This window comes from Alistipes sp., assembly GCF_048465635.1.
Taxonomy (GTDB): domain Bacteria; phylum Bacteroidota; class Bacteroidia; order Bacteroidales; family Rikenellaceae; genus Alistipes.
Genome location: NZ_DBFWLF010000017.1, coordinates 1 through 222,242 on the forward strand (window position 1 = coordinate 1; position 222,242 = coordinate 222,242).

Sequence of the window (222,242 nt, forward strand, 5' to 3'; positions counted from 1 at the left end):
ATATCAATCACAAGAATAATGAAGAGATTTAGTTACGAAACTCCCACGTTGGAGTGTATCGACCTGCTCGTCGAGCGGGGATTCGCCGATTCGACGCTCGGAAGCGATTTCGAAGAGGCAGGCGAAGATTCGGGAACCTGGGAATAAACAGCGAAAATGAAGATGAAACGATTTTTGATCTGGAGCCTGGCGGGCGTGTGCCTCGCGGGTTCCGCCTGCACGCAGAACGACGCGGAGGAGCTGCCCGCTCCGCAGGAACCGACGAGGACCGAAGGGTTTTACCTGAGCGACGAGACGTCGGAACGGGCCGCCGATCCCTCTTCGCGTGCCTATTTTTCCGACGGTTACAAAATCGCCTGGGAGACGGGCGACAGCGTTTCCGATGTCCAAGAAGTCCATTATCCGGTCCGACAGGACACTGACGGCAGGTGGTTCGTCGAACTTCCCGAGTCCGATTCCTATTTGGTCTGGTATCCGGCCTCGGCGTATGACGGCTATAGAAAAGTCAGCACTTCCGTACAGGTACACGCCCTGCTTGTGAAGGTTGACCAGAATTATCGCGCGGGTTCTTTCGATCCGGCGGCGATCTGTGCCAGTGCGATTGCGAAACCGGGGGAGAAACTGGTTTTCAAGTATTGCTGTTCCCTGGTGAAACTCACGCTCAAGGGAAGCGCTGCCGAAAAGGTGACGAAAATCGACCTTTCGACCGCAAACCTCGGGAAAGAGATTGTTGGCAGCGTCGGTGCTGCTTCCGATAACGGGGACGGAACGTTCGATATAGTCCGCTTGCCGGGTGCGTATGCGAGCCTCTCTACGAACTATGTTTCGCTGACCTCGGCCGAAGGGGTGCCTCTGACCGATGCAGGTGTCGATTTTTACCTCGCGGTTATCCCCATTACCTACAGTCAGGGATTCCAGATCACAGTGACGCTGGCCGACGGTCGGACGATGACGCGCAAGGGCGGCGTAGGCCAGACCGCGGCACGGGGCCGGATTCTGGCCATGCCGGCGCTGACCCTGCCGACGGGTTCGGTCTACTATTCGACGGACAATACCAATTGGAGTTTATGGGAAAACAACACCGACGGCTCGCCGGTGACCCTGGCCTATCCCGAAACGGCCGACCACAGGCTCTATTTCAAAAACAACGACAGCGCGGCCAAACCGGGACTGACCGCGGCGCATCTGTCCGTTCTCAAAACGGCCTTTGTGGCCGGCAAGACAGCTCCGATCGGATTCGATTTCAGTCAGGCGACCTACGAATCGACGACCTTCCCTGCGGATGTGCTTTCGGGTGGCTCCGCGGCTAATTCCAGTATCACCTATGTCTCGCTTCCCGGAAATATCACCGTGACGGAAGATGCGGTGAAAAATGGCGGCAAAGGCGTCTTTTTCAACAATCAAATGATGGAGGAGGTGGTTTTCCCGGCAAGCGTCCAACTGATCGGCCGTTATACCTGCTATATGTGTCCGGCCCTGAAAAGGGTCACGATCGAAGGCAGTTCTACGGCATTGGAGATCGGCGAAGCCGCCTTTGCACGTATTTCGGGAGGCATCGATTCGTTTACGTGTCACCGCACCGCACCTCCGACGACCTATACCTCATCCATACCCAGTTTCGATCAGAGTGTCGTTACTAAACTTTACGTGCCCGCATCCTCGCTGAGCGCCTATCAGGCTGCATCGCCCTGGAGTGGATTCAATCCCGCGGCGATCCAATAAATACCCCTTTTCATTTGCGGCGCATCCCCTAAAGATGCGCCGTTTTTTTCTGCCAAAATAACACGCCTCACCACCTCCTGTGGGGCCGTTTCTGCCAGATTGCTGACAATTTGGCAGGGATTGCCGATTGGTACGACCTTTGTTCGAAAGGGGGCGTAACCGGCCTGCAAGGTCGGAGGAAATAAGAGACAAACAATTAAACATACATTCGATTATGGCAAAGATTATCGGTATTGACTTAGGTACGACCAACTCGTGCGTGGCCGTGATGGAGGGCAATGAGCCCGTGGTTATCCCCAACAGCGAGGGACACCGCACGACCCCCTCGGTGGTGGCCTTCACCGGCGACGGCGAGCGCAAGGTGGGCGACCCGGCCAAGCGCCAGGCGATCACCAACCCCAAGCGCACGGTCTTTTCGATCAAGCGCTTCATGGGCGAAACTTACGATCAGGTGAAGTCGGACATCGAGCGTGCTCCCTATCAGATCGTCCGAGGCGACAACAACACCCCGCGCGTGGACATCGACGGCCGCCAGTACACCCCGCAGGAGATTTCGGCCATCATCCTTCAGAAGATGAAGAAGACGGCCGAAGACTACCTCGGACAGGAGGTCACCGAAGCGGTCATCACCGTTCCGGCCTACTTCTCGGACTCGCAGCGTCAGGCTACCAAGGAGGCGGGCGAGATCGCGGGCCTCAAGGTGCGCCGCATCATCAACGAGCCGACGGCCGCCGCGCTGGCCTACGGCATGGATAAGAAGAACAAGGACATGAAGATCGCCGTGTATGACCTGGGCGGCGGTACGTTCGATATTTCGATCCTCGAGCTGGGCGACGGTGTTTTCGAGGTGAAGTCGACCAACGGCGACACGCACCTGGGCGGCGACGACTTCGACCACGTGCTGATCGACTACATGGCCGAGGCGTTCAAGGCCGAGCACGGAATCGACCTGCGTCAGGACCCGATGGCCCTCCAGCGTCTGAAGGAGGCCGCCGAAAAGGCTAAGATCGAGCTGTCGAGTTCGACCACCACGGAGATCAACCTCCCGTACATCATGCCCGTCAACGGCATTCCGCAGCACCTGGTCATGTCGCTCACCCGCGCCAAGTTCGAGCAGCTGTGCGACCACCTGATCCGCAAGACCATCGAGCCGTGCAAGCTGGCTCTGCGCGACGCGGGTCTGCAGGCTTCGCAGATCGACGAAGTGATTCTGGTGGGCGGTTCGACGCGTATTCCCGCGATCCAGAAGATCGTCGAGGAGTTCTTCGGCCGCACGCCCAACAAGTCGGTCAACCCCGACGAGGTGGTGGCCATCGGCGCTGCCATCCAGGGCGGCGTGCTGACGGGCGAGGTCAAGGACGTGCTGCTGCTCGACGTAACCCCGCTGTCGCTGGGCATCGAGACGCTGGGCGGCGTGATGACCAAGCTCATCGACGCCAATACGACCATCCCGACCCGCAAATCGGAGGTCTTCTCCACGGCTGCCGACAACCAGCCTTCGGTCGAGATCAACGTCTGCCAGGGCGAGCGTCCGCTGGCCCGCGACAACAAGTCGATCGGCCGCTTCCACCTCGACGGCATCCCCGCCGCACCGCGCGGTGTGCCGCAGATCGAGGTCACGTTCGACATCGACGCCAACGGCATCCTGAACGTTTCGGCCAAGGACAAGGGCACGGGCAAGGAGCAGAAGATCCGCATCGAGGCTTCGTCGGGTCTGACCGAGCAGGAGATTCAGCGCATGCGCGACGAGGCGAAGGCCAACGAGGAGAAGGACCGCGCCGAGAAGGAGCGCATCGACAAGATTAACGCCGCCGACTCGAACATCTTCGCTACCGAGAAGCAGCTCAAGGAGTACGGCGACAAGCTCCCGGCCGACAAGAAATCGGCGATCGAAACTGCGCTCGGCAAGCTGAAGGAGGCGCACAAGAATGCCGACGTAGCGGCTATCGACTCTGCCATTGCCGAGCTGAACGCCGCCTGGCAGGCCGCTTCGCAGGACATCTACGCGCAGCAGCAGGCGCAGGGCGCACAGCCCGGAGCCGATGCCGGCCAGCAGACGAATCCTAACGCGGGCGGCGCCTCGAACAACGGCGGCGGCAACGGCCAGCCCGAGGACGTCGAGTTCGAAGAGGTGAAATAAATCGCCCGATTATAGCGAGGGCCTGTTCCGGTTTTACGGAACAGGCCCTTTTTTGTGTCTTGTTGCGGGCGGGGGATTCCGTTGGAGAGGACGTGTTGTAGGCGGGATGTGCGGTTGCGGGGGATCGAGGGCAGAGGTCGGTGGTTTGTCGGGGTGAGGTGATGGGTGGTTCGGCAGGGTAGATTGGTGGGTAGTTAGGTCGGGTGGGGTAGTTGTTGGGGCATTTGGGTAGGAGCGGGTGGTTGTGTCGGGGCAGGGTGGTGAGAGGTTTGGGCCGAGGGGATGTGAGAGGTTTCGTGGGGAGAGTTATTGTTGTTGTGTGAAGTTATATTAATCGAACTGTTTTGCGGCTCTTGGAGCCGTGCGGCCCGCAGCCTCCGGCGGAGGAGGCCCGCATTCGCGTCCTCCGCAGGCTGCGTCCCGATTGTTAAACCTTGCTGCCCTTCCCCTCCACACTTTCCGGAAAGAATAGAATATTTAAAAGTTAGTTGCGACGGCATTGGGTAGGATTGAGTAGTTTTGTCAGGTAGGGTGGTTTGGACCGGGGTGGTTTGGGGCTATTTTAATAGAACTGTCTTGCGGCTCTCGGAGCCGTGCGGGCCGCTGCCTCCGGCGGCGGAGGCTCGCTTGACCGCGTCCCTCCGCAGGCTGCATCCCGATTCGCATACCTTGCCGGCCCACTCCTTTTCAGAATAAAATTTCAATAGGGTGGTTGCGACGCGTCCCGTTGTGAACGGTTCCGGGGTGTGAAGGGCAGGCGTTATCCGCAATACCGTTTCCCGCCCCCCCCCTCGCTCGCGCACGTCCTCTTCTCCTCTACTCCTCGCCTCCTCCTCAGTGCCCCCCCCCTCCTCCCGGATTGCACGGTTCAGTAAAAAATGCTACTTTTGCCGCATCGAAAATTGGCTATGATGGCTTGGTTGTATTTGATTTTTGCGGGATTGTTCGAGATCGGCTGGCCGCTGGGCTTCAAGTTGGCGAGCGTCTATCCGCGTTATCACCTGCTTTTTCTGACCCTCGCGGTGGTTTCGATGGGGCTGAGCGGCCTGTTGCTGTTTCTGGCGCAGAAGAGTATCCCGATGGGTACGGCCTACATGATCTGGACGGGGATCGGCGGCATGGGAACCGTCGTACTCGGCATCCTCTTCTTCCACGACGCCGTGACGTTCTGGCGGCTGTTCTTCCTGACGCTGATCTTCGTCGGCATCGTGGGGCTGAAGATGGTCCACTGAAGGGGCTGCAGCAATTCCGCGTAGCCAATCCCGCCTGCCCGGATTCGCCCGCCTTGTCCTCTGCACCCGTACCGCCTCTCTGCGCCCGTCCTCCCTACATCCCCTTACTCCGCTGCGTCCGCTGCCACCCTCGCCGCCGCCAGCCCTCCCCGTCTGCCCTGCCTTTCGCGCACCGCTTCTCCGCCGACCCAACCGCACCGCGTTCTTTTCCCGGCAAAGCCTCTTCGGAGCGGCCGGCTCCGTCGCACCGCTCCATTACCTCCGCCGCCCGTCCCGATCGCGCCTTTTTTCGGCGGCGTCTGCAATTCTTGATTGTTAATACTTTATTTTTAATTCTTTTTTCCTATCTTTGCGTGCTAAAGCGCCCAATGACGATAAATATTACGAACAATATCAAATTTTCTTAACTCAAATGCAAAGTAAAGGTTTTATCAAACTCATCGCGGCTCTGCTGGCGCTCGCGTGCGTTTACCAGCTCTCGTTCACGTTCAAGACGCGGAGCGTGGAGAAGAAGGCGGCCGCGTATGCCGCGCAGTTCCCTTTCGAGCAGCAGGCCGAGGCCGAGCAGCACTACCTCGATTCGGTGCAGAACCTGCCGGTCTACAACCTGGGCTTCAAGAAGTTCACCTACAAGGAGAGCAAGGAGAAGGAGCTGAACCTGGGTCTGGACCTCAAGGGCGGCATGAACGTCATGCTGGAGGTGCAGGTCGAGGACGTCATCAAGGCGTTGGCCGGTGACAGCCAGAACGATCCGGCCTTCGTCGAGGCTATCGCCGAGGCGAACGACGCCATGCGCAAGGGTACGTCGAAGGACTATATCGACGACTTCGTGAAGGCCTACCAGCGCCTGTCGAACGGCCGTCCGCTGGCTGCGATCTTCGTAAGCCCCGACCGCCGCGACATCACGCTCGAAAGCACGGATGCCGAGGTGGCCAAGGTGCTCAAGGACGACACCGAGAAGGCGATCGCCGCCTCGTTCAACGTGCTGCGCAGCCGTATCGACAACTTCGGCGTCACGCAGCCCAACATCATGCGTCTTCCCAACTCGCACCGCATTCTGGTGGAGCTGCCGGGCGTGAAGGAGCCGCAGCGCGTGCGCGACCTGCTGCAGGGAACCGCCTCGCTCGAGTTCTGGACCACCTACGACGCCCGCGAGGTGCTGCCTGCGCTGGCTGCTGCCGACAAGTTCATCCGCAGCGAACTGACCGCCCGCCCCGCACAAACGGAGACCGAAACGGTCGTTGAGGAGCAGGCCGCCGGGGACAGCCAGGGCGAGGAGGCTGCCGGACTGATCGCCGAGATCGGAACCGACTCGGCCGCCCTGACGCAAAGCGCTCAGACGGGCCGTTACGACCGTACGCAGAACCCGCTCTTCGCGGTGCTCGATCCGAACTACGCCGGAGGCGCTGCCATCGGAGCCGCCTACAAGGCCGACATGGCTGCCGTGAACGAATACCTCTCCGAGCCGGGTGTGCGCGAACTCTTCCCCGCCGACATCCTTTTCAAGTGGGGCGTCAAGGGCGACGACAAGATCGACGGCCGCTACTACCTCTATGCCATCAAGGTCACCACGCCCGACGGCAAGGCTCCGCTCGACGGTTCGGTCGTTACCGACGCCACGGAGCAGTACCAGCAGCACGGCGCTACGGCCGAGGTTTCGATGACCATGAATGCCGAGGGAACCCAGCAGTGGGCGCGCCTGACGGGCGAGAACATCGGCAAGTGCATCGCCATCGTGCTCGACGGCTACGTCTACTCGGCCCCCGTCGTGCGCACGAAGATCGACAAGGGTACGTCGCAGATTACGGGCGATTTCACCATCCAGGAGGCGAAGGACCTGGCCAACGTGCTCGAATCGGGTAAGGTTCCCGCTCCGGCCAAGATCATCCAGGATACGGTAGTCGGCCCGTCGCTGGGTCAGGAGTCGATCAATGCGGGTATGCTCTCGTTCGTGATCGCCTTCATCCTCGTGCTGCTCTACATGGGTCTCTTCTACAAGACGGCCGGCTGGATGTCCGACGTGGCGCTCTTGACCAACGTCTTCCTGCTGATGGGCGTTTTGGTCTCGTTCGGCGCCGTGCTGACGCTGCCCGGTATCGCCGGTATCGTGCTGACGATGGGTATGGCCGTCGACGCCAACGTCATTATCTACGAACGTATCAAGGAGGAGCTGCGCGGCGGCAAGGGGCTGTCGCTGGCCATCAAGGACGGCTTCTCGAAAGCCTATTCGGCCATCATCGACGGTAACCTCACCACGATCATCACGGGTATCGTGCTCTTCGTCTTCGGCAACGGTCCCGTGCAGGGCTTCGCCACGACGCTCATCATCGGTATTCTGACCTCGTTCTTCAGCGCCGTCTTCATCACGCGCATCCTGATCGAGTGGATCGTCAGCCGCTGGGGCACGATCTCCTTCTCGCGCAAGTGGTCGGAGAACTTCCTCAACAACACCAATTTCGACTTCATCCGCGTGCGCAAGATCGCCTATATCGTGGCCGGGGCACTGATCGTCCTGTCGTGCATTTCGTTCGCCACGCGCAAGCTGAACATGGGCGCCGAATTCACCGGAGGCCGCGCCTACGTGGTCCGCTTCGATAAGGCCGTTTCGGCCGAGCAGGTGCGCGCCAACCTCGGCCAGGCTTTCGCCCAGGAGGCCGATGCCGACGCTTCGACGGTCAGCTTCGAGGTGAAACAGTACGGCAACGAGAACCAGATGCGCATCGTCACGCAGTACAAGTACGACGATACGTCGGACGAGGCTACGGCCGAGGTCGAGCAGATCATCTACGACGCGCTGAAGCCGCTCTACTCCTATGAGATTTCGTTCGACAACTTCCGCAACACGCAGGAGGACCTCAACGGTATCATCACCGCCGACAAGATCGGCCCCTCGATCGCCCGCGACATGACGTGGAACGCCATCTACTCGGTGCTCTTCTCGCTGATCGCCATCGGACTGTACATCACTTTCCGCTTCAAGCGCTGGCAGTGGGCTTCGGGCGCGACGGCCGCGCTGGCGTTCAACGCTCTGTTCGTCATCGGTCTCTTCTCGATGCTCTACGGACTGGTTCCGTTCAACCTCGAGGTCAACCAGGCGTTCATCGCCGCCATCCTGACGATCATCGGTTACGCGATCAACGATACGGTGGTGGTTTTCGACCGAATCCGCGAGTACCTGGGTCTCTATCCCAAGCGCAACCTCAAGGAGAACGTGAACAACGCCATCAACTCGACCCTCTCGCGTACGATCAACACCTCGGGCACGACGCTGGTCACCCTGCTGGCGATCTTCTTCTTCGGCGGCGAGACCATCCGCGGCTTCATCTTCGCGCTGACGATCGGTGTCGTCGTGGGTACGGCCGCTACGATCTTCATCGCCACGCCGATCGCCTACGATCTGATGACCAAGCGTGCGAAGCTCGACAAGGAGTAGCCCGACGCATCGTCGATCGTAATAAAATGGACCGCACTTGGTGTGCGGTCCATTTTATTTGCTATTTTTGCAGGTGCGATTGCATCATTAATGTACCGTGCGCCGTGACTGCCGTGGCGGCACGGCAGAATGGTTTTGCGCTAAGCCCGCTGCCCGCAGTTGTAAACGCGGCCGCGGGACGCAAATGAAGGCGGTCGGCTTTTTGAGAAAGGGACCGAAATTCGGATACATTCAGGTATGCAATAGCCTTTGCAAGTATAACATCGTCCTATGGAGAATCTGTGGAAGTGGATGCACCGCTACGTATCGCCGGTATTTCTGGCGCTGCTGATCGCGTCGTTCATCCTGTGGTATATCGCCAAGCTGAGTTACACCTACACGACCGAACAGACCGTGCGGGTCAACGTCGACGGCGAGCCGTTCGAGGTGACGTGCGTCGTCGAGGGCGTGGGTACGAACCTGTTCGGCTACCGGGTCTACATGAACAAGACGCTGCGCATCCCGCTCGCGGAGCTGAAGTACAAGCGTTCACACGAGGAGGGCCACGAGGGCAAGCTCATCATCGACCCGCAGTCGCTCCAAAGCGCTATATCGGTGCGCTTCAGCGACATCAAGGTGATTTCGATCGGCACGGTTCCCGAGATCGACAAACCCGAACAGCCATGATGAAGGTCGGCGTCACGGGCGGCATCGGGAGCGGAAAGAGCACGGTATGCCGCCTTTTCGCGCGCCGGGGAATCGCGGTTTACGACTCCGACGCCGAGGCCAGGCGGCTGATGACCGGGGACCCCGCGCTGCGCGAAGCCATCGCGGCCCGCTTCGGGGCGCGGGTTTATGCCGGAGGCCTGCTCGACCGTGCCGCACTGGCCGCACAGGTCTTTTCCGACCCGGCGGCGCTCTCCGACCTGAATGCGCTGGTCCATCCCGCCGTGATGCGCGATTTCCGGGGGTGGGCCGAAGCGCAGACGGGCGATTACGTCCTGCTTGAAAGCGCGATCCTCTTCGAGGCGGGGTTGGAAGGGGAGGTCGACCAGACCGTTGCCGTCCTTGCCCCGACCCAGCTGCGCGTGGAGCGCGCCTGCCGCCGCGACGGCTGCACGTCGGAACAGGTGCTCCGCCGGATCGCCGTTCAGATGGACGACGACACGCTGGCACGACGGGCCGATCATGTAATTGTCAACGTCTTCGAAGCGGACCTCGAACCCGCCGTCGAAGAGCTGGACCGAATATTCCGCCATGAAGCGAACGGCGCTGGAGATTGAGTGGCGACGGCGGCAGGTGATGGCGATTCTCAACGTCACCCCCGACTCGTTCTACGCCGGCAGCCGCACGCCCGACGAGGCTGCCGTCGCCCGTCGGGTCGAAGTGTGCGTGGCCGAGGGGGCGTCGGTCATCGACGTGGGCGGCTACTCCTCGCGCCCGGGGGCCGACGACGTACCGACGGAGGAGGAGTGGCGGCGCGTGGCGCTGGGCGTGGAGACGGTGCGGCGCATTGCGCCCGCGATGCCCGTGTCGGTCGATACGTTCCGCAGCGAAGTGGCCGCGCGCGCGGTCGAGCGGTTCGGCCCGCTGATTGTCAACGATATATCGGCAGGTGAGTTGGATCCGGCCATGCCTGCCGTCGCGGCACGATACGGGGTTCCCTACATCGCCATGCATATGAAGGGTGATCCCCGCACGATGCAGTCCCGCACCGACTATCGGCGCGACGTGGTTTCGGAGGTGGTCGACTACTTCCGTGAACGCGTCGGGGCGCTGCTCGCCGCGGGCATCCGGCGGGAAAACATCGTGCTCGATCCCGGTTTCGGCTTCGCCAAGACCGCCGGGCAGAATTTCGAGCTGCTCGCGGGGCTGCACCGCCTTTGCGGGCTGGGCTACCCGGTGCTGGCGGGCCTCTCGCGCAAGTCGATGATCTGGCGCACGCTCGGCTGTACGCCCGACGAGTCGCTGGCAGGAAGCGTAGCGCTGGGGTGGGAGTGCCTGCGGCAGGGTGCGACCGTGCTGCGCGTGCACGACGTCAGGGAGGCCGCCGACACGGTGCGGCTCTTCGAAAAATTCGAACAGAACGATAGGCAGTAACGTTATGGAAAACGAACGATCGGGGGCGGAGGCCGCCCCCAAAAGCGGCGACAAGCCCGCTGCGCGCCGTTCCCGGCATCGGTCGGGCCGTTCGGGCCGCTCCGGCGGTCCGTCTGCGGCTGCTTCGGCAGGCAAGACGGCTTCGGCAGGCAAGACGGCTTCGGCAGCCAAGGCCGTCCCGACAGTCAAAACCGCGTCGGCTGGCAAGGCCGCCCCGGCCAATGGCGCAACCCGCTGGACCTGGCGCGAATACATGCTCCAGCTGTCGGTGGTGATTATCGGCATCATGGTGACGTTCATCGGTTCGGGGCTGGTCTCCGACTGGTCCCGTCAGCGGCAGGTGAAAAGGGCCATGCAACTCATCGTCGCGGAGCTTAAGGCCAATCGTGAACACCTCGACAGCTGTTGCGACGAGCTGATCCGCGACCGGCAGGGGATGCTGATGTTCGAGCGCTACGGGAAGAATGTCGAGCTGATTCCAGCGGATTCGTTGGCGTGTTACATGCCTTTGCTGGGTTCGTCGCAGGAATTCAAGCTCCAGAGCGATGCCCTCGAATTCCTCAAGCTATCGGGCGCGATCCAGTCGGTGAATGATGACGCGCTGCTGATGCAGATTCTCGGCTGCTATCGTGCGCTGGAGGTGTTCAGCCGGGCCGTGGACAGTTACAGCCGACGCAAGGAGGCGGCGATGGATCATTTCCTGGTCAATGCCTCGCCGGAGTTTTTGGCCCGTTTCAACGTGTTGGAATGCCGGGATGCCTGGCGGGCAATGCTCGCCGACCCCCTATGCGTCAGCTTCGTCGGCATGACCAAAAACTATTTCGCCTACGGAGACGACAACTTTTTGACGAGCGACATCGGCGACTGCCGCAAAACCATCGCCGCCATCGACGAAAAATACGGCTTCCGGTGATCGGCGTTTGCGAACGCCGGCGTTCGGTGGGGTGTATGAAAACAGGTTCTAAACATTAAACATATTACGACGTATGGCAAACGAACGATCGGCGGCGGAAGCCGCTCCAAAAAACGGCGACAAGCCCGCTGCGCACCGTTCCCGGCATCGGTCGGGCCGTTCCGGCCGTTCCGGCCGCTCCGGCGGTTTGTCGGCGGCCGCCCCGGCAGCCAGGGCCGCATCGGCCAAAGACAGACCCCGCTGGACCTGGCGCGAATACGCCTTGCAGTTCTCGGTCGTGATTCTGGGCGTGATGGTCACTTTCGTCGGCTCGGGGCTGATCGAACGCGGACGGGCGAAGCGCGAGGTGCGCACGGTGATGCAGCTGGTCTACGAGGAACTGAAATCCGACCGCGAACTCTTGGAGTTCATCTGCGGGGAGCTCGCCTATGACCGGCAGGGAATGTTGCACCTCCGGGAGCACGACATGGATTACCGGCGCGTTCCCATCGACACGCTGCGTAAGTACCAGACCCTTCTGGGCCGCCTGCGCGATTTCAGCCCCCGGACCGATGCGCTGGAGGTGCTGCGTTCGTCGGGCACGATCTCCTCGGTCGGGGACAAGGCGCTGCTGTTGGACATTCTGGAGTGCTACTCCTGGATGAACGATCTGGCGAGCGACGTACACAGCTATAACAGCCAGAAAATCGCCTCCCTGAATCATCTTTTTGCGGCTGGCACGCTGCCCTCCTCCATGGAGAATATGGAGCCGCTGACTTGGTGGCGTACCATGATGAGCGACCCGATGTGCGCCGCATTCTTCGGCTCGATGACCGGATATTTCGGAAATAGCATCTACGACGGTTCGGCGGTCGGCCGGGTCGACGGCGTGATGGAACAGCTCAGGGACAAATACCGGTTGGAATGATCTGTGTAACCGACTTGCACAAGCGTTTCGGCACGCTGGAGGTGCTGCGCGGCGTCTCGCTGGAGGTCGCCGCGGGCGAGGTGGTCTCCGTGGTCGGCGCCAGCGGCGCGGGCAAGACCACGCTGCTCCAGATCATGGGCACGCTCTCGCGCCCCGACGGCGGACGGGTCGAGATCGACGGCACGGATGTTTTCACGCTGGGCGACAAGGCTTTGTCCCGCTTCCGCAACGAGCGGATCGGCTTCGTCTTCCAGTTCCACCACCTGCTGCCCGAGTTTACGGCGTTCGAGAATGTCTGTATTCCGGGCCTGATCGGCCGCCGTCCGCGCGCCGAGGTCGAACGGCGGGCCGCCGAACTGCTCGCGCTGCTGGACCTCACGGCCCGCCGCGACCACAAGCCCGCCCAGCTCTCGGGCGGCGAGCAGCAGCGGGTGGCCATCGCCCGGGCGCTGGTCAATGCGCCCGCCGTCCTGCTGGCTGACGAACCCTCAGGCAACCTCGATTCGCGCAACCGCGACGAGATTCACCGCCTCTTCTTCACCCTGCGCGACGAGCTGGGGCAGACCGTGGTGATCGTCACCCACGACGACTCGCTGGCTGCGATGGCCGACCGGAAGATTACGATGAGCGATGGCACGATCCGCTGATCCCGAGCTTCGGGAGCTGCTGGAGCGCCTCTACGACCGCTACAACCGTCCGGAGTTCATTCCCGACGACCCGATCTCCGTGCCGCACCGCTACTCGGCGACCGCCGACCGCGAGATCGCGGGCTTCTTCGCCGCGACCATCGCCTGGGGCAACCGCAAGGCGATCGTGCGCAGCGGCCACCGCATGATGCGCTGCATGGACGACGCCCCGGCCGATTTCGTGCGCAACGCCTCCGAACGGGAACTCGCGGCGCTCGACGGCTTCGTCCACCGCACTTTCAACGGGCAGGACCTGCGCGACTTCGTGCTGGCCCTGCGCCGCCTTTGCACGGTGTACGGCGGTATCGGGGCTTTCTTCGAGCGGCGTTACGAAGCCACGGGCAGCCTGCGGCAGGTGCTCGCGGAGTTCCGGCGCGAATTCTTCGCCGCCGACCACGCTCCGCGCTGCGAGAAGCACCTCTCTTCGGTGGAGCGGGGCGCGGCCTGCAAGCGGCTCTGCATGTATCTTCGGTGGATGGTTCGCCGCGACGACCGGGGCGTGGATTTCGGGGCGTGGACGGCCATTCCCATGTCGGCCCTTTACCTGCCGCTCGACGTGCATGTGGGCGACATGGGCCGTGCGCTGGGGCTGCTCGCGCGCCGTCAGAACGACTGGCGGGCCGTGGAGGAGATCACCGCCGCACTGCGGGAATACGATCCGGACGATCCGGTGCGGTACGACTTTTCGCTGTTCGGGGCAGGGATCCATTCAATTAAGAATTAAAAATTACCTTTGCGGACGTTAGGTTGGCGGGTTGCGTTTGCGGGTGTGGAGGACCGCCTGTCGCATACATCGCAGGCTTCTGAAAACGCGGCGGACCTCCTCTCCATTAATTTCTCTAAAATCTTATAACTTGTTTCGGTTCAAACAATTCGCTGTCCGGCAGGACCGCTGCGCGATGAAGGTCGGAACCGACGGTGTGCTGGTCGGGGCGTGGGCCGGCGTGCGACCGACCGACCGCTACATGCTCGACATCGGCACGGGTACGGGGCTGATCGCCCTGATGCTGGCCCAGCGCAGCGCCTCGGCATGGATCGTCGGGGTTGACGTCGACAGCGTGGAGCAGGCGCGCGAAAACGCCACCGCCTCGCCGTGGGCCGATCGCGTGACGTTCGTGCAAGGCCCCGTGCAGGAGTTCCGCCCGGCGCAGCAGTTCGATTTGATCGTCTCCAATCCGCCGTTCTTCGTCGATTCGCTCCTCCCGCCCGACGCCGGACGCACGGCGGCGCGCCACGCCGTGCTGCTGCCGTTCGGGGAGCTGCGCGATGCGGTCGTGCGGCTGCTGGCTCCCGGCGGGCGTTTCGCCGTGGTGCTCCCGGTCGCGGAGGCCGAACGCTTCGCGGAACTCAGCCGCGGGATGCTCGCCCCCGTCCGCCGCACGGAGGTGCGCACGACGCCCCGCCGCGCCGCCAAGCGGGCGCTCGTGGAGTTCGTGCACGCCGCCGAAGCCCCCGCCGCACCCGCGCGCTCGGAGCTGGTCATCGGCACGGGCGAGCACGAAGAGTACACCCCCGAATACCGTGCGCTGACGCGGGATTTTTACCTGAAATTTTGACGGAACGGCAAAATAAGCTACATTTGCGAGTAGGATACACAAAAATTTCGAGACCATGAAACGACTTCTTTTCGCCCTTGCGCTCGTCGTATGTGCCGGCGCGGCGGCTCAGAATCCCTATATCGCCCTGCAAGGCGCTGTCGAAAGCCCCGCGGGCATCGTCCTCTCGCAGCCGCGGACCATTCTGGCGGTCGACGTGACGGTCGCCTGCGACCGCATCCTGGCCGGACCCTATGCGCGCTATGCGCAGAAGTTCCTGGGCGTGCGCGCCCCGCTGACCGACAAGACCGTATGGAGCGTCGAGGGCGGTTCGGTGGCGCTGCTCGACGCCGACGCGGCACTCGATGCGACTGCGCCCGAAGCTCCCGCTTCCCGCACCGTCTCGCATGCCGAGGCCGATGCGGAGTTCCCGCGCCTGCAGGCCGACAAGAACAGCATGAACGTCTCCTCGCTGGAGGACGCCGCGCGCGATGCCGCCAACACGATCTTCTCGCTGCGCCGCCACCGGATCGAACTCATCACCGGCGAAGCGGGCGAGAATGTCTTCGGCGAGGGACTGAAGGCGGCCCTGGCCGAGATCGCACGCCTCGAACAGAGCTATCTGGAACTCTTCCTCGGTAAACGGATCGTTTCGACCCTCACGCGCCGCTACATCGTCTATCCCGAGGCGGGCCGCAAGCAGTACGTCGTCTGCCGCTTCACCCCCTCGGAGGGGCTGCTGCCCGAGAGCGACCTTTCGGGCGACATGGTGCTGTTGCAGATCGAACCGACGGGCAACGTCCCGACCGACCTGGCCGCCGGACCCAAGGAGTCCAACGTCGTGGCGTGCCGCGTGGCCGATCCGTCGGTCTGCACGCTCATCGTCGGCGGCCGCGAATATGCCCGTGCGGTGCTTCCCGTCTTCGAGTTCGGCCGCACGATCGACGTGGCGCTTCCCCGCCGCAAATAACCGTCCGACACCGATGGACCCGACCTCCCGGATGACCGCGCTGCTGGGCCGCATGCGGCGTGAACGCAACGGCGCGGTGGCCGACACCATGCGCTGCTGGGGCCGTCCGTGCGGGTTGAATTACGGAGTCAGCCTGCCCACCGTGCGGCAGATCGCCCGCGCCGAGGGGACGGACCATGCGCTGGCCCGCCTGCTGTGGCAGCAGGACGTGCGCGAACTGCGCCTGGCAGCACTCTACCTGGCCGACCCGGCGCGTCTGCCGGAAGAGCGTGTGTTCTGGGGTGCGGGCATCGCCAATTCGGAACTGGCCGAAGAGGCCGCTTTCGCCCTCTTGAGCCGCACGGACGCCTTTGCGGAGCTGTTCCGTGACTGGATCGCAGCGCCGGAGCCGCTGCTGCGCTATGCGGCGCTGCTGGCGGCGGCGCGGAGCGAGCGGCTTACGATCGAGTGGCTGGACCCGGTCCTCGAAGCCGTGCGCATGGAGACGGACCCTGCGGCCGCGCCGTGGATCGCCCGCGGAGCGGTGGCGATGCTTGCGGCGCTGGGCGCACAAAACGAAGAGAACCGGCAGGCGGTACTCCGCGCAACCGGTTCTCCGGGCAAGCTCCCTGCCGAAGACTGCGTCCACGAGGAGCTCGCCTGGCGTTTGGCCGAGGCTCAGTGTTGAAGCACGTGTTCGCGCTTTTCCAGCTCGTTGAGCACCCGGATCAGGTGGTCGTAACCCACGCGGCCGCTTTCGCGCCAGAGCACTTCGCCGCGGCGGAAGAACATCAGCGTCGGCACGGACATGATGTTGTAGCGGCGCACCACTTCGAGCATGTCCCGATCGTCGATATCCACTTTATAGACATCCACGCGCCCCTTCATCTGCTCCTGAAACTTGTCGATCACGGGGTGCATCATCTGGCAGGGGCCGCACCAGCTGGCGAAAAAGTCGACGAAAGTCAGCGCGTCGCGCCAGATCAGTTTGTCAAAATCCTTCATAATTTTATTTTTTAACTCAATTCATTTCCGCCCAGGTGAGCGATGCGCACGCCTTGTCCGAAAGCTCCTTTTCGACGTAGCTGATCGTCCGTCGCAGCCCTTCGAGCAGCGGTGTGCGGGGCGCCCAGCCCAGCTCGCGGCGGGCGGTGGTGATGTCGGGCGTCAGGCGCCGGCGGTCGTCGGGACGATCCTTGACGTGCAGGATGCGCGAACGGCTTCCGGTCAGGGCGACGATCTTCTCGGCCAGCGCCCGGATCGAGGTCTCGCGGTTGCTGCCCAGATCGACGGTCCGCGTCTGCTCGGCGGCGGGGCTTTCCATCAGGCGGATCAGCCCGTCGACAATGTCCTCCACCCAGCAGAAGGTGCGCAGCTGCTCCCCGCTGCCGTTGATCAGAATGTCGCGGTTCTGCAGCGCCGCCACGATCGTCTTGATCACCATGCGCTGATCCATCAGGTCGGCGCCGCTGCCGTAGGTGTTGAAGATGCGGGCGATGCGCGTGTCGACGCCGAACTCCGCCTGATAGGCGCGGTGGAGCGCTTCGGCGGCACGCTTGCCCTCGGCCAGAATCGAGTGGGTCGAACAGCCGGTCGCCCCGTCGCACATCATGCGCAGGTCCGAGCCGTAGACGTCGCCCGACGAAGCGAACAGCACCCGGGCGCGTTCCGTACGCGCCGTATCGAGGGCGTTGATCGAACCCAGCACGTTGACCTTGAGCGTCTCGACGGGCAGCGCCTTGTTGTAGCGCACCATCGAGGGTGAGGCGAGGTTGTAGATCTCGTCGCAGCGGATGCCGAACGAGTTGATGATATTGTGGTGGACGTAGCGGAACGTGGGGTGCTGCTCCGCATTGCGCAGCAGGGGTGAATTGGCCGCATCGCGCACGTCGACGCAGAAAACCTCGTGCCCTTCGTCCAGAAGGCGCAGACAGAGGTGCGTGCCGATGAAACCGACCCCGCCCAGAACGACGATTCTTTTTTGCATCTTCTTATTCCTTTTGTCGGAATAAGAGCAAAATCTATTCCATATAGGAAGCGGCTTCCGCCCTTTCGCGCAGTTCCGGGCGCGATTTCGGGCGTCTTTTCGCACCGCCTCGCCCGATGGCTGTTCCGGACGGTTCGCTCCGTACTATTTTCGCTCTTTTTTGTACCTGTTTTTTCAGCCGGCCGCCCTCCGGCCGCTACTTTTGCTGTGGTCGGGAGGGGAGGACGGACGCAGCCTGCGGAGTGCACGCGAGTAGCGGGCCTCCGCGCCCGGAGGCTGCGGCGCCGACCTGAAGGTCGAGAACCTGACAAAAACCGCTGTCTCGCCCCCCCCTGATACGGTAAAATGGATATGACCTAAAAACGCATGCAATGAATAGACTTGTCCTCGAAATCCATCGTCTGATTCCCGCTTTCCTCCTTGCGGCCGCCGTCGCGTGCGGCCAAACGGTTTCCGGTTCCGAAACGGCCCCCGGTTCCGAAACGGCTTCCGGTCCCGAATCCGCAGCCCGGGCGGTGATCGAACGCACGCTCGGCCGTCCGGCTCCCGACATTGAGCTGCGCCTGACGGAGAAGGACCCCGACGGACACGACCGCTTCGCAACCCGCGTGGAAAACGGCCGTCTGGTGATCGAGGGGAGCAGCGGCGTGGCGCTGACGCGCGGGTTTTACGACTACGTGACTGCCAACGGCTACGGGCAGGTCAGCTGGACGGGAACCCGCATGGAACTGCCCGCACGGCTTCCCGACGCGCCGCTGCGGGAGGTCCGCTCCCCGTTCCGACACCACTACTATATGAACGTGTGCATGTTCGGCTACACCTATCCCTACTGGGGCTGGGAGGAGTGGGAACGGGAGTTGGACTGGATGGCGCTGCACGGCTTCGACATGGCTCTGGCCCCGATCGGCAGCGAGGCTGTCCTTGCTCGCGTATGGCGCGACATGGGCCTTACACCGGGGGAGATCGACCGCCTTTTCACCGCGCCCGGCCATCTGCCGTGGATGCGGATGGGGAACATGAGCGGGCTGGACGCGCCGCTTTCCAGGCGGTGGCAGGACGATCAGATCGCCTTGCAGCACCGGATTCTCGACCGCATGCGTGCGCTGGGCATCACGCCCGTATTCAGCGGTTTCGCGGGCTTCGTGCCTCGGGCCGTCACCCGCGTGCGTCCCGAAGTTACGCTGACCGAGACGCGTTGGAACGGACATATGAAGAGCTGGATGCTGCCGGTCGAATCGCCCGTGTTCCGTGAGATCGCCGTCCGCTACCTCCGGGCGTGGGAGCGCGAGTTCGGCCGGGGCGGATACTACCTCGTCGATTCGTTCAACGAGATGGAACTGCCCTTCGGCGAACTTTCGCCCGAAGAGGTCCGCGAGCGGCTGACCCGTTACGGCGACGCGATCTACGGAAGCATCGCCGCGGCCAACCCCGATGCCGTGTGGGTGTTGCAGGGGTGGATGTTCGGCTACCAGCGCGACATCTGGACGCCCGATCGCATCCGCGCCCTGCTGGCCGGTGTGCCCGACGACCGGGTGCTGGTGGTCGATCTGGCCGAGGATTTCAATGCGATGGTGTGGCGCAACATCCCCGGTTGGGAGTATGCCGAAGGGTTCGGCGGCAAGCAGTGGATATACAGCACCGTACCCAATTTCGGCGGTCGTTCGGCGCTCAGCGGCTCGCTGGAGTTCTACGCCAACGGCCACCGTGCGGCGCTGCGGTCTGCGCGGAAGGGCCGGCTGGTCGGCTACGGCACGGCGCCCGAGGGGGTGGAGAACAACGATCCGGTGTTCGAGATGATCGCCGATGCGGGCTGGTCCGCCGAACCGATTGCGGTCGCGGAGTGGGTGCGCCGCTACGCCCGCAACCGTTACGGAGCCTGTCCCGAGCCGATGGCCCGCTGCTGGGAGGGCCTGCTCCGCTCCTCCTACGCGCGCTCCATCCCCAACCAGGCGCGCTACCGCTGGCAGATGACCCCTTACGATCAGCGGCGCAGTCCGGTCGACCTCTCGCCCGACTTTTTCCGGGCCGTGGAGCACTTCATAGATGCGGGGGAGGAGCTGTCGGGCAGCGCCTTGTACCGCGCCGACCTGGCGCTCTATGCAGCCCTTTATGCCGCGGGCAAGGCCGACATCGCTATCGAACGGGCCAATGCGGCCTATCTGGCGGACGACCGGAGGCGTGCGGCGGCGGAACGCGACAGGTTCTTCGATCTACTCCTGACTGCCGACCGCCTGCTGGAATCGACCCCCGCCTACCGCCTCGAACGGTGGCTCGGATTCGCCGAAGCGCGGGCCTCGGATCGGGCGGAACGGGAACGCTTCCTGCGCGACGCGCGCCGGCTGGTCACCTGCTGGAGCGACGGGCCGTCGCTGCACGACTACGCCTGCCGGGTGTGGTCGGGGCTGATCCGCGACTACAGCGTGCCGCGGTGGAAGCACTATTTCGACTGCAAGGAGCGCGGTGCTGCGCCCGACTTCGGGCGGCTCGACTCGCTCTGGCTCGCCGCGGCCGCCGAACCCCTTTCGTCGCAGGAACGTTTCCCCGATGTACTGGCGGCAGCCCGGGAACTGATCGCCCGCTACGGCGGCTATGGACGCGACTTCGTGCGGCCCGAATCCACCGGGAGAGTCGGTTCGTGGTCGCCGTTCGAGTTCGGCGGAGCATCCCGCCGCATCCGGCTGACGCTCGATCCGGCCACCGTGCCCGGCATCCGGGGCGTGCGGTTCCGCCGCCTGCGGGGCGGCGACCGGGTGCGGGTCGGCGATCCCGTCTTGCAGGTGAACCGTGCGAATGTGGCCGTGACGAGGCGGGAGGTCGGGATAGGTCCCGACTGTCCGGAGGCGGTTATCCCGATCCGCCCCGTCCAGCGCACCGTCCCGGACGAAGCGACGCTCTTCGTGACCCTCGACGGTCCCGCGGCTGCCGATGCGTTCGGGGTGATCGAACTGGTTAGGTGACCCTGCGGAGTGACCGCACGATTTTGTTGCTTTTTTGTACGCGATTTTCCATCGGTTTCGGCCCGATTGCCCAACTTTAGGATATGAAAATCCACCCCTCTATATACGCTCTCTGGGGGCTTCTGCTGCTGGCGGCCTGCTCCGCCGCGGACGCAGACGACCCCGCCGCTGTGCCGCAGCCCGGCATCGCTCCCAAGGACGGCGTGTTTGCCCGCCGCGGTGAGGGATCGTTCGTCTTCACGGGTTACGCCCCTTTAAAGGAGAAGCCCGTTTCGCTCTTTTATTACATCCCTACCCGCGGAGAGGTCGAGCGGATGCCCGTGCTCTTCTCCATGCACGGGGCCGAGCGCGATGCCACGATTCAGCGCGATGCGTGGAAATACCTGGCCGAAGCGTACGGATTCGTCGTGCTGGCTCCCCAGTACGACAAGGCCCTCTATTCCGAGAACGACTACCAGTTCGGGGGCGTCTTTAGCGCGGCCGGCTCCGGGGAGCTGAACGACCCGTCGCGCTGGACCTACCGGACCGTCGAGGCGCTCTTTGACTACTTCAAAAACGAGACGGGAAACACCTCGGCGACCTATTCCATGTTCGGCCATTCGGCGGGCGGGCAGTTCGTCCACCGCTTCCTGCTGGCGATGCCCGGCGCACGGGTGGGACGCGCCGTGGCGGCCAACCCAGGAGCGTGGACCTTCCCCTATGCCGACGGCATCGCGGGCGCGGACGGGAAGCGTTACGGCTGGCCCTGCTCGGTGGCCGCGACGCCCTTTGCCGATGCGGAGCACCTCTCCGCCTTCTTCACCCGCGAACTCTACGTGCAGCTCGGGACGGCCGATACCGATGAGAACGATGCGTCGCTGCCCCGGGACATTCCCTCGCAGGCGCAGGGACCTCACCGCTATGCCCGCGGGCGGAACTTCTTCGCGGCCTGTCGGTCGGCGGCGAAGGAGGCGGGCCTCCCGCTGCACTTCCGCCTGGCCGAGGTCGAAGGCGTCGGCCACTCCACGCTCCGCATGGTCTACGGCAAACCGGTCGTTTCGAACCCCTCCGATACCGAGAACCGCGGGGCGAACAGCGCATACCACTTACTCTTCGAATAACGGCCTATGACAAAACGCTCCTTTCTCTCGATTTTTCTGCTGCTCTTCGCCGTAGCGGTCGCTTCGGCGCAGGACGACGTCCGCTTCCGTCGCGGCGGCGGGATGATGGTCTTCACGGGCTACCCTCCGATGAAAGACCATCCGGTGAACCTCTATTACTACATCCCCACGCAGGGGAATATCCGAAAAATGCGCGTGCTGATCTCCATGCACGGTGCGGAGCGCAGCGGCCGTATCCAGCGCGGCGTCTGGCGCAACCTGGCCGAGGAGTACGGCTTTATCGTGCTGGCTCCCGAGTTCAAGCACGACAACGGCTATTTGGAGAACGGATACCAGTTCGGCTGGGTTTCGGAGGACCCGAAAGAGTTCCGGTTGCGGCCCCGCGAAAAGTGGACCTACCGGATCATCGAGGCGATCTTCGACTTTTTCAAGGCACAGACGGGCAACGTGAGCGAGACCTACGACCTGTTCGGCCACTCCGCGGGCGGGCAGTTCGTCCACCGCTACCTGCTGGCCATGCCCGAGGCGCGGGTGGGGCGCGCCGTGGCGGCCAACCCCGGCAACTACACCTGGCCCGACGATCGGGGGCTGTTCACCCCTGCGGGCGAACCGGCCGACCCTCCCGGCTGGCCCTATTCGGTCCGCGATACCCCCTTCGCCTCGGACGACTACCTGGCCCCGTTCTTTGCGCGCGACCTGATTATCCTGATCGGAACCGAGGACACCGAACCGCTCCGCGACGACATCCCCGCGAACAACCCCAACCGCATTCAAGGCCGTCACCGCTACGAACGGGCCTGGAATTTCTACAACGCCTCGCGCGAGATCGCCCGCCGCAAGGGGCTGGCGTTCAACTGGACCATTCTCGAGGTCCCCGGCGCGGGACACGGCAGCGCCCAGATGGTCTACGGTCAGGGCAGCGTGCGCAACTGGCGCATCGAGGACAACGAACGGGTCTACAACCTCAAGGACGTGACCGGGCGCGGGGCCTACAGCCTGCTTTTCGAGCGATAACCAATCAGAACTTAAAACCCGAACTTATGAACCTTTGTCCTACCATCGCGGGCTGCCTGCAGCGTCGGGGCGCGGCGGCGTGCATTGCGCTGCTTCTCCTGCTCGCTCCGGCCCTCGCCGCGGCACACGACGCGGAAGATGCCGCCGCAGCACCCTCCGCCCAGCAGCCGGCCGCTGCGAAGACGACCGTCGGGGGCTATGTCTTCGACGAGAACGACCAGCCGCTCTTCGGGGCCACCGTCACCGAAGAGGGGACCTCGAACGCCGTGGCCGTCGGCAAGGACGGCTCCTACCGGATCGACCTGACGCCCCGCGACGGGCTGAAACTGACCTATCGGTTCCTCGGCATGGAGCCGCAGACGGTCGAGGTGGGCAGCCGCAACACCATCGACGTGCGGTTGAAAAGCGATGCCGTGAAGATCGGCGATGTGGTGGTGACCGGCTACGGCAATATTCTCCGGGAAGCCTACACCGGATCGGCGTCGGTCCTTACGGCGAAAGAGCTGTCCCGCCGTCCCGCGGGTTCGTTCGAAAGCCTGCTCGGCGGAGTGGTTCCCGGCCTTTTGTCGGCGGGTTCCGGACAGCCGGGCGATGCCGCCGAGCTGCGTCTGCGCGGTTTCGGCTCGATCGGCTCGGGCGGGCAGCCCCTCTACGTGGTGGACGGGGTGGTCTTCGACCAGGAGAACACTTCGGGCCACAGCGGGGTGGTAGCCAGCCCGATGGCGACGCTGAATCCGGCCGACATCGCCAGCATCACCATCCTCAAGGACGCCGCCTCGGCCTCGCTCTACGGTTCGCAGGGCGCCAACGGCGTGATCGTCATCACCACCAAGCAGGGCGTCCCCTCCGACCGCGTGCGCTACTCGCTCTCCGTGCAGGCGGGGTTCTCGCGCATCGCGCCCGGCGTCCGGCCCGATCTGGTCGATGCGGAGCAGTACCGCGAGCTGTGGACCGAGGGTCAGTTCCACCGGCTGGTGCAGCAGGCCGGAGGCGAGTTCGTCGAGAACCTCAACGGTCTTTACAACAACAAGCTCGGCTTCCGGGTCGACGGCAGGAACTACTACCAGTGGTACAAGCAGGCGCAGCAGGATTTCAATGCCTACTACGCCATCCCGCGGCCCGACGGCACGTACCACCGCTACGATTTTTGGGGTGCGGACGCCGACAAACTGCCCTCGTTCGACTGGTACGACGCCATCCTGCGCAACGCCTCGTTCCAGCAGTACGACCTCTCGCTCTCGGGCGGCAGCTCCAACCTGAAATACTATCTGTCGGCGGGCTATCTCGACCAGCAGGGGATCATCATCAACAGCGACCTTAGGCGCTATTCGGCCCGGCTGAGCGTGAGCGCCGACAACCGCAAGAAACGGATCAACTGGGGCGCTTCGGCCAACGTGAGCCGCACGGAGCAGTCGGGACCGCTGACCAGCGGCTCGAATTACAACATGCCCCACTATGCGGCGCTGCTGCTGCCGCCGGTCGTGCCGGCCTATCTGGAGGACGGCTCCTACAACCTGCGCTTCCCCAACAACCTGCTCAACGGCAACCACAACCCGATCGCCAGTGCCCGCGAGAACATCCGCAGCCGTCCGCAGTTCAACCTCTTCGCCTCGGCGTGGGTGCGGATCAACCTGACCGACTGGCTCGACCTGCGGCAGGACCTGTCGCAGTACTACATCACCGGCCGCCGGTCCGACTACTTCGACCGCGACTTCGGCACGGGCTATCCGGTGGGCGGCGAGCTGACGGATTACGATTCGAAGCGGCTGAAGACCACCAGCAAAACCATGCTCAACTTCAACTACACGCTCCGCAGCCGCCACCGTTTCAGCGCGACGGCGGGGTTGGAGCTGGTCGATTTCCGCCAGGAGTGGAACTCCGTGACGGCGGTCAACTTCCTCAACGACGAGAAACCCGTGCTCTCCGCAGGCGCCGAGATCACGGACTGGAACGGCAGCGGCTACGACTATGCGCAGGTCTCGATCGTCACCCGGGCCGACTACTCCTACCGCTACCGCTACTTCATCGGAGGCTCGTTCCGGCAGGACCGCTCCTCCCGCTTCTCGCCCGAGCACCGGACCGGGAACTTCTGGTCGGTGTCGGCGGCCTGGCGCATCACCAACGAGAACTGGAGCTGGCTGGAGGGCGTCAAGAAGATTTTCAACAACATCAAGTTCAAGGCGAGCTACGGCTACAACGGCAGCCTGCCCTCGAAATACTACAACTGGCGGACGCTTTACAGCGGTTCGGGGCGCTACGGCTCCGAGCACGCGCTCTCGCAGGCGTTCCGCGCGACCTACGACCTGAGCTGGGAGAAGAACCGGGTGCTGAACGTCGGGGTCGATATGGGGCTGTTCCGGGACCGCATCCGCCTGACGGCGGAGTGGTATTCGCGCAAGTCCACCGACCTGTTGCAGGACGTGCCCGTGTCGGAGGTGTCGGGCTACCAGACGATGCTGATGAACACCTCGGCAGGCATCCGCAACCGGGGCTTCGAACTGGACATGGATGCCCGCATCGTCGACAAACTCTTCAAGTGGGACTTCCGGCTCAACCTGGCGACGCTGAGCGCCAAGTATTTCGGGCTGGAGCAGGACATCATCGGCTCCAACGCCCAGATCATGCGCAACGGCGAGAGCGTGGGGGCGTGGTATCTCAACAAGTTCGCCGGCATCGATGCCAATACCGGGCAGGTGCTCCATTATGGGGTGGACGAATACGGCGGCGACATCATCTCCAGCAGCGACAACCCCTCGTTCCGCCGCATCGTCGGCAAGGGCATCCCCACCGTGTCGGGCGGCTTCAACACGCTTTTCAGCTACCGCGGCTGGGACCTCTCGGCGCTGTTCAGCTATGCGTGGGGGCACGACGTCTACGACTCGCGCGCTGCGGGCCGCACGGGCATCGACGGTCAGTCGCTGGACTATAACATCGACCGCCGGCAGCTCGACCGCTGGACCCCCGACAACCGCTACGCCGCCAACCGCATCCGCATCAACGGGCAGACCTCGGCCGGCAGCTCAACGCGCTACCTCTATAAGGGCGACTACCTCAAGCTCAAGAACATCCGCCTGCAATACACCTTCCCGGCCAGCACCTTCCGCAAGCTGCGCATCACGGGTTTCACCCTCTTTGTGCAGGCCGAGAACCTTTGGGTGTGGACCGCGGCGGAGGGGTACGACCCCGACCTGCAGATCGACGGCTACATCGCGGCGGCCAAATACCCCTCGGCCATGACCTTCACGGCCGGACTTAATTTCAACTTCTAAGCGAAAGGCATCATGAAAAGGCTTTTGAAATACCTGGTTGCGCTCCTGCTCCTGTCGGGGCTGGCGGCATGCGAGGATTTTCTCGACAAGGAGTCCTACACCGATCACGACCGGGAGATCCTGCGCACCCCCGAAGGGATCGAGGCGCTGCTGGACGGCGTGTACGACATTTTCCAGCATACGAACTACTACGGGCGCAACCTGATGGCCTACGAGGCCGCCAAGGGCAACGACTTCTTCGTGCGCGTGTCGAGCGGCAACAACTTCGAGCGGGAGAACCGCTACGCCGAATCGACCGCCTCGGCGGGCGCGGCCGAGGGCATGTGGCTCAAGATTTACAGCGGTATCCGGACCGCCACCGACCTTATCGAGGCCGTGCCCGGCGTGGAGGGCATGCCGGAGAAGGAGCTGCGCCGGGTCGAGGGCGAGGCGCACGCGCTGCGCGGGCTGGCCTACTTCGACCTGATGCGCCTGTTCGCCTATCCGCCGCGCTTCTCCTTCCCCGACGGCGAGGAGTACGACATCGGGCCGACGCCGGGTGCGTATGCGTGGGGCGTGCCGATCCTGTGGAGCAAGCAGATGGCCGACAACATCCTCGACTACGAGGTGCGCCGCGAAACGGCAGTCACGGTCTACGACTATATCGAGCACGAACTGCTCGAAGCCAAACGGCTGCTCGCCGACGCGGAGCCGCGGCAGGGGCATGTCAACTACGTGGCCGTCTGCGGCCTGCTGGCGCGCATGTATCTCTACATGGAGCGCTGGGACGAGGTGATCGAACAGGGCGGGGAGGCGCTGCGGTCCGCCGCCGGGACGTACCGGATGATTCCCTACGACACCTATAAGACCACCTATTACAAGCCGTTCAATTCGGAGAACCTCTGGGAGCTGGTCTACACGCTCTCCGACAATAACGGCGGCAACAGCCTCAACTATCTGGTCCGCAAGCCCACCTACGACAATCCGGGGGCGGAGAACGACGGACAGGTGTCGCAGGCCGTCGGGTATGCCGCCTACGGGCTGTTCCCCGCCACGGTCGCTCTGCTGACGGCCGACCCGGACGATGTGCGGGGCTATTGGGTGTGCGATCTGGGGATCGCCAACAAGCCCTACAAAGGGCTGCGCAAATACGTGGGCGAGAGCTACCACTACGTTTACAACCAGCCCGTCATCCGGCTGCCGGAGGTCTGCCTCTCGCTGGCCGAGGCTTACCTGAGAAAGGACGGCGGCTCGGTCGCGTTGGCCGAACCCTGGTACAATGTCGTGCGGGAGGCGCGCGTGAAGCGCACGGGCTTCGTCTCCGCCGATGTCGAAGGGGCGCTGGCGGAGGTGTTCGCCGAGCGGCGGCGGGAACTGATGCTGGAGGGTCACAACTACTGGGACTACTTCCGCCGGGGCGAGACGATGAAGCGGCCCGAACTGCTGGAGAATGCCAACAAGATCACCGTCGCCTTCGGCTACGGTTCGGCTAAGAGCCAGGCGCGCAAGCAGGTGGTCTATCCGATCCCCCTCTCGGAGCTGGAAGCCAACAAGGCGATCCGCGACCAGCAGAATCCGGGCTACGAGACCTACGACGAGGTGTACCAGACGGAGTAGCGGCTCGGGGAGGCGAAAAGGGGCGGGCGGTGCGGCTGTACGCTTTTTCGCTGAGACGTCTGCTGCGGACGATGGTTTTCGGGCGCAGCCTGCGGAGAGCACGCGGTGAGCGGGCCTCCGCGCCGGGAGGCTGCGGCCCGCCGACCTGAAGGTCGCAAAGAGAACCAACAAAACGCGGCGGAACGCTGGCGGGCCTCCCTCGACTTTAGGGTCGAACGGAACCAAGCGAACTTAGGCCCACCCGGCTTAACGAAACGAAACATACGAGCTTCGGCCGGTGGCCGAACGAATAGATTGCCAAAAAACGAAAAACTAACTGAAAACTGACTTTTATGAAAAACTATCTTTATCGCGCACTGATGCTCCTTTGCTGCGTGCTGATCGGCTTTTCGTGCCGGCAGGAGGAACCGGACGAAGAGATGATGCTGGACGACGTGACGCTGAACTTCGCTTCGGCGAAGAGATCGGTGCAGGTCGACCTGCCGCTCGACGAGGTGAGCAACTACTGGCATGTCTATGCCCCGGCCCAGGATTCGTGGCTGCAATACGAGGTGATTCCCGGCCGCAGGTCGCTCTACGTGGCCGTGGACGGCAACCCGACCGACGAGGTGCGAAGCTCCTACGTCATGGTGCGCAGCGGTCGCTGTACGCAGCGTATTCGGGTGACGCAGGATACCGAGGGCGGGATTACTCTCTCGTCGGACTACCTTCCGGTCCGCTATCTGGGCGCTTCGTCGACGCTTACCATCCTCAATGCCGAATTTCTGACCGATCTGTCGGTCGCGGTGGAAGAGTCCGGGGCGGATTGGTGCTCGGCGCTGGTGGAGGGGGACCGCCTCTTCGTCAACACCCGTTTCAACGATCGGACCGAGGCGCGCAGCGCGCTGGTCACCGTCACGGGCCGGCGAACCGTTACGGGCGAACAGCGCACGGCCTTCCTGACCGTCTATCAGGGCCGGGGCGGCATGACGCCCTATGTCTTCGAACTGCCCGATTTCAGCCGCTCGCAGGTCTATAAGGTGATGGACGGCGGGAAGCAGGTGGCGCAGATCGCCTGCGAGTTCCTGCGGGCGAAAGGCAGGGTCAACGCCCGGGCCGTGGTGGTCTATCCGGTCGAGAACGACGAAGTGGACCTCACGATGGGTTACGTGGCCGAGATCGTGCTGGAAAACCCCGATCTGGACGATGCGACCTGGACCTATGCGGCCCCGACGGGAGCCGTGCATGGCGGCAGCGTCTCGTTCCGTGTGTCCGACAACACGCTCTCGGGCTATATTCCCGGTACGCTAGCCGAACCCGTCCGGCGGGTTTACATGCCCGGCGACGTGGGGATGGGGCCCGAGGAGGTCGTGGGTAGCAAGGAGGCCGCCGTGGTTCCGCACTTGATCGAGGATGTCCGTAACGAGGAGACCAACGTCTATCCCATCGTCAAGATCGGTACGCAGTACTGGATGGGCAGGCATCTCAATACGGCCTATTACAATGCGAACAAGAATTTCGCGGCCATTCCCACCAACATAACCGCCAGCGAAACCGAGCGCCGCAAACCCAATTACTGCATCTACGGTTTCCACGACGGTACGACGACGGACCCCGCTGCGGCGACCAACCGCGGGCGCTTCGGGCTGCTCTATCCCTACCTGACCATCGGCGGCTTCGAAACCGTCGCGGAGGCCGGACTGAGCGAGGCCGAGGACCTTATCGCCGACAATCTGTCGCCCGAGGGGTGGATCGTCCCGACCAAGGACGAGGCCAATTCGCTGAAAGCCTACCTGGGCGGGCTGGGCTGCATGGGGCGTCTGCGCCGCTTCGTCGACTACGATGCCGAAGGGGAGCCGCAGCTGTTCCCGACGGCCGGGCGGACGGACGATAATATATCGGGCTTCGATGCACCCCGGAGCGGTTACCGGAGCCACACGGGATCGTGGACCGCCGGGGAGGAGAACGGCTGCTGGATGTGGACGCGCACCTACCAGACCGCGACCAGCTCCTCGATGTTCCATGTAAGCGACGTGCAGACCTCGCAGAACAACGCCCGCTCCATGTCCATCCGCAGTCTCAATAACGGGGCGATCCGGATCAAAGCGCAATAAGGAAGCGGGGGGGGGATTCGAGGGCATTAATTGCTTAATAATTCCACAAAAAAGACTAAATTTGCTATTGCGGTGCGGCCTGTCTGAGGTCCGCCTCTGCTCCAGATCCGAATTCCCATGAGACGCAGCCTTTTGCTCCTGCTCCTGCTGTCCGCCGCGTTCCCCGCGACGACGGCTCCCCTCCGCGAACGTGTTCTCTCGCGCCGGTACGTGATGGAGAACGGGCTTTCGTCGAACCGAGTTTACAGCATCGTGCAGGATTCGCTGGGCTTCATCTGGTTCGGGACCAACGACGGATTGAACCGCTTCGACGGGCTTGATTTCCGGAAATACTACTACGCCCCCGAGGGTGGAGTGTCGAGCAACAGCGTCCGCTGGCTGCTGATCGGCCGCGACAATAGGATGTGGATCGCGCTGGACAACGGCGTGGATATTTATGACCCCCATACGGGCGCGTTCAGCCGCTTCAACGTCCGGACCGACGCGGGCGAAGCCGTCGACGGCCGCGTGCTGCGCATCGCGGAGGATGCCGACGGCGAAGTGTGGATCGGAACGATGGCCGACGGTCTCTACCGCTACACGCCCTCCACCGGGCGGCTGCGGGTTTATCGCCACGATCCCGCCGACGCGTCGTCCATCGCGCAAAATTCGGTCGCTTCGCTCTTCGTCGACAGCGAGGGGATCGTCTGGGTGGGGACCTACGACCGGGGGCTGTGCGCCTTCTCGAAGCAGTCGGAACGCTTCACCGCCTACCGCAGGCAGCCGGGCGGCCTGTCGGACGACCAGGTGTCGTGCATCTGGGAGGATGCGATCGGTTATCTCTGGTTCGGAACCTATTCGTCGGGCATCGACCGTTTCGACCGCCGGACCGGACGCTTCGTCAACTTCCGCGACGAACGCCCCGGCAGCCTGCTCCACCACATCCACGACATCGTTGCCTTCGGCCCGGGCAAACTGCTCGTCACTTCGGACAACGGCGTGGGCATCTTCGGGATCGAGGAGGGGATGATCCGGCCCCGCGACCGGAAGCATCCGCGGATGCTTCCAGCCCGGAATAAATTGATCTATAAGGCGTTCAAGGACCGCGAAGGCGGCTTCTGGCTGGGGTCGTACTTCGACGGCGCGGAGTATTTCCCGCCCGTGCAGCACAATTTCCGCTTTTACGGCTGCCAGGACGGCTGCGATGACGGTTCGGAGCGGGGCCGGATCATCAAGGCGCTCAGCGAGGGCGACCGTGGAACGGTGTGGATCGGTACGGACGACGACGGCATCTATATGCTCGACGTATCGACGGGGGAGGTGAGGCCCTATCGGACGGCGGCGGACATCAGCTTGTCGCAGTACATCGTCTCGGACCTGCTCTGCGACGGCGACCGCCTTTTCGTGGCCACCTACGACCGGGGGCTGGAGGTGATCGACCTGGGGACCGGACGTGTGAGGAGCTATTACCACGACCCGGACGACGAACGGTCGCTTCCCTCTTCGCGCGTGTTCACCCTCTTCAAGAGCGTCACCGGGCGCATCTACCTGGGAAGTGCCGAGGGACTGTGCCGCTACGACCGCGAGCGGGACTGCTTCGTCCGGCTGGGGATTCCGGTGCGGATCGCGGCCCTCGCCGAAGACCGCGACCACAACCTTTGGGTCGCTACGCGCGAGGACGGGCTGTATCACTACGATACCCGCACGGGCGAGAGCCGCCACTACCGCTCCGATCCCGAAGATCCGCGCTCGCTGGTGCGCAACGTGCTGACGACGCTGGCCGTCGATCGGGACGGCCGCCTCTGGATCGGCTCCGACGGATACGGCGTCTGCCGTTACGACGCCGCGGCGGACGCCTTCGTCCGTTACGACAGCCTGCCGCTCCCCAACCGGATCATTTCGGCCATCGTCCCCGACGGCGGGACGCTCTGGATCGCCACCAACAAGGGGCTTGTGCGCTGGGACACCTCGACGGACCGGACGCGGCTCTTTTCGCGCTCGGACGGGCTTCGCAACGAGCAGTTCACCGAGCACGCCGCGTTGGTCGACGAACGCGGGCTGTTCTTCCTCGGCACGACCGACGGGGTGTGCTCCTTTTCACCCCACCAGCTGACCGAGCAGATGCGCTGCGCGCCGCCGGTGGTCCTGACTTCGCTTTCGATCTACAACCGCCCTGTCACGCCCCGCAGCGACCGTTCGCCGCTGGAGCGCTCGATCGAGACCACGCGCGAAGTGGTCCTTACCCACCGGCAGCGGATGCTCAGCATCGGGTTCGCGGCCCTGAGCTACGTCGATCCCGCAGGGCTGCGCTACCGCTACAAACTGGAGGGCTTCGACGACAAGTGGTACGTTACCGACAGCCGCAACCGCATCGTCAACTACAACAATCTGCCCGCAAAGCGTTATACGCTGCGCATCGAGAGCACCGGCAGCAACGGCGTCTGGGGCGGCGGACAGACCGTGCTCGACATCGTTGTTCGTCCCCATCCGCTCCAATCGAGGGGAGCCTTTGCGCTCTATGCGCTGGCGCTGGTGCTGGCGCTCCTTGCGCTGATCCGGGGGCTGCTTCTCCGCTCGGAGCGCAAACACCGTGCGCGGCTGCGGCAGCTGGAGGTCGAGACGCGGCAGGAGCTGTACGACGCCAAGATCAACTTCTTCACCCACATCACGCACGAGATCCGCACGCCGCTGAGCCTGATTGCCGGACCGCTGGAGTATATCCGCAAGTCGCGTCCGATGAACGACCGCTACGGCGAGTATCTGGACATCATCGAGATGAGCTGCAAACGCCTCTACGCACTGGTCACGCAGCTGCTCGACTTCCGCAAGGTCGACTCGGGCAACTACCGGCTTCACTGTGCGTGCTGCGACGTGGCGGAGCTGGTGGAGGGGATCGTGCCCCTGTTCGGGCCGACCGCCCGGCAGCGGGGCATCCGGCTCTCGATCGCGGTCGAACCGCCTGGGCTCGTACTCTTCACCGACCGCGAGGCGCTGACCACCATCCTGAGCAACCTGCTTTCCAACGCCGTCAAACACGCCTCCGCGCACATTTCGCTCGGCGTGCGGTCGGATACGGAGCAGGTAACCCTCCTCGTGCAGGACGACGGACCGGGCATTGCGCCCGACGAGCGGGAGAAGATTTTCCGCTTGTTCTATCAGGTCGCTTCCGACGGGGCCGGGGCGGCGGGCAGCGGCATCGGGCTGCACATGACCCGGCAGCTGGTCGAACTGCTCGGCGGCACGATCGCCGTTGCGGACCGCTCCGACGGGGCCCCGGGAGTCGCATTCCGGGTGGTGCTGCCCGTGCGGAAGGAGCCGGAAGGATGCGCCGCGGAGGAGCGCCGGCTGCGGGAGTTCGTGACGGACGACCCGGCGGAGAGCGCCGAAACGGCTCCTGCCGGGTGCGGGGAGGCTCCGGTGAGATGCCATACGGTCATGCTGGTGGACGATAACGCCGAAATACTCGATTTCCTCAGCCGCGTACTGGGCGAACGCTACTTTACGATCGCTGTGGCGAGCGGCGGGGAGGCACTCCGGATGCTGGCCAAGAACCGGGTCGACCTGGTTGTCAGCGACGTGATGATGGAGGGGATGGACGGACTGGAATTGTGCCGCCGCATCAAGACCGATCTGGAGACCTCGCATATTCCGGTGGTGCTGCTGACCGCCAAAACCAACCTCGAAACCAAGATCCGCGGCCTGGAGTACGGTGCGGATGCCTACCTCGAAAAGCCCTTCTCGCTGGCGCACCTCCATGCGCAGCTGACCAACCTGATTGCCGGGCGCAACCGGCTGCGCGAACTCTTCGCCTCCACGCCCCAGCCCACGACCCGCATCGAGGCCTACAACCGGCTCGACCAGCACTTCGTCGACCGGTGTACGGCCATCATTACCGAGAACATCACCGTGCCGGACTTTTCCATCGAACTGCTGGCCCGGGAGATGGGGATGAGCCGCACCGCGGTGTTCGTCAAGCTGAAAGCCATCACGGGCACGACGCCCAACGACTTCATCAAGCTCATCCGCCTGAAGGTGGCCTGCAAGCTGATGGCCGAGGGGCATTACCGCGCTACGGAGGTGGGCTTCCTCGTCGGGTTCAGCTCCTCGTCCTACTTCGCCAAGTGCTTCTTCCGGCAGTTCGGGATGCGGCCCAACGACTACATCCGAAGCCTTGAAAACCGGAAACCGAACGAATAAATGATTGCAGCTATGAAAACGATGATTGCCGCGCTCTTCCTGTCGCTGGTTGCGACGGCCGGAGCGCAGGAACAGAAGACGGTGAGCAATGCCGCACTCGCCGCGCGGATCGCCGATCAGGGACACGATTTCGACGTGGTGGTCAAAAAGCTCGAAGACGTGCTTTGGTACGAGCGTGTCGGCGACGTGGCCTACGTGGACAAGGTCCGCCTGACCGGGCCGCCGCGCTTCCGGCAGACCCCGACGGGCAACGCCTTCCACGATGCGCTGCTGGACAACGACCTGGTTTTTCACGCCTACGTTTTTATCCCCCGCAAGGCGAAGCAGCACCGCAAGTACCCGCTGGTGGTCTTCTCCCACGGCGGCATCCACGGCACGTTCACCACGGTCTACGCGCATGTTATCCGCGAACTGGTGGCGCAGGGCTACGTGGTCGTCGCACCCGACTACCGCGGCAGTACGGGCTACGGCAAGGGTTTCTACCAGAGTATCGACTACGGAGGACTGGAGACGGAGGACGTGCTGGCGGCGGCCCGCTACATGGTGGAGAACTACCGGATCGTCGACCCGAAAAGGGTGGGGCTGCTGGGGTGGAGCCACGGGGGCATGCTCACGCTGATGAACGCCTGCAAATACCCCGATGTCTATGCCTGCGGCTATGCGGGGGTCCCCGTCTCCGATGTCGCCTACCGCCTCTCTTACCAGAAGCCGGGCTACACGGACAATTTCACGGCTCCCTACCACATCGCCAAAACCCCGCAGGAGGCCCCCGAAGAGTATGCCCGCCGCTCTCCGGTGAACTACGCCCGGAACCTGCGCATCCCGCTAATGATTACCACGGCGGAGAACGACGACGACGTGAGCGTCGGGGAGGTCCGGCGCATGATCGATTCGCTGAAAAGCTACGGAAAGGAGTTCGAATACGAGGTCTATCCGCCCATGCCCGGGGCGCATCTGTTCGAGCGGATCGACACGCGCGAGGCGACCGACATCCGTTTCAAAGCCTACCGTTTCCTCGCCCGTTACCTGCTGCCGCCCCGCCCGTTCCGCTCGCCGGACGAACTGCGCAAAGCGGGGTATCGTTTCAATTAGAGGGGCTTATTCGAGAAAGAGCGCCCGGGGAAGCTGGTCGATGCTGTTGATGCCCACGACCTCGATCCCCTTCGGACGCTTCGCGCCCGCGGCGAGGTAGCCCGAGACGACGATGCGGCGGAATCCCAGCCGCGCGGCCTCGCTGATGCGCTGTTCGGTGCGCGGCGCGGGCCGCACCTCGCCCGAAAGACCGATTTCGCCCGCACAGCAGACCCCTTCGGCGACCGGACGGTCGTAGTAGGAGGAGATCACCGCCGCGACCACCGCCAGGTCCAGCCCCGGGTCGGCGACCTTGAAGCCCCCGGCGAAGTTGAGGAAAACGTCCTTCTGGTACATCTTCATCCCGACGCGCTTCTCGAGCACGGCCAGCAGCATGTTCATGCGCCGCGTGTCGAAGCCGGTCGCTGTGCGCTGGGGCGTGCCGTAGGCCGCGCCGCTCACCAGCGCCTGCACCTCGATCAGGTAGGGGCGCACCCCGTCGGCCGAAGCGCCCACGGCGATGCCGCTCAGCGGCTCCTCGTAGTGGGTGAGCAGGATTTCCGAGGGGTTGTCCACCCCGCGCAGGCCGTTGTCGAGCATCTCGAAGACTCCGATCTCGAACGTCGCGCCGAAGCGGTTCTTGATGCCGCGCAGGATGCGGTAGATGTTGTTGCTGTCCCCTTCGAACTGCAACACCACATCGACGATATGCTCCAGAATCTTGGGCCCGGCGATGGTCCCGTCCTTGGTGATATGGCCGATGATGAGGATCGATACGCCGGTCGACTTGGCATATTTGAGCAGCGTGGCGGCGCACTCGCGGATTTGCGATACGCTGCCTGCCGACGACTCCATCAGGTCGGTGTAGATGGTCTGGATCGAGTCGATCACCACCAGGTCGGGACGCTGCTCAGTGATCTGGGCCACGATATTCTCCAGCAGCGTTTCGGGGTAGATCATGCACTCCTCGTTGCCGATGCCGATGCGCTCGGCGCGCATGCGGATCTGCTCGGCCGACTCCTCGCCCGAAACGTAGAGGGTTTTCAGCCCGTTGGCCGAGAGGGCGATTTGCAGCGAGAGGGTCGATTTGCCGATTCCCGGCTCCCCGCCCACCAGAATGAGCGATCCGGGAACCATGCCGCCGCCCAGCACGCGGTCGACCTCGGCGTTCCCCAGTCCGATGCGGCGGTGTTCGCTCGCGCGGATGTCGCGCACGCGCTGCGGCACGGCGCGGGGCAGCGCACCCGCCACCGCGGCCGGGATCGAACCGCTCTCGCGGGCGATGATCTCCTCCGCGAAGCTGTTCCACTCGCCGCACGAGGGACAGCGCCCCAGCCACTTGGGGGCTTCGAATCCGCAGTTTTTGCAGAAATAGGCTTTTTTGACCTTTGCCATCGGAGAGGGGGTTAGCGCGACGACTGCGACGTGTACTCGCGCCGCACGACGCGGGTGAGCTTGGCCTCGGGGTAAAGCGCCTTGTAATAAGCGGACAGATCGGCCGAGAGCAGCACTTTCACCGAGTTGTCCGCCTCGTCGGTGTAGGTGCTCGTAATGTAGGTGTACTCCGAGCCGCCGTAGGCGAAGAGCAATTCACGGCTGCCGGGTTGTTTGACAAATTCACCCGTGACAGGTTCGGCGCCGGGAGCCGCCGTCACCTCCAGCGGACCGCCGTTGTAGAGGGTGAAGTCGAGCCGGTAGACACCGCCCGCGGCGACCGGGGCGTTTTTCAGCACGTCTTCGCGGATGAGCTGGATGATCGGGTCCTCCGACGGCTCCTCCTCTGCCCGCAGCGAGGCGGGATCGGGTGTCGGGTCGGGATCGGGATCAGGATCAGGATCGGGATCAGGATCGGGATCAGGATCAGGATTAGGATCAGGCTCCGGTTCTGGTTCCGGTTCCGGTTCCGGTTCCGGTTCCTGCACCGTTATATAGGCTTCGACGCGCACGACGGGGTAGGAGACCGAGTAGAAGACCTCCGAATCATCGCCGCAGGCGGCGAGCAGGCAGGCTGCAAAGAGCAGTGTAAGCGTTCGTTTCATGGCGTCGAATCGTTTAAAGACCCAGTTCCCCGTCGATCAGGATGACCGTCACACGCCCGGCGGGGTGGCAGCGCAGCATCTCCATGCGGGTGTTGCAGATGCGGTCGGGCGAGTTGCAGTCGGAGCAGATGCCCGTCACGGCGCACGGGGTGCGGAACCCTCTGTGGCGGGCGACGTTCTGCGGTGCGGCGATGCGGCGGATGCGCTCCTCCGCCTCGGCGCGGTCCGCGACGATCTTGTTGCGCCCCGCGACGAGAATCACCTTGCGCGGTCCGAAAACCACCGGGGCGATGCGGTTGCCCACCATGTCGAGCCAGTGGAGCGTCCCCTCGCACGTCACTGCGTTGATACCCGTCAGAAAAAGGTCCGACAGCAGCGCCTGCCGGCGAATCTCCAGCCGCTCGGGCCGCGGCATCGCAGCGTCGAAGCCATCCAGAAAGCGGAAGCGGCCGTCTGTGCGCAGCCACTCCAGCGCACTCGTGGCGCGTAGGGTCAGCGAGTCGCCGAACGAAACCAGCTCCGGCCGTTCGGTCTCGACGACGGCGCGGATCACGTCGGCCGCCTCGGCCGGGCCGGCCACCGTTTCGACGGCGAATCCGTGGCGACGGAGCGCCTCGGCGCAGGTCGTTATCCGGGAGTCCATGGCGGGGTTATTTGATGAAGAAGCGGTAGACATCGTTGCCGTTGGCGTAGAGCAGCAGGAAGAGAATGATAATCAGCCCGACGTACTGCGCCCCTTCGAGCACGCGGTCGCTCACCTTGCGGCGCGTGACCATCTCCCAGAAGGTGAACAGGGCGTGGCCGCCGTCGAGACCGGGGATAGGCAGCAGGTTCATCACCGCGAGGATGATCGACAGGAAGGCGGTTTTCATCCAGAAGTCCTGCCAGTCCCACTCCGAGGGGAAGATGCTGCCGATGGCGATGAAGCCGCCCACCTCCTCGTAGAGCTTGGTTTTGGGCTGCACGATCATCTTGAGCTGCTCCCAGTAGGAAGAGATCACGCTGCCCGTCTTGCGGATGCCGGCGGGGATCGCCTCCCAGAAGGTGTAGTCGCGCGTGTGGAGCGTGTAGGGTGCGGCGACGGCGATGACCCCCAGATGCCCCTGTTCCGAGACGGGAACCTCCAGCCGGAGCCGTTCGTCCGCACGCAGAACGGTCACGAGCGCCGTATCCCCCGCCCGCGATTTGAGGTACTCCTGGTACTCTGGCAGCTGCGCGTCGCGCAGGTTGTCGATGCCCACCACCTCGTCGCCCGCGCGAAGGGCCGCGGCGGACGGAGCGGTCACGCTGTCGATCAGGAACGGAAAGCGCAGCGTGAGCAATCCTTCGTACCCCTTGTCGCGGCGCACGGCGATCAGCTCCTCCATCGGGAGCGTCAGTTCTACCTCCCGGCCGCCGCGGTCGACCGTCACGCGGCGGTCGCCCTCGGTGATGATAAGCGCATTGACGAACTTGTTGAGGTCGTCCACTCCTTGCCCGTCGATGCTTACGATCCGGTCGCCGTCCTGAAAACCGAGCCGGTGGCCCGCTTCGTTGAAATTGTAGCCCCAGCGGGCCTCCTCGTTCGAGAAATAGGTGTCGCCCCACGTGTAGCAGATGCCGCAGTAGATCACCACGGCCAGCACGACGTTCATCACCACCCCGGCGATCATCACCAAAAAGCGCTGCCAGGCCGGTTTCGACCGAAATTCGTCGGGCTTGGCGGGCTGGCGCATCTGCTCCTTGTCCATCGATTCGTCGATCATGCCGGCGATCTTGACGTAGCCGCCCAACGGCAGCCAGCCGATCCCGTACTCGGTGTTCCCGCGCCGGAACTTGAAGAGCGAGAACCACGGATCGAAGAAGATGTAGAACTTTTCGACGCGGATTTTGAAGACGCGCGCCATGAAGAAGTGCCCCAGCTCGTGAATGCCGATGAGGATGGTGAAGCAGAGGAAGAACTGAACGATTTTGATGACTATATCCATGTAGTTGCCTGATTACAGATTGAGAAATTCGGCGGCCAGACGCCGCGCTTCGTCGTTCGCGGCGGCGTAGTCCGCCAGCGTGGGCGCTGCGGTGAACGAGGCATGCCCGAGCGCATGGGCGATGGTGCGCACGATGTCCAGCCAGGCACAGCGGCCCGCGAGGAAGGCCGCCACGGCCACCTCGTTGGCGCCGTTCATCGTGCAGGCTGCCGTGCCGCCGCGGCGGAGGCAGTCGTAGGCGATGTCCAGCGCCGGGTACTTTTCCCGGTCGACCTCCGCGAAGCTGAGCGTGGGGTGCGCCGTAAAGTCGAACCGCTCGCCGGGGCGGTGCGCCCGCTCCGGGAAGAAGAGCGCATAGCTGATCGGCATGCGCATGTCGGGCGTGCCCAGTTGTGCTTTGATCGCCCCGTCCTCGAATTCGACCATCGAGTGGACGATCGACTGCGGGTGGAGGATGACCGCGATCCGCTCGGCGGGAACGCCGAAGAGCCAGTGCGCCTCGATCACCTCGAACCCTTTGTTGACCAACGTCGAGGAGTCGATCGTAATCTTCGCGCCCATCGCCCACTGGGGGTGGCGGAGGGCCTGTTCGACGCTCACGTGCGCCAGCTGTTCGCGGTCCAGGTCGCGCAGCGCGCCGCCGCTGCACGTAACGATCAGCCGCCTTACGGGCGACCGCTCGCCCACGAGGCATTGGAAGATGGCCGAATGTTCCGAGTCGATCGGCAGGATGGGAGCACGCTTTTCGGCGGCGAGCCGCATGACGTACTCTCCGCCCACGACCAGCGACTCCTTGTTGGCCAGCGCGAGCTTCTTGCCCGCGGATAACGCGGCGACGGTGGGCGCAAGCCCGGCGTAGCCGACCAGCGCGTTGACGGCCACCTGCGTGTCGCCCGCCGCGGCGACCTGCGCCACGGCCTCTTCGCCCGCATAGACCTTCACGTCGGTGTCGGCCAGCGCGTCGCGCAGCCGGGGGTAGAGGCTTTTGTCGGCGATGACCGCCGCATCGGCATCGAACTCGCGCGCCTGCGCCGCCAGCAGCTCCCAGTTGCGGTGGGCCGTGAGGGCGCGGACTTCGAAACGGTCGGGATTTTCGCGGACCACGTCGAGCGTCTGCACGCCGATCGACCCGGTGGAACCCAGTAGGACGAGTGACTGTTTCATGCCGCTGCTCAGAAGACGATATACCCCTCGGGGTCCACGGGTTTGCCGTTGTTCCAAAGTTCGAATTCGAAGAGGCGCGCCTCGTCGGGTCCGGTCTGGGCGTTGTAGCCGATCTGCTCGCCGCTGCGGACGGCCTGTCCGGCCGCCACGAGCGATTGCGAGAGGTTCTTGTAGACCGAGACGAGGTTGCCGGGGTGCTGCACGACGATGATGCAGCCGTTATCGGGCGTCCATAGGCTCTGGATCACCGTGCCGTTGTCGATGGCCGTGATGCGGTCGCCCGCGGCCGCGGCGATGCGGACCCCGAAGCGCCCCTCGCCGATGTCGAAGCCCTCGGTGATGATCCCCTCGGCGGGCGTCACCAGCTCCATCGCTTCGCGCACCTGCCGCCGCGAACCCGCGCGGCCCCGCAGGGCGTACTCCCCGTCGCCCTCCATCTGGGCGCGCAGCAGCGAATCCTCGCGCGAGGGCATTACCAGCATCTTGCTCGTGCGTGCGCTGTCCGATCCGGCGAGCGTCCGCGCGACGGGCGTGCGGCCCTCCATGATCAGGGCGATATTCTCGTTGTAGGTCATCATGTCGTTCATCATGCGCTCCATCGAATCCAGCCGCAGGATGTTCTGCACGAGGCTTTCGCGCGAACGGTCCGCCTCGGTGCGGTAGCCGGGCAGGAACTCCAGCACGGGCGTGTAGGCCATCAGCGTGAGCGTCAGGATGAAAAGCATGAGCACGAAAGCCACCAGCGCCGCCAGGATGCTCGCCGGGGAGAGGTGCATGTGCCACTCTTCGCTGTTATCCGTCGCGTTGAGCATGTTGAAACGGCGCTTGCGGAAGAGGTTGCGCCACCAGGCGCGTATTTTTTTCGGATAGTCCATCTTTCGGGGTCGGTATCGAAGCGTTTCAAGGAACAAAGATAGCCAAATTCGCAGAAATCCTTTGCGGATAAGACCGAATTTTTTACCTTTGTGAACATTTACGATGCAACGTTAAAAACGGATAAAAAGTATGGTAAAACCCACATTACTCGTCCTGGCCGCGGGCATGGGCTCGCGCTACGGCTCCCTGAAGCAGATGGACGGTGTCGGCCCCAACAACGAGGCCATCATCGACTATTCGGTCTACGACGCCATCCGCGCCGGTTTCGGCAAGGTGGTATTCGTCATCCGCGAGTTCTTCGGCGAGGAGTTCCGCGAGCTGTTCAACGCCGAACGCTTCGGCGGCCGCATCGCGGTGGAATACGTCTATCAGGAGCTCGACAGCCTGCCCGAGGGGTGTGCGGTTCCCGAAGGGCGTGTCAAGCCGTGGGGCACGAACCATGCCGTGATGATGGCCGCGCGCGCGATCCGCGAACCGTTCGCGGTCATCAACGCCGACGACTTCTACGGCGCGGAGGCTTATCGGACCATCGGCGAACACCTCTCCGCGCTCGGCGGCTCGCGCGACCGCTACTGCATGGTGGCCTACGAGTTGGGCAAGACTCTTTCGGAAAACGGCACGGTCTCGCGCGGCGTCTGCACGGTCGGCGCCGACGGCAACCTGGCCGGGATGGTCGAGCGCACGCAGATCGAGCGGCTCGCCGACGGGCGGATCGTCTTCCACGACAACGGCGACGACGAGGAGCTTGCGCCCGATACGCCCGTTTCGATGAACCTTTTCGGCTTCACGCCCGACTACTTCGACTATTCGGAGGCGTTCTTCCGGGAGTGGTTCGCCGTCAACCGCGACAACCTTAAGGCCGAGTGCTACATGCCGACGATGGTCAACAAGCTCATCAACGACGGCACGGTCTCCCTGCGCGTGCTGCACTCTCCGGCCCAGTGGTTCGGCGTGACCTACAAGGAGGACAAACCCACGCTGACAGCCGCCATCTCACGGATGATCGCCGAGGGCAAATATCCGCGCGACCTCTGGAAATAAGGCGTGCATGCCGCTACGACAACGGGCTGTTTCTCACCGAGAAACAGCCCGTTGTCGTAAGGGGGAGGCGGAAAGGCTAATGCTCTGTGCACTGCTCCACGCTTCCGCTGCCTGTGGCCGTGATGGGGGACTCGACCCCGTTGCGGTAGAGGGTCACGTTGGTGAACGTCGAGCAGGAGTACGGATTTCCGAGTCCCGACAGCGCACCGATCGTTGCGTCGCCGGCATAGGTCGCGCGGATCGTGCAGTCGGAAACCGTGCAGAGGTGGAGCGTGCCGTTGGACGTCGCGTTGATTCCTCCGATATAAGTCACGTTGTCCGTTTCGATATCGCCCGTGTGGCTGCAATTCTCGAGGACCCCGTCGACCCGACCGACTAACCCGCCACAGCCCGACATATTCGTAGCGGTCCGGACGATTCGGATCGTGCCGATGTGGTGGCAGTTCGTAATGCGGCTGGTTTCGCTAAACTGTCCGCCGACGACCGCACCGAATACGGAGACCGCGGTATTGGTGTCGACGATATCGGCCCGGAACGTGAGGTCGGAAACATTTCCCGAGATTTGGCCGAACAGTCCGGCGAAAGAGACCAAAGAGGGGGAGAGGTAGAACGTTCCGCCGTCGATGGTCTTTCCGTTGCCGTCGACGTTGCCCTTGAACACGGGTGAATTCTTTACCGCATCGTATCCGACCGGAATCCACGGATCGCTTTCCGGGGCGCTGATCGAAAAGTCGTTTTCCAGCCTGAACGTCTTGCCCTCGTAGGTATTTCCGGCGTTGGTGGCCGCTGCCAGCGCGCGCAGGTTGGTCTCGTTCGAGATCAGGTAGGGCGCCGCTTCGGTCCCCACGCCACCCGTATAGACGGCGTCGGACCACTTTTCGGCGGTTTTGCGGATCGGGGCGACCTTGCCGGCGGCGAGCGTTCCGCAGGTCTGCGTGGTGTAGTATTTCTTGTTGACGACGATATCGAGCTTCTTGCCTGACAGCTCGGCCGTGGCGGCTATCGGCAGGTAGAGCACGGCGCGGCCGTCGGTCAGCGGAACGTCGAGCGCGTCGCTGTAAAACAGGGCCGTCTGCGTGCCGGCGGTCAGTACGGGCGTCCCGCCCGTAAGGTTGTACGACACGGTGGAATAGAGTGCGGGCGTGCCGTCCTGCACCATCAGGTGCAGGGAACGGATAGCCGTCTCTCCGGCGGGCAGCGTCAGGTCGAAACGCATGAGGGGCAGCAGGGGCCGGAAGACGAAGTTGGTTTCCGCGTCGCGGTATGGGGCGTAGAGCCAGAATTTCTGCATGAGCTGGTCCGCGGTGCAAATCTCCAGCCGCGGATTGATGCCGTCGGAGTTGTATGCGCTGCCGCTCCAGTCGCCCAGCCACATGGCCAGGGCGGGGGTTCCGGTGTAGCCGGCGGGCGATTCGAAGACGGCGGTCTTGCCACCGTCCCCGATGCGGATCGCGGTGAATTTCCAGGCGGTCGCCGAGGCGCCGAGCGAGTTGACTACGCACAGTACGTCGCCCTCCTGCCAGGTGAGTTTGATGTTCGACACTCCGTCGTCGTCCGCGCCGATGCGCGTGGCGGGGGTCGTCGCAGCCGGATCGTCCGACTGGATGGAGGCGGTGATGTAAATGGGTTCGGTGGCCGGAACGGAGGACGTTTGTGCGGGTTCATCGGCCGGGCCTTCGCTGCAAGCGGTGAGGGCCAGTGCTGCGAGGGCAGCGAAAAGGAGAAGACGGTTTTTCATGGCTTCGTGGTTTTCGGGTTAATCTTCGGGCCAGGTGTTGTCGTAGCCCAAGTCGGGGAGATTCCCCTCGCCGGTAGCCGTGAAGCCTCGTTCGGAAACGACCTCTACGATTTCGAGGTCAGGGGCGAGGTAGCGAAGTTCCCCCCCCCTTGCGTCTTTTGCAGTATGCGCATATGGATGAGATTGTTTTTCGGCTGCAAAGGTAACTAAAAAGCCGGAATTGCACCGGCTTTTTTCGAAGTTTTTATGAATTGCCCTCCCGAGGCCCTTGCAGGGGCATTTTGCAGTCCCTTCGCAGTGCGGTTCGGCGCGCAGCGGGATCGAGACCCGGCTGGCCGCGCGAAGTGCTGCCGGATGTGCAGCCCGGTCGGAGGCCCGGATGGCGGTTCAAGGTCATGGCCCGGAACGTGATCCGGCTGGCTGCGGAATGTTGCCGGATGTGCAGCCCGGTCGGAGGCCCGGATGGCTGCGGAATGTTGCCGGGTGTGCATCCCGAACCGAAGCTCGGATTGTAGTTCGGGACGTGACCGGGACCGGAGGACCGGATATGCGGCGCCCCCCCCCTCGCTCAGTCGAGAAACCCTTCGCGGACGAGTTGTTCCCGGATGCGGACCCAGTCGGCGACCGGGCGTTTCACCCCGTCGATGAACCGCAGGGGACAGCCCAGCGCGCTGTCGTCGATATAGAGGTCTGCATGCACTTTGGGCGAGGAGGTCCACGCCTGCTGCTGCGGATTGGCATTGACCGCATAGAGCGGAATCCCGTTGAGGCGGAACCACTCGACGGCCTTTTCCAGCAGCCGTCCGCTGCGCATGGTCAGCAGGATCAGCCGGCAGCCGTTGTCGGCCAGCTCGCGCAGCACGGGCACGGCTCCCGCATCCTCCCCGATCTCGGGGTAGGCGTGCGTGACGACCGTTCCGTCGAAGTCGACGGCTATCGTTGCGTCGTGAATGGCCATCGCTACTGCTTTTTACCGCTCAGCCGGCGGAAATAACGGATTAGCCGCTGCCGGTAGCCCAGCTCTTTGCCGTCGTCCTCGTACCCGTATCCGTAGCCATATCCGTACCCGTATCCGTAGCCATACCCGTATCCGCGGCGGCGATTGCGCGTGCCGTTCAGAACGATACACATGTTATGCAGCTTCTTTTCGCGGTAGAGCCGTTCGATGTCGGGCAGCTGGCGGCGGTCCAGGACCCCTTCGCGCACGATGTAGATGCAGAGATCCGACAGCCGGTCGGTGATGATCGCGTCGGCCACCGACATGGCGGGGGTGCTGTCGAGGAAAACGTAGTCGTAGCGGGCGTTCAGCTCGGCGACGAGCCGGTCGAGCCGCTCCGAGAGGAGCATTTCCGTCGGATTGGGCGGCTGTACGCCGGCATAGATGGCGTCGAGATTCTTATGCAGGTCCGTAGGCTGGATCAGCTTGTCCACGTCGGTGACCATGCCCGAAAGGTAGGTTGTGATGCCCGTCGTGGTCTTGCCGTGTCCCTGCTGCGTCGAGAACGCGTGGCGGCGCAGGTCCAGATCGACGATCACCACCCGTTTGCCCGCCATGGCGAGCGTGATGCCGAGGTTGGTGGCCACGAAGGTCTTGCCCGCATGGGGGTCCGACGAGGTGAAGAGGATGGTGCGGATGCCCTTGCCGGCCGAGACGTTCATGAACGTCATGTTGGAACGCAGCATGCGGAACGCCTCCGAAAGGGGATCGCGGCCCGTTTCGCGGACCAGCGTGTCGTTGTCCTCCACGTCGGGGATGTCGCCCAGGAACGGGGCGCTGATGCGATCCTCGATGTCCTTGCGGTTGCGGATGGTCGTGTCGAGCATGCCGATCAGGAAGAGCGGCAGGAAGGGGATGGCCAGTCCGGCGAGCAGCGCGATGCCCAGGATCATGACCGGTTTGGACGATACGGGGGCGTTGCTGCCGTAGGCCGTATCGATGATGCGCGAATTGCTCTCGGCCACGGCGTAGTTGAGCTGCGTCTCCTCCTGCTTGTTCAACAGGTAGAGGAACAACTCCTCCTTGATCTTCTGCTGACGCGTGATGCCGAGGATCGCCTTCTCCTGCGCCGGCATGTCGGAGATGCGGCGGTTGGCCTCCTGCTCCTCGCGGCGCAGTGCGTCGCGCTGGATTTCGAGCGTGGAGATATGCGACGAGAGCGACGAGAGGATCGAGCGGCGCACGGCGGCCAGCATATTGTCCATCTCGCGGATGACGGGGCTGCGCTCGGAGCTGTTCTCCAGCAGTTTCTCACGCTGGAGGATCGTCTGATTGTATTCGTCGATCTGCGTGGTGATCGCCGGGTTGGCGACCGAGGCCACCATCGGAATCAGCCCCCCTGCGTTCGCCGGATCGTTCAGGTAGGTGCGGATGAACTCCGCCACGCTCAGCTGGTTCTCCACCGAAAGGCTTTCGGTCTTGTAATGCGAACTCTCAGAAGTGCTGCGGCCGGCCTCCGTCACGAAGTCGATCAGCTGGTTGTCTTTCTTGATCTGTTCGATGCCCTGGTCCACCTCGCCCAGTTCGCGGCCGATGATTTCCAGACGCGCCTTGATGAAATCGGCGGTATTGACCGAGATGCGGCGTTTGTCGTCGATGGCGTCCTCGTTGTAGACCTTGACCAACGTGTTGATGACGTCCTCGGCCAGCCTGGGTACGGGGTGGTTCATCGTGATGTTCACGATCGACGACTGCTGGTTGGCCACGGCGCTCTGGACCATGCTGCGGTAGACGCTGGTCATGGCCGCAAGGGTCGATTTGGAGATGCTGATCGGGTTGCCGATGTAGGAGGGGTGCATGAAGTAGGTCTTGCGCACGACCAGCTGCCCGACGGGGGTGCGCACCGTGTCGCCGTACGAAACCGTGATGCGGGCGCTGCGATCCTGTTTGGCGATAAACCCGTCGTTGAAGTCGGTCAGCAGGACCCGATCGCCCTGCTGCGGCGTAAGCTCCAGCGAGAGCCACTGGTCTTCCGCATCGTCGATGAAATCCACCTCCACGGGCGACTGTCCGTAGAGGTTGCGGTCGCGCAGCCGGCCCAGAAGCGTATAGTTCGTGGTCAGCCCCAGCCGTTTGACCACCTCGGTCATCAGCCGGCGCGACTGGAGGATATAGACTTCGTTGTCGACGTTGCGGCGGCTCTGGAAGCCGGCCAGATCGTTGAACGCCTGCAGTTCCGTGTCGCCGCCCTTGCGGCTGTCCTTGACCAGGATGGTGGCCGTGCGGCGGTAGATCTTCGGGGTGCGGGCCAGGTAGAAGTAGGCCATACCGAGGCAGAGGGCAAGCGAGAGCGCGAACCAGTGCCAGTTGGCGAGCACCATGCGGAGTATGTCGTGGAGCGTGATGACGCTTTCGTTCCGCCCGTCGTCCGCGATCAGCGGCTGGTTGTTGAACTGTTCGGTCATGGTTCCGGCTTATTTGGTGAGGGTGACGATGAGCGTGGCCACCGAGATGGCGGTGGCGGCCAGCGAGAGGTAGAAGTTGCGGTTTTGGCTGATCTCGCCCGTCTGCGCCTTGTACTTGTTGGGCTTGACGTATACCACGTCGTTCTGCTGGAGGTAGAAGGCCGGGGAGTCGAACGCCTCCCGGGAGGTGAGGTCGATCACTTCGACCGTTCGCACGCCGTCCACTTCGCGCGTGACGGTCACCTCGTTGCGCAGGCCGAAGACCGTGATGTCGCCGGCCAGGGCCAGGGCGTCGAAGATCGAAATCTTGTCGCGCGTGAGGTCGTAGTACCCCGGGCGGGTGACCTCGCCGATGATCGAAATCTTCATATCGGCGAACTCCACGTTGACCGCCGGGTCGTTGAAGTATCCCTCCGCGATGATTTTGTCGGCGATGGCGCGGGCCAGTTCGCCGCGGGTCTTTCCGGCTGCTTCGACCTGGCCGATCAGCGGCATGCCGAGCATCCCGTTCTCGTCCACCGTCAGGATCTGGAGGGACTGCGGTCCCGATGCCTGGGACGGCGTGCCCGAAACAGAATTGTACGACGACCAGGCGTTGAACGGCACGGCCAGTTCGGGGGTTTTGCTGCTGACCACCACCGTGATGCGGTCGAGGGGCTTGATGCGTATCTGTCCGTTCTGGACGATCTGTTCGGGGGTGAAGGGCTGCGCGTCCTGAATGTACCAGGCCCGTTTTTGCGCCGAGCACGATGCGAGCAGCAGGATGGTCACAAGGGCAGCGGTGAAGGGGTGTAAACGTCTCATGGGTATGTACAAGCGTTTTTGTCGGGAAAAGTCATGCCTGGACTGTTGCGCATCCAAGCGGATTATTTGCGCAAAGGTAAGTATAATTTCGGGGAATTACAAGGCGCTTCGGCCGCTATTTACCCTCGAGCCAGTTCATAAAATCGGTCGTTCGGGAACGACTGACGAACACGTCGAAGTCGGGACGGGGTTCGAGGGTCACTTTGAGCCGGTTGCTCAGGTGCTTCGAAATGCCGGCGATGGCGTCGACGGCCACCGTGCAGTTGCGCGAAATGCGGAAGAAACGCGCGGGGTCCACCTCGTCGGATATGGTGTCGAGCGATGCGTCGAGGATGTAGCGGCGGTTCCCGGAGGTGACCAGATAGGTGCTCTTGTCTTCGGCGTAGAAGTAGGCCACCTGCGCGGTGTCGATCACCGCCAGCCGGTCACCCAGTTTGACCACGAAACGCTTCTTGTAGTCGCGCTCCCCGCCCGTGAGTGCGCTGCGCAGCCGTTCGATGTCGAACGCGGGCAGCGCCGGGGTGCTCTCCAGCGCGGCGCGGCAGCGCTCGACGGCCGCCCGCAGCTCCTCGGGATCGACGGGTTTGAGCAGGTAGTCGATGCTGTTCACGCGGAAGGCCCTGACCGCATAGTTGTCGTAGGCGGTGGTGATGACCACTTTGCCGCGCACTTCGACCTGCGAGAAGATGTCGAAACACATGCCGTCGGACAGCTCCACGTCCATGAAAACGATGTCGGCCCGGTTGTCCGGATCGCGCAGCCAGGCCGCGGTCCCCGCCACCGAGCTTTGGATGCCGGCGATGTGAAGGTCCGGGAACGAGCGCTCGATGGCTCGTTGGAGGTTGGCCTGTGCGGGTATTTCGTCCTCGACGATCAGTACGTGGTAGGTTTTCATAGGAGGGGGAGTTTGACGATGAACTGGTTTTTGGTCCGGATGACCTCGATCGGACGGCCCGAAATGTCGAGGTACTGCTGGCGGATGTTGCGCAGCCCCATGCCGGTCGACGCCTGGGCGCTGAGGCGGGGCTGGAGGTTGTTGGTTACGGTCAGCGTCTCTTCGCGGGCGCGGATCTCCACCTCCAGCGGCCGCTCGGGGCTGACGACATTGTGCTTGGTGGCGTTCTCGATCAGCAGCTGCAGGCAGCAGGGGACCACGTGGCGCGCGAGCGCCTCGGGCGGGATGTCCAACCGCACGGAGAAGCCGCTGGCGAAGCGCTCCTGCAACAGTTCGATGTACTTGCGGGCGAACTCGATCTCCTCCTGCAGGGGAACCAGCGGCTCGTCCTCGTTCTTGAGCATGTAGCGGTAGGTTCCGGCCAGCTTGCGGATGAAGGCGCTGGCCCGTTCGGTCTGCTGCTCCTGGACCAGATAGTCGAGGATGTTGAGCGAGTTGAACAGGAAGTGGGGGTTGATCTGCAGTTTGAGTTTGTTGTATTGGAACTGCGCCCGGTGCTTCTTGCCGCGCTCGGTGCGCAGTTCGGCGCTGGAGGCGATGACGTAGTTGACCAGCTTGAGCAGCGTGTAGACCACGATTTCGAAGAGCAGAATCACCACCAGCAGCCGCAGGAAGAGCAGCGCGTCGAACCGCAGGCCGTTGCCCCACGGGAAATCGTAGTAGACCAGCAGGGTGATCACGACCGAGAACGCCCCCATGAAGAGGATCGACACGGCGCTGCGCAGCTCGCGCCGCTCCAGCAGCCGGGGCCGGAGGCTGACGAAGATGATGTTGCCGCACAAGAGCGCCATCAGGGCGAATGTGTTGCTCAGCAGGCGCTGGAACTCGGGGAAAACGCCGGCCCGCGCAAAGTAGGAGGAGTTGAAGATGAGCGTGTAGGTCAGCCGCAGCACGAGGATCGCCGTGGCCAGCGCCACGATCTGGAGCGTCGAGGGCGACCAGCGGATCCGGTCGTCGGGCTTCTTGCCGATCAGGCGGGCGAAGGCGTAGACGCTCCAGCCGAGCAGCTCGGTGACCAGCGCCGTGGTGATGGCCGCCGCCGCGGTGGCGTCGGGAACCGCCAGCGCGACCAGCCGCGCCCCGTAGCTGCCGATCAGATAGCCGGTGAAACAGCCCGCCAGCGTCAGGGCAGCAACCATCTCGGCCTGCAGGCCGCGGCGGATGGAGATGATGACGATCAGCGAGATGGTCAGCACCGTCAGCGGCACGTCGTCCACGTAGTTGATCAGACGGCTCACGACCGCCACCGCGGCGTGTGCGGCGGCGAAGAGGTGGATCACGGCGGGGGTCGCAAGCGAAAGGCGCTTCATGGCTGTTTTTACACTTTTTAACTATGAAAGATAGGGTTTTTCTGCTGTATTTCCAAATTTTTCTGCACCTGCGCTCCCTGCACGTCCGGCGAGGGCGGCGTTTCGTCATTTTCGTTTTACCGTTCGTCCGGACGATCGCACCGTTCGTCGGAAGAAAATTGCGTATTCCGGATGGTTTTTTAAAATTTGTGTAACCAAACCGACCAACTGCTCCGTATGAAAAAACCTAAACTGTCTTTCTGGCAGATATGGAACCTCAGCTTCGGATTTCTGGGCGTCCAGATCGGATATTCGCTCCAAAATTCGAATACGTCGACCATCTTCGAATCGTTGGGAGCCGATCTCTCGCAGCTGAGCTACTTCTGGCTCGCCGCTCCCATCGCCGGACTGATCATCCAGCCCATCGTGGGGCTTTTCTCCGACGGCACGTGGACACGTTGGGGGCGCCGCATCCCCTTCATTCTGGGCGGATCGCTGATCTCGGCCCTCGCCCTGGCACTGATGCCCAACGCCCATCTGCTGCTGGCCTTCGCGCCGCTGGCGATGGGGGCGTTCATCCTGCTGTTCATGGACCTGTCGTTCAACGTCACGATGCAGCCGTTCCGCGCGCTGGTGGCCGACATGCTCGACAACTCGCAGAAGACCAAAGGGTATGTGGTCCAGACCTTTCTGATCAATCTGGGCGCGGTCGTGGGTGCGGTGCTGCCGCTGATCCTGACCTATTTCGGCGTCTCGGACGAGGCGCGCCCGGGCGAGGTGTCGCAGCATATCGCGTGGTCTTATTATATAGGTGGTGCGATCCTGCTGGTGACGGTGTTCGTCACGGCGTTCCGCACCAGGGAGTACCCGCCCGAGGAGTTCGCCCGCTACAACGACGAAACGCTCGAGGAGGTGTGCGAAAAGCCGACCTTCATGGAGCTGGTGCGCAACGTGCCGAAGGTGATGCTGCAGCTTGGCGTGGTGCAGTTCTTCTCGTGGGCCGCGCTGTTTTTGATGTGGACCTACCTCAAACCCGCCATCACGGGGGTGGTCGTCAGCCACGAGACGGGCGAACTGCTCTCGGCGGGCCAGACCCAGACGTGGGTGGGGGTGCTCAACGGCACGTATCCCATCCCGGCCTGCATCGCCTCGCTCTTCATCACCGGAATCGCCGCCCGCTGGGGCAACAAGCTGGTTTACGCCGTCTGCCTGCTGTTCGGTGCGCTGGGCTTCGCCGGACTGTGCTTCACGACCAACCAGTATGCGCTGATGGTCCCGATGGTCGGGATCGGCATCGCCTGGGCCGGGATTCTGGCCATGCCCTATGCGATCCTCTCGCGGGCGGTCGAGGCGCGGCGGATGGGCGTCTACATGGGCATCTTCAACTTCACGATCACCATCCCGCAGATCGTTGTCGGCCTGACGGGCGGCGTGATCGTCAAATACCTTTTCGGCTCCTCACCGATGGCGATGATAGCACTTGCAGGTGCATTCATGCTCTTGGCGGCCGTCTCGGTTGCGTTTGTCCGCGAAAAAGAGTAAATTCAATCCTATGATCAGCTGTTGTATATTCGACCTAGACGGCGTTATCGTCGATACCGCCAAATACCACTACCAGGCGTGGGCCGAGATGGCCCGCGCGCTGGGCTTCGAGTTCACGCCCGAGCAGGGCGAGGCGACCAAGGGGGTGAGCCGCATGGCCTCGCTGGAGATCGTTCTGCGTGCCGGGGGGATGGAAAATCGTTTTAGCGCCGGGCAGAAGGAGCGCATGGCCGCCGAGAAGAACGAGCGCTACCTCTCGTTTGTGCGGCAGATGACCGCCGACGAGGTGCTGCCGGGCGTGAGGACGTTCCTCGAGGAGCTGCGCGCCCGCGGCGTGAAGGTCGTGCTCGGCTCCGCGTCGAAGAACGCGGGCGTGATCCTCGACCGCTGCGGCATCCGGCCGCTGTTCGACGTGGTGGTCGACGGGACGCTCGTGACCAAGGCCAAACCCGACCCGGAGGTCTTTGCCAAAGGGGCCGAACTGGCCGGGGAGCGGCCGGCCGACTGCGTGGTCTTCGAGGACGCCGCCGCCGGCATCGAAGCTGCGACGCGCGCCGGCATGCGCTCGGTGGGCGTGGGCGGCAGCCCGACGCTTTCGGCCGCCACCATGCAGCTGCGCACGTTCGAGGGGTTCACCCTTGAAAAACTCGCTGCCGGCGTCGACGGGAAATAGGATGCGGGGGCGCAGCCATGCAAAGGACGCGGTTGAGGACCGCTGTTACATGACTGGGCGGCGGTAATCGAGGGCGCAGCCTGCGGAGGACGCGGTTGAGGACCTCCCCTGCACGACCCCATAGACCGGCCGCATTATTCGAGAGGGTAGCTGCCTGCGGAGGGACGCGATAAGCGGGCCTCCGCGCCCGGAGGCTGCGGCCCGCCGGCTTGACAGCCGAAAAAAAGACAATGAACTGCGGCCCGCCGGCTCATACGGAGCCGCATGACTGAAAAAGGTGGAAATTCATACCTGATGTTCTTCGCCCCTCCCGAGGGAGGGGGCGGGGGTGGGGTCAGATTTGTAAACGCGGCGTGCCGCCGCGAGTAAAAGCCGATAAGAAGCATTATAACCGAACCACATAGACAAGAAACCGGTATAGCGATCCAACCATCCGCGGAAGTCCCCTCCGAGGAGGGGATTTAGGGGAGGGTCAGATTTGTAAACGCGGCCACCGGCCGCGCGCGTAACCGGCCGAAAACGAATAAACATACAGAAAACCAATAAACCGTCAAAAGAACCACAACCCATGCACAACCAATTCCTTAAAACCGATCCGTGGCGCCTGATCGAGGAGCGTTACGACGCGCAGCGCATGAAATCCTCCGAGTCGCTTTTCGCGCTGGGCAACGGCGTGATGGGCGGCCGCGCCAACTTCGAGGAGCAATATTCCGGGCCGTCGCTGCAAGGCAACTACATCGGCGCCATCTACTACCCCGACAAGACGCGCGTGGGGTGGTGGAAGAACGGTTATCCGGAATACTTCGCCAAGGTGCTCAATTCGGCTTTCTGGATCGGCATCGACGTGGCGGTCGACGGCGAGCCGCTCGACGCGGCGCGCGCCGAGGTGAAGGAGTTTTACCGCGAGATGGATATGCGCCGTTCGGTGCTCACGCGCCGCATGCGCGTGGTGATGCCAGGCGGGGCGGAGGTGACCGTCGAGGCCGTGCGTTTCCTCTCGCTGGAGCGCCGCGAGCTGGGGGTGATCCGTTACAGCGTCACGCCGCTCAACCGGGCCGCCGAGATCACCTTCTCGCCCTACATCGACGCCGACGTGCGCAACACCGACGCCAACTACGACGAGAAGTTCTGGGAGGAGGTCTCGACCGACTGCGACGCCGTGCAGAGCCGCACCAAGAAGAGCGGCTTCGAGGTGGCCTGGGCGCAGGCCGTGGCGCTCGAGGGCGCTGCGTTTAGCTGCGAGACCGAACCCGAACGGGTGCGCCAGACGGCCACGGTCCGCTGCGAAAAGGGACAAAAGGCCACCCTTTATAAATATGCGGGCATCTGCTCGTCGCTCAACCACGCTCCGGCCGACCTGATGGCCGCCGCCCGCGGGGTGGCCGCCGATGGCCTGCGCACGGGCTTCGACGCGCTGCTCAAAGAGCAGGAGGCCGCCTGGGAGCGCCGCTGGCACGGCTGCGACATCGTGGTCGAGGGCGACGACGAGGCGCAGCAGGGCATCCGTTTCTGTATTTTCATGCTGCTGCAAACCTATACGGGCGTGGATACGCGCCTGAACATCGGCCCCAAGGGCTTCACGGGCGAGAAATACGGCGGGGTGACCTACTGGGACACCGAGGCTTACTGCCTGCCGTTCTACCTGGCCACCACGGGCGAGCGCGTGGCCCGCGAGCTGCTGGTCTACCGCTACAACCAGCTGGACAAGGCGATCGAAAACGCCGCCAAGCTGGGCTTCCGCGACGGTGCGGCGCTCTATCCGATGGTCACTATCAACGGCGAGGAGTGCCACAACGAGTGGGAGATCACCTTCGAGGAGATCCACCGCAACGGCGCCATCGCCTACGCCATTTTCAACTATATCCGCTACACGGGCGACCATGCCTATCTGGCCGAATACGGGCTGGAGGTGCTCCTCTCGATCGCCCGCTTCTGGGCGCAGCGCATCACCTGGTCCGAGGCGCGCAAGAAGTACGTCATGCTGGGCGTCACGGGTCCCAACGAGTACGAAAACAACGTCAACAACAACTGGTACACCTCCTACATCGCCTGCTGGTGCATGCGCTATGCCGCCGAGGCCGCCGCGTGGGTGCGCACGAACCGTCCCGACGACTACGCCCGCATCTGCTCGAAGCGCAGCTTCGACGAGGCGGCCGAAACGACCCTCTGGCACGAGATCGACGCCAACATGTACCTGGGCGAGGACCCCGAGCTGGGTATCTTCCTCCAACAGGACAACTACCTCGACAAGGAGCAGATTCTCGTGAAGGACCTCGACCCCGCCGAGCGGCCCATCAATCAGAAGTGGTCGTGGGACCGCATCCTGCGTTCGTGCTTCATCAAGCAGGCCGACGTCCTGCAGGGGCTTTACTTCTTCCAGGAGGATTTCGACTTGGAGACCGTCCGCCGCAATTTCCACTTCTACGAGGAGCGCACGGTCCACGAATCGAGCCTCTCGCCCTGTGTGCACGCCATTCTGGCCGCCAAGATCGGCGACATGGAGAAGGCTTACGAGATGTACCTGCGCACCGCGCGCCTCGATCTGGACGACTACAACCGCGAGGTCGAGGAGGGCTGCCACGTCACCTCGATGGCCGGATCGTGGTTGTCGGTGGTCGAGGGCTTCGGCGGCATGCGCATGGCCGACGGCCGGCTGACCTTCGCCCCGCGCCTGCCCGAGGCGTGGCGCTCGCTGACCTTCAAGGTCAACTACCGGGGCCGCGTGCTCACCGTGCGGGCCGCGCACGAGGGCGTCGAGGTCTCGAACGAGGGAGAACCCGTCGACATCGCGCTTTACGACACGCCGCTGCGCCTGGAGGCGCACGCTGCGCAGACTGAAAAATAAGAAAACTGAACCAAACAACCTAATTATTAACTAATCGCAAAAGCTCTATGAGAAAATTTCTCGCTATGTGCTTGGGTACGATGCTGCTATGCATGACTACCCCCCCCCCTCGCGCTGGCACAGAACGCTAAGCTCGAGGTAAAAGGCGTCGTGGTGGACGCCACCGGAACTCCCGTGTTAGGCGCCACCGTCGTCGAACAGGGGACGACCAACGGCACGACGACCGACCTGAACGGTCAGTGGGTGCTCTCGGTCAAGGACGGCAATTCGGTCGTCCACATCAGTTTCATCGGTTACAAGGACGTGGAACTGGTCGCCTCCTCCAAAACGCTCGCCCGCGTGCAGATGGAAGAGGACCTCATGTCGCTCGACGAGGTGGTCGTCATCGGCTACGGCTCGGTCAAGAAGAACGACATGACCGGTTCGGTCGTTGCGGTGAAGGCCGAAGAGGTCAACCGCGGCGCGCTGACCACCCCGCAGGAGATGCTCCGCGGTAAGGTTCCGGGCGTGAACATCACCTCGGGCAGCGGCGCTCCGGGCGAAGGCGGCGAAATCCGCATCCGCGGCGGCGCTTCGCTTTCGGCCAACAACAACCCGCTGCTGGTCATCGACGGGGTTCCCGTGGCCAACGACGCCGCGCCGGGCATGCCCAACGGCCTGGCGATGGTCAACCCCAACGACATCGCTTCGTTCACGGTGCTCAAGGACGCTTCGGCCACGGCCATCTACGGTTCGCGCGCTTCGAACGGCGTCATCCTGATCACCACCAAGAAAGGACAGGGCGGCAAACCCCGCGTATCGTACAACGGCAGCGTCAGCATCAAGCAGAACCACAAGACGCTCGACGTGATGGGCGCCGACGAGTTCAAGGAGTACATGCTCGAGGTGGGCGGTTCGAAGGCCGGCGATCTGTTCGGCACGTCGGACACCGACTGGCAGAAGCAGCTCTTCCGCGTGGCGGTGGCTACCGACCACAACGTTTCGGTCTACGGCGCAGCCTTCAAGGATAAACTCCCGTACCGCGTATCGCTGGGCTACACCTACGATCAGGGTACGCTAGAATCGACCGACAACCAGCGCACGACGCTCGACGTGAGCCTCTCGCCCAAATTCTTCCAGGATCACCTCTCGGTGACCCTCAATGCCAAGGGTATCTACAACAAGTCGAACTACGCCGACAAGGGCGCGGTCAACGCCGCCGTGCAGTTCGACCCTACGCAGGACCCCTACCGCCGTTTGGCCGACGGTTCGATCGACTACGATACCGAGAACGGTTTCGCCAACTGGTCGACCGATCTGGCGCCGGTCAACCCGCTGTCGACCCTCTACGACAAGTGGGATACCAACAGCTCCTACCGCGCACTGGGCAACCTGCAGTTAGACTATAAGGTCCACGGCTTCGAGGCGCTGAGCTTCAACCTGAACCTGGGTCTGGACATCACCACCACCTCCGGCGACAAGGGCGACCGTCCCCACTCGGTCTTCGCCAACCGCGATTCCGAAGCCAAGTACAAGACTTTCGGCCGCATGGAAAAGTATGAGAACCTCCACCGCAACCAGCTGCTGGAGTTCTACGCCAACTTCGCCAAGGAGTGGGGCATCCACAACCTCAATGTCATGGCCGGTTATTCGTGGTCGATGAACTACAAGAAGACCAACACCTGGAACTACGGCCGCCTGAACGACGAGGGCGAGACGGAGCTGATCAAGGACACCTATCCGGCCTACCGCAACGCGCTGGTTTCGTTCTACGGCCGTCTGAACTACTCGCTGGCTTCGAAATACCTCTTCACCTTCACCATGCGTGCCGACGGTTCGTCGCGCTTCGTGGGCGACAACCGCTGGGGCTACTTCCCCTCGGCCGCCTTTGCCTGGAACCTCGCCCAGGAGAAGTTCCTGCGCGACTCGAAGGTCGTCTCGGCCCTCAAACTGCGTCTGGGCTGGGGTGTCACCGGTCAGCAGGAGTTCGGTGAGGACGCCGACCTCTACGCCGCCATCCAATACTCGCAGATCGCCCAAGACCCCACCAACCAGTACCCGCTGGGTCCCAACCAGTGGTATTTCCCCGTCAAGCCGCAGGTCTTCAATGACCAGCTGAAGTGGGAGGAGACCACCACCTATAACGTCGGTCTCGACTTCGGCTTCCTCGACGGCCGCATCAGCGGTTCGGTCGACGCCTACCTGCGCAAGACCGACGACCTGATCTCGCGCGTCGCAGTTCCGCTGGGCGGCAACTTCGGCAACTACGTCTACCAGAACATCGGTTCGATGGAGAACAAGGGCGTCGAGGTGGCGCTGAACTTCATCCCCGTGCAGACGCGCGACTGGAACCTTTCGATCGGTCTGAGCGGCACGTTCCAGAGCACCGACGTGAAGACCCTTCCCTCGGCTGCGATCGACCTGGGCAACGGCGGCGGCGGTACGGGCAACAACCTCCAGCGTCACATGGTGGGCTACACCCCCTACACCTTCTACCTCTGGCAGCAGGTTTACGACGAGAACGGCAAACCGGTGCAGAACGCGCTGGTCGACCGCGACGGCGACGGCGAGATCACCAATGCCGACCGCTACATGACCAACAAGAGCCCCAACCCCGACTTCTACTACGGCATCAACCTCAAACTGTCGTACAAGAACTGGGACTTCGGCTTCAACGGCCACGGAGCCGTGGGTAACTACATGTTCAACGACGTCCTGTGCCGGGCCGTCTCGACGAGCTTCCCCGACGTGGTGAACAAGGGCTACCTGATCAACGCCCTCTCCGATGCGCGCGGCTACGGCTTCCGGGGAACCAGTTCGGTGGCTCAGAGCTGCTCGGACCTCTTCCTGGAGGACGCCTCGTACTTCCGCATGGACGACATCAACCTGGGCTATACGTTCCGCAACGTCTCGAAGTGCGGGATGACGATCCGCGTGGCTGCCGGCGTGCAGAACGCCTTCGTCATCACCGACTACACGGGTCTCGATCCCGAGGTCAAGATCGCCGACGGCATCGACAAAAACAGCTATCCGCGTCCGCGCATTTACAGCGTGCGTCTGGGTATTAACTTTTAATCTGAGGAGGACAAGTATATGAAAAAGAACTTAGTTTTTGCAGTTATCGCAGCCCTCTCGCTCACGGCCTGCGTCGGCGATCTGGATCAGACGCCGATGGCAGACAACGTCGTCAACAACGTCTACGGCGATCCCGAATACCGCATGAGTGCGCTGGCCAAGGTTTACGGCGCATTCTCGCTGGTCGGGCAGGGCGGCTCGGGCAATGCCGACATCGACGTCAACGACGCCGGCGCTTCGGAGTTCCTGCGCGCCTGGTGGTCGATCCAGACCGTTTCGACCGACGAGTGCAAGTGCGTATGGGGCGATGCCTGGGTGGCCGAGATCGGCGGCAACGCCTGGACCGCCACCAAGAACGACGCCGTCTACGCCACCTACACGCGCGGCATGATGATGATCGCCTTCGCCAACGACTTCCTGCGCAACACCTCCGACGACGATCCCGAGGTGGCCGTCGAACGCGCCGAAGTGCGCTTCCTGCGCGCCTACGCCTACTGGGTGCTGCTCGACTGCTTCGGCAACCCGCCCTTCGTGACGGAGAACGATCCGGTCGGGGCGTTCAAACCCGCGCAGACCGACGCGCCCACGCTCTTCAACTGGCTGCGCACCGAACTGACGGAGCTGACCTCCGCCGCATCGAACCTCAAGGCCCCCCACACGCAGATCTATCCCCGCGTGGACAAGGGAGCCGCCTACGGCCTGCTGGCCCGCCTCTGCCTGAACCATAAGACCTATCTGGGTACGGAAGATACGTCGATCTACAAGACCGCCCGCGACGCCGCCGAGGAGGTGTGCAAGGCTTACACGCTTTGCTCCGATTTCTCGGCCCTGTTCCGCGGCGACAACGGCGAGAATCCCGACGCATTGAAGGAGATCATCTACGCTTCGTGCTACGACGCCAACAAGACCCAGTCCTACGGCGGTACGAGCTTCTTCATCCTGGCCGGCAAGGGCGAGCAGTATACGCTGGGCATCGACGGCAACTGGAACGGTCTGGTGGCCGGTACGGAGTCGGTGGTCCGCTTCGTGGGTCAGGGCGTGGTCGACAAGGCCAACGTGCGCGACGACAAGACTCCGGGCGACGACAAGAGCGTCTTCATGGCCGTCGACAAGCGCGCGCTCTTCTCGCTGAGCGATTGCGACAGCAAGACGGTGGACGCCTCCAACTTCTCCAACGGCTGGCACGTGGTGAAGTACGACAACCGCATCCACGGCGACGAGTCGGACGCACAGCCCACGGCGAAATACTCGTCGATCGACTTCCCGATGATCCGTCTGGCCGAAATGTATCTGATCTACGCCGAGGCGCAGGCCCGCATCGACGGCGGACAGACCGCCGACGCGAAGGCCGTGGGATACATCAAGGATTTGCAAATCCGAGCCGGGCTTACCCCGACCTTCTCGACCGTCACGCTGGAGGACGTCTTCAACGAGATCAGCCGCGAAATGTTCTGGGAGGGTCAGCGCCGCACGACGCTCATCCGCTTCAACCGCTTCTCCTCGGCCGACTTCCTGTGGCCGTTCAAGGGCGGCGTGAAGAACGGTCAGGGCTTCGCCCGCTACATGGAGCTTTTCCCGCTTCCGTCGGACGATCTGCTGGCCAACGACAACCTGAAGCAGAATCCGGGTTACACCAATTAATCACCTAAAAATCCAACAACGATGAAATATCTCAAATATTTGCCGATGTTCGCCGCCGCCCTGCTCGCTTCGTGCCACGAGGACGATCAGACCGTCGCGCGGCCGGCCGAGGAGGTCGTGGCTCCCGTTCTGAACCAGCATTCGAACGTGGTGGTCGACAGCGACAACCTCAAGAGCGAGGTGACCTTCACGTGGAGCGCGGTCGATTACGGCTATTCCGCTTCGGTGACCTATGCGTTGTACGCCGTGTACAACGATTCGGAACCCTACCAGCTGGGCGAATCCTTCTCGACGAACTACACCATGACCAAGGAGACGTTCAACAACGCGCTGGTCAACTCGAAGGGGCTGGCCGTGCCTGAGGACAAGACCTCGACCGTCTACTTCTACGTCGTAGCGGGCATCTCGCCGCAGAACAAGAGCTTCGAAGTGAAGTCGAACGTGGTCGGCTTCGACGTGACGACCATCAAGTCGACCTCCGCGCCGTGGATTCGCCGTCCGCTCTACATCGCGGGCAACTTCCAGGGCTGGGCGCCCGACGCGAAGGGTCCGGTACTCTGGGAGACGGGCGAAAACACCGACGTTTACGAGGGCCTGGTCTACCTGGGAGCGGCCGAGAATACTGCGTCTACGCTTCCCCCAAATACCTACGATGGTCTCTGCCACTTCAAGTTCTGCCCCAACCCCTCGTGGCAGGGTAACCTGGGCGGCGATCCCAGCCAGATGACCACCGAGGGCGACCCGTCGCATATTACCGCCGAGGAAGGCATGTACTGGATCTCCGTGACGCTCGACGCGGCCCACACGACCGGTTCCGTCATCCTGAAGAAGATCGACCAGATCGGCGTGATCGGCGAGGCCGTCGGCGGCTGGGGCGATACCGACGACGTGGTGCTTTCGTTCGCCAACATGCCTACCGATCCGACCGACCCGAACTATTCCGACCTTTATTACGCTGCCATGCGCGCCCAGACGTGGACCGGTGTCTGCGAAAACACCCTTGCCGGCGAATTCAAGTTCCGTCTGAACGGCAAGTGGGAGCAGAGCTGGGGCGGCGCCAACCTCGAGCACCTCGACTTCAACGGCGGCAACAGCCAGAACACTCTCACGGGCCGCGTGCGGTTCTCGATCTGCTTCCGCGGCGACGTGGACAACCTCCTGCAGGATACGACCAACCCCGCACCAGTATTCGCAACCGTCGAACAGGCCGAATAAGCGTATGACCGGGCCGGCGGGGGCGGACCCCGCGTCCGCCGGCCCTTCAAAACCTCAAAACACGAAAAACCATGAAAATGATGAAATACGTGCTGTCGGCTTTTGCGATGTTGACGCTGGCCGCAGCCTGCAACCACGATCCCGACGAGATCAGCATCTCGTCGAACGATCCGAAGATCGCGGCGCACAACGACGTAGTGGTCAACGAGAACACGGTCGACGAAACTTTCACGCTGGTGTGGACGCCCGCCCGCTTCGGCGAGGCGACCGACGTGACCTACACCGTATCGGCGAAAAACGGCAGCGGCAGCTACGTCGAACTGGGTTCGACCGCGGCCTGCAACTTCTCGTGCACCAATCAGGATATTTTCTCCGCGCTGGGCATCCGGCTGACCGGCTCCTACGGGGTGACTTTCAAGGTCGACGCCCGCTCGGCGCTCGGCGAAAGGGCATCCGCACCCCTCACCCTGAACTTCCTCTACACGAAGATCACCTACCTCTGGATATTCGGTACGTATCAGGACTGGGATACCTCGGGCGGACCCGTATCGCGTCTGTTGCAGGACGACAAGGGCATCTTCAAGGGCTTCCTTCAGCTGCCCGCCGACGGGGAGTTCAAGCTCTCGTCGCAGCCCAACTGGGACGGCCACAGCTACGGACCCGGTGAGGCGGAAGGAACGCTCGCCGCGGACATTCCCGACAATTTCTCGGCCGAGGCCGGTCTCTACTACGTGGAGGTGAACCTCGATGCGATGACCTATGTCCTGCTTCCGCTGACCTCCGTATCGCTCATCGGCGAAGCGGTCGGCGGCTGGAACGACGGCGACGACGTGCCGATGGTCTACAACGCCGCAGCCAAGAGCTGGACGGTGATCGCCAACGTGGTTTCGGGCAAGGAGTACAAGATCCGCTTCAACAACATGTGGGATATTCCCTTCGAGGGCGGCACGTACAACTGCTCGCTGGGCGGCGATCCCGCCGGGCTGAAGATCGCCAGCAACGACAACCTCAAATCGGATACGGACGGCATCACGGGCTTCACGCTCTCGCTGTTCGACTATCCCTATACGCTCACCGTCGGGGAGGTTCCCGAGGACGATACCAAGCTCTACGTCGCCAGCTCGGCCGACGACTGGAACTACCTCTCCGCACCCCTGTTGCAGGCCATCTACGCCGAAACTACGCCGACCGGCGCTTTCTGGGGCCTGCTGCCGCTTCCGGACGCTGCGCAGCATCCGCAGATTCTTCTCTCGCGCATCCAGTCGCCGCTAGGAACCCGCTTCGGCGGTTCGGCTTCGGCGCTGGTGAAATACGCTGCCGGCGAAGAGGCTGCCCCGATCGATTTCATGGGGGGCCTGAACTTCCTTTACGCCGACCTGAACGAGAGCGCCATGAAGCTCACCTCGCTGCCCGTAATCACCGTATCGGCCGTGGGCAGCTTCAACAACTGGAATGCGGCCGACGGACTGGCCTTCACGCAGGTTACGCCCGGCAACAACGACAAGTGGACCGCAACGCACACCTTCCCCGCTGACGGCGAGTTCAAGATCGTCTTCAACGGCGCGTTCAACGTCGTGCTCGACGGCATCGAGCTGCAGACCTCGCTGGGCGGCAGCTGCAAGGACCTGCGCGTCAACGGCGGCAACCTGATCATGCTCGCCGGCGAACATACGCTCGAGCTGGACCTGCGTTCGGTTCCCATGACGCTGGCCATCGACGGCAAGATCGCCGACATGGAGCTTTCGCCCGAGTACCTCGAGGTGACCGGATCGTTCGCCCACTACAACTGGAATCTGGGCGATCCCTCGCCCAAGCTGACCGTCTTCCATGCAGGCGGTGACGATGTGAACAAGAACCGTTTCACGGGCTTCGTCGACATGTACAAACCCGCCGCCGCCACGGGCGATGCGACCGAGTTCAAGATCACCTATCCGAACTGGTCGACCTGGCTGGGCGGTACGCTGCAGGACGGTACGACCTACGTATTCGACATCAGCGGCGCTGCCGGCGACAACATGACCATCCCGTATGGGGTCTACTTCTGGGACGTTACGCTGAGCGATCCGGCGCAGAAGCTGGGCGTGGCTACCGCCGTACCGATCACCTCGGTGGGTCTGATCGGCGATGCGTGCCAGTTCGGCTGGAACGACCAGGTTCCTCTGACCTACGATCCGGCGGATCATCTCTACAAGGGGACCATCCAACTGTTCGACGGCACGCTGAAAGTGCGCTGCAACGACAATTGGGATTACAACCTGGGCGGCGCGCTGGACGCGCTGACGCCTGATGGCCAGAATATCGTTGTCGATAGGGGAACCTACGACGTCGCACTCGATCTGGCACACTCGCCCAACACCCTGACGCTGACCGCCAAGTAACCGGCGTTGTCCACTCTTTTTGACCGGCGCGCCCTGACCGGCGCGCCGGTTGCCAAACCCCAAAACACGAAAATCATGCTTCTGTTCAAAAACAAAATCTTCCTGCTGCTGGCCGCGATGGCCCTGCTGATGGGTTCCTGTGCCAGCGACGACGACACGCCTGGTCCCGATCCCGGTCCCGGGACCGGCGGGGATATCTCCGACCAGGTATCCCAGTACGAGGCCCGCGCGTTCGACGGCGTGAAACGCGCCGGGGTCTTTTACGAGATCTACGTCCGCTCGTTCGCCGACTCCGACGGCAACGGCATCGGCGACCTGAAGGGCGTCACGGCCAAGCTGGACTACCTCGACGACCTGGGCGTGGGCGGCATCTGGCTCATGCCGGTCTACAAGTGCAACTCCGAACACGGCTACGACGTGATCGACTACATGACGGTCAACCCCGACTACGGAACCAACGCCGATCTGGAGGAGCTGATTACTCAGGCGCACCGCCGCAACATCCGCGTCATCCTGGACTTCGTGCCCAACCACATGTCCGACCGTTCGACGTGGTTCACCGAGGCGTGCAAGAGCGTCGACAATTCGCACCGCGGCTTCTTCCACTTCGAAACGGCCGAAAAAGCGTCGTCGTGGCTCGGTTGGTATCCTGTTAAGAGCGGCACGACCTCCTATTATTATCAGGGCGCTTTCGACAGGTCGATGCCCGACCTGAATTACGGTCCCGCCGCGACCTGCCAAGCGAGCGCCACGTTCCGCGCCGTGACCGACGCGGCGAAGTTCTGGATCGACAAGGGCGTCGACGGCTTCCGCCTCGATGCCGTGAAGCACGTCTACGACAGCGAAACCTCGGACGAGAACCCCACCTTCCTTAAGAAGTTCTACGACAACGTAAACAGCTACTTCCAGGGCAAGTCGGTGCTGGGCGATCCGAACGTCTACATGGTGGGCGAGTGCTGGATGGGAACCGAGCAGATGGCTCCCTACTACCGGGGAATCCCCGCCCTGTTCGACTTCACGGCGTGGGCCGACCGCCTGCTCTACGCCATTCAGCACTCCCACGCAAAGTGGTTCCCCAAGGACATGATCGAGGAGCGGGAGATCTTCGCCCGCTACCGCGCCGACTTCATCCAGGCCACCAAGCTCTCCAACCACGACGAGGTGCGCGCCCGCACGTCGCTCGGCGGCACGCTCGCCGAGTCGCTCGAACGGGCCAAGATGGCCGCCGCCGTGCTCTTGACCTCCGTCGGCTCGCCCTACATCTACTACGGCGAGGAGATCGGCATGATCGGCGACAAAACCCAGTCGGGCGGCGACCGCAACGTGCGCGAACCGATGCTTTGGGCGCCCAAGGCCGAAGACAGCTTCCGCACGTCGTGGATCCCCTCGGCCAACAGCTACGACATCAACGTGGGCAACGTGGCCACGCAGGCGAAGGACGTGCGCTCGCTCTACAACGTCTACCGCAAGTTCCTGCGCCTGCGCAACACCTATCCTGCGCTGGCCACCGGAACGATCTCGCTGCCGGAGAATTTCGACGACACGAAGTCCGACAACAAGCAGGTGATGGCTTTCTACCGCACCGAGGGCAGCGAGAAGCTGCTGGTGCTGCACAACGTCTCGCCCGCGCAGTCGACCTATACGATCAACCACGCCATCGACCGCCCCGTCGCCGACATGAACAAGGTGACGGTAACCACCAAGTCGCCCACCGAGCACGTGGTGACCATGCCCGCCTACTCCTCGATCATCATCCAGTTGTAACCCCCGTGCAGCCATGAAAAAACTGCTGACCTGCGCTCTGGCAACCGTACTCGCGTGCGGCTGCCAGAGCCGTCTTTATACCGACCTGCCCGCCGGCAACGACCGGCCGATTCTGCCCGCGCTGCTCGCGGCGGGGGAGAACCGGCTGCTGCTGACCGACTACCTGCCCGCGTGGGAGGCCGCCGACTCGGTGACCTCGCGCGAGCTGACCGTCCGTCCGCTCGCCGACGACTGGAGCGTCTTTGCGGTGACCGCGCCCGAGGGGGCGTTCGCCGCGACGCTCGATTGCTGGCAGGGGGGCCGCAGCCTCTCGGTGGCCGCCGTCGGCGGGGAGCGCCGCGACGGCGTGTGGGCCTTCAGCGCGGGCCGCATGCTGCGCATGGTGACCGTCGAACCGTCGCAGCGTCCGTCGCAGATCGTCGCCCTGTGGCAGAACTGCCGCCTGCCGGAGGAGTACGTCGTCCGCAGCGGCGATGCCTTCGGGGTCATCATCCCCAAAGACGCCTCCGACTGCGACCGCTCTTACCTGCGCATCTACGCCGCGGCGGACAGCGCCCGCTTCAACGACCTGCTGATCCCGCTCGAACGGGGCCGCGTGGTGCGCAGCGCCGATAAGCTCGGCCGCCGCGACCGGCAGGCGCAGGTGCTCTACTCGCTGATGATCGACCGCTTCGCCGACGGCAATCCCGCCAACAACCGCCCGCTCAACTCGCCCGAGGTGCTTCCCCAGGCCGACTATCAGGGCGGCGACCTGCGCGGCATCACCGACCGCATCGAGGCGGGCTTCTTCGATTCGCTGGGCGTCTCGACGATCTGGATTTCGCCCGTGACGCAGAACCCGCGGGATGCGTGGGGGCTGAACGAGAACCCCCGCACCCGCTTCTCGGGGTATCACGGCTACTGGCCGATCTACACCACGCGCGTGGACGACCGCTTCGGCACGCCCGACGAGCTGCGCGCGCTGCTCGCCGCGGCCCATGCGCACGGGATGAACGTCATTCTGGACTATGTGGCCAACCACCTGCACATCAATTCGCCCGTCTTGCAGGCGCATCCCGACTGGGTGACGCCGCTCCGCCTGCCCGACGGCCGCAAGAACCTCGGCCTGTGGGACGAGCAGCGGCTGACGACGTGGTTCGACGAGCACATCCCCTCGCTCGACCTCGAACGCGTGGAGGTGTGCGAACCTATGACCGACTCGGCGCTCTACTGGGTCACGGAGTTCGATTTCGACGGCTTCCGCCACGACGCCTGCAAGCACATCCCCGAAAACTACTGGCGCATGCTCACCCGCAAGATGCGCACGCGCCTGCCCGACCGCGACCTGTGGCAGATCGGCGAGACATACGGCTCGCCCGCGCTGATCGGCTCCTACGTACGCAGCGGCATGATCGACGCGCAGTTCGACTTCAACGTCTACCACACGGCCCTCGACGTGCTGACCCGCGGGCAGTCGCTCCGCAGGCTGGCCGCCGTGGTCGGCGAGTCGCTCGCCGCCTACGGCGCGCATCACACGATGGGCAACATCACGGGCAACCACGACAAGGCGCGGCTGGTGTCGATCGCCGGCGGGGCGCTCTCGCCCGACGAGGACCACAAGGCCGCCGGCTGGCTGCGCGAGGTGGGTGTGGGCGATCCGGTGGGCTACCGCAAGCTGGCGCTGATAAACGCGCTGAACATGACCCTGCCGGGCGTGCCCTGCATCTATCAGGGCGACGAGTACGGCGAGCCGGGCGGCAACGACCCCGACAACCGCCGCATGATGCGCTTCGGCGGCTACACGCCCCAGGAGCAGGCCCAGCTGGACATCACCCGGCAGCTTACCCGCCTGCGCCGCACCACGATGCCGCTTCTGTACGGCGACATGACGACCCTGGCGCTGACGGACGATCTGTGGGTTTACGTGCGCGTCTACATGGGCGAATGGACCCTCGCGGCGCTCAACACGGGCGGCAGCGAACAAACCCTGGCGTGCACGCTTCCGGCTCGGCTGGATGCGAATCAGCAGTCGAAAGCGAACTTCGGAAGCGCCTTCAAGCTCGAACCCGACGGTCGGCTGACGCTGACGCTTCCGGCATACGGATTCGAAATAGTGACCAAAAACAACTGAATATGAAACGACTGAACACCATTTTGCCGCTTCTTTGCGCCCTGGCCGCTGTGCTTGCGACGGCCTGCGCCGAGAAGCCGAAGCCCCGGGCAGCGCATGCCGAGTGGGGCTACGACGCCGTGGTTTACGAGATGAACGTGCGTCAGCAGACCCCCGAGGGAACCTTCGCCGCGGCCGAGGAGCGGCTGCCGTTCCTGCGCGATCTGGGCGTGGACATCATCTGGCTGATGCCCATCCATCCCATCGGCGAAAAGGGCCGCAAGGGGTCGCTCGGCTCCTATTACGCCATCCGCGACTACCGGGCCGTCAACCCCGAGTTCGGCACGATGGAGGATTTCGAACGCTTCCTCAGGAAGGCGCACGAGTGGGGTTTCCGCGTGATTCTCGACTACGTGGCCAACCACACCTCGCCCGATGCGGCGTGGGTGACCGAGAAGGCTTCGGAGTGGTACGTCCGCGACTCGACGGGTGCGCCCGCCGTGCAGTACGACTGGACCGACATCGCCAAACTCAACTACGACTGTCCCGAGGTCCGCGAGGCGATGGTCGACGTGATGAAGTTCTGGATCGGCAAGGGCGTCGACGGCTTCCGCTGCGACGTGGCGGGCGAGATGCCCGACGATTTCTGGACCGCCGCGTTCACCGAGCTTAAAACCATCGACCCCGACATCTACCTGCTGGCCGAGGGCGAGGGGCCCAACCTCCATGCCGACGGCTTCGACGCCACTTACGCATGGAAATTGCTGCACCTGATGGAGGACGTGGCGCAGGGCAGGAAGAGCGCCACCGACATCAAGGGCTGGATCGAGGAGTTCCAAAGCGAATACCCGCGCACGGCCATGCGTCTGATGTTCACCTCGAACCACGACGAAAATTCGTGGGCGGGGACCGAGTTCGAACGCATGGGCGACGCCGCCGAAACGATGGCCGCGCTGACCTACGTGCTGCCGCAGGGCCAGCCGCTAATCTACACGGGTCAGGAGGTGGGCCACGACCGCCGTTTCGCCTTCTTCGAGAAAGATTCCGTCGCGTCGTGGCAGCCCAACCGCTGGACCGACCTCTACCGCAAGCTCAATGCGCTGCGCCACGACAATCCGGCGCTGGCCGCGGGCGAGCGGGGCGGCGATGCGGTCTACATGGCCGGAGCCGTGGCCGACGTGCTGGCCTTCACGCGCGAAAAGGAGGGCAACGAGGTCTTCTGCCTCTTCAACCTCTCCGCCGCGCCGCAGCCCGTGATCCCGACCGTGGCCGTGGGCGGCGAGTGGATTGATGCGATGACCGGCCGGACGGTTACGGTGAACCCGGGCGAGGAGCGGCAGCTTGCGCCATGGGAATACCGGATACTAATTAAGAATTAAAAATTAAGAATTAAGAATTAAAAATTGACTTTGCTGCGAATATGGATATTGCGGCATTTTGTTAAACTGGTTGTCGGAAATCGAAAAATTTGTCTACTTTTATGACTCCTAACCGAACCCCGCTAATTTTTAATTTTTAATTTTTAATTCTTAATTGAAGTATGCTGCACCCCGAATGGAGCTATCAGGCCGTAATCTATGAAATGAACGTGCGCCAGCTGACGGCGGAGGGAACCCTCCGCGCCGCCGCCGCGCGCCTCGCCTTTCTGCGCGAGATGGGCATCGACGCCGTGTGGCTCATGCCGATCTACCCGATCGGCGAGGTCAACCGCAAGGGAACGCTCGGCTCCTATTACTCCGTTCGTGACTACTGCGCCGTAAACCCCGAGATGGGGAATATGGCCGATTTCGATCATTTCGTCCAGACAGCCCATGCGTTGGGGCTGAAGGTGGTGCTGGACTGGGTGGCCAACCACACCTCGCGCGATGCGCGGTGGCTCGCAGAGCGTCCCGCCTCGTGGTACGAGCGCGATGCCGAAGGGCAGCCCGCCGTGCCGTGGGACTGGGCCGACACGGCCAAGCTCAACTACGCCAACCGCAGCGTCTGGGACGCCGAGGCCGAGGCGATGGAGTTCTGGGTCCGCGAACACGCCGTCGACGGCTTCCGCTGCGACATGGCGATGCTCGTTCCGGTCGAGTTCTGGGGCGTGACGGCCGACCGCCTGCGCCGGGTGAAGCCCGACCTGTTTCTGCTGGCCGAGGCCGAGGAGCGCAACCTGTTCGATCAGGGGGGCTTCGACGCCTGCTATGCCTGGGAGATGCACCACCTGATGAACGACGTGGCCCGGCAGCGGGTGCGCGTCACGGCGCTGCGCGACTACATCTATGCCGACCGCGAGCGCTTTCCCGAGTGGGGCATGCGGCTGGTCTTCACCTCGAACCACGACGAGAACACGTGGAGCGGTTCGGAGTTCACCCGCATGGGCGACGCCCGCGAGGCGATGGCCGTCTTCACGTTCGTCGTGCCGCGCGGCCTGCCGCTGGTTTACACCGGGCAGGAGGTGGGCTACGACCACTCGTTCGCCTTCTTCGACCGCGATCCGATGCCCACGTGCGGCGCCAACGCCTTTACGGCGTTCTACCGCCGGCTGGCCGACCTGCGCCACGCCAATCCGGCGCTCGCCGCGGGCGGCCGGGGCGGCGAAATGATTGAAATCAGAAACAACGCCGAGGACTGCCTGATGACCTTCGTCCGCGAAGCGGGCGGCAACCGCGTCGTTGCGATCATGAACCTTTCGCCCTACGCCATCCATGCCGACTACTACACCGGCATCTACGCCGGACTGTATACGGATGCGATGATGGGGACGAACTATGAACTCCGCGGCCATGTCGAGGAGGACATGGCTCCGTGGAGCTACCGAATACTGACCCGTTGAAAAAAATGAAAATCCGACATTCACTGATTCTGTTTGTGGCTATGGCCGCTCTTTCGTGCAATACTTCCGCGTTCGATCCCGCCTCGGTCCCCGATGCCGACGGACAAGTTGCCCGCGTCGAACCCCTCTCGTGGTGGACGGGGATGCAGACGCCCCTGCAGCTGATGCTTTACGGCGAAAACATCTCTGCCTGCGAGGTGACCATCGAGGGCGGGGGAGCGCGCATCACGGCCCTGCATCGGGCCGACAGCCCCAACTACCTCTTCGCCGACGTGGAGATCGACCCGGCGGCCGAACCCGGAACCCGCTACCTGGTCTTTACGCGGGAGGGCGAGCAGTTCAAGGTTCCCTATGAGATCGCTGCGCGCCGCGAAGGTTCGCGCGAGCGGGAGAGCTTCACCACGGCCGACGCCATCTACCTGTTAATGCCCGACCGCTTCGCCGACGGCGACCCCTCGATCGACTCGACCCCCGATACGCACGAAAAGGCTGCGCGCGACGAGTTCTTCGGCCGTCACGGCGGCGACCTGCAGGGCATGATCGACCATCTGGACTACATCGCCTCACTGGGCATGACCGCCGTCTGGTCGACGCCGCTGCTGCTCGACGACGAGCCGCAGGGCTCCTACCACGGCTACGCCTGCGCCGATTATTACCACATCGACCCGCGCTTCGGCACGAACGAACTCTACCGCGAGTTCGTGGCCGAAGGCCATCGCCGCGGGCTGAAGACCGTCATGGACATCGTGACCAACCACTGCGGCATCGCCCACTGGTGGATGCGCGACCTGCCGTTCGAGAACTGGGTGCACCGCTTCGAGGAGGACCGCTACGTGCAGACCAACAACCTCTTCTCCACCAACATGGACCCTAATGCCTCGCAGTACGACCTGCGGATTCAGGAGAGCGGCTGGTTCGACCGTTCGATGCCCGATATGAACCTCGACAACGAGTTCCTGCTGCGCTACTTCCAGCAGTGGGCCGTGTGGTGGATCGAGTACGCCGATCTGGACGGACTGCGCGTGGACACCTACCCTTACAACGAGAAGGAGCCGATGAGCCGCTGGTGTGCCGCCGTGCGGGCCGAATACCCCAATATGAACATCGTGGGCGAGTGCTGGACGGCCGACGTGCCGCAGCTGGCCTACTGGCAGGGCGGCAACCCCAACCGCGACGGCTTCGATTCGCACCTGCCCTCGATCATGGACTTCCCGCTGCGCGACGCCATCTGCGCGGCGCTGCCCACCGACTCGCTGCGGTGGGGCGAGGGGATGATCCGCGTCTACAACGCCCTGTCGGACGACTTCGTTTACCACGACCTCTCCAAGATGCTGATCTTTACTGCCAACCACGATACGGAGCGGATCGGCGACGTGGTGCGCGGCAACGTGGGCCGGGCCAAGATCGCCATGACGCTGATCGCTACGCTGCGGGGTATTCCGCAAATGTTCGCGGGCGACGAGCTGCTGTTCCGCTCGAAGGACCTTTCGCAGGGACACGGCGGACTGAGGGTCGACTTCCCGGGCGGCTGGCCGGGCGACGAGGTCGATCTGTTCGATCCGGCGCAGCACACGGGCGACGCGGCCGAGGTCTACGACCATACGCGGCGGCTGTTCACGTGGCGCAAGGAGAAGCCCGTGATTCATCATGGCCGCACGCTCCACTTCGCCGGGCGCGACAACACCTACGCCTATTTCCGCTACGACGATACGGATGCGGTCTTCGTCTTCATCAACAATTCGCGCGGCCGCAAGAACGTGCCGTGGTCGCACTACGCCGAGATCACCCCGACGCTCGCTGCGGGCCGCAACGTGCTGACGGGCGAGGCCATCGCCGTGAGCGACACGACTACGGTCGGTCCGCGCGAGTCGCTGGTGGTGGAGTTCTCGCGCAGCGTGCGCTAGCGCACCCGGCGTACGATTTGCAAAAAGAGCCTTTCGGGGCTCTTTTTTTGCATGATTTTTCGTATGTTTGCATCCGACCTATGAAAAGATTTACGACACTCTGCCTGCTGCTCTTTTGCAGCCTGCCCCTCCTGGCGGGAACCTATCGTCCGGAGCAGGTTCCCAACGTGCAGCGCATGGATCGCGGGCGCTACGTCTCCAATCCCGACGGCATCCTCACGCCCGCGGCCGTGGCGCGCATCGACTCGTTGTGCGGCGCTCTGCGCGCACAGGGGCTGGCCGAGGTGGCGGTGGTGGCCGTGGACGACATCGCGGGCGGCGATCCGTTTTCGTTCGCCATCGAACTGTTCCGCAGCTGGGGTGTGGGCCGGGCGGAGACCGACAACGGACTGGGCGTGCTTTTGGTCAAGGATTTGCGCGAAATACGCTTCGTGACGGGCGGTGGACTGGAGGGCGTGCTGCCCGATGCGATCGTCAAACGGATTCAGACGCGTTACATGCTTCCCGCATTCCGGGAAGGCGATTACAGCGCCGGTATGGTCGCCGGCATGGAGGCCGTGGCGCAGGTGCTGGAAGGGAACGGCGCAGAGCTGGCCGGGGCGGACGAGGCGGACGACGACATGCCCGCGTGGCTGATCTTTGCGATCATCGGCGGCTTCATCGTCCTGCCGATGGGCGCTGCGATGCTGGTCTTCGCCCTGCGCAAACGCTGTCCGCGCTGCCATAAGCTTACCCTGCAACGGCAGTCGGAGCAGGTCGTGCGCGTGACGCCCTCCTACCGCGAGGTGGAGTACACCTATGTCTGCTCCAACTGCGGCAAGGTGGTCAAGCGCCGGGCGCGGAACCTGCGCGACGACAATATCGGCGGAGGCATCGGGGGCGGAATCGGGGGCGGAACGATCATCGGCGGCGGCCGCGGCTTCGGCGGCGGTTCGATCGGCGGCGGGTTCGGCGGCGGCTCCTTCGGAGGAGGAGGGGCCGGATCGCGGTGGTGATATGCCGGACATGAACCCTGATTTTGCCGTGGAGTGGAAGGAATGGCTGGCTGCGGAAAGTCGCCAGATTAAGAGTTGCGGATGCAGCCTGCGGAGGGACGCGTTGAGCGGGCCTCCGCTGCCGGGAGGCTGCGGCCCGCCGACTCTTCGAGCCGAACAACCTGCCCTTTCTTTAGAAGAAAGGGCGAAAGAACCGCGCACGCAGAAAACGGCGGGCGTCTGTCCTCCGCCTCGCTGAACGGGCACGAAAGCTAACGCATATCGTACACCCGTTCCGAGCACTCGGCGTCGGACAACCGCAATTCCCGCCGTTTTCAGAAGTGCGCGAATGGGGTGCAAAGCTATCGCTTTGCTTAGATATATTAGATATAATTGAGGCGCGTTGCCGGGAACCTCGGTTTAGGGGCGCAGCTTGCGGGGCACGCGATCAAGCGGGCCTCCGCGCCCGGAGGCTGCGGCCCGCCGACCTGAAGGTCGAAAATAGAATTAGGGCGGGAGGGTCAGACTTGTAAACGCGGCCACCGGCCGCGAACGGCGGCCGGAGTGCCGTAACCGTGAAACGAACTACAAACGTTAAAAACGATACTATGAAAAAATGGATTTGGATCGGCGTAGCGGTCATTGTGGCGATATTCTTCTACGCGACTTACAACGGATTCGTCAACAAGGAGGAACGCGTTAAAACCGCCTGGTCGAATGTCGAGACGCAGTACCAGCGCCGCGCCGACCTGATTCCCAACCTGGTCAACACGGTTAAGGGCTATGCGTCGCACGAGACGCAGACGCTCAATGAGGTGACCGAGGCCCGCGCCCGCGCCACGTCAATCAACCTCTCGGCCGACGACCTGACGCCCGAACGGCTTGCGGAGTTCCAGCAGGCGCAGGCGCAGGTCCGCTCGGCGCTGGGGCGGCTGATCGCCGTGTCGGAGAGCTACCCCGATCTGAAGGCCAACCAGAATTTCCTGGAGCTGCAGGCGCAGCTGGAGGGCACGGAGAACCGCATCGCCGTAGCGCGCAAGGACTTCAACGAGACGGTGCAGCAGTACAACATCGCCGTGCGCCGCTTCCCGGCCAACCTGGTCGCCCGGCTGTTCGGCTTCGACCAAAAGCCCAACTTCTCCGCTTCGGAAGGGGCCGAGACGGCTCCGCAGGTGGCTTTCTGACATGCTCTCGGAACGGTCCCGCGGCTATGCGCTGGGCGCATTGGCCGCAGCCAGTTACGGACTCAATCCGCTCTTCGCCCTGCCCATGTACGCGGCGGGGTTGGGGGCGGATTCCGTTTTGTTCTACCGTTATGTGCTGGCGGTGGCGATGCTCGGAGCGCTGATGCTCGTCCGCCATCGTTCGTTCGCCCTGCGACGGGGCGACATCGTGCCGCTGGCGGTGATGGGCGTGATCTTTTCGTTCTCTTCGCTGCTGCTTTTCGAGAGTTATAACCGCATGGACGCGGGTATCGCCTCGACCATCCTCTTCGTCTATCCGGTGCTGGTGGCCGTCATCATGGCCGTCGGCTTCCGCGAGCGGCTGACACGGGTGACTGTGCTCTCGATCGCGCTGGCATGTACGGGAATTTCGCTGTTGTACAAGGGCGGCGACGGCGCGACGCTCGATGGGGTAGGAGTGCTGCTGGTCTTTCTCTCGGCGCTGAGCTATGCGGTCTATATCGTGGGGATCAACCGCTCATCGCTCCGGGACCTCTCTACCGAAAAACTCACGTTCTATGCGCTCGTGTTCGGCTCGCTGGTCTTTATCGTCCGGCTGCGCTTCTGCACCGATCTGCAACCGATCCCCACGCCGCTGCTGTGGGTCAATGCCTTTTCGCTGGCGCTGTTTCCGACCATCGTCTCGCTGGTAGCCATGGCTGCGGCCATCCACCGCATCGGCTCCACCCCGACGGCAATCCTCGGGGCGCTGGAACCCGTCACGGCGCTCTTCTTCGGGGTTACGGTCTTCGGTGAGCCGCTCACGCTGCGCATCGTCGCGGGCGTGGTGCTGATCCTGATCGCCGTCACACTCATCATCGCGGGCAAGTCGCTGCGCATCCCCAACTCGGTGACCCACCTGGCCCGCTGGATGATGCGTCCGCGCCTGCCGCGCTGGGCTGTCCGCTGGGCGCGCAGACTGCCGCTGCCGCGTATCCGCCGCCGCTGATCTACATGCCGTGTTTGATGCCGCGGCGGATCAGCATAACGTTGACGGGGAGGGCCAAGAGAAAGCCGCATGCCATGGCGATCTGCATCATGAACCAGAAGGAGAAGCCGGTGCGGGGAAGCATCATGCCGCCGTTCAGCGCGAAGATCACGATGGCCATCCAACCGTACATGCCCGCCTGCCACGCCGTAAGCGACCAGAAATCGGCCTTGAGAGCGCGCCGGATCGCCACGCCGCGCGGCAGCGTGCGCTCCATGCCGTGGATGGCGGCATATTGGAATCCGACGCCGAAGATCAGGGCCAGCACATAATCCAATACCCAAGACCCGGCCAGCAGACTGCCGCCGATGGCGATCGGGACAAAATAGAGAAACCACTCGCCGATAAGATCGGCCAGCGTGCACCCCGCGCCGCAGTGGAGCGTTGAGAGCACGACCGACTGCCACCGGGGCTGTCCGGACGTCTCCATCCGCATTCCGGGCATACCGGACATATCGTCCATACCCTCCATCTGCATTCCCTCCGCAGGCGTATCTTCCATACGTATGGAGTCTTTCTGAAGCTGGTCCGAGGGGGTTTCGTCCATCTTCATTGCTGTTTCGGACATGCCGTCCATCCGCATCGCCTCCATCTGCCTGTCCGGGGACATTCCCGCCATCCGGTCGTCCGCCTTGCTGTTGTCCGTTTCGCTGTCCGTCGTGGAGGCGCGTTCACGGACAAGACAGCTGCGCGTGCGCCCGAAGGCGAAGTAGGCCCACAAGCCGAAGAAGCTGGCCCACAATCCGGTAAGGACCCATACGCTGTTCATGATGCGCATCGGCTGACGGCAGGAGCGCAGGTCGACGGCGATCACGGCCGCCGAGGCGATGCCCCCGATAACGAAAATTTCGGCGATATATGGAAATTGCTGCATGCGTGTCTCTTTATGCACTTATGCAGCAATTCATATGCCGGAGCCGGTCACGCCTTGTCTTGATGCAGCCTTGTTTTGGCTGACAAGCCGGCGGGCTGCAGCCTCTCGGCGCGGAGGCGCAAGAAGATAGTCGCATCGGATGGTCGTCGGTCTGACCGACATAAGCAGCTTTCGATCGCCGAACCTCGCGGCGTGCCGCCGCGCATACAAGTCTGACCCACCCCTAAATCCCCTCCTCGGAGGGGACTTGTGTCCACCTGCGGCGGAAAGGTGCTGGGGAAGGTGGTAAACATTCCTTTCCATGCGGCTTGATGCAGTACGAGCTATATTTGGTTCGTCTGCTTTCGACCTTCAGGTCGGCGGGCCGCAGCCTCTCGGCGCGGAGGCCCGCTTAACGCGCCCCTCCTCAGGCTGCGTCCGAAAACAAAGCAACTCTTCCAAATCATTTTACTGCGGCGCATCGCGCCGCACCTGCATGCGCACTTCTGGAAACGGCGGGAATTGCGGTTGTCCGACGCCGAGCGCCCGGAACGGGTGTTCGATATGCTTTAGCTTTCGTGCCCGTTCAGCGAGAAGGAGGACGACCGGCCGCCGTTTTCTGCGTGCGCGGTTCTTTCGCCCTTTCTTGTGAAGAAAGGGCAGGAGATTCGGTTCGAAGAACCGCGGACCGCATTCGATTTATCTTGTTTGGGCTGTCAAGCAGTCGGGCCGCTACCTTGCCCCGCGAAGGCCCGCTTAACGCGTCCTTCCGCAGACTGCCGCCCGAGATAGCATAAACCAAACTGCCAGTAAAATCCCCTCCCTTTACCACGTCTTTCCGCAGGCTGCGTCCGAAAAAAGGGATGGAGCGCTTTATTAAATGTAAATCACCTAATTTGTCGATTCGAAGAATCGACGGGCCGCAGCCTCGGCTGGCGGAGGCCCGCTTAGCGCGTGTCCTCCGCAGGCTGCTGCCCGAGAGAACAAGCCCTTCCCCAGTAAAATACTCGTTCATCGGCCCCTGCGCAGGTTGCGTCAGCAACCGGAATTTTCCGGCGATTGCGCCTGAAATCAATTGCAAAGCGATAGTTTCCTCCGATCACCACTTCGCCCTCCCCTCCGGGGTCGCAGGCTGCTGCCTTTCCGCCTCATAACGCAAGCCGGCTCATTACGCAACCCGCCTCCCGAAGGTCCCGGACCCGGAACCCGGCCCCCCCCCGGAAGCCGCGCCCGAGTCCGGTCGCCCTCCGGTCAGAGACGGCTTTTCTCCTCGGCCGAACCCGCCTCGACCAACTTGCGGTTGAACGCCTTGCCCGCCTTGAAGTTCCAGGTTGCACGGACGCTGTACTGACGGTTGTTCCAAGGCTGGCGGACCTTCACGTTGCGGTGGAATCCGTCGCCCTCGGCATTGATGATCTGCCGTTCGTTGAGCAGGTTGTTCGCCTGGAAGGAGAGGGTGAAGCGGTCGCCGAAACGCTTCTTGATGCCCGCATTGAGCCGCTGCATCGCTTCGACGCGGACGTTGCCAAGTGTGATGCCGCTCTGGTAACTGTACGAGAGGTCGATGTAGAACTTGGCGGGCAGCGAGAAGGTCGTCGAGAAGCGGCCGCGGTAGAAGTTCTGGAACATTTCGTCGGTGTGCTGATCGAGGCGCTGGCCGGTGCGCGTGTAGAAGAGGTTGGCGTTGAGCGTCCACCATTTAGTCAGCTGGAATGGCAGGTCGGCGGTCACGTAGTAGTCGTGCGAGGAGTCGTAGTTGACCCACTGGATGTAAAGGATGTTGGGGTCCTGCTCATCGGCGAGCATCGTCTGCTCGATCTTGTCCTTGTTGATGCTGACGCCGGCCGTAAGCGTGTATTTGTATTTGAGCACCAGCGATACGCTGAAATTCTGCGTAAAGGAGGGTTTGAGAAGTGGGTTGCCGGTCTGGTAGGTGTAGTCCGAAATCTGCATGCGCTGCGGGTTGAGGCTCCAGAAGCGCGGGCGGGCGATCGTGCGTGCGTATTGCGCGATCAGCGAGTAGGACCCGTCCTTGGTGAGTGCATAGGAGACGTTGGCGTTGGGAAAGAGGCTGAAATAGTCCTGCCCGACGTCGCCGCTTTTGCCGTAGGTGTGGGTGTATTCGCCGCGCAGGCCCGCCACGAAACTCCACCGGTCGAGCTTGGCGCTGGCAATGGCGTAGGCCGCTGCGATGTTCTCCGTGTAGTTGATGTTGAAGCTCTGATTCTGGTTGACGACCCACCGGTCCCCTTTCAGATATTGGTAGAGGGCGTCGTTGGCCATGTCGTTGTAGGTGTATTTCGCCCCGGCGCGCAGCGTCCACCGCGGCGAGAAGTGCTTATCGTAAGCCAGCGTGGCGGTGGTCACCTGATAGCGGCTCCGCGCGTCGTCGTTGTAGAGCGAGTCGACCGTCATCAGGCCCGCCGTGGTGATGCGGCTGGAGTTGTCGTTGCACGCCTGGTTACGCTGGTAGGTGTAGTCGGCCAGCAGTTTGAGCGTCGAACCCAGCGTGTCGATCTTCCAAATATAGTTGAACGTGGCCGAATAGTTCTTGTCGTCCGTGCTGTTTTCGTAGCGGCTGTCGGTGCGGGTCAGCGCCTCTTCGGTCGTGAAATCGGTGTAACTGTCATTGGGTTCCTCGCTCTTATTGCTCCAGAAGCTGAACTCGCCGCCGATGCTGTGTCGGGAGGAGAGTTCGTAGATGGCTCCCGCACTGCCGCCCCAGTTGCGGTAGTTCCCTTTGATGACCGAGTGGGCGACCAGCCCGGCATTCTGCGTGAGGTAGCGGGTCTGCTCGTCGGAGGAAGTCGTCTGGTCGATGATGTTGCTCCAGGCCGACGCGTAGAAATCGAGCCGCCCGGAGTGGATGTTGATGTTGCCGCTGGGGGTGTAGTTGCTGTGGATGTCGCTCTGGTCGGTGCGCATCGACAGCGAGCCGTCCAGCCCGTTCTCGCGGCGCTTGCGCAGCGTGATCTTGATGATGCCGCCCGACGAATCGGCGTCGTAGTCCGCGCCGGTCATCGGCACGACCTCGATCTTCTGAATCTCCTCGGCCCGCAGCGAACGCAGGTAGGTGAGCATCCGCTCGGCGTCCATGCGCAGCTCGCGGTCGTTGATGAAGACCTTCGAACCGCTCTTGCCGTTGATGGTGATCTTGTCGTTTTCGATCCAGATGCCCGGCGCGTGCTCCAACAATTCTACGCCGTCCTTGCCGATGGCCGCGGGGGCGTTGGCCACGTCGACCACGAAGCGGTCGGCCTCGCGCCGGATCAGCTGTCCCTTGACCACCACGCTCTCGATCTGGGTGGCGGCGTTGCGCAGTACGAAATCGCCCAGGTCGTTCGCTTCGGCCACGTGCACCTGTTGCCGGAGCGGTTCGTAACCCAGATATTGGACCATCAGCGTGTAGTCGCCCGCGGGAACCTTCAGCGAAAATCTGCCTTCGGTGTCGGTGGCCATGCCCGTCACCTGTTTCCCGTCGCGCAGCAGCACTACCGTGGCGTACTCCACCACCTGTCCGTCCGAATCGACGACCCGGCCCTCGGCCGGAGCGAGTCGTGCCGCGAAGGCATCGGTCATAGCGAGCATGGTGGCAGCGATGAAGAAGATCAATTTTTTCATGACTATTCTGTTTATTCTTGTAATCTGCATTACTTTTTATCTGACGACGCAAAGATATGTAAAAATAATTATACTTTGCAAGACATAGTACTAAAATTTTGCCAAATTTTTTGTTTTTGAAGAGAGGCAGGGTATTTAAGGTTGAAATATCGGGAAATAATTCTATCTTAGGTTGGTTAAAATTTGAATATATGAAAAAGTATTGGATTCAAATCGTATTCGTATGCGGTCTGTTGACGGGATGTGCCGTATCGGAGGATGCGGGCGATTGTGAAATGGTCGGAGTTAATAACTCGGATCCTGTTGAAAAAGAACTGATCGACCTTGAGCTGAATGGACAAAAGGTCGTTGTGGAGAAAGTCGATGGTCAATTGATATTTCAGGGGGATATTGTTTTCGATGAAGATCATTCGATGGATTCATGTACCCGAGGAGCCGGCCTGGTTCCGTGGTCTTTTCAAAAATGGACCAATAACAGCGTTTTCTATGTGATTGACTCTTCCATACCCGATTCTCGTGTTATTTTGGCGGCGATCAAGGATTGGCAGAAAAATTCGAATCTTACTTTTTTCCCGCGCATCGCTCAGTCGAATTACATCAGGTTCGTTCGATCTGCCACAGTTAACAACTCCTATGTAGGAATGCGGCGAGGGGAGCAGATCATTAACCTATACAATTATAATAATTTCGGGACGGTCGCCCATGAAATAGGCCATGCGTTGGGATTGTGGCATGAACATACGCGGGCGGATCGCGACAATCATATCTTGATTGATTGGTCCAATATAAAGGAGGGAAGCAAGCATAATTTTTATATCTACGATTCCGGAATGGATTATGGTCCGTTCGATTTCAATTCGATCATGATATATGGATCCTACATTACGGACCTTAATATGGTATATGATCCGGCAAAACCGGTTATGACTAAACTCGACAGGACTACGTTCGAGGATGGAAACGTCATCTCCGAAGGGGATCGTTATGCTATTCAAACAATTTATCCAACGGTTAAAATCTATGGAGATGCGACTTGGAAGCCGGTCCCTGCCGATTATGATGGAGATGGCCGGGCAGATCTGAGTGTAAAGACCGATGATGGTTATTGGTTGATCGATTATGCCCGAAACGGATATGGCAAATGGGATGAAGTTCTGGCAGAATATGGTTTCGAGGATGCCGTTCCTGCCGTTGCGGATTATGACGGAGACGGCAAAGCGGATTTGAGTGTGAAGGACGCCGCCGGCGGTTGGTATATAGATTATGCGAAAGACGGCTTCGGCGGATGGAATGCAGCGTTTTCGAGTTATGGGGGAAGTTTCGCAATTCCGGTCCCGGCGGATTACGACGGGGATGGCAAAGCGGATTTAAGCATAAAAACCAACGATGGCAAATGGTTTATCGACTATTCGAACAACGGGTTCAGGGGATGGGATGTATACTTGTCAAGTTATGGTTTCGAGGATGCCGTTCCTGCCGTTGCGGATTATGACGGAGACGGCAAAGCGGATTTAAGTGTGAAGGACGCCGCCGGCGGTTGGTATATAGATTATGCGAAAGACGGCTTCGGCGGATGGAATGCAGCGTTTTCGAGTTATGGGGGAAGTTTCGCAGTTCCGGTCCCGGCGGATTACGACGGGGATGGCAAAGCGGATTTAAGCATTAAAACCGACGATGGAAAATGGTGTATCGACTACTCGAACAACGGTTTCAGGGGATGGGATGTATACTTGTCCGGATATGGAGAATCTTCGGCCATACCGGTTCCCACAGATTATGACGGAGACGGTAAAGATGATTTGGCTGGGAAGAACGATACGGGACAATGGTATTTGGATTATGCCGCCGATGGTTTCGGAGGATGGAACTGGTCGAGTTCCAATTGATTCTGAAAGTTCGAGTAACATAAACCGACGGTGGAGTATTTTCAACAGGAGTTCCGGGTGATAAAACGTTCGGTGGAGAGAGCGGCGGCGAAGAGCATCAGGCAAAGGCAGACATCTAATGAGATGCAAAGCACCGCATATCAGTGCATTTGAATATCGCTGAAGCGTTACCAACAACTTTTTCCCTGCTGTGGTCTGTCATTCAGGTAGTGGTACAAAGTTTTTTATCCTCTGCATAGAGGTGTTCTTTTTAAAGAAAATTCGCTATATTTGTCCGTAAACCCAAACTCATTTGCCTATGAATTAAACCCCGATCAGCTTTGAAAACACCGGTCCGCCGGACCTCCGAAGGCCCGTGACCACCCCATAAAAAGCGTTAGCTTTACGACGTGCATTCTGAAACTTAGGAAATTTCAAACATGGCACACGAAGTGAAGTTGATGCTCACGCGTAATGCGTGGGCTTAACTTTGCACCCTTGTGCCATAGGTTTCCTAAGACCTCAGAATGCAGGAAGCGAAGTTCTGTCCCACGTTTTTTATGGCCTATCCCAAACTTACCGCCGCGGGGACACGGCTTTGTAAATGAAAACATTATGCGTAAATTTCTTTGGCTGACCCTGCTCTGTGCAGGACTTGCGGCCGCTTCCTGTTCCGACAAGGACGACAACGACGGCGACGGGCCTGCGGGCAGCGTCGAAATGCTCTACGGCACGTGGGGCATCTCCCACATGTATGTTGAGGCCATGGGGCAGAACAGCGAGATGGATGTCGACGCTTCGATCTCTACGATCACGTTCCGCAGCGACGGTACGGCAACCGAGAAACAGGAGGGCGTCAATGCCTACGCCACCTGGAGTTACAATCCCTCTTCCCGAATCCTCCATATCAAGGATTCGAACTTCGACATCGAGTACGACTGGTACGTGAAGAGCCTGACCGACGAGCAGCTGATTGTCGATTTCACCATGACCGAGGAGGGCGTCTCGATGCGGATGGTCATGACCTACAACCGCATTTCGCGTGCCTCGTCCGTCGCACCCGCTTCCGTTTCCGCCGCTTCCGATGCGCCCGTCCGGCTGCTCCGCCGGGCACAAACCCTTGTCGAACCCCGTAAATAGCTGACCCATGAAAAAGTATATCGTACTGTGCGTGGCGCTGTGCGCCGCCGCAACGTCGCTCCGGGCGCAGGACATGATCGTACTGCGCAACGCCAAGGCCGAGGAGATTCCGGCCAAGGTGCTCGAAGTGGGCGAAACCCAGATCCGTTACCGCAAGTTCTCCAACCCCGACGGACCCGTCTATACCATCGGAAAGTCGGAGGTATTTTTCATTCGCTACGAGAACGGCGAAAAGGAGGTGATCTCCTCCTACGAAGCCTCGCCTGCCAACGCTTCTTCGGCTTCGGCCCGCAGTGCCTCGCCGGCGGTGGTTTACGGCTCCTCCGCCGCGCAGGCGTCGCGCTACGCCGCCGCCAAGCGGCAGCCCCTGCGCGACCGGTCGTGGGAGATCGGCGTCTCGCCGACTATCGGCGTGGGCATCGTGCTTTTCGAAGAGGACGCGTGGACCGGACCGAGCATCGGGGCCGATGTGGGGGTCAACTACTACTTCAGCCGCTACTCGTCCGATTGCGTCGGCGCCAGCCTCGGGTTCAGCTACAATTCGCTCGGCTCCGCGGACAGCGATGACTTCGACCTGATGCTGATGAATCTGGACCTCTATTACGGTTCGGCAGGGTCGGCGCGCGGGTCGGCGTTCGGTTACAAGGGCGGCCTCGCGTTCAACTTCCCGCTTTCGTGCAAATCGCCCGGTTACGACCTGAGCGAAGCGCTCAACGGCGCCTGCTTCGGCCTGTTCGCGCAGGTGGGGTGGACGTGGCGGCACAGCGACCTGGCGCTGCGTGTGCAGTACAACGTCACCAACACGTTCAAGGAGATCGACTCGTCGTTCTTCCGGTTAGGGCTGGTTTACGGTTACCGTTTCTGATCCATGAAGCGATTGCTGATTCTGCTTTGCGGGGCGCTCTGTGCGCTGCCGGCCGCCGCGCAGGACATTATCCTGCTGCGCGATGCCAGCGAGATTCGGGCCGACGTAAAGGAGGTCGACGAGCGCAGCATCGCCTACCGCAATTTCGGCGACGAGACGGGTCCGCTGCGCCGCATCGGACGCGATCGGGTGGTCTCGATCACCTATGCCAACGGTGAAAAGGAGGTCTATACGGACAGCGCGGACCCCTCCGCGTCGGCTTCCGGGGAGGCGTATGGCGACGACTACCCCTGGCCGCCCGTGAGCCGCAGCTACCGTATTGGCGATCTCTTCTCGGAGGGCGGTGTCGAGGGCATCGTCGTGCGGGTGGACGCTCTGGGGCGGCACGGCCTCGTGATGTCCGTCTGCGGCGACTGGCTCGCCTATGATACGGGGATTGGAATGGTTTACAACCAGTTGTTGTGCACCGACCGGAACGACGGTTGGGCGAATCAATGCCGGTTGGAACGGTTTCTCACCTCCGCAGGGTTGTCATGGGACGGTTTTCCCGCATTCGCCTGGTGTCGCAGTCTGGGTCCGGGGTGGTATCTTCCCGCCATTGGCGAACTGGAGTGTCTATGGCATTTCAGCGCTGACGGTTCCGCGCCCCGCAACATGGGGCAGATGATCCGCATATGCAAGCGGATCAACGAATTGAGCCGCACGTACGGCGGCGAGGACAGCATCGACTGGTTCTTCCGGCTCATGTTCTTCTGGAGTTCGACCGAGGCTTCGGGCGAAAAGGCCCTGCCGCTCGTATGGGTACACAACCGGACCCGCAGCCTGCGCGAACAAGGTATGCAAAAGACCAAGCCGCTCAACGTGCGGGCCTTCCACCGCTTCTGACGGCGGTAAACCCTCCTGTGCGGCGAGGGGCGGGATCGATTCCCGCCCCTCGCTCTTTGGAACGCGTGGAAAATTTGTTGAAAACTCGCCCGGCGGCAGGGTAGGAAAGCCCGGAATAATTTTCTAAATTTGCAGATTGAATTAATGTGGCTAATTATCCCCTGACCGATGCTGAGTGCGATTTATTACCTTTTTCTGGTGCTGTTGTGCACGTTTTTCATGATCCTCTCGGCCGTGGCGCTGGTCGTCTGCATGCCGTTCGACAAGAGCCGCCGCGCGGTGCACGAACTCTCGCGCGTGCTGGTGCGCACGTTCTTCCTGATACCGCCCCTGTGGCGGCAGCGGGTCGAGGGGCTGGAGCACGTCGACCGCAATAAAAGTTATGTCATTGTGCTGAACCACAATACGGTGATCGACATTCCGGCGCTCTACTACGTGCCGCTCAACTTCCGCTGGGTCTCCAAGCGCGAGGTCTTCCGTGTCCCGTTCTTCGGGCAGTACCTCGTCCTGCACGGCGACATCTGCATCGACCGCGGACGCGCTTCGGAGGCGCTCGAACAGCTGCTGCGCGAGGGGAAGAAGTGGATCGCCCGCGGTGCTTCGGTGGCGATTTTCCCGGAGGGTACGCGCTCGAAGGACGGCGAGATTCACCGCTTCAAGGCGGGAGCCTTCACGCTGGCCCGCGAGGCGGGCGTGGAGATTCTGCCCGTGGTGCTGGACGGCACGAAGACGCTGATCCGCAAAAACGGGCTTTTCAACTGGCGCAACCGCATCACCCTGCGCGTCCTGCCGCCCGTCCCGGCGGAGCGCATCGCCTCGGAGGACCCGCACGCTCTGATGCAGTCGGTGCACGACGATATGAGCGCCGCGCTGGCGGAAATGAGGAACAACCGATAGATTATGGCAGATTTACTCGATAATAAAACCAACGACACCTATGGCGATGATGCCATCGTCACCCTCTCGCCGAGGGAGCATATCCGCCTCAGGCCGGGCATGTATATCGGCAAGCTGGGTGACGGCACGCAGGCCGACGACGGCATTTACGTCCTGATCAAGGAGGTCGTCGACAACTCGGTCGACGAGTTCATCATGGGCGCGGGCCGGCAGATCGACATCTCGATCGACGGGGACGAGGTGTCGGTGCGCGACTACGGCCGCGGCATCCCCCTCAAGTCGCTTTCGGTGGCAGTCTCGGAGATGAACACGGGCGGAAAGTACGGCGGGACGGCGTTCAAAAAGACCGTCGGCCTGAACGGCGTGGGCGTCAAGGCGGTGAACATGCTCTCGAGCGAGTTCACGGCCCGCTCGGTCCGCGACGGCGAGGCGCGCACGGTGACCTTCGCCAAGGGGCTGGAGGTAAGCGACAAGTGGGAGAGCGGCGTAAAGGAGAAGAACGGCACGCTGATCCGCTTCCGCGTCGACGAGGAGGTGTTCGGCCCCTACTCCTACAACCTGGAGTACGTCGAGCAGATGGTGCGCAACTACACCTACCTCAATCTGGGGCTGACATTCAACTTCAACGACCGCAGTTTCGTCTCGAAGAACGGCCTGCTCGACCTGCTGAACGAGAACATGACCGAGGAGCCGCTCTACGCGCCGATCCACCTCTCGGGCGACGACATCGAGGTGGCCATCGCCCACGGCACGGGTTACGGCGAAAGCTACTATTCGTTCGTCAACGGCCAGTACACCTCGCAGGGCGGTACGCACCAGGCGGCTTTCCGCGAGGCGATCGCCAAGACGGTCAAGGAGTTCTACCACAAGGACTACGACCCCTCGGACATCCGCACCTCGATCATCGCGGCCATCTCCGTCAAGGTCACCGACCCGGTCTTCGAGTCGCAGACCAAGATCAAGCTGGGGTCGAAGGAGATCGAGCCGGGCGTCTCGATGCGCAACTTCGTCGTCGACTTCCTGACCAAGCACCTCGACGACTACCTGCACAAGCACCCCGAGACGGCGCAGATTCTCCAGAAGAAGATCGTCGAGAACGAGAAGGAGCGCAAGGCGATCTCGGGCATCCAGAAGAAGGCGCGCGAGACGGCCAAGAAGGTGTCGCTCAACAACAAGAAACTGCGCGACTGCAAGATACACCGCACCGACCGGCACGAACTGTGCGAGCAGTCGATGATCTTCATCACGGAGGGCAACTCGGCCTCGGGTTCGATCACCAAGAGCCGCGACGTGCGCACGCAGGCGGTCTTCTCGCTGCGCGGAAAGCCGCTCAACTGCTTCGGGCTGACCAAAAAGGTCGTCTACGAGAACGAGGAGTTCAACCTGCTGCAGGCGGCGCTCAATATCGAGGAGGACATGGACAACCTTCGCTACGAGAAGGTCATCATCGCCACCGATGCCGACGTCGACGGCATGCACATCCGGCTGCTGATCACCACCTTCTTCCTCCAGTTCTTCCCCGAGATGATCCGCCGGGGCCACCTCTTCATCCTGCAAACCCCGCTCTTCCGCGTGCGCAACAAGAAGGAGACCTTCTACTGCTACTCGGAGGAGGAGCGGCAGAAAGCCGTGGCGCGCTGCGGCGCCAACGCCGAGATCACGCGCTTCAAGGGTCTGGGCGAGATTTCGCCCGACGAGTTCAAGGAGTTCATCGGCGGAAACATGCGGCTGGACAAGGTGCGCATCACCAAGGACGATCCGATCCACGACCTGCTGGAGTTCTACATGGGTAAGAACACCTACGAGCGGCAGGGATTCATCATCGACAACCTGCGCATCGAGGAGGACATTATCGAGGACATCGACAATTGAGAATTGAGAATTAAGAATTAAGAATCGGGGAATACCTGATGCCCTATGGCGGAGAAAAAAGATAAGATCGGGCGGTCGAAACCGCTCAAAAAGAAGACTTCCGCTGCCGGGAACGCAGCCGGGGGAGCGGAGGAAGTTCGCTCTGCTCCGGCCGACGAGACCGATGCGGCCGAAGAGGAGCGGAACGAGGCCGAAGAGGAGCTGAATGAAGCCGGAGAGGCCGGCGGAGCCGATGCGTATGGGGAACCGGACGCGGCGGAGGCTGCCGACGACGACGCTCCCGTGGATGCGGCCCCGGCCAAGGCGGGCCGCTACGACCGGCTGACGCAGGAGGAGGGGGTGCGCAAACTCACCGGCATGTACAAGAACTGGTTCCTGGATTACGCGTCCTACGTGATCCTCGAACGCGCCGTGCCGCACGTCGAGGACGGGCTGAAGCCCGTGCAGCGGCGCATCCTCCACGCCATGAAGTCGGTGGACGACGGCCGCTACAACAAGGTGGCCAACATCGTGGGGCAGACCATGCAGTACCACCCCCACGGCGACGCGTCGATCAAGGACGCGCTGGTCCAGCTGGGGCAGAAGGAGCTGCTGATCGACTGTCAGGGCAACTGGGGCAACCTGCTGACGGGCGACGAGGCCGCGGCGGGCCGTTACATCGAGGCGCGCCTGTCGAAGTTCGCCCTGGATGTAGTTTTCAACAAGAAGACCACCGAGTGGATGCGCTCCTACGACGGCCGCAACGAGGAGCCGGTGACGCTTCCGATCAAATTCCCGCTGCTGCTGGCGCAAGGTTCCGACGGCATCGCCGTGGGTCTGGCTTCGAAGATTCTGCCGCACAACTTCATCGAACTGATCAACGCCTGCATCGCCCACCTCGAGGGGCGCGATTTTCAGCTTTACCCTGATTTCCCGACGGGCGGCATGGCCGACGTGAGCCGCTACAACGACGGTTTGCGGGGCGGGGCGGTCAAGGTCCGCGCCCGCATCTCGAAGATCGACAAGCGCACGCTGGCCATCACCGAAATCCCCTATACTACCACCACCGAGTCGATCAAGGAGTCGATCATCAAGGCCAACGACAAGGGGAAGATCAAGATCAAAAAGGTCGACGACAATACGGCCGACCGGGTCGAGATCGTCATCCAGGTCGCGCCCGACGAGTCGTCGGACAAGACCATCGACGCGCTCTACGCCTTCACCGACTGCGAGGTGTCGATCGCGCCGAACTCGTGCGTGATCTGGGACGAAAAACCCCACTTCCTCGGCGTGAGCGAGATACTCCGCCGCTCGGCCGAGCATACCAAGTGGCTGCTGGGCCGCGAGCTGGAGATCCGGCTCGGGGAGCTGAACGAGGCGTGGCACGCCGCCTCGCTGGAGCGCATCTTCATCGAGAACCGTCTCTACCAGCTCATCGAGGGGTGCAAGACGCGCGAGGAGGCTTACGCCGCCGTGGACAAGGGGCTGGAGCCTTTCAAGAAGCGGCTGCGCCGCGAAGTGACCCTCGCCGACGTGCAGAAGCTCACCGAGCTGAAGTTCATCCGCATCTCGCGCTACGACTCCGACAAGGCCGACAACGAAATCCGGCAGATCGAAGCCGACATCGAGCAGACGCAGTACGACCTGGACCACCTGACGGAGTACGCCGTGGCTTATTACGAGCGTATCCGCGAGAAGTACGGCAAGGGCAAAGAGCGGAAGACCGAGCTGCGCGAGTTCGACTGCATCGAGGCCACGAAGGTCGCCGTGACCAACGCCAAACTCTACGTCGACCGTGCCGAGGGTTTCTTCGGCATCGGCAAGTCGATGAAGGAGGCCGAGTTCGTGTGCGACTGTTCGGACATCGACGACGTGATCGTCTTCACCAAGGAGGGGCGCTACGTCATCACGAAGGTTTCGGACAAGGCGTTCTTCGCCAAGAACATCTACTACATCGGCGTCTTCAAGCGCAACGACGAGCGCACGATCTACAACGTGCTCTACCGCGACGGCAAGAACGGCGCGATCATGATGAAGCGCTGCGCCATCAAGAGCGTCACGCGCGACAAGGAGTACGACATCACCAAGGGCACGCCCCGCAGCGAGATCCTCTACATGTCGGTCAACCCCAACGGGGAGGCGGAGGTGCTGAAGGTCTACTTCAAGCCCCGGCCGCGGCTGAAGAAGGTGATCGTCGACCTCGACTTCTCGGAGCTGGCCATCAAGGGGCGTCAGAGCCAGGGCAACCTCTTCTCGCGCTACGGCATCCATAAAATCGTGCTGAAGGAGCGCGGCACATCGACGCTCGGCGGCCAGAACATCTGGTACGACGAGGATGTGCGCCGCCTGAACGCCGACGGACGCGGCCAGCTGCTGGGCGAGTTCAAGGGCGATGACCGGCTGATCGTCTGGACCTCGAAAAACCAGTACTACACCACCAATTACGACCTTGCGCAGCACTTCCCCGACGATACGATCCGCGTGGGACGCTACGAGCCGGGGCGGGTGTACAGTCTCTGCTACTTCGACCGCGAGCAGGGGTACTACTACATGAAACGCTTCACGGCCGAACTGTCCGACAAGATGCAGTTCTTCCTCGACGAGGAGGGACAGGCCGATTTCGTTGCGCTGACCGACCGTGCGGGGGCCAGGCTGGAGATCACCTACCGGGGGGCGCACGCCTCGCGCCCGACCGATACGGTCGATGTGGACGAGTTCGTCGGCGTGAAGAGCCATCGCGCCAAGGGTAAGCGCCTGACCACCTACGACGTGGCCGCGCTGCGCTTTATCGAGCCGGAGCTGCCCGAGGAGCCGGAATCGGGGCCCGACCCGGACGACGGAACGGACGACGACGGACCGGTCGGGGTGGATATGTCGCGGATCGAGTCGCCCTCGGGCGAGCTGCCTGCCTCGGGCGGTGTGGAGCTGGAGATCGAGCGCGCCCGGGGCGATGCCGATCAGATGATCGATCCCGAGCAGCTGAACCTGTTCTGATCCGCTGTTTGTTTCGATTCCGATTCGATCGATTTTACGCGCGATGAAACCGCTCTTTCTGATCGGCTATATGGGATGCGGCAAGAGCACCCTCGCCCGCAAGCTGGCCCGTCGGCTGGGGGTTCCCTTTGCCGATACGGATACGCTCGTCGAGGAGCGCGAGGGGGCTTCGGTGGCCGATGTGTTCCGCTACGAGGGCGAGGAGCACTTCCGCCAGGCCGAACGGGCCGTGCTGGAAGAGCTGATCGCCGGGGGCTGCGCCATCGTCTCCACGGGCGGCGGTCTGCCCACGTGGCGCGACAACATGGAGCGGATGAATGCCGTCGGAACGACCGTCTACCTGCGCCGCACGGCCGGGCAGATCACCCGCCGCCTGACGCCCTACGGGCGGCAGAAGCGCCCCCGGCTGCAGGGGCTTTCCGACGCCGAGATCGTGGCGTTCATGGAGCGGGATATGGCCGCCCGCGAGGCGTACTACACCCGGGCGCATGTTGTGATCGACTGCGGCGACTGTCCGGATCACGAGCTGGTGGACCGGATTCTGCGGGCGGTGAAAGAGAAGGAGTGAGGAGCGGGTGCGGAGCGCTGCCGCAGAGGTTGATTGAGAAGAGGTTTCGGGCAGCAGCCTGCGGAGGGACGCGATGAGCGGGCCTTCGCGCCGGAGGCTGCGGCCCGCGGTTCTTCAAACCGATAGAGAATAACCGGACATTCTCCGGGTAAGGCTGATTTTAAGGGCGCAGCCTGCGAAGGAACGCGAATGCGGGCCTTCGCGGGGCGAGGCTGCGGCCCGCCGACCTGGCGGTCGAAAACATAAATCGAAAACGTATCGACGGCGACCGGGCCCGAAGACCGGGAAAACATTTGCAACAAAACCGATGAACAACGCACCCATAGGCATTTACGATTCGGGGCTGGGCGGTCTGACCGTCTGGCGCGAGGTGCGGCGTGCGCTTCCGGGCGAGTCGCTCGTCTATTTGGGCGACGGCAAGAACTGCCCCTACGGTTCGCGCCCGCGCGAGGAGATTTGCCGCCTGGCCGATGACGCCGTCGGGACGCTGGTCGACCGCGGCTGCAAACTGATCGTCGTGGCCTGCAATACGGCCACCGCGGCGGCCATCGGCTTTCTGCGCCGGAAATACGCGACGATCCCCATCGTGGGGATGGAGCCGGCCGTGAAACCCGCCTGCCTGGCCACTCGCAGCGGGGTGGTGGGGGTGCTGGCCACCGAACGCAGTCTCGACGGCGAACTGTTCCGCCGCACGGCCGCCCGCTACGGCCGCGGCGTGCAGGTCATCACGGCTCCCGGCCGCGGTTTCGTGGAGCTGGTCGAGAACGACCGCGAGCAGACCGCCGAGGCTGAAGCGTGCGTGCGCCGCGCGGTGGAGGGGATGCTCTCGGCCGGGGCCGATCAGATCGTGCTGGGTTGTACGCACTATCCGTTTCTGCTTCCGACCTTAAAACGTGTCGTTGCCGGGCGCGGGGTGACGATCGTCGATCCGTCGCCCGCGGTGGCGAACCGTGTCGGACAGCTGCTCGACGAGTTCGGTCTGCACGCCACGCCGGACCGTCTTCCCGCATACGAGTTCCTGACCTTCGCCGACGAGGCCTACCGGCAGCACCTCGCAGCGAAAGCCCTGCACTCGCTGCGCTGAGCGGCCCGAGACGGTACGAAAAACCCACATTCCAAAAATACCCCTCCTGGGCACTCTCCGGAAAAAGAATGTAGGGTCGGACAGCCCCTCCGACCCCGATTGAAAGGATTTCCGGCCGCGGATTTCTCCGTTCGCAAAATTTTCCGTAACTTCGCTTGATAAATCAAGCGACAGACAATGGCATCCAAAAATACAACCGCATCGGGGAACGGACGGCAGCGCGTCAGGCGATCGAACGGCGACAGCGCCCGCTGGATCGCAGGGCTTGTGCTGCTCTTCGTCGGCCTGTTCGCCACCTCGGCGGTCCTCTTTTCCTTCTTCTGCTGGGCGCCCGACCAGAGCGGACTCCAGCTCTCGACCGAGGAGCGCGCGACGCTCGGCGTCGAACCCGAAAACCTTTGCGGCTGGGCCGGAGCACGGCTGGGCATGCTCTTGGTGGACAGTTCGTTCGGCGTCTTCGGCATCCTGATTCCCGTGATGATTCTTTTGGTCGGCATCCGCATTATCCGCCAGCGGCCCCTGCTGTTCAACCACTCGCTGCTGTCGCTGACGCTTATCATGCTGCTGGGTTCGCTCACGCTGGGCTTCGTCTTCGCCGACCGTTGGAGCCTCTGCGCCTCGACGGGGTGGGGCGGAACGTTCGGCATCGAGAGCGCCGCCCTGCTGCGCATGCACATCGGAGCCATCGGAACGATCATCCTGCTGCTCGCAGGGTGGATTCTGACCGGGGTTTTCATCAACCGCAACTTCATCAATACGGTCAATACGGCGGGCAATGCAATGGTCGACAAGAGCGGAAAGATCGTCGAGATCGTCAAACAGAAGGTCGTACACCCGCGCGGGGCCGATCCCGCCGCGCAGGCCGCGTCCGACGAGGCTGTGAAGGATGAATCGGACGGGCCGCAAACACCTGCTCCCCAGCCGGTACACACCGCCGTGCACCGTTCGCAGCCCGCGCAGGCCGACGACGGACAGAACCCGTTCCTGGAGGTCGTGCCCGACACGCCCGTCGAGGTGGAGATCGACCGCAAGGCCGAACCCGAAGCCGCCGCGGCCGATACAACCGACAATACCGATATAACCGCTGCTGCGGGCGACGACATCTTTACCGAGGTGGACCTCTCGCCCCGCGCCGACCGCGTGGTCATGGGTCCCGGCGGATTGATCGAGCTGAAACCTCTCGCCGAAAAACAGCCGCCTGCTCCCGCCGACGAGGGACCTTTCACCGAGATCACCGTAGGCGGCGAAGCGCCCGAAGCTCCCGCCCCGGAAACCGCCGCAGAGGATAAGGACGCGGGCGTCGTGGTCACCGTCGAGGCGCGCGAGGCGCAGCTGGTCGACGAACGGGCGATCCCCACGGAGAGCTACGACCCGCTCAAGGACCTGGTGAACTACCGCAAGCCCCCCGTGACCCTGCTGGAGGACTATATGTCCGATTCGGAGGTGAGCGACGAGGAGATTTTCGAGAACAAGTCCAAAATCGAGGACACGCTCAAGAATTTCGGCATCCCTATCCAGCGCATCAAAGCCACGGTGGGTCCGACGGTCACGCTCTACGAGATCGTGCAGGCGCAGGGGGTCAAGATTTCGAAGATCCAGGGGCTTGAAAACGACATTGCCCAGAGCCTTAAGGCGTTGGGAATCCGAATTATCGCCCCCATTCCCGGCAAGGGAACCATCGGCATCGAGGTCCCCAACCGCGACAAACAGGTAGTGTCGATGTATTCGGCCATCCGCTCGCTGCGCTTTCAGGAGTCGAAAGCCGAGCTGCCGGTGGTCATCGGCCGCACGATCCAGAACGAAAACTACGTCTTCGATCTGGCCAAGATGCCACACCTCTTGGTGGCCGGAGCCACCGGACAGGGTAAGTCCGTGGGACTGAATGCCATCATCACCTCGCTGCTCTACCGCAAGCACCCCGCGCAGCTCAAATTCGTGATGATCGACCCCAAGATGGTCGAATTCTCGCTCTACGCCAAGATCGAACGGCACTTCCTGGCCAAGATGGAGTCGGAGGACGAGGCGATCATCACCGATCCGCGCAAGGCGGTCTACACGCTCAACGCCCTCTGCACGGAGATGGACACCCGCCTGGAACTCTGTAAGAAAGCCGGGGCGCGCAACATCGCCGAATACAACGAGAAGTTCACTGCGCGGCGGCTCAACCCGCTGCACGGACACCGCTACCTGCCCTATATCGTGGTGGTGGTCGACGAGTTCGCCGACCTGATCATGACCGCCCGCGAGGTCGAGGGTCCCGTGATGCGGCTTGCGCAGAAAGCCCGCGCCATCGGCATCCACCTGATCATCGCCACGCAGCGACCCGACGTGAAGGTCATTACGGGCGGCATCAAGGCCAACTTCCCGGCCCGCATCGCTTTCCGCGTGATGCAGATGATCGACTCGCGCACGATCATCGACCAGCCCGGAGCCAACCAGCTGATCGGCCGCGGCGACATGCTCCTCTCGAAAGACGGCGAGCTGACCCGCATCCAGTGTGCGCTGGTCGAGACGAAGGAGGTCGAGCGCGTCTGCGACTACATTTCCAAACAGCAGGGGTATACCTCGGCCTATGCGCTGCCCGACTATACGCCCGATGCGGCGGAGGGCGGCAGCGCGTTGGGCAGCGAGGAGGCCGCGCCCGTGCGTTACGACGCGCTGTTCGCCGAGATTGCGCGCGACGCGGTGTCGAGCGGGCAGATTTCGACCTCGATGATCCAGCGCAACTACGAGGTGGGCTTCAACCGCGCGGGCCGCATCATGATGCAGCTCGAGCGGGCCGGCATCGTGGGCCGCCAGCAGGGGGCCAAACCGCGCGACATCCTCTTCCACGACATGCCTTCGCTGGAGGCCAAACTGCAGGATTTGGGCGTGTTTTAAACGGACGACATTCTTATGAGTAGAAAACAGCTTTGTATGTTGCCCCTCCTTGCCGGCCTGCTCGGCGGAGCAGGGACGCTCCGGGCCGCCGACCAGACCGCCGACCGGGCCGCCGAAATCGTGGCGGGCCTTTCCGACGGATTCCGCACACGGAAAGGGTACGTCGTCCGGTTCGCCGTCGAGGCGGGCGGGCAGACCTCGCGGGGCCGTTACGCCGTCGAGGGGGAGGATTACTGCCTGACGCTGGGCGACGCGGAGGTCTTCGGCGACGGAAAACTCCGTTACGAGGTCGACAACCGCCGCCGGGAGATTACCGTCGACCGGATGGACGCCGCCAGCCGCAACATCCTCGACAACCCGGTGCACGCGTTCGACTTTCTCGACAGCGAATACGGCGCGGAACTGTTGTGGGAGCGCGGCGGCCGGGCCGCCGTGCGGCTTACGCCCCGGGCGAAAGGCTCCTCCATCGGACACGTCACCGTGACGGTCTCGACCGCCTCCATGCAGCCCCTTTCGCTGGCCTACGACTACGACGGCGAACGCATCGACATTGCGTTCGAGCATATCGGGCCGCCCGACGGGCCGCTTCGCCGCTTCGCCCGCAAGGACTATGCGGATTACGAATTTATCGACTTCCGGTAATCCGTTTCGAATATGACGATGCTTCCGCCCCGGTTTCTAACCGGGGCGTTTTTGCTGCCGTCGATGGTGACGGGCGACGGTCTTATATATCGGAAAATTAGGCCTTTATTTGCTTCTTTCGAAAATAATCCGTATATTACGACGGAACCCCCAATCGCCTGCCTATGAAAAAAATCGGCTGTTTATTCCTTTTTCTGCTTCTCTTCCTCTTCGCCTGCGTCAGGGAGGATGACGTGCCCGGAGCGAATCCGGAAACGGGAAGCAATCGTGTGAGCCATATCGTTCCGATAGAGGATGCCCTCTCCGGCCTGCGTGAAATCCTCGCCCCGCTTCAAAAGGACACGCGCGCCGGGCGAAGCTATGCGGTCAAGGGGGTCGATGTCGTTGCAACCGGTGGCGCGACCCGCGCTGCCGGCGCTTCGGAGGGGACGGATACGCTGCTTTATATCGTCAACTTCGAGGACGACGGCTATGCGCTGCTGACGGCGGACGACCGTCTCGAAGGGGTGATCGCCCTGGTCGACGAAGGAAATATCTCGGCGGAAGAGTTCGTTGCCTCGGCTGCCGCTACGACTCCTGTGCCGGAGATGGGCGGTCTTCCCGATTTTTCGATACCGCTTCGCATGCTGATTATGCGATACGTCGAAAATATCGAGGACGAAAAAGAGGTCGGGACGCCGGTGTTTTACACGCCGTGGTACCCCGAAGTACTGTGCCAGCCGCTGATGAAAACCAAATGGAATCAAGTTTGGCCGTTTAATATATATTGTCCTGTTGAAAACGGAAAAAACTGTGTGGCGGGATGTGTGGCTATCGCCCTGGCCCAAATTGCGACCTATAACCAGTCGGTTCATAATGTAGGACCCGACGTGCTTCATGAAATCGCTTTGGATTGGAACGGGATTCGTGCTTATCTATCCGATCCCGACCATACCGATCCGTCGCCGGCGGCGCTTCTGGTCTATGCCATGGGGCGCGAGGTGGATATGAAATATGGATCGGATGAAAGCAGTTCAAATATCGATAAAGCGGCAAGAGCTATGCCGTGGCTCGGGTATAAAATGGTGTTCAACACACGGTATCATGTGGAGATCATCGAGGAGATGCTTTTGGAACGCCGTTTGCCCGTCTATATCCGTGGCCTGGCTGAATTTACAACCGGGAAAACGGGTGGACATGCCTGGGTGATCGACGGTTATTACCGTTACCGGCGGGATAAAACGAGTGATGATCCTTCGAAATGCGTTTCTTATACTGTTTTCGATACGTATTATACGGAATTGGTTCACTGTAATTTCGGTTGGGGCGGGTTATGTAACGGTTATTATATCTCAAATATTTTCAATCTGACGAACGGCGCGACTATCCCCGATCCCGGGTTAGGTGAAAGAAATATCGAAAATTTTGTAGATAAGCGAATGTTGTCCTACCAATTATGAAGCCTATGAAAAAGATGCTTGCCGTGCTTCTATGCGGAATTCTTGTTTTCAGCGGTTGCTCCGAAGTGCCGGATGATCCTGGGAAAGTTCCGGATACAATGTATAAGGAATATCTGATCGATGTATATGTAGTACCCGAGCAGTTGACGCTGGTTGGTGTTAGCAATGAAGTTTATTTTTCGATAAGCGGTTCCCAGTACGCCTATTGGCACAAAGGGGCAAAGCTAGCTGAATTTCTTCGGTTGGCGGCTTTGCACGGCGGCCGGATTGACCGGGAAGTAACATTATTCCCGGAGTATTACTGGTTTGCTAATGGGGATTATGCCTGCTATTCCGAAGATTTCGCATCGATCGACGTGACCTGCGATCAGCCGTGGGACGAAACGCATCCGGTCGGCAGTTCGCTCAATGAGTTTTTTACGGTTGCATTCAGCACCTTCGCTCCGTATGTTCGCAACGGTAATTCCGGCCCGGAAGTCGTCCGGGTGGAGAAACGTATGGACACCCTGGAAGAGGGCGATTTAGATATGATTGTCTTCGGCACTCTGCGTGTGGAAATGGTATCGGTGAAACAATTTTCCGAGCCGTTCCAATTTACTATGACGCTTACTACCAAGTCGGGAAGGCCACTTTCGGTAAGTTGGCCCTATTGAATTTTCAATGGAAAACAAATGATGAAATCGAAACAAGGGCTGTTCTTATTCCTGTTGGGAATTTTGGTATTGGGCGGTTGTTCCGACGATAAGGAATACCCCTGAAAATCAATAGATTACAAGGATTATTTGATCGATGCCTATATTCAACCCTTAAAATTAACGGCATTAAGAGAATACGATTCGTTGTGGCTTGCGATGGATGGTCCTGTTTATGCCACCTGGTCCACCGGTGCTGATTATTCCGAATTTCTGCGGCTGGCGGCCTTGCACGGCGGCCGGATCGATCGGGAGCTATCGATTCAATTGGAAGTGTACTACATTTATCCGATAGGTTTCGGGGGAATTACGTCACTTATGCCGAGGATTTCGCATCGATCGACGTGACTTGTGATCAGCCGTTTGACGAAACGCATCCGGTCGGCAGTTCGCTCAAGGAGTATTGTACGGTTATATTCTCTACGTTCGCTCCGTTTGTTCGAGCCGGAAATTCTGGACAAGGTGTCGTAGAAGAGTTAAAGAAACTGGATGCGCTCGCCGAAGGGGACCTTGATATGATCGCATACGGTACACTGCGTGTTCGTCTGCCTGAAAAGCGCTTCTCCGTGCCGTGTACCTATACCGTCACGTTAACGACCAAATCGGGCCGTCCGCTGTCGGTCGACTGGAAGCGGGGGGCGCTTCAATAGAGGAAGGACCTGACGGTTTGCGAACCGATCGCTTTTCGTGAAATCTCCCGTCACCCCGACGGGAGATTTTTTTCAGGCCGTCAGATCGCCGGAAAAGGGGCAAGAACGGCGGGTTTCGGAGAAATAAAACGAAAATCGAAGCGATTTTTACCCGTAAAATTGCCCGTATCGCAAGAAATTGCTATTTTTGTTCGTTTGAAAACCGTGCGTTTTCCGCGAAAGAGCGCCTTTGGAAAAGGGGCGGCAGGGAATCGGAGGCGTTCGGTCTGAAGCATGGCCCCGACCCCGGCTCGAACCAGAGCCGGACCCCGCCCGGATTCCGGCTTGAACCAGCTCCGGACCCCGGCTTGGACCTCAGCCCGGACCCGGTAAAGAATCCGAACGTGGACCGGACCGGTCTGAACCCGAAACGAATAACGCAACACTTAGATAGAAACAGATGCTAACGGAAGAAGAAAAGAATGCCGGTTTGACGGGGCGGATCATCCCCATCAATATCGAAGAGCAGATGAAGTCGGCCTACATCGACTACTCGATGTCGGTCATCGTTTCGCGTGCGCTGCCCGACGTGCGCGACGGAATGAAACCCGTACACCGTCGTATCCTCTACGACATGAGCGCGGAGCTGAACCTCTACTCCGACAAGCCCACCCGTAAGTCGGCGCGTATCGTCGGTGACGTGCTGGGTAAGTTCCACCCCCACGGCGACTCGTCGGTCTACGACGCGATGGTCCGCCTGGCGCAGGATTGGTCGATGCGCTACCCGCTGGTCGACGGCCAGGGTAACTTCGGCTCGATGGACGGCGACTCGCCGGCCGCGATGCGTTACACGGAGGCCCGCATGAAGAAGATCACCGACGAGGTGATGGCCGACATCGACAAGGAGACGGTCGACTGGACGCTCAACTTCGACGACACGATCCCCGAACCGACCGTGCTCCCGACGAAAATTCCGCTGCTGATCGTCAACGGCGCGAGCGGCATCGCCGTCGGTATGGCCACCAACATGGCTCCGCACAACCTCTCGGAGGTGGTCGACGCCTGCTGCGCCTATATCGACAATCCCGAAATCACGGGCGAGGAGTTGCTGCATTATGTCAAGGGTCCCGATTTCCCCACGGGCGGCATCATCTACGGCTACGAGGGTGTCCGCGAAGCGCTGCTCACGGGCCGCGGCCGCGTGATGATGCGCGCCAAGACCGAGATCGAACATACGCCCAGCGGCCGCGAGTGCATTGTCATCACGGAGATTCCCTACATGATCAACAAGGCCGAAATGATCAAGAAGATCGCCGACATGATCAACGAGAAGAAGATCGACGGCATCTCCTACATCAACGACGAATCGGACCGCAACGGCCTGCGGATCATCATCATCCTCAAACACGACGCCGTGGCGAGCGTGGTGCTCAACACGCTGTTCAAGAATACGCCGCTGCAAACGTCGTTCGCCGTGAACAACATCGCGCTGGTCAACGGCCGGCCGCAGATGCTGCCGATGCGCGATTTGATCCGCCACTTCGTCGACCACCGTCACGACGTGGTGGTCCGCCGTGCGCGCTTCGACAAGCGCAAGGCGGAGGAGCGGCTGCACATCGTGCTGGGTCTCTTGATCGCGCAGGACAACATCGACGAGATCGTGCGCATCATCCGTGCGTCGCAGACGCCCGATGCGGCCAAGCAGACCATGATCGAGCGCTTCTCGCTGAGCGAGATACAGGCTACGGCTATCATCGAGATGCGCCTGCGCGCCCTGACGGGGCTGGAGCACGGTAAACTGGTGGCCGAGCGCGACGAACTGATGAAGACGATCGCCCACCTGACGGAGGTGCTCGAAAACGTGTCGATGCAGATGCAGATCATCAAGGACGAGCTGCAGGAGATGAAGGAGAAGTATGGCGACGAGCGCCGTTCGGAGATCGTCTACGCCTCCGAGGAGTTCAACCCCGAGGATTTCTACGCCGACGACGACATGGTAATCACCATCTCGCACATGGGCTACATCAAGCGCACGCCGCTGGCCGAATACCGCACGCAGAACCGCGGCGGGGTGGGGGCCAAGGGGAGCGCAACGCGCGACGAGGACTTCATCGAACACATCTACGTGGCCTCGATGCACAACACGATGCTCTTCTTTACGGAGAAGGGCCGCTGCTACTGGCTCAAGGTCTACGAAATACCCGAAGGGGCGCGCTCGTCGAAGGGACGCGCCATCCAGAACGTCATCCAGATCGAACCGGACGACAAGGTGCGCGCCTACATCAACGTCAAGCGCCTCGACGATGCCGACTACGTGAACGAGAACTACATCATCATGTGCACGAAGGACGGCACGATCAAGAAGACGCGCCTGGAGGCCTACTCGCGGCCGCGCCAGAACGGCGTGAACGCCATCGTCATCCGCGAGGGCGACCAGCTGATCGAGGCGAAGCTCACCAGCGGCCGCGCCGAGGTGATGATCGCCGCCAAGGAGGGCAAGTGCATCCGCTTCAACGAGTCGACGGTGCGTCCGATCGGCCGCGTGGGCGCAGGCGTGCGCGGCATCTCGATCGAGGAGTCGGACGAGGTGATCGGCATGATCTGCGTCGAGCCGGATTCGAAACAGGACGTGCTGGTGCTGAGCGAGAACGGCTACGGCAAACGCACCGATCTGGACGAGTACCGCATCACCAACCGCGGCGGCAAGGGCGTCAAGACGATCAACGTGACGGAGAAGACCGGCAAGCTGATCTCGATCCAAGCCGTCACGGACGAGAACGACCTGATGATTATCAACCGCTCGGGCCTGACCATCCGCACGGCCGTATCGCAGATCCGCCTGGCGGGCCGCGCGACGCAGGGCGTGAAGATCATCAACCTGCGCGAGGGCGACGCCATCGCCTCGGTGATGGCCGTACCGCATGTCGAAGAGGTCGAACCCGATCCCGAAGCAGGCGTAACGGAGGGCAATGCCGCTGAGGGTACTGTTGCCGAGGGGGCTGCTGCCGACGCCGCGGCTGCCGCAGGCGCACCCGATGGTGCTGCCGACGCAGCTCGGCCCGAAGCGCCGCAAGCCGGAGAGCCCGCCGACGAGTAGCGCGGGCCGCCCCGGCGGACCGACCGTTGCGTTCCGGCCGATTTGTCGCAGAACTATGCGAAGTAGTTGCATGGGAAGATTTTTTGATTACCTTTGTAAAAGGTAAACGACTGCACGCAAGACCGTACCCGGATCGGACCGACGGCTCCCCAGCAGGGAGCGGGCACGGAACAGAAAGAAAAAGAAAACCTTAATTTTCAATGACTATGAAAAAAACGATTTTGACGGTCCTCGCGGCGATGCTTCTGGCAGTTCCCGCCGTGCAGGCCCAGAAAGTGAACAAGACCGCTATTCTTGCCAAGATCGAGAAGAGCGACGCGGATGTCGCCGATGCCAAGAAAGGGGCCAAGTCCGCTACGTGGATCAACCGCGGCAAAGCCTTCTACGAGGCGGCGCTGGAGCCTACGAAGAGCCTGTTCGTCAATATGGACGCGGCGATGCTCAAGCTGGCCGTCGGCGAACCCGCTTCGAAGGGGAGCGAGACGGTAAACGATACGGAGTACACCACGTGGGTCTATCCCTACTTTACCGCCTATATCAAGGACAACAAGCTGGTTACCTGGAAGCAGACCAAGCACATCATGAAGGGCGCCGCCGAGAAGGCCATCGAGGCTTACAACAAGGCGTTCGAACTGGATCCCAAGGCGGAGGCCAAAGCCAAAGAGGGGCTGAAGCAGGTGGCCGACCTCTGCTCGCAGATGGGTAACGTGGGGATCGACGCCGCCGACTACGTGGGAGCGGCCAAGGCTTACGCGCTGGCTTACGAGGCGCAGACCAGCCCCGCTTACAACGAACCGAACGATGCGCTGCTCTACTATGCGGGTTATCTCTACGCCGTGGACGGCGCGACCAATCCCAAATCGTTCGTCAAGGGGGCCAAATACCTCAACCAGGCGCTCGATAAGGGCTATAACGACGAGGACGGCAGCATCTATTACTACCTCTTCCACTGCTACTACGGCCAGAAGGCCGAGAAGCCCGAGATGGTAATGAAGTCGAAGGACGTGCTGCTGACCGGCATCGAGAAATTTCCCAAGAACGAGCGTATCCTCGAGGGGCTGATGCAGCTCTATACCGCCGAGCAGGGCGTGGGCGATCCCGCCGACCTGATCGCGCTGATAGACAAGGCCATCGCCGAGAATCCGACCAATATCGACCTCTGGTTCGGCCGCGGCCGCATCTTCTATGCGCTGAAGAACGACGACGAGAGCATCGCTTCGTTCGCCAAGGTGGTGGAGCTGCAGCCCGATCTTTTCGACGGCAACTACTACCTGGGTCTGTTCTACACGATCAAGGCCGACCGGATGAACGAGGAGCTGAACAAAAAGCAGTACAGCAGCCAGGATGCCTACGACGCTGACCTGAAGGCGGTTAACGACGTTTATATGGCCGCCCTGCCGTGGCTCGAGAAGGCTTACGAGTTGAAACCGGGCGATCCCGACACGCTCGAGATTCTCAAGCAGCTCTGCTTCCGTCTGCGCGACGAGGAGGGGATGATGGAGAAGTACAACAAGTACAACGGTCTCTGGAAACAGGCCAAGGGGCTTGAATAGATTTCCGTTACGCGGATACGAAATATCCCGGCTCTTCATCGGAGCCGGGATATTTTTTTGTGATGGAGGCGCGGGCGGGAGGTGTCGGTCTTGTCCGCTCGGTTCTTGCGGAATCCGATAGAGGGTTGCGTATGACCGGAACCGGATAAGGGGTTGCGTTTGACCGCCTTGCACCTTTTTATGCCGCGTGGATGCTTGCCGGGCCACTGGTTGCCGGGCTGCGGTCGTGGGCCATGCTTGCCTGCTTTATCGCCTTACCGCTTCGTCCGTAAACCGGTTGTAGTCGCGCAATCTCCGCTTGCCGCCTACCGCGCGATCCGGCCCGAGACCGGGCCGTCCGCCAGCCGCTACCGCTTGGTCGGGAACCGGTTGTCAATGCCCGAACACCACCTGCCGCCTACCGCGCGATCCGGCCCAAAACCGAGCCGCCCGCCAGCGCCGCGACCTTTTGGTCGGGAACCGGTTGTCAATGCCCGAACACCACCTGCCGCCTATCGTGCGATCCGGCCCGAGGTCGAGCCACCCGCCAGCGCGGCGACCTCCTCGGCCGTGAACTGGTTGTAGTCGCCCGGAACGGTGTTCTTCAGCGCACAGGCTGCAGCCCCGAAATCGAGCGCATACTGCGCGTCGCCCGGCCGGGCCGCCAGCCCGCAGACGATGCCGCCCACGAACGCGTCGCCCACGCCCACGCAGTCGACCACACAGTCGATGTCGTAGACGCGCGTGGTCAGCAGCCGCCCCTCGGTATAGAGGGTTCCCGAGATGAGGTGGTGGTTGGCGCTCAGTACGTTGCGCAGCGCGAAGACCACGGCCCGGCAGCCCGGGAACCGCGCCGCCACTTGGCGGGCGGCCGCCTCGTATCCCGTCTGGTCGGGCCGGTACGCCGCGTCGCACGCCGCGAACCGGGGCAGCTCCAGCCCCAACACCTTTTCGTATTCGTCGTCCGTGCCGAAGAGCACGTCGCACTGCTCCATCAGCGGCGGCAGCACCTCGTCGGGCCGCTTGCCGTACTGCCAGAGGTTCTTGCGGTAGTTCAAATCGCACGAGACCACCAGCCCCGAGACCCGGGCCGCTGCGATGGCTTCGGCGCATACGGCGGCCGTTTCGGCCGTCACGGCAGCCGAGATGCCCGACCAGTGGAACCACCCCGCGTCGCGGAACACCTCCGACCAGTCGATCTGCCCGGGCCGCAGCCCGTCGAACGACGATCCGGCCCGGTCGTAAACCACCTGCGAAGCGCGCATGGCGGCGGCCTCCTCCATGTAGTATAGTCCGATGCGGCGGCCTGCCCGCACGATGTGGCGCGTGTCGACCCCGTAACTGCGCAGGTCGTCGATGCAGGCGTCCGCGATGCGGTTCGGGGGCAGGCAGGTCACCAGCTCGCTGTGCAGTCCGTAGTTGGCCAGCGACACGGCCACGTTGGCTTCGCTGCCGCCGAAGCCGGCCTCGAAAAGGGCGCTCTGCGAGAACCGCCGGCGCGCGGGCGGGGTCAGGCGGAGCATGATCTCGCCGAAGGAGACGATCTTTTTCCCACTATCCATTTCATTCGCTCATTGAAAGTTCTTCTCCCGAAAAGGCGGAAAGCCCGGCGCAATCCGGGCTTCCGCAACTTTTTCGATCCGTTTTTTCAGCGGGGTTGTCCCGGCGGAAACTACCTGATGATGACTTGGAGCGGACTTTCGATGGCGGCTTTCACCTCCTCGACCTGCTCCATCCACTCCTCCATGTCGTCGATGCCGCCCTGGCTCCAGCCCGTTCCGGCGTAGTAGGTCATCGGAATGCCGGGCTTGACGCTCTTCACGGCGACGGCGTGGCCGAGCGTGTCGGGCAGAATCTGCGCCCCGGGCAGTACGACCGCCGCATAGATGTCGCCGTCACGCACGGGGTCCTTCGTGTCGGAGGTCGCCTCGCGGAAGGCCAGCCAGCCGTCGCCCGAGAGGGTCTGCTTCACGTCGTGGCGCACGAATCCGGCCGCAACGGGCAGCTCGGCGAAAGCACCTTCGTAGATGCTCTCCATGCGGTTGAAACGCTGGTTGGCGTCGAGCGAAATGATCTTGGTCAGCGACACCTCCGTGCCGTCCACCTCCCACGGTGCGTAGGTCAGTTTGACCGTCGTGCGGATCGGACCGTTGTCGAGCGTTTGCTGCGTGAGGTAGTTGTGGGGCATCATCCAGAACTTGCCCCCGGCGAAGGGAACCGACGAGCCGCCGCCCAGCGTCACGCCGACCTTGTAGCAGTCCATGCCGTCGCCGTAGTTGTGGTGGTAGTCGCCCTTGGCGTACCACTCGTCGATCACCAGCTTGTCGGTGCACTTCACCCAGACGTCGATGCCGGGCGTCACCAGCTTCTCGGGCGAGGTCTCGAGCGAGGGACCGTAGAGACGGTAGGCTACCTTGTTATTCTCCCAGGCGTAATCGTCGTAACGCTCGGGCACGTGGCGGCCGAACGCCTGGGCGGGGTAGGCTTCGCGGACACCGGTCTTGATGGCGAAACGCTCGGTCTCCAGCGCGTCGGCATCGACCTGGAAGATGAGTGCCTGCGGCTCCTCGGAGCCGCGGAAGAGCACCTGCGAGGGGACCTGCCGGCCGTCGTGGTCGAGTACGATAACGTTGTCGGGGGTCACCCCTTCGAGCGCTGCGATGCGGTTCCAGGCGATCTCGACGGTCTCGTCGTCGCGCTCGGTCTGCGTCGGGTTCGTCACTTCGACCTTCAGGCTTTGGGAGCAGGAGACCGCAAGGAGCGCGGCAGCGGTCAATACGGTGATTAAATTGGTGTTTTTCATACTGTTTGAATTGATGTTTTTTCGTTCGTCGTGCGGCAAAATTACGTTTTTTTTCGTACATTGGTCAACCAAAGCGGCAAATATTCTATTGAATTTGGTAATTTTTCATAGGGTATGTCGTGAAAACTTGCTATTTTTACATGGTGAAAAAGCAGGGTCCGCGCGGCCCGCTCTCCGGTCTGAAAACTTAAACGGTAATATAACCTCGAAATGAAACAGTTCAACGACGACAACTTCCTGTTGCAAACCCCCACCGCGGAACGGCTCTACCACGAGCATGCGGCCAAAATGCCGATTATCGACTACCATTGCCACCTCATCCCCGAATACGTGGCCTCGAACCACCGCTTCGACAACCTGTCGAAGATCTGGCTGGAGGGCGACCACTACAAGTGGCGCGCGATGCGTACCAACGGCGTGGACGAGCGCTACTGCACGGGCAGGGATACCACCGACTGGGAGAAGTTCGAGAAGTGGGCCGAGACGGTTCCCTACACGATGCGCAACCCGCTCTACCATTGGACGCATCTGGAGCTGAAGACCGCGTTCGGCGTCACGAAGCTGCTGAACGCCTCCTCCGCCCGCGAGATTTACGACCACTGTACGGCCCTGTTGCAGAAGCCCGAGTACTACGCCCGCGGCCTGATGCAGCACTACAACGTCGAGGTGGTCTGCACGACGGACGATCCGGTGGATTCGCTCGAGCACCACATCAAGGTGCGCGACGACGGTTTCGCGGTGAAGATGCTGCCCACGTGGCGGCCCGACAAGGCGATGGCCGTGGAGGTTCCCGCCGAGTTCCGCGCCTACATGGAGAAGCTCTCCGAGGTGTCGGGCGTCACGATCCGCAAGTTCGCCGACGTGATCGAGGCGCTGCGTGTGCGTCACAAGTTCTTCGAGGAGGTCGGCTGCCGCCTCTCGGACCACGGCATCGAGGAGTTCTACGCCGAAGAATATACCCAGGCCGAGATCGACGCCATTTTTAATAAGGTGTACGGCGGACAGTCGCTCACGCAGGAAGAGATTCTCAAGTTCAAGACCGCCATGATGGTCGAATTTGCCGTCATGGACTGGGAGACGGGGTGGACGCAGCAGTTCCACTACGGCGCCATCCGCAACAACAACAGCCGCATGTTCCGCCAGCTGGGACCCGACACGGGCTTCGACTCGATCGGCGACTTCACGGTGGGCAAGAAGATGTCGCGCTTCTTCGACATGCTCGACGGCGGCGACAAGCTGACCAAGACGATCATCTACAACCTCAACCCGCGCGACAACGAGCTGGTGGCCACCATGCTGGGCAACTTCCAGGACGGCCGCTACGGTCCGGGCAAGATTCAGTTCGGTTCGGGCTGGTGGTTCCTCGATCAGAAGGACGGCATGGAGAAGCAGATGAACGCCCTCTCGACGCTGGGCCTCTTGAGCCGCTTCGTGGGCATGCTGACCGACTCGCGCTCGTTCCTCTCGTACCCGCGCCACGAGTATTTCCGCCGCACGTTGTGCAACCTCTTGGGCAACGACATCGAAAACGGCCTGCTGCCCGCCTCGGAGATCGACTTCATCGGACGCGAGATCGTCGAGGGCATCTCGTACCGCAATGCGAAAAACTATTTCAAATTCTAATACAAAAACCCAATCAGCAAGATGAAAATCGTAACCTTAGGTGAGATCATGCTGCGTCTGTCCACGCCGGGCAACACGCGTTTCGTTCAGTCCGATTCGTTCGACGTCGTATACGGCGGCGGCGAGGCCAACGTGGCCGTCAGCTGCGCCAACTACGGCCACGAAGCGTACTTCGTGTCGAAACTTCCCAAACACGAGATCGGCCAGTCGGCGGTCAATGCCCTGCGCAAGTACGGCGTTCGGACCGACTTCATCGCCCGCGGCGGCGACCGCGTGGGTATCTACTACCTCGAAACGGGTGCGTCGATGCGTCCCTCGAAGGTGATCTACGACCGGGCGCACTCCTCGATCGCCGAGGCCGATCCGCAGGATTTCGACTTCGACGCCATCATGGAGGGCGCGCAGTGGTTCCACTGGTCGGGCATCACCCCCGCCATTTCGGACAAGGCCGCCGAGCTGACCCGCCTGGCCTGCGAGGCCGCCAAGCGCCACGGGGTGACCGTTTCGGTCGATCTGAACTTCCGCAAGAAGCTCTGGACCAAGGAGAAAGCCCAGTCGATCATGAAGCCGCTGATGCAGTACGTCGACGTCTGCATCGGCAACGAGGAGGACGCAGAACTGTGCCTGGGCTTCAAGCCCGACGCCGATGTCGAGGGCGGAGAGACCAACGCCGAGGGCTACAAGGGAATCTTCCGCCAGATGGCCGCCGAGTTCGGCTTCAAGTACGTCATCTCGACGCTGCGCGAGTCGTTCTCCGCGACGCACAACGGCTGGAAAGCCATGATTTACAACGGCAAGGAGTTCTACGAGTCGAAGCGTTACGACATCAATCCGATCATCGACCGCGTCGGCGGCGGCGACTCGTTCTCGGGCGGTGTGATCCACGGCCTGCTGACCAAGCCCACGCAGGGCGAGGCGCTCGAATTCGCCGTGGCCGCATCGGCGCTCAAGCACACCATCAACGGCGACTTCAACCTCGTATCGGTCGAGGAGGTCGAGTCGTTGGCCGGCGGCAACGCCAGCGGACGCGTACAGCGATAGTTGCGTTTTGCCGTAAGGGTGGGCGTATTTCGGCCTTTCCTTGCAGTGGGCTGAATGTCCCCTTTTGCAGGCAACCGTAATCCGCCTCACGGTGACTACAAAACAGTTTATAAAGTATAATTGAAATTACAGATATGGCAAGATTTTCAAAAATTCAGGTATTGGAGGCCATCGGTAAGACCGGTATGGTCCCTGTCTTCTACCACGCTGACGCCGAGATTGCCAAGCAGGTCGTCAAGGCTTGCTACGAGGGCGGCGTGCGTGCTTTCGAATTCACCAACCGCGGCGATTTCGCCTCGGAGGTCTTCGTCGAGGTGATCAAGTTCGCCGCGAAGGAGTGCCCCGAAATGATGATGGGCGTGGGAACGGTCGTCGACGCTCCGACGGCCGCCCTCTACATCCAGTACGGGGCCAACTTCATCGTGGGTCCCTATCTGAACCCCGAGGTGGCGAAGGTCTGCAACCGCCACCTGGTTCCCTACACCCCGGGCTGCGGTTCGGTGACCGAGATCGGCATCGCCCAGGAGCTGGGCTGCGACCTGACGAAGGTGTTCCCCGCCGGCAACGTGGGCGGTCCGTCGTTCGTCAAGAACGTCAAGGCTCCGCTGCCGTGGTCTAACATCATGGCTACGGGCGCCGTGGAACCCACCGAGGAGAACCTCACGGCGTGGTTCAAGGCCGGCGTCTACTGCGTGGGCATGGGCTCGCAGCTCTTCCCCAAGGAGGTGATCGCCGCGAAGGACTGGAAGGCCATCGCCGACAAGTGCCGCTTCGCGCTGGACGTGATCGCCAAGCTGCGTTAAACGATCTTTCGCAGGCTCCGTCCGGCGGCGGCCCCCGATCCGCCGCCGGGCGAGGTTTGCGTCTCACCATCCCCGAACTTACTTAAAACCCGAAATTAATGACAAACAACCAATCGACTCTCGCCGCAAAGATGACGCAGTACCGCTGGGTCATCTGCGCGATGCTCTTCTTTGCGACGACCGTTAATTACCTCGACCGTCAGGTGCTTTCGCTGACGTGGGACGAGTTCATCAAACCCGAATTTCACTGGAACGAATACCACTACGGGCTGATTACCTCGATCTTCTCGATCGTCTATGCCGTCTGCATGCTCTTCGCCGGACGCTTCATCGACTGGATGGGCACGAAGAAGGGTTACCTCTGGGCCATCGGCGTCTGGTCGGTGGGCGCCTGCCTCCATGCCCTGTGCGGCGTGGCCACCGAAGCGTGGGTGGGCCTGCCCAGCAAGGAGGCGCTGATCGCCGTCGAGGCCGGATCGGCCATGGCCGCCACGATCGCCATGGTCAGCATGTACTTCTTCATCGCCGCGCGCTGCATCCTGGCGCTGGGCGAGGCGGGCAACTTCCCCGCAGCGATCAAGGTGACCGCCGAGTACTTCCCCAAGAAGGACCGCGCCTACGCCACCTCGATCTTCAACGCCGGCGCTTCGATCGGCGCGCTGTTCGCTCCGCTGACCATCCCGCTGCTGGCCAAGGCGTGGGGCTGGGAGACGGCCTTCATCGTCATTGGCGGCCTGGGCTTCATCTGGATGGGCTTCTGGGTGTTCATGTACAAGAAACCCTCGGAGCACCCCAGCGTCAACCCCGCCGAGCTGGAGTACATCGAGCAGGACAAGCACGAAATGGTCGATGGCGAAGCGGTCGACCAGGAGCAGGCGAACGAGAAAATCTCCTTCTGGAAGACCTTCTCCTTCAAGCAAACGTGGGCGTTCGCTTTCGGCAAGTTCATGACCGACGGCGTGTGGTGGTTCTTCCTCTTCTGGACCCCTTCGTACCTCAATACGCAGTTCAACATCAAGATGTCCGAAGGGCTGGGTGTGGCGCTGATCTTCACGCTCTACGCCATCACGATGCTCTCGATCTACGGCGGCAAAATTCCGACCATCATCATCAACAAGACGGGGCTGAACCCCTATGCGGCCCGCATGCGCGCCATGCTGATCTTCGCGTTCATTCCGCTGCTGGTGCTGCTGGCGCAGCCGATGGGTACGATCTCGCCCTGGTTCCCGATCATTCTGATCGGTCTGGGCGGCGCGGCGCATCAGTCGTGGTCGGCCAACATCTTCTCCACGGTGGGCGACATGTTCCCCAAGTCGGCGATTGCGACCGTGACGGGTATCGGCGGCATGGCCGGCGGCGTGGGGTCGATGATCCTGCAATGGTTCGCCGGCTGGCTGTTCGTGCATGCCGATCAGACCTCGATGCAGTTCATGGGCTTCGTCGGCAAACCTGCGGGTTACTTCGTGGTGTTCTGCATCTGCGCCGTGGCCTATCTGGTGGGCTGGATCGTCATGAAGTCGCTGGTTCCCAAGTATAAGCCGATCGTCGTCGAATAGTTGCTTAAGGTTCGATCAGGCATTTTTCCGCATGACCGTCCGGGGGCGCCTCTCTTTGGTGGACGAGGCGTCCTCCCGCACGGGATTCGCCACCATGTTTAACACCTAAACAGCTTACCATGCTTAAACAACTCAATAAATCGACCGTCGAAAAGGTCGAGCGCCCAGTCCGGATTCTGCAGTTCGGCGAGGGCAACTTCCTGCGTGCGTTCGTCGACTGGCAGATCGACATCGCCAACGAAAAAGGCGTGATGAACGCGGGCGTGGCCATCTGCCAGCCCATCCTCGATCCCGAGCGCAAGGTGCTGGGGATGATCGACCTGCTGCACAAGCAGGACAATATGTATCACGTCTATCTGGAGGGTATCGAGAACAAGCAGCCCAAGAAGGACGTGCGGCTCGTCAGGAGCGTCATGGATTCGTTCAACCCCTACGTGGAGTACGAGAAGTACGAGCAGTATTTCCTCTCGCCCGAGCTGAAGATCACCATCTCGAACACCACCGAGGCGGGTATCCGCTACGAGGAGGGCGACGACCTGGAGGCGCGTCCGCCCAAGTCGTATCCGGCTAAGATGACCGCGCTGCTCTATAAGCGCTTCAAGCACTTCAACGGCGATCCGACCAAAGGGCTGTGCATCATCTGCTGCGAGCTGATCGAGAACAACGGCTCCACGCTGCACGAATACGTTATCCGGCACGCTAAGTATCACAAGCTGGGGCAGGAGTTCATCGACTGGGTCGAGCAGAACTGCCACTTCTGCGATACGCTCGTCGACCGCATCGTGCCGGGCTTCCCGCGCGACACGATCAACGAGATCAAGGAGGAGATCGGTTTCGACGACAACCTCGTGGTCAAGGCCGAGCTGTACCACCTGTGGGCCATCGGCGGTCCGGGTTATAAGGAGGTGATGAAAGAGCTGCCGCTCGACAAGGCGGGGCTGCACGTCATCTTCATGCCCTCGATCAAGCAGTTCCGCGACAAGAAGGTCCGCATCCTCAACGGCTCGCATACGGGCATGGTTCCCATCGCCCTGCAGATGGGCTGCCAGACGGTGATGGACGCTTTCGACACGCCCGCCATCGAGCGCTTCGTCAACGATATGGTCTCGGAGGAGGTCATCCCGATGATCGACGAGGACCAGGCCGAGCTGAAAGAGTTCGCCGCCGGGATTCTGGAGCGCTTCTACAACCCGTTCATCAAGCACATGCTGCGGTCGATTTCGCTCAACTCGCTCTCCAAGTGGGAGGCGCGCAACTATCCGACCGTCAAGGACAACTGGTTCAAGGCGCATAAGCTGGCCGAGCACGAGTGCTTCACGTTCGCCGCCTTGATGAGCCTCTATTCGCCCGAGAGCGGTTTCGAGCCGGACGACACGAAGGAGTTCGTGGAGTACATCCGCGCCAACTGGGATTCGGCCGATATGGACGCCACGATCAGCAGGATCGTCCGCGAAAGCGGCATCTTCACGGTCGACTTCTCGGAGGTTCCGGGCTTCGTACCCGCCGTGGCGGGGTATGTCCGCGACATCGAGCAGCTGGGTATGGCCGAGGCGCTGAACAAATTTTTGAACAAGTAATTTCGGCAGAAAGCGCTGCGTGGACGCAGCGTTTGCGGGATTCGGATTGGGTTTTATTCGCGGCCCCGTGCCGTGTTGCAGGTCTGACCCACCCTCAAACCCCCGCCTCGGCGGGGGCTTTCTTTATTAAACAAGGATCGACATGAAACGAATACTGAAAATCAACGCTGCGGACAACGTGGCCGTGGCGCTGGCCGACGATCTCCGGAAAGGGGAGACGATCGACGTCGACGGTGTGCGCGTCACCCTCCTCGAGGATATTGCGCGCGGCCACAAGGTCGCCCTGTGCGACATCGCCGCCGGCGAGAACGTCGTCAAGTACGGCTATCCGATCGGACATGCCCTCGCCGACATCCCGCAGGGGGCCTGGATTCACTCCCACAACCTCAAAACCAACCTCCGCGACGATCTGGAGTACACCTACTCCCCGAAAGTCTACAATCTCCCTATCCCGCGAAGCGACCGCCGGGTGATGGGCTACCTGCGCCGGAACGATACGATGGGCATCCGCAACGAGCTGTGGATCGTCCCCTCGGTCGGGTGCGTCAACGGACAGGCGCAGGCCATCGCCGCGCGTGTCAGGGCCGAGTGCGACTGCTCGCACCTGGACGACGTGCGCGTCTACACGCACAACTACGGCTGTTCGCAGTTAGGCGACGACCACGCCAACACGCAGCGGGCCTTGGCCGCGCTGGTCAAACACCCCAATGCGGGCGCGGTGCTGGTGCTGGGCCTCGGATGCGAGAACAACCAGGTTTCGGCCCTCAAGGAGGCGATCGGGGAGTGGGATGAGGAGCGCGTGAAGTTCCTCATCGCGCAGGAGGTCGAGGACGAGATCGAGGCGGGCTTTACGATCTGCCGCGAGCTGGTCGAAAAGACGCGTGCCGACAGGCGCCAACCCCTGCCGCTGAGCTACCTGCGCGTGGGGCTTAAGTGCGGCGGTTCGGACGGCTTTTCGGGCATCACGGCCAATCCGCTGGCGGGGTTGTTCTCCGACTGGCTGATCGCGCAGGGCGGCACGACCGTGCTGACGGAGGTTCCCGAGATGTTCGGGGCGGAGACGATCCTGATGAACCGCGCCGCCGACAGCAGGGTTTTCGACGAGACGGTGTCGCTGATCAACGATTTCAAGGGTTACTTCCGCAAGTACGACCAGCCGATCTACGAAAATCCCTCGCCCGGCAACAAGAAGGGCGGCATCACCACGCTGGAGGAGAAGTCGCTGGGCTGTGTGCAGAAGGGCGGCGCGCAGCAGGTGGTCGACGTGCTCAACTACGCCCAGCCGATCGTCCGGCAGGGTCTCAACCTGCTGCAGGCCCCGGGCAACGACCTGGTGGCCGCTTCGGCGCTTGCGCTGTCGGGCTGTCAGCTGGTGCTCTTCACCACGGGCCGCGGCACGCCGTTCGGGTCGTTCGTGCCGACGATGAAGATTTCGACCAATACGCAGCTCTCGAAGTTCAAGGCGAACTGGATCGACTTCAACGCCGGTACGCTCGTCGAGGACGAGGAGCCGCAGGCCGTGCTCGACCGCTTCATCGACAAAGTGCTCGCCACGGCCGACGGCGAACACCTCAGGCACGAGCAGACGGGATTCAAGGAGATCGCCATCTTCAAGACGGGGGTCACCTTATGACAAATTAAGAATTGAGAGTTAAAAATTAGTTATTTCGCAGCCGCGGCTACGGTTCCGGCCGTATGCGGCTCCGTGCGGAACCTCGCCTGCCCCTGCCTCCCTTCTGGGGCAGGCGACGGGGTTTCCGGCTCCGAATAGCAGAAAATTATGATGAACCGATTCGGAATACAGCTTATCGTTACAGGCGCAATGCTTCTGTTTGCCGGCAGGATTTCGGCGGCGGAGAAAACCTATACCGTCGACTGCAACGGCGGCGGGGATTTCACCACCCTGCAAGCCTGCTTCGACGCGCTGCCCGCCAAATCGGCGGAGTGGCGCACCGTGCGCATCCTCCCGGGCACGTACCGCGAGAAGGCGACGCTCGACGTTTACAAGGACAAGGTGGCCATCGTCGGCGACTGCGGCCGTCCCGAGGCGGTCCGTATCGTCTGGAACGACTACTCGGGCAAGGTCGTCGACGGTTACGAGATGACCACCTACGACAGCTACACGCTCTCCCTGCAGGCCGACGACGTTTTCCTGCAAGGGGTCACCGTCGAGAACGATGCCGGACGGGTGGGGCAGGCCGTGGCGCTCGAAACGCGCGGCGACCGCATCTGGATCGACCGCTGCTGCCTCGTGGGCGATCAGGACACCTTTTTCACGAAAGGGTATGTCTCGCGCGTGTACGTGACGTACAGCTACATCGAGGGCACGACCGACTTTATCTTCGGGCCCTCGATCGTCGGGTTCGACAACTGCGAAATCCATTGCAAATCGGATAGTTTCATCACCGCCGCCTCGACCACCGAGCGCAACCGCTACGGCTATGTGTTTTACAAGTGCCGCGTGACGGCGGCCGAAGGCGTCACGAAGGTCTACCTGGGGCGTCCGTGGAAATCCACGGCCCGCACGGTGTGGTGGGCATGCTTCTTTCCCGCCGCAATCCGTCCCGAGGGGTGGCGCGACTGGCACGACGCGGCCCGCAAGGGCGACGTGTTCTATGCCGAGAGCGAGTGCACGGGGCCGGGAGCCGACCGCTCGGGCCGCGTGGCATGGTCGCGCGAGCTGACCAGCGACGAGCGGGCCGACTACCTGCCGTGGGAACGGGTCTTCGCCAAGAAGACCGGTTCCGAACAGTTTCGCGACGACTGGGTCCCGCTCTCAACGGAGTATCTGCGTCCGCTGCTCGGCGATTATTTTTGGATGTATATCCGTTACGGGACGCTGCGTTCGACCGATTTCATCAACTGACCCGACATGAGAAAACTATTGCTTCTCTGCAGCCTTGCTGCCGCGTTCTGCGTCCGGGCCCAGGGGGTCTGGACGGCGGACCGGGGCGACGGAACCTATAAAAATCCGGTGCTCTTCGCCGACTACTCCGACCCCGACGCGATCCGCACGGGCGACGACTACTGGATGACCTCTTCGTCGTTCAACTGCGTACCGGGGTTGCAGATTCTCCATTCGAGGGATCTCGTGAACTGGGAGATCGTCGGAGCGGCCCTGCCGCGCCTGTACGACGGGGCGTTCGACGCCCCGAGCCACGGCAACGGAGTGTGGGCTCCCGCGATCCGCTTCCACGACGGCTGGTATTACATCTATTGGGGCGACCCCGACCGGGGTATCTACATGGTCCGCACCCAGGACCCGCGCGGGAAGTGGTCCGAACCGCTGCTGGTCAAGGCGGCCCGGGGGATCATCGACACCTGCCCGCTGTGGGACGACGACGGCCGCGCCTACCTCGTGCACGGCTGGGCCGGGTCGCGCGCCGGGTTCAAGAGCGTGCTGAGCGTCTCGGAGATGACCCCCGACGGGACGCGGCTCGTGGGCGACGAGGTGCTGATCTTCGACGGCCACGATGCGCATCCCACCGTCGAGGGGCCGAAGTTCTACAAACGCAACGGGTATTACTACGTGTTTGCCCCCGCGGGCGGCGTGAAAACCGGTTGGCAGATCGTCCTGCGTTCGCGTTCGCCGTGGGGTCCCTACGAATGCCGCACGGTGCTGCATCAGGGCGGTACGGCGACGCCCGGTCCCCATCAGGGTGCATGGGTCGAGGACACGGCGGGCGACTCGTGGTTCCTGCACTTCGTCGACCGCTACGCCTATGGCCGCGTGGTTCACTTGCAGCCGATGGCCTGGACCGACGACGACTGGTGCGTGATCGGCATCGACCGCAACGGCGACGGGGTAGGGGAGCCGGTCGACACCTTCCGCAAGCCCGCCTCGAACGGACCGTGCCGGAGCACGACGCCCGCCGAAAGCGACGAGTTCGACAGCCGCACGTTGGGCCTGCACTGGCAGTGGCATGCCAACCCGCAGACAGGGTGGTATTTCATGAACCCGACCGACGGGCGGCTGCGGCTGATGTGTGTGCGCAATCCCGCGGGGTGGCGCAATCTGTGGGACACTCCTAACCTCCTGTTGCAGAAGGTTCCCGCGCCCGACTGCACGTTTACTACCCGCATCACGTTCCGCGGCGCTTACGAGGGCGACCGGGCCGGGCTGGTGATGATGGGCATGGACTACGGGGCGCTCTTCGCAGAGCTGCGGGGCGGCAAACTCGCGCTGGTGCAGGCGGCCTGCCGCAACGCCGACAAGGGAACTGCGGAGGTGCGCGGCGCCGAAGTGCCGCTCGCCGACGGAACGGTCTGCCTGCGCTGCCGGATCGCCTGGGAGCAGGATCGAAAGGGCACGCCGCGCATGGTGTGTCGCTTCTCGTACAGCCTCGACGGCGAACGCTTCATGGAGATCGGCCAGCCGTTCACGGCCCGCGAAGGGCGGTGGATCGGGGCGAAGATCGGCTATTTCGCCACGGCCGAGCAGCAGCGCAACGACGGTGGCTGGCTCGATGCCGATTTTTTCCGGGTAGCGCCCTGAATGGGATAGAGGATAGTTGTGCCGATTGGTCAGCGGGGCGTGTTTCGACTGTCAGGTCCGTGCGGGCTGATTTGTCTCGCTGGTTCTCAACCTTTAGGTCGGCGGGCCAAAATTCGGGTTGTCCTGTTTTCGACCACCAGGTCGGCGGGCCGCAGCTTTCGGCAGCGGAGGCCCGCTACTCGCGTGCTCTCCGCAGGCTGCCGCCCGAGAACTTTCCGTAAGCGCGTTCCTACAAAATTACCTATTAATCAATCTCTGCGCCGCATCGCGCCGCACCTGCCCGCGCACTTCTGAAAACGGGGGGACTTGCGGCCGGACGACGACGAGCGCCCGGAACGGGTGTTCGATATGCTTTAGCTTTCGTGCCCGTTCAGCGAGGAGGAGGACGGCCGACCGCCGTTTTCTGCGTGCGCGGTTCTTTCGCCCTTTCTTTGAAGAAAGGGCAAGATATTCGGTTCGAAGAGCCGGCGGCCCGCAGCCTCCGGGCGCGGCGGCCCGGAAGTTTCGAAAATACGAACGGTCTTGCGTCCCGACAACGCAGGTCCGCTCCTGACCGTCGATTCCTTGCGGCGTGCCGCCGCATTTATAATTCTGACCCTCCCCTAAATCCCCTCCTCGGAGGGGACATCTATCCGCCTGCGGCGGAAAGGGTGCTGTCGAGTCTCTTCGGTTGTCGGCCTGCTGGCTTGTCCGGATTGCGGCTTCCCGAACTATGTGGGCCGATTTGTCTTGCTGGTTCTCGACCTATAGGTCGGCGGGCCGCAGCCTCCGGCAGCGGAGGCCCGCTTGGCGCGTGCACTCCGCAGGCTGCCGCCCTTAGTCATTAGGGCTAAAGGAAGAAATGGAAGCGTTATATTTTCGGATAGTCGGACGTTCCGAAAAATTCGTGCAAGGAAATATTGTAGAACTTACAAAAAAGAGTGAGCGTTTCCAGAGAGGGAAATTTCTGACGGTTTTCATAATGAGAAATATGCAGGTGCGTATTCTCGATTAAATACTCCTGCGTATGGTTGTGCATTTCGCGGATTTCACGCATCCGACTTGCAACCAATTCTCTCAGTATTTGGTCCTTTCGTTGCAGTTGATCGAATTTTAAACAAAAAAATGAAACAATAGGCATAATTAATCTGCACGATCGTGCTTGATTCAATTTTTTTGTTTATATTTGCCCTGTGAAATAGGAGGAAGCATAAATTATGCTAACTTTGCAGCAGACAATTCGGCTTAGCCGATGAACATACATTATAAAGGGTAAACAACTCTTTATACCTTACAGCAAACTTGGAAACCTCTTCGGAGGATGTTTAGATTGGTATAACGGTTGTCAGTCCTTGTTATGTCCCGCGTTTTTTTGCGGGACACAACAGGGGCGCAGGACAGTCACAATCTAAAGGTTTTTCCAAGACCTGCTGCAAGGGGCTGACACCGCGTCCTTTTTTTATGCCCATAAGGGACGCAATTAAAACGAACCCGAACCATGAAACCGCGTAGCGTCCCGTCCTCTCTTCATCCTGCTTTCGCCCCTGCGGCCGATTGCGCACCGCACCGCATGCGCAGCCGCTTCAACCGACCCCGAAGATCGACGCCCGACCCGGCCACCGGAACCGGGTCCGCCCCCTGATGAGAAATCAACACCTAATTATAGTTAAATCTTTCGAAAAAGCCACTTTTTGTTTCTGCCGCGGAGCCGTCGCAAGGCGACTCCGTATCCTGAGCGCAACGGGGCGGCATTGCTTGCCGCCCCGTTACCGGAATCTGCCGTCCGAGGTATTGAGTGCGTCACTATTTTTCAAAGCGAGGCGGCAGCGGGTCGGTCGTCGGCTCCCCGATACGTTTCGACGTGTCGCGGTCCGAGGCCGACCCGATTTTTATTCCAACGCTTCGCGGTAGATGGTGTCGAGGCGGTGGGTCATGAAGAATTGCAGCACGCCGCGCAGGAACATGTAGAGCGTGAAAGCGAGCCAGAGAGCGTTGTTGCCGATGAGCGGATAGCCCGCGTAGTAGATGGCGAAGTAGGCTGCCGTGGCCCAGAACATCGAGTTGCGCATGACGCGCGTACGGGTGGCTCCGACCATGATGCCGTCCATGATGAAGGGCATGGCCGAGGCGATCGGAATGATGATGATCCAGACGATGTAGCGTCCGGCCAGCGTGACGATGGCGGCGGAGTCGGGTTCGTTTCTGCTCACGAATATGCCCAGCAGGTCGCGCCACCAGCCTACGTAGATGCCCACGAAGACCACCGATACGGCCGTGCCCCAGAGGATGCACCCTTTCAGGCAGCGGCGCAGCGAGGCAACGTCGCGCGCGCCGATAAACCGCCCCGTAAGCGCCTCGGCGGCGTAGGCGAAGCCGTCGTTCATATAGGAGAAGAGCGTGAAGAGTTGCAGCAGCAGGGTGTTGACCGCCAGCAGCGCCGGGTCGTCCATGCGGGCCGACGCTCCGGTGAAAAAGGTGTAGACGGCCACGATGCAGAACGTGCGCAGGATAATGTCGCGGTTGATGCGGATAAAGGTCTTGAGCGGCTGGAGATTCATCACCTCCGACCAGTCGATCGCCGTCAGCACGCGGCGGTAGAAGAGTACGAGCAGGACGAACGAGAGCACAACGCCCGTCCATTGGGCGATGACCGAGGCGTAAGCGATGCCCACGATGCCCGTGTCCAGTCCGAATGCGAACCAAAGGCTGCACAGGACGTGCACCACGTTGACCGTGATGGCCGTGAACATGGGGATCACGGCGTTCTGCATGCCCGTGAACCAGCCGTTGAATCCGAAGAGCAGGATGCCCGCCGGAACGGCCCAGATGCGGGCGTAGAAGTAGTCGCGCGTCATCTGCCCGCCGTTCATGGCCCACAGGGCCGCTTCGCCCACCGGGTATTGCAGCACGAGGACCACGAGACCCATCACCACCGACACGCCCAGCGCGCGTACGAGCATGTTGGTGCACTCGGTGAAGTTGCCCGCCCCGAAAGCCTGCGCCGTCAGGCCGCTCGTACCCATGCGGACGAACGAGCAGTTCCAGTAGATGAAGTTGAAGATCGACACCCCGATGGCCAGCGCGCCGATCGTGGCGGTCGAATCCTCGCCCCAATGCCCGGCGATGGCCGTCGAGACGATACCCATCAGCGGGACGGTGATGTTCGAGACGATGTTCGGCAGCGCGATGCGCAGTATTTCGCGGTTCATGTTCATGCGGGGACAAAGATAGCGATTTTGCGGTTTGCTTGTTACAGTCCGTCCCCAAATCGAACCGCGCAGCCGGCGCGACAGACGGTCTGCGGCCGCGCCCGGGCTTTTCCGCGACGGCCGCAGCGAGGCGACGAAAAGGCTTAAAATACGTATTTCCCGTCCTTTGCGGCTTTTCCCGGCAAATCCGGCATATAAAGTGATTTTATCCGGAAAAATGAATTACCTTTGCGCAACGATTTCGCCGGAACGGACTGCACCCCAATCTTAGACGGGCCGGACCGGGTCCTGCGAAGTAAACATTTGGATTCCACACTATGAAAGATCAGAAAAACGACTCGACCCAGGTGCTTGCGCGTTTCGGACGCGACAAGCGTGCCCGTACCGTGACGGCTACGGCGGAACGTGTCGAGCGTCGCCCGCGTTTGCAGCGTGACGCTGCCGATTCGGAGCATCAGGCGCAGGGGGACGAACCCCGCCGCGCCTCCTACAATCCGCACTTTACGGAGGACAACCGACCCGCATTCGGCGACAAACCCCGCCGTCCGTATGGCGAGAAGCCCGCTTACGGCGACCGGCCTGCCTACGGCGATCGCAAGCCGGGCGGTTACAAGAAATACGGCGACAAGCCCGCCTACGGCGAGAAACCCTACGGGGAGCGCCGGTACGGCGACAAACCCCGCGGTTCCTATGGCGACAGACCCGCCTACGCCGACCGTGACCGCAAGTTCGGGGACAAACCCGCCTACGGCGACCGCGACCGGAAGTTCGGCGACAAGCCCGCCTACGGCGATCACAAGCCGGGCGGTTACAAGAAGTACGGCGACAAACCCGCTTACGGGGAGAAATCCTACGGCGAGCGCAAGTACGGCGACAAACCCGCCTACGCCGACCGCGACCGGAAGTTCGGCGACAAGCCCGCCTACGGCGATCACAAGCCGGGCGGTTACAAAAAATACGGAGACAAACCCGCTTACGGAGAGAAACCCTACGGCGAGCGCAAATACGGCGACAAACCGCGCGGTTCCTACGGCGACCGGCCCGCTTACGGCGACCGCGACCGCAAATACGGCGATAAGCCCTACAAGTCCTCCTTCCGCAAGCGCGACGAGAAACCGGTTTCCTATCCCAAGTACAACCCCGAGAAGCAGACGGGCGAGATCCGCCTGAATCGGTTCATCGCCCAGTCGGGCATCTGCTCGCGCCGCGAGGCCGACGACTTCATCACGGCAGGCGTGGTGACGGTCAACGGCAAGGTGGTCACCGAGCTGGGTACGAAGGTGATGCCCACGGACGAGGTGAAGTTCAACGACACCCGCGTGCAGGGCGAGAAGAAGGTCTACCTGGTGCTCAACAAGCCCAAAGGGTACGTCACCTCGCTCGACGATCCGCATGCGACCAAGACCGTGATGGACCTGGTGAAAGGGGCCTGCACGGAGCGCATCTACCCCGTGGGGCGGCTCGACAAGAACAGTCTGGGGCTGCTGCTGTTCACCAACGACGGCGATCTCACGAAGCAGCTGACCCATCCCTCCTACCAGAAGAAGAAGATTTATCAGGTGACGCTCGACAAGCCGCTCACGCGCGCCGACATGGACCGGATCGCCGAGGGGCTGACGCTCGAGGACGGCGAAATCCACGCCGACGAGGTGTCGTACGTCAAGGAGAACAAGCAGGAGATCGGCATCGAGATTCACTCGGGCCGCAACCGCATCGTGCGCCGTATCTTCGAATTTCTCGGCTACGAGGTCAAGAAACTGGACCGCGTCTACTATGCGGGCCTGACCAAGAAGAATCTCAAGCGCGGGGCTTGGCGCTTCCTCACCGATGAGGAGGTGCAGCGCCTCAAATCGGGGCAGTACGAGTAGTTCCGATCCAAGGCTCTATCGAAACGAGTTGCGACCCTGCGGTCGCAACTCGTTTTGCATGGATAGGGTTCGGCATGCGTCTGGCGTTCCGGGGAGCGGTTTGCCCGGAACGGATGGTGATAATTGGTAATCTTCGAATTTTTATGTAAATTTGTTACGGTTGCAGTTCCATCACGTGAAGAACAGCCCATCATAACCCTTGCCGCCCTATGAAACGGAAAAGATTTTGGAACAAAGCAATCCTGTGTCTGAGTTTATTATGTACTATTGTATCATGTAAAACGTCTAATAAACCCAAAACCGCTACCTGTTCGGAATCGGAGGTAGATAAAATCGAAATATATTATTGGAGTCCGGAGATAGAGATTTTCAGTGACTTGTCTCCGGAGGAATTCATCCCTTTTTCAAAAGATTCGCTATCAATCAATTCGATTTTGTTAACGAATCGAGACACGTTAAATCTTGTCATGGACCAAATTGAAAAAATACGGTTCATGGATGAAGCTCCATCTTTTTTTGACACTCGGTATATGCTTGTATTGCACAAACCTGATGAATCCGATACACTTTTTTTGACGGCGAATTATCCTTATGTATTATTCAAGGGAAAATTTGGTGAAATGAAAGATCGTGCTTTTTTTGAGAAAATTATTGAAGAACGGGATAGTATTTATCCTTCAGCAAAAATTCAACTAGTTGATGGAAAATTTTATTTTAAATAACTTTAACGGACAGAATCTTTCAAGGTGATAATTGTTTCACCTATACGACAGCTTTATGAAACGAAAAAGATTTTGGAACAGTGCAATCAGATTTTCAATACTAAGTAGCTTGCTGGTTTTTTATGCTTCCTGCGGCCGTCGGGTCGTAATCAGTGAAAAGTCAGTAGCGGATAGTATTAAAATTTATTATTGCACGGGAATTTGGATGACATTTTCCGCAGTGACAGCAAGAGAATTTGTTGATGGATGGATGGAAAAAAGCACGGTAATAACGGATTCAGCCGTATGCCGCGATTGGACAGTCCGCAAAGATCGGTTGCAGTATGTGGAAGATTCATTGAGACAATTGCTCGAAGTGCGTCGTTTGGCGATTTTCTATCAGCAGGGAAGAGCGAATGATTCCTTGTTTATGACCGATAACCCTACTTATTTTATGCAGTTGAATCAGCGTGTTGTAAAACCTGATAGTATACTCGGGATGAAGATATTCAATACTCTTATGGAACGCGATTCTGTTTTCCGGGATAATTTTGAGGACCTTATCCAATATTTTTGATCCGGTTTGTTTGCGTAAACTTACTTGGTTCGATTGAGCATAAACCAGACCGGAGCCGGATTCACCTTGGCGTCCTATGGCAGCAGAATTATCCGGCAAGCCCCACTTCAAATCGAATCGGGGTTTGCCGGATAGCTTTTTCAGCGCGAATCTTCTACGGGCGGCGGAGGACCTACTCCGCCGCTTTTGCCGCGGGTTGCGTCAGTTCGCTGATCTTCTGTTCGCGGTAGACCTTGGGCGTGCAGCCGTACCGGGCCGTAAAGTTGCGGAAGAAGGTGCTGCGGTTGACGAATCCCGACTTGTAGATGATCTCGTCGATCGAAAGTTTGGTCTGCACCAGCAGCCGCTCGGCATACCCGAGCCGCAGCTCCTTGATGACCGTGGCGGGCGAGCGGCTGGTCAGCGAGCCGATCCGGTTGTAGAAGGTCGTCTTGCTCATGCCCATCTGCCGGGCGATGTATTGGGTCGAAAGTTCCGGTTTGAAGATGTTCTGCTGGATGATCTCCAGCATGCCGTTGAGGAACGCCCGGTCCTCTTCGTGCAGAATCCGCCCCTGTACGCGGTCGAACGAACCGTATACGTCTATGTCGCGGAACGAAGCGTAACGCCGCATCTGCCGGTTCACGGCGTCCCGCAGGTGGGCGATATTGAACGGCAGCGGCAGACAGAGATCCACGTCCAGCCCCGATTCCATGAGTTTGAGTTCGGGATGCGGCGTCGCCGTGAGCAGGATCACCGGAACCATTTTGAACCGTTTGGTCTGCCGGATGGTGCGGATGATTTCGAGCATCCCGTCGTTGAGCAGCGTCGGATTGCACAGCACGATCCGCCACGTGGCTTCGTCGAGCGACGCGGGGTCGCGGTAGAGGTGCACGTCGTATTCGTCCCGGAACAGGGAGGCGATGAACCGCTCCATGTCGCGGTCCTCGCTGATAAGCAGCATCGGCGGGAGCAGCAGGTCGAGCTGCAGCAGCGGCGCATCCTCCGCCGCATCGGCGGGCCGTGCGGCCGGTTCCTCCGGGGCGGGAGCGGGGGCCGGCATCACCTGCGAAAGCGTGAGGCGCGGCAGCGTCACCACGAGCGATGCGCCGCCGTCCTCCAGATCGAACTCCCCGTGCAGTTTGGCGACCAGATTGTGGCAGATCGCCAGTTCCATGTCGTTCTTGATGGGCCGCAGGTGGCGGTCGCTGCCGAGATAATCCAGAAAACGGTGGAGGTCGGAGATCAGAAAGAGCTGTTCGCGGTCGAGCTTCCGCCCCTCAGCCCGGACCGCCAACCGCAGACGGTCGTCGCGGCTGGAGACCGAGAGCGACACGCTGCCGCGACGGTTCGATTCGCTGCGGTAGAAAGCGTTGGTCATCATCAGGTTGATAATCGTCGTCAGCAGGTTGGGAATGCTCGGAAACAGCAGATTCGGCGCGATGGCGGTGCGGTATTCGACCTCGGCGGTTTTGGCCCGGTCGAAGAAGGTCTGGGAGATGTTCTCCGCCAAGAGGGAGACGTCGACCCACTCGATCCTGTCGGTGCAGGCGTCGCCGAGGTCCTCGGCCAGCGTGTGGATCAGGTAGACCAGGTCGTTGATCTTGCTCGCATTGGCCCGGATGAGTTCGACCCATTGCCGCACGACCCCGTCCGTGTTGCGGTGGGCGAGAATCTGCTGGCACGGACCGTTGATGAGCGTCAGCGGAAGCGCCAGATCGGTGGTCAGATTGGTGAAGGTGTTGATGCGCGACTCGTAGAGAATTTCGTGGTACTGCTGCTCATAGATGGTGCGTTTGCGCTGCTCGCGCGCCTTGTGGCGGACGCGCAGCTGGCGCACCGCGAGCAGCGTGCAGCCCGCGGCCGCGAGCAGGTAGAATGCGACGGCCCACGCCGAGGCGTAGAGCGGCGGCCGGATGCGGATCCGGAGCGTGCTCACGGGGCTTAGCTCGCTGGTGGTGTCGTTGCGGTAGCGCACGCGCAGCGTATGGGTCCCCGGCCGCAGGTTGACGAAGATCAGCTGCGTATTGCGGCCGTTGTCCACCCACTTCTGCTCGTCGTCCCCCAAATTGTAGAGGTAGGAGTAGTTGCCGCCGTCGATGTAGTCGAGCGCGATGAGCGACAGGGCGAACGAAGCCTGACTGTGGGGGAGCGTCAGGCGGCCGTCGCGGATCCGCCCGTTGAGGTTCTGCTCCCTGCCGCCGATCAGGATGCTGCGGAAGAGGATGGGCGGCCGGTAGAAGGCCGAGTCGGCTGCCGCACGGGCGCCCGTCAGGAATCGCCTTGCGCCTGCGCCGGATGCGCCCGCGGGCGATAGCCCGCCCGCTCCGGGCTGCTGATCGCTGCGGTGCACCCCGTCCACCGAATCCCGTGCGCCGATGTATTGTCCGCCCGTTCCGGACTGTTGCGCACCTGACACCACGACGAATCCGTTGTTGCCGCCGAACAGCAGGCGGCCCGCCCTGCGGTCGTAGAAGCTGGCCCCGTCGCTGAACTCCACCACCTTGAGCCCGTAGGAGCTGTCGTAGGAGACCGAACGGTTCGTCTGGGGCGTATAGCGGACGATTCCGGCGTTGGTCGCCACCCAGAGGTTGTCCAGCGTGTCGGCCACTATCCCGTGAATCACCCCCGTCCGGAGCTGTTCGTTGCCGTAGCGGGGCGTCGGCTTCTCGACCCCGTTCGCATTGTCGTAGGCGACCACTCCGTACCCCGTCCCGAACCAGTACGTACTGTCCGAGCAGACGGCCATCGCCGTCACGTCGTTGACCGGAAGCCCGCGCCGCGCATCGAAGACGACCTCTTCGAAGCGGTCGGTTTTCCGGTCGTAGCGGTACGCGCCCACGCCGTGGTTGCAGAACCAGAGCAGCCCGTCGGCCGTCTCTTCGATGGAGAAGAAAAAATTGCGGCTGCGTGCGTTCTCGCCCAGCTCCAGCGCCCGCAGCTCTCCGATGCGCGGCGCGGCCCCGTCGCCCGTCAGGCGGATGCGGTAGACGCCGTTGCCGACCGTCGCCGCCCACAGCGTCCCTTCGGCATCCTCGTACAGCGCATGGACGTTGCGAAGCTGCCTGCGCGCGGTCAGCGGCACGATGCGCCGGGCGGGGTAGGACCAGTAGCAGATGCCGTCGTCGGTGGCGATCCACAAGAGGGGGCGGCGGCTCCGGGCGAACGCGTAAACGGCGTCGTGCCTGAGCGCCGAGTTGGCGGTCGTGTAGCTGACCGTATTTTGGCGGGTGTAGGCCGTGCAGCGGTAGAAGTCGCGGATGCGCAGGATGCCGTCGTTCTTGGTCCCGATCCAAAGGTCGTTCCGCTCGTCGACGTACAACGCCTTGATCGGTTTGGAGAGCGGGTAGGGGAGCTGGTCGTAGACCACCGAATTGATCCTCACGCCCGCGTTGTACTGGCGCAGCAGTCCGTTGCCGTCGGTTCCGATCCAGACGATGTCCTGATTGCGGTCCTTGAGCAGCGAGAAGATGCTCCCCTCGACGGGAATCCGCTGCGCGGTGTAGCCGCAGCCGTTTGCTGCGTCCGACGGCCTCTTTTCCTCCGGCTGTCCCTTTCTCACCAGTCCTTTTCCTTCCGGCAGTCCCTTTCCGTTCCGATGCTCCTTTTCCTCCGGCTGTCCCTTTCTCGCCTGTCCTTTTCCCTTCGGCGACCGCTCAACGCCTGCCAGCCCTTCTCTGTCCGGCAGCCTCTTTCCGCCCGCTGCGCCCTTTCCCAGCTCTTCGGCCCCGGCTGCCGGGGCCGTCGGGCTTAGCCGCCACAGGCCGTTCTTGTGCATCGCAATGAGGTAATCGTTCCGGTCGCGTGCGATGGCGACCGGCGAATCGTTGCTGAAGGGTGCGAAATCCTTCAGGTCGAACACCAAGGCCGGGGCGCCCGTTTCGGGTTCGAACCGATAGAAGCGGTGCTCCTGGTCGAAGAAGAGGAGTATGCCGTCCAGGGAGCGCGAAAAGGCGATGCCGTCGACGGGAACGAACGCCTCCTCGTGCACGGTGCACCCCGCTGCCGTGCGGGCCACCCCGAAGCCGTACAAACCCTCCGGCCGCACGATCCAGAGCATGCCGCGGCGGTCGAGGCAGAGGCTCGTCCCGCGGTCGAGCGAAACGCTGCTCCCCCGGATTTCGACCCGCTCGAACTCCGACGTGGCGGGGTTGTAGCCGTACAGCCCCCGGTCGTGGATCAGAAATGCCTCATCCCGGCTGCGGGCCGTCACTGCGTAGGGCCGGTTGAAGCGGGCGTGCAGCTCGCAGCTCTTCTCGCGCGGATCGAAGCGGTCGAAACCGTAGTTGGTGTGCACCCACAGCATGCCGTCCCGGGTGGGGATGATCGCGTGGATCAGATTGCCCGAGAGTTTGTAGTTGCGTATCTGCTTCCCGTCCCAGAGGTTCAGCCCCTCGCAGCTCCCGGCCCAGATGTAGCCGTCCGCATCCTGTGCTACCGAGAGTATCGAACTGTTCGAAAGCCCCTCCCGGGTGGAGATGCGGACCATATTCTGACCTTTTACGCCCGGAGCAGCTGCCAGCATAAAACCGATTGTGATGAGGATTTTGAGTTGCATGGCATAGGTTTTTTTCAAAGGTATGAAAAAATTCGAATCGTTGAACCCCCGCGTCGAGTATCTTTGGAGGCGTGTTTCGATCCCTTTCGCATGGGTGTCGGAAGAAATCATACTAAATATTGACTAATTGAAACTCCATTCCCCCGGGGGCGGTATATATTTATACACCGAACCAAACCAACAAAAACAGTAACCTTAACTTAAATCGGCAAGTAACATGAAAAACTCTACTTGTTCAGCGTCGGGACGTTTTCTGCGGCTCGTATGCGCCTCGTCGCTTCTGGTGGCGGCGGCGCTTTGTCTGCCGGGAGCGGCCCTCGCGCAAACTGCGAAGACGACCCGGCTCACGGGGCAGGTCTTCGACGAACACCGGCAGCCGGTCATCGGCGCCTCGGTCCTGGTGAAAGGGACCTCGCAGGGTATTCAGACCGACGCGACGGGTAAATTCTCGTTCCAGGCCCAGGTGACGCCCGAATCGATCATCCTGGTGCAGTTCCTGGGCATGGAATCCGTCGAACAGGTCGTCGGACAGCGCACCTCCTTCGAATTTACGCTCCGCGAGGACAGTTCGCAGATCGAGAACGTGGTGGTGACCGGCTTCCAGACCATCAGCAAGACGACCTTCACCGGCTCGGCCACCAAGCTCAAGATCGAGGACATGAATATCAAAGGGGTGACCGACGTGAGCCGCATGCTCGAGGGCGCGGCCGCGGGCGTGGCCATCCAGAACGTGTCGGGCACGTTCGGTGCGGCGCCCAAGGTGCGCGTGCGCGGCGTGACGTCGATCAACGGCGAGAACAAACCCCTGTGGGTGATCGACGGCGTGGTGCAGGAGGACATCGTGACGGTCTCGAACGACGACCTTACGAGCGGCGACCCCACGACGCTGCTCGGTTCGGCCGTGGCCGGCATCAGCGCGAGCGACATCGAGTCGATCGACATTCTCAAGGACGCTTCGGCCACGGCGCTCTACGGCGCGAGGGCCATGAACGGCGTGGTGGTGGTCACCACCAAGCGGGGCCGCGAGGGCGCTCCGGTGGTCAACTACAACGGCAACTTCACCATCCAGCTCCGTCCGTCGTACGCCAACTACGACATTATGAACTCCTACGACCAGATGTCGGTCTACGGCGAGCTGGAGCGCAAGGGCTACCTCAATTCGGACATCGTGAACGCTTCCAACTCGGGCGTCTACGGTAAGATGTACAAACTCATCAATACCTATAATGATAAGAACGGGGAGTTCGGACTGGAGAACACGCCCGCGGCCAAGCGCGACTTTCTGATGCGTTATGCCCAGGCCAACACCGACTGGTTCAAGGTGCTCTTCCGCAACTCGCTGCAGCAGGAGCACTCGCTGAGCATCTCGGCCGGCGGGGCCAAGTCGCAGACCTACGCTTCGATCAGCTTCCTGCACGACGAGGGGTGGTCGGTGGCCGACCGCGTGAACCGCTATACGGCCAACCTGCGCAACAACTTCAAGGTGGCCCGCTGGCTCGACCTGGGCTTCCAGCTGACCGGTTCGCTGCGCCAGCAGCGGGCGCCGGGTTCGCTCTCGCGCAGCGCGAACGTCGTTTCGGGCAACTACGACCGCGATTTCGACATCAACCCCTTCAGCTTCGCCCTCAACACGAGCCGGGCATTGACCCCCTACGACGAGAACGGCGACCGGGAGTATTTCACGCGCAACTTCGCCCCGTTCAACATCCTCACCGAGCTGGAGAACAACTACATCGACCTCACGGTGGCCGACCTGAAAGTGCAGTTCGACCTGGGTGCGCAAATCTGCAAGGGGCTGCGCTGGGAGCTGACCGCCGCGGGCCGTTACGCCAAGTCGGACCGCGAACACCAGATCACCGAGCATGCGAACATGGCCGAAGCCTATCGCGCCGACTACACCTCGACCATCCGCGCGGCCAACAAGTTCCTGTGGCAGGACCCCGATGACCCCAACGCCGAGAAGATTTCGGTGCTTCCCTACGGCGGTTTCTACAACCGCTCGGAGGACATGCTGCTCAGCTACGACATGCGCAACAGCTTGAAGTACACGACCGATTTCAAAGGGAGCAAACACGCGCTGAACGCCATCGCGGGCGTGCAGGTCAAGTACGCCGACCGCCAGCGCTACTCGAACACGGGTTACGGCTACCAGTACGACGAGGGCGGAACGGTGGCCACCGACTGGCACATCATGCGCTGGATGATCGAGGGCAACTTCCCCTACTATGCGATGAACACCACGCGCGACCGCTTCGCAGCGTTCTACGCCAATTTCGACTACAGCTACGATTCGCGTTACGTCTTCTCCGCCACGATCCGCTACGACGGTTCGAACGCGCTGGGCAGCAACGCCTCGGCCCGCTGGCTGCCGACCTACAACTTCGGCGGCAAGTGGAACGTCATGAACGAACCTTTCCTCAAGGACAAGGCCGCGTGGATCGACCAGCTGTCGCTGCGCGCCAGCTACGGCCTGACGGCCACCATGCCGCCCTCGGCCAACGCCGCGGCGATCTTCAAGAATTTCAACGCGACGCGCCCCTCGTCGGGTGAGATCGAGTCGGTGATCCGCATCGAGTCGCTGGCTAACAACGAGCTGACGTGGGAGAAGGCCTACCAGACCAACGTCGGTGCGGACATCAGCCTCTTCAAGCACCGGCTGAACTTCGTCTTCGACTACTGGTGGCGCGACAGCTTCGACCTGATCAGCTCGATCACCACCTCGGGCATCGGCGGCCAGATGACCAAGCGCGCCAACTACGCCGACATGGAGTCGCACGGCTACGACATCACGGTCAGCGGCGCTCCCGTGCGCACGAAGGACTTCTCGTGGAACTCCAACTTCACGTTCGGCTTCTCCACCAACAAGATCACCAACGCCAAGCACGTGCCCAACATCTACAACCTGATCAAATCCACGGGCGGCAACATCGAGGGTTATCCCGTCGGCAGCCTCTTTTCGATCGTTTACGAGGGGCTGGACCACGAAACGGGCATCCCGACCTTCATCAACGAGAAGGGGGAGCACAGCAGCAAGGTCTACTTCCAGAGCACCAACACGGCTTACCTGAAGTACGAGGGTCCGGTCGATCCCAAGGTCACCGGCGGATGGTCCAATACGTTCCGTTACCGCAACCTCTCGCTCAACATCTTCCTCACGTTCCAGGGCGGCAACAAGATCCGCCTCGACCCGGCGTTCAAGATGACCTACAGCGACCTGGACGCCATGCCCGACAAGTTCTTCGACCGCTGGGTGCAGCCCGGCGACGAGCGCTACTCCTCGGTCGGTGCGATCGCCGGCCTGCAGATCAAGAACGCCGAGAGCGCCAACTATCCCTTCAGCTCCTACAACTACTCGACCGAGCGGACCGTCGACGGGGGCTTCATCCGGCTGAAGACCATTTCGCTCTCGTACTCGCTTCCCGAGAGCTGGATGAAGCGCTCGCGCGTGTTCAAGAAAATCTCGCTCACGGCAGCCATGTCCAATGTCTGCCTGCTCTATGCCGACAAACGGCTCAACGGTCAGGACCCCGAATTTTTCAATACGGGAGGCGTCGCCTCGCCGCTGCCCCGACAGATTACGTTCGCTTTAAACCTCGGCTTCTAAAATCCACGAACCATGAAATCCCTGAAATACATCATTCGGCTGCTGTTCCTTGCCGGGCTGTCGGGCAGCGTCGCGTGCAACGACTACCTCGATACCGTACCCGACAACCGCACCGAGATCGACACGCCCGAAAAGGTCGGCAAACTCGTCGCGTCGGCCTACCCGAAAGCGTGCTACGCGGTCAACTTCAACGCCCGCGTCGACTACGTGACCGACTCCGAACTGAGCAACAAGGAGAAACTTTCGAATACCGACCCCTTCTTCTGGCGCGAACCCAACTCCACGGCGCAGGACTCGCCCAACTACTTCTGGTCGCAGTGCTACCGCGCCATTTCGCACGCCAATGCGGCCATCGAGGCCGCTGCGCAGTTCGACGACGAACTCACGGCCGCCTACGTCGCCGAGGCGCACATGGCGCGCGCATTCTCCCACTTCCTGCTGGTCACGACCTTCGCGCAGATGTACGATCCGACGGACCCGGCGGCCAACGAAGCCCATCCCGGCGTTCCGTACGTCCGCGAATCGGAGGACGTCTCCATCAAGCAGTACGACCGCGAGACGGTCGCCAAAACCTACGATAGGATCGAAACCGACCTGCTCTACGGACTGGAGCACCTCGCCAGCGACGCCGTGCACCGCGTGCCGCGCTACCACTTCAACTACGCCGCCGCCCATACCTTCGCCTCGCGCTACTATGCGTTCCGCGGCGATTGGGACAAGGTCGTCGAGGAGGCGTCGAAGGTCATCCCCAAGCCCACGGACTTCAAGGAGGTGGAACCCGGCGTGTGGAACGTGTCGGCCACCGACCCCGCCGCGATCTGGGCGCTCGACAACTTCCAGCCCTGGACCACGGACTACGCCAAGAACGGCGTGAAGGACGTGCGTCCCTGGTACTGGCGCATGACCACCAAGTCGAACCTGCTGCTCTGCGAAATGATCTCGTCGGTGGCCAGCTGCGGTACGATGCGCTACGCCTGCTCGCTGGCGGACACCGATCATACGGTCAGCTCGGCCAATCCGACCGGCGGCAAATGGGCCTACATGTGCTCGGGCGACAACAAACCCTTCTCGTGGGTGGGCAAGTACGAAAACCAGTTCGTGAAGAGCGGCATCAACAGCACCACAGGCAACAACTACTCGATCTATATGTACCTGCACGCCGAGGAGGCGCTCTTCAACCGCATCGAGGCCTACATCCACCTCAACCGGCTCGACGAGGCCGTGGCCGACCTGAACATCTTCTGCCGCACGCGCATCTACGACCATGTGGCCAAGGACCCCTACGACGAAAAGATGAACTGCCTGACGCTCGAGAGCATCTACGACTTCTACGCCAAATACAAGCCGGCCAACGGAACCCCCTACGAGGTGCTGCTGGACGAGGGCGGCAACAAGAATCCGGACTACTTCATGAACCGCTACAACGCCTACGGCACGGCGTCGTGGGATGCGAAGCGACAGGCGGTGCTGCACTTCCTGCTCGACTGCCGCCGCAACGAATTTCTCTTCGAGGGAATCCGCTACTGGGATATGTGGCGCTACCGGATTCCGATCTACCACGTGACCCAGCTTGACCAGAAAGGCCGTTCGAACTGGCTGCTGCCGGGCGACGACCGCTGGGTGCTCCAGATTCCCGAGGAGTCCGTGCTGTCGGGCGTGGAGCTCAACCCACGCGAAAAACTGCTGACCCCTGATTGGTAACCGCTAAAAAAGAGTGAAATGAAAACGATAAAACTGTTTTTACTGCTTGCCGCGGGCCTGCTGACGGCCGCGTGCGGCGAAGACAATATCGGCGAGAACTACGAAATTCTGGGCCTCGGCGGTGACCGGGAGATGCAGACGGAGCTCGACCGGTGGATTTACGAAAACATCACCGTCCCCTATAACATGGAGGTGAAATACCGCTGGGACCGCTCCGAAGTCGACCTCACCTATACGCTGGTTCCGGTCAAGGAGGAGGTCGTGCGTCCGATCATGCAGGGCGTCGTCAAGGGGTGGATCAAGCCCTACGAGGAGGTGACCCGCGGCACGGACAACGCCTCGTTCATCTACAAGCTCTCGCCCAAGAAGTTCATGCTGGTCGGCAGCGCCAAGTACTCCGGTTCGACGATCGTCACCGGCGAGGCCGAGGGCGGCCGCAAGGTGGTCATCTTCCGCGCCAACGACTACAAGACCGATCCGGAGGTGCTCATCTCGATGCTCAAGACCTGCCACCACGAGTTCGCCCACACCATCTCGCAGGCGCAGCGCTATCCCGAGGAGTTCGCCGAGGTCACGTCGGAAAGCTACACGACCAAGTGGACCTCCGTCTCGACCGTGCAGGCCCGCCACAACGGTTTCGTGAGCAACTACGCCTGCAAATCCCCGGGCGAGGACTTCGCCGAGACGCTCGCGTTCCTGTGCATGTACGGCCGCGAGTGGTACGAGGAGCTGATCGCCCAGGAGAGCGCCTGGTACGCCAAGCCCGAGAACCGGAAGACGAGCTACGATCCCGGTGCGGCGCTGCGTACGAAGCAGTCGCTCATCGAGACCTACCTCAAGTCGACCTGGGGCGTCGAGCTTTACGACACCCACGCCAAAAAGGGCCTCATCACTCTGGTGCAGGAGGCGATCCGGGAAATCCGCGACGATATCGAGGCCGAGAAAAATTTGAACTAAACCGCTGAACCGCTATGAAACCGATCATCAAATACTTTGCGCTGACGGCCTGCCTCGCGCTGCTGAGCGCATGCGACATGAAGGAGGACCGGACCTGGGACGAACCGACCGACACGCGCCTCGCCCGCACGCTCGGCGAGTACCAGCAGGCGCTTACGGACGCCACCAACGGCTGGATTCTGCTCGTCGACTCCAAGTTCGGCGTCTTCCGCCACTACCTCTCTTTCGACGACAAGGAGCGAGTAATCATGCTCAGCGACCTCACGGCCAGCTACACCGTCAAGGACGGGACCGACACCACGACTGAGCCGCGGCAGAGCACCTACCAGCTCAAGGCGCTGCACATGCCGTCGCTGATCTTCACCACCTACAACTATATCCACATGTTGTGCGACCCGACCTACAACGTCATCAACGTGCCGACCCACTACGCGCTTTACGCCGATTTCGAGTACAGCATCCTCTCGTTCGACAGCGGCACGTTCACCCTGCGCGGCATGCTCAACAAGACCACGGCCTACCTGCGCCGCGCCACGAAGGACGAAGCCGAAGCCGTTTTCGAACAGCAGGCGCTGCTCAACGACTACGCCCGCATCGAGGGGCATACCGAAAGCACCCTTTCGATCGACGGCCGCGTGGTCACGGTGTCGTTCCTGCGGGCGCTGCATGCGACTGCGACGGCCGACCGCAACCGCTTCGCGGAGCTTTCGTGGGAGGAGGACGGCGCCGCGCAGCGCGCCGAGGGCCATATGTGGATCGAGCTGGAGACGGCTGCCGCCGACCGGGCCCCGAGCCGTATCGGCCTGATCGCTCCGGTCCGGGTGGGCAATGCCTCGATCGTCTCCTTCCGCTGGAATGACGCGAACGGAGCCTACGACGCCGTGGGCGACGACGGTGCGGTCTACACCAAACCCAATGAGTAACCCTTAAACAGCCTGTAAGATGAAACGATTCAAATACGGATTGATACTGCTCGCAGGGGTGTGCGCACTCCTTGCGGCCTGCAACGACGACGAAACCGAAGGGGTCGACGTCGTGGAAACGACCCGCGTCAAGGAGATCGGTTATCAGAGCGCCGTCTGCGTCGGCTACGTGCGGGGCGTCTGCTCCGAGCGCGGCGTCTGCTTCTCGGACGAGAGCGCGCCCGACCGCGTGGTGACGCTCCCGGCCCCGAACGGCGGCGACACGTTCGAAGTGACCCTTTCCGGACTGGAAAAGGGGCACGACTACGCCTGCTGGGTCTATGCCCGCGTCAACGGGCAGGTGGTCCGCGGCGAAACCAAGCGCTTTCGGACGCTCGAAGAGGGGCAGCCCTACCTGCTTGCCGGCGAGGCGAGCGAGGTGGAGCACACCTCCGCCATGCTCGACGGCTATGTCTTCACCAACGGCGGCCGGGAGATTCTCGAACGGGGCTTCTGCTACGGACCCGTCGAAGAACCGACCGTGGATGACGAGCGGTGCGAGACACTTCCCATCGAGGGCGGGCTGGGCCGGATGAACGCTCAGGTGAACGGACTGACGGACAAGACGGACTACTTCGTGCGCATCTACATCCGCACCGACGAGGGGGTTTCCTACAGCCCGGTCGTCACCTTCCGGACACGGCAGTACAACAAGCCGATCGTGTCGATCGTGGGCTTCGAACGCCGGGGCGACCGGATCGTCGTCCGTGCGAAGACGAGCGTGCAGGAGGCTGCCGACGAAACGCTGGAGACCCGCTGCGGCATCTGCGTGGGCAACACCGAGGATTACGACCGGGGAACGGAGTACACCTCCCCGACCACGACCATCGGCGAATACGAAGTGGAGATCGCCGCCAGCGACAACGTAGGCTACATCTGGGCCTGGGCCAGCAACAAGGAGGGCAAGGAGATCAGCAACGTGGCCACCTCGCGCGCCAGCGTGCGGCTCGAAGCTGCGATGGACATCCGCAGCCGCTGGCTGTCGCCAACCTTTACGATCGAGAATCTGGGCATCTTCGACGCCGACGTTACGGCGGCGGGCGTCTGCTGGAGCGAGACCGACCCCGAGCCGACCGTGGAGGGGGACCACAAGGTCTTCGAAACGGACGAAACCCTCACCCCGAACACCTACACGATGCCGCTCTTCTTCGGACTGAAGACCGCCACGGCCTACCATGTGCGCGCCTACGTCACCAACCAGTACGGCACGTCGTACAGCAAGACGGTGGAGATCACCACGCGCGAGGACCTCTTCGACGGCCATATCCGCGTCGGGACCGCAGGTAAATACCTGCCTTACATGAACGCCTGGCAGATCATCTGCAACGACGACACGCAAAGTTCCAACAACGTTCCCGTATCGTGCCAGTCGCCATTCTTCCGCGACGAGATTTACGGCGGCTGGACGGCGGCGTGCGAGGCGAACGGCTTCCGCATGAACGGCATTATCTACAAGCTGACCGGAGAGACGGACGGCGTGCTGAATATCGACATGCTGTTCTACTATCGTCCCGGCATGACGGGATCGTCGTTCAAGCAGTTTACTCACAAGACCACCTGCGTGCGCAACAGCGACGGAACGTTCCGTTTCGAGGGGTACACCGTCAGCAAAACCGGCGTCTACGCCACTGCTACCGAGCAGACCAAACCGATCTTCGATCTGATGTACTCCTACTTCCACGAGCACGACTTCTACTTCGAATGGGGCGCCCGCGACTACGAGTTCGCCGGCTCGGGCAACAAGATCGACACCCAGAACGGACCGCTGTGGCTGGTTCCGGTCGACGAACCCCAAAACTACTGGACCTTCACCAACAAACACTATTAGTATTTCCCGAGCAATGAAAAAACTGATTATTCTCGCCGCGGCTCTTCTCGGCCTGCACCCCGGGGTGCAGGCCGGGGAGCTGCCCGCAACCAACCCGATCGTGGTCGGCAATACGCGCATCACGGTCATCACGCCCGCGCTTTTCCGCCTGGAGTACGCCATGCAGGGCCGTTTCGTCGACGAACAGACCCTCTTCGCGTGCAACCGCGATTCGCTCTGCAACGACTTCACCTTCTCCGAGGTAGCGCCCAACCGCTACCAGGTGGAGACCGACTTTTTCCGTCTGCAGTTCGACAACGACGGCTTCCCAGCCGTGGGGCGCTACAACATGGCGCTCTACCTGAAGAACGCCGACGGCACGGAGACCGATCTCAAGTCGCGGTCCAATTCGGGCAAGAACCTCGGCGGTGCGATCTCGACGCTCGACATGGTGAAAGACCGCGTACCCACGCAGAACGGCCTGCTGAGCCGCGAGGGGTGGTACGTGATCGACGACACGGGCAAGGACCTGGTGATCGACAACCGCCTCGCGCTGCGCGACCGCACGCACGTCATCGACCGCTACTACTTCATGTACGGCCGTGACTTCAAGGCCGCGTTCGCCGCGCTGGGCGCGATCAGCGGCCATGTTCCCATGACGCGCAAGTACATGCACGGCTCGTGGTACTGCCGCTGGTGGGACTACACGGCCGACGAGTACCTGCAGCTGGTCGACGACTACGACAAGAACGATTTTCCGATCGACAACATCGTCTTCGACATGGGCTGGCATCTGCAGAAGGAGGCGACCACCGGAACCGGAGCCTCCGTCTCGCGCGGCTGGACGGGCTATACGTGGAATCCCCGCTACATTACCGATCCCGAGGGGCTGATGCGCACGATGCACGAGCGGGGGCTGTCGGTCTCGATCAACGACCATCCGCACGACGGCATCCGGCCCCACGAGGAGGGGTACGCCGATTTTCTGCGTGAGATCCGCCGGGAGAAGCCCGAACTGATCGTCAACGACAGCATCGTGCCGTTCGATCTAGGTGACGAAACCTACATGAAGTACTTCTTCAAGTACACGCATGAACCTTCGGAGCGCAAGGGCGTCGATTTCTGGTGGCTCGACTGGCAGCAAAGTTCGATGTATCCGCGCGTGCTGGGGACGACGACCCCCTCGCTGGCGTGGATCAACAAGCTCTATTACGACCGTTCGAAGCGCGACGGCCTGCGCGGAGCCAGTTACAGCCGCTGGGCGGGGTGGGGCGACCACCGTTACCCGATCCAGTTCTCGGGCGACTCGTTCGCCAACTGGAATCTCTTGGCGTTCGAGGTCGAACTGACGGCGACCAGCGGCAATGCCGGCTGCTACTACTGGGCGCACGACATCGGCGGTTTCTACGGCGGTTCGGGACCCGAATACCCCGAGTTGTACGCACGCTGGACCCAGTTCGGAGCCATGTCGGCCTCGCTGAAGATCCACTGCACGCGCGATCCGAAGCTCGACCGCCGTCCCTGGATGCAGGGCGAGGCGGCCACCCGCTCGCTCCGTGCCGCCTACCACCTGCGCTCGCGCCTGTTCCCCTATATCTATTCGAGCGTCCGGCAGACCCACGAGACGATGCTGCCGCTGATCCGTCAAATGTATATCGACTACCCCGAGGCCGACGAGGCTTACGAGAACCCGCAGCAATACCTATTCGGCGACCTGCTGCTTGTAGCGCCCATCACAGCGCCCGGCAAGGGGGAGAACTGCATCGCCACGCAGACCGTCTGGTTCCCCGAGGGCGAAGTGTGGTACGACTGGTTCTCGGGCAAAGCCTATCCGGGCGGTCAGCGGCCCGGCGTGGCGAAGGGGCTGGACGAATTTCCGCTCTTCGCGCGCGGGGGTTGGGTCATCCCCATGCAGCCCTATACGCCGCGCCCGGCGACCGAGCCGCTCGACGAGGTGGTGCTGCGCTGCTATCCCGGGGCCGACGGAGCCGACAATACCTCGACGCTTTACGAGGACGACGGGGTGAGCGACGCCTGCGAACGGGGCGAGTACGCGAAAACGGCGCTCAACTACCGCCGCGACGGCAGCCGGGTGACGATCTCCGTCTCGCCTGCGAACGGGTCGTACGAAGGGCAGCCGCAGCAGCGCAACTACCGGATCGAACTGCCCGCCGTCCGCTCGGTGGGTTCGGTCCGGGTCGGCTCGAAGCGCGTCGCTCCCCGGCGGGACGAGACGATCGCCGGCTATGTCGTGGAGATTCCCGCCCGCAGCATCCGTACGGCGACGACCGTGACGGTCGAGCAGATGCAGCTCTGACCGATCGAGTATAAAGTTTACGCCCCGGACCGCATGCGATCCGGGGCGTAACTTTTATAAGTCTCCTCCGAGGAGGGGATATAGGGGGTGGGTCAGACCTGTATACGCGCCGGAGGCCGCGAATTACGACTGTCTGGTTCGAACGCCGGATCAAAAATTACCGGTACATTCAAGTGTGATTAATGCGTCTCCCGATACCACGCCGTCTGCCGGTTGGCGTCGACCTGCCGCTTGGAGGGCTCGCTGACCGAGACGCCCGAGTAGTGTCTGATGGGGTTCATCTTTCCGTTATAGACCGAATAGAACGCCTGGGTGTGGAAGCGGCAGTCGACGGGAAACGCCCGCTCCATCCGCTCGTTGAACTCCGCCAGCAGCGCCGCATCGGGGCAAACCGTCTGCGTGTAGTGCCCCAGGTCGAAGAAGAGGTGCGAGGTGAGACCTTCGTAGATTTGCAGGTCGTTCGGTTCGTAGGGCAGAAGCCCTTTCTGGTTGATGCGCCGCATCACGTCCGCCAGACCGTCCAGCTCGGCCGTTACGGCCAGCGAGATGCAACCCGACTGGGCGTTACGGGGAACGCTTTTCCAATCGTTCTCGTAGAAGTTCCAGAACTCGTAGCACGCCCCTTTCAGATCGCATGTCGCGCCATTGTCGGCGAACAGACGCGGTACGGCCCGGCTGTACGGGAATCCCGCCGCCATGATCTCGCACGGGGCGGCAACGACCCGCTCGACCGATCCGCGCAGGTCGTAGAGCGTCTCGATATTGGCCATGAAGCAGGCGTCGAAGATCAGCCATGCGATGCGGAACTTCTGCGCGTCGATGGCCGCGGCAAGCTGTGCGATGTCCATCTCGCGCCCCGGATCGCCGAACGCACGGGTCGGAAGCGCTCCGGGCACGGGTGTCCAGAGGTCGTCGGCTTCGCCCGGACGGCGGCCGAGCGCGGTGACGCTGCCGCCGGCCGGAATCCACCCTTTGCCGTGGCAGCCGATGACCAGCCCGTAGCGCTGTGCGGGTGCGATCTCGGCTACCTGGGCGAGCATCTGTTCCACGTCGGCGGGATCGTCGGCCCGGAACGGGTCGAACTCCCCGTGTATGAAGGTCGTGCACTGCTGCGTTTGGGCGTCGTAGCCGATCTCCAGCAGCGTCGCCCGATCGCTCCGTCGATCGGGCTGATAGCAGACCAGTATCCGTCCGTCGCCCGGCATGCGCGCGTTGACGGCGCTGCGGATGCCATCGATGTTGTTCTCGTAGTCGTCCAGCAACTGGTGTCCCGGCATGTAGAGCAGCATGGTCTGCGTCGCTGTGGCCGGACGCTGAGCCACCTCCAGCGTGTATTCGACGGTCCCGTCGATCAGCCTGAAGCGCACGCTTCCCAGCGTGCGGCGCTTCGGAGCATCGTTCGGTTCGGTCACTGTGATCGTAACGCGCGTCACGCCCTGCCCGCCCTGGACGGGCGAGACCAGAAACCCTTCGCCGCTCGTGGTGAGCGACCACGGTTCCGGGGCGTCCACGTCGATCGTCGCCACGGCGTCGGCGTCGGCCGCCAGCAGCGCGATGGGCTGGGAGAGGTGCAAAACGGGCTCCTCCTCGTCCTTCGAGCAGGCCGCCAGCACGAAGGCTGCGATCAGCAGCAGGCCGAGGCGGCGGATCATTTGTATTCGCGGGGTTTGAGGTTGTTGAACTGCCATGTGCGGTCGCGTTTGTAGGTGTAGCCTTCGGGCTTGTTCCGGTAGATGCGTCCGAAGTCGAAATAGAAGCCGCGGCGTTTCTTGCCGTCGACGACGTAGGGGGTGGCCAGCGGTACGAACTCCACCGTGCGGCTGACGATACGGCTCTTGCCGTAGGCAAGCCCCTCGGCGGAGAGCACGTCGAGCGCGTGGTCGAACATCAGAATATGACGCGGCGTGGATTGCGTGAGCCCGTCGCCCGAGGCGAGGATCGTGCGCACGACGCCGTTCATGCGGTTGTAGTAGGCTTTCTCGCGCTCCCGGTCGCCCAGCGCACCGTAGGCGAAAGCCATCAAATTGAGGAGTTTGGGGCTGAACGGGTCCTTCTGCTGGGCGTCGAACGCGGCCGACAGCAGCGCTTCGAGCGATTCGCGGTTAGGGTTGTCGGGGTCGATCCCGGCGGCCAGCAGCAGCACCTTGTCCAGATAGGGGTTGGTCTCCAGCGGCTTGTAGGCGTCCTGGTAGGCGTAGCCGTAATAGAGGTAGTGGTAGTCGTCGTCCGTGAGCGTCTCGTCGCCCGCGTTGTAACGCATCAGCAGCGCCGAGTAGTAGTACGGCGATTCGCGGTCGAGCGTCTTGTCGAGGATGTCGTTTTCGTCGGGGGCCTTCGCCGCGGCGAGCGCGGGCAGGAGCAGCAGGGCGATCAGGAGTCGTTTCATGGGCTTCGGTTTTCAGCACTAACGGGCAATCAACGCAAATCGTATTCCGCAATCAGCCGTTCGAACCGGGCGCGCAGCGCTTCCGACCCCGGAACCAGCGGCAGGCGCACGCGGTCGTTGATAAGTCCCATCACCGACAGGGCGCACTTCACGCCCACGGGGTTGCCCTCCGCAAAGAGCGCACGGACGGCCTCGTCGAGGGCTTCGTACTCCTTTTGCGCCCCGTCGAAATCGCCCGCCTTGGCCCTCCCGATGCACTGCATGAAGCGCCGCGGGAAAGCGTTGGCCGCCACCGAGATCACCCCGTCGCCGCCGCGGCGCATCAGTTCGAGCGTCATGCCGTCGTCGCCCGAGAGCACGAGAAAGTCGGCGGGGCGCTCGTCCAGAATACGCTGCATCTGGGCGATGTCGCCCGAGGCTTCCTTGACGCCGATGACGTTCTTCAGGTCGCGGGCCGCGCGCAGCGTCGTTTCGGCGGTCATGTTCACGCCCGTGCGGCCGGGAATGTTATAAAGGATGATCGGCAGGGGAGAGTGCTCCGAGACGGTGCGGAAATGCTGGTAAAGCCCCTCCTGCGAGGGTTTGTTGTAGTAGGGCGTGACGCTCAGGATGGCGTCCGCACCCCGCAGATCGAATTCGCGCAGCTGGTCCAGCACCTCCGAGGTCGAGTTGCCGCCCACGCCGACCACCAGCGGCACGCGGCCGGCGATGTGGTTGGTGATGAACATGGCGATGACCGCCCTCTCGGGCAGGTAGAGGGTCGGGGTTTCGGCCGTGGTTCCGAGCGCCACGATGTAGTCGACGCCGCCCTCGATCACGTAGTCGATCATGCGCGCGAGGGCATCGTAGTCGACCCGTCCGTCGGGAGTGAAGGGGGTTATCAGGGCGGCTCCCACGCCTGCGAGCTTGTGTCGTATCATAATGTTCGGGTTTCTCAGCAGCAAATTTAACAATATTTTGCGGAAAACCGCGCGGCGCGGCGCGACTTTGAGAAGCCGTCCGTTACCCGCCCGCTCCGGTTGCGATCGCTCACAGCCGCAGGGGATGGCCGCCGATGCGGCGGACGCTCAGAACAGCTCGCCGTCCCGGGGCGCGGCCCCTGCGGCTCCTGAGGACTTTCCGGCTTCGGGATTTCCGGCTTCCCCGGCCCCTGCGGCTTTTCCCGTTGCTGAGGTTTTCCGGGTCTCTTCGCCGCTCTGAGTCCCTTCGTCGCTCCCGGCTTCCCGGCCTTTTCCGGACGGAGCGGTCTCTTCCGTCTCTTCGGCCCGTTCCGCTTCCGGGTTTGCGCCGAGCATCGCTTCGAACTCCTCCTCGGAAATGATCTTCACGCCCAGCTTTTCCGCCTTTTTCAGCTTGGCCGGACCCATGTTCTCGCCCGCGACAAGGTAGTCGACGCTGCCCGACACGGCTGCCACATTGCGCCCTCCGTGCCGCTCGATCAGCTCCTTGAGTTCATCCCGGCTGTGGTTGAGGAACTTGCCCGAGATGACGAAGCTCCTGCCCTGGAGTGCGTCCGACGAACGTTCGCGCGCCTCCTCTTCGAAACGCAGCCCGGCCTCTCGCAGCCGGGAGATGATGCGCAGGTTCTCCGCATCGGCGAAGTACTCGACGATCGCCTCGGCGATCTTGCCCCCCACCTCGTCGGCCTCGGTAAGCTCCTCGCACGAGGCAGCCATCAGCGCGTCGAGCGTGCGGAAGTGTTCGGCCAGATACTTGGCCGTGGTCTCGCCCACGAAGCGGATGCCCAGTCCGAACAGCACGCGGCGGAACGGGACCTCCTTCGACCGGCGGATCGAGCGGATGATGTTCTCGGCCGACTTCTCGCCCAGCCGCGGCAGACACGCCAACTGCGGGGCTTGCAGGTCGTAGAGGTCCGAAATGTCGTGCAGCAGGCCGTTGTCGTAGAGCAGTTCGACGGTCTCCTCGCCCAGCCCCTCGATGTCGAGGGCCTTGCGGCGGATGAAGTGGATGATGCGCCCGATGATCTGGGGCCGGCAGCCGCTCTGGTTGGGGCAGTAGTGTTTGGCCTCGCCTTCGTAGCGCACCAGCGGCGTCCCGCAGACGGGGCAGCGGTCGATATAGCGGAACGGCACGCTGTCGGCGGGACGCTGCGAAAGGTCGACGCCCGTGATCTTGGGGATGATCTCGCCGCCCTTTTCGACGCAGACCATGTCGCCCGGACGGATGTCGAGCTGGGCCATCTGCTCGGCGTTGTGCAGCGTGGCCCGCTTGACGGTGGTTCCGGCCAGCAGCACCGGCTCGAGGTTTGCCACGGGGGTCACCGCACCGGTGCGTCCCACCTGGAAGTCGATGCTTTCGAGCTGCGTGAGCGCCTGCTCGGCCTTGAATTTGTAGGCCACGGCCCAGCGCGGCGACTTGGCCGTGAAGCCCAGCTGGCGGCGCAGGGCGAAGTCGTTGACCTTGATGACCACCCCGTCGGTGGGGAAGGGGAGCGTGCGCCGCGCCTCGTCCCATTGGGCGATGAAAGCGTCGATCTGGGCCGCGTCGCGGCAGATGCGCATGTGCTCGGAGACCTTGAATCCCCAGCTGCGCGCCTTTTCGAGGCTCTCCCAGTGGGTCTTGAACGGCAGATCGTCGCCCGAGAGCTGGTAGAGCGTGCAGTCCAGCCCGCGCCGCGCCACCACGGCCGACGACTGCTGTTTGAGCGTCCCGGCGGCTGCGTTGCGGGGGTTGGCCAGCAGCGGCTCCCCGGCCGCTTCGCGCTCGGCGTTGAGGCGGTCGAACGAGGCGTAGGGCATCAGAATCTCGCCCCGTATCTCGAAGTAGTCGGGCCAGTCGCTCCCCTGCAGGCGCAGCGGCACGGAGCGGATCGTGCGCACGTTGGCCGTTACGTCGTCGCCCTGCGTGCCGTCGCCGCGCGTCACGGCGCGCAGCAACTCTCCGTGCTCGTAGGTGATCGAGATGGCCGTGCCGTCGAACTTCAGCTCGCAGACGAACTCCGTAGGCCCGGCCTCGCGCTCGATGCGGTCGACGAATTCGTGCAGTTCGTCGAGCGAATAGGTGTTGCCCAGCGAGAGCATCGGGAAGCGGTGCGTGACGGTCCGGAACTCGGCCGTCACGTCACTGCCCACGCGCACCGAGGGCGAATTGGGGTCAAGGAACTCGGGGTGCTCCCGCTCCAGGTCCTGCAATTCGCGCATCAGCGCGTCGAACTCGAAATCGCTGATTTCGGGGTTGTTCTCGACGTAGTATTTGTAATTGTGCAGTTCGAGCTGCCGGCGCAGCTCTTCGATTCGTTCGCGTATCATGTCGGAAGTAATACTTGGGTAAAGGTACATATTTTGTAACTAACGGCGGACGAAATCAAAAAAAATGCAAAAAAAAATTGCAGATGTGGTGCGATATACAAATTTTGCTTATAATTGCAGAAAATTTCGAAGCATTACTATGACTAAACAGAATACGGCGAAGAAACATATCGTAACGAGTTTTCATAACCTCACTGCGGAGTTGCAGGATGCCGTAAAAGCGAAATATCCGCTGGGCTTCACCGACGCCATGATGCGCGTGGACAAACCCAACGGCGACTTTTTCTATGCCGTCCCGTTCGATACCGACCAGATCGCCTACCTCGTGAAGATCGACGTGAAGATCGACGACAACGCGCAGGAGGAGGACGACAAGGATTACTACGACGACGAGATCAAGGGAGCCGACGAGATTCAGGACGACGGCTCGGACGACAACGGCGACGACAACGACGACGTGAATATCTGATCCCGTTTCGGTGCTGCGGCGTCCCGAAAAGCCTCTGGCCCGAAAATTGGGACTTTCCCGGACGTACCGTAACCGACTTTTCACCGCCGGCCCCGCCGGCCGCAACCGATAAACCATGAAGCGTCTGTTGTTCGTCTGCCTCTTCGCACTGCCGCTTATCTCCTGCGGTCTGGCCGAGGACGAGCAGGACGACAAGAACAAACGCATCTACATCACCTTCACCGACCCTGCATTCGAGGCGTATTGCCTCCGCGAGTTCGATCTGAACGGCGACGGCCGCGTCTCGGTCTACGAGGCGGAGCGTATCCGGAGAATCGACTGTCCGGGGCTGGGCATCCGATCGCTTTCCGACATCTCCTATTTCAAGAACCTGCGGACGCTCGATTGTTCGGACAACCTGCTTACGGACCTCGACCTGCGCAAGTGCCCGCTGTTGACCGAGGTCGATTGCAGCGGCAACCGGATCGGCTGGCTCGATGTGAGGGACCTGCGCGGCCTGCGGTCGCTCTACTGCTCCAATAATCTGCTGGGGGAACTCGACCTCCAGTCCAACGCTTCGCTCTCCACGCTGGTCTGCCGGGCCAATGCGCTCAAGACGCTCGACGTGAGCGGCTGCGCGTCACGCATGGAGCTGGTCGACGCGACCGCCAACCCTTCGCTGGCGGTGCTCTATATCGGCTCGGGACAGGTCGTGAGCTACCTCATCGACGGGCCGACCCGCGTCGAGGTGTTATAGGCCGCAAAAAAATCAGCGTTAAGGATTTGAATGACAATTTCTTCGAGGCTATCAGCAAGGAGTGGATGCTCGTCACTGCCGGCACGAAAAATAAATTCAATACGATGACAGCCAATTGGGGCGGTGTCGGTTATCTTTGGAACAAGCCCGTCGTTTTTGTCTTTATTCGTCCGGAGAGATACACGTTCGAATTTGTCGAAAATAGCGAAACCTTCACCCTCTCCTTTTTGGGGAACGAGCAACCGGTGTCTGGGTGAGGGAATGACCCCGCCCTTTTTGGCCGGGAAATATTGAGAGGGGGCGTGGAAACGCCCCCTCTGTTGTTTGCCTGATTTCCGGCAGTCGAATTTCAGGAAAGGGTAGCAGCCCTTTACGGGTCCATCCGTTCCGGACAGGCTCGCGCGCGCTTCCTGCGGCCGGGCCGGCTTACTTTCCACCCGGCTTGGTCGTGCGCCGGCAGCTTATTGGACTGCGGTCCATTTCGCGGCCGGGAGCGTCAGCGGATAGCACTTTCCGGCTGCGAGCGCGCCGCCCGTGACGGTGGCGGTATAGGCGGCGCCGTCCACAGTCAGGGTTATCACGAACGACTTCCCTTTCGGTTCGGTTCCGGGTCGCAACAGAAGGTAAAAAGTCGCTGGCGTCCCTTCGGTGATCGGCGAGGAACCCGTGAAAGTAAGTTTGTAGGCCAAGAAATTATCGACCCGTACAGCCGATCCGGAGGTAAAGTCGTAGGCGTAGTTATAAAAGGTGTTGGATCTATCCGCTGTCTCGATCGTGATTTGCGAGAGCGTCCCCGACACCCCTGCGGGTAGTGTGACGTTGAGTTTGAGCACGGCTGCCAGCGGCTTGAATGCCAGTTTCCCGGTGTCGGGATCGTATTTGGCCCAAAGCGGGTAACGGTCGGGCAGTTCCGATGCCGATGACCAGAAAAATTCCAGAGCAGAGGGGTTAAAGCACGTAGGTTTGAACTCGGAGAATCTTACTGTCCCCTGGTGTATTGCAAAGGCAGGTGTCGCTCCGGCGGGGTAACCCGAGCCGGCGAACAAGGCTGTTTTGCCGTCGTCGGAAATACTCGTAGCATCAAAGTAATAGATGGTCTCGGTGGTCGTACTGCCGTTGACGACGTACATATAATCGCCCCTTTTCCATTTGAGTGCGATGGCCGTTGCGCCGTCGTCTTCCATCGAGATGCGCGTGTCGTGCGGCTGGGCGAAAGTGGCGGTGATGGTGTAGGGAGTTTGCGGGCCGGAAGTTCCGGATGCGGGATTTGCGGTCTCCTCTTTCGAGCAGGCAAGGAGCGTAAGGGCCGCCAGAGCGGCAGCTGCGGTGCGGTTGATCTGTTTCATAGCCGGTGCGGATTATTGGTTGGCGGTTTCCCACGAATGGTCGTAGGTGATGTCCTCGAGGGTGCCGGTCGATCCGGCGAACCCCTGCTCGACGGCTATGTCGATCACAGAAATTTCAGGCGTCAGGTATTCGGGATTCCCCCCCCCGATGCGTAGTAGCGGGTTTTTTGCATAATGAATTGATTTTAAAGTTTAACGAGGCGAAATTAAGCAGAAATATCCGAATTTGCAAACACCCGATCGCTGGGCACGTTTCCGGAATAAGCCGTTCCCTGCAAGGATGCCGGGAAGAGAGGCGCAGCCCTCGCCCGGGGTTGCTGCAAGCGCGGATGGCGTCCGTCTTGTGGCCGGCGGAATAATTTTTAATTCCTAATTTTTGATTCTTAATTTCATTTCGTACCTTTGGATGCAAAAAATGTCTTTTGCGCAACAAATTGAATCGGATACCATGAAAAAAGTGGACGTGATCCTCGGCCTGCAGTGGGGTGACGAGGGCAAAGGAAAGGTCGTGGATGTGCTGACGCCCCGTTACGAGGTCGTGGCACGCTTCCAGGGCGGTCCCAATGCCGGGCACACCCTCGAATTCGGCGGCGAGAAATACGTACTCCGCTCGATCCCTTCGGGCATATTCCAGGGCGGCAAACCCAACGTGATCGGCAACGGCGTGGTGCTCGACGCGATCCTCTTCCGCGCCGAGGCCGAGGAGCTGGCCCGCAGCGGGCACGACCTGACCCGGCAGCTCTTCATATCGAAAAAGGCACACCTGATCCTGCCCACGCATCGTGTGCTCGATGCGGCGTACGAGGCCGCCAAGGGCAGCGCGAAGATCGGCACGACGGGCAAGGGCATCGGCCCGACCTATACGGACAAGGTGAGCCGCAACGGCATGCGCGTGGGCGACCTGCTGAGCCCCGATTTCGAAGCGATCTACGCTGCGGCCAAGGAGCGGCACGTGAAGATTTTGCGCAGTCTCGACTACCGATACGACATCACGGAGCTGGAAAAGGAGTGGTTCGACGCGGTCGAATACTTGCGCCGCTTCCGCATCGTCGACAGCGAATATTTCATCAACGAGTGTCTGCGCGAGGGACGCAGCGTGCTGGCCGAAGGGGCGCAGGGCACGCTGCTGGACGTCGATTTCGGCTCCTATCCCTTCGTCACCTCCTCGAACACGGTCTGCGCCGGGGCCTGCACGGGGCTGGGCGTGGCTCCGAACCGCATCGGTGAGGTATACGGCATCTTCAAGGCCTACTGTACGCGCGTGGGCAGCGGACCGTTCCCCACGGAACTGTTCGATGAGACGGGCGCCGAACTGCGCCGCGTCGGCCACGAGTTCGGAGCCGTCACGGGGCGCGAACGCCGCTGCGGCTGGCTCGATCTGGTGGCGCTGAAATATTCGATCATGATCAACGGCGTCACGCAGCTCATCATGATGAAGTCGGACGTGATGAACGGCTTCGACACGATCCGCGTGGCTACCGAATATGCGATCGGCGGAGCGCGCACCGCGCAGTTCCCCTACACGGTCACCGACGACCTGCAACCCGTCTACACCGATTTCGAGGGGTGGAAGTGCGATCTGCGCGACTGCCGCACGTACGAAGAGTTCCCGGCGGCGTTCAAACGCTACGTGGAGTTCATCGAGCGCGAAACGGGCGTCCCCGTGAAGATCATCTCCGTCGGTCCCGACCGCGGAGAGACGATCGTCCGGGAGTGATGCCTTCGGGCGGCTTCGGGGGTTGGCGGCTTGGCTTCTTGGTAAGAAGTTTTGCGGCGTCAGCCGCGCGGGTCTGCATGGGTTGAAAGTTACAAGCGGTCACAAGCGTTTGCGGATATAAGTCTTTCCGGGGTGTTCGATCTGCGAGGTTTTGCGGCGTCAGCCGCGCGGGCCGCAGCCTCCGGCGGCGGAGGCCCGCAGAAGCAGTCCTCCGCAGGCCGCGTCCGCGACTATAATTAAAGAGTTGTCCGCGGGCGGCTGAATAAACGGTAACCTGCGGCACGGCATTAAGATGATGCGCGCAGGGAGGGCGGCAGCCTGCGGAGGAACGCCAATGGGGGGCCGCCGCCGGAGGCTGCGGCCCGCGCGGCTCGAAGAGCCGCATTTGATAGGTGTTATGCGGTCCGTGCAAACAGCGGCCGGAAGCGCGAAACAGGCATCAGACAATAGACGACAGGAACCGACAGAGCGAACTATAATCGAACTAAAATACATACTTAAATACTGTATGAAATCACAACAACCTCTTAAAATCGTACTACTGGCCAAGCAGGTTCCCGACACCCGCAACGTGGGTAAGGACGCGATGACCCCCGAAGGGACGGTCAACCGCGCGGCGCTGCCGGCTATTTTCAACCCCGAAGACCTCAATGCGCTCGAAGCGGCCCTCACGTTGAAGGACCGCGTGCCGGGTTCGACGGTCCACGTGCTGACGATGGGGCCCCAGCGCGCCGCCGACATCATCCGCGACGCCATGTTCCGCGGTGCGGACGGCGGTTACCTGCTCTCGGGCCGCGAATTTGCCGGCTCCGATACGCTGGCCACCTCCTACGCCCTTTCGTGCGCCCTGAAAAAGATCGACGCCGACGTCATCGTCGCAGGCCGTCAGGCCATCGACGGCGACACGGCGCAGGTCGGCCCGCAGGTGGCCGAGAAGCTGGGCCTGCCGCAGGTGACCTATGCCGAAGAGATCGTCGATATCTGTTCGGGTGCGCTCCTCATCAAACGCCGCCTGGAGCACGGAACCGAGGTGGTCGAGTGCCCGATCCCGGCCGTCGTTACGGTCAACGCTTCGGCCGCGGAGTGCCGTCCGCGCAACGCCAAGCGCGTGATGACCTACAAGTTCGCCCTTTCGAAGTCGGAGATCGCCGCCGATCCCGAGTCGGTCGCCGCACGCCGTGCCGCGTCGAAACCCGCCCTGCAGATCGTGGAGTGGGCCGCCGCAGACGTCGATCCCGATCCGCAGCAGCTGGGCCTGCAGGGTTCGCCCACGAAGGTCAAGAAGATCGAAAACGTGGTCTTCGCCGCCAAGGAGGCCAAGCGGCTCACCGCTTCCGACTGCGACGTGAATGAACTGATGGTAGAACTTATTGCGAGCCACACGCTCGGCTAATCCCGAAAGAGATGAACAACATATTCGTATATATCGAACTCGAAGGCGGCAAGGTCGCCGACGTAAGTCTCGAACTGCTGACCAAAGGCCGCGAACTGGCCGATACGCTTCGTGTGAAGCTCGAAGCCGTGGTCATCGGCCACGGGGTGGGGGAGCTGGCCTCCGAGCTGGCCAAATACGGGGCCGACACGGTGTGGACGGCCGACGATGCGATTTTCGCTCCGTTCCGCACGCTGCCCCACACGGCCGTCATGTGCGGACTGATCGAAGAGGAGAAACCGCAGATCGTCCTGTTCGGTGCGACCTGCATCGGCCGCGACTTCGCGCCGCGCGTCTCCTCGGCGCTGCACAGCGGTCTTACGGCCGACTGCACGCAGCTGGTGATCGGCGACCACGCCGACCCCAAGTCGGGCAAAGGGTATAAGGACCTGCTTTACCAGATCCGCCCGGCGTTCGGCGGCAACATCATCGCCACGATCGTCAACCCCGACCACCGTCCCCAGATGGCTACCGTCCGCGAGGGCGTGATGCGCAAGGAGTACGCCGCCAAAACCGGTGCGGGCGAGCGGAAGACGATCGACTGGAAGAAGTACGTGAAGGACGCCGACCTGGCGGTGAAGATCGTCGACCGGCAGATCGAGGAGCGCAAGATCGACATCAAGGGCGCAGGCGTCATCGTCGCCGGCGGCTACGGCATGGGTTCGAAGGAGAACTTCCGTCTGGTGCACGAGCTGGCCGCGGTGCTCGGCGCCGAGGTGGGTGCGAGCCGCGCCGCCGTCGATGCCGGATTCACCGACCATGCCCGCCAGGTGGGCCAGACGGGCGTCACGGTCCGTCCGAAGCTCTACATCGCCTGCGGCATCTCGGGTCAGATTCAGCACACGGCCGGCATGGACCAGTCGGCGATGGTCATCGCCATCAACACCGACCCGGAGGCTCCGATCAATAAGATCGCCGACTACGTGATTACGGGCGACGTGAACGAGGTGATTCCCAAGATGATCAAGTACTACAAACAAAATTCGAAATAGTTTTCGGTATCCGAAGGCGCCTTCGAGACCTTCCCGTCCGCTCCGGCAGTCACTCGCAGCCTTTGGCGGATGCCGGAACAGGCGCTTCGGAAATCGGAAACAAAGAAGCAAAAAACATGGCTAATTTCTTTTCAGACAATAAGGATTTGCAGTTCCACCTCCAGCATCCCGCGATGCGCAAGATCGTGGAGCTGAAAGAGCGCGGCTTCGCCGAAAAGGAGCTTTACGACCACGCTCCGCAGGATTTCGACGATGCGATGGACTCTTACCGCCGCGTGCTGGAGATTGCCGGCGAGGTTTGCGGCGAGGTTATCGCTCCCAACGCCGAGAGCGTGGACCACGAGGGTCCGCGCGTGGTCGGCGACCACGTGGAGTACGCCGCGGGTACGGTGCAGAACCTCAAGGCCATCGTCGATGCGGGGCTGAGCGGACTGACGCTCCCGCGCAAGTACGACGGCCTGAACTTCCCGCTGGTCTGCTTCGTGATGGCCAACGAGATGGTCGCCCGCGCCGATGCCGGCTTCGAGAACATCTGGGGGTTGCAGGACTGCGCCGAGACGCTCAACGAGTTCGCCTCGGAGGAGCTGAAGCAGAAATACCTGCCGTGGGTTTCGGCGGGCGCTACGTGCGCCATGGACCTCACGGAGCCGGACGCCGGTTCGGACCTGGGTGCGGTGATGCTCAAGGCCACCTGGTCCGAAGAGAGGCAGACCTGGCTGCTGAACGGCGTGAAGCGTTTCATCACCAACGGCGACGGCGACGTGTCGCTGGTGCTGGCGCGCACGGAGGAGGGGACGACCGACGCCCGCGGCCTGTCGATGCTCGTCTACGACAAGCGCGACGGCGGGGTGAAGGTGCGCCGCATCGAGAACAAGATGGGTATCAAGGGTTCGCCCACGTGCGAGCTGGTCTTCACGAACGCCCCGGCGCAGCTGGTCGGCGACCGGAAGATGGGCCTTATCAAATATGTGATGTCGCTGATGAACGCCGCCCGTCTGGGCATCGGCGCGCAGTCGGTCGGCACGTGCGAGGCCGCCTACCGCGAGGCGTTGAAGTACGCCCGCGAGCGCGAGCAGTTCGGCAAGCCGATCGTCCGCTTCGCCGCCGTCTCGGAGATGCTCTCCGTGATGCACGCCAAGCTGGTCGGTGCGCGCGCGCTGCTCTACGAAACCACGCGCTTCGTCGAGATTTACAAGCAGTACACTCATATCTCCCACGAACGGCCGCTCGAAGCGGAGGAGCGGCAGGAGATGAAGTTCTACACGCGCCTGGCCGACGGCTTCACGCCGCTGGTGAAGCTCTTCTCGTCGGAGTACGCCAACCAGCTGGCTTACGACGCCGTGCAGATCCACGGGGGCTCGGGCTTCATGAAGGATTACCCCTGCGAGCGGCTCTACCGCGACGCGCGCATCATGAACATCTACGAGGGGACGTCGCAGCTGCAGGTCGTGGCCGCCATCAACGCCGTGACCAAGGGCACGTTCCTCGAACAGATCGAGCGCTACGCCGCCGCCGAATATGCCGAGGCCGTGCAGCCCGTCGCGGCGAAGCTGCGCGAACTGACCGCCCGCTTCGTCGAAATGACGGCCCGTGTCGAGGCCGGCGACAAGGAGGTCCCCGGATTCAAGGACTTCCATGCCCGCCGCCTGGTCGAGACCGCCGGACACATCATCATCACCTACCTGCTCTGCCGTCAGGCCGGGGAGTGCGCCGATTACGTCGCTCCGGCGCGCATCTTCGCCAAGCTGGCCGAGGGGAAGATCGCCGAGGCCCACACCGTGGTGATGAACTCCACGACCGACGACGTGGCCCTCTACCGGGTCGAAGAGGAGGCGTAAGGCCGATGCCGGCACGGACCGACGTGCGGCCGACAACGGGAAAGGTTCTCACGGGAACCTTTCCCGTTCTGTTTGCAAGGGGTCCCGTTGTGCCTGCCCGAAGCGGTCAAAAAGCCGAAATTTCGTATCTTGTCAGCCGAACCAAACGTTTCAGGACATGAGAAAAACAGTTTTTACCCTTCTGGCCGTGCTCTTTGCGGCGCAGCTTTTTGCCCGTTCGAACCGCAGCGAGCTGAGCGTTTCCTATGGTTACACCCCCGCTACCGACTGGGTCGATTCCTTTTTGACCACCCTGGCGGGGCTGTTTCCGGGCATGGATTCCCGGCAGAACGACTGGGGAGCTGTGACGGTGGGGTACAATTTCCGGCTGACGGAACGGATCAGCCTCGGCATGCAGGTGGTCTATTCGACCAACGAAAGCGAATTTTTCGAGGATGGGGTTTCGCGCGTGAAGGTCGACAACAGCTACTGGTCGGTGATGCAAGACGTCAAGGCCGCGTGGTTCAGCCGGCGGATGATCCGCCTCTATTCGAGACTCTCTGCGGGGGCCGCTTTCCGCCGGGCCAAGATCGACGGAGAGAAGCATTCGGAATCGCTCTTCGCCTATCAGCTCTCGCTTATCGGCATCGAGGTCGGCGGCAACCTGGCGGCGTATGCCGAAGCGGGAGTCGGCGTGTCGGGCTGTCTGCTCGTCGGCGCGCGCTACCGGTTTTGACCCTCGTCCGAACGCAGGAAAAAGCCGTCCCCGAAAAGGACGGCTTTTATGTGGCTATTCAGGACGGTCGTTGGGGAGTGTCGGCTTGGGACACTCCGGATCGGTGTCGATCCGTTCCTCCCGCGCCGGCGTCGGAGCACTCCCCGCGCGCGGCGTCCCGGCCGACCGGGGCGGCCGTCCCGGCCGCACGGGCGGTTTCTTTCGGCAAAATTCCCCCCCCCGGCCAGGTTGCGCCGCTCGAGGTACTCCTTAGGCGACATCGACTCCTGTTCGGAGAAGTGGCGGTAGAAACTCGACCGCGAAGTGAAGCCGCAGCGGAACATCAGCTCCTTGATGGTCGCGCCCGGCATGCGGTCGGCGATGAGCTTGAAATGCTCCAGCCGCAGGAAATTGACGTATTCGTGGAATCCCGTGAAGCCGCCCCACTTGACGGCCCGCATGGTGAGCGTACAGCTCGCGCCGACCTGCTGGGCCAGCTTGCGGAGCGTGTAGTCGGGATCGGTGAACGGGGTGTCCGTCTTCATCAGGCTGTCGATGCGGTCGAAGAGCTTGTAGGCGGTGATGTCGGAGCTTGTGAACTCGGGGGTTTCGGGCGTTTGCGCGGGGGTATCCCCCACGTTGCGCGGCAGCGACAGCGGGTTCTCGTCGCGCAGGTAGAGCACCGACAGGTAGATGGGCAGCGCGGCGGCGACGTATCCGAACGCATAGACCGCCCAGCGGTTCACGGCCAGCACGAAGAGGAGATAGGCCGCAAGCATCAGCGCGAAGCAGGCGATGTAGATGCACATGCCCCGCGACCGGCGGCGCTGCTGCGGGAATTTGTAAACGAGCGGCGCAAGCAGGGTAAGCGTCGGGGTGAGGACCGAGAGCAGGAACAGCCCCAGCCGCAGCTGCACGTCGGTATGTCCGATTTGGGCGACGATCTGCGCGGTCGAGTGCAGCGGGGTGATATAACCGTCGAACCACAGGTAGCAGGCCACGACGGTGCAGGCGAGGATCGGGGGCTGCGAGAGCGCCGCGAGCCGCGTGGGAGTGACCCACTCCGGGCGGAGCGAACCGATGGTGAAGAGCGACAGCGCGTGCACGAACAGATACCATTTGATTATGATCGGGATGCTGAGCAGCGTGAGGCTGTCGCGCACGATGAGCGGCTCGGTCCCGAGCCAGCGGTAGTTGTCCCTCAGCATCGAAAGGGAGAAGAGCAGAACCATCGCGCCCCAGATCAGCCGCAGCCGGTTGTCCTGCGCCCGGACGATCAGCAGGAGGGCCAGCGCGGCCATCACCAGGTCGAGCACGATTTGGATAATCAGATGCGGAGCGCCGGGGTAGTTCATGTCCGGAAGTTTGGGTCGGAATTTTCGCGCGGCCGGGCGGAAACGCCTCCCGTCGGGCCGGAAAATTCGGTTGCGGAATTATTTAATGGGTTAAATATACGCATTTTGAACGAAAGTGCGCATCCGGCGCGCGAAAAATGCACACGAAAAAGGGGTTTGCCGCAGCAAACCCCTTCTCGGATGCGTCGGACGCCGTAGGCTCAGACCTGAGCCGGTTCGCACGCGCGCATTACGCAGCGCGTGGTGTTGAACAGGTTGAGGTTGAGGTGTCCGGCCACGTAGCTCAGCGCCTTCTGCGCCTTGACCGAGTTGCCCGCCTCGTCGAGCGGAGGTGCGAACGCCGCCAGCCCCATCACGCCCGGCACGACGCCCAGGATGCCGCCTCCGACACCCGTCTTCGCGGGAAGCCCCGTAAGGAAGAGCCAGTCGCCCGTGTGCTCATAAAAGCCCACGGTGGCCATCATCGCGGTGATCTTCGGCGCCAGCTCGGGTTTGAAGACGGGACGGTGAGTCACGGGGTTCACGCCGCCGCCCGCGATCGTCGCGCCGACGGTGGCCAGCTGGCGGGCCGTGATGCCGATCGAGCACTGGCGCGTGTAGATGTCCAGCGACAGGTCCGGATCGTCGTAGATGCGGCCGTAGTTCTTCAGCAGCCAGGCGATCGACTTGTTGTTGAAATTGGTCGCGGTCTCCGACTTGTACAACTCGTCGATGACTTCGACCTCTCCTCCGGCCAGCTCCGAGATGAAGCCGACGATGGCTTTCCACTTCGCGTCGGCATCGCCTGCGGGGCGAATCATCGAGCAGGCTGCGATGGCGCCGGCGTTGACCAGCGGGGTGGAGGGGTGGTCCTTTTCGAGCAGGATGGCCATGATCGAATTGAACGGCAGCCCCGTGGCGTCGGCCCCGATCTTTTGGAGCACCTCTTCGCCGCTGTACTGGTTCATGGCCAGGATGGCCGTGGGTACCTTCGACACCGATTCGATGCCGAAGCGGTACTCCGTGTCGCCCACGGCGATCACCTCGCCGTCGGGCAGGCAGGCGGCGATGCCGAACAGGTTCGACGGCACGTTGGCCAGGTAGGGGATGTAGTCGGCGTTCTTGCCGCCGGTTTCGTTCTTGCAGCGTTCGTAAGCCATCTGGACGGCTTCCCGAACGGTCTCTTTGTCGATTTGCTGAATCATGGCGTCGCTTATTTGTTATGCAGTTCGGTGGACGAGGGCTTGGCCGCGGGCTGCGGGTCGGTCTTGACCGGTCGGGCCGTCTTGGCGGCGGCAGTAGCGGCGGTTGCGGAGGGGACGGCGGGCTGCTGCTCCCAATGGAAGGGGGCGAACTGGGCCGCTGCCTCGGGGTCTTTCCACGAGGGTTTGCGCAGCGCATAGATCACGAACGGAGCGCCCACGACCACGATGCAGCCGATGATGAGCACCGAGAACCAGACGGTGCTGCTGCCCGTGGAGATCTGGCTGGGCGGCACGAAGCTGAGGATGAAGGCCAGCAGCGCGCCGCAGAAGCCGACCACGCCCAGCAGCCACATCAGCCAGTTGCCTTTGCCCAGGCGGAACGGACGGGGCGTGTTTTTCATCTTGTAGCGCAGCACGATCGCCGCGGAGAACATCAGCATGTACATGATGAGGTAGAGCAGCACGGTGAGCTGCGAGAGAATCTGGTAGAACGACTGTACCGACGGCATCACCACGAACAGCAGCGCCAGCAGCGTCACCACGCCGCCCTGAATCAGCAGAATGTTGCGCTGCACGCCGTTGCGGTTGGTCCGCTGGAAGAACGGCGGCAGGTAGCCCGCCTTGCCCACGGCGAAGATACCCTTCGAAGGGCCGGCCACCCACGTCAGCACGCCGGCCAGCACGCCGAACATCAGCGCGATGGCGATGATCGGGCCCGCCCACGAGATATGCAGGTACTTGAAGTAGTTGTCGAAGCCCACCAGCAGCGACTGCGTGAGGCTGATATCCTTGGCCGGAATGATAAGCCCCAGCGAGAAGGTTCCCAGAATGAAGATCAGCACCGTCACCAGCGAACCGATGATGATCGCTTTGGGGTAGTTGCGCGAGGGATTCTTGACGTCCATCACGTGAATACCCATCATCTCCATACCCGCGTAGAAGAGGAAGATGCTGCTGGCCAGCACCAGGTTGTTGAACTTCGACAGATCGGGGAAGAAGCCCTGCGACATGTCCATGTGGTTCTGACCGCCGGTCGCCAGGTAGATGATGCCAAGGATAATCAGCAGGGCCGCCGGGATGATCGTACCGATCATGCCGCCCCACTTGCTGATCTTGCCGACCCAGCCCAGACCCTTCAGGGCGATGAACGTGGCGATCCAGTAGATGGCCAGCACCATGCAGAGCGTGAAGATCTTGTTCGAGGCCAGCGTCGCGTCGTGCGCGTCGTTCATGCCGATGAAAGCGATCGTCACGGCTCCGAACGTCAGGACCGTGGGATACCAGATCGTCGATTCGATCCACTGGAGCCAGATGGCGAGGAATCCCGTGCGTGCGCCGTACGCCTCACCGACCCAGCGGAACACGCCGCCCTGCTTGTCGGAGAACATCGCGGCCAGCTCGGCAGCGACCATCGCCGTGGGGATCAGGAAGACGATGGCGGCAAAAAGGTAGTAGAACGCCGACGAAAGGCCGTAGACCGCCTCTGCGGGCAGTCCGCGCAGGCTCACGACCGCGGTCACGTTCATGATGGCGAGCGTCATGACGCTCAGCTTGAAACCTGTGCTTGTGGCAGTTTTCTTTACATCCATAAGTGAGATTTTTTGGTTTTTTAACGCCTCGGCAGGTGCAACTACCGTGCAAATCTGCCAGATGGCCCGCTTTTAAGCCTCCGGCCCGGGAAATGTCGGCGAAAAACGCTATCTTTACCCGAAAGAAATCCGGGCGTTCGTGCCGCCTCGGCCAGCTCTCCGGAGCGGAGCGGTCACGCACGATGAACGTAAAAAGAATGTCCATGCGCCGTATCCTGCTGATCCTACTGTCGCTTGCCGCCGTCGCATGCGGAGGGCGACGCAACTCCGCGACGCAGCAGCCCGCCTCTGCCGCCCCGCGCGTCTTTCTGCCGGCTCTGCCGCCCGCCGCCCTGCCGCCCGCCGAGCGGACGAAGTGGCTGCGCCGGCACTACTGGGACCGCTTCGACTTTGCGGACACGACCTTTCTTACGGAGGCCGACACCGCGCAATTGGTCGAAGCCTATGCGCGCTACGTCGCGCTCCTGATGGCTGACCCGACCGACGGCGCGCCGATGGATTCGCTCATGCGGCGGGCGAGCACGTCGCGCCGCATGCTCGATTACTTCGCCTGGCTGGGCGCCGAGGTGCTGCACGACCCCAACTCCCCGCTGCGCAACGACGAGTTCTACATTCCGGTACTGCGGGCCGTGCTGGCAAGCCCGTGGTACGACGAGTACGAGCGGATCGGACCCGCCTACGAGTTGGAGACCGCCCTGCAAAACCGCATCGGCGAGCGGGCCAACGACTTCCGCTACACGCTCGCCTCGGGCCGCACGGGAACCCTCTACGGGGTGGAGGCCGAATACGTCCTCGTCTTCATCAACAACCCCGACTGCCCGATGTGCCGCGAAATCCGCGAGGCGATCGTCTCCTCGCCGATGCTCTCCGAGATGATCGAACGCGGGCGGCTGAAGGTGCTCTCGATTTACCCCGACGAGGACCTGACGGCGTGGCGCGCGTACCTCGACCGGATACCCCAAGCGTGGATCAACGGCTACGACGCCGGGTGCGTCATCCGTGCGACGAACAGCTACGACCTCTCGGCCATCCCGGCCCTCTACCTGCTCGACGCCGACAAGCGCGTGCTAGTGAAGGATTCGACCGACGTACTTTATATCGAGGAAGTGATCGACCGCCGCGGCTGATATAAGCGCGGCTTATCGGACTATAAAAAAAGACGATCGGAAAATGATGGCGGCTTCGTTTGAAATCGCTATCTTTGTCCTACAAACAGAAACCAACACGCAAAACAGCAAAGATTATGGCAAAGAAATGGCGTTGTACCGTATGCGGTTACATTCACGAGGGACCCGAGGCTCCCGAGCAGTGCCCGATGTGTAAGGTCGGCAAGGAGAAGTTCGTCGAGATCGTCGAGCAGGAAGGCGACCTGGATTTCGTCACCGTCCACAAGATCGGCGACGGCAAGGGTTCCAGCCCCGAGCTGTGGGAGGGCCTGCAGAATCACTTCATGGGCGAGTGCACCGAGGTGGGCATGTACCTGGCCATGAGCCGGCAGGCCGACCGCGAGGGCTATCCCGAGATCGCCGAGGCCTACAAGCGTTACGCCTGGGAGGAGGCTGAGCACGCCTCGAAGTTCGCCGAGCTGATCGGCGAGGTGGTATGGGACACGAAGACCAACCTCTACAAGCGCATGAACGCCGAGTGCGGTGCGTGCGAGGACAAGATGCGTCTGGCCCGCATGGCCAAGGAGCAGAACCTCGACGCCGTGCACGACACCGTGCACGAGATGGCCAAGGACGAAGCGCGCCACGGCAAGGGCTTCGAGGGCCTCTACAAGCGTTATTTCGGCAAGTAGTCCGCACCAAAAAGCAGTTCGACCGCCGCAGCCCCGAGGGCTGCGGCGGTTTTTTGCGGGGTGCTGACCGGATGGAGCTGGAGGGCCGCTCTTCCCGCTGGGTGGGCCGTCCCCCTCTTCGCCCGCTGTGATGCGTCGGCCACGTGGTTCGACCCGCTGCGTCCCGCCTTCGGACAGGAGCGGTTCTTCTTCGGGGAGTGACCCAAAAAAGGCCGGCTTTCGAAAAAGTCGGCCTTCTTTCCGGTCGGACGGATATTACCGGTCGTGGAACAGCTGGTGGAGCGCTTTGAAGAAGCGGATCTTGTCGACTACCCACTCGTAACCGGCCTTGGCCAGGCGAGCCACCTCGTAGACCGTAGCGGCCTGCGTGCGGATCTGGTCGAGCGCGCGGTGGATCGCAAAGCGGTAGATCGCCCACGAAACCAGCGCGAAGAAGACGGCCAGGATCGACGCGGAGAGGATGAACGATCCGGTGACGTCCGACAGCCAGACGAGCAGCGCCGCCAGCAGCAGCAACAGCGCGAACGTGGCCGAGAGTGCGAAGAAGAGCAGCGAGGTCAGCAGACGGCCTCCCGAAGGCAGCTTGTTATCCATCGTTCCGGGGCGGCGTCGTTAGTCGTTGCAGTCGCAAACACCCTCTTCGTCGCACTTGCAGCGCATCTTCTCGATCTCGCTCTTCACCTTGTCCACCTCGTCGTCGATGAAGTCCTTGATCTGCCTGCGGGTTTCGGGACCCGACTGGGGCGTGAAGAGCATGGCGAGCGCCGCACCCACGATCATACCGCCCACGAGCGATACGATGGTAATACCTGTGTTTTTCATAGTCGCTGAAATTTTATTGAATTCAGCGGGAGAAATTGCAAAGTCCGGGCCAAAGCGCACGTTCCGATCGGGCGGACCGTGCACGGCCACTTGTTTTTGTCGTCCGCTTGCCTTATCTTTATGCCATGAACTCCGATCCCGCCGCGACCGCCGCCTTTACGGGCCACCGCACCTACGACGGAAGCGCCGACGAGGCGCTGCGCCGCACGGTGTGCGAGCTGCATGCGTCGGGCGTTAGGACCTTTCTGAGCGGTATGGCCGTGGGTTTCGACCTTGCGGCCGCCGAAGCGGTCCTCGCGTGCCGGCAGACGATCCCCGATATGCGGCTGGTGGCCGTCGTCCCGTTCCGTGAGCAGGCGAGCCGCTTCCCGCCCCGCGACCGCGAGCGATACGACCGGATTCTGGCCGCCGCGGATGAACGGGTGGTGCTTTCGGAGGGGTTCTACCGCGGCTGCTACGCCGTGCGCAACGACTACCTCGTCGAACACGCTTCCCGGCTGGTCGCGTGGTACGACGGTTCGCCGGGCGGCACGCGCTACACCGTCCGCCGCGCGGAGCGGAAAGGACGGCGCATCATCCACCTCCATCCCGACGCGCCGACCACCCCGATGCAGGCCGAATTGTTCTGAGGCTTTTTCTTTCCGCATAAGCTGCACGCCTTCGATGTCTGCCCCTCCCCCTTGTTTCGGGCTTAAAAATTGGGCAGACGTCCAAATTTTACTATCTTTATGACGCTAACCAACTCAAAGAAGGAGAAAACATGAAGAAATGGATCGTTTTGGCCGCAGCCGTGCTGCTGGCCGCCGGAACTGTTGCGGCACAGACCCCGGAAGAGAAACAGGCTTCGGCCGACCGCATCGCCCTGCTCCGGCAGCCCGCACCGAAGGATTGCGGCATTCAGAAGATCGACGAGGCTGTCGGCAAGTGCCAGTCGCTGGCCGGCGGGGTAGTCGCCATCGCCGATGCGACGGCTGCGCTCACGGGTGAGGCGGAAGGCGTCGACCCGGTGGCTTTGGCGGAACAACTCAAAAAGGCCGGGACCGACCTTTCGGATGCGGCTCAGGTGCTCGGCGAGGCTGCCGCGGCACTGAAGGAGGTGAAGAACCCCATGAAGCTCAAGTCCGCCAAGAAGTCGCTGGACTATGCACAGGCTGTCGTGAAAGCCGCCGGCGAGGAGCTGCCCTACCAGGGCAAGGTCGTTGCCGCGCTGGTCGGCGGCGAATAGCCCGATCCCCATACAATAGATGAGCCGCCCCGAAAGGGCGGCTCATTCATTTATACGGACGGAGGGTTACTCCCAGTTGAGAATCCGGTGGAAGTCGTACTCCTCGGGATTGGGCAGGTACTTGCGGGCGGCTTCGTAGTCGGCCGGAACGATCGCGTTGAGGATGTTTTCGACCACGGAGGTGAACTTGTCCGAACGGATGTCCACCAGACGGGGCGGAATCTTGCCCGTTTCGGGGTCCTGCAAATCTTTGAGATAGAGGGGCGAGACGTTGCCCTCCGAATCGACGTAGACCATGCAGCCCGTCTTGCCCTCGGCGAAGAGCTTGTGCACGCCGATACCCAGCTCCGAGCAGTAGGTCAGGTCGTAGGCGATCGGGGTCTGGCAGCGGATTTCATAGCCCAGCTCCACGGGGCGGCTCTTGACCTTGAGACCCAGCTCCTTGACCCGCTTCTCGATCAGCTCGTTGAAGATGTGCGCCTTCGACACCTTGCCCAGCTCGGGGTGTCCGTGCTCGTCGTAGGTGAAGTGCACGCCGCTCTTGCGGATCTCCTCGTCGGACAGCGAGTGGAACACGCCCTCGGAGATGACCGCAGCGCCGTAGTCCATGCCCATGATCTTGCGCTTGACGATGGCCGAGATGACCAGCTTGACGATCTTGTCCACCGTGATCTCCGTCTTGTCGAACATTTCGGGGATAACGATCATGGGGTAGTGGCACGCCTCGCCGATACCGAACGCCAGGTGACCCGCCGAGCGGCCCATGGCTGCCAGCACGAACCAGTTGCCGCTGGTGCGGGCGTCGACATAGACGGCGCGGGCGATGACCGTACCCTTGTCCTTGGCCGATTCGTAGCCGAACGTGGGCGTGCCCTTCGGAAGCGGCAGGTCGTTGTCGATGGTCTTCGGCACGTGGATGTTGGCGATGGGGTATTTGTTGGCTTCCAGGAACTTGGCGATGCGGTTCGCGGTTGAAGCCGTGTCGTCGCCGCCCACCGTGACCAGCAGTTTGACGTTGTTGTCGGTGAAGAACTTGAGGTTGAAGTTATGCTCGAAGTCCGAATCCTTGGGCTTGAAACGGCTCATCTGCAGGAACGAACCGCCCTGGTTGAAGATGCCGTCGGCCATCGGATAGTCGATGTCCACCGTGCGGGGAGTGGGGTTGAACAGCCCGGAGTAGCCTTCGTGCAGGCCGATCACGCGGTAGCCCTTGCGGATGAAGGTCTTGGCGACGCTGCCGACCACGGTGTTCATGCCGGGGGCCGGACCGCCGCCGGTTAGGATTGCGATTGCTTCTTTCATGGTTTTGTAGCGATTTATGATTTTTAAGATGCTGTTTTTGCGATACGAGCGCCCAAAATTAGGGCTTTTTTTTCAAACGGGCAAGAAAAAAGGGAGGCTTCGAAACCCTCCCTTATGAACGCGGTTAATATCGTTTACCCGATTACGGTCACGTTTACGGCCTGCTCGCCCTTGGCTCCCGAGCCGACTTCGTACTCGACGGCCTGACCTTCGTTGAGTGACTTGAAACCATCCGTTGCGATACCCGAGAAGTGCACGAAAATCTCCTTGCCGTCCTCTCCGGTAATGAATCCGTAGCCTTTTTTGCTATCGAACCATTTTACCTTACCTGTCATAAAAATGTGAATTAAAGTGTTAAGTGTTCGGCAAAGTAACGTAAAAAACCTTGGTTCTCAAAACTTTTTGGCATGTTTTTTCGTCTTTGGAATAAATTTCCTATATTTGTTCGGTGATCCGATTCCCCGCGGAACGTTCCCGACGGATGCCCGCTGCAAAGATCCGGGGGCGGGAGGATGGCTCTCGGGCCGGGTCGGTCCGTTTCCCGGGTGCAGAGAGCGTGGATCGGATGCGGCCCGTAAGGGAGGCTGGCACTGCCGCAGGACGGCCGGAAGGCGGCCGGGCGAAATCTTCGGGGAATCTAATTTGATTGAGGCTTATGAATAAGAAACTGAAACTCGCGCTGGCGGCTCTGCTGGGCTTTTCGGCGGCTTGCTCCACGGTGAAGAACGCACCGGCCAAGGGGGAACCCGCGGCTGCGGGCGAGGCGGATACGACCGTGATGGAGACCCCGCGCATGGTGGTCATGTACGGTGTGCGCATACCCCGCAAAGGTTCGCCGGAGGGTGCGATGTCGGTTCCGCTGAAGGATTCGGTCGATCGCTCCGGCAACACGGTCGCTCCGCCGCTCGATCCTCTGGCCGAGGAGGCCGTCGAGGAGTAACCGCCGACGCCGATGTCCCGCCGACGGCTGGGTCTGCGCAAGCGCATCGCCCTCAATATCTTTTCCGATCTCTATGCGTCGACCGTGGCCGAGCATCGGCTCGATACGCTTTTCTGGGAGTGTACGCTCCGCTGCAACCTCGCCTGCCGGCATTGCGGCAGCGACTGCCGCGTCGACCCCGGCGTGCGGGACATGCCGCTGGAGGACTTCCTGAAGGTGCTCGACGAGCAGATTACGCCCCACGTCGATCCGGCGGAGGTGCTCCTTATCTTTTCGGGCGGCGAGGTGCTGGTGCGCGAGGACCTCGAACGGGCCGGGCAGGAGGTTACCCGCCGCGGCTATGCCTGGGGGATGGTGACCAATGGCATGGCGTTGACCGCGGAGCGGTTGGAGCGTCTGCTCGATGCCGGACTGAGGACCGTGTCCGTCAGCCTCGACGGCTTCGAACGCGAACACAACTATATCCGGGGCAATCCGCTCAGTTACGACCGGGCGCTGGAGGCCATCCGCCGTATCGTGCGGCAGCCGGCGCTGACCTACGACGTGGTGACCTGCGTCACCGGGGCGATGATCCCGCAGCTGGAAGCGTTCCGCGACATGCTGATCGCCGAGGGGGTCGCCCACTGGCGGCTCTTCTCGATCTTCCCGATGGGGCGTGCCCGCGACGATCACTCGCTTCGGATGACCGACGAGCAGTTCCGTACGCTGATGGAGTTCATCCGCCGCACCCGGCAGGAGGGGCGCATCGACGCCAGTTACGCTTGCGAGGGGTTTCTGGGCGGCTACGAGGCGGAGGTCCGCGACCACTTCTACCAATGTGCCGCGGGGGTTTCGGTGGCTTCGATCCGTGTCGACGGCGCGATTTCGGGCTGCACGTCGATCCGGGCCAATTTCAATCAGGGCAACATCTACCGCGACAACTTCTGGGACGTATGGCAGAACCGCTTCGAACCGTTCCGCAACCGAGAGTGGGCACGCCGCGGCGCGTGCGCCGACTGCCGCCTGTTCCGCTACTGCCTCGGCGGCGGTATGCACCTGCACGGCGACGACGGGGAGTTGCTCTACTGTCATTATAAGCGGTTGTAGGGCGGCAGTCGGGGTCCGGATTGCTCTTTCCCGTTGTTTGTTGCGGAGCGATCGCAGGCGGCCGTGGGGGCGTCATGTGTAGAGCGGATTCCGGGTTGCTCTTCCCTCGGCTGTGTGCCGTTGCCGTGCGATCACAGGCAGGCGTGGGGCGTCATGGCTTACTGCCAAACGGAGCCGTTCCAAGGCTCTTTATTGTTCTGCGTCCGGTCGGACGGGTGCTTTGGCAGAATTTTTTCCGGAAATATTTTGACAATTCGGATTTTCGGGTTATCTTTGTGCGCTCTTAAATGATAAGGGCATCTGTTCGGGGTGTAGCGCAGTCCGGTTAGCGCGCCAGCTTCGGGAGTTGGAGGTCGCTGGTTCGAATCCAGTCTCCCCGACATCAGCATCGACACGACAGCACGCTAAAGCATGCTGTCGTTTTTTGTTGGGTGTCTTCAAGCCGTGAAATAAATTTCCGCTTTCGCCACCCAACAAAAACCGCTGCGCGGTCGATGCCGTTCTGTTCGTGTACCTGGATTCTTGGGTGTTGGTTGCGGGACGAATATCACAAACGGGCTTGCGCCCTATTTACAGTTGTCGTTCCGCGAGTGCTTCACACTTCGAATCCAGTCTCCCCGACAAGCCGACATTCGGCGAAACCTTTGCATAAAGCAAAGGTTTTTTGTTTTGAGCGCAGTTCGGGCTTGCACGAAACTGCGTTCAAAGGCAAAAAAGTCTGCGAAGCAGGTTTCGCCGCGGAGGCTTGTGCATGCGCAAAGGGGTTTTCGTGGAAAGGCGTCGCGGAGCGGTCGAAGACCGCGCAGCAGCCAATCCGGTCTCCCCGACGTCAGCATCGAGCGTGCTGTCGTTTTTGTTGGGTCTCTTCAAGCAGAAATTTATTTCCCGGTTACGTTCCGTGCTTGTCGGGTTCCTTTTACCGGTAAAAGTTTGCCGGAACGGAAAAAAGCCGCTATCTTTGCACCCCGGAATCGAAAGGTTCCCCCGGCCGGGGCCGTGAGCGTATGGGATTGTCGGACAGAGAAAACGATACGGTCACGCTGCAAGGTCGGGAACGACGGGGTGTAGCGCAGTCCGGTTAGCGCACCTGCTTTGGGAGCAGGGGGTCGCTGGTTCGAATCCAGTCTCCCCGACATATTGATAATCAGGCGTTTACAATTTTGTAAACGCTTTTTTGTTGCTCGATCGCTGGGAGGATTTATTCAACGTAAGTGATGAGCAACAAAAAATCCGCATAGCGGTTCGCATTGAATCTTGTAGTCATGCAAAGGGGTTTTCGTGGAAAGGCGTTGCGTAGCGGTCGCAGACCGCGCAGCAGCCAATCCAGTCTCCCCGACAAGAGCATCGACACGACAGTATGCATGAAGCGTGCTGTCGTTTTTTGCAGGATATCGCTATTCGGAGAAAAGCCTCCTCCTCTCTACCATCCCAATTTACGTTTCAGGAAGTTGGAAAAGCGTTTTTCGATCAGGTGGTAGCTCAGGGCTGAGGAGCCGACCGTAAGGGTGAGAATCACCGTCACGCGGACCCAGCCGGGCGTATGCGAAAGCGGTTGCAGGAGCTTTTCCGACAGGAACAGTACATGCAGCATATAGATCGAATAGCTGATATTGCCCAGATAGACCAACGGCCGGACGGCGGCCGAGACCTTGCGGCTGCGATCAAGGACGCGTTCGAGCGAAAGCCCTGCCACGAAAACCAGCAGGCAGAACAGCGAGGTTGCCGGGCCGTGGCCGTCGAACCGCGGACGGACGATCATCAGGACGATTCCGACCGTTGCCGCCGCGAACGGGATCAGGTCGAAGGCCGGATGCCAGCGGCGGCTGGTCTGGTAGAGGGCGCCGAGGAGGATGCCGACACCAAACAGCAGAACCATCGGGTTCATCGCCATGCCCAGGTAGGGCGAATGAACGCACGGCATTTTGAGGTAGGGGTCGAACGATTGCAGGAAGGGGACTCCGGTAAAGAGGATGAAGAGCGCATGAAGCAGCGCGAAAGCGGCGAACAGCGCGGCGAAGCGGAATTTACGCAGGAACAGCGATCCGAAAAAGAGCAGGTAGAAGAAGACTTCGTAGTTCAGTGTCCAGCCGACCATCCAGGTTGCATAACCGAAGAACGGCGGTCCCGATTCCCCCCCCCGAGCGGTATAAATAACATGGAGCGGTAGGTGTCCGGATTGGTCAGGCTGCCCAGCCCCCGGAAAGTCAGCAGGGCCAGCCAGTAGAGGGGAACGATGCGGATGAAGCGTCGGCCGATGAATTTCCACGGGTCGCGGTTCCGCTCGGTAACTTGGTACATGATGAACCCTGAGATGATGAAAAAGAGGTTGACGCCCATGAAGCCCTGCGCCGCGCATGCGTCGAGCACGGGAAAATCGGCGAATAGATACACCCGGAAGTGGAACCCTACGACCGACAAGGCAGCGATTCCACGCAGAATTTGCAAGGTCTTGATCATAATGCGGATTGACGGTTACTGTCCGAGCAGGAGGATTGTCCGGCAGCGGATGGTTGCCTGTTGGTTGATGGTTGTCCGTTGTCGGATGGTTGCCCGACTGCGGGGTCCGGCCGGTCGTGCGGACCGGGGCAGGAGGCTGCCGTTGCTTTCTCGACCGTCGCAATGCCCTCGCTTGCCGATGTTTCCGTTGCCGCCAAGGTTTTTCCGATCGTCGCTTCTCCGCTTGCCGAGGTTTTCCCTGCCGTTACCGTTTCACCGGTAATGGGAGCGGAGCCGTCGGCGGATGCAGGTGCATCCGGAGCGGTCCCGTTATCCGCGTCGGACGCGCCGCCGATCTCCACGCGTTCGCCCTCCACTTCGAGCGAGATCGTGTAGCGGTCGCGGCCCGTGTAGCTCTCCAGCGCTGCCGAATCGAGCGGTTCCAGCCGGAAGGCGGGTGCTGCGAGGCGGTGGGTCGAAAGCATGTATTCGGCTACGGCCCGGTCGCGCAGGGACATCAGCTGACGCAGCTGGCGTGCGGCCTGCTCGCCGAAGAGCGTCCGCGCTTTTTGGTCTGCGGAGAGTCCGTGCGGAGCGATGCCGCGTGCCGTGAGCAGCGAATCGGCGAAAGCCATGATCCCGGGCGTGCGTATATCGAGTTGCAGAAGCCGCTCGTACTCGATCATCGAGAGGCGCGGCCGGGCAGCCGGAGCGGCGGCATTGTCCGACCGGGAGGCAGCGTGAGCGGACACGGGAGCTGAACTTCCGGATGCAGATGCCGAGCTGCCGGACGCGGAGGCGGCATTCTCAGACGCGGGTGCTGAACTGTCGGATGCGAATGCGGAATTTTCCGACGCAGAAGCGATGTTCTCGGAGGCGGCATTCTCGGCTGCGGAGGCGGCGCTGTCGGGAAGTGCGGATGGCGTGGGGACCGGTCGCGTCGCGTCGGACGGAGCCGAAACGCGGTCCGAAGCGACGGGAGCGGATGCCGGAACGGCAGCTGTGCCGTCGATGGCCGGGTGCACGGAATTCGCGGCGGCCGAATCCGCCCCTTGCAGGTGGGCGGCATAGGCCATCCGCAGGGCGTTGGCCGCCTGCGCGGGCAGCGCGCGCTGCAGGTCGAGCCGCTGGGTGAGGACGATCTGCATCTCGGGTTTCTCCTGCAACAGCTGCGCGATGCGGTCGAGCGAGGCGTACTGCTCCGAGGTGAAGGCGTATTGCTGCGGATCGAGGGCGATGTATTCCAGGTTGTCCTTATGCCCTCCCAGGAACGAGAACGGGGCCGTCACCACCTTGAGCAGCACGTTGCCGATCGCTTTCATCACGATTTTGCGGTAGGAGAACTCCGGCGAATCGAGGCTCCCTTTGACCGGCAAATCCATCTTGACGTGCCCCTTTTTGTCCTTGAGCACGTAGAGACCCAGTTTGAGCGGGATGTGCATCTCGGGCTTGAGGTCCTTGCGTTTTTTGGCCGCCTCCGGTTCGAACAGGTCGAGGTGGTTCGTGCCGTCGAGATGTCGGTTGCGGATGATGTTCTGACTGCGGAAGGTGAGGTTGCCGTGTGTGAGCGGATAGGCCGTGTAATGTTCGCAGTAAGGCCCGAAGTCGGCCAGCGCGACGTTCGAGAGCCAGAGCGTGATATTCTGGTTGTCCAGTCCGTCGAGCGTCCCTTCCCAGCGCAGGCGGGCCTGCCCGGTCTGCTGCATGCGCGCCTCGATCAGCAGGTTGTTCTTCGCTGCCGGGTCGAAATTGCGGCTGTGCATGCGGATGTCGCCGATGCGGTACTCGAACGGACGGTGGAGGGTGCGGTCGCGCAGGGTCACGCTGCCGCGGGCGATCTCCAGATCGGCGATCTGCAGCGTCGGCGCGGGGGCCAGCCCTGCGGCCGGCTCCTCCGCGGCCGTTTCGGCGCCGGGTGCGGTCTGACTGTTCCCGGCCCGCTCACTTCCGGCCCGCTTGGCCCCGGCCTGCTTGGCCCCGGCCTGCTCACTCCCGGCCTGCCCGCTCCCGGCCGGGGCCGTGCGCATCAGCGCCGAGATGTTGTCGCCCTCGGGCGTAAGCTCCACCAGGGCCGAAAAACCGCTCATGTAGAGCTTCTCGAGGCGGAACCGGTTCCGGCCCAGGTCGCCCTCGGTCAGTTTCACGGCCAGCGTGTCGACCGCCGCCACCTCACGGTGCTGCGCGTCGTAGAGGGCGAACCCCGCGAGCGATGCCTCGCCCGAGGCGCGCAGCGAGAGCAGATGCTCCAGGTCGCCCTGCAGCCGCACGTCGGCCGACAACCGCCCGTCCACGTCCGTCACGTCGAGCGACTGGCGGAAGTAGGGGAGCATGCCGTCGAGCGCCAGCTCCCGGAGCCGGATGCCGATGTCGAAATCCGACCGCTCGATGTCGTAGGCCACGCGGGTTTCGAGCGAGCCGCCCTCGGCGAAGTTGAGCACCGCGCCCACATCGGTCTTCGCGCCCGAGAAGTAGACCCCGGGGATGGTGAGGTTCACGTCGTTCAGCCCCCAGGTGGCGTCGAGCAGCAGGTCCTTGTAGAAGATATGTCCGTCGCGGATGGAGATGTCGTAGATGCCCACCTCCCACGGCTTCGCAGGTTCGGCCGGTTCGGGAGTGGCGGTCGTGTCTGCGCGGAAACGGTCGAGGATGTCGTCGAACGAGAACGCTGTGCCCTGCTGGTAGATTTTCAGATCGGGGCCCGTGAAGGCGATGCGGCGCACGTCGATCCGCCGGGCCAGCAGCGGCCAGAGGCGCATGCGCATGTCGAACGAATCGAGGCGGAAAAAGGTCGTCGAATCCTCCGCCCCGCCGATGCGCAGGTCCGTGATGCGCAGCCGTCCGGTGAAGAGGTTGAAGCGCAGCCGTTCCATGCGGATCGAGCGGCCGAGCAGTTCGCGGTCGTGCCGCTCGATGTAACGTTTGGCCACGGGGGAGACGGCGACGGCCGCCACAAGAAGGATGCCGGCCAGTACGGCAATGACGATCAGGGTTATTTTCAGCGGTTTCTTCATGGGTTCGGAGTAAAATGCGGGTTCGGGTTCGGAAGGCCGGGTTAGAGCGGATCGAACAGGTGGGCGAAGTCTTCGTCCGGCGAGGGCCGGTAGACGGCGAAGCCCAGCGCGCGGGCGGCGTTGACGTTGCGCTGGGAATCGTCGATGAAGAGGCTCTCTTCCGGCCGCATGCCGCTGTCGGCGATCATGCGGCGGAAAATCTCCTCGGAGGGTTTCAGCAGGTGCATTTGGTAGGAGAGGTAAATCCGGTCGAAGTAGTGGTCCATCGTGCGGCCGTCGGCGGTGAACATGCGGCGGATGACCTCCATCGAGGCGGGGTTGTTGTTCGAGAGTACGTAGGTTTTGAGGCCCCGGCTGCGCAGCGTGTCGATCAGCCGCAGGTTCCGTACGGGAACGTCCGTCAGAAAGGCGGCATAGGCGTCGGCGATTTGCTCATCGGTAACCTCCGCGCGCCCCGTAAGGCGGCGCATCTGCACGCACGCTTCGTGGAAATCGATCTCCCCCTTTTCAAGCTGCCCGATCATGGCGGCGGGGTGGTAGGGGTCGACCAGTTCGGCGACCTGCGGCATGCCCAGATTGACGAATGCCGCCTTGCAGCGCTCGATGTCGAGCTTCACGAGCACCCCGCCCAGGTCGAAAATAACGTTTCGTATCGTATCCATCATTTCTGAAATTTCATCGTATAGCGGCGCAGCGGGCGCAAGACGCACATGGGCAGTGCCTTGCAGAGCGGGATCCAGATGCGGTTCCACCAGTCGGGCACGATGCAGCGGCGGCCCCGCCACAGGGCTTTCAGCCCGCGCCGCGCGCAAGAGTCGGCCGAAATGAGCACGCCCAGCCGCAGCCCGATGCGCTGCCAGTAGGGGGTAAGACCGTACAAATCCGTTGCCACGCCCGCCGGGCAGACGGCCGTGACGCGGATGTTCCGCTCGCCGACTTCGCGGGCGAAGGCCACCGAAAAACTTTTCAGGTAGGCTTTCGAGGCGCTGTAAAGGGCCAGCCCCGGGAAGGGCATCCAGAGCGAATAGGACGCCATGTTGAGGATATGTCCCCGCACGCCGCGGCGGATCATGTCGGCCGCGCAGAGGCGGCTGAGCTGCGTGGCGGTCACGTCGTGCAGCAGGATGATGCGCTCGATGCGCTCGGGCGGCGTTGCGAGAATATCGCAGAACGAGAAGATGCCCGCATTGTTGATCAGCACGTCGACGGCGATCCCCTCGGTCTGCACGTGGTCGAACAGCTCGCGCGCCGCCTCCGTGCGGGCCAGGTCGATCGCGCAGATGCGCACCTCGGCCCCGCCCAGCGCCTCGATCTCGCGCCCGACGGCTTCGAGCGGTTCGCGCCGGTCGCCCGCGATCAGCAGCCGGTAGCCCAGCGCCGCCAGCCGCAGGGCGTAGCAGCGGCCGATGCCCGACCCCGCGCCCGTAACCAGCGCCCAGGCGCTGCCGTATGTCACAGCACCCCGTTTCATGGCAGCCGGTCGAGCTCCTCGCGGATTTTGCGCGGCAGGTTGTCGCACTGTTTGCAGCACTTCATGTCCACGGAGTACATGCGTGCGATGCAGTAGTTGCGGTGGTCGCAGCCGCTGCGCGTCGCCTCGTCTCCCGTGCGGAGCTTCTCGACGAAGGCCGTGTCGTTGACCAGCGCGCGGGCCATCTGCACCAGGTCGAACCCCGCGTCCAGCGCCCGGTCGATGCCTTGGCGGCTGACCAGCCCGCCCACGTAGACCAGCGGTCCCTTCAAGGCGGCGCGGAACTTTCGGGCGTCCTCCAGAAAATAGCACTCCTCGAAGGGGAACTGGCGGATCATGTAGGGACCGCAGTAGCGGATGAACAGCCTGAGCCACCAGGGGGAGTAGTAGCTCATCGTGTAAATGGGGATCAGCCCCCGCATGACGGCCATCGGGGCCTTCGACACGAAGCCGCCCGAGAGGACGATGCCGTCGACGCCGTAGGACTCGATGACCCGGGCGATCTCGATGCTCTCGGGAATCTCGATGCCGCCCGGGAAGCCGTCGTACATGTTGTGTTTGACCAGCACGGCCACCCGGCTGCGCGCCGCCGCCTCCATCACCGAGTCCATGCACATGCGCAGGAAGCGCATGCGGTTTTCGAGCGAGCCGCCGAACTCGTCGCGGCGGTGGTTGGTATAGGGCGAGAGGAACTGCGAGATGAGGTAGCCGTGTCCGGCGTGCACCTCCACCGAGTCGAACCCCGCCTCGCGGGCTGTCGTCACGGCGCGGCCGAAGTCCTTGGCCGTTTGGACGATTTCGTCGCGGCGCATGCCCCGCACGGGGGTGTAGGCGTAGAGGTTGAAGCCCGTCGAGGCGCCGACGGGGATCTGCCCGGCGGTCGTCAGATGGGTCATGTTGCCGCAGTGGCCGATCTGGATGCCGCACGCCGCGCCCTCGCGGTGTACGGCGTCGGTCAGCTCGCGCAGGCCCGGGACGATCTGGGGACGCAGCCACAGCTGTTTGCGGAACGAAAGACCGCTGCGGCTGACCGCGGCATAGGCCACCGTGGTCATGCCCACGCCGCCGCGGGCCACCGCGACGTGGTAGTTTTTCAGCTCTTCCGAAGGGCCGAAGTCGCGGCCCATCGACTCGAAGGCCGCCGAACGCACCGTGCGGTTGCGCAGCGTGACGGGACCGAGCTGGTAGGGGGTGAAGAGTTTAGAATTCAAAATTAAAAATTAAGAATTAAAAATTCCGTTCATTTCAATAAATAAAGGGGATGATCCGTTTGCGGTGGAGGCGCGTGAACTCCTCGCCGAACTCCCGTTCGTAGCGGCGGCGCAGCGAGGCGGCCCGGGGGGCGAGGTTGGCGAAGGTCCACCACGCGAATACCGCCCCGGCCCACGACCACGAAGCGATGGCGAAGCCCGTCCACTCCAGCAGTTCGCCGAAGTAGTTGGCCGACGAGACGTAGCGGAACATGCCGCCGCGGGGGATGTAGTGGCGCGTGTCGCCCGGCCGGCGGAGGTTGCGGATGATGTGGTCGGCGTGGAGGTTGACGGCCATGCCCGTCAGAAAGAGCGCGCCGCCGAGGTAGATATAGGGTTGCGAGAACCAGTCGGCGTAGTAGTCGGCGGGGGAGACGTAGAAGATCCAGCCGCCCTGCATCAGCGCGTTCAGCGTGTTGAAGATCATGCCCATCACGACGATGCCCAGCGGCATCTTCGACTGCCCGCGGATCAGCAGCGGGAAGATGAACGCCCGCTGGAGGTAGTGCGCCTGAAAGAGCAGAAAGAGCGCCAGCGGCCCGGCCTGCCACATTCGCTCGGACGAAGCCCAAAGGACGCACATGAAGAGGAAGACTGGGGCCTCCATCACCACCCAGCCGATGCGGTTGGGCACGGGCGGTCCGTAGCGGCGGTCGAACAGGTAGCCGTAACCCGCCTCGAAGAAGTGCAGCGCGACGAAGACCACGGCGGCCAAAGCGGCCATGACGATCAGAAAGAGGGTGAATGCGTGAGCCATTGCGTTTGGGTTTGCGGGCCGCAAGTTAGCGAAAATTTCGCGGGCCGCCAAGCCTCCGTCCGCCGAGATGTTGTTCGAAAGGGGAAAGGGTGGATGCAGGGTCAGGGAACGGCTCTCCCCTCCGCTGCAATTCCCGGTATTGCCTGACAGCGCGACCGAAGTCCCCTCCGAGGAGGGGATTTAGGGGTGGGTCAGATTTGAATACGCGGCCGCAGGCCGCGAGTGACAGCCTGCGGATCGAAAAACCGCGTCGGGGATTTTGGTGCTTTCCGGCGCTGAGGGAGCCGCGGGATCGTATGATGCGGGAGGTTCCCCTGCCGCTGCGGAACGTGATTAGACAGGGCCGCCGCGGGAGGTTCCTGCCGCCCGAATCAGAGCGACGAATAGATATCCATCAGCCGCCGGGCCACGGCGAACTCGGAGAATAGCTCCGCGCGGCGGCGGCAGCGGGCGCGCATCGTGCTGCGGTAATCCTCGTCGAAAAGCGTATGTTCGAGGGCGGCAGCCAGCTCGCCGACCGAGTGGGGACGCACGTAGAGCGCCGCATCGCCCGCGGCCTCGCGGTTGGTCGGGGTGTTGCTCAGCACCATCGGCAGTTCGCAGCGCAGCGCCTCGACCACTGGGATGATCGACGCCTCGACCTGAGCGTCGGGTACGTAAACGAATGCCCGGGCCAGCCGGAAGAGGGCCGGAAGGTCCTCCCGGGCGGGTTCGTAGAGGAAGTCGACCCGCGTTGCGATATGCCGGCTGCGCGCCAGCGCCAGCAGTCGGTCGGAGTAGGCCGTGCGGCGTCCGCAGACGACGATTCCGACCGGGAGTTCGGCGGCGAGCACCGCTTCGAAGACCGCATGGTGGTTGTGGCGCTCTTCGACGGTTCCCAGCATCAGGATAAAGTGCTCGGGCAGCGCATATTTATGTCTTACTGCCTCAAGTTTCGCTTTAGGCGGGTCCGGCTGCGGAGCGAGCGCCGCCAGCGGCATCACCACCTCGATCTTCCGGCGGTCGATGGATAGCTCCTCGGCCAGGTAGTCGCGCGCCGGGGTGTTGACCGTGATCACGCGCGAGGCGGTGCGCAGCGTGCGGCGGTAGTACCACAGGACGAAGGGGCGCTGCGGGAGCGGGAAGAGGTGGGGATAGCGCAGGAGGTTGAGGTTGGCGACCGTCATCACCGACGGCACGTTGCGCCGCCGCACGGAGAAGGGAACCGACCGGAAGCCGTGGTAGATGTCGACCGTCTTATAGGATTTGTCTTCAACGATATATTCGTGCTCCGGCGCGTGCCGCTTCAGAATTTTGGCAAGGTGTTGGGAGTAGGTTCCCGCGGGCGAGGCCGCGGGTGTGTCGAGTCCGATTTTCATAACAGTATTTAAAAAATTTCGTCTATGTGGCAAAAAAGTGTTAACTTCGCTGAAACTAAAGTCCCCTCCGTCATGAAGAGAATCCTCTGGCTCATGCTCTTCGCGCTGCTCGCTCCGGCGGCCGGCGCGGCTCAGAATATCGCGCTGGGCGAGCGTGCGCCCGAAGTGCGGCCCTCCGCTTGGCTCGGAGGCCGGCAGCCCGCCGGGGCCGAGATGACCTACGTCGAATTTTTCGTCGCCTCCAATCCGGCGTGCCGGACCTCGCTGGAACGGTTGAAGGAGTTGACGAGCAAATTAGGAACCAAACTGCGCGTGGTCGTGGTCGCCCGCGAAAAAGAGGAGCAGATCGCACCGGTGCTGGTTCCCTACCTCTCGCCGCAGATCGGCGCGGCGCTAGATCCCGAGGGCAAAATCTTCGCGGCGTACGGGGTGAGCTACGTGCCGTTCGGCGTGCTGACCGACGCGCGCAACCGTGCGCTGTGGATGGGCAACTCGCTGCAACTGACCGAACAAGTGATCGAACAAAGTAAATAAACACTATGTCCCACACCCGCATCGAGCATTACGAAAAAGAGTATGCCGACACGCACCACGATACGGCGCTGAACGTTACGCAAGGCGTTGAGGACCAGCCGATCGTAAACCCTTACTTCACACGCCGCAAGAAACGGGCCCTCACCACCGATGAGTACGTCGCCGGTATTCTGGCGGGCAATATCACCGTCCTTTCGCAGGCCATCACGCTCGTCGAGTCGAACAATCCCGACCACTACGCCCAGGCTCAGCAGATCATCGAGGCGTGCCTGCCGCACGCCGGCAATTCGGTGCGCATCGGCATTACGGGCGTGCCGGGAGCGGGCAAGTCGACCTTCATCGAGGCCGTCGGCAACATGGTCACCTCGCTGCGTCACAAGCTGGCGGTGCTGGCCATCGACCCCTCGTCGGAGCGCAGCGGCGGTTCGATTCTGGGCGACAAGACGCGCATGGAGAGCATTTCGACCAATCCCGACGTCTTCATCCGCCCCTCGCCCTCGGCGGGTTCGCTGGGCGGCGTGGCCCGCAAGACGCGCGAAACGGTGGTGCTGTGCGAGGCCGCGGGCTTCGACGTGATCTTCATCGAAACGGTCGGGGTCGGGCAGTCCGAGACCGCCGTGCACTCGATGGTGGACCTCTTCATGCTCCTGCAGATTTCGGGGGCGGGCGACGAGTTGCAGGGCATCAAGCGCGGCATCATGGAGATGGCCGACCTGATGGTCATCACCAAGGCCGACGGCGAGAACATTCACAAGGCCGAGCTGGCGCGCACCCAGTTTCAGGGGGCGCTGCGGCTCTTTCCCATGCCCGAATCGGGCTGGCGGCCGAAGGTCTACACCTCGTCGGCCGTGACCAAGACCGGGTTGGAGGAGGTTTGGAAAGGGGTGGAGGAGTACCTCGACCATATCAAGGCCAACGGCTACTTCCGTCACAACCGCAACCGGCAGAACAAATACTGGATGTACGAGTCGATCGACGAGGCGCTGCGCAACTCGTTCTACCGCGATCCGGCGATCGAGGCGCGCGTCGGCGATTACGAACGGCGCGTGCTGGAGGACCGCATCTCCTCGTTCGTGGCCGCCAAGGAGCTGCTGGACATCTACTTCGACGACGCGGCCAGCCGGAAGATCCGCTAACGCCTCTCCGGATCGGGATCGCGCCGCAAACTAAAGCGGCCTGCGTCCCAAAAGGGGACCGTCGAAAGGGGTTTGGCCGGATCGGTCCGTCGCCTGCCTGCTTATAGCACGACGCCGGTGTTGCGTGGCTTCGAACTTAAAAAACGATTGCACCCGTTTTGCGGGTGCAATCGTCATGAATACCGTACCGTCCTGCTTCGGACGGGTGTCGCGGGGAAGGTCCCTGAACCGTCGGTTCCGCCATTACCGGCCGCGAGACGGATCGCCCTCGGAGGAGCGGTACGGAAGCGCGGAGAGGCTTAGTGCGTGAAGACCTTGCCCTTCTGCCGGATGTTGTTCTCCAGCTTGATGCGCGACGGGGTGGGGTATTCGAGCTTTTCGAACTCGGCCACGGCGTTGCGGATGTCGTCCATCAGCATGTCGGCCATGTCGCGCGACATGCCCTGACGCACCACGATGCGCATCACGACCATATCCTCGATGTCCTTGGGCATGGTGTAGGCGGGAACCATCCAGCCGCTCTGCTGCAGGGTGGCCTGCAGGTCGAAGAGCGTCCACTTGGCCTGCTTCTGATACTCGGGGTCCATCATCCAGATGAACAGCGGGTTGACCACCTCTTCCGAATAGTTTTTGAAGCACTTCATCTCACCGATCTGGTCGTGGCAGTACTGGGCGATGTCCATCGAATTTTGCTGAATCTCCTTGTAACCCTCGAATCCCAGCCGGATGAAGTTGTAGTACTGGCCCAGAATCTGCGCAGCCGGACGCGAGAAGTTCAGGCCGACCTGCGTGATGTTGGCTCCCAGGTAGTTGACCGAGAAGGACATCTCCTCGGGCAGGTATTTCTTGTCTTTCCAGACGACCCAGCCCAGACCGGGGTAGACCAGCCCGTACTTGTGGCCCGACGTATTGATCGAAAGCACCCACTTGAGGCGGAAGTCCCACTTCTTCTCGGGGCGCAGGAACGGCAGGATAAAGCCGCCCGACGCTGCGTCAACGTGGATCGGAATCTCGTAACCCGTCTTCTCATTGTAGGCGTCCAGCGCCTTGTCCAGCCCCTCGATGTCATCGTCGAGACCCGTCCATGTCACGCCCGCGATGGGCACGATGCAGATGGTGTTCTCGTCGCACATGTCGAGCGCCTGCTGCGGGTCGAGCGTGATGTGCTCCAGCGTTAAAGGCACGGTGCGCATCTCGATCTGCCACAGCTGGCAGAACTTCTCCCAGACGACCTGGAACCCGGCGCTCATCACCAGGTTGGGCTTGTCGAAGGGTTTGCCCGCGGCCTTGCGGCGGTGACGCCACCGCAGCCATGCGGCCACGCCGCCCAACATGCACGCCTCCGACGAACCGATGCCCAGCGCACCGGTCTTCCACTCGGCCTGCTCGGGCGAGTTCCAGAGGTTGGCGATGATGTTGATGCAGCGGCCGCACATGACGGCCACACGCGGGTATTCCGTTTCGTCGATATAATTGACGTTGATCGCTTCGTTCATCAGCCGTGTGGCGTATTCGTCCATGTAGGTGGTGACGAACGTGGCCAGGTTCAGCCGCGGCTGGGTCTGGGGATAGGTTTCATCCTTGACTAACTGATACGCGATCTCGGGCGAGGTCTTCCCTTCGGGAATGCACTCCGTCGGGGCCGGCGACCGCATCTCCTTCGATCCGTAGATGTCGGTCAATGTGTCTTCGGTGGTGTGTTTTTGCTGCTCCATGATGCAATGAATTTGGTTTTACTGGCCGCATCGTTGCATGAACCGTGCCGGAGCAGGGGCGTCTGCGCGCTGCACCGGGGGCGAGTCGTAAGCGGGAGGCTGATTGGTTTTGTCCGGTTTCCGACTGGTAGGGCGGCGTGCAGCAGCCTCCGGGCGCGGAGGCCCGGGAAGATAGTTGCACCGGATGACCGTTGGTCGCACCAACGTAACACGCTTTCGATCGCCGAGCCTCGCGGCGTGCCGCCGCGTATACAAGTCTGACCCCACCCCCGACCCCTCCCTCGGGAGGGGCGAAGAACCTCAGGTATGAAGTTAAGCCTTTCGTGTTTCGATCTTACGGACCCGCGCGGGTTGTCCTGTTTTCGGCTGTTAAGCCGGCGGGCCGTAGCCTCCGGGCGCGGAGGCCCGCTTGTCGCGTGCACTCCGCAGGCTGCGCCCGAAAGAGAAATACGCTCCTTATAGGTTATGCTTATAAAGCACTTGTCTTTCGTAATTCGGTTCGGAGAACCGGCGGGCCGCAGGCAGCGCCCGAAAACTATCACTTTCTTTAATTATTCTGCGCCGCACCTGCACGCGCACTTCTGGAAACGGCGGGACTTGCGGTCGTCGGACGCCGAGCGCCCGGAACGGTTGTTCGATATGCTTTAGCTTTCGTGCCCGTTCAGCGAGAAGGAGGACGACCGCCCGCCGTTTTCTGCGTGCGCGGTTCTTTCGCCCTTTCTTTAAAGAAAGGGCAAGAGATTCGGTTCGAAGAGCCGGCGGGCCGCAGCCTCGCCCCGCGGAGGCCCGCTGATGCAGTCCTCCGCAGGCTGCGCCCTCCCATCACAATTGCATAACGTTGCAGTCTCTTGTACTTTTTGGCCGCAAAAAGTACCAAAAACTCTCCGACGGATGCCTCGGCTACTCCGGGCGGCCTAACGCTGGCTCCGGGCGACTATTCGCGGGTTTGCAAGCAAACCGTCCCCTCCGCTCGCGCTTTTAGTCCGCCCTGCGTTTAACGCCTGCGGCATCAAGTCGGATTTTTGGCGGCGCTACGCGACATTTGTTAAATTCGGCTCAAAGAGCCGACGGCCGCAGCCTCGCCCAGCGGAGGCCCGCTTGTCGCGTGCACTCCGCAGGCTGCCGCCCGAAAACTTTCCGCAAGCGCATCTCCGGCAGGCTGCTAAAGGAGCGCGATTATTGCGAAATCCCGACCTAAAATATATCTTTGCAGCGTGTAAACGGGAAAGTATGAAAAAACTGGTCGTATTCACGGGCGCGGGAATGAGCGCCGACAGCGGTCTGGCCACGTTCCGCGACGCGGATGGACTTTGGGCCAACCACCGCATCGAAGAGGTCTGCACCCCCGAGGCGCTTGCGCGCGACCGGGCCAAAGTGATCCGCTTCTATAACGAACGCCGCCGCGAAATGCTCCTTGCACGGCCCAATCCGGGGCACGAGGCGATCGCCGCGCTGGAGCGCGATTTCGCCGTCGAGGTCCTCACGCAGAACGTCGACAACCTCCACGAGCGCGCCGGCTCGACCCGCGTGACCCACCTGCACGGAGAGCTGACCAAGTTGCGCTCCATGCGCGACGAGGAGCTGATCGTCCCGATCGAGGGGTGGGAGCAGCCGCTCGACGCCACGGCTCCGGACGGCGCGCCGCTGCGTCCGCACATCGTCTTCTTCGGCGAGGCGGTCCCGCAGTTCGAACGCGCCGCGGCCATCGCTGCCCGGGCAGACGTGATGGTGGTCGTCGGAACGTCGCTGGCGGTCTATCCGGCGGCTTCGCTAGTGCGTTACGTGCGTGCGGACGTTCCGATCTTCGTGGTGGACCCAGGCATGCCCGACACTTCGGGCATCCGCAATCCGCTGACCCATATCCGCCGCCGGGCCGCCGAGGGGATGCCCCTGCTGGCGGAGCAGTTGCGGGAACTGCGGTAAGCAACCCCCACGAAAGATTCAATCGAATAGAATAGAGTGACTGTCTTTACCTTTATCGAAATTCTGGGTACGCTGGCCTTTGCCATCAGCGGTATCCGACTCGCCTCGGCCAAGCGCTTCGACTGGTTCGGGGCCTATGTCGTGGGCTTCACCACGGCCATCGGCGGCGGTACGCTGCGCGATCTGATGCTCTCCGTCACCCCGTTCTGGATGCTCGACGCCTCCTACCTGGTCGTCACGGCCGCCGCGCTGCTGCTGGTCGTCGGCTTCGGGCGCTACCTGATCCGGCTGAACAACACGTTCTTCATCTTTGACGCCATCGGTCTGGGCCTCTTCACGGTCGTCGGCATCGAAAAGACCCTGTCGGCCGGATTCCCGCTCTGGGTAGCCGTCATCATGGGCACGATCACCGGTGCGGCGGGCGGCGTGCTGCGCGACATCCTTATCAACGAGGTCCCGCTGATCTTCCGCAAGGAGATCTACGCGCTGGCCTGCGTCTTCGGCGGCGTGGTCTTCGGCCTCTGCCAGTGGGCGGGCCTTGTGGGCGGCGGGCTGCAGGTGGTCACCGCCGCGAGCGTCATCGCCGCACGCATCGTCGCCGTCCGCTTCGGCCTGCGGCTTCCCGTGCTCAAATAGGCGATCCGACTTCTGATCTTCTGTCCCGATCGGGTCCGTTCATTTATTTTATTTTTTAATTGCGTATTTCAAAAGGAAATAGCTATCTTTGTGTTCGCAAAATAACAATGCACGCAAAATACGGGAATATTCAACTAACTTAAATTTATTTTTGCTATGAAAGTTTCTCATATCGAGCACTTAGGTGTTGCTGTCAAGAGCCTCGACGAGGCGATTCCCTATTGGGAGAACGTATTGGGCCTGAAGTGCTACGCCATCGAGGAGGTCCCCGACCAGAAGGTCCGCACGGCGTTCTTCATGCTGGGTCAGACCAAGATCGAGCTGCTGGAGCCCACCTCCGAGGAGTCGACCATCGCCAAATACATCGAGAACCGCGGCGTGGGCATTCACCACATGGCGCTCGCCTGCGAGAACATCGAGGAGCAGCTGGCCGACGCCGAGGCCAAGGGCATCCGCCTGATCGACAAGACCCCGCGCAAGGGAGCCGAGGGCATGACCATCGCTTTCCTGCATCCCAAGTCGACCCAGGGCATCCTGACGGAACTTTGCGAGAACAAGAATAAATAGTTCGCCTGTTTCCGGAGCCGTTTTTTCGCATCCCGCCGGAAAGTTCCCGCCGAGGCGGGGATTCGTGGGCGTGGCGGACTTGTAAGCAATACCGAAAGCGGCGGCCTTCCGGAAAGGTAAAACGATAAAATTCCATTCATTCACTATGAGCCAAATACAGGAAAAGATCAGCCAGCTGATCGACAACCGCGAGACCGCGCGTTTGGGCGGAGGCCAGAAGGCGATCGACAAACAACACGAGAAGGGCAAGTACACGGCCCGCGAGCGCATCCAGATGCTGCTGGACGAAGGCAGCTTCGAGGAGTTCGACATGTTCGTAACGCACCGCTGCTACGACTTCGGCATGGAGCGGAAGCACACCTTCGGCGATGGCGTGGTGACCGGTTACGGTACGATCGGAGGCCGTCTGGTCTACGTGTTCGCCCAGGACTTCACCGTCACGGCGGGTTCGCTCTCGCTCTCGATGTCCGACAAGATCTGCAAGGTCATGGACATGGCCCTGCGTAACGGCGCGCCCTGCATCGGCATGAACGATTCGGGCGGCGCACGTATCCAGGAGGGCGTCAACGCGCTGGCCGGCTACGCCAACATCTTCCAGCGCAACGTCATGTCGTCGGGCGTCATTCCGCAGATTTCGGCCATCTTCGGCCCCTGCGCCGGCGGTGCGGTCTATTCGCCCGCGCTGACCGACTTCATCATCATGAAGAAGGAGACCTCGAACATGTTCCTCACCGGCCCGAAGGTCGTCAAGACCGTGACGGGCGAGGACGTGACGCAGGAGCAGCTGGGCGGTGCGGTGATGCACACCACCCGTTCGGGCGTGGCTCAGTTCGCCGTCGACACCGAGGAGGAGGGCATCACGCTCATCCGCAAGCTGCTTTCGTACATGCCGCAGAACAACATGGAGGACGCTCCGCTGGCGGTCTGCACCGACAAGATCACCCGTCTGGAGGATTCGCTCAACGAGATCATCCCCGACAGCGCCAACAAACCCTACGACATGGCCGAGGTTATCAAGGCCATCGTCGACGACGGCGAGTTCCTGGAGTCGGCCGCCGGCTACGCCAAGAACATCATCACCTGCTTCGCCCGCTTCAACGGCCAGTCGGTCGGCATCATCGCCAACCAGCCCAAGTTCATGGCCGGCGTGCTGGACATCAATGCCAGCCGCAAGGCCGCCCGCTTCGTGCGCTTCTGCGACGCGTTCAACATTCCGCTGGTGACGCTGGTCGACGTTCCGGGCTTCCTGCCGGGCACGACGCAGGAGTACGGCGGCGTGATCACCCACGGAGCCAAGCTGCTCTTCGCCTACTGCGAGGCTACGGTTCCCAAGATCACCGTCACGCTGCGCAAAGCCTACGGCGGCGCCTACATCGTCATGTCGTCGAAGCACATCCGCGGCGACATCAACTACGCATGGCCGACGGCCGAGATCGCTGTGATGGGCGCGAGCGGCGCCGTCGAGGTGCTCTACGGCAAGGAGCTGAAGGAGCTGACCGACCCGGCCGAGCGCGCCGCGTTCATCGCCGAGAAGGAGAAGGAGTACAACGACAAGTTCTCCAACCCCTACAACGCCGCCCGCTACGGCTATATCGACGATGTGATCGAGCCGCGCAACACGCGCTTCCGCATCATCCGCGCGTTGCAGTCGCTCTCGACCAAGCGCTTGCAGAATCCGGCCAAGAAGCATTCGAACATTCCCCTCTAACAGACTATTAGACTATGAGATTCTTATCGGTTATGGATTGGGACTGGTCGGAGATGCTGTGGGTGGCGCTGATCAGCATCTGCTTGGTGTTCATCATGCTGCTGCTGCTGGTGTGGGTCATGAAGCTCTTCGGTTTCGTGTTCGCGCGCCGCAGCCCCTCCGACGCTGCGGCCAGCGCTGTGGTGCAGGGACAGCTGCACGAAGAGGAGATCGCCGCCATCGCTACGGCCCTGCAGCTCTATCAGAGCGAGCTGCACGACCGCGAGTCGGAGGTGCTGACCATCATGAGCATCAAACGCGCCTACTCGCCCTGGAACTCCAAGATCCACGGCTTAACCCAGTTGCCCGACAGAAAATAAGCAAGCAAGAAACATGAAAGATTACTCACTGAAAATCAACGGACAGAATTACGACGTGCAGATCGACAAGGTGAACGAGACCTCGACCATCGCGCACGTGATCGTCAACGGCACACCCTACGAGGTGGAGATCGCCGGAGCCAAAGGCTCGGTGTCCACCAAACCGCAGGTAGCGCCCGCTCCCCCCGAGGCCGACAGCGCCCAGATCACCCCTGTGACGGCGGTCCCGTCACCCCGCGTGGCCGCTTCCGCGCCCGCGTCGGGCTATGCGGTGAAGTGTCCGCTGCCGGGCACGGTGCTCAGCATCAAGGTCGCCGTGGGCGACAAGATCGCCGCGGGTCAGACGCTCGTGGTGCTCGAAGCCATGAAGATGGAGAACAACATCGACGCCGACCGCGCCGGTGTCGTCAAGGAGATTCTCGTCCAGCAGGGCGCTACGGTAATGGAGGGCGATAAACTTGTGGTGATCGGATAGTTTATGGGTACGCTGCTGACCTCCTCTACGGACTTCGTGGGCGAAAGCCTGCTCAAATTCGTCGACTCCACCGGTGTCGCGGGGTTCTTCTCCGCGATGGGCTGGGGGAGCGTGGCGATGATCTGCGTGGCTTTCTTCCTGCTCTATCTGGCCATCCGGCATAAGTTCGAACCGCTGCTGCTGTTCACCATCGCGTTCGGCATGCTGCTGACGAACCTGCCCGGAGCCAACCTCTACCATACGGAACTCTTCGCGGGCGGACACGTCCACTGGGATATTTTCGTGGGCCAGGCCGGCCTTCTGGACTACCTCTACCTGGGTGTCAAGCTGGGCATCTATCCGTGTCTGATCTTCGTGGGCGTGGGTGCGATGACCGACTTCGGCCCGCTGATCGCCAACCCTAAGAGCTTCCTGCTGGGCGCTGCCGCCCAGATCGGCATCTTCGCTACGTTCCTGGGGGCCTATGCGCTGGGCTTCTCGCCCGCGCAGGCCGGTTCGATCGGCATCATCGGCGGTGCGGACGGCCCGACGGCCATCTACCTCACCTCGTTCCTCGCTCCCGAACTGCTCGGCCCGATCGCCGTGGCGGCCTACTCCTACATGGCTCTCGTGCCGATGATTCAGCCGCCCATCATGCGGGGGCTGACCACCCGCAAGGAGCGCGCCATCAAGATGCGGACGCTGCGCACGGTGTCCAAGACCGAACGGATCCTCTTCCCGATCATCATCACGGTTATCATCTCGCTGCTGCTGCCGAGCGCCACGCCGCTGATCGGCTGCCTGATGCTGGGCAACCTGATGAAGGAGTCCGGGGTGGTCGACCGCCTGTCGAAGACCGTGCAGAACGAGCTGATGAACATCGTGGTGATCTTCCTGGGCCTCACCGTCGGCGCTACGGCGACCGCCGAAGCGTTCCTCAATGTCCGCACGCTGGGAATCCTCGTGCTGGGCGTGCTGGCGTTCTGCCTGGGAACCGCGGGCGGCGTGCTGCTGGCCAAGCTGATGAACCTCTTCCTCAAGGAGGGGAACAAGATCAATCCGCTGATCGGTTCGGCAGGCGTTTCCGCCGTGCCGATGGCCGCCCGCGTGTCGCAGACCGAGGGCGTCAAGGCCGATCCGTCGAACTACCTGCTGATGCACGCCATGGGCCCCAACGTGGCCGGCGTGGTCGGCTCGGCCGTCGCTGCGGGTATTCTGCTCTCGTTCCTCGGATAGCGGAGCTTTTCAAGCCATTTGTTCGGACCCGGCAGGCGTTTGTCTGCCGGGTCCGGTTTTTTGTGCCTGTTTGCGCGGCCGGCGGTTTCGGTCCGATCGGTCCTGCTGGCTGCCTTCGGTCGCAAGTGTCGGGGGCGTTTCGAATCCCCCGGCGGCTGGGCATGTTCCCGAACGCGCAAGGACGTTGATTTTTAGCCGCGAGGGGTGAAATTTTCCGGCTTTGCCTTGTGTTCTCGAAAACTTTTCGTACCTTTGCGCACCCGTAATATGCGGGAAAAGGATTACAACAAGTTAAATTAAACGTAAAAACAGTGGATTCATTAAGCTACAAGACTATCTCGGCGAGTGCTGCGACCGTCACCAAGGAGTGGGTGGTGATCGACGCCAACGGCGAGGTATTGGGACGTCTTGCATCGCAGGTCGCGAAGATCCTCCGAGGCAAGAACAAGCCCTGCTACACCCCCCACGCGGATTGCGGCGACTACGTCGTGGTCATCAACGCGGACAAGGTGAAGCTCACGGGCAACAAGATGACCGACAAGGTCTACACGCGTCACACGGGTTACCCCGGCGGCCAGCGCTTCACCACGCCGGCGGAGTACCTGGTAAAGAAACCGACGTTCATCGTCGAGAAGGCCGTCAAGGGCATGCTGCCCAAGACCCGTCTGGGCGAGCGTCTTCTGATGAACCTGAAGGTGTACGCCGGCGCCGAGCATCCGCACGCCGCCCAGAACCCCAGGACGATTAAGTTAAACGAGATTAAGTAAGAGTTATGGAAGTTGTAAACACCGTAGGTCGTCGCAAGGCCGCTGTGGCTCGCGTATACGTGAAGCCGGGCAAGGGGCAGATTACAATCAACCGCAAAGCGCTCGAGGTTTACTTCCCGCTCGAGATTCTCCAGTACCAGGTCAAGCAGCCGCTGCTGGCCACCAACACGGTGGAGAATTACGACATCGTCATCAACCTCGATGGCGGTGGTATCACGGGACAGGCTTCGGCAGCTCGTCTGGGCATCGCACGTGCCCTGTGCGAGATTGACGCCGAGATGCGTCCGACCCTCAAGAAGGCCGGATTCCTCACGCGCGATCCCCGCGAGGTTGAGCGTAAGAAGCCCGGTCAGCCCGGAGCACGTCGCAAGTTCCAGTTCAGCAAGCGTTAATCCGCCGCGAACGACCGAATTTTCGGCAATGCACGGCGTCGGTCGCCAAAACGTGGGGACTACCTATATAATATAATCGGTATTACCTTGCGTTTGCCACGCCGCGGAAAACGTCCCGGGATCGGGAGACCCGCTACCCGGAGCGTTGATGAAAAGAGAATTAAAATTACAAACACGCATCAAAATGTCACGTACTGATTTTAATACATTACTGGAAGCCGGCGCGCACTTCGGTCACCTGAAGCGCAAGTGGAACCCCAAAATGGCTCCTTACATCTTCATGGAGAAGAACGGCATCCACATCATCGACCTGCACAAGACCGTGCTCAAGATCGATGAGGCCGCCGCAGCCATCAAGCAGATCGCCAAGAGCGGTCGCCGCGTGCTGTTCGTCGCCACCAAGAAACAAGCCAAAGAGATCGTTGCCGAAAAGGTGGCAGCCGTCGGAATGCCTTACGTCACCGAGCGTTGGGCCGGCGGTATGCTGACAAACTTCCCCACGATACGCAAAGCCGTCAAGAAAATGGCCACCATCGACAAGATGACCACCGACGGCACGTTCGATAACTTCTCCAAGCGCGAGAAGCTCCAGATCGCGCGTCAGCGCGCCAAGCTCGAGAAGAACCTCGGTTCGATCGCCGACCTTACGCGCCTTCCGGCCGCCCTGTTCGTCGTCGACGTACAGAAGGAGTCCAACGCCGTCCGTGAGGCCAAGCGACTGAGCATCCCCGTATTTGCCATGGTAGACACTTGTTGTGATCCGACCGACATTGATTACGTTATACCGGCAAATGACGATGCTTCCAAGTCGATCGCCGTGGTCATCGAAGCCATGTGCGCCGCAATCGCCGAGGGCACGGAGGAGCGCAAGCTCGAGAAGGAGAAAGAGGCCCAGGAGGCCGAGGCTTCGGCCGACGCCGCTCCCCGCAAGGAGGGCAAACCCCGCATCAAGAAAGCCGTGAGGGCTACGGTCGATGCCGAGGAAGAGGCCGTCAGGGAGGTGGTGGCCGCGGTGGAGACTCCCTTCGAGGAGCCTGCAGCGGTGGCTGAGGTCGAGGTCGTGGCGGTCGCCGAGACGGCTGAACCCGCTGCTGAGCCTGCTGCCGAAGTCAAGGCAGAGTAATTGCACCGAAGAAGTTAATCACGAATAAAAAAGCAAAAGATATGGAAATCAAAGCAGCTGATGTAATGAAGCTCCGTAAGATGACCGGCGCCGGGATGATGGACTGTAAGAAGGCCCTCGAAGAGGCGAACGGCGATTACGACCGCGCTCAGGACATTATCCGCGAAAAGGGCAAGCTGGTCGTGGCCAAGCGTGCCGACCGCACCGCTACCGAGGGCGTGGTCGTGACGAAGATCGTCGGCCAAAAGGCCTACATGCTCTGCCTGGCCTGCGAGACCGACTTCGTGGCTCAGAACGCCGAGTACTCCGCTTCGGCCAACGCCATGCTGGAGGTTGCCGTCGCCGCCGACGCCGCCGACCGCGACGCCCTGCTGGCCGCCAAGAACGCCGAAGGCCGTACGGTCGAGGAGCTGGTGACCGAGAAATCGGGCCAGACGGGCGAGAAGATCGAGCTGGCGTTCTACGCCCGCATCGAGGCTCCCTACTGCGCCGCCTATGTACACTTCAATAAGAAGCTGGGCACGATCCTGGGCTTCAACAAGGAGGTTCCCGCCGAGGTGGCCCACACCGTCGCCATGCAGGCTACGGCGATGGCTCCCGTTTCGATCTCGGAGGCCGACTGCCCCGCCGACGTGGTGGAGCACGAGCGCAAGATCGCCGTCGAGGCCATGAAGCAGGACCCGAAGAACGCCAACAAACCCGAAGCCATTCTGGAGAAGATCGCCGAGGGCAAGATGCGCAAGTTCTTCGAGGAGAACACGCTGCTCAACCAGTGCGTGGTAGGCGAGAAGGAGTCGATCGCCGACTTCATCCACAAGGCCGACAAAGAGGCTACGGTGATCGCCTACAAGCGCTTCGCGCTGGGCGAATAATCCGAAGCATTATACAGGAAAAGCAGGGCTGAATACTTTCAGCCCTGCTTTTTATTATAGGTGGGGGTGGATAATTGCCGCAGAATCCGGCCGGACTCAAAGCGAAAGGATAGTCGATAGTTGTCACGAACCTGATCGGCAGAAAGGGTAGGGCGGTGTCGTTGCGAACTGCGGCTGAACAGCGGGGAGCCGGCCAATGCGCAAACCCCGACCCATCGAAAGGGTAGGGCAGTCGGGCAAGACGCACGGTTTCGCGGATAGGACCGGGGCTGCGTGCACACGGCGCAACTCGTGTTTTTTGCCGTGCGCTGCGCTGCGGGGACGGTACGGCGATCAGGCTTGCGCGCAGTGGTACGGACTGCCGACCCGGAAAGGTGCGAAAAAATCGGCAGAAGCTCCTGCAAAAGAGACCTTACGATTTGTGAATCAAAAAAGTTTATCCTAATTTTGTTCACCCGACCAAACCAGCAATGAATCCGGAAACCCAGACGAACCGTTTTGAATTCGGACAGTTGTATACCCAGTGGTATCGGCGGTTCGTGGTCATCGCCCGCCGATACGTCCGGGATGCAGTGGTCGCCGAAGACCTGGTGACGGACAGTTTCGTCGCATTCTGGGAGAACCGCGAGCGGCTGGCGGACGATCTGAATGCCCCGGCCTATCTGCTGACGTCGGTCAAGAACAACTGCCTGAACTACCTGCAGGCCCAGCAGACCCACCTGCGCATCCAGAAACACCTTCACGGCAGGCAATACCGGATGGTGTCGGCCAATATCGCCTCGCTCGAAGCGTGCGATCCGGAGCGGCTCTTCGCCGAAGAGGTGTCGCAGATCGTGCGGCAGGCGCTCTCGACCATGCCCGAACTCACGCGCATCGTCTTCGAAGCCAACCGTTTCTACGACAAGACCTACGCCGAGATCGCCCGCGAGCAGGGGATCACCGTCCGCCGCGTCACCTCCGAGATGCAGCGTGCGCTGGCCCTGCTGCGCGCCGAGTTGAAAGACTATCTGCCGGTGGCGCTCATCCTGTTGGGAATCAAAGAAATAAGTTAGTAAAATATTTACACAATATCTTAAAAATATTTATTTGCATCCGAAGTGCGCCGAAGCCTGTAAGGTCGGCGCACTTGTTTGTTATTATAGTGTTATGGACAGAGAGACATTGCTTCGATTCATGCGTTGCGAAGCCACGGCGGAAGAGGAATCGGCCGTGCTGACGTGGCTGGCAGCCAATCCCGAACACCGGCGGGAGATGGACCGGTACGACGCGGCTTACAACGCGATGGTGCTGCATGCGCCCGAGGCGGCGCAGCTCCGCCGCCGGAAGGTGTTCACGCTGCGCCGCGTGCTGCGTTTCACGGCTGCGGCCGCTGCGGCGATCTTGCTGATGGCCGGCAGCGGGTGGTACTTCAGCGTCCGGCAGATGAAGCGTCTGGCGGGCGAGCTGACCTCGATCATCGTTCCCGACGGACAGCGCATCAGCATGAAATTGCAGGACGGCTCCGTCATCTGGCTCAACGCGGGTACGACGATGGACTATCCCACGGCGTTCGCCGGCGACAGCCGCCGCGTGCGGCTTTCGGGCGAGGCGATGTTCGAGGTTGCGCCCGATGCGAAGCGCCCGTTCATCGTCGAGACCTTCGCCTGCGACGTGGAGGTGCTCGGCACGAAGTTCAACGTGCAGGCCGACGAGCAGGCCGGACGCTTCTCGACCGCGCTGATGCGCGGCCGCGTGCGGGTGGTCAACCACCTCTCGGCCGGCGAGCAGGTCATTCTCCGTCCCGACGAGTGCGTGACGTTGGTGGGGGGCCATCTCAACCTCGAGCAGATCGACAACCACGACGACTTCCTCTGGACGCAGGGCATCATCAGCCTGAAGGACGCCTCGTTCGGAGAGTTGATCCCCCGGATCGAGAAGTCGTACGGCATCCGCATCAAGGTGCTGCGCGACGACCTGCCGCGCCTGAGCTGCCGCGGCAAACTCCGCATTTCGGACGGCATCGAACATGCGATGCGCATCCTGCAGACCGGAGCCGACTTTACCTACGAGATCAACCGCGAGACCAACGAGATTTATATTCGATAATCGACCGATAAACTATTGTAGAACCTAAAAAACCGACCTGCCTATGCCGTAGAACAGCCGACCTCGCTACGCGTCTATGGAATGAAAAAAGGAGCTGCAGACCCCTAAAACCTGCAGCTCACGCGGACCATAGACCTTTACATTTCCACTCAGTGTAAGACTATTGATCCTTAATTCACAAAATTATGAATAAAATAAGTATTCAGCAATTCAAAATGCTGTTTACCGTCGTATTTGCCGCCTGCCTGTCCCTGCTTCCGCGGGAGACGTATGCGCAGGGTGTCCGGGTGACCCTCGACATGGATAAGGCCCAACTCGGACAGGTCATGAGCCGGATCGAGCAGCAGACCAGCTACCTCTTCGTCTATAACGAAGGTCTCGATCTCAAGCAGGCCGTCAGCGTACATGCAAAAGAGCTGCCGCTGACCGCCGTGCTGGACCAGATGCTCGAAAACACCTCCATCGCCTACAAGATCAGCGGCACGAACATCGTCCTCTCGCCCAAGCAGGCGGCCGACAATGCGCCCGTAACCGTCTCGGGTACGGTCCTCGATGCCCAGGGTCAGCCGATTATCGGTGCCGCGGTGATCGTCAAGGACACCACACTCGGCACGAGCACCGGAGTGGCCGGAGAATACACCCTGCAAATTCCCCCCCCCCGCATCTTCGGCTGTCTTGGTTGTCAACTATTTAGGCTATGAGACGGTAGAAATTCCCGTCGGCAGCCGCACCACCCTCGACATCACCCTGAAAGAGTCGGCCGTCAGCATGGACGCCGTCGTGGTGACCGCCCTGGGTATCAAGCGTTCGGAGAAGGCGCTGTCCTACAATGCGCAACAGGTCAATTCGGAGGATATCGTGGCCGTCAAGGACGCCAACTTCATCAACTCGCTCAACGGCAAGGTCGCCGGTCTGAATATCAACACCTCTTCGTCGGGTATCGGCGGCGCTTCGAAGGTGGTCATGCGCGGTTCGAAGTCGATCGAGCAGTCGTCCAATGCGCTCTACGTGATCGACGGTATTCCGATGTGCAACTTCCGCGGCGACGGAGGCAAGGAGTTCGAATCGCAGGGTTCGTCGGAGGCCATCGCCGACCTCAATCCCGAGGACATCGAGTCGATGACCGTGCTGTCGGGCGCCGCCGCTGCGGCCCTCTACGGTTCTGACGCTGCCAACGGCGCCATCCTCATCAATACGAAAAAGGGTAAGGCCGGCCAGACCACGGTGACCGTCACCAGCAACACCGAAGTGCTCACGCCTTTCGTCATGCCCATGTTCCAGACCCGCTACGGGACGGGCGACATGCTGGCCGGATCGACGACGGGCATCTACTCGTGGGGTTCCCGCCTGAACAGCTTCAACTACCAGGGCTTCGACCCCGCCGACGACTACTTCCAGACCGGCGTCGTGGGAACGGAGACCGTCTCCCTCTCCACGGGCGGCGAGCGCAGCCAGACCTACGCTTCGGCCGGTGCGGTCAACTCGCGCGGCATCACCCCCAACAACGGTTACGACCGTTACAACTTCACTTTCCGCAACACCACCTCGTTCCTCAAGGACAAACTCAAACTGGACGTCGGCGCCAGCTACATCATCCAGAAGGACCGCAACATGGTCAACCAGGGCGTCTACTCCAACCCGCTGGTTTCGGCCTACCTCTTCCCGCGCGGCGACGACTGGTCGGACATCCAGATGTACGAGCGTTACAACACGGCCCGCGGCATTTCCGAGCAGTACTGGCCCACGATGGGAACCGACACCTACCAGATGCAGAACCCCTACTGGATCAACTACCGCAACCTGCGCGAGACGCGCAAGGACCGCTACATGTTCAACGCTACGCTCACGTACGACATTCTCGACTGGCTGTCGGTGGCAGGGCGTATCCGGGTGGACAATTCGAGCAGCAACTTCGAGGAGAAGTATTACGCTTCGACCAACCCGCTGCGTACCGAAATGTCGCCCAACGGACTCTACGGCATCACCAAGACGCACGACAAGCAGACCTACGGCGACGTGATGCTCAACATCAACAAATCCTTCGGCGAGAACTGGACGCTGCAGGCCAACATCGGCGCTTCGATTTCGGACATGCAGTCCGACGCTCTCAAGGTCCGCGGTCCGATCGCCTACGGTCTCCAGACCGGTTACGACAAGGACGGCAACCCGATCAAGGAGCCGAACAACATTCCCAACGTCTTCAACGTCTACAACCTCTCCCGTTCGGCCACCGTGCGCGAGCAGAACGGCTGGCGCGAGCAGGCGCAGTCGATCTTCTTCTCGGCCGAGGTCGGCTTCAAGGGAGCTTACTACCTGACCGTGACGGGCCGTAACGACTGGCCGTCGCAGCTGGCCGGACCCAACTCGGTCAACTCGTCGTTCTTCTATCCCTCGTTCGGTGCGTCGGTGGTCGTCTCGGAGATCATCCCCAACATGCCCAAGAACCTCTCCTACATCAAGCTGCGTACCTCGTACGCTTCGGTAGGTCTGGCTTTCTCGCGCTTCTACGCCAACCCGACCCGCTCGTGGAACGGATCGACCGACAGCTGGAACATCTCCTCGCAAAGCCCGCTCTACGACCTGAAACCCGAGCGCACCAAGTCGTTCGAGGTAGGTCTGACGATGCGCTTCCTGCGCCACTTCAACTTCGACATCTCCTATTATAACACGCGTACGGTCAACCAGACCTTCAATACGGGTATCGCCGCCAGCTCCATGTACAGCAAGGTTTACAAGCAGGACGGCGACGTGCGCAACCGCGGTTTCGAGGCTTCGCTGGGTTACAAGAACACCTGGAACAAATTCTCCTGGGAGACCACTTTCACGGCCAGCGCCAACCGCAACAAGATCATGAAGCTGGGCCAGAGCGTCATCGACCCCAATACGGGCAAGGAGACCCCCATCGGCGACCTGAACGTGGGCGGCATGGGCAACGTGCGCTTCATCCTGCGCGAGGGCGGCTCGCTGGGCGACATCTATTCGCGCGCCGACCTGCGCCGCGATTCGAACGGCGACATCTATCAGGACCCCGACGGCAACATCTTCGTCGACAACAAAACCCAGTCGAAGGATTTCGTCAAACTGGGTTCGGTGTTCCCCGATGCCAACCTGGCGTGGCGCAACGACTTCCGCTGGCGCAACTTCAACTTCGGCTTCCTCGTCACGGCCCGTCTGGGCGGCGTGGTCTACTCGCGCACGCAGGCCGTGCTGGATTACTACGGCGTTTCGGCCACCTCGGCCGATGCGCGCGACGCGGGCGGCGTAACGATCAACGGCAACGACCGGATCGATGCGCAGAAGTGGTATCAGACCATCGCCAACGGCGACACGACGCCCCAGTACTACACCTACTCGGCGACCAACGTCCGCCTGCAGGAGGCGTCGATCGGCTATACGATCCCCCGCAAGAAGCTGGGCGACGTGTGCGACATCACCGTGTCGATCGTGGGCCGCAACCTCTGGATGATCTACAACAAGGCTCCGTTCGATCCCGAGGCGGTCGCTACGATGGACAACTACTATCAGGGCATCGACTACTTCATGATGCCTTCCATGCGCAGCATCGGTTTCAACGTGCGTGTCAAATTCTAACAAGCTAAAACGCCATGAAATATATATCGATAACCAAAACGGCCCTCGCAGCGGCAGCCCTTGCGGCCGCGTCGTGTACGGCCAACTTCGAAGATATCAACCGCAACCCCTACGAGGTTACGGGCGAAGAGATGGAGCGCGACGGCTATAACATGCGTTCGTTCCTGACGACGATGCAGAGCTGGGTGATTCCGACCGACGTCAACCAGTGCCAGTTCACTGACCTGCTGCTGGGCGGTCCCTACGGCGGTTACATCGCCGATGCGAACAGCGGCTTCAACACCGGCAAGTTCTCGACCTACGACCCGCAGTCGAACTGGTCGGAGGTCTTCTACCGCGTGATTTACACCCACCAGATTTCGAACTTCTCGGAGCTGTGCAAGGTCACCGAGGACGAGAAGGCCATCGCCGTGGCGAAGGTGGTGAAGGTCGCCGGCGTCCACCGCGTGGCCGACACCTACGGGCCGATCCCCTACACCAAAGTCGGCACGGGCGTCGATCCGGTTCCCCTCGATTCGGAAGAGGAGGTCTATACGGCCATGTTCAAGGACCTGAACGAAGCCATCGAGGTGCTTACGCGCAATCGGACCAACATGATCTCGGCCGATGCGGACCGTCTCTACGGCGGCAATCTGGAGAAGTGGGGCCGGCTGGCCAACTCGCTCAAGCTGCGCCTGGCCATGCGTATCGTCTATGCCAACCCCACGCTGGCGAAAGAGATGGCCGAACAGGCCGTATCCTCGGAGCTGGGCGTGATCGAGAGCAACGCCGACAACGCCATGTACACGGGCTTCGGCAAGGACGGAAACCCGTTCTACGTCTGCTTCTTCAGCTATAAGTCCGGACAGGGCGACCACCGTATCGCCGCCGACATCACCTCGTTCATGAACGGTTACGACGACCCGCGCCGCGACAACTATTTCAGCGTGTCGACGTTCAAGGGAACGGGCATCACGAACGGCTATATCGGCCTGCGCAACGGCATTCAGATTCCGGAGGACGACCAGATCAACTACTATTCGCTCTACAAGGTCACAGCCTCCACGTCGCTCATGTGGATCAACGCCTCGGAGGTCGCGTTCCTGCGCGCCGAAGGTGCGCTGCGCAACTGGTCGATGGGCGGTGACGCGCAGTCCTTTTACGAGCAGGGCGTCCGTCTGTCGATGGAGCGCTGCGGCGTTGCCGACAAGACGGCCGACTACCTTGCGTCGGAGGCCGTTCCGGGAAGCTACAACGATCCGGCGTTCGGCTTCAACTACACGAACGAGTCGACCATCACCATCCCCTGGAATCCGCTCAACGACGGCGCTTTCGAGGAGAACCTCGAACGCATCATCACCCAGAAGTGGATCGCCAACTTCCCGCTGGGAAGCGAGGCTTGGGCCGACTTCCGCCGTACGGGATATCCGCGCCTGTTCCAGGTGGCGGTCAACAACAACCCCGATATCACCAACCTCAAGCTGGGCGCGCGCCGTCTTACCTATCCGCTGACCGAGTATGAGATCAACGGCGAGACGATCCAGGCGGCCGTCGATCAGTACCTGGGCGGTCAGGACAAGATGTCTGTTCGCCTCTGGTGGGACTGCAATCCCAACGTGAGATAGTAATCAACCCTGAATCTTAAAGATTATGATACGCAGAATCAAGCAATCCATCTTGCCGCTTACGCTCGTTGCCGCCCTCTTCGCGGGAGGCTGCAGCGATCTGGTCGAGCCCGAAGGTCTCGATGTGGTCTATCCTTCGTTCGAGGAGGCGAATCCCGAGCTGTACGCCCAGTACATGCAGACGCTCCGGGAGTATAAGGCAGGTCCGCACAAGGTCGTCTTCCTGACGCTGGAGAACCCCGCCGACGGAGCGATTCCCACGCGTCGCAACGAGCACGTGACCATGATGCCCGACAGCGTGGATTTCATTTCGCTCAACAACCCCGCCGTGCTCCATCCGATGACCGTCGAGGAGATCGAAAAGGTGCACGAGAAGGGGACCCGCACGATCTACAACATCGACTTCGCGGTGCTCGAAGCCGAGTGGGCGCTGAAGCTCAAGAGCAATCCGGATCTTACCGAGGAGGAGGCGCTGGCCTTTATCGCCGCCCGCACCGAAGAGATGCTCGGCTATTGCGATCGGTGGGGCTTTGACGGCATCACCTTCAGCTATGCGGGCCGCACGCTCGAGAGCATGCAGGAGGCCGACCTGGCCATCTATACGGCGCGGCAGGACGCTTTCCTGAACCCGATCCGCACGTGGCGCACGGCGCATCCGTCGCACGTCATGACCTTCCGCGGCAACGCCGTCTATCTGCTGGAGAAGAACCGCACGATCCTCGACGACTGCGATTACCTGATCGTCCCCTCCAACGCAGTCAAGACCTATGACGACCTCTCGTACACCGTCCTGACGGCCATCTCGGCTGCGGGCGTGCCGACCGACCGGGTCGTCGTGACGGCGCAGACCACGCGTCCGGGCGACGACAAGCATATGTTCGGCTACTGGAGCATGACCGACGCCTCCGGCGATCAGATGCGTGCGATCTGGGGCTGCGCCGACTGGATGGTGCGTCCGTCGGATACGTTCGTCCGGGCCGGACTGATGATCGAGGATGCGCAGTACGACTACTACAACCTTACGTTCGTCTATCCCGCGATCCGCGAGGCGATCAGTATGATGAATCCCTCACTCTAAAACCCGACAAGCCATGAAATTCAATCGTTATATACTGGTTCTTACGACCCTCGCCGCGGCGGCACTGACCGGCTGCAAGAACGAGGACCTCGACAAGCACCACTTCGACAACAAATTCTACATCTCGTCGGCGATTCTCAACGACGACCTGCTGATCAAGGAGGACGAGCCGGACTACACCCGTACGATCGAGACGCGTCTGGCACAGCCCGTCGAAGAGGCGGTGACCGTGACGCTGGAGGCGATGCCGCAGCTGACGGCCGATTACAACATGATCTACCGCGACCAGGCCGTGGCCCTGCCCGCCGAATACTACGAGCTGCCTCAGAAGCAGGTCACCATCGAAGCGGGTGCGGTCTCGGGCGACCCGGTCGAAGTGCTCTTCAAGGGGCTTAACACGCTCGACAAGAAGACGCGTTACGTGCTTCCGGTGACCGTTACCGACTGCAACGGCGTCGACCGCCTGGACAGCCGCTGCACGGTCTACTACATCGTTCGCGCCGGTGCGCTGATCAACGTGGTGGCCAACATCGCCGAAATGTACTTCACGGTCAACTGGTCCGCCGAGGCGCAGCAGTTGGTCAAGGGCATGAAGTCCGTGACGGTCGAGGCGCTGCTCCGCAGTTCGGATTGGATCGCCGACCGCGGCGACCCGCTGAGCACGGTCTTCGGCATCGAGGGCTACTTCCTGATCCGTGTGGGCGACAGCGACCGTCCGCGCGACCAGTTGCAGATGGTGGCCCCCTCGGGCGGCAACTGGCCCGAGCCGAACGTGGCTCCGGGGCTTCCGGTCAACGAGTGGGTGCACATTGCTATCGTATGGGATGCCGCGACCGGCGAACGCTACTACTACCAGAACGGCGAGCAGGTAGCTTATTCTAATGCGCCGCTCTCCGGTTCGGTGACGCTGACCGGCCAATCGAACGGTTGCTACATCGGCAAGGCGTGGAACAACGAGCGCTGGCTGCCCGGTGAAATCTCGGAGCTGCGCATCTGGGGCGTCCAGCGCACCGCCGAGGAGATCCGCGACAACATGTACGACGTCAGCCCTACGACGCCGGGTCTGGTGGCCTACTGGAAGTTCAACGACGGCGCCGGCAGCCAGATCAAGGACTATGCCCACGGCACGAACCTCACCGCAACGGGCGGCACGCCCGAGTGGATTCCGGTGAGCCTTCCCGTAATCGAATAATAAATTTGCAAAAGATGAAAACGAGCTATTTCAAATCAGGCATACTTGCCGCGGCCGCCGCACTGTTGTGCGCTGCGACGACCGTCTCCTGCAAGGACGATATTTATGTCGGCGAGTGGAACGGCAGCGCTCCGATCGAAGGCGGAATGGCCGGAACCGGCGCTACGATCTCCGACGGTGAGACCAACCAGGCCGAGAACTCCGTCGAATTGTGGAGCGAGAGCTATTCGACCGACGTGAAACTCCACCTGACGCGCGTTCCCGAGGGCTTCAAGGCCACGGCTGCGTTCGACGCCGCCTATCTGGAGGAGTACAACGCCGCCAACCACACCGACTACCTGCTCTATCCCGCCGACAAAGTTCTCTTCGAGAACGAAGGCGCTTTCACGGCCGTTGCGGGCGGAGAGTTCAAGGTGGGTATGGCCGTCTCGGCCGCCGAGGACCTCGAGGTCGGCAAGACCTACATGATTCCCGTCGCCGTCACGGCTTCCGGAGTGACCTTCAAGCAGACCCACTGCGTCTACCTGATGCAGGACATGCGGTCGCTGCCGAACTGCCATAAGGGCGAGGATATGGCCAAAGGCTTCCTCTTCTTCGAGGTGAACGACGTGAACCCGCTGAACGCCCTGTCGTTCGAGCTGGAGAACGGCAAGCTGCTCTGGGACGTGATCTGCCTCTTCTCGGGCAATATCAACCACCACAGCGAGCGCAACGCTCCCTACCTGAAGTGCAACCCGCAGGTGCAGTTCCTGCTGGACAACAACGAGACCTACCTCCAGCCGCTGCGCAAGCGGGGCATGAAGGTGGTGATGGGTGTGCTGGGTAATCACGACCAGGCCGGCGTGGCGCAGCTTTCGGCGCTCGGCGCACGTGTTTTCGCCGAGGATATGGCCAATGTCTGCGAGGTCTACAACCTGGACGGCGTCTGCTTCGACGACGAGTATTCGACCGGTCCCGATCTGACCAATCCCTGCTATACGAATCGCAGTACCGCAGCTGCCGCCCGTCTCTGCTACGAGACTCGGCAGCGGATGCCCGACAAACTGATAGTTGCTTACTGCTACGGCTCCTTCAGCATTTACAGCTTCCCGGAAGAAGTCGAGGGTTCCGATATTTCGGAGTGGGTGGATATTGCCGTAGCTGACTATGGCGGAACGTCAGCCCCCAAAGGTAAGATGACCTGGTCGCAGTGCTCGGGTATCTCGATGGAGTTCAACCGCGGATCGGGGGGCAATTTCAACAGCTCCGCCGGCCAAAGGATGCTCGATAAGGGATACGGCTGGTTCATGGGCTTCGCACCCGATCCGCTAAAGAGAGCGGACGGTTCGGACATTGTGATAAAAAATCATTGGCAGGACATTTTCAACCGGATGAAGGGCGGTCCCGAAACAATTTACGGTTCGGGGCTGAAGGACCCGACGACGTTCTACTTCTTCGCCGATCCCAAGCCGTATAAATATCCGGAAGATCTGCCCAATCGTTACACCCGTCCGGAAGTCTGACCGACCCGGGAAAGGATTACGTTTCACTTCACGCCCTCCGGCCGGACCTCCGGGTCCGGCCCGGGCTGGGCTAACTAACCGAAAAACAGCAAACAATGAAAACAATACGTAAATCCGCGTTGCTCTTCGCCCTTCTGGTGGGCGGTGCGGCGCTCTTTACCGGTTGCCGCGAGGACGAGACGGTCGATCTGGCCGGCTATCCCGAAACTCCGGCCGGCATTGCGATCGCCGGAACGGACAAAACATCGGCGACTTATCAGGGAACCTACGACGAAACGGGCGAACTGAAACTCTCCGGTTCGATGTCGAAGAACTACGTCGTCACGCTGGCGCAGGCCAGCCCCGAGAATGTCTACGTCCGCGTGGAACCGATCGTGGTGAATCTCCCGGCGGACCAGGTCACGATCAGCGCCACGGAGCTGGTCATCCCCGCCGGCAGCGTCGCTTCGGAGACGATCGAACTTACTTTCGACGATACGGACATGCAGTTCATGGCCGACGAGCTCGCGGGGATGGTCTACGAGCTGGGCGTACGCATTACGGCGGTCGAGGGCTTTCAGGTATCCCTTTCGACGACCGAGGCCAAGGTCTCGGTGGAGAAAGTTCCCTACCTTGCAACGGCTTCGACCGTGCTTGAAGACGGCGGTAGCGAAGCGCTTTTCAAACGTAAGTATTATGACGGGACGATTCTCAACGAGGAGCCGATCGCGTGTACGTTGAAGATCGTGCTGGATCGTCCGGTGGTCAAAGACACGAAGTTTGTGCTGAAGTCGTCCGGCATTCCGGAGGCGTTCCAAAAGGACGAGACCATCACGCCCGCCGAGGTGACGGTTGCCGCCGGCGAGAAGGAGTCGGAGGCGATGACCTGGACGCTGACCGATGATTTCCTGCTGACCAGCGAGGACCCCGAAACGCACCATATCGTACTGCGGGCCGAGCCGGTCGACGGGGGTGCGACGGTGTCCGGTTCGGATGCCAATGTCGAGGTTACCGTTTCGAAGACCTTCAGCTTGCTGGACTTCCTCACGGAACCCAATCCCGACTGGGTACAATACGATACGACCGGATGGAACGGTGAAACGAACGGTTACGGTGATATTCCCGATCTGTTCGACGGCAGTCTCAATACCGATGTTTATGTAAGCAGCTGGGGTGGGGAAGGCTATCTCTGGTTTACGATCGACATGCTGGAAGCCCGTGAGATTCATGGTGTTATCATGACGCAGTACGGCTCGATCAAGTACATGGGCGAACGGTTCGCGCTTTCCACTTCGGACGACGGGGAGACCTGGACACAACTGGGTGAGCTTTTGACCGACGAAATAAGTTCATCTCCTTACTACATTACCTTCCGCAAGCCCGTTACGGCCCGATACATCAAGTACGAAGGATGGAAGGGCAGCAAGTATGCTCCCGACATCGCCGAGTTCTACGTACAGGGTAAAAAGTAACCGGAAGTCGTAACCAAGCGACTCCGATCCGCAAATGACCGCCGCGCGGCCCGGGTATGAGCAACACCGGCCGCGCGGTTTTTTTACCGTCCGCTCCCCGCTGCCGCTCCGATGCGGCCGGGCGGGCGCAGGCAGCCGGAACGTCTTGCGGAATCGGAAATTTATGCTTACTTTTATCCGATCTTAACAACCTAACAAACAAGCAGACAAATGGAGTGCAAATACAAAATCGAGGGGGAACCCCTGCCCGACATGCCGTGGCAGGAGCGTCCCGCCGGCAGCAACGAAGTGCTTTGGCGCTATTCGGCCAATCCGATCATCGGACGCCATGCGCTTTCGACCTCGAACTCGATCTTCAATTCGGCCGTCGTTCCGTTCCGAAAAGGCGAATACAACTACGCGGGCGTCTTCCGCTGCGACGATACGAACCGCCGCATGCGCATCCACGTCGGCTTCTCGGTCGACGGCCTCAAGTGGGACATCCGCGAGGAGGATTTCCGACTGACGGGCGCCGACGCGGAAGTGGGCGAGTGGGTCTACGGCTACGACCCGCGCGTTGCGAAGATCGGGGACAAGTACTACGTCACCTGGTGCAACGGCTACCACGGCCCGACGATCGGCGTGGCGTGGACCGAGGATTTCGAGACGTTCCACCAGCAAGAAAACGCCTTCCTGCCCTATAACCGCAACGGGGTGCTCTTCCCCCGCAAGATCAACGGGAATTTCGCCATGCTCTCGCGTCCGAGCGACACGGGCCACACGGCTTTCGGCGACATCTTCTACTCGGAAAGCCCCGACATGGAGTTCTGGGGCCGCCACCGCCACGTCATGTCGCCCGCACCGTTCGAGGTGAGCGCCTGGCAGTGCATGAAGATCGGCGCGGGTCCCGTTCCGATCGAGACCTCGGAGGGGTGGCTGTTGTTCTATCACGGCGTGCTGCGCTCGTGCAACGGCTACGTCTATGCGTTCGGCTCGGCGCTGCTCGACCGCGAGCAGCCGTGGAAGGTCACGGCCCGCAGTGGTCCGTATCTGATTTCGCCGCGCGAGCTGTACGAGTGTACGGGCGACGTACCCAACGTGACGTTCCCCTGCGCCGCGCTGCACGACCCTGCGACGGGCCGCATCGCCGTCTACTACGGCTGCGCCGACACGGTGACGGGTGTGGCGTTCGGCTATATCCCGGAGATCATCGACTTCACGAAGAAAAACAGCATCCTATGAGACGGCTCGCGCTGCTGACGGCCCTCGCCTTCGCGCTGACCGCCCGGGCGCAGGAGCCGGCATCTTGGGTCGATCCGTTCATCGGGACGACCAATTTCGGGACGTGCAACCCCGGCGCGGTCACGCCCAACGGCATGATGGCTGTCGTGCCGTTCAACGTCATGGGGTCGGATGCGAACCTTTACGACAAGGACGCGCGCTGGTGGTCGACGCCCTACGAATACCAAAACAGCTTCTTCACGGGCTTCGCGCACGGGGCGCTGAGCGGCGTGGGCTGTCCCGAGCTGGGGGCGCTCTTGACGATGGCCGCGACGGGTGAGCTGACGGTGGATTACCGCAAGTACGGCTGCGCCGTCGCCGACCAGACCGCCTCGCCGGGCTATTACGCCGCCACGCTCTCGAAATACGGTATTCGCGCCGAAGCGACCGCCACGCCCCGCACCTCCGCCGAGCGGTATACATTTCCGGGCGGCGAGGGGCATCTTCTGCTGAATCTGGGCGAGGGGCTGACCAACGAGAGCGGGGCCGTGGTGCGCCGCGTGAGCGCCACGGAGATCGAGGGCATGAAGTTGCTGGGCACGTTCTGCTACAACCCGCAAAAGGTCTTTCCGGTCTACTTCGTGCTGCGCGTGTCGAAAACCCCGTCGGCTTCGGGCTACTGGAAGAAGCAGCGGAAGATGACCGGCGTGGAGGCGGAGTGGACGCCCGACAACGGGAAATACAAGCTCTATACGGAGTACGGCCGCGAACTGGCCGGCGACGACGTGGGCTACTGGTTCACCTTCGACGACCTCGCCGCAGGTGAACAGGTGGAGGTGCGCATGGGTATCTCCTACGTCTCGGCGGAAAATGCGCGCCGCAACCTCGATACGGAGCAGCCTGCGGGCACTACGTTCGATGCGATCCGCGCCGAGGCCCGCCGCCGCTGGAACGACGATCTGGGCCGCATCCGCGTTGCGGGCGGCACGGACGCGCAGAAGCGGGTCTTCTACACGGCGCTCTACCATGCGCTGATCCACCCCAACCTGCTGAACGACGTGAACGGCGAATACCCGCTGATGGAGCGCAGCGGCGAGGTCGGTGTGACGGAGGGCGACCGCTATACGGTCTTCTCGCTGTGGGACACCTACCGCAACGTCCACCAGCTGCTGACGCTGGTCTACCCCGAGCGGCAGACCGACATGGTCCGCTCGATGGTCGGCATGTACCGCGAGTGGGGGTGGCTGCCGCGCTGGGAGCTTTACGGCCGCGAGACCTTCACGATGGAGGGCGATCCGGCCATCCCGGTGATCGTCGACACGTGGATGAAGGGGCTGCGCGATTTCGACCTTACGACGGCCTACGAAGCGATGCGCAAGTCGGCCACGACGCCCGGGGCGCAGAACCGTCTGCGGCCCGACATCGACCCCTATATCGAGCGGGGCTACATTCCGCTGGGCCACTTCGCGCAGGACCTCGCGGGCGACGTTTCGGTTTCGCATGCGCTGGAGTACTACGTGGCCGACGCGGCGCTCGCCCGACTGGCCGATTCATTGGGCTACAAGGACGATGCGGCGCTCTTTCGCGCCCGCTCGCTGGGTTATCGCCATTATTACGACAAGGAGTTCGGGACGCTGCGGCCCATCACGCAGGACGGAACGTTCCTCACCCCCTTCGATCCGCGGGCGGGCGAGAACTTCACCACCGCGCCCGGCTTCCACGAGGGGACGGCCTGGAACTACACGTTCTACGTGCCGCACGACGTGGAGGGGCTGACCCGGTTGATGGGCGGCCGGCGGAAGTTCGTCGACAAGCTCCAAATGGTCTTCGACGAGGGGCTGTACGACCCGGCGAACGAACCCGACATCGCCTATGCCTACCTTTTCAGCCGCTTCCGCGGCGAGGAGTGGCGCACGCAACAGCAGACGCGGCGATTGCTGGAGCGATACTTCACCACCGCGTCCGACGGCATTCCCGGCAACGACGACACGGGCACGATGTCCGCCTGGGCCGTCTTCACCATGCTGGGTTTCTATCCCGACTGCCCGGGCGAACCCTGCTACACGCTTACGGCTCCCACCTTCCAGCGGGCCGAGATCGACACGCCGCGCGGCACGCTCGTCATCGAGCGGCAGGGCGAGGGGTATATCGACCGGATGACGCTCGGCGGAAAGCCGCTGACCGCATACCGCCTTACGCACGACGAACTGCTCCGGGGCGGCCGCCTGACCTTCCACCTCGAAAACCGCTGACGGAATGAAACGCTTTACGATGCTTCTCATCGCGCTGCTGCTCGCGGCCTCCGTCGGGGCGCAGACCGTCCTGACCCGCCGCGGCAGGGCGGTCGCGCGGATCGTTCTGGCGGAGGATACCCCCGCCGACCGGACGGCCGCGCAGCTGCTCGTCCGCTTCGTAAGGGAGGCGAGCGGCGCGACGCTGCCCGTCATTTCGGGAACGCCGCGCCGGGGCGATCTGCTGATCGGGGCGGCCGATACGGCGGGCCTGACGGAGGACGGCTTCCGGCTCCGCACTGCGGACGGCGTGCTGCGGCTGAGTAGCGGCGGGGATAAAGGAGCGGTCTACGGGGCGGTGACCCTGCTGGAGCGATTTCTCGGGATGAACTACTACGCGGCCGGGGTCTATGACCTCGACCGTCGGCAGTCGATCGAAATCCCGGCGCAGGACCTTACGGATAACCCCGCCTTCCGCTACCGGCAGAGTCAGGGCTACGGCATGGCGCAGGATTCGGTCTACCGGCTTTTTCTGCGGCTGGAGGAGCCGCGCGACCTCTTCGCGGGCGGACTGTGGGTGCATACGTTCGACCGCCTGCTGCCTGCGTTGGTGTACGGGGCCGACCACCCCGAGTGGTACTCGATGATCGGCGGCGAGCGCCGGCCCGGGCGGGCGAGCCAGTGGTGTCTGACCAACGACGAGGTATTCGAGCGGGCCGCCGCGAAGGTCGATTCGGTCTTCCGCGCCGATCCCGGCCGTCGGATGATCTCCGTCAGCCAGAACGACAGCAACTTCACCTACTGCCGCTGTCCGGAGTGCGAAAAAGTCAACGAGGAGGAGGGCGCGCCCTCGGGCAACTACGTCCGCTTCCTGAACCGGCTGGCGGAGCGCTTCCCCGATCGGGAGTTCTCGACGCTGGCCTACCTCTTCACCATGCAGCCTCCCCGGCTGTCGCGGCCGCTTCCCAATGTGAACATCATGTTGTGCGACATCGACTGCGACCGCGAAGTGCCGCTGACGGACAACGCCTCGGGCCGCACCTTCGTCCGGGCGCTGGAGGGGTGGTCGGCGCTGACCGACAACATCTTCGTGTGGGATTACGGGATCAATTTCGACAACATGGTGGCCCCGTTCCCCAACTTCCCGATCCTCGGGGAGAACATGAAACTCTTCCGCCGCAGCGGGGTGAAGAGGCACTTTTCGCAAATCGGCGGCTCCTACGGCGGCGACTTCTCGGAGCTGCGCACCTGGGTCGTATCGAAACTGCTGTGGAACCCTGCGCAGGACGTCGATTCGCTGATGCGGCGCTTCATGCGGGGTTACTATGGCCCGGCCGCGCCCGAACTCTACGCCTACGAAAAATTGCTGGAGGGCGCTTTGCTCGGCTCGGGACAGCGCCTATGGATCTACGATTCGCCCGTCTCGCACAAGGACGGGATGCTCAACGCGGCGTGCCGCAAGCGCTACAACGCCCTGTTCGACCGGGCCGAGCGAGCCGTGGCGGCGGACAGCGTGCTGCTGCGCCGCGTCCGGCTGGCGCGCCTGCCGCTGCTCTACTCCGAGCTGGAGATCGCCCGCACCTCGCCCGAAAAGGACCTGGACGCAGTCGTGCGCACGCTCGACACGTTCGAAGAGTATACCGCCCGCTACGGGGTGCAGACGCTCAACGAGCGCAGCAACAGCCCCGCGGAATACTGCCGCCTCTACCGCGCGCGCTACCTGCCGCAGGCGGAACCGAACAAGGCGCTCGGGGCACGGATCGTCTGGATCGACGGACCGGCCGAAAAGTATCGGACCGACGGCGAACGGACGCTGACCGACGGTCTGTTCGGCGGGGCGACGTTCGTCGAGAGCTGGACGGGCTGGGAGGGGTGCGACGGCTCCTTCATCGTCGACCTGGGCCGCGAGACGGAGTTTACGCATGTGGAGACGGATTTCCTGCACCAGTTGGGCGCGTGGGTTCTGCTGCCCCGGGCGGTGACCTATGCGGTCTCCGCGGACGGGGAGGAGTACCGCCCGCTGGGGCGCCGGGAGCTGCCGGAGGACCGCTCCGTGCCGGTGAAGTTCGTCGCCGCGGGCGTCATGAGCGCCGAGCCGGTCCGGGCGCGCTATATCCGCGTGGAGATCGAGGGCGTCAAGACCTGCCCGTCGTGGCATTACGGCGTCGGCTGCCCGTGCTGGTTCTTCGCCGACGAGGTGACGGTGCGGTAAAGCGAAGTATAACCTATAACTTTTTAACGGATAATGAACCTCAAGTACAACCTTTTATTCGCTGCGGCGCTCCTTGCCGCGGCGTGCTCCCGGCCTGCGGCCCCGGAGAGCCTGACCCGCTGGGTCGATCCGAAGATCGGCACGGGCGGCCACGGCCACGTCTTCGTGGGGGCCAACGTGCCTTTCGGGCTGGTGCAGGTGGGCCCCACGAGCATCCCGCAGGAGTGGGACTGGTGCTCGGGCTACCACCAAAGCGATTCGACGGTGATCGGCTTTTCGCATACGCACCTGAGCGGCACGGGCATCGGCGACCTGTTCGACATCACCGTGATGCCCGTCACGGGGAGGGTGACCTATGCCCGCGGCGAGCAGAGCGACCCGCAGTCGGGCCTGTGGTCCTATGCCGACCGGACGCGCGAGGTCGCGCGGCCCGGCTACTACTCGGTTCCGCTGCTGCGCTACGGCATCGTGGCCGAGCTGACGGCCACCGAGCGCGTCGGCCTGCACCGCTACACCTTCCCCGCTTCGCAGGAGGCGGCCATCGTCTTCGACCTGGAGAACGGCGGCTGCTGGGACAAGGCGACCGAGACGGGCTTTGAGTTTTCGGACGACAGCACGCGCCTCTGCGGCTGGCGCTGCTCGACGGGGTGGGCGAAGGATCAGAAAGTCTATTTCGCCGCCGAGTTCTCGAAACCCGCCAGCAGCCTGACGTTCGAGCAGCCGGGAACGATGACCTCCGAAGCGCCCGCGATCGCGGCCCGCTACGCCCGTGTCGGGTTCGATACCACCGACGGGGAGCAGGTGCTGCTGAAGGTGGCCCTGTCGCCCGTGAGCATCGAGGGGGCGCGCGCCAACCTGGCCGCGGAGCTTCCCGGCTGGGACTTCGACGCCACGGCGGCGGCGGCCGATGCGAAGTGGAACGACCAGCTGTCGAAAGTGAAGATCGAAACGACGGATGAGACAGCCCGCAGGATATTCTATACGGCGCTCTACCATACGATGGTCGCCCCGTCGCTCTTCTGCGACGCGGACGGTGCGTACCGGGGTGCGGACGGCGTCGTGCGCGCCGATCCGGGGTACAGGACCTATACGACCTTCTCGCTGTGGGACACCTACCGCGCAGCGATGCCGCTGATGACTATCCTTCATCCGGAGATGACGCCCGACGTGGTCAATACGATGCTGGCCATCGCCGACGAGCAGGGCCGCCTGCCCGTATGGCATCTGTGGGGGAACGAGACCGACTGCATGGTGGGCAATCCGGGCATCGTGGCCGTGGCGGACGCCATCGTCAAGAACGTCCCGGGCTTCGACCGGGAGCGTGCGTTCGAGGCGATCCGCCGCACGGCGATGGACGACGGCCGCGGGGGCGACCTGCGGAAGAAATATGGTTATATCCCGTGCGATCTGTTCAACGAGGCGGTGGCCTACGACATGGAGTATGCCGTGGCGGACGGCGCAGCGGCCCGTGCCGCCGAGGCGCTGGGCCGCACGGACGACGCCCGCTATTTCGGGGAGCGCAGCCACTCCTACCGCCACTATTTCGACCCTGCGACGGGCTTTATCCGGGGCCGCGACAGCCGGGGCGGCTGGCGCACGCCGTTCAGCCCCTTCGCCTCGACCCACCGCGCGGACGACTACTGCGAGGGTAACGCCTGGCAGTATACGTGGCTTGCGCCGCACGACGTGAAGGGATTGCAGGCATGTTTCGGCAGCCGCAAAGCGCTGCTGGAAAAGCTCGATTCGCTCTTTTTGGCCCCCTCGACGATCGAGGGCGGCGACACCTCGCCCGATATTTCGGGGCTGATCGGGCAGTATGCCCACGGCAACGAACCCTCGCACGCGACGCTCTACCTCTATACGATGCTGGGCCAGCCGGGAAAGACGGCCGAGAAGGTGCGGCAGGTGCTCACGACGCTCTACCACGCCGCGCCGGACGGCCTTTCGGGCAACGAGGACGTCGGTCAGATGTCGGCCTGGTACGTGCTCTCGTCGCTGGGCTTCTACGAGGCCGAACCCGCGGGCGGCCGCTACTGGTTCTCTTCGCCGCTGTTCGATCGGGCCGAGCTGAAAGTTCCGGGCGGCACGTTCACGCTCACGGCGCGGAACAACTCCGCCGACAACAAATACATTCAGCGCGTGTGGCTGAACGGGCAGGTCTATACGAAGCCCTACCTGACGCACGAGGCGCTGATGCAGGGCGGCGAACTGCTCTTCGAGATGGGTGCGGAGCCGAAAGTGTGGTACTGCGCGGACGAACCGGAGGAGTACGCCGACCGGCGTCCCCGCCGCGAGGAGCGCCTTTTCCGCTCGGAGGCCGTGGAGCAGGAGATCGCCCGCGTCTGCAACCTGCTCGCCAACGAGCGGCTGCGGTGGATGTTCCGGAACTGCTTTCCCAATACGCTCGACACGACGGTCCACTACGGTGAGGACGCCGCGGGCAACCCCGATACATACGTTTATACGGGCGACATTCCGGCCATGTGGCTGCGCGACTCGGGGGCGCAGGTGTGGCCCTACGTGCAGTTGTGCGGCGACGATCCGCAGCTGCGGCGGATGATCGCGGGGGTGATCCGGCGGCAGCTGAAACTCATCAACATCGACCCCTATGCCAATGCGTTCAACGTCTGCCCGACGGGTGCGCACAACCCGACGGACTATCCCGCGGCGGACCCGATGGTCTTCGAACGCAAGTGGGAGATCGACTCGCACTGCTATCCCATCCGCCTTGCGCATCATTTCTGGAAGACAACGGGCGACGGTTCGGTCTTCGACACCGAGTGGCTTGCGGCGGTGCGCAATATCCTGCGCACGCTGCGCGAGCAGCAGCGCAGGGAGGGCCCGGGCGACTATCTCTTCCTGCGTACGACCGACCGCCAGCTGGACACCAAGTGTCACGTGGGCCGCGGCAATCCGGTGAAGCCCGTTGGGCTGATCGCCTCGGCGTTCCGCCCCTCGGACGACGCCACGACCTTCGAATTTCTCGTGCCGTCGAACTTCATGGCGGTCTCCTCGCTGCGCAAGGCCGCCGAAATCCTCACGGAGGTGAATAACGAGTCGCAGCTGGCCGCCGAATGTACGGCGCTGGCCGACGAGGTAGCCGCAGCTCTCGAAAAATACGCCGTCGCGGAGCACCCGAAATACGGCAAAATCTACGCGTTCGAGGTCGACGGCTTCGGCAACCGCTACCTGATGGACGACGCCAACGTCCCGTCGCTGCTGGCGATGGCCTACCTGGGCGACGTGGACCGCGACGATCCGGTCTACCAAAACACGCGCCGCTTCGTCTGGAGCGAGGACAACCCCTACTTCTGGCGCGGTGCGGCGGGCGAGGGGATCGGCGGTCCGCATATCGGCGTGGAGATGATCTGGCCGATGAGCATCATGATGCGGGCCTTAACGGCCGACGACGATGCGGAGATCCGCGACTGCATCGTGGCTTTGATGACCACCGATGCCGGGACGGGCTTCATGCACGAATCGTTCTCGCGCCACGACGCTGCGGACTACACGCGGCCCTGGTTCGCGTGGCAGAACACGCTCTTCGGCGAACTGATTCTCAAACTGGTGAACGAAGGGAAAACCGAGTTGCTGAACTCGATAAACTGACCGAAACGATGAAGATTGCAACCTGTTTGCTCGGCGGCGTCTGTCTGCTTCTCCTGCCGGGCTGCGGTTCGAGGAACACGGCCGCCGTTTCGCCCGACGGGCGTACCGAAATCCGCTTCGCGCTGGACGAGGCGGGCCGTCCGACGTGGGCCATAGACCGCGACGGAGAGCCACTGCTGCTGCCCTCGCGGCTGGGGATCGTGACGCGCGAGGTGTTGTTCGATTCGCTGACCCTGCGCCGCGTGGAGCGCACCTCGGCCGACGAGGCGTGGACGCAGCCGTGGGGCGAGAACAAGCACGTGCGCGACCGTCACAACGAGACGGCCGTGGAGCTGACCGCTCCCAACGGAGCGACGCTGACGGTGCGCCTGCGCGCCTTCGACGACGGGGTGGCCCTGCGCTACGAGTGGGCCGCAGGGGTCGATTCGCTGACGGTGACGGACGAGCGGACCGAGTTCCGCTTCGCCGACGAGGCGGGTGCGATGTCGTGGTCGATCGCGGGCAATTTCGAAACCTACGAACTCCCGTACCGCGAACAGCCGATCGCGGCGGTGGCGGACGCCAACACCCCCTTCACGTTCCGCAGCGGCGGGGGCGTCTACGGCTCCGTGCACGAGGCGGCGTTGTACGACTGGCCGGAGATGGTGCTGCGGCGTGACAGCGCGGGCGTGCTGAAAGCCGACCTGGCTCCGCTGCCCGACGGGGTGAAGGCCCGCGTCCCGGGCCGCTTCACCACGCCGTGGCGGACGATCCAACTGGGCGACCGGGCGGTCGATCTGATCAATTCCCCGCTGATTCTCAACCTCAACGAACCCTCCGCGATCGCCGACGTGTCGTGGATTCGTCCGCAGAAATACGTCGGCGTATGGTGGGGCATGCACCTCGGGACGCAGACCTGGACGATGGGTCCGCGCCACGGCGCGACGACCGAAAACGCCATCCGCCACATCGACTTCGCCGCGGCGAACGACATCCAGGGCGTCCTGTTCGAGGGGTGGAACCGCGGCTGGGAGAACTGGGGCGGCAACCAGCACTTCGACTATCTGGCCCCTTATGCCGATTTCGATCTAGAACGCATCGCGGCCTATGCCCGCGAAAAGGGCGTGGAGCTGTGGATGCACAACGAGACGGGCGGCAACATTCCCGAATACGAAGCCGCGATGGAGGCCGCGATGAAGCGCTACGCCGAGCTGGGCGTCCACACGCTCAAGACGGGTTACGCGGGCGGCTTCAAGGGCGGCTACCTGCACCATTCGCAGTACGGCGTGCAGCACTACCAGCGCGTGGTGGAGGCGGCCGCGAAGCATCGGATCATGCTCGACGCCCACGAACCGATCAAGGAGACGGGCATCCGCCGCACCTGGCCCAACATGATGACGCGCGAGGGGGCGCGGGGCATGGAGTGGAACGCTTGGTCGGAGGGCAACTCGGCGGAATATCTGTGCACGCTCCCCTTCGTGCGCCTCTTGAGCGGTCCGATGGACTACACGCCGGGCATCTTCGACCTGGACTACTCGCGGGCGAAGGCCGACCCCGGCCGACTCATGTGGAACGGCGACAATTCGGCGTGTCGGATCAGCACCACGTTGGCGCGGCAGATCGCCAACTGGGTGCTGATCTACTCGCCGTTGCAGATGGCCGCGGACCTGATCGAGAACTACGAGGGTCACCCGGCATTCCAGTTCTTCCGCGATTTCGACGCCGACTGCGACGCTTCGGAGGCGTTGCAAGGGGAGATCGGCGACTACATCGTCGTCGTGCGCCGTGCCGGCGACCGCTTCTTCCTCGGGGCAGGGACGAACGGCGAGGCGCGCACGCTCACGCAGCCGCTCGCGTTCCTGGAACCCGGCGTAACCTATACCGCCGCCGTCTATGCCGACGACCTTTCGTCGGACGATCCCGAAATCTGCCGCATCGAGCGGCGGACGGTCACGGCGGCCGATACGCTGGTGATCGGGATGGCCCCCTGCGGCGGACAGGCGGTGACGTTCTTACCCGTAAATGAGTAGTATCATGCGGAAATGCCTGCTTCTTACCGCGTTTTGTGCGCTCGTCCCGTTCGCAGCCGCAGCCCGCGGCGAGGGCTGGGTCCTGACGGCGCGGGACACCTCGGCGGCGTACTATCCCGCGGCGATGGCCAACGGCGAGTTGGGCGTGGTCGTGGGCCGCGCGCCCCTGTGCTTCGGCCCGGTTCTGCTGGGCGGGGCCTATGAACGGGGAACGGCGGAGCGGGTGAGCCGCATGCTGGAGGGGATCGACCCGCTGGCGCTTTCGATGCAGGTGGACGGTCACGAGGTCGACCTCGCGGCTTTGCGTGCGCAGGAGCAGCGGATCGACCTGCGGCGGGCCGTGCATGCGACCCGCTTCGCGGCGGAGGGCGTGGAGGTGGTCTGCCGCGTGCGCGCCCTGCGTAACATGCCCTACGCCCTGATGGCCGAGGTGGAGGTCGCGGCGGCGCGCGATGCGGAGGTCTGCTTCACCAACCGCCACGCGATTCCCGCTGAATTCGCCGACACCGTGCGCGAATCCCGCACGGTGTGGTGCGACGACGGCAGCCGCATCGGCGTGCTGCGCAGCTCGGGGAGCTACAACCGGGGGCAGGATTGGATCGTCGCCGTCTCGACCCTGCTCGGCGGGCCGGGGTGCGAACCGGCTGCGCCCGGCAGCGTGTGTATCTCTCTGCGCAGGGGCGAATGCGCCTCGTTCGCCGTGGTCGGCATCGTCTGCACGACGGCTTCGTTCGCCGATCCGTGGAACGAGGCGGAGCGGCAGGCGGTTTACGCCGTCCGCGAGGGAACGCAACGGCTCATCGCCGCCCACGAACGGTTGTGGGAGCGGCTGTGGCGGAGCGACATCGAGATCGGAGGTGATGCGGAGGCGCAGCGGACCGTGCGTTTTGCGCTCTTCAACCTCTACTCCTCGGTCCGCGCAGGTTCGCGGCGGAGTATTCCGCCGATGGGGCTTTCGGCGGGCGTTTACAACGGCCATATCTTCTGGGATGCGGAGCTGTGGATGTTCCCGGCGCTGCTGGCGCTGCGGCCCGAGCTGGCGCGCACGATGCTCGACTACCGCATGGACGGCCTTGCGGCGGCACGTCGCCGGGCCTATGCCTACGGCTACGGGGGCGCGATGTTCCCCTGGGAGGGGGACGACCGCGGCGAGGAGTGCACCCCGACCCGCGCGCTGACCGGACCGCTCGAGCACCATGTCACGGCCGACGTGGCGCTGGCGTGCTGGAACTACTACTGCGTGACGCAGGATCGGGCGTGGCTGCGCACCTCGGGCTATCCGCTGCTGCGGGAGACAGCCCGGTTCTGGTGCGACCGCGTGACGGCGAACGACGACGGCAGCTACTCGATTCCGAACGTCGTCGGCGCCGACGAATACGCCATGGGCGTCACGGACAACGCCTTTACCAACGGCGCGGCCCGCCGGGCGCTGGAAGCGGCCGCGGCTGCTGCAGCCCTCTGCGGCGAACGGGCGGACCCCCGCTGGACGGAGATCGCCGCGGGGCTGCGCATCCTCCGCTTCCCGGACGGGGTGACGCGCGAGCACGCCGCCTATGCGGGCGAGCGGATCAAGCAGGCCGACGCCAATCTGTTGGCCTATCCGCTCGGGATCGTGACCGACCGCGAGATCATGCTGCGCGACCTGGCCTATTACGAGCCGCGGATCGACCCCGCCGACGGACCGGCGATGAGCTACGCCGTATTCGCCGTCCAGTACGCCCGGCTGGGGATGGCACACAAGGCGGACGAACTGTTCCGCCGCTCCTACCGGCCCAACCTGCGGCCCCCGTTCGGCGTGCTGGCCGAAACGGCCACAAGCGGCAACCCCTGCTTCATGACGGGGGCGGGCGGCCTGCTGCAAGCCGTGCTGTTCGGCTTCGGCGGGCTGGAGATCGGCCCCGAGGGGCTTGTCCAGCGCGAATCGGTGCTGCCGCCGGGGTGGACCAGTCTCAGGATCAGCATCGACGGCAAAGCGGCTTATACGAAAATGAACGAAACTAATTGATAAACTGACCTACAATCGCATGAAAACACTTGGAATCCTCGCCTGCGCGCTGCTTGCGTGGGGGTGTGAACGCCCGGCCCGGCAACAGGCGCCGCGGCCCTCGGAGTACGTTACGACCCTGGTGGGTACGCAGTCGGACTATGCGCTCTCGACGGGCAACACCTATCCGGCCATCGCCCTGCCGTGGGGCATGAACTTCTGGACGCCCCAGACCGGCGCGATGGGCGACGGCTGGGCCTACACCTATGGGTCGCACACGATTCGGGGCCTGAAGCAGACGCACCAGCCCTCGCCGTGGATCAACGACTACGGACAGTTCTCGCTGATGCCCGTGCGCGGGGCGGACAAACTCGGCGAGGAGAGCCGTAAGAGCTGGTTCTCGCACCAGTCGGAGGAGGCCAGACCCTATTATTACAAGGTCTACCTGGCCGACCACGACATCACGGCCGAGGTCGCGCCGACCGAGCGCGCGGCCGTGATGCGCTTCACCTTCCCCGAAACGAAGGAGGCGGGCGTGGTGATCGACGCCTTCGACCGCGGTTCGCGGGTCGAGATCGTCGACGACCGGACCGTCGCGGGCTACTCGACGCGCAACAGCGGAGGCGTGCCCGGCAACTTCCGCAACTGGTTCGTGATCCGCTTCGACAAGCCCTTTACGGGGGTGGAGCTGACCGCCGACCCCGCGAAATACGAGGCGGGCAGCCAGGTGCTCTATCCGGAGGGCGGAAAGAGCGTCGAGGGCGGCCATGCTGTGGCCAAGGTGCACTTCGCAACGCGCCGCGGCGAGCAGGTGACCGCGCGCGTCGCCTCGTCGTTCATCTCCTCGGAGCAGGCCGTGCGCAACCTCGAAACCGAGGTGGGCACGGACGACTTCGACACGGTGCGGGACAAAGCCCAGCGCCGCTGGGACGAGGTGCTGGGCCGCATCGAGGTGTCGGGCGGCACGGAGGAGCAGATGCGCACGTTCTACTCGTGCCTCTACCGCTCGACGCTCTTCCCGCGCAAGTTCTACGAGATCGACGCGCAGGGGACACCGATCCATTACAGCCCCTACAACGGCGAGGTGCTGCCGGGTTACATGTATACCGATACGGGTTTCTGGGATACGTTCCGGGCGCTCTTCCCGCTGCTCAACCTGGTCTATCCGTCGGTCAATGCGGAGATTCAGGCGGGGCTGGCCAACGCCTACCGCGAAAGCGGCTTCCTGCCCGAGTGGGCGTCGCCGGGCCACCGCGGCTGCATGGTGGGCAACAATTCGGCCTCGATCGTCTCGGAGGCCATCCTGCGGGGCGTAACCCCCGAGGAGGATGTCGCCACGCTCTACGAAGCGATGTTGTCGGGGCGCGGAAAGGTCCATCCGACGGTCTCCTCCACGGGGCGTCTGGGGCACGAGTACTACGATTCGCTGGGCTACGTGCCCTACGACGTGGGGATCAACGAGAATGTCGCCCGCACGCTGGAATATGCCTACGACGACTGGTGCATCGCGCAGGCGGCCCGCAGGCTGGGCCATGAGGAGGACGCCGCGATGCTCGAAAAGGCTTCGCGCAACTGGCGCAACGTCTTCGACCCGGAAACCCTGCTGATGCGGGGCCGCAACGCCGACGGGACGTTCCAGCAGCCGTTCAGCCCCTATAAGTGGGGCGACGCCTACACCGAGGGCAACGCCTGGCACTACACCTGGTCGGTGTTCCACGACGTTGGGGGCCTGAGCGACGCGATGGGCGGCGAGGAGGGATTTGCCCGGATGCTCGATTCGGTCTTCGTCGTACCGCCGATCTACGACGACAGCTACTACGGCGCGCGCATCCACGAGATCACCGAGATGCAGGTGGCCGACATGGGCAACTACGCCCACGGCAACCAGCCCGCACAGCACATGATCTACCTCTACGACTACTGCGGCCAGCCCCACAAGGCGCAGTGGTGGACGCGCGAGGTGATGGACCGCCTCTACTCCCCGAAGCCCGACGGCTACTGCGGGGACGAGGACAACGGACAGACCTCGGCGTGGTACGTCTTCTCGGCGCTGGGCTTCTATCCCGTCTGTCCGGCGTCGGACACCTATGCCGTCGGCTCGCCGCTCTTCCGGCAGGCGACGATCCACCTGGAGAACGGCGAAACGGTGCGGATCGACGCCCCGGCGAACACTCCGGCGAATCGCTATATCCGGGAAATGACGCTCGACGGCGCGGTCGTCGCGGAGCCTTTCCTGCGTTACGACGATCTGAAAAAGGGCGCTCAGATCCGCTTTGCGATGCAGGCGGAACCTGCCCCGGTGAACAACCGATAAGCTGCCGCAAACGAAGAAGCGGGTCCTGTCGAAACAGGACCCGCTTTCGTTATCGGGGACAGATGCGCCGCAGCAGCCACAACGGGTATTTCCTTACGGGACGCAGCCACAGCCAGATGCGCGCCAGCGCGAGGTGCAGCCGCCCGCAGTCGACGATGCCGTGGACCCGTTCGCGGGCGATCGACTCCGTGCCGCACCAGTTGCCGTCGCCGAGCAGCGTGATGCGCTCCCGTCCGATGTGCAGGATGCGGTGCACGACGAACGTTCCCGCGTCGGTTTCACCCAGCACGACCTTCCCGCGGGCCAAATCGCCGGCGGCGAGGGGGCGCAGGCGAATGACGCTGCCGCTGCGGAAGAAGGGGAGCATGCTCTGCCCCTCGACCCGCACGCTCACCGGATGCCCCTCGCGCAGCAGGTCGCGGGCCAGCGCGAAAGCGGCTCCGTTAGCAATCCGTTTCATGCGGGAAGAGGGTTTGGCAGACCAGCCGTGCCGCCGCCGCGTCGGGCAGGCACTCCAGGTGGTAGACGTCGACGAGCGCCAGCAGCCCCGCCACCGTGTCGCACACGCGGTCGAACAGCGCCTTGTCGTGGGCGAAAGCGGGCGGACAGGAGGGGAGCAGCGCCCCGATGGAGGCGAGGGGCTGCAACTTTCGGATGCGGTTGTGCGGCGCCTGCGAGAGGCGCACGAAAGCCCGGATCGGGTAGCACTCGTTGCGGTAGCAGGGGGTCTTTCCGCTCCACGGCGAGCCGCAGGCCAGCGCGACAGGAAGCTCCTGCGGAGGCAGGCCCGGGAGGTGCAGGAATGCCGGCTCGGCATCGTTGCTGCGCTCCCCGCCGACGATGCGCACGATGGGGCTGTCGTCGTTGAGCAGCTCCGCGCCCGGAATATGCTCGCGCCAGAGCCGCGTGTGGGTGCTTTTGCCCGTCCCCGATTCGCCCAGAAAGAGCACGGCCTGCCCCCGGTAGAGCAGCACCGAGGAGTGGATCGCCAGGCTCATCCGCCGCAGGGCGGCGATGTTGAAGGCGGTCCACAGTCCGAAGCGCAGCAGGGCGGGGTGGTGGTGGAGCGAGTAGTCGGTAAGGACCTCCGGGGCGTCCCTCCGCATGCGGAAATGCGCCGTGGCGCTACCGTCGCGGGGCGTCATTTCGAGCAGATAGCCCGCCGAATCGCGTCCGAAGCGGCAGGCGGCGTCGGCGTCCGAGAAGTCGAAGCGGTCGATTTCGCGGTAATCCGTGCCCGGCGGCGGGCAGTCGCCCGTCAGCAGCAGCACGTCCGGTCCGGAGAGATCTGCTCCCGAGGCCGTCACGGCGAAAGGTGCGAGCGCACGCGAGAAATGCCCCGCCGCCAGATGGTCGGGCAGACTCACGCGCAGGTCGGCGATGATGTATTCCATGTTATTCTCCCAGCGTTATGATCCGGTCACAATATTCCAGCGAGCTTTCGCGGTGGGCGATGGCCACCAGCGTCAGGCCCGGGTGCGAGGCGGCCAGCGCCGCGATGGCGCGGTTGACCTGCTCCTCGGTGCGGCTGTCGAGCGCCGAGGTCGCCTCGTCGAAGAACAATACGTCCGAGCGGCGGTAGAGCGCCCGGGCGATGCCGATGCGCTGGCGCTGACCGCCTGAGAGGCGGCAGCCGCACTCGCCCACGCGGGTGTCCATGCCGTCGGGCAGCGAGGCGATGAACGCGCCCAGCTGCGCTGCTTCGAGCGCTTCGGCCGCGCGGCGGCGGTCGATCTCCTCGGCGGGCGTGCCGAGCGCAACGTTCTCGGCGAAGGTCGCATCGGCCAAAAAGAGGTGCTGCGACACGTAGCCGATCCGCCGCTGCCAGGCGCGGCGGTTGCTGCGCGTAAGGGGCACGCCGTCGATCTCGATGCGGCCCGCAGCGGGCTCGTAAAGTCCCAGCAGCAGGTTGAAAAGGGTCGTCTTGCCCGCCCCCGATGCGCCGCGGATGCCCACGCGTTCGCCCTTGCGGATGGTGAGCGAGAGGTCGCGGAAGAGTTCGCTGCCGTCGTCCTCGAAGCGGAACGAAAGCCCCCGCACGGCGATTTCGCGCTCGAAAGGCAGCGTGCGGCCGTCGTCCGGCTCCGCCGGGGCCGTTGCCGTAGGCGCGTCGCGCAGGATGTCGATCGTGTAGCGGTTGTAGCGGATCGAGGCCCAGCCCGCCATGATGCTGCGCACGGAGGGCATCAGCCGCAGCGCCGCCACGGCGAACACGCCGAAGAGCAGCCGCGCGTCGGCGGCTCCGCGGCCAAGGCTCAGGGCGACGAGCAGCGCCATGCCCACGGCCAGCCCGACCTCGGTGAAAGTCTGGGGCAGCATCCAGAGCGCCGCTTCGCGCCGGCGGTTGTCGATCACGCGGTCCATGGCGCGGTCGAACGTGCGGAGCATCATCGGAAAGGCGTCGTTGATCTCGATGTCGGCGTAGCCGCGGAAGGTTTCGGCCACCAGCCGCGCCTTTTCGCGCTGGGCCTTGTTCTCCAGCTCGCCGTAGCGGGCGATGCGCTTGCGCACGAGCGTGAAGTAGAGCCACGCCGCAGGCAGGAAGACCGCCACGGCGAGCAGCGCAGCCAGCGGCGCATAGGCGGCCAGCGCGGCGATGAGCAGGACGAGCAGCATACCCTCGGCGGCCATCGAGGCCGCGGGGCGCAGGATGCCCGAGACGAAAGCCAGGCAGACGACGTTGACGTTGCGCGCCAGCAGCGCCGAGTTCGTCCCCTTGATAAAGGCCAGCCCCCGGTCGTGGTAGGCGACGAAAAGCCGCCGCGACAGCGTGCGGTAGAGGCTGTATATATAACGGTGCTCCGCTTGGGCGAGCAGGTAGTTTATCAGGCACTTCGTCCCCACGACCGCGACCACCCCGCCGCACAGCGCCAGCGCAAAGGTGCGTGGCGACGAAAGTCCCGAAAGGGCGTAGGCGCGGGCCAGCGGACCTGCGGTTGTGGTCCACGACGGATCGAGCACCAGCGCCAGTGCGGGCAGCAGCGCCGCCAGCCCCGCCAGGTTGAGCACGGCCCGCACGAGCAGGGTCGCCGCCACCCGCAGCCCCCGGCGGCGGTAGGCCGGAGGCAGGATTCGGATCAGTTCTTTCAGCATGCCTCGCCGACTTTTTCGATTTCACCCAGTTTCACGTACCAGAGATAACCCTCGCACGCGGTGTAGCCCATCCCCTGCAGCAGGCGGAGGTATTCGCCGATCTGGCGGCGGTTCTCGCCCGCCTCCCGGCCGCCGAACTTGTAATCGACCACCACGGCGCGGTCGCCGCGGGTCATTACCCGGTCGGGTCGCCGCGTGACGCCGCCCGGGAGGATGATCTCCTGTTCGTTGCGCACGCGCTCCCAGCCCCCGCCGAACCACTCGCCGACGACGGGGTTGTCCAGCGCCCGATCGATCATCCGTTGCAGGGTGGCGGCGTCCGCATCGCCCAGCGTGCCGTCGGCGTGCATGCGCTCCACGCAGCGGCGGATGTCTTCCGCGGTGTCGGCCTCCTGAAACGCCCGGTGCATCAGGATGCCGAAGTTGCGGGGCGAGAGTTCCCGTTCGCCCTCGTCGAAGTAGCGCTGCGAGGGGAGGCGCAGCCTGAGGTCGGCGCGGGAGGTGAGGTAGTGTTCCAGCACGACATGCTCCGCCTCCTGCCGCCGCCCCCCGCGGGCGACGGGCGGGGCGAACTCCCCGTACTCGAAGCGCTCGCCCGCTTCGGAAAGCGTGTGGCGGACACTGCCGGGCCGGGTCTTTGCCGCTTCGCTCTCTGCCGCTTCGGGGGCAGCCGTTTCATTCCCGACCGCCGTCTCTGCCGCTTCGGCGGCAGGCGTCCCTGGCCCGACCGTCATCTCTTCCGGCCCGGCAGCCGTCCCGTTCCCGACCGCTGTCTTTTCCGCTTTGGCGGCAGCCGTCCCGTTCCTGCCCGCAGTCTCTTCCGGCCCGGCAGCCGTCCCGTTCCCGACCGTCTCTTCCGGCCCGGCAACCGTCCCGGCTCCGTCCGCCTCGGCAGCGAGGCATTCCAGCAGCAGCGAACCGATGTGACGCCCCCCGCGTTCGGGCACGAAGACGTGGAGCGACTCCGCGGCGCGCGTAAGGGCCACGTAGAGCAGATTCACATTGTCCACGTGCGTGTAGACCAGCTCGCGGTAGTACTCCGCAGCGAAACCCGATTTGGCCATCGAGCGCTTGAACCTGACCGGGAAGCGTCCCACGGCCCCGGCCTCCCCGCGCGCTTCGGCCCAGACGATATTCTGCACGTTGCCGCCCGAGCGGGGGTCCAGCGGCCAGGAGCAGTAGGGGATCACCACGACCCGTTTTTCAAGCCCTTTGGCCTTGTGGATGGTAGTGATCTCGATGGTCGAGGCGCTCTCGTCGATCGAGAGCGAACGGGCGGAACCCTGTTCGTCCCACCAGCGGAGGAACAGGGCGATGTCGGCGATCTTGTTGGCGCAGAAAGCGATGATCTGCTCGTGCAGGGCTTGCAGGTAGGCCGTGTGACGCTTGTCGCGCTGGAGATCGTGTTCCATGACGATGCGTTCGAACGCCTCCTCGGGCGGCAACAGACGCAGCGAGCGGAAGAAGGTGCGGCGGCTCTCGTCGAGCGGAGCATCGAACGCGCGGCCGAGAAAGCGGTTCCAGACCGCGCGGCTGAGCCGGTCGTCCGGATTGAGCGCCAGCCGGAGCGCCGCAACGACGAACGAGCTGACCGGGGCGCGGCCGATGATGAGCGCCTCGTGGGTCATCACGTCGAAGCGGTAGCGCTCCTCGCGGTTGCGGCGCTTGAAGTCGAGCAGCTCCTCGGCTACTTTCGCCCCGTCGGTGGCTCCGCGCACGAGAATCATGATGTCGCACGGACGAAAGCCCTTGTCTAACAGTTCGCACAGCCGCTCCACGACGGGCGGCCTGTCGGCGAAGGTCTCCACCGAGACGTAACCCGGGTGCTCCGCCTGCCGGCGCGGACGCTGGGCGTGGTCGCGGTAGGCGTCGGCGAGCGTGTCGCGCAGGGCGGCACATTCGCCCGCCGTCAGGTCGCCGCGCGCCGCAGCTTCATCCACGGCGGCGTTCAGCAGGCGGTTGTCCGCCGCCACGATGCGGGCGATCGCGCGGTTGTTGAAGTCGACCACCACGGGCAGACTGCGGAAATTCTCCTGAAGGGTGACCGTCTGCGTTTCGGCTGCGCCCAAAGCCTGCTGCGCCCCGGTGTGCAGAATCTTCCAGTCGCCGCCGCGCCAGCGGTAGATCGACTGCTTGATGTCGCCCACGACCACTACCGAGGTGGCGTCGGACTGCGCCATGGCGTTTTGCAGCAGGGGCAGGAAATTCTCCCACTCCTTGACCGAGGTGTCCTGGAACTCGTCGATCATGAAGCGCTCGAAGCGGTTGCCGACCTTCTCGTAGATGAACGGCGCGTCGTTGTGGCCGAT

158 protein-coding genes, 2 tRNA genes and 2 pseudogenes are annotated in these 222,242 nt (G+C 62.3%); 116 read left to right on the plus strand and 46 right to left on the minus strand.

The features are described 5' to 3' along the window. Window positions 1-18: 18 nt before the first annotated feature. The 15 genes from ACMO9O_RS06470 to ACMO9O_RS06540 all read left to right on the plus strand — a co-directional run bounded on the left by ACMO9O_RS06470 (window position 19) and on the right by ACMO9O_RS06540 (window position 16,284). Entirely contained in the window at window positions 19-147 is a 129-nt protein-coding gene (locus ACMO9O_RS06470; protein ID WP_418982965.1) for a hypothetical protein, read from the plus strand. Window positions 148-162: 15 nt separating this feature from the next. After that, entirely contained in the window at window positions 163-1,722 is a 1,560-nt protein-coding gene (locus ACMO9O_RS06475; RefSeq protein ID WP_418982967.1) for a hypothetical protein, read from the plus strand. Between the two features lie 214 nt (window positions 1,723-1,936). Then, on the plus strand, window positions 1,937-3,862 hold the full coding sequence (gene dnaK, locus ACMO9O_RS06480) for a molecular chaperone DnaK (protein WP_418982969.1): 1,926 nt from the start codon (window positions 1,937-1,939) through the stop codon (window positions 3,860-3,862). A gap of 911 nt (window positions 3,863-4,773) precedes the next feature. Then, window positions 4,774-5,094, plus strand: coding sequence for a DMT family transporter (locus tag ACMO9O_RS06485; RefSeq protein ID WP_418982971.1), 321 nt, complete (start codon window positions 4,774-4,776; stop codon window positions 5,092-5,094). Window positions 5,095-5,506: 412 nt separating this feature from the next. Next, complete coding sequence (gene secDF, locus ACMO9O_RS06490) at window positions 5,507-8,527, plus strand: protein translocase subunit SecDF (protein ID WP_418982973.1); 3,021 nt, start codon at window positions 5,507-5,509, stop codon at window positions 8,525-8,527. Window positions 8,528-8,797: 270 nt separating this feature from the next. Beyond that, complete coding sequence (locus ACMO9O_RS06495) at window positions 8,798-9,193, plus strand: hypothetical protein (RefSeq protein ID WP_418982974.1); 396 nt, start codon at window positions 8,798-8,800, stop codon at window positions 9,191-9,193. Beyond that, window positions 9,193-9,789 carry a dephospho-CoA kinase gene (gene coaE / locus ACMO9O_RS06500; protein ID WP_418983174.1) on the plus strand — a complete coding sequence of 199 codons (597 nt, stop codon included), beginning with the start codon at window positions 9,193-9,195 and terminating at the stop codon, window positions 9,787-9,789. The genes ACMO9O_RS06495 and coaE overlap by 1 nt, the downstream gene beginning before the upstream one ends. A 19-nt stretch (window positions 9,790-9,808) precedes the next feature. Next, the gene (gene folP, locus ACMO9O_RS06505) at window positions 9,809-10,606 is read left to right on the plus strand and encodes a dihydropteroate synthase (RefSeq protein ID WP_418983175.1); all 798 of its coding nucleotides are present in this window, start codon (window positions 9,809-9,811) and stop codon (window positions 10,604-10,606) included. Between the two features lie 4 nt (window positions 10,607-10,610). Beyond that, window positions 10,611-11,519, plus strand: coding sequence for a hypothetical protein (locus ACMO9O_RS06510; RefSeq protein WP_418982976.1), 909 nt, complete (start codon window positions 10,611-10,613; stop codon window positions 11,517-11,519). A 73-nt stretch (window positions 11,520-11,592) separates the two neighbouring features. Further along, on the plus strand, window positions 11,593-12,426 hold the full coding sequence (locus tag ACMO9O_RS06515) for a hypothetical protein (protein ID WP_418982977.1): 834 nt from the start codon (window positions 11,593-11,595) through the stop codon (window positions 12,424-12,426). Then, entirely contained in the window at window positions 12,423-13,073 is a 651-nt protein-coding gene (locus ACMO9O_RS06520) for an ABC transporter ATP-binding protein (RefSeq protein WP_418982978.1), read from the plus strand. Before ACMO9O_RS06515 ends, ACMO9O_RS06520 begins: the two co-directional genes overlap by 4 nt. Beyond that, window positions 13,057-13,836 (plus strand): TIGR02757 family protein, encoded by a 780-nt coding sequence (locus ACMO9O_RS06525; protein ID WP_418982979.1) that lies wholly within the window; start codon window positions 13,057-13,059, stop codon window positions 13,834-13,836. Before ACMO9O_RS06520 ends, ACMO9O_RS06525 begins: the two co-directional genes overlap by 17 nt. 130 nt (window positions 13,837-13,966) lie before the next feature. Further along, window positions 13,967-14,668 carry a tRNA1(Val) (adenine(37)-N6)-methyltransferase gene (locus tag ACMO9O_RS06530; RefSeq protein WP_418982980.1) on the plus strand — a complete coding sequence of 234 codons (702 nt, stop codon included), beginning with the start codon at window positions 13,967-13,969 and terminating at the stop codon, window positions 14,666-14,668. A 55-nt stretch (window positions 14,669-14,723) separates the two neighbouring features. Beyond that, on the plus strand, window positions 14,724-15,617 hold the full coding sequence (locus tag ACMO9O_RS06535) for a DUF4831 family protein (RefSeq protein WP_418982981.1): 894 nt from the start codon (window positions 14,724-14,726) through the stop codon (window positions 15,615-15,617). 13 nt (window positions 15,618-15,630) lie between these two features. Beyond that, window positions 15,631-16,284 (plus strand): DNA alkylation repair protein, encoded by a 654-nt coding sequence (locus tag ACMO9O_RS06540; RefSeq protein WP_418982982.1) that lies wholly within the window; start codon window positions 15,631-15,633, stop codon window positions 16,282-16,284. Here the strand turns inward: ACMO9O_RS06540 and ACMO9O_RS06545 are convergent. Both ACMO9O_RS06545 and ACMO9O_RS06550 read right to left on the minus strand, forming a co-directional pair. Continuing rightward, on the minus strand, window positions 16,275-16,601 hold the full coding sequence (locus ACMO9O_RS06545) for a thioredoxin family protein (RefSeq protein WP_418982983.1): 327 nt from the start codon (window positions 16,599-16,601) through the stop codon (window positions 16,275-16,277). The genes ACMO9O_RS06540 and ACMO9O_RS06545 overlap by 10 nt on opposite strands. A 16-nt stretch (window positions 16,602-16,617) precedes the next feature. After that, window positions 16,618-17,583 carry a GDP-mannose 4,6-dehydratase gene (locus ACMO9O_RS06550; RefSeq protein ID WP_418982984.1) on the minus strand — a complete coding sequence of 322 codons (966 nt, stop codon included), beginning with the start codon at window positions 17,581-17,583 and terminating at the stop codon, window positions 16,618-16,620. 371 nt (window positions 17,584-17,954) lie between these two features. On the opposite strand from ACMO9O_RS06550, the gene ACMO9O_RS06555 reads away from it, so the two are divergent. From ACMO9O_RS06555 to ACMO9O_RS06590, 8 genes are all read left to right on the plus strand, one after another. Next, window positions 17,955-20,540, plus strand: a complete 2,586-nt coding sequence (locus ACMO9O_RS06555; protein ID WP_418982986.1) for an alpha-N-acetylglucosaminidase TIM-barrel domain-containing protein — start codon at window positions 17,955-17,957, stop codon at window positions 20,538-20,540. An 83-nt stretch (window positions 20,541-20,623) separates the two neighbouring features. Then, window positions 20,624-21,640, plus strand: coding sequence for a PHB depolymerase family esterase (locus ACMO9O_RS06560; protein ID WP_418982988.1), 1,017 nt, complete (start codon window positions 20,624-20,626; stop codon window positions 21,638-21,640). A gap of 6 nt (window positions 21,641-21,646) precedes the next feature. Beyond that, entirely contained in the window at window positions 21,647-22,654 is a 1,008-nt protein-coding gene (locus tag ACMO9O_RS06565; protein ID WP_418982989.1) for a hypothetical protein, read from the plus strand. A gap of 26 nt (window positions 22,655-22,680) precedes the next feature. Next, the gene (locus ACMO9O_RS06570; protein ID WP_418982990.1) at window positions 22,681-25,923 is read left to right on the plus strand and encodes a SusC/RagA family TonB-linked outer membrane protein; all 3,243 of its coding nucleotides are present in this window, start codon (window positions 22,681-22,683) and stop codon (window positions 25,921-25,923) included. 12 nt (window positions 25,924-25,935) lie between these two features. Then, on the plus strand, window positions 25,936-27,519 hold the full coding sequence (locus tag ACMO9O_RS06575; RefSeq protein ID WP_418982991.1) for a RagB/SusD family nutrient uptake outer membrane protein: 1,584 nt from the start codon (window positions 25,936-25,938) through the stop codon (window positions 27,517-27,519). Between the two features lie 332 nt (window positions 27,520-27,851). Continuing rightward, on the plus strand, window positions 27,852-29,612 hold the full coding sequence (locus ACMO9O_RS06580; protein ID WP_418982992.1) for an FISUMP domain-containing protein: 1,761 nt from the start codon (window positions 27,852-27,854) through the stop codon (window positions 29,610-29,612). Between the two features lie 117 nt (window positions 29,613-29,729). Further along, window positions 29,730-33,788, plus strand: a complete 4,059-nt coding sequence (locus ACMO9O_RS06585; RefSeq protein WP_418982993.1) for a two-component regulator propeller domain-containing protein — start codon at window positions 29,730-29,732, stop codon at window positions 33,786-33,788. Window positions 33,789-33,800: 12 nt separating this feature from the next. Further along, a complete protein-coding gene (locus ACMO9O_RS06590; RefSeq protein WP_418982995.1) occupies window positions 33,801-34,880 on the plus strand; it encodes an alpha/beta hydrolase family protein in 1,080 nt (359 codons plus the stop codon). 6 nt (window positions 34,881-34,886) lie between these two features. On the opposite strand, the gene radA is transcribed toward ACMO9O_RS06590, so the two are convergent. The 6 genes from radA to ACMO9O_RS06620 are packed head-to-tail and all read right to left on the minus strand — an operon-like array spanning window position 34,887 to window position 40,904. Beyond that, window positions 34,887-36,254: a DNA repair protein RadA gene (radA, locus tag ACMO9O_RS06595; RefSeq protein WP_418982996.1), complete on the minus strand. Its 1,368-nt coding sequence runs from the start codon at window positions 36,252-36,254 to the stop codon at window positions 34,887-34,889. 11 nt (window positions 36,255-36,265) lie between these two features. After that, window positions 36,266-36,898, minus strand: a complete 633-nt coding sequence (locus ACMO9O_RS06600) for a hypothetical protein (RefSeq protein ID WP_418982998.1) — start codon at window positions 36,896-36,898, stop codon at window positions 36,266-36,268. Between the two features lie 13 nt (window positions 36,899-36,911). Then, complete coding sequence (locus ACMO9O_RS06605; protein WP_418982999.1) at window positions 36,912-37,541, minus strand: lactate utilization protein; 630 nt, start codon at window positions 37,539-37,541, stop codon at window positions 36,912-36,914. Between the two features lie 7 nt (window positions 37,542-37,548). Next, window positions 37,549-38,865 carry an RIP metalloprotease RseP gene (gene rseP / locus ACMO9O_RS06610; protein WP_418983001.1) on the minus strand — a complete coding sequence of 439 codons (1,317 nt, stop codon included), beginning with the start codon at window positions 38,863-38,865 and terminating at the stop codon, window positions 37,549-37,551. A 12-nt stretch (window positions 38,866-38,877) separates the two neighbouring features. After that, window positions 38,878-40,029: a 1-deoxy-D-xylulose-5-phosphate reductoisomerase gene (dxr, locus tag ACMO9O_RS06615; RefSeq protein ID WP_418983002.1), complete on the minus strand. Its 1,152-nt coding sequence runs from the start codon at window positions 40,027-40,029 to the stop codon at window positions 38,878-38,880. Between the two features lie 8 nt (window positions 40,030-40,037). Next, entirely contained in the window at window positions 40,038-40,904 is an 867-nt protein-coding gene (locus ACMO9O_RS06620; RefSeq protein ID WP_418983003.1) for a murein hydrolase activator EnvC family protein, read from the minus strand. A gap of 130 nt (window positions 40,905-41,034) precedes the next feature. Between ACMO9O_RS06620 and ACMO9O_RS06625 the strand changes: the two genes are divergently transcribed. Beyond that, entirely contained in the window at window positions 41,035-41,946 is a 912-nt protein-coding gene (locus ACMO9O_RS06625) for a nucleotidyltransferase family protein (RefSeq protein ID WP_418983004.1), read from the plus strand. Between the two features lie 76 nt (window positions 41,947-42,022). Here the strand turns inward: ACMO9O_RS06625 and ACMO9O_RS06630 are convergent, their stop codons facing one another. The 6 genes from ACMO9O_RS06630 to ACMO9O_RS06655 form a co-directional block, all read right to left on the minus strand. Next, the gene (locus ACMO9O_RS06630; RefSeq protein ID WP_418983005.1) at window positions 42,023-43,684 is read right to left on the minus strand and encodes a hypothetical protein; all 1,662 of its coding nucleotides are present in this window, start codon (window positions 43,682-43,684) and stop codon (window positions 42,023-42,025) included. A gap of 568 nt (window positions 43,685-44,252) precedes the next feature. After that, a complete protein-coding gene (locus ACMO9O_RS06635) occupies window positions 44,253-44,642 on the minus strand; it encodes a hypothetical protein (protein WP_418983006.1) in 390 nt (129 codons plus the stop codon). Between the two features lie 2 nt (window positions 44,643-44,644). Beyond that, window positions 44,645-47,086: a GumC family protein gene (locus ACMO9O_RS06640; RefSeq protein WP_418983008.1), complete on the minus strand. Its 2,442-nt coding sequence runs from the start codon at window positions 47,084-47,086 to the stop codon at window positions 44,645-44,647. A gap of 9 nt (window positions 47,087-47,095) precedes the next feature. After that, window positions 47,096-47,890 carry a polysaccharide biosynthesis/export family protein gene (locus ACMO9O_RS06645; RefSeq protein ID WP_418983009.1) on the minus strand — a complete coding sequence of 265 codons (795 nt, stop codon included), beginning with the start codon at window positions 47,888-47,890 and terminating at the stop codon, window positions 47,096-47,098. 115 nt (window positions 47,891-48,005) lie between these two features. Next, window positions 48,006-48,785, minus strand: a complete 780-nt coding sequence (locus ACMO9O_RS06650) for a LytR/AlgR family response regulator transcription factor (protein ID WP_418983011.1) — start codon at window positions 48,783-48,785, stop codon at window positions 48,006-48,008. Then, entirely contained in the window at window positions 48,782-50,155 is a 1,374-nt protein-coding gene (locus ACMO9O_RS06655) for a sensor histidine kinase (RefSeq protein ID WP_418983012.1), read from the minus strand. The genes ACMO9O_RS06650 and ACMO9O_RS06655 overlap by 4 nt, the downstream gene beginning before the upstream one ends. Before the next feature lie 216 nt (window positions 50,156-50,371). Between ACMO9O_RS06655 and ACMO9O_RS06660 the strand changes: the two genes are divergently transcribed. The 15 genes from ACMO9O_RS06660 (at window position 50,372) to ACMO9O_RS06730 (ending at window position 75,203) form a co-directional block, all read left to right on the plus strand. Then, on the plus strand, window positions 50,372-51,676 hold the full coding sequence (locus tag ACMO9O_RS06660; RefSeq protein WP_418983013.1) for an MFS transporter: 1,305 nt from the start codon (window positions 50,372-50,374) through the stop codon (window positions 51,674-51,676). 10 nt (window positions 51,677-51,686) lie between these two features. Next, on the plus strand, window positions 51,687-52,349 hold the full coding sequence (gene pgmB / locus ACMO9O_RS06665) for a beta-phosphoglucomutase (RefSeq protein WP_418983015.1): 663 nt from the start codon (window positions 51,687-51,689) through the stop codon (window positions 52,347-52,349). Window positions 52,350-52,917: 568 nt separating this feature from the next. Then, entirely contained in the window at window positions 52,918-55,194 is a 2,277-nt protein-coding gene (locus ACMO9O_RS06670) for a family 65 glycosyl hydrolase domain-containing protein (protein WP_418983017.1), read from the plus strand. 153 nt (window positions 55,195-55,347) lie between these two features. Next, window positions 55,348-58,248, plus strand: a complete 2,901-nt coding sequence (locus ACMO9O_RS06675) for a SusC/RagA family TonB-linked outer membrane protein (RefSeq protein ID WP_418983019.1) — start codon at window positions 55,348-55,350, stop codon at window positions 58,246-58,248. 18 nt (window positions 58,249-58,266) lie between these two features. Beyond that, a complete protein-coding gene (locus ACMO9O_RS06680) occupies window positions 58,267-59,889 on the plus strand; it encodes a RagB/SusD family nutrient uptake outer membrane protein (RefSeq protein WP_418983020.1) in 1,623 nt (540 codons plus the stop codon). Window positions 59,890-59,910: 21 nt separating this feature from the next. Beyond that, entirely contained in the window at window positions 59,911-61,104 is a 1,194-nt protein-coding gene (locus tag ACMO9O_RS06685; protein ID WP_418983021.1) for a SusE domain-containing protein, read from the plus strand. 71 nt (window positions 61,105-61,175) lie between these two features. Further along, complete coding sequence (locus ACMO9O_RS06690; RefSeq protein WP_418983023.1) at window positions 61,176-63,482, plus strand: hypothetical protein; 2,307 nt, start codon at window positions 61,176-61,178, stop codon at window positions 63,480-63,482. Window positions 63,483-63,557: 75 nt separating this feature from the next. Further along, a complete protein-coding gene (locus ACMO9O_RS06695) occupies window positions 63,558-65,246 on the plus strand; it encodes an alpha-amylase family glycosyl hydrolase (protein WP_418983024.1) in 1,689 nt (562 codons plus the stop codon). 13 nt (window positions 65,247-65,259) lie between these two features. Continuing rightward, the gene (locus ACMO9O_RS06700; RefSeq protein ID WP_418983025.1) at window positions 65,260-67,356 is read left to right on the plus strand and encodes an alpha-amylase family glycosyl hydrolase; all 2,097 of its coding nucleotides are present in this window, start codon (window positions 65,260-65,262) and stop codon (window positions 67,354-67,356) included. Window positions 67,357-67,358: 2 nt separating this feature from the next. Next, window positions 67,359-68,714 (plus strand): alpha-amylase family glycosyl hydrolase, encoded by a 1,356-nt coding sequence (locus tag ACMO9O_RS06705; protein ID WP_418983026.1) that lies wholly within the window; start codon window positions 67,359-67,361, stop codon window positions 68,712-68,714. Window positions 68,715-68,875: 161 nt separating this feature from the next. Further along, window positions 68,876-70,153, plus strand: coding sequence for an alpha-amylase family glycosyl hydrolase (locus ACMO9O_RS06710; RefSeq protein WP_418983027.1), 1,278 nt, complete (start codon window positions 68,876-68,878; stop codon window positions 70,151-70,153). A gap of 5 nt (window positions 70,154-70,158) precedes the next feature. Next, window positions 70,159-72,057 carry a glycoside hydrolase family 13 protein gene (locus tag ACMO9O_RS06715; protein ID WP_418983028.1) on the plus strand — a complete coding sequence of 633 codons (1,899 nt, stop codon included), beginning with the start codon at window positions 70,159-70,161 and terminating at the stop codon, window positions 72,055-72,057. Window positions 72,058-72,137: 80 nt separating this feature from the next. Beyond that, window positions 72,138-73,052 carry a TPM domain-containing protein gene (locus ACMO9O_RS06720; protein WP_418983029.1) on the plus strand — a complete coding sequence of 305 codons (915 nt, stop codon included), beginning with the start codon at window positions 72,138-72,140 and terminating at the stop codon, window positions 73,050-73,052. A 587-nt stretch (window positions 73,053-73,639) separates the two neighbouring features. Continuing rightward, a complete protein-coding gene (locus ACMO9O_RS06725; protein ID WP_418983030.1) occupies window positions 73,640-74,215 on the plus strand; it encodes a LemA family protein in 576 nt (191 codons plus the stop codon). A 1-nt stretch (window position 74,216) separates the two neighbouring features. Further along, a complete protein-coding gene (locus ACMO9O_RS06730) occupies window positions 74,217-75,203 on the plus strand; it encodes a DMT family transporter (RefSeq protein WP_418983032.1) in 987 nt (328 codons plus the stop codon). Between the two features lies 1 nt (window position 75,204). On the opposite strand, the gene ACMO9O_RS06735 is transcribed toward ACMO9O_RS06730, so the two are convergent. Continuing rightward, entirely contained in the window at window positions 75,205-76,116 is a 912-nt protein-coding gene (locus ACMO9O_RS06735; protein ID WP_418983034.1) for a DUF4396 domain-containing protein, read from the minus strand. A gap of 1,230 nt (window positions 76,117-77,346) precedes the next feature. Further along, a complete protein-coding gene (locus ACMO9O_RS06740) occupies window positions 77,347-79,716 on the minus strand; it encodes a TonB-dependent receptor domain-containing protein (protein WP_418983035.1) in 2,370 nt (789 codons plus the stop codon). 191 nt (window positions 79,717-79,907) lie between these two features. Here ACMO9O_RS06740 and ACMO9O_RS06745 point away from each other — a divergent pair, with 191 nt between their 5' ends. The 16 genes from ACMO9O_RS06745 to ACMO9O_RS06820 all read left to right on the plus strand — a co-directional run bounded on the left by ACMO9O_RS06745 (window position 79,908) and on the right by ACMO9O_RS06820 (window position 102,797). Next, the gene (locus tag ACMO9O_RS06745) at window positions 79,908-81,602 is read left to right on the plus strand and encodes a M12 family metallopeptidase (protein WP_418983037.1); all 1,695 of its coding nucleotides are present in this window, start codon (window positions 79,908-79,910) and stop codon (window positions 81,600-81,602) included. A gap of 594 nt (window positions 81,603-82,196) precedes the next feature. Further along, a complete protein-coding gene (locus ACMO9O_RS06750; RefSeq protein WP_418983038.1) occupies window positions 82,197-82,721 on the plus strand; it encodes a lipocalin family protein in 525 nt (174 codons plus the stop codon). Window positions 82,722-82,728: 7 nt separating this feature from the next. Further along, the gene (locus ACMO9O_RS06755) at window positions 82,729-83,586 is read left to right on the plus strand and encodes a hypothetical protein (RefSeq protein ID WP_418983040.1); all 858 of its coding nucleotides are present in this window, start codon (window positions 82,729-82,731) and stop codon (window positions 83,584-83,586) included. Between the two features lie 3 nt (window positions 83,587-83,589). Further along, window positions 83,590-84,471, plus strand: a complete 882-nt coding sequence (locus tag ACMO9O_RS06760) for a hypothetical protein (protein WP_418983042.1) — start codon at window positions 83,590-83,592, stop codon at window positions 84,469-84,471. A gap of 168 nt (window positions 84,472-84,639) precedes the next feature. Next, the gene (locus ACMO9O_RS06765) at window positions 84,640-85,368 is read left to right on the plus strand and encodes a lysophospholipid acyltransferase family protein (protein ID WP_418983043.1); all 729 of its coding nucleotides are present in this window, start codon (window positions 84,640-84,642) and stop codon (window positions 85,366-85,368) included. Window positions 85,369-85,371: 3 nt separating this feature from the next. Continuing rightward, entirely contained in the window at window positions 85,372-87,240 is a 1,869-nt protein-coding gene (locus ACMO9O_RS06770) for a DNA topoisomerase IV subunit B (protein WP_418983044.1), read from the plus strand. Between the two features lie 45 nt (window positions 87,241-87,285). Continuing rightward, window positions 87,286-90,213: a DNA gyrase/topoisomerase IV subunit A gene (locus tag ACMO9O_RS06775; RefSeq protein ID WP_418983046.1), complete on the plus strand. Its 2,928-nt coding sequence runs from the start codon at window positions 87,286-87,288 to the stop codon at window positions 90,211-90,213. Between the two features lie 43 nt (window positions 90,214-90,256). Then, on the plus strand, window positions 90,257-90,781 hold the full coding sequence (locus ACMO9O_RS06780) for a shikimate kinase (protein ID WP_418983047.1): 525 nt from the start codon (window positions 90,257-90,259) through the stop codon (window positions 90,779-90,781). Window positions 90,782-91,088: 307 nt separating this feature from the next. Continuing rightward, window positions 91,089-91,865, plus strand: coding sequence for a glutamate racemase (murI, locus tag ACMO9O_RS06785; RefSeq protein WP_418983049.1), 777 nt, complete (start codon window positions 91,089-91,091; stop codon window positions 91,863-91,865). 177 nt (window positions 91,866-92,042) lie between these two features. Continuing rightward, on the plus strand, window positions 92,043-94,745 hold the full coding sequence (locus tag ACMO9O_RS06790; protein WP_418983051.1) for a DNA translocase FtsK 4TM domain-containing protein: 2,703 nt from the start codon (window positions 92,043-92,045) through the stop codon (window positions 94,743-94,745). Between the two features lie 36 nt (window positions 94,746-94,781). Then, window positions 94,782-95,387, plus strand: a complete 606-nt coding sequence (locus tag ACMO9O_RS06795) for a hypothetical protein (RefSeq protein ID WP_418983053.1) — start codon at window positions 94,782-94,784, stop codon at window positions 95,385-95,387. A gap of 164 nt (window positions 95,388-95,551) precedes the next feature. Then, window positions 95,552-96,826: a C10 family peptidase gene (locus ACMO9O_RS06800; RefSeq protein ID WP_418983054.1), complete on the plus strand. Its 1,275-nt coding sequence runs from the start codon at window positions 95,552-95,554 to the stop codon at window positions 96,824-96,826. A gap of 5 nt (window positions 96,827-96,831) precedes the next feature. Beyond that, on the plus strand, window positions 96,832-97,479 hold the full coding sequence (locus ACMO9O_RS06805) for a hypothetical protein (protein ID WP_418983055.1): 648 nt from the start codon (window positions 96,832-96,834) through the stop codon (window positions 97,477-97,479). Between the two features lie 129 nt (window positions 97,480-97,608). Next, complete coding sequence (locus ACMO9O_RS06810; protein ID WP_418983057.1) at window positions 97,609-97,866, plus strand: hypothetical protein; 258 nt, start codon at window positions 97,609-97,611, stop codon at window positions 97,864-97,866. A 741-nt stretch (window positions 97,867-98,607) separates the two neighbouring features. Further along, on the plus strand, window positions 98,608-101,244 hold the full coding sequence (gyrA, locus tag ACMO9O_RS06815; protein ID WP_418983058.1) for a DNA gyrase subunit A: 2,637 nt from the start codon (window positions 98,608-98,610) through the stop codon (window positions 101,242-101,244). 206 nt (window positions 101,245-101,450) lie between these two features. After that, window positions 101,451-102,797, plus strand: coding sequence for a tetratricopeptide repeat protein (locus tag ACMO9O_RS06820; protein ID WP_418983059.1), 1,347 nt, complete (start codon window positions 101,451-101,453; stop codon window positions 102,795-102,797). A 491-nt stretch (window positions 102,798-103,288) separates the two neighbouring features. Here ACMO9O_RS06820 and ACMO9O_RS06825 read toward each other — a convergent pair whose 3' ends face one another. Then, a complete protein-coding gene (locus ACMO9O_RS06825) occupies window positions 103,289-104,338 on the minus strand; it encodes a PfkB family carbohydrate kinase (protein ID WP_418983060.1) in 1,050 nt (349 codons plus the stop codon). A gap of 110 nt (window positions 104,339-104,448) precedes the next feature. After that, window positions 104,449-105,579 (minus strand): DUF4861 family protein, encoded by a 1,131-nt coding sequence (locus tag ACMO9O_RS06830; RefSeq protein ID WP_418983062.1) that lies wholly within the window; start codon window positions 105,577-105,579, stop codon window positions 104,449-104,451. Between the two features lie 210 nt (window positions 105,580-105,789). Here ACMO9O_RS06830 and uxaC point away from each other — a divergent pair, with 210 nt between their 5' ends. From uxaC to ACMO9O_RS06870, 8 genes are all read left to right on the plus strand, one after another. Further along, a complete protein-coding gene (uxaC, locus tag ACMO9O_RS06835; protein WP_418983063.1) occupies window positions 105,790-107,202 on the plus strand; it encodes a glucuronate isomerase in 1,413 nt (470 codons plus the stop codon). Window positions 107,203-107,223: 21 nt separating this feature from the next. Continuing rightward, on the plus strand, window positions 107,224-108,243 hold the full coding sequence (locus ACMO9O_RS06840; RefSeq protein ID WP_418983064.1) for a PfkB family carbohydrate kinase: 1,020 nt from the start codon (window positions 107,224-107,226) through the stop codon (window positions 108,241-108,243). Window positions 108,244-108,377: 134 nt separating this feature from the next. Next, entirely contained in the window at window positions 108,378-109,046 is a 669-nt protein-coding gene (locus ACMO9O_RS06845; protein WP_418983066.1) for a bifunctional 4-hydroxy-2-oxoglutarate aldolase/2-dehydro-3-deoxy-phosphogluconate aldolase, read from the plus strand. A 98-nt stretch (window positions 109,047-109,144) separates the two neighbouring features. Further along, window positions 109,145-110,602 (plus strand): MFS transporter, encoded by a 1,458-nt coding sequence (locus ACMO9O_RS06850; RefSeq protein WP_418983067.1) that lies wholly within the window; start codon window positions 109,145-109,147, stop codon window positions 110,600-110,602. 119 nt (window positions 110,603-110,721) lie between these two features. Further along, window positions 110,722-112,179 (plus strand): tagaturonate reductase, encoded by a 1,458-nt coding sequence (locus ACMO9O_RS06855; RefSeq protein WP_418983068.1) that lies wholly within the window; start codon window positions 110,722-110,724, stop codon window positions 112,177-112,179. A gap of 142 nt (window positions 112,180-112,321) precedes the next feature. Then, window positions 112,322-113,812 carry a UxaA family hydrolase gene (locus ACMO9O_RS06860; protein ID WP_418983070.1) on the plus strand — a complete coding sequence of 497 codons (1,491 nt, stop codon included), beginning with the start codon at window positions 112,322-112,324 and terminating at the stop codon, window positions 113,810-113,812. Between the two features lie 189 nt (window positions 113,813-114,001). Next, window positions 114,002-115,045 (plus strand): pectinesterase family protein, encoded by a 1,044-nt coding sequence (locus ACMO9O_RS06865; RefSeq protein ID WP_418983071.1) that lies wholly within the window; start codon window positions 114,002-114,004, stop codon window positions 115,043-115,045. A 6-nt stretch (window positions 115,046-115,051) separates the two neighbouring features. Further along, window positions 115,052-116,674 carry a glycoside hydrolase 43 family protein gene (locus tag ACMO9O_RS06870; protein ID WP_418983072.1) on the plus strand — a complete coding sequence of 541 codons (1,623 nt, stop codon included), beginning with the start codon at window positions 115,052-115,054 and terminating at the stop codon, window positions 116,672-116,674. An 850-nt stretch (window positions 116,675-117,524) separates the two neighbouring features. On the opposite strand, the gene ACMO9O_RS06875 is transcribed toward ACMO9O_RS06870, so the two are convergent. Together ACMO9O_RS06875 and ACMO9O_RS06880 are read right to left on the minus strand one after the other, a co-directional pair. Beyond that, the gene (locus tag ACMO9O_RS06875; protein WP_418983176.1) at window positions 117,525-117,794 is read right to left on the minus strand and encodes a helix-turn-helix domain-containing protein; all 270 of its coding nucleotides are present in this window, start codon (window positions 117,792-117,794) and stop codon (window positions 117,525-117,527) included. A gap of 748 nt (window positions 117,795-118,542) precedes the next feature. Beyond that, window positions 118,543-119,868: an MATE family efflux transporter gene (locus ACMO9O_RS06880; protein WP_418983073.1), complete on the minus strand. Its 1,326-nt coding sequence runs from the start codon at window positions 119,866-119,868 to the stop codon at window positions 118,543-118,545. 311 nt (window positions 119,869-120,179) lie between these two features. Here ACMO9O_RS06880 and ACMO9O_RS06885 point away from each other — a divergent pair, with 311 nt between their 5' ends. The 3 genes from ACMO9O_RS06885 (at window position 120,180) to ACMO9O_RS06895 (ending at window position 123,008) form a co-directional block, all read left to right on the plus strand. Further along, a complete protein-coding gene (locus tag ACMO9O_RS06885) occupies window positions 120,180-121,730 on the plus strand; it encodes a pseudouridine synthase (protein ID WP_418983075.1) in 1,551 nt (516 codons plus the stop codon). A gap of 494 nt (window positions 121,731-122,224) precedes the next feature. Continuing rightward, window positions 122,225-122,452, plus strand: a complete 228-nt coding sequence (locus ACMO9O_RS06890) for a hypothetical protein (protein WP_418983077.1) — start codon at window positions 122,225-122,227, stop codon at window positions 122,450-122,452. 55 nt (window positions 122,453-122,507) lie between these two features. Beyond that, window positions 122,508-123,008, plus strand: coding sequence for a hypothetical protein (locus ACMO9O_RS06895; protein ID WP_418983078.1), 501 nt, complete (start codon window positions 122,508-122,510; stop codon window positions 123,006-123,008). A 172-nt stretch (window positions 123,009-123,180) separates the two neighbouring features. Here the strand turns inward: ACMO9O_RS06895 and ACMO9O_RS06900 are convergent, their stop codons facing one another. Continuing rightward, window positions 123,181-127,545 (minus strand): two-component regulator propeller domain-containing protein, encoded by a 4,365-nt coding sequence (locus ACMO9O_RS06900; RefSeq protein ID WP_418983079.1) that lies wholly within the window; start codon window positions 127,543-127,545, stop codon window positions 123,181-123,183. Window positions 127,546-127,762: 217 nt separating this feature from the next. Between ACMO9O_RS06900 and ACMO9O_RS06905 the strand changes: the two genes are divergently transcribed. The 6 genes from ACMO9O_RS06905 to ACMO9O_RS06930 are packed head-to-tail and all read left to right on the plus strand — an operon-like array spanning window position 127,763 to window position 138,893. Continuing rightward, the gene (locus tag ACMO9O_RS06905; RefSeq protein WP_418983080.1) at window positions 127,763-131,149 is read left to right on the plus strand and encodes a SusC/RagA family TonB-linked outer membrane protein; all 3,387 of its coding nucleotides are present in this window, start codon (window positions 127,763-127,765) and stop codon (window positions 131,147-131,149) included. A 12-nt stretch (window positions 131,150-131,161) separates the two neighbouring features. Beyond that, the gene (locus tag ACMO9O_RS06910) at window positions 131,162-132,850 is read left to right on the plus strand and encodes a RagB/SusD family nutrient uptake outer membrane protein (protein WP_418983081.1); all 1,689 of its coding nucleotides are present in this window, start codon (window positions 131,162-131,164) and stop codon (window positions 132,848-132,850) included. Window positions 132,851-132,868: 18 nt separating this feature from the next. Further along, a complete protein-coding gene (locus ACMO9O_RS06915; RefSeq protein WP_418983083.1) occupies window positions 132,869-133,807 on the plus strand; it encodes a putative zinc-binding metallopeptidase in 939 nt (312 codons plus the stop codon). 14 nt (window positions 133,808-133,821) lie between these two features. After that, window positions 133,822-134,730, plus strand: a complete 909-nt coding sequence (locus tag ACMO9O_RS06920; RefSeq protein WP_418983084.1) for a DUF4302 domain-containing protein — start codon at window positions 133,822-133,824, stop codon at window positions 134,728-134,730. Window positions 134,731-134,749: 19 nt separating this feature from the next. Next, complete coding sequence (locus ACMO9O_RS06925; protein WP_418983085.1) at window positions 134,750-136,597, plus strand: hypothetical protein; 1,848 nt, start codon at window positions 134,750-134,752, stop codon at window positions 136,595-136,597. Window positions 136,598-136,610: 13 nt separating this feature from the next. Beyond that, a complete protein-coding gene (locus tag ACMO9O_RS06930) occupies window positions 136,611-138,893 on the plus strand; it encodes a TIM-barrel domain-containing protein (protein ID WP_418983086.1) in 2,283 nt (760 codons plus the stop codon). Between the two features lie 179 nt (window positions 138,894-139,072). Here ACMO9O_RS06930 and ACMO9O_RS06935 read toward each other — a convergent pair whose 3' ends face one another. The 4 genes from ACMO9O_RS06935 to ligA form a co-directional block, all read right to left on the minus strand. Beyond that, on the minus strand, window positions 139,073-140,545 hold the full coding sequence (locus ACMO9O_RS06935) for a clostripain-related cysteine peptidase (RefSeq protein WP_418983087.1): 1,473 nt from the start codon (window positions 140,543-140,545) through the stop codon (window positions 139,073-139,075). Then, a complete protein-coding gene (locus tag ACMO9O_RS06940) occupies window positions 140,542-141,279 on the minus strand; it encodes a DUF4919 domain-containing protein (RefSeq protein WP_418983089.1) in 738 nt (245 codons plus the stop codon). Before ACMO9O_RS06940 ends, ACMO9O_RS06935 begins: the two co-directional genes overlap by 4 nt. 29 nt (window positions 141,280-141,308) lie before the next feature. Beyond that, window positions 141,309-142,199, minus strand: a complete 891-nt coding sequence (gene dapA / locus ACMO9O_RS06945) for a 4-hydroxy-tetrahydrodipicolinate synthase (RefSeq protein ID WP_418983090.1) — start codon at window positions 142,197-142,199, stop codon at window positions 141,309-141,311. A gap of 147 nt (window positions 142,200-142,346) precedes the next feature. After that, window positions 142,347-144,548 (minus strand): NAD-dependent DNA ligase LigA, encoded by a 2,202-nt coding sequence (ligA, locus tag ACMO9O_RS06950; RefSeq protein WP_418983092.1) that lies wholly within the window; start codon window positions 144,546-144,548, stop codon window positions 142,347-142,349. A 139-nt stretch (window positions 144,549-144,687) separates the two neighbouring features. Between ligA and ACMO9O_RS06955 the strand changes: the two genes are divergently transcribed. From ACMO9O_RS06955 to ACMO9O_RS06965, 3 genes and pseudogenes are all read left to right on the plus strand, one after another. Continuing rightward, entirely contained in the window at window positions 144,688-145,017 is a 330-nt protein-coding gene (locus ACMO9O_RS06955) for a hypothetical protein (protein WP_418983094.1), read from the plus strand. Window positions 145,018-145,132: 115 nt separating this feature from the next. Beyond that, complete coding sequence (locus tag ACMO9O_RS06960; RefSeq protein WP_418983096.1) at window positions 145,133-145,753, plus strand: leucine-rich repeat domain-containing protein; 621 nt, start codon at window positions 145,133-145,135, stop codon at window positions 145,751-145,753. Then, window positions 145,750-145,992 (plus strand): annotated as a pseudogene (locus ACMO9O_RS06965) (flavin reductase family protein); the annotation flags it as partial. The gene ACMO9O_RS06960 and the pseudogene ACMO9O_RS06965, both read left to right, overlap by 4 nt. Before the next feature lie 222 nt (window positions 145,993-146,214). Here ACMO9O_RS06965 and ACMO9O_RS06970 read toward each other — a convergent pair. Next, entirely contained in the window at window positions 146,215-147,099 is an 885-nt protein-coding gene (locus ACMO9O_RS06970; protein WP_418983098.1) for a hypothetical protein, read from the minus strand. A 448-nt stretch (window positions 147,100-147,547) separates the two neighbouring features. Here ACMO9O_RS06970 and ACMO9O_RS06975 point away from each other — a divergent pair, with 448 nt between their 5' ends. The 5 genes from ACMO9O_RS06975 (at window position 147,548) to ACMO9O_RS06995 (ending at window position 153,793) form a co-directional block, all read left to right on the plus strand. Continuing rightward, on the plus strand, window positions 147,548-148,816 hold the full coding sequence (locus tag ACMO9O_RS06975; protein ID WP_418983099.1) for an adenylosuccinate synthase: 1,269 nt from the start codon (window positions 147,548-147,550) through the stop codon (window positions 148,814-148,816). Window positions 148,817-149,324: 508 nt separating this feature from the next. Then, the gene (locus ACMO9O_RS06980) at window positions 149,325-150,209 is read left to right on the plus strand and encodes an electron transfer flavoprotein subunit beta/FixA family protein (RefSeq protein ID WP_418983100.1); all 885 of its coding nucleotides are present in this window, start codon (window positions 149,325-149,327) and stop codon (window positions 150,207-150,209) included. An 11-nt stretch (window positions 150,210-150,220) separates the two neighbouring features. Continuing rightward, the gene (locus tag ACMO9O_RS06985; protein ID WP_418983101.1) at window positions 150,221-151,240 is read left to right on the plus strand and encodes an electron transfer flavoprotein subunit alpha/FixB family protein; all 1,020 of its coding nucleotides are present in this window, start codon (window positions 150,221-150,223) and stop codon (window positions 151,238-151,240) included. Window positions 151,241-151,356: 116 nt separating this feature from the next. Next, the gene (locus ACMO9O_RS06990; protein WP_418983102.1) at window positions 151,357-153,078 is read left to right on the plus strand and encodes an acyl-CoA dehydrogenase family protein; all 1,722 of its coding nucleotides are present in this window, start codon (window positions 151,357-151,359) and stop codon (window positions 153,076-153,078) included. A gap of 157 nt (window positions 153,079-153,235) precedes the next feature. Further along, window positions 153,236-153,793 (plus strand): hypothetical protein, encoded by a 558-nt coding sequence (locus ACMO9O_RS06995; protein ID WP_418983104.1) that lies wholly within the window; start codon window positions 153,236-153,238, stop codon window positions 153,791-153,793. On the opposite strand, the gene ACMO9O_RS07000 is transcribed toward ACMO9O_RS06995, so the two are convergent. The 3 genes from ACMO9O_RS07000 to gadC form a co-directional block, all read right to left on the minus strand. Continuing rightward, window positions 153,781-155,127: a helix-turn-helix domain-containing protein gene (locus tag ACMO9O_RS07000; protein WP_418983105.1), complete on the minus strand. Its 1,347-nt coding sequence runs from the start codon at window positions 155,125-155,127 to the stop codon at window positions 153,781-153,783. The genes ACMO9O_RS06995 and ACMO9O_RS07000 overlap by 13 nt on opposite strands. Before the next feature lie 200 nt (window positions 155,128-155,327). Beyond that, complete coding sequence (glsA, locus tag ACMO9O_RS07005; protein ID WP_418983107.1) at window positions 155,328-156,311, minus strand: glutaminase A; 984 nt, start codon at window positions 156,309-156,311, stop codon at window positions 155,328-155,330. A gap of 8 nt (window positions 156,312-156,319) precedes the next feature. Then, entirely contained in the window at window positions 156,320-157,900 is a 1,581-nt protein-coding gene (gene gadC / locus ACMO9O_RS07010; RefSeq protein ID WP_418983108.1) for a putative glutamine/gamma-aminobutyrate antiporter GadC, read from the minus strand. Window positions 157,901-158,103: 203 nt separating this feature from the next. Between gadC and ACMO9O_RS07015 the strand changes: the two genes are divergently transcribed. Beyond that, on the plus strand, window positions 158,104-159,027 hold the full coding sequence (locus ACMO9O_RS07015) for a DUF5106 domain-containing protein (RefSeq protein ID WP_418983109.1): 924 nt from the start codon (window positions 158,104-158,106) through the stop codon (window positions 159,025-159,027). Between the two features lie 116 nt (window positions 159,028-159,143). Continuing rightward, window positions 159,144-159,698, plus strand: coding sequence for an NADH peroxidase (locus ACMO9O_RS07020; protein ID WP_418983110.1), 555 nt, complete (start codon window positions 159,144-159,146; stop codon window positions 159,696-159,698). Between the two features lie 255 nt (window positions 159,699-159,953). Here ACMO9O_RS07020 and ACMO9O_RS07025 read toward each other — a convergent pair whose 3' ends face one another. Further along, window positions 159,954-160,292, minus strand: coding sequence for a hypothetical protein (locus tag ACMO9O_RS07025; protein ID WP_418983111.1), 339 nt, complete (start codon window positions 160,290-160,292; stop codon window positions 159,954-159,956). 18 nt (window positions 160,293-160,310) lie between these two features. Beyond that, on the minus strand, window positions 160,311-160,520 hold the full coding sequence (locus ACMO9O_RS07030) for a YtxH domain-containing protein (protein WP_418983113.1): 210 nt from the start codon (window positions 160,518-160,520) through the stop codon (window positions 160,311-160,313). Between the two features lie 125 nt (window positions 160,521-160,645). Between ACMO9O_RS07030 and ACMO9O_RS07035 the strand changes: the two genes are divergently transcribed. Both ACMO9O_RS07035 and ACMO9O_RS07040 read left to right on the plus strand, forming a co-directional pair. After that, window positions 160,646-161,149, plus strand: coding sequence for an SLOG family protein (locus tag ACMO9O_RS07035; protein WP_418983115.1), 504 nt, complete (start codon window positions 160,646-160,648; stop codon window positions 161,147-161,149). A gap of 131 nt (window positions 161,150-161,280) precedes the next feature. Continuing rightward, window positions 161,281-161,745, plus strand: a complete 465-nt coding sequence (locus tag ACMO9O_RS07040) for a hypothetical protein (RefSeq protein ID WP_418983116.1) — start codon at window positions 161,281-161,283, stop codon at window positions 161,743-161,745. Between the two features lie 66 nt (window positions 161,746-161,811). Here ACMO9O_RS07040 and ACMO9O_RS07045 read toward each other — a convergent pair whose 3' ends face one another. Both ACMO9O_RS07045 and ACMO9O_RS07050 read right to left on the minus strand, forming a co-directional pair. Next, on the minus strand, window positions 161,812-163,047 hold the full coding sequence (locus ACMO9O_RS07045; protein ID WP_418983117.1) for a 6-phosphofructokinase: 1,236 nt from the start codon (window positions 163,045-163,047) through the stop codon (window positions 161,812-161,814). A gap of 134 nt (window positions 163,048-163,181) precedes the next feature. Further along, on the minus strand, window positions 163,182-163,382 hold the full coding sequence (locus ACMO9O_RS07050) for a cold-shock protein (RefSeq protein ID WP_418983118.1): 201 nt from the start codon (window positions 163,380-163,382) through the stop codon (window positions 163,182-163,184). Window positions 163,383-163,702: 320 nt separating this feature from the next. On the opposite strand from ACMO9O_RS07050, the gene ACMO9O_RS07055 reads away from it, so the two are divergent. The 4 genes from ACMO9O_RS07055 (at window position 163,703) to ACMO9O_RS07070 (ending at window position 166,206) form a co-directional block, all read left to right on the plus strand. Next, window positions 163,703-163,987, plus strand: a complete 285-nt coding sequence (locus tag ACMO9O_RS07055; RefSeq protein WP_418983120.1) for a hypothetical protein — start codon at window positions 163,703-163,705, stop codon at window positions 163,985-163,987. A 12-nt stretch (window positions 163,988-163,999) separates the two neighbouring features. Beyond that, complete coding sequence (locus tag ACMO9O_RS07060; RefSeq protein WP_418983122.1) at window positions 164,000-165,073, plus strand: TIGR04133 family radical SAM/SPASM protein; 1,074 nt, start codon at window positions 164,000-164,002, stop codon at window positions 165,071-165,073. Window positions 165,074-165,378: 305 nt separating this feature from the next. Beyond that, window positions 165,379-165,453: transfer RNA gene (locus tag ACMO9O_RS07065), tRNA-Pro, on the plus strand. Between the two features lie 678 nt (window positions 165,454-166,131). After that, window positions 166,132-166,206: transfer RNA gene (locus ACMO9O_RS07070), tRNA-Pro, on the plus strand. 287 nt (window positions 166,207-166,493) lie between these two features. Here the strand turns inward: ACMO9O_RS07070 and ACMO9O_RS07075 are convergent. The 8 genes from ACMO9O_RS07075 to ACMO9O_RS07110 form a co-directional block, all read right to left on the minus strand. Beyond that, a complete protein-coding gene (locus ACMO9O_RS07075) occupies window positions 166,494-167,168 on the minus strand; it encodes an acyltransferase family protein (RefSeq protein WP_418983124.1) in 675 nt (224 codons plus the stop codon). Beyond that, entirely contained in the window at window positions 167,150-167,530 is a 381-nt protein-coding gene (locus ACMO9O_RS07080; RefSeq protein WP_418983126.1) for an acyltransferase family protein, read from the minus strand. Before ACMO9O_RS07080 ends, ACMO9O_RS07075 begins: the two co-directional genes overlap by 19 nt. Further along, window positions 167,527-170,520, minus strand: coding sequence for a DUF748 domain-containing protein (locus ACMO9O_RS07085; protein ID WP_418983127.1), 2,994 nt, complete (start codon window positions 170,518-170,520; stop codon window positions 167,527-167,529). Before ACMO9O_RS07085 ends, ACMO9O_RS07080 begins: the two co-directional genes overlap by 4 nt. 41 nt (window positions 170,521-170,561) lie before the next feature. Beyond that, a complete protein-coding gene (locus ACMO9O_RS07090; protein ID WP_418983129.1) occupies window positions 170,562-171,182 on the minus strand; it encodes an HAD family hydrolase in 621 nt (206 codons plus the stop codon). Further along, window positions 171,182-171,991: an SDR family NAD(P)-dependent oxidoreductase gene (locus ACMO9O_RS07095; RefSeq protein WP_418983130.1), complete on the minus strand. Its 810-nt coding sequence runs from the start codon at window positions 171,989-171,991 to the stop codon at window positions 171,182-171,184. The genes ACMO9O_RS07090 and ACMO9O_RS07095 overlap by 1 nt, the downstream gene beginning before the upstream one ends. Then, window positions 171,988-173,202: an NADH:flavin oxidoreductase gene (locus tag ACMO9O_RS07100; protein WP_418983131.1), complete on the minus strand. Its 1,215-nt coding sequence runs from the start codon at window positions 173,200-173,202 to the stop codon at window positions 171,988-171,990. Before ACMO9O_RS07100 ends, ACMO9O_RS07095 begins: the two co-directional genes overlap by 4 nt. Before the next feature lie 34 nt (window positions 173,203-173,236). Continuing rightward, window positions 173,237-173,998 (minus strand): DUF1295 domain-containing protein, encoded by a 762-nt coding sequence (locus ACMO9O_RS07105; protein WP_418983132.1) that lies wholly within the window; start codon window positions 173,996-173,998, stop codon window positions 173,237-173,239. Between the two features lie 371 nt (window positions 173,999-174,369). After that, complete coding sequence (locus ACMO9O_RS07110; protein WP_418983133.1) at window positions 174,370-175,356, minus strand: glycosyltransferase family 4 protein; 987 nt, start codon at window positions 175,354-175,356, stop codon at window positions 174,370-174,372. Window positions 175,357-175,428: 72 nt separating this feature from the next. Here ACMO9O_RS07110 and ACMO9O_RS07115 point away from each other — a divergent pair, with 72 nt between their 5' ends. Continuing rightward, window positions 175,429-175,890: a hypothetical protein gene (locus tag ACMO9O_RS07115; protein WP_418983134.1), complete on the plus strand. Its 462-nt coding sequence runs from the start codon at window positions 175,429-175,431 to the stop codon at window positions 175,888-175,890. 5 nt (window positions 175,891-175,895) lie between these two features. Next, the gene (meaB, locus tag ACMO9O_RS07120; protein ID WP_418983135.1) at window positions 175,896-177,026 is read left to right on the plus strand and encodes a methylmalonyl Co-A mutase-associated GTPase MeaB; all 1,131 of its coding nucleotides are present in this window, start codon (window positions 175,896-175,898) and stop codon (window positions 177,024-177,026) included. 299 nt (window positions 177,027-177,325) lie between these two features. Here meaB and ACMO9O_RS07125 read toward each other — a convergent pair whose 3' ends face one another. Continuing rightward, a complete protein-coding gene (locus ACMO9O_RS07125; RefSeq protein WP_418983136.1) occupies window positions 177,326-178,741 on the minus strand; it encodes a glutamate decarboxylase in 1,416 nt (471 codons plus the stop codon). A gap of 1,230 nt (window positions 178,742-179,971) precedes the next feature. Between ACMO9O_RS07125 and ACMO9O_RS07130 the strand changes: the two genes are divergently transcribed. The 26 genes and pseudogenes from ACMO9O_RS07130 (at window position 179,972) to ACMO9O_RS07255 (ending at window position 216,840) form a co-directional block, all read left to right on the plus strand. Continuing rightward, entirely contained in the window at window positions 179,972-180,664 is a 693-nt protein-coding gene (locus ACMO9O_RS07130; RefSeq protein ID WP_418983137.1) for a Sir2 family NAD-dependent protein deacetylase, read from the plus strand. A gap of 36 nt (window positions 180,665-180,700) precedes the next feature. Beyond that, window positions 180,701-181,300 (plus strand): trimeric intracellular cation channel family protein, encoded by a 600-nt coding sequence (locus ACMO9O_RS07135; RefSeq protein WP_418983138.1) that lies wholly within the window; start codon window positions 180,701-180,703, stop codon window positions 181,298-181,300. 156 nt (window positions 181,301-181,456) lie between these two features. After that, entirely contained in the window at window positions 181,457-181,867 is a 411-nt protein-coding gene (gene mce / locus ACMO9O_RS07140) for a methylmalonyl-CoA epimerase (RefSeq protein WP_418983139.1), read from the plus strand. Between the two features lie 145 nt (window positions 181,868-182,012). After that, window positions 182,013-183,575, plus strand: coding sequence for an acyl-CoA carboxylase subunit beta (locus ACMO9O_RS07145; RefSeq protein ID WP_418983141.1), 1,563 nt, complete (start codon window positions 182,013-182,015; stop codon window positions 183,573-183,575). Between the two features lie 14 nt (window positions 183,576-183,589). Then, entirely contained in the window at window positions 183,590-183,934 is a 345-nt protein-coding gene (locus ACMO9O_RS07150) for an OadG family protein (RefSeq protein WP_418983143.1), read from the plus strand. A gap of 13 nt (window positions 183,935-183,947) precedes the next feature. After that, the gene (locus ACMO9O_RS07155) at window positions 183,948-184,409 is read left to right on the plus strand and encodes a biotin/lipoyl-containing protein (RefSeq protein ID WP_418983144.1); all 462 of its coding nucleotides are present in this window, start codon (window positions 183,948-183,950) and stop codon (window positions 184,407-184,409) included. A 3-nt stretch (window positions 184,410-184,412) separates the two neighbouring features. Further along, entirely contained in the window at window positions 184,413-185,624 is a 1,212-nt protein-coding gene (locus ACMO9O_RS07160) for a sodium ion-translocating decarboxylase subunit beta (RefSeq protein WP_418983146.1), read from the plus strand. Between the two features lie 311 nt (window positions 185,625-185,935). Continuing rightward, window positions 185,936-186,391, plus strand: coding sequence for a 50S ribosomal protein L13 (rplM, locus tag ACMO9O_RS07165; RefSeq protein ID WP_418983148.1), 456 nt, complete (start codon window positions 185,936-185,938; stop codon window positions 186,389-186,391). A 5-nt stretch (window positions 186,392-186,396) separates the two neighbouring features. Then, window positions 186,397-186,783 (plus strand): 30S ribosomal protein S9, encoded by a 387-nt coding sequence (rpsI, locus tag ACMO9O_RS07170; RefSeq protein WP_418983149.1) that lies wholly within the window; start codon window positions 186,397-186,399, stop codon window positions 186,781-186,783. 184 nt (window positions 186,784-186,967) lie between these two features. Beyond that, entirely contained in the window at window positions 186,968-187,906 is a 939-nt protein-coding gene (gene rpsB / locus ACMO9O_RS07175; protein WP_418983150.1) for a 30S ribosomal protein S2, read from the plus strand. Between the two features lie 41 nt (window positions 187,907-187,947). Next, entirely contained in the window at window positions 187,948-188,778 is an 831-nt protein-coding gene (tsf, locus tag ACMO9O_RS07180) for a translation elongation factor Ts (RefSeq protein ID WP_418983151.1), read from the plus strand. 470 nt (window positions 188,779-189,248) lie between these two features. Next, on the plus strand, window positions 189,249-189,830 hold the full coding sequence (locus ACMO9O_RS07185) for an RNA polymerase sigma-70 factor (RefSeq protein ID WP_418983152.1): 582 nt from the start codon (window positions 189,249-189,251) through the stop codon (window positions 189,828-189,830). Window positions 189,831-189,924: 94 nt separating this feature from the next. After that, window positions 189,925-190,863 carry a FecR family protein gene (locus ACMO9O_RS07190; RefSeq protein WP_418983153.1) on the plus strand — a complete coding sequence of 313 codons (939 nt, stop codon included), beginning with the start codon at window positions 189,925-189,927 and terminating at the stop codon, window positions 190,861-190,863. Between the two features lie 185 nt (window positions 190,864-191,048). Further along, window positions 191,049-194,454, plus strand: a pseudogene (locus tag ACMO9O_RS07195) (SusC/RagA family TonB-linked outer membrane protein). Window positions 194,455-194,468: 14 nt separating this feature from the next. After that, complete coding sequence (locus ACMO9O_RS07200) at window positions 194,469-196,058, plus strand: SusD/RagB family nutrient-binding outer membrane lipoprotein (protein WP_418983154.1); 1,590 nt, start codon at window positions 194,469-194,471, stop codon at window positions 196,056-196,058. A gap of 25 nt (window positions 196,059-196,083) precedes the next feature. Further along, window positions 196,084-197,136, plus strand: a complete 1,053-nt coding sequence (locus ACMO9O_RS07205; protein ID WP_418983155.1) for a glycoside hydrolase family 18 — start codon at window positions 196,084-196,086, stop codon at window positions 197,134-197,136. 13 nt (window positions 197,137-197,149) lie between these two features. Next, the gene (locus tag ACMO9O_RS07210; protein WP_418983156.1) at window positions 197,150-198,328 is read left to right on the plus strand and encodes a DUF1735 and LamG domain-containing protein; all 1,179 of its coding nucleotides are present in this window, start codon (window positions 197,150-197,152) and stop codon (window positions 198,326-198,328) included. A 14-nt stretch (window positions 198,329-198,342) separates the two neighbouring features. After that, window positions 198,343-199,830, plus strand: a complete 1,488-nt coding sequence (locus ACMO9O_RS07215) for a BT_3987 domain-containing protein (protein WP_418983157.1) — start codon at window positions 198,343-198,345, stop codon at window positions 199,828-199,830. 95 nt (window positions 199,831-199,925) lie between these two features. Next, the gene (locus ACMO9O_RS07220) at window positions 199,926-201,281 is read left to right on the plus strand and encodes a DUF4989 domain-containing protein (protein WP_418983159.1); all 1,356 of its coding nucleotides are present in this window, start codon (window positions 199,926-199,928) and stop codon (window positions 201,279-201,281) included. Window positions 201,282-201,491: 210 nt separating this feature from the next. Further along, window positions 201,492-202,502: a glycoside hydrolase family 130 protein gene (locus tag ACMO9O_RS07225; protein WP_418983160.1), complete on the plus strand. Its 1,011-nt coding sequence runs from the start codon at window positions 201,492-201,494 to the stop codon at window positions 202,500-202,502. After that, entirely contained in the window at window positions 202,499-204,733 is a 2,235-nt protein-coding gene (locus tag ACMO9O_RS07230) for a GH92 family glycosyl hydrolase (RefSeq protein WP_418983161.1), read from the plus strand. Before ACMO9O_RS07225 ends, ACMO9O_RS07230 begins: the two co-directional genes overlap by 4 nt. Before the next feature lie 4 nt (window positions 204,734-204,737). After that, window positions 204,738-206,924, plus strand: a complete 2,187-nt coding sequence (locus tag ACMO9O_RS07235) for a DUF4838 domain-containing protein (protein ID WP_418983163.1) — start codon at window positions 204,738-204,740, stop codon at window positions 206,922-206,924. Window positions 206,925-206,957: 33 nt separating this feature from the next. Further along, complete coding sequence (locus ACMO9O_RS07240) at window positions 206,958-210,533, plus strand: GH92 family glycosyl hydrolase (RefSeq protein WP_418983164.1); 3,576 nt, start codon at window positions 206,958-206,960, stop codon at window positions 210,531-210,533. 8 nt (window positions 210,534-210,541) lie between these two features. Then, the gene (locus ACMO9O_RS07245; RefSeq protein ID WP_418983166.1) at window positions 210,542-212,542 is read left to right on the plus strand and encodes a glycoside hydrolase family 97 protein; all 2,001 of its coding nucleotides are present in this window, start codon (window positions 210,542-210,544) and stop codon (window positions 212,540-212,542) included. Between the two features lie 4 nt (window positions 212,543-212,546). Continuing rightward, window positions 212,547-214,547 carry a glycoside hydrolase family 65 protein gene (locus ACMO9O_RS07250; protein WP_418983167.1) on the plus strand — a complete coding sequence of 667 codons (2,001 nt, stop codon included), beginning with the start codon at window positions 212,547-212,549 and terminating at the stop codon, window positions 214,545-214,547. A 19-nt stretch (window positions 214,548-214,566) separates the two neighbouring features. Then, on the plus strand, window positions 214,567-216,840 hold the full coding sequence (locus ACMO9O_RS07255) for a GH92 family glycosyl hydrolase (protein ID WP_418983168.1): 2,274 nt from the start codon (window positions 214,567-214,569) through the stop codon (window positions 216,838-216,840). Window positions 216,841-216,889: 49 nt separating this feature from the next. On the opposite strand, the gene ACMO9O_RS07260 is transcribed toward ACMO9O_RS07255, so the two are convergent. The 4 genes from ACMO9O_RS07260 to ACMO9O_RS07275 form a co-directional block, all read right to left on the minus strand. Next, window positions 216,890-217,300 carry a S24/S26 family peptidase gene (locus ACMO9O_RS07260; protein ID WP_418983169.1) on the minus strand — a complete coding sequence of 137 codons (411 nt, stop codon included), beginning with the start codon at window positions 217,298-217,300 and terminating at the stop codon, window positions 216,890-216,892. Beyond that, the gene (locus ACMO9O_RS07265) at window positions 217,284-218,234 is read right to left on the minus strand and encodes a hypothetical protein (protein ID WP_418983170.1); all 951 of its coding nucleotides are present in this window, start codon (window positions 218,232-218,234) and stop codon (window positions 217,284-217,286) included. Before ACMO9O_RS07265 ends, ACMO9O_RS07260 begins: the two co-directional genes overlap by 17 nt. Before the next feature lies 1 nt (window position 218,235). Next, on the minus strand, window positions 218,236-219,933 hold the full coding sequence (locus ACMO9O_RS07270; RefSeq protein ID WP_418983172.1) for an ATP-binding cassette domain-containing protein: 1,698 nt from the start codon (window positions 219,931-219,933) through the stop codon (window positions 218,236-218,238). Beyond that, on the minus strand, window positions 219,927-222,242 hold a 2,316-nt coding region (locus tag ACMO9O_RS07275; RefSeq protein ID WP_418983173.1), incomplete at its 5' end, for a UvrD-helicase domain-containing protein. The genes ACMO9O_RS07275 and ACMO9O_RS07270, both read right to left, overlap by 7 nt.

Coding starts and splice junctions, on each gene's coding strand:
- ACMO9O_RS06640 (WP_418983008.1), bottom strand. CDS start 47,086: ATGACCGAACAGTTCAACAACCAGCCGCTGATCGCGGACGACGGGCGG.
- ACMO9O_RS06830 (WP_418983062.1), bottom strand. CDS start 105,579: ATGAAAAACACCAATTTAATCACCGTATTGACCGCTGCCGCGCTCCTT.
- ACMO9O_RS07270 (WP_418983172.1), bottom strand. CDS start 219,933: ATGCTGAAAGAACTGATCCGAATCCTGCCTCCGGCCTACCGCCGCCGG.
- gadC (WP_418983108.1), bottom strand. CDS start 157,900: ATGGATGTAAAGAAAACTGCCACAAGCACAGGTTTCAAGCTGAGCGTC.
- ACMO9O_RS06920 (WP_418983084.1), top strand. CDS start 133,822: ATGAAACCGATCATCAAATACTTTGCGCTGACGGCCTGCCTCGCGCTG.
- rpsB (WP_418983150.1), top strand. CDS start 186,968: ATGTCACGTACTGATTTTAATACATTACTGGAAGCCGGCGCGCACTTC.
- ACMO9O_RS07145 (WP_418983141.1), top strand. CDS start 182,013: ATGAGCCAAATACAGGAAAAGATCAGCCAGCTGATCGACAACCGCGAG.
- ACMO9O_RS06485 (WP_418982971.1), top strand. CDS start 4,774: ATGGCTTGGTTGTATTTGATTTTTGCGGGATTGTTCGAGATCGGCTGG.
- ACMO9O_RS06475 (WP_418982967.1), top strand. CDS start 163: ATGAAACGATTTTTGATCTGGAGCCTGGCGGGCGTGTGCCTCGCGGGT.
- ACMO9O_RS06970 (WP_418983098.1), bottom strand. CDS start 147,099: ATGAAACAGATCAACCGCACCGCAGCTGCCGCTCTGGCGGCCCTTACG.
- ACMO9O_RS07105 (WP_418983132.1), bottom strand. CDS start 173,998: ATGGCTCACGCATTCACCCTCTTTCTGATCGTCATGGCCGCTTTGGCC.
- ligA (WP_418983092.1), bottom strand. CDS start 144,548: ATGATACGCGAACGAATCGAAGAGCTGCGCCGGCAGCTCGAACTGCAC.
- radA (WP_418982996.1), bottom strand. CDS start 36,254: ATGGCAAAGGTCAAAAAAGCCTATTTCTGCAAAAACTGCGGATTCGAA.
- ACMO9O_RS06570 (WP_418982990.1), top strand. CDS start 22,681: ATGAACCTTTGTCCTACCATCGCGGGCTGCCTGCAGCGTCGGGGCGCG.
- ACMO9O_RS06585 (WP_418982993.1), top strand. CDS start 29,730: ATGAGACGCAGCCTTTTGCTCCTGCTCCTGCTGTCCGCCGCGTTCCCC.
- tsf (WP_418983151.1), top strand. CDS start 187,948: ATGGAAATCAAAGCAGCTGATGTAATGAAGCTCCGTAAGATGACCGGC.
- ACMO9O_RS06775 (WP_418983046.1), top strand. CDS start 87,286: ATGGCGGAGAAAAAAGATAAGATCGGGCGGTCGAAACCGCTCAAAAAG.
- ACMO9O_RS07250 (WP_418983167.1), top strand. CDS start 212,547: ATGCGGAAATGCCTGCTTCTTACCGCGTTTTGTGCGCTCGTCCCGTTC.
- ACMO9O_RS06905 (WP_418983080.1), top strand. CDS start 127,763: ATGAAAAACTCTACTTGTTCAGCGTCGGGACGTTTTCTGCGGCTCGTA.
- ACMO9O_RS06845 (WP_418983066.1), top strand. CDS start 108,378: ATGGCAAGATTTTCAAAAATTCAGGTATTGGAGGCCATCGGTAAGACC.
- ACMO9O_RS06960 (WP_418983096.1), top strand. CDS start 145,133: ATGAAGCGTCTGTTGTTCGTCTGCCTCTTCGCACTGCCGCTTATCTCC.
- ACMO9O_RS06885 (WP_418983075.1), top strand. CDS start 120,180: ATGAAAGATCAGAAAAACGACTCGACCCAGGTGCTTGCGCGTTTCGGA.
- ACMO9O_RS07265 (WP_418983170.1), bottom strand. CDS start 218,234: ATGGAATACATCATCGCCGACCTGCGCGTGAGTCTGCCCGACCATCTG.
- ACMO9O_RS06895 (WP_418983078.1), top strand. CDS start 122,508: ATGAAACGAAAAAGATTTTGGAACAGTGCAATCAGATTTTCAATACTA.
- ACMO9O_RS06630 (WP_418983005.1), bottom strand. CDS start 43,684: ATGAAAAACCGTCTTCTCCTTTTCGCTGCCCTCGCAGCACTGGCCCTC.
- ACMO9O_RS06855 (WP_418983068.1), top strand. CDS start 110,722: ATGCTTAAACAACTCAATAAATCGACCGTCGAAAAGGTCGAGCGCCCA.
- ACMO9O_RS06520 (WP_418982978.1), top strand. CDS start 12,423: ATGATCTGTGTAACCGACTTGCACAAGCGTTTCGGCACGCTGGAGGTG.
- ACMO9O_RS06650 (WP_418983011.1), bottom strand. CDS start 48,785: ATGAAAACCTACCACGTACTGATCGTCGAGGACGAAATACCCGCACAG.
- ACMO9O_RS06795 (WP_418983053.1), top strand. CDS start 94,782: ATGTTGCCCCTCCTTGCCGGCCTGCTCGGCGGAGCAGGGACGCTCCGG.
- ACMO9O_RS06600 (WP_418982998.1), bottom strand. CDS start 36,898: ATGAAACGAACGCTTACACTGCTCTTTGCAGCCTGCCTGCTCGCCGCC.
- ACMO9O_RS06910 (WP_418983081.1), top strand. CDS start 131,162: ATGAAATCCCTGAAATACATCATTCGGCTGCTGTTCCTTGCCGGGCTG.
- ACMO9O_RS06655 (WP_418983012.1), bottom strand. CDS start 50,155: ATGAAGCGCCTTTCGCTTGCGACCCCCGCCGTGATCCACCTCTTCGCC.
- ACMO9O_RS06725 (WP_418983030.1), top strand. CDS start 73,640: ATGAAAAAATGGATTTGGATCGGCGTAGCGGTCATTGTGGCGATATTC.
- ACMO9O_RS06870 (WP_418983072.1), top strand. CDS start 115,052: ATGAGAAAACTATTGCTTCTCTGCAGCCTTGCTGCCGCGTTCTGCGTC.
- ACMO9O_RS06510 (WP_418982976.1), top strand. CDS start 10,611: ATGGAAAACGAACGATCGGGGGCGGAGGCCGCCCCCAAAAGCGGCGAC.
- secDF (WP_418982973.1), top strand. CDS start 5,507: ATGCAAAGTAAAGGTTTTATCAAACTCATCGCGGCTCTGCTGGCGCTC.
- ACMO9O_RS06955 (WP_418983094.1), top strand. CDS start 144,688: ATGACTAAACAGAATACGGCGAAGAAACATATCGTAACGAGTTTTCAT.
- ACMO9O_RS06940 (WP_418983089.1), bottom strand. CDS start 141,279: ATGAAACGACTCCTGATCGCCCTGCTGCTCCTGCCCGCGCTCGCCGCG.
- dxr (WP_418983002.1), bottom strand. CDS start 40,029: ATGAAACAGTCACTCGTCCTACTGGGTTCCACCGGGTCGATCGGCGTG.
- ACMO9O_RS07245 (WP_418983166.1), top strand. CDS start 210,542: ATGAAGATTGCAACCTGTTTGCTCGGCGGCGTCTGTCTGCTTCTCCTG.
- ACMO9O_RS07095 (WP_418983130.1), bottom strand. CDS start 171,991: ATGAAACGGGGTGCTGTGACATACGGCAGCGCCTGGGCGCTGGTTACG.
- ACMO9O_RS06540 (WP_418982982.1), top strand. CDS start 15,631: ATGGACCCGACCTCCCGGATGACCGCGCTGCTGGGCCGCATGCGGCGT.
- ACMO9O_RS06990 (WP_418983102.1), top strand. CDS start 151,357: ATGGCTAATTTCTTTTCAGACAATAAGGATTTGCAGTTCCACCTCCAG.
- ACMO9O_RS06740 (WP_418983035.1), bottom strand. CDS start 79,716: ATGAAAAAATTGATCTTCTTCATCGCTGCCACCATGCTCGCTATGACC.
- meaB (WP_418983135.1), top strand. CDS start 175,896: ATGTCCCACACCCGCATCGAGCATTACGAAAAAGAGTATGCCGACACG.
- ACMO9O_RS07200 (WP_418983154.1), top strand. CDS start 194,469: ATGAAATATATATCGATAACCAAAACGGCCCTCGCAGCGGCAGCCCTT.
- ACMO9O_RS06800 (WP_418983054.1), top strand. CDS start 95,552: ATGAAAAAAATCGGCTGTTTATTCCTTTTTCTGCTTCTCTTCCTCTTC.
- ACMO9O_RS07230 (WP_418983161.1), top strand. CDS start 202,499: ATGAGACGGCTCGCGCTGCTGACGGCCCTCGCCTTCGCGCTGACCGCC.
- ACMO9O_RS06715 (WP_418983028.1), top strand. CDS start 70,159: ATGAAAATCCGACATTCACTGATTCTGTTTGTGGCTATGGCCGCTCTT.
- ACMO9O_RS06670 (WP_418983017.1), top strand. CDS start 52,918: ATGCACAACCAATTCCTTAAAACCGATCCGTGGCGCCTGATCGAGGAG.
- ACMO9O_RS06625 (WP_418983004.1), top strand. CDS start 41,035: ATGGTAAAACCCACATTACTCGTCCTGGCCGCGGGCATGGGCTCGCGC.
- ACMO9O_RS07050 (WP_418983118.1), bottom strand. CDS start 163,382: ATGACAGGTAAGGTAAAATGGTTCGATAGCAAAAAAGGCTACGGATTC.
- ACMO9O_RS07155 (WP_418983144.1), top strand. CDS start 183,948: ATGAAAGATTACTCACTGAAAATCAACGGACAGAATTACGACGTGCAG.
- ACMO9O_RS06995 (WP_418983104.1), top strand. CDS start 153,236: ATGAGAAAAACAGTTTTTACCCTTCTGGCCGTGCTCTTTGCGGCGCAG.
- pgmB (WP_418983015.1), top strand. CDS start 51,687: ATGATCAGCTGTTGTATATTCGACCTAGACGGCGTTATCGTCGATACC.
- ACMO9O_RS06745 (WP_418983037.1), top strand. CDS start 79,908: ATGAAAAAGTATTGGATTCAAATCGTATTCGTATGCGGTCTGTTGACG.
- ACMO9O_RS06620 (WP_418983003.1), bottom strand. CDS start 40,904: ATGGACTATCCGAAAAAAATACGCGCCTGGTGGCGCAACCTCTTCCGC.
- ACMO9O_RS06820 (WP_418983059.1), top strand. CDS start 101,451: ATGAAAAAAACGATTTTGACGGTCCTCGCGGCGATGCTTCTGGCAGTT.
- ACMO9O_RS07220 (WP_418983159.1), top strand. CDS start 199,926: ATGAAAACAATACGTAAATCCGCGTTGCTCTTCGCCCTTCTGGTGGGC.
- ACMO9O_RS07205 (WP_418983155.1), top strand. CDS start 196,084: ATGATACGCAGAATCAAGCAATCCATCTTGCCGCTTACGCTCGTTGCC.
- ACMO9O_RS06685 (WP_418983021.1), top strand. CDS start 59,911: ATGAAATATCTCAAATATTTGCCGATGTTCGCCGCCGCCCTGCTCGCT.
- ACMO9O_RS07110 (WP_418983133.1), bottom strand. CDS start 175,356: ATGAAAATCGGACTCGACACACCCGCGGCCTCGCCCGCGGGAACCTAC.
- ACMO9O_RS07045 (WP_418983117.1), bottom strand. CDS start 163,047: ATGAAAGAAGCAATCGCAATCCTAACCGGCGGCGGTCCGGCCCCCGGC.
- rpsI (WP_418983149.1), top strand. CDS start 186,397: ATGGAAGTTGTAAACACCGTAGGTCGTCGCAAGGCCGCTGTGGCTCGC.
- ACMO9O_RS07150 (WP_418983143.1), top strand. CDS start 183,590: ATGAGATTCTTATCGGTTATGGATTGGGACTGGTCGGAGATGCTGTGG.
- folP (WP_418983175.1), top strand. CDS start 9,809: ATGGCGATTCTCAACGTCACCCCCGACTCGTTCTACGCCGGCAGCCGC.
- ACMO9O_RS06550 (WP_418982984.1), bottom strand. CDS start 17,583: ATGCAAAAAAGAATCGTCGTTCTGGGCGGGGTCGGTTTCATCGGCACG.
- ACMO9O_RS07035 (WP_418983115.1), top strand. CDS start 160,646: ATGAACTCCGATCCCGCCGCGACCGCCGCCTTTACGGGCCACCGCACC.
- ACMO9O_RS07240 (WP_418983164.1), top strand. CDS start 206,958: ATGAACCTCAAGTACAACCTTTTATTCGCTGCGGCGCTCCTTGCCGCG.
- ACMO9O_RS06535 (WP_418982981.1), top strand. CDS start 14,724: ATGAAACGACTTCTTTTCGCCCTTGCGCTCGTCGTATGTGCCGGCGCG.
- ACMO9O_RS06565 (WP_418982989.1), top strand. CDS start 21,647: ATGACAAAACGCTCCTTTCTCTCGATTTTTCTGCTGCTCTTCGCCGTA.
- ACMO9O_RS06605 (WP_418982999.1), bottom strand. CDS start 37,541: ATGGACTCCCGGATAACGACCTGCGCCGAGGCGCTCCGTCGCCACGGA.
- ACMO9O_RS06860 (WP_418983070.1), top strand. CDS start 112,322: ATGAAACGAATACTGAAAATCAACGCTGCGGACAACGTGGCCGTGGCG.
- ACMO9O_RS07085 (WP_418983127.1), bottom strand. CDS start 170,520: ATGAAGAAACCGCTGAAAATAACCCTGATCGTCATTGCCGTACTGGCC.
- ACMO9O_RS06695 (WP_418983024.1), top strand. CDS start 63,558: ATGCTTCTGTTCAAAAACAAAATCTTCCTGCTGCTGGCCGCGATGGCC.
- ACMO9O_RS06470 (WP_418982965.1), top strand. CDS start 19: ATGAAGAGATTTAGTTACGAAACTCCCACGTTGGAGTGTATCGACCTG.
- ACMO9O_RS07235 (WP_418983163.1), top strand. CDS start 204,738: ATGAAACGCTTTACGATGCTTCTCATCGCGCTGCTGCTCGCGGCCTCC.
- ACMO9O_RS07125 (WP_418983136.1), bottom strand. CDS start 178,741: ATGGAGCAGCAAAAACACACCACCGAAGACACATTGACCGACATCTAC.
- ACMO9O_RS06985 (WP_418983101.1), top strand. CDS start 150,221: ATGAACAACATATTCGTATATATCGAACTCGAAGGCGGCAAGGTCGCC.
- ACMO9O_RS06825 (WP_418983060.1), bottom strand. CDS start 104,338: ATGGATAGTGGGAAAAAGATCGTCTCCTTCGGCGAGATCATGCTCCGC.
- ACMO9O_RS06590 (WP_418982995.1), top strand. CDS start 33,801: ATGAAAACGATGATTGCCGCGCTCTTCCTGTCGCTGGTTGCGACGGCC.
- ACMO9O_RS06750 (WP_418983038.1), top strand. CDS start 82,197: ATGCGTAAATTTCTTTGGCTGACCCTGCTCTGTGCAGGACTTGCGGCC.
- mce (WP_418983139.1), top strand. CDS start 181,457: ATGAAAGTTTCTCATATCGAGCACTTAGGTGTTGCTGTCAAGAGCCTC.
- ACMO9O_RS06765 (WP_418983043.1), top strand. CDS start 84,640: ATGCTGAGTGCGATTTATTACCTTTTTCTGGTGCTGTTGTGCACGTTT.
- ACMO9O_RS06790 (WP_418983051.1), top strand. CDS start 92,043: ATGGCATCCAAAAATACAACCGCATCGGGGAACGGACGGCAGCGCGTC.
- ACMO9O_RS06770 (WP_418983044.1), top strand. CDS start 85,372: ATGGCAGATTTACTCGATAATAAAACCAACGACACCTATGGCGATGAT.
- ACMO9O_RS06660 (WP_418983013.1), top strand. CDS start 50,372: ATGAAAAAACCTAAACTGTCTTTCTGGCAGATATGGAACCTCAGCTTC.
- ACMO9O_RS07130 (WP_418983137.1), top strand. CDS start 179,972: ATGAAAAAACTGGTCGTATTCACGGGCGCGGGAATGAGCGCCGACAGC.
- murI (WP_418983049.1), top strand. CDS start 91,089: ATGAACAACGCACCCATAGGCATTTACGATTCGGGGCTGGGCGGTCTG.
- ACMO9O_RS06515 (WP_418982977.1), top strand. CDS start 11,593: ATGGCAAACGAACGATCGGCGGCGGAAGCCGCTCCAAAAAACGGCGAC.
- ACMO9O_RS07160 (WP_418983146.1), top strand. CDS start 184,413: ATGGGTACGCTGCTGACCTCCTCTACGGACTTCGTGGGCGAAAGCCTG.
- ACMO9O_RS06850 (WP_418983067.1), top strand. CDS start 109,145: ATGACAAACAACCAATCGACTCTCGCCGCAAAGATGACGCAGTACCGC.
- ACMO9O_RS06560 (WP_418982988.1), top strand. CDS start 20,624: ATGAAAATCCACCCCTCTATATACGCTCTCTGGGGGCTTCTGCTGCTG.
- uxaC (WP_418983063.1), top strand. CDS start 105,790: ATGAAACAGTTCAACGACGACAACTTCCTGTTGCAAACCCCCACCGCG.
- ACMO9O_RS07260 (WP_418983169.1), bottom strand. CDS start 217,300: ATGAAACGGATTGCTAACGGAGCCGCTTTCGCGCTGGCCCGCGACCTG.
- ACMO9O_RS06930 (WP_418983086.1), top strand. CDS start 136,611: ATGAAAAAACTGATTATTCTCGCCGCGGCTCTTCTCGGCCTGCACCCC.
- ACMO9O_RS06495 (WP_418982974.1), top strand. CDS start 8,798: ATGGAGAATCTGTGGAAGTGGATGCACCGCTACGTATCGCCGGTATTT.
- ACMO9O_RS06525 (WP_418982979.1), top strand. CDS start 13,057: ATGGCACGATCCGCTGATCCCGAGCTTCGGGAGCTGCTGGAGCGCCTC.
- ACMO9O_RS06805 (WP_418983055.1), top strand. CDS start 96,832: ATGAAAAAGATGCTTGCCGTGCTTCTATGCGGAATTCTTGTTTTCAGC.
- ACMO9O_RS07210 (WP_418983156.1), top strand. CDS start 197,150: ATGAAATTCAATCGTTATATACTGGTTCTTACGACCCTCGCCGCGGCG.
- ACMO9O_RS06780 (WP_418983047.1), top strand. CDS start 90,257: ATGAAACCGCTCTTTCTGATCGGCTATATGGGATGCGGCAAGAGCACC.
- ACMO9O_RS07115 (WP_418983134.1), top strand. CDS start 175,429: ATGAAGAGAATCCTCTGGCTCATGCTCTTCGCGCTGCTCGCTCCGGCG.
- ACMO9O_RS07215 (WP_418983157.1), top strand. CDS start 198,343: ATGAAAACGAGCTATTTCAAATCAGGCATACTTGCCGCGGCCGCCGCA.
- gyrA (WP_418983058.1), top strand. CDS start 98,608: ATGCTAACGGAAGAAGAAAAGAATGCCGGTTTGACGGGGCGGATCATC.
- ACMO9O_RS07190 (WP_418983153.1), top strand. CDS start 189,925: ATGGACAGAGAGACATTGCTTCGATTCATGCGTTGCGAAGCCACGGCG.
- ACMO9O_RS07030 (WP_418983113.1), bottom strand. CDS start 160,520: ATGAAAAACACAGGTATTACCATCGTATCGCTCGTGGGCGGTATGATC.
- ACMO9O_RS06865 (WP_418983071.1), top strand. CDS start 114,002: ATGCTTCTGTTTGCCGGCAGGATTTCGGCGGCGGAGAAAACCTATACC.
- ACMO9O_RS06760 (WP_418983042.1), top strand. CDS start 83,590: ATGAAGCGATTGCTGATTCTGCTTTGCGGGGCGCTCTGTGCGCTGCCG.
- ACMO9O_RS06545 (WP_418982983.1), bottom strand. CDS start 16,601: ATGAAGGATTTTGACAAACTGATCTGGCGCGACGCGCTGACTTTCGTC.
- ACMO9O_RS06735 (WP_418983034.1), bottom strand. CDS start 76,116: ATGCAGCAATTTCCATATATCGCCGAAATTTTCGTTATCGGGGGCATC.
- ACMO9O_RS06875 (WP_418983176.1), bottom strand. CDS start 117,794: ATGCCTATTGTTTCATTTTTTTGTTTAAAATTCGATCAACTGCAACGA.
- ACMO9O_RS07090 (WP_418983129.1), bottom strand. CDS start 171,182: ATGGATACGATACGAAACGTTATTTTCGACCTGGGCGGGGTGCTCGTG.
- rseP (WP_418983001.1), bottom strand. CDS start 38,865: ATGGATATAGTCATCAAAATCGTTCAGTTCTTCCTCTGCTTCACCATC.
- ACMO9O_RS06700 (WP_418983025.1), top strand. CDS start 65,260: ATGAAAAAACTGCTGACCTGCGCTCTGGCAACCGTACTCGCGTGCGGC.
- ACMO9O_RS06635 (WP_418983006.1), bottom strand. CDS start 44,642: ATGGCCATTCACGACGCAACGATAGCCGTCGACTTCGACGGAACGGTC.
- ACMO9O_RS06880 (WP_418983073.1), bottom strand. CDS start 119,868: ATGAACATGAACCGCGAAATACTGCGCATCGCGCTGCCGAACATCGTC.
- ACMO9O_RS07255 (WP_418983168.1), top strand. CDS start 214,567: ATGAAAACACTTGGAATCCTCGCCTGCGCGCTGCTTGCGTGGGGGTGT.
- ACMO9O_RS07185 (WP_418983152.1), top strand. CDS start 189,249: ATGAATCCGGAAACCCAGACGAACCGTTTTGAATTCGGACAGTTGTAT.
- ACMO9O_RS06890 (WP_418983077.1), top strand. CDS start 122,225: ATGGATGAAGCTCCATCTTTTTTTGACACTCGGTATATGCTTGTATTG.
- ACMO9O_RS06935 (WP_418983087.1), bottom strand. CDS start 140,545: ATGATCCGCCGCCTCGGCCTGCTGCTGATCGCAGCCTTCGTGCTGGCG.
- ACMO9O_RS06690 (WP_418983023.1), top strand. CDS start 61,176: ATGAAAATGATGAAATACGTGCTGTCGGCTTTTGCGATGTTGACGCTG.
- ACMO9O_RS06980 (WP_418983100.1), top strand. CDS start 149,325: ATGAAATCACAACAACCTCTTAAAATCGTACTACTGGCCAAGCAGGTT.
- ACMO9O_RS07025 (WP_418983111.1), bottom strand. CDS start 160,292: ATGGATAACAAGCTGCCTTCGGGAGGCCGTCTGCTGACCTCGCTGCTC.
- ACMO9O_RS06840 (WP_418983064.1), top strand. CDS start 107,224: ATGAAAATCGTAACCTTAGGTGAGATCATGCTGCGTCTGTCCACGCCG.
- ACMO9O_RS07080 (WP_418983126.1), bottom strand. CDS start 167,530: ATGATCAAGACCTTGCAAATTCTGCGTGGAATCGCTGCCTTGTCGGTC.
- ACMO9O_RS06975 (WP_418983099.1), top strand. CDS start 147,548: ATGAAAAAAGTGGACGTGATCCTCGGCCTGCAGTGGGGTGACGAGGGC.
- ACMO9O_RS06915 (WP_418983083.1), top strand. CDS start 132,869: ATGAAAACGATAAAACTGTTTTTACTGCTTGCCGCGGGCCTGCTGACG.
- dapA (WP_418983090.1), bottom strand. CDS start 142,199: ATGATACGACACAAGCTCGCAGGCGTGGGAGCCGCCCTGATAACCCCC.
- ACMO9O_RS06730 (WP_418983032.1), top strand. CDS start 74,217: ATGCTCTCGGAACGGTCCCGCGGCTATGCGCTGGGCGCATTGGCCGCA.
- ACMO9O_RS07225 (WP_418983160.1), top strand. CDS start 201,492: ATGGAGTGCAAATACAAAATCGAGGGGGAACCCCTGCCCGACATGCCG.
- ACMO9O_RS06900 (WP_418983079.1), bottom strand. CDS start 127,545: ATGCAACTCAAAATCCTCATCACAATCGGTTTTATGCTGGCAGCTGCT.
- ACMO9O_RS07015 (WP_418983109.1), top strand. CDS start 158,104: ATGCGCCGTATCCTGCTGATCCTACTGTCGCTTGCCGCCGTCGCATGC.
- glsA (WP_418983107.1), bottom strand. CDS start 156,311: ATGATTCAGCAAATCGACAAAGAGACCGTTCGGGAAGCCGTCCAGATG.
- dnaK (WP_418982969.1), top strand. CDS start 1,937: ATGGCAAAGATTATCGGTATTGACTTAGGTACGACCAACTCGTGCGTG.
- ACMO9O_RS06580 (WP_418982992.1), top strand. CDS start 27,852: ATGAAAAACTATCTTTATCGCGCACTGATGCTCCTTTGCTGCGTGCTG.
- ACMO9O_RS06555 (WP_418982986.1), top strand. CDS start 17,955: ATGAATAGACTTGTCCTCGAAATCCATCGTCTGATTCCCGCTTTCCTC.
- ACMO9O_RS06720 (WP_418983029.1), top strand. CDS start 72,138: ATGAAAAGATTTACGACACTCTGCCTGCTGCTCTTTTGCAGCCTGCCC.
- ACMO9O_RS06705 (WP_418983026.1), top strand. CDS start 67,359: ATGAAACGACTGAACACCATTTTGCCGCTTCTTTGCGCCCTGGCCGCT.
- ACMO9O_RS06645 (WP_418983009.1), bottom strand. CDS start 47,890: ATGAGACGTTTACACCCCTTCACCGCTGCCCTTGTGACCATCCTGCTG.
- ACMO9O_RS07060 (WP_418983122.1), top strand. CDS start 164,000: ATGTCCCGCCGACGGCTGGGTCTGCGCAAGCGCATCGCCCTCAATATC.
- ACMO9O_RS07000 (WP_418983105.1), bottom strand. CDS start 155,127: ATGAACTACCCCGGCGCTCCGCATCTGATTATCCAAATCGTGCTCGAC.
- ACMO9O_RS07055 (WP_418983120.1), top strand. CDS start 163,703: ATGAATAAGAAACTGAAACTCGCGCTGGCGGCTCTGCTGGGCTTTTCG.
- coaE (WP_418983174.1), top strand. CDS start 9,193: ATGAAGGTCGGCGTCACGGGCGGCATCGGGAGCGGAAAGAGCACGGTA.
- ACMO9O_RS06575 (WP_418982991.1), top strand. CDS start 25,936: ATGAAAAGGCTTTTGAAATACCTGGTTGCGCTCCTGCTCCTGTCGGGG.
- ACMO9O_RS06755 (WP_418983040.1), top strand. CDS start 82,729: ATGAAAAAGTATATCGTACTGTGCGTGGCGCTGTGCGCCGCCGCAACG.
- ACMO9O_RS06680 (WP_418983020.1), top strand. CDS start 58,267: ATGAAAAAGAACTTAGTTTTTGCAGTTATCGCAGCCCTCTCGCTCACG.
- ACMO9O_RS07040 (WP_418983116.1), top strand. CDS start 161,281: ATGAAGAAATGGATCGTTTTGGCCGCAGCCGTGCTGCTGGCCGCCGGA.
- ACMO9O_RS07075 (WP_418983124.1), bottom strand. CDS start 167,168: ATGGTCGGCTGGACACTGAACTACGAAGTCTTCTTCTACCTGCTCTTT.
- ACMO9O_RS07020 (WP_418983110.1), top strand. CDS start 159,144: ATGGCAAAGAAATGGCGTTGTACCGTATGCGGTTACATTCACGAGGGA.
- ACMO9O_RS06710 (WP_418983027.1), top strand. CDS start 68,876: ATGCTGCACCCCGAATGGAGCTATCAGGCCGTAATCTATGAAATGAAC.
- ACMO9O_RS06925 (WP_418983085.1), top strand. CDS start 134,750: ATGAAACGATTCAAATACGGATTGATACTGCTCGCAGGGGTGTGCGCA.